Source organism: Enterobacter sp. PL_is514, assembly GCF_055816715.1.
The window spans coordinates 1-230,686 of record NZ_JBVPGN010000028.1; the positions used below are offsets into that span (position 1 = coordinate 1).

193 protein-coding genes, 5 tRNA genes, 5 pseudogenes, 1 riboswitch and 1 other annotated feature are annotated in these 230,686 nt (G+C 54.7%); of the genes and pseudogenes, 113 read left to right on the forward strand and 90 right to left on the reverse strand.

What is annotated here, in order from left to right; genetic code table 11:
* The 6 genes from AC0TNG_RS06285 to mgtE form a co-directional block, all read left to right on the forward strand.
* The coding region (locus AC0TNG_RS06285) for a porin (protein WP_473713314.1) at positions 1 to 748 on the forward strand (748 nt) is incomplete at its 5' end.
* A 114-nt stretch (positions 749 to 862) separates the two neighbouring features.
* Positions 863 to 1,918, forward strand: a complete 1,056-nt coding sequence (gene apbE, locus AC0TNG_RS06290; RefSeq protein ID WP_032646590.1) for an FAD:protein FMN transferase ApbE — start codon at positions 863 to 865, stop codon at positions 1,916 to 1,918.
* Positions 1,919 to 1,990: 72 nt separating this feature from the next.
* Positions 1,991 to 3,049: a bifunctional DNA-binding transcriptional regulator/O6-methylguanine-DNA methyltransferase Ada gene (gene ada, locus AC0TNG_RS06295; protein ID WP_267216886.1), complete on the forward strand. Its 1,059-nt coding sequence runs from the start codon at positions 1,991 to 1,993 to the stop codon at positions 3,047 to 3,049.
* Entirely contained in the window at positions 3,049 to 3,705 is a 657-nt protein-coding gene (alkB, locus tag AC0TNG_RS06300) for a DNA oxidative demethylase AlkB (RefSeq protein WP_024908196.1), read from the forward strand. The genes ada and alkB overlap by 1 nt, the downstream gene beginning before the upstream one ends.
* 69 nt (positions 3,706 to 3,774) lie before the next feature.
* Positions 3,775 to 5,418 (forward strand): multidrug ABC transporter permease/ATP-binding protein, encoded by a 1,644-nt coding sequence (locus AC0TNG_RS06305; protein ID WP_148768611.1) that lies wholly within the window; start codon positions 3,775 to 3,777, stop codon positions 5,416 to 5,418.
* Positions 5,419 to 5,566: 148 nt separating this feature from the next.
* Positions 5,567 to 7,003, forward strand: coding sequence for a magnesium transporter (gene mgtE, locus AC0TNG_RS06310; RefSeq protein WP_021241530.1), 1,437 nt, complete (start codon positions 5,567 to 5,569; stop codon positions 7,001 to 7,003).
* On the opposite strand, the gene AC0TNG_RS06315 is transcribed toward mgtE, so the two are convergent.
* Entirely contained in the window at positions 6,966 to 8,255 is a 1,290-nt protein-coding gene (locus tag AC0TNG_RS06315; protein WP_473713315.1) for a SulP family inorganic anion transporter, read from the reverse strand. The two genes, mgtE and AC0TNG_RS06315, sit on opposite strands and share 38 nt — an antisense overlap.
* Positions 8,256 to 8,442: 187 nt before the next feature.
* Here AC0TNG_RS06315 and mqo point away from each other — a divergent pair, with 187 nt between their 5' ends.
* Positions 8,443 to 10,092, forward strand: a complete 1,650-nt coding sequence (mqo, locus tag AC0TNG_RS06320) for a malate dehydrogenase (quinone) (RefSeq protein WP_126786710.1) — start codon at positions 8,443 to 8,445, stop codon at positions 10,090 to 10,092.
* Between the two features lie 89 nt (positions 10,093 to 10,181).
* Here mqo and eco read toward each other — a convergent pair whose 3' ends face one another.
* Positions 10,182 to 10,685 (reverse strand): serine protease inhibitor ecotin, encoded by a 504-nt coding sequence (gene eco / locus AC0TNG_RS06325; protein WP_048991686.1) that lies wholly within the window; start codon positions 10,683 to 10,685, stop codon positions 10,182 to 10,184.
* Between the two features lie 209 nt (positions 10,686 to 10,894).
* Between eco and AC0TNG_RS06330 the strand changes: the two genes are divergently transcribed.
* From AC0TNG_RS06330 to AC0TNG_RS06340, 3 genes are all read left to right on the forward strand, one after another.
* Positions 10,895 to 11,155, forward strand: coding sequence for a DUF2534 family protein (locus AC0TNG_RS06330; RefSeq protein ID WP_010433451.1), 261 nt, complete (start codon positions 10,895 to 10,897; stop codon positions 11,153 to 11,155).
* A gap of 125 nt (positions 11,156 to 11,280) precedes the next feature.
* Positions 11,281 to 12,468 (forward strand): MFS transporter, encoded by a 1,188-nt coding sequence (locus tag AC0TNG_RS06335; RefSeq protein WP_463727102.1) that lies wholly within the window; start codon positions 11,281 to 11,283, stop codon positions 12,466 to 12,468.
* A 438-nt stretch (positions 12,469 to 12,906) separates the two neighbouring features.
* On the forward strand, positions 12,907 to 13,968 hold the full coding sequence (locus AC0TNG_RS06340) for a GTP pyrophosphokinase (RefSeq protein WP_473713316.1): 1,062 nt from the start codon (positions 12,907 to 12,909) through the stop codon (positions 13,966 to 13,968).
* Positions 13,969 to 14,156: 188 nt separating this feature from the next.
* Here the strand turns inward: AC0TNG_RS06340 and AC0TNG_RS06345 are convergent.
* A pseudogene (locus AC0TNG_RS06345) lies at positions 14,157 to 15,151 on the reverse strand (recombinase); the annotation flags it as partial.
* Between the two features lie 38 nt (positions 15,152 to 15,189).
* Between AC0TNG_RS06345 and AC0TNG_RS06350 the strand changes: the two are divergent.
* From AC0TNG_RS06350 to AC0TNG_RS06365, 4 genes and pseudogenes are all read left to right on the forward strand, one after another.
* Positions 15,190 to 15,522: pseudogene (locus AC0TNG_RS06350) on the forward strand (antiterminator Q family protein); the annotation flags it as partial.
* A gap of 154 nt (positions 15,523 to 15,676) precedes the next feature.
* A complete protein-coding gene (locus AC0TNG_RS06355; protein WP_061714737.1) occupies positions 15,677 to 16,276 on the forward strand; it encodes a hypothetical protein in 600 nt (199 codons plus the stop codon).
* A 194-nt stretch (positions 16,277 to 16,470) separates the two neighbouring features.
* Positions 16,471 to 16,674 (forward strand): annotated as a pseudogene (locus AC0TNG_RS06360) (site-specific DNA-methyltransferase); the annotation flags it as partial.
* A 97-nt stretch (positions 16,675 to 16,771) separates the two neighbouring features.
* Positions 16,772 to 17,275: pseudogene (locus AC0TNG_RS06365) on the forward strand (glycoside hydrolase family protein); the annotation flags it as partial.
* A 193-nt stretch (positions 17,276 to 17,468) separates the two neighbouring features.
* Here the strand turns inward: AC0TNG_RS06365 and AC0TNG_RS06370 are convergent.
* From AC0TNG_RS06370 to AC0TNG_RS06385, 4 genes are all read right to left on the reverse strand, one after another.
* Complete coding sequence (locus tag AC0TNG_RS06370) at positions 17,469 to 18,209, reverse strand: hypothetical protein (RefSeq protein WP_061714739.1); 741 nt, start codon at positions 18,207 to 18,209, stop codon at positions 17,469 to 17,471.
* A 662-nt stretch (positions 18,210 to 18,871) separates the two neighbouring features.
* Positions 18,872 to 18,948 (reverse strand) — tRNA-Pro (locus tag AC0TNG_RS06375).
* Positions 18,949 to 19,020: 72 nt separating this feature from the next.
* Positions 19,021 to 20,781 carry an LPS biosynthesis-modulating metalloenzyme YejM gene (gene yejM, locus AC0TNG_RS06380; RefSeq protein ID WP_048991690.1) on the reverse strand — a complete coding sequence of 587 codons (1,761 nt, stop codon included), beginning with the start codon at positions 20,779 to 20,781 and terminating at the stop codon, positions 19,021 to 19,023.
* 19 nt (positions 20,782 to 20,800) lie between these two features.
* Complete coding sequence (locus AC0TNG_RS06385) at positions 20,801 to 21,028, reverse strand: YejL family protein (protein ID WP_008500958.1); 228 nt, start codon at positions 21,026 to 21,028, stop codon at positions 20,801 to 20,803.
* A 134-nt stretch (positions 21,029 to 21,162) separates the two neighbouring features.
* Between AC0TNG_RS06385 and yejK the strand changes: the two genes are divergently transcribed.
* A complete protein-coding gene (yejK, locus tag AC0TNG_RS06390) occupies positions 21,163 to 22,170 on the forward strand; it encodes a nucleoid-associated protein YejK (protein WP_008500957.1) in 1,008 nt (335 codons plus the stop codon).
* 50 nt (positions 22,171 to 22,220) lie between these two features.
* On the opposite strand, the gene rplY is transcribed toward yejK, so the two are convergent.
* A complete protein-coding gene (gene rplY, locus AC0TNG_RS06395; RefSeq protein WP_008500956.1) occupies positions 22,221 to 22,505 on the reverse strand; it encodes a 50S ribosomal protein L25 in 285 nt (94 codons plus the stop codon).
* Between the two features lie 125 nt (positions 22,506 to 22,630).
* On the reverse strand, positions 22,631 to 24,391 hold the full coding sequence (gene radD, locus AC0TNG_RS06400; protein ID WP_473713317.1) for a DNA repair helicase RadD: 1,761 nt from the start codon (positions 24,389 to 24,391) through the stop codon (positions 22,631 to 22,633).
* Positions 24,392 to 24,672: 281 nt separating this feature from the next.
* Here radD and rsuA point away from each other — a divergent pair, with 281 nt between their 5' ends.
* The 3 genes from rsuA (at position 24,673) to AC0TNG_RS06415 (ending at position 27,216) form a co-directional block, all read left to right on the forward strand.
* Positions 24,673 to 25,380, forward strand: coding sequence for a 16S rRNA pseudouridine(516) synthase RsuA (gene rsuA, locus AC0TNG_RS06405; protein WP_021241522.1), 708 nt, complete (start codon positions 24,673 to 24,675; stop codon positions 25,378 to 25,380).
* 15 nt (positions 25,381 to 25,395) lie between these two features.
* Complete coding sequence (locus tag AC0TNG_RS06410; RefSeq protein ID WP_045402783.1) at positions 25,396 to 26,592, forward strand: Bcr/CflA family multidrug efflux MFS transporter; 1,197 nt, start codon at positions 25,396 to 25,398, stop codon at positions 26,590 to 26,592.
* Between the two features lie 279 nt (positions 26,593 to 26,871).
* Positions 26,872 to 27,216 carry a YejG family protein gene (locus AC0TNG_RS06415; RefSeq protein ID WP_024908185.1) on the forward strand — a complete coding sequence of 115 codons (345 nt, stop codon included), beginning with the start codon at positions 26,872 to 26,874 and terminating at the stop codon, positions 27,214 to 27,216.
* Positions 27,217 to 27,219: 3 nt separating this feature from the next.
* Here AC0TNG_RS06415 and yejF read toward each other — a convergent pair whose 3' ends face one another.
* The 9 genes from yejF to AC0TNG_RS06460 form a co-directional block, all read right to left on the reverse strand.
* Positions 27,220 to 28,809 carry a microcin C ABC transporter ATP-binding protein YejF gene (gene yejF / locus AC0TNG_RS06420; protein WP_473713318.1) on the reverse strand — a complete coding sequence of 530 codons (1,590 nt, stop codon included), beginning with the start codon at positions 28,807 to 28,809 and terminating at the stop codon, positions 27,220 to 27,222.
* A 1-nt stretch (position 28,810) separates the two neighbouring features.
* Positions 28,811 to 29,836: an ABC transporter permease gene (locus AC0TNG_RS06425; protein ID WP_024908183.1), complete on the reverse strand. Its 1,026-nt coding sequence runs from the start codon at positions 29,834 to 29,836 to the stop codon at positions 28,811 to 28,813.
* Complete coding sequence (locus AC0TNG_RS06430; protein WP_248272533.1) at positions 29,836 to 30,930, reverse strand: microcin C ABC transporter permease YejB; 1,095 nt, start codon at positions 30,928 to 30,930, stop codon at positions 29,836 to 29,838. The genes AC0TNG_RS06425 and AC0TNG_RS06430 overlap by 1 nt, the downstream gene beginning before the upstream one ends.
* 9 nt (positions 30,931 to 30,939) lie before the next feature.
* Positions 30,940 to 32,745, reverse strand: coding sequence for an extracellular solute-binding protein (locus AC0TNG_RS06435; protein ID WP_024908181.1), 1,806 nt, complete (start codon positions 32,743 to 32,745; stop codon positions 30,940 to 30,942).
* A gap of 74 nt (positions 32,746 to 32,819) precedes the next feature.
* Complete coding sequence (locus tag AC0TNG_RS06440) at positions 32,820 to 34,376, reverse strand: cyclic di-GMP phosphodiesterase (RefSeq protein ID WP_024908180.1); 1,557 nt, start codon at positions 34,374 to 34,376, stop codon at positions 32,820 to 32,822.
* 127 nt (positions 34,377 to 34,503) lie between these two features.
* Positions 34,504 to 35,073 carry a bifunctional murein DD-endopeptidase/murein LD-carboxypeptidase gene (gene mepS / locus AC0TNG_RS06445; protein ID WP_008500946.1) on the reverse strand — a complete coding sequence of 190 codons (570 nt, stop codon included), beginning with the start codon at positions 35,071 to 35,073 and terminating at the stop codon, positions 34,504 to 34,506.
* 427 nt (positions 35,074 to 35,500) lie between these two features.
* A complete protein-coding gene (locus tag AC0TNG_RS06450) occupies positions 35,501 to 36,202 on the reverse strand; it encodes a phosphatase PAP2 family protein (RefSeq protein WP_032646574.1) in 702 nt (233 codons plus the stop codon).
* 33 nt (positions 36,203 to 36,235) lie between these two features.
* The gene (locus AC0TNG_RS06455) at positions 36,236 to 37,222 is read right to left on the reverse strand and encodes a CobW family GTP-binding protein (RefSeq protein WP_024908179.1); all 987 of its coding nucleotides are present in this window, start codon (positions 37,220 to 37,222) and stop codon (positions 36,236 to 36,238) included.
* Between the two features lie 122 nt (positions 37,223 to 37,344).
* A complete protein-coding gene (locus AC0TNG_RS06460) occupies positions 37,345 to 38,811 on the reverse strand; it encodes a mannitol dehydrogenase family protein (RefSeq protein ID WP_473713319.1) in 1,467 nt (488 codons plus the stop codon).
* A gap of 205 nt (positions 38,812 to 39,016) precedes the next feature.
* Between AC0TNG_RS06460 and uxuA the strand changes: the two genes are divergently transcribed.
* On the forward strand, positions 39,017 to 40,207 hold the full coding sequence (gene uxuA, locus AC0TNG_RS06465) for a mannonate dehydratase (protein WP_370883452.1): 1,191 nt from the start codon (positions 39,017 to 39,019) through the stop codon (positions 40,205 to 40,207).
* A gap of 95 nt (positions 40,208 to 40,302) precedes the next feature.
* Here the strand turns inward: uxuA and yeiP are convergent, their stop codons facing one another.
* A complete protein-coding gene (gene yeiP / locus AC0TNG_RS06470; RefSeq protein WP_008500940.1) occupies positions 40,303 to 40,875 on the reverse strand; it encodes an elongation factor P-like protein YeiP in 573 nt (190 codons plus the stop codon).
* Positions 40,876 to 41,038: 163 nt separating this feature from the next.
* Between yeiP and AC0TNG_RS06475 the strand changes: the two genes are divergently transcribed.
* Positions 41,039 to 41,293, forward strand: coding sequence for a YkgJ family cysteine cluster protein (locus AC0TNG_RS06475; protein ID WP_032645293.1), 255 nt, complete (start codon positions 41,039 to 41,041; stop codon positions 41,291 to 41,293).
* On the opposite strand, the gene setB is transcribed toward AC0TNG_RS06475, so the two are convergent.
* Positions 41,290 to 42,471: a sugar efflux transporter SetB gene (setB, locus tag AC0TNG_RS06480; RefSeq protein WP_473713320.1), complete on the reverse strand. Its 1,182-nt coding sequence runs from the start codon at positions 42,469 to 42,471 to the stop codon at positions 41,290 to 41,292. The two genes, AC0TNG_RS06475 and setB, sit on opposite strands and share 4 nt — an antisense overlap.
* A gap of 361 nt (positions 42,472 to 42,832) precedes the next feature.
* Between setB and fruB the strand changes: the two genes are divergently transcribed.
* The 3 genes from fruB to fruA are packed head-to-tail and all read left to right on the forward strand — an operon-like array spanning position 42,833 to position 46,603.
* Complete coding sequence (gene fruB / locus AC0TNG_RS06485; RefSeq protein ID WP_473713321.1) at positions 42,833 to 43,963, forward strand: fused PTS fructose transporter subunit IIA/HPr protein; 1,131 nt, start codon at positions 42,833 to 42,835, stop codon at positions 43,961 to 43,963.
* Positions 43,963 to 44,901 carry a 1-phosphofructokinase gene (fruK, locus tag AC0TNG_RS06490; RefSeq protein WP_023312480.1) on the forward strand — a complete coding sequence of 313 codons (939 nt, stop codon included), beginning with the start codon at positions 43,963 to 43,965 and terminating at the stop codon, positions 44,899 to 44,901. The genes fruB and fruK overlap by 1 nt, the downstream gene beginning before the upstream one ends.
* 16 nt (positions 44,902 to 44,917) lie before the next feature.
* Positions 44,918 to 46,603, forward strand: coding sequence for a PTS fructose transporter subunit IIBC (gene fruA / locus AC0TNG_RS06495; protein ID WP_473713322.1), 1,686 nt, complete (start codon positions 44,918 to 44,920; stop codon positions 46,601 to 46,603).
* A 47-nt stretch (positions 46,604 to 46,650) separates the two neighbouring features.
* On the opposite strand, the gene nfo is transcribed toward fruA, so the two are convergent.
* Positions 46,651 to 47,508, reverse strand: coding sequence for a deoxyribonuclease IV (gene nfo / locus AC0TNG_RS06500; protein ID WP_473713323.1), 858 nt, complete (start codon positions 47,506 to 47,508; stop codon positions 46,651 to 46,653).
* A 64-nt stretch (positions 47,509 to 47,572) separates the two neighbouring features.
* A complete protein-coding gene (locus AC0TNG_RS06505) occupies positions 47,573 to 48,619 on the reverse strand; it encodes a YeiH family protein (protein WP_473713324.1) in 1,047 nt (348 codons plus the stop codon).
* Between the two features lie 97 nt (positions 48,620 to 48,716).
* Between AC0TNG_RS06505 and yieE the strand changes: the two genes are divergently transcribed.
* The 3 genes from yieE (at position 48,717) to cirA (ending at position 53,417) form a co-directional block, all read left to right on the forward strand.
* Positions 48,717 to 49,583: a DNA-binding transcriptional regulator YeiE gene (gene yieE, locus AC0TNG_RS06510; protein WP_024908171.1), complete on the forward strand. Its 867-nt coding sequence runs from the start codon at positions 48,717 to 48,719 to the stop codon at positions 49,581 to 49,583.
* 169 nt (positions 49,584 to 49,752) lie between these two features.
* Positions 49,753 to 51,222: an amino acid permease gene (locus tag AC0TNG_RS06515; protein ID WP_024908170.1), complete on the forward strand. Its 1,470-nt coding sequence runs from the start codon at positions 49,753 to 49,755 to the stop codon at positions 51,220 to 51,222.
* Positions 51,223 to 51,446: 224 nt separating this feature from the next.
* Positions 51,447 to 53,417, forward strand: a complete 1,971-nt coding sequence (gene cirA, locus AC0TNG_RS06520) for a catecholate siderophore receptor CirA (protein WP_473713325.1) — start codon at positions 51,447 to 51,449, stop codon at positions 53,415 to 53,417.
* A 99-nt stretch (positions 53,418 to 53,516) separates the two neighbouring features.
* Here the strand turns inward: cirA and fghA are convergent, their stop codons facing one another.
* Positions 53,517 to 54,344, reverse strand: a complete 828-nt coding sequence (gene fghA, locus AC0TNG_RS06525) for an S-formylglutathione hydrolase (protein ID WP_248165242.1) — start codon at positions 54,342 to 54,344, stop codon at positions 53,517 to 53,519.
* 138 nt (positions 54,345 to 54,482) lie between these two features.
* Here fghA and AC0TNG_RS06530 point away from each other — a divergent pair, with 138 nt between their 5' ends.
* The 7 genes from AC0TNG_RS06530 (at position 54,483) to mglC (ending at position 62,676) form a co-directional block, all read left to right on the forward strand.
* Positions 54,483 to 55,631: a YbfB/YjiJ family MFS transporter gene (locus AC0TNG_RS06530; protein WP_248165241.1), complete on the forward strand. Its 1,149-nt coding sequence runs from the start codon at positions 54,483 to 54,485 to the stop codon at positions 55,629 to 55,631.
* A gap of 102 nt (positions 55,632 to 55,733) precedes the next feature.
* Positions 55,734 to 56,402 (forward strand): GTP cyclohydrolase I FolE, encoded by a 669-nt coding sequence (gene folE / locus AC0TNG_RS06535; protein ID WP_008500927.1) that lies wholly within the window; start codon positions 55,734 to 55,736, stop codon positions 56,400 to 56,402.
* Between the two features lie 19 nt (positions 56,403 to 56,421).
* Positions 56,422 to 57,579 (forward strand): DUF418 domain-containing protein YeiB, encoded by a 1,158-nt coding sequence (yeiB, locus tag AC0TNG_RS06540; RefSeq protein WP_473713326.1) that lies wholly within the window; start codon positions 56,422 to 56,424, stop codon positions 57,577 to 57,579.
* A 155-nt stretch (positions 57,580 to 57,734) separates the two neighbouring features.
* Positions 57,735 to 58,757 (forward strand): HTH-type transcriptional regulator GalS, encoded by a 1,023-nt coding sequence (gene galS, locus AC0TNG_RS06545; RefSeq protein WP_032646558.1) that lies wholly within the window; start codon positions 57,735 to 57,737, stop codon positions 58,755 to 58,757.
* 294 nt (positions 58,758 to 59,051) lie between these two features.
* On the forward strand, positions 59,052 to 60,050 hold the full coding sequence (gene mglB, locus AC0TNG_RS06550; RefSeq protein WP_024908164.1) for a galactose/glucose ABC transporter substrate-binding protein MglB: 999 nt from the start codon (positions 59,052 to 59,054) through the stop codon (positions 60,048 to 60,050).
* A 79-nt stretch (positions 60,051 to 60,129) separates the two neighbouring features.
* Positions 60,130 to 61,650 (forward strand): galactose/methyl galactoside ABC transporter ATP-binding protein MglA, encoded by a 1,521-nt coding sequence (mglA, locus tag AC0TNG_RS06555; RefSeq protein ID WP_008500922.1) that lies wholly within the window; start codon positions 60,130 to 60,132, stop codon positions 61,648 to 61,650.
* 15 nt (positions 61,651 to 61,665) lie between these two features.
* On the forward strand, positions 61,666 to 62,676 hold the full coding sequence (mglC, locus tag AC0TNG_RS06560; protein WP_008500921.1) for a galactose/methyl galactoside ABC transporter permease MglC: 1,011 nt from the start codon (positions 61,666 to 61,668) through the stop codon (positions 62,674 to 62,676).
* Positions 62,677 to 62,726: 50 nt separating this feature from the next.
* Here the strand turns inward: mglC and AC0TNG_RS06565 are convergent, their stop codons facing one another.
* From AC0TNG_RS06565 to AC0TNG_RS06590, 6 genes are all read right to left on the reverse strand, one after another.
* On the reverse strand, positions 62,727 to 64,115 hold the full coding sequence (locus tag AC0TNG_RS06565; protein WP_473713406.1) for a glutamine synthetase family protein: 1,389 nt from the start codon (positions 64,113 to 64,115) through the stop codon (positions 62,727 to 62,729).
* Positions 64,116 to 64,239: 124 nt separating this feature from the next.
* Positions 64,240 to 64,956 (reverse strand): outer membrane permeability protein SanA, encoded by a 717-nt coding sequence (gene sanA, locus AC0TNG_RS06570; protein ID WP_008500918.1) that lies wholly within the window; start codon positions 64,954 to 64,956, stop codon positions 64,240 to 64,242.
* 127 nt (positions 64,957 to 65,083) lie between these two features.
* Positions 65,084 to 65,968 carry a cytidine deaminase gene (cdd, locus tag AC0TNG_RS06575; protein WP_024908162.1) on the reverse strand — a complete coding sequence of 295 codons (885 nt, stop codon included), beginning with the start codon at positions 65,966 to 65,968 and terminating at the stop codon, positions 65,084 to 65,086.
* 129 nt (positions 65,969 to 66,097) lie between these two features.
* Positions 66,098 to 66,793: a CidB/LrgB family autolysis modulator gene (locus tag AC0TNG_RS06580; RefSeq protein WP_008500916.1), complete on the reverse strand. Its 696-nt coding sequence runs from the start codon at positions 66,791 to 66,793 to the stop codon at positions 66,098 to 66,100.
* Positions 66,790 to 67,185 (reverse strand): CidA/LrgA family protein, encoded by a 396-nt coding sequence (locus tag AC0TNG_RS06585; protein WP_045908676.1) that lies wholly within the window; start codon positions 67,183 to 67,185, stop codon positions 66,790 to 66,792. Before AC0TNG_RS06585 ends, AC0TNG_RS06580 begins: the two co-directional genes overlap by 4 nt.
* A gap of 184 nt (positions 67,186 to 67,369) precedes the next feature.
* Positions 67,370 to 68,080: a type 1 glutamine amidotransferase gene (locus tag AC0TNG_RS06590; protein WP_473713327.1), complete on the reverse strand. Its 711-nt coding sequence runs from the start codon at positions 68,078 to 68,080 to the stop codon at positions 67,370 to 67,372.
* Between the two features lie 59 nt (positions 68,081 to 68,139).
* On the opposite strand from AC0TNG_RS06590, the gene AC0TNG_RS06595 reads away from it, so the two are divergent.
* The 4 genes from AC0TNG_RS06595 to AC0TNG_RS06610 all read left to right on the forward strand — a co-directional run bounded on the left by AC0TNG_RS06595 (position 68,140) and on the right by AC0TNG_RS06610 (position 72,273).
* On the forward strand, positions 68,140 to 68,937 hold the full coding sequence (locus AC0TNG_RS06595; protein WP_267216900.1) for an AraC family transcriptional regulator: 798 nt from the start codon (positions 68,140 to 68,142) through the stop codon (positions 68,935 to 68,937).
* 41 nt (positions 68,938 to 68,978) lie between these two features.
* A complete protein-coding gene (dusC, locus tag AC0TNG_RS06600) occupies positions 68,979 to 69,911 on the forward strand; it encodes a tRNA dihydrouridine(16) synthase DusC (protein WP_090419533.1) in 933 nt (310 codons plus the stop codon).
* A 128-nt stretch (positions 69,912 to 70,039) separates the two neighbouring features.
* Positions 70,040 to 71,458, forward strand: coding sequence for a multidrug resistance outer membrane protein MdtQ (gene mdtQ / locus AC0TNG_RS06605; protein ID WP_024908157.1), 1,419 nt, complete (start codon positions 70,040 to 70,042; stop codon positions 71,456 to 71,458).
* A 50-nt stretch (positions 71,459 to 71,508) separates the two neighbouring features.
* On the forward strand, positions 71,509 to 72,273 hold the full coding sequence (locus tag AC0TNG_RS06610) for an SDR family oxidoreductase (protein WP_024908156.1): 765 nt from the start codon (positions 71,509 to 71,511) through the stop codon (positions 72,271 to 72,273).
* A gap of 82 nt (positions 72,274 to 72,355) precedes the next feature.
* Here AC0TNG_RS06610 and AC0TNG_RS06615 read toward each other — a convergent pair whose 3' ends face one another.
* Positions 72,356 to 72,928 (reverse strand): DedA family protein, encoded by a 573-nt coding sequence (locus AC0TNG_RS06615; protein WP_024908155.1) that lies wholly within the window; start codon positions 72,926 to 72,928, stop codon positions 72,356 to 72,358.
* A gap of 157 nt (positions 72,929 to 73,085) precedes the next feature.
* On the opposite strand from AC0TNG_RS06615, the gene AC0TNG_RS06620 reads away from it, so the two are divergent.
* Complete coding sequence (locus AC0TNG_RS06620; protein WP_023312454.1) at positions 73,086 to 73,673, forward strand: Yip1 family protein; 588 nt, start codon at positions 73,086 to 73,088, stop codon at positions 73,671 to 73,673.
* 167 nt (positions 73,674 to 73,840) lie between these two features.
* The gene (pbpG, locus tag AC0TNG_RS06625; protein WP_024908154.1) at positions 73,841 to 74,764 is read left to right on the forward strand and encodes a D-alanyl-D-alanine endopeptidase; all 924 of its coding nucleotides are present in this window, start codon (positions 73,841 to 73,843) and stop codon (positions 74,762 to 74,764) included.
* Between the two features lie 94 nt (positions 74,765 to 74,858).
* Here pbpG and AC0TNG_RS06630 read toward each other — a convergent pair whose 3' ends face one another.
* Entirely contained in the window at positions 74,859 to 75,413 is a 555-nt protein-coding gene (locus tag AC0TNG_RS06630; RefSeq protein ID WP_024908153.1) for a GNAT family N-acetyltransferase, read from the reverse strand.
* Positions 75,414 to 75,525: 112 nt separating this feature from the next.
* Positions 75,526 to 77,274 carry a D-lactate dehydrogenase gene (dld, locus tag AC0TNG_RS06635; protein ID WP_473713328.1) on the reverse strand — a complete coding sequence of 583 codons (1,749 nt, stop codon included), beginning with the start codon at positions 77,272 to 77,274 and terminating at the stop codon, positions 75,526 to 75,528.
* Positions 77,275 to 77,463: 189 nt separating this feature from the next.
* Between dld and bglX the strand changes: the two genes are divergently transcribed.
* The 5 genes from bglX to AC0TNG_RS06660 all read left to right on the forward strand — a co-directional run bounded on the left by bglX (position 77,464) and on the right by AC0TNG_RS06660 (position 83,661).
* The gene (gene bglX, locus AC0TNG_RS06640; RefSeq protein WP_473713329.1) at positions 77,464 to 79,761 is read left to right on the forward strand and encodes a beta-glucosidase BglX; all 2,298 of its coding nucleotides are present in this window, start codon (positions 77,464 to 77,466) and stop codon (positions 79,759 to 79,761) included.
* Positions 79,762 to 79,909: 148 nt separating this feature from the next.
* Complete coding sequence (gene osmF, locus AC0TNG_RS06645; protein WP_061714765.1) at positions 79,910 to 80,827, forward strand: glycine betaine ABC transporter substrate-binding protein OsmF; 918 nt, start codon at positions 79,910 to 79,912, stop codon at positions 80,825 to 80,827.
* 12 nt (positions 80,828 to 80,839) lie between these two features.
* Positions 80,840 to 81,997 carry an ABC transporter permease gene (locus AC0TNG_RS06650; RefSeq protein ID WP_473713330.1) on the forward strand — a complete coding sequence of 386 codons (1,158 nt, stop codon included), beginning with the start codon at positions 80,840 to 80,842 and terminating at the stop codon, positions 81,995 to 81,997.
* On the forward strand, positions 81,990 to 82,940 hold the full coding sequence (locus tag AC0TNG_RS06655) for an ABC transporter ATP-binding protein (protein ID WP_048992504.1): 951 nt from the start codon (positions 81,990 to 81,992) through the stop codon (positions 82,938 to 82,940). The genes AC0TNG_RS06650 and AC0TNG_RS06655 overlap by 8 nt, the downstream gene beginning before the upstream one ends.
* Entirely contained in the window at positions 82,924 to 83,661 is a 738-nt protein-coding gene (locus tag AC0TNG_RS06660) for an ABC transporter permease (protein ID WP_473713331.1), read from the forward strand. Before AC0TNG_RS06655 ends, AC0TNG_RS06660 begins: the two co-directional genes overlap by 17 nt.
* Here AC0TNG_RS06660 and AC0TNG_RS06665 read toward each other — a convergent pair.
* Complete coding sequence (locus tag AC0TNG_RS06665; RefSeq protein ID WP_008500895.1) at positions 83,636 to 83,749, reverse strand: protein YohO; 114 nt, start codon at positions 83,747 to 83,749, stop codon at positions 83,636 to 83,638. The genes AC0TNG_RS06660 and AC0TNG_RS06665 overlap by 26 nt on opposite strands.
* Positions 83,750 to 83,818: 69 nt before the next feature.
* Positions 83,819 to 84,559 (reverse strand): HTH-type transcriptional regulator MlrA, encoded by a 741-nt coding sequence (gene mlrA, locus AC0TNG_RS06670; protein WP_024908146.1) that lies wholly within the window; start codon positions 84,557 to 84,559, stop codon positions 83,819 to 83,821.
* 221 nt (positions 84,560 to 84,780) lie between these two features.
* On the opposite strand from mlrA, the gene AC0TNG_RS06675 reads away from it, so the two are divergent.
* From AC0TNG_RS06675 to AC0TNG_RS06685, 3 genes are read left to right on the forward strand one after another with little or no spacing between them, the layout of a single operon-like run.
* Positions 84,781 to 86,466 (forward strand): sensor histidine kinase, encoded by a 1,686-nt coding sequence (locus AC0TNG_RS06675; RefSeq protein ID WP_024908145.1) that lies wholly within the window; start codon positions 84,781 to 84,783, stop codon positions 86,464 to 86,466.
* Complete coding sequence (gene btsR / locus AC0TNG_RS06680) at positions 86,460 to 87,179, forward strand: two-component system response regulator BtsR (protein WP_473713332.1); 720 nt, start codon at positions 86,460 to 86,462, stop codon at positions 87,177 to 87,179. Before AC0TNG_RS06675 ends, btsR begins: the two co-directional genes overlap by 7 nt.
* A 46-nt stretch (positions 87,180 to 87,225) precedes the next feature.
* Positions 87,226 to 87,696: a YehS family protein gene (locus AC0TNG_RS06685; RefSeq protein ID WP_008500891.1), complete on the forward strand. Its 471-nt coding sequence runs from the start codon at positions 87,226 to 87,228 to the stop codon at positions 87,694 to 87,696.
* A 107-nt stretch (positions 87,697 to 87,803) separates the two neighbouring features.
* Here AC0TNG_RS06685 and metG read toward each other — a convergent pair whose 3' ends face one another.
* Positions 87,804 to 89,837: a methionine--tRNA ligase gene (gene metG / locus AC0TNG_RS06690; protein WP_032663202.1), complete on the reverse strand. Its 2,034-nt coding sequence runs from the start codon at positions 89,835 to 89,837 to the stop codon at positions 87,804 to 87,806.
* 137 nt (positions 89,838 to 89,974) lie between these two features.
* On the opposite strand from metG, the gene apbC reads away from it, so the two are divergent.
* A complete protein-coding gene (gene apbC, locus AC0TNG_RS06695; RefSeq protein WP_045908656.1) occupies positions 89,975 to 91,084 on the forward strand; it encodes an iron-sulfur cluster carrier protein ApbC in 1,110 nt (369 codons plus the stop codon).
* Between the two features lie 92 nt (positions 91,085 to 91,176).
* Here apbC and AC0TNG_RS06700 read toward each other — a convergent pair whose 3' ends face one another.
* Together AC0TNG_RS06700 and AC0TNG_RS06705 are read right to left on the reverse strand one after the other, a co-directional pair.
* Complete coding sequence (locus tag AC0TNG_RS06700; protein WP_032646533.1) at positions 91,177 to 91,656, reverse strand: GNAT family N-acetyltransferase; 480 nt, start codon at positions 91,654 to 91,656, stop codon at positions 91,177 to 91,179.
* Positions 91,607 to 91,927 carry an RcnB family protein gene (locus AC0TNG_RS06705; protein WP_024908140.1) on the reverse strand — a complete coding sequence of 107 codons (321 nt, stop codon included), beginning with the start codon at positions 91,925 to 91,927 and terminating at the stop codon, positions 91,607 to 91,609. Before AC0TNG_RS06705 ends, AC0TNG_RS06700 begins: the two co-directional genes overlap by 50 nt.
* Before the next feature lie 217 nt (positions 91,928 to 92,144).
* Between AC0TNG_RS06705 and AC0TNG_RS06710 the strand changes: the two genes are divergently transcribed.
* A complete protein-coding gene (locus AC0TNG_RS06710) occupies positions 92,145 to 92,660 on the forward strand; it encodes a protein disulfide oxidoreductase (RefSeq protein ID WP_032645288.1) in 516 nt (171 codons plus the stop codon).
* 36 nt (positions 92,661 to 92,696) lie between these two features.
* On the opposite strand, the gene AC0TNG_RS06715 is transcribed toward AC0TNG_RS06710, so the two are convergent.
* From AC0TNG_RS06715 to AC0TNG_RS06725, 3 genes are all read right to left on the reverse strand, one after another.
* A complete protein-coding gene (locus tag AC0TNG_RS06715) occupies positions 92,697 to 94,163 on the reverse strand; it encodes a pyridoxal phosphate-dependent decarboxylase family protein (RefSeq protein WP_024908138.1) in 1,467 nt (488 codons plus the stop codon).
* 18 nt (positions 94,164 to 94,181) lie between these two features.
* Positions 94,182 to 95,558, reverse strand: a complete 1,377-nt coding sequence (locus AC0TNG_RS06720) for a diaminobutyrate--2-oxoglutarate transaminase (protein ID WP_014884533.1) — start codon at positions 95,556 to 95,558, stop codon at positions 94,182 to 94,184.
* Positions 95,559 to 95,891: 333 nt separating this feature from the next.
* Entirely contained in the window at positions 95,892 to 96,899 is a 1,008-nt protein-coding gene (locus AC0TNG_RS06725; RefSeq protein ID WP_061714772.1) for a LacI family DNA-binding transcriptional regulator, read from the reverse strand.
* Between the two features lie 238 nt (positions 96,900 to 97,137).
* Between AC0TNG_RS06725 and AC0TNG_RS06730 the strand changes: the two genes are divergently transcribed.
* Positions 97,138 to 98,379 (forward strand): MFS transporter, encoded by a 1,242-nt coding sequence (locus tag AC0TNG_RS06730; protein ID WP_417927602.1) that lies wholly within the window; start codon positions 97,138 to 97,140, stop codon positions 98,377 to 98,379.
* Positions 98,380 to 98,394: 15 nt separating this feature from the next.
* Positions 98,395 to 99,828 carry a glycoside hydrolase family 32 protein gene (locus AC0TNG_RS06735; protein ID WP_473713333.1) on the forward strand — a complete coding sequence of 478 codons (1,434 nt, stop codon included), beginning with the start codon at positions 98,395 to 98,397 and terminating at the stop codon, positions 99,826 to 99,828.
* 550 nt (positions 99,829 to 100,378) lie between these two features.
* Here AC0TNG_RS06735 and AC0TNG_RS06740 read toward each other — a convergent pair.
* Positions 100,379 to 100,537: pseudogene (locus AC0TNG_RS06740) on the reverse strand (hypothetical protein); the annotation flags it as partial.
* 636 nt (positions 100,538 to 101,173) lie between these two features.
* Positions 101,174 to 102,202 (reverse strand): YadA C-terminal domain-containing protein, encoded by a 1,029-nt coding sequence (locus tag AC0TNG_RS06745; protein ID WP_230581857.1) that lies wholly within the window; start codon positions 102,200 to 102,202, stop codon positions 101,174 to 101,176.
* A 698-nt stretch (positions 102,203 to 102,900) separates the two neighbouring features.
* Positions 102,901 to 102,997, forward strand: a riboswitch (TPP riboswitch).
* Between the two features lie 35 nt (positions 102,998 to 103,032).
* Here AC0TNG_RS06745 and thiM point away from each other — a divergent pair.
* From thiM to AC0TNG_RS06760, 3 genes are read left to right on the forward strand one after another with little or no spacing between them, the layout of a single operon-like run.
* Positions 103,033 to 103,803, forward strand: a complete 771-nt coding sequence (thiM, locus tag AC0TNG_RS06750; RefSeq protein ID WP_473713334.1) for a hydroxyethylthiazole kinase — start codon at positions 103,033 to 103,035, stop codon at positions 103,801 to 103,803.
* The gene (gene thiD / locus AC0TNG_RS06755; RefSeq protein WP_473713335.1) at positions 103,800 to 104,600 is read left to right on the forward strand and encodes a bifunctional hydroxymethylpyrimidine kinase/phosphomethylpyrimidine kinase; all 801 of its coding nucleotides are present in this window, start codon (positions 103,800 to 103,802) and stop codon (positions 104,598 to 104,600) included. The genes thiM and thiD overlap by 4 nt, the downstream gene beginning before the upstream one ends.
* Positions 104,601 to 104,642: 42 nt before the next feature.
* Positions 104,643 to 105,389, forward strand: a complete 747-nt coding sequence (locus AC0TNG_RS06760) for a GntR family transcriptional regulator (RefSeq protein WP_473713336.1) — start codon at positions 104,643 to 104,645, stop codon at positions 105,387 to 105,389.
* On the opposite strand, the gene AC0TNG_RS06765 is transcribed toward AC0TNG_RS06760, so the two are convergent.
* The 3 genes from AC0TNG_RS06765 to AC0TNG_RS06775 are packed head-to-tail and all read right to left on the reverse strand — an operon-like array spanning position 105,363 to position 108,591.
* Positions 105,363 to 106,316: a PfkB family carbohydrate kinase gene (locus AC0TNG_RS06765; protein WP_473713337.1), complete on the reverse strand. Its 954-nt coding sequence runs from the start codon at positions 106,314 to 106,316 to the stop codon at positions 105,363 to 105,365. The genes AC0TNG_RS06760 and AC0TNG_RS06765 overlap by 27 nt on opposite strands.
* Positions 106,313 to 107,317 carry an ADP-ribosylglycohydrolase family protein gene (locus tag AC0TNG_RS06770; protein ID WP_473713338.1) on the reverse strand — a complete coding sequence of 335 codons (1,005 nt, stop codon included), beginning with the start codon at positions 107,315 to 107,317 and terminating at the stop codon, positions 106,313 to 106,315. The genes AC0TNG_RS06765 and AC0TNG_RS06770 overlap by 4 nt, the downstream gene beginning before the upstream one ends.
* A complete protein-coding gene (locus AC0TNG_RS06775) occupies positions 107,314 to 108,591 on the reverse strand; it encodes a nucleoside permease (protein ID WP_024908126.1) in 1,278 nt (425 codons plus the stop codon). Before AC0TNG_RS06775 ends, AC0TNG_RS06770 begins: the two co-directional genes overlap by 4 nt.
* Before the next feature lie 250 nt (positions 108,592 to 108,841).
* Here AC0TNG_RS06775 and fbaB point away from each other — a divergent pair, with 250 nt between their 5' ends.
* Complete coding sequence (gene fbaB / locus AC0TNG_RS06780) at positions 108,842 to 109,894, forward strand: class I fructose-bisphosphate aldolase (protein ID WP_023312424.1); 1,053 nt, start codon at positions 108,842 to 108,844, stop codon at positions 109,892 to 109,894.
* A gap of 70 nt (positions 109,895 to 109,964) precedes the next feature.
* On the opposite strand, the gene yegS is transcribed toward fbaB, so the two are convergent.
* The 13 genes from yegS to yegD all read right to left on the reverse strand — a co-directional run bounded on the left by yegS (position 109,965) and on the right by yegD (position 130,313).
* Positions 109,965 to 110,864 carry a lipid kinase YegS gene (yegS, locus tag AC0TNG_RS06785; protein WP_248165200.1) on the reverse strand — a complete coding sequence of 300 codons (900 nt, stop codon included), beginning with the start codon at positions 110,862 to 110,864 and terminating at the stop codon, positions 109,965 to 109,967.
* A gap of 162 nt (positions 110,865 to 111,026) precedes the next feature.
* A complete protein-coding gene (locus AC0TNG_RS06790; protein WP_032645296.1) occupies positions 111,027 to 111,578 on the reverse strand; it encodes a hypothetical protein in 552 nt (183 codons plus the stop codon).
* A gap of 61 nt (positions 111,579 to 111,639) precedes the next feature.
* On the reverse strand, positions 111,640 to 112,605 hold the full coding sequence (locus tag AC0TNG_RS06795) for a hypothetical protein (RefSeq protein WP_473713339.1): 966 nt from the start codon (positions 112,603 to 112,605) through the stop codon (positions 111,640 to 111,642).
* Positions 112,606 to 113,022: 417 nt separating this feature from the next.
* A complete protein-coding gene (gene trhP / locus AC0TNG_RS06800; protein WP_024908121.1) occupies positions 113,023 to 114,384 on the reverse strand; it encodes a prephenate-dependent tRNA uridine(34) hydroxylase TrhP in 1,362 nt (453 codons plus the stop codon).
* A 176-nt stretch (positions 114,385 to 114,560) separates the two neighbouring features.
* The gene (locus AC0TNG_RS06805) at positions 114,561 to 116,672 is read right to left on the reverse strand and encodes a tetratricopeptide repeat protein (RefSeq protein WP_473713340.1); all 2,112 of its coding nucleotides are present in this window, start codon (positions 116,670 to 116,672) and stop codon (positions 114,561 to 114,563) included.
* On the reverse strand, positions 116,669 to 117,571 hold the full coding sequence (locus AC0TNG_RS06810; RefSeq protein WP_473713341.1) for an SIR2 family protein: 903 nt from the start codon (positions 117,569 to 117,571) through the stop codon (positions 116,669 to 116,671). The genes AC0TNG_RS06805 and AC0TNG_RS06810 overlap by 4 nt, the downstream gene beginning before the upstream one ends.
* 239 nt (positions 117,572 to 117,810) lie before the next feature.
* Complete coding sequence (gene baeR / locus AC0TNG_RS06815) at positions 117,811 to 118,533, reverse strand: envelope stress response regulator BaeR (protein ID WP_023312418.1); 723 nt, start codon at positions 118,531 to 118,533, stop codon at positions 117,811 to 117,813.
* Positions 118,530 to 119,933, reverse strand: coding sequence for an envelope stress sensor histidine kinase BaeS (baeS, locus tag AC0TNG_RS06820; RefSeq protein WP_048991164.1), 1,404 nt, complete (start codon positions 119,931 to 119,933; stop codon positions 118,530 to 118,532). The genes baeR and baeS overlap by 4 nt, the downstream gene beginning before the upstream one ends.
* Positions 119,930 to 121,345, reverse strand: a complete 1,416-nt coding sequence (gene mdtD / locus AC0TNG_RS06825; RefSeq protein WP_024908118.1) for an MFS transporter — start codon at positions 121,343 to 121,345, stop codon at positions 119,930 to 119,932. Before mdtD ends, baeS begins: the two co-directional genes overlap by 4 nt.
* A complete protein-coding gene (mdtC, locus tag AC0TNG_RS06830; RefSeq protein ID WP_024908117.1) occupies positions 121,346 to 124,423 on the reverse strand; it encodes a multidrug efflux RND transporter permease subunit MdtC in 3,078 nt (1,025 codons plus the stop codon).
* Positions 124,424 to 127,546, reverse strand: a complete 3,123-nt coding sequence (locus AC0TNG_RS06835) for an MdtB/MuxB family multidrug efflux RND transporter permease subunit (RefSeq protein WP_048991170.1) — start codon at positions 127,544 to 127,546, stop codon at positions 124,424 to 124,426.
* Positions 127,546 to 128,748: an MdtA/MuxA family multidrug efflux RND transporter periplasmic adaptor subunit gene (locus AC0TNG_RS06840; RefSeq protein ID WP_473713342.1), complete on the reverse strand. Its 1,203-nt coding sequence runs from the start codon at positions 128,746 to 128,748 to the stop codon at positions 127,546 to 127,548. Before AC0TNG_RS06840 ends, AC0TNG_RS06835 begins: the two co-directional genes overlap by 1 nt.
* Positions 128,749 to 128,960: 212 nt before the next feature.
* Positions 128,961 to 130,313 carry a molecular chaperone gene (gene yegD / locus AC0TNG_RS06845; protein WP_024908114.1) on the reverse strand — a complete coding sequence of 451 codons (1,353 nt, stop codon included), beginning with the start codon at positions 130,311 to 130,313 and terminating at the stop codon, positions 128,961 to 128,963.
* A gap of 130 nt (positions 130,314 to 130,443) precedes the next feature.
* Here yegD and alkA point away from each other — a divergent pair, with 130 nt between their 5' ends.
* Positions 130,444 to 131,316 (forward strand): DNA-3-methyladenine glycosylase 2, encoded by an 873-nt coding sequence (gene alkA / locus AC0TNG_RS06850; RefSeq protein WP_248165191.1) that lies wholly within the window; start codon positions 130,444 to 130,446, stop codon positions 131,314 to 131,316.
* Here alkA and AC0TNG_RS06855 read toward each other — a convergent pair.
* A complete protein-coding gene (locus tag AC0TNG_RS06855; RefSeq protein ID WP_061714791.1) occupies positions 131,281 to 134,610 on the reverse strand; it encodes a diguanylate cyclase in 3,330 nt (1,109 codons plus the stop codon). The genes alkA and AC0TNG_RS06855 overlap by 36 nt on opposite strands.
* A 343-nt stretch (positions 134,611 to 134,953) precedes the next feature.
* On the opposite strand from AC0TNG_RS06855, the gene udk reads away from it, so the two are divergent.
* The 3 genes from udk to asmA all read left to right on the forward strand — a co-directional run bounded on the left by udk (position 134,954) and on the right by asmA (position 138,141).
* The gene (udk, locus tag AC0TNG_RS06860; RefSeq protein WP_008500855.1) at positions 134,954 to 135,595 is read left to right on the forward strand and encodes a uridine kinase; all 642 of its coding nucleotides are present in this window, start codon (positions 134,954 to 134,956) and stop codon (positions 135,593 to 135,595) included.
* A gap of 91 nt (positions 135,596 to 135,686) precedes the next feature.
* Positions 135,687 to 136,268 carry a dCTP deaminase gene (gene dcd, locus AC0TNG_RS06865; protein WP_024908111.1) on the forward strand — a complete coding sequence of 194 codons (582 nt, stop codon included), beginning with the start codon at positions 135,687 to 135,689 and terminating at the stop codon, positions 136,266 to 136,268.
* 22 nt (positions 136,269 to 136,290) lie between these two features.
* On the forward strand, positions 136,291 to 138,141 hold the full coding sequence (asmA, locus tag AC0TNG_RS06870; protein ID WP_024908110.1) for an outer membrane assembly protein AsmA: 1,851 nt from the start codon (positions 136,291 to 136,293) through the stop codon (positions 138,139 to 138,141).
* Positions 138,142 to 138,231: 90 nt separating this feature from the next.
* Here asmA and AC0TNG_RS06875 read toward each other — a convergent pair whose 3' ends face one another.
* Positions 138,232 to 139,815 (reverse strand): TerC family protein, encoded by a 1,584-nt coding sequence (locus AC0TNG_RS06875; protein WP_023312406.1) that lies wholly within the window; start codon positions 139,813 to 139,815, stop codon positions 138,232 to 138,234.
* A 692-nt stretch (positions 139,816 to 140,507) separates the two neighbouring features.
* On the opposite strand from AC0TNG_RS06875, the gene AC0TNG_RS06880 reads away from it, so the two are divergent.
* The 33 genes from AC0TNG_RS06880 to ugd all read left to right on the forward strand — a co-directional run bounded on the left by AC0TNG_RS06880 (position 140,508) and on the right by ugd (position 177,268).
* Positions 140,508 to 141,647: a polysaccharide export protein gene (locus AC0TNG_RS06880; protein WP_014170829.1), complete on the forward strand. Its 1,140-nt coding sequence runs from the start codon at positions 140,508 to 140,510 to the stop codon at positions 141,645 to 141,647.
* Positions 141,648 to 141,653: 6 nt separating this feature from the next.
* Positions 141,654 to 142,097 carry a low molecular weight protein-tyrosine-phosphatase Wzb gene (wzb, locus tag AC0TNG_RS06885; RefSeq protein WP_024908109.1) on the forward strand — a complete coding sequence of 148 codons (444 nt, stop codon included), beginning with the start codon at positions 141,654 to 141,656 and terminating at the stop codon, positions 142,095 to 142,097.
* A 2-nt stretch (positions 142,098 to 142,099) separates the two neighbouring features.
* Positions 142,100 to 144,262: a tyrosine-protein kinase Wzc gene (gene wzc / locus AC0TNG_RS06890; RefSeq protein WP_061714794.1), complete on the forward strand. Its 2,163-nt coding sequence runs from the start codon at positions 142,100 to 142,102 to the stop codon at positions 144,260 to 144,262.
* A gap of 151 nt (positions 144,263 to 144,413) precedes the next feature.
* A complete protein-coding gene (wcaA, locus tag AC0TNG_RS06895; RefSeq protein WP_023312403.1) occupies positions 144,414 to 145,256 on the forward strand; it encodes a colanic acid biosynthesis glycosyltransferase WcaA in 843 nt (280 codons plus the stop codon).
* Positions 145,256 to 145,747: a colanic acid biosynthesis acetyltransferase WcaB gene (wcaB, locus tag AC0TNG_RS06900; RefSeq protein WP_473713343.1), complete on the forward strand. Its 492-nt coding sequence runs from the start codon at positions 145,256 to 145,258 to the stop codon at positions 145,745 to 145,747. Before wcaA ends, wcaB begins: the two co-directional genes overlap by 1 nt.
* On the forward strand, positions 145,744 to 146,961 hold the full coding sequence (wcaC, locus tag AC0TNG_RS06905) for a colanic acid biosynthesis glycosyltransferase WcaC (RefSeq protein ID WP_048992951.1): 1,218 nt from the start codon (positions 145,744 to 145,746) through the stop codon (positions 146,959 to 146,961). The genes wcaB and wcaC overlap by 4 nt, the downstream gene beginning before the upstream one ends.
* Positions 146,936 to 148,156, forward strand: coding sequence for a colanic acid polymerase WcaD (gene wcaD, locus AC0TNG_RS06910; protein ID WP_048992950.1), 1,221 nt, complete (start codon positions 146,936 to 146,938; stop codon positions 148,154 to 148,156). Before wcaC ends, wcaD begins: the two co-directional genes overlap by 26 nt.
* A 16-nt stretch (positions 148,157 to 148,172) precedes the next feature.
* Positions 148,173 to 148,919, forward strand: a complete 747-nt coding sequence (wcaE, locus tag AC0TNG_RS06915) for a colanic acid biosynthesis glycosyltransferase WcaE (RefSeq protein WP_473713344.1) — start codon at positions 148,173 to 148,175, stop codon at positions 148,917 to 148,919.
* 15 nt (positions 148,920 to 148,934) lie between these two features.
* Entirely contained in the window at positions 148,935 to 149,483 is a 549-nt protein-coding gene (gene wcaF / locus AC0TNG_RS06920; RefSeq protein ID WP_048224018.1) for a colanic acid biosynthesis acetyltransferase WcaF, read from the forward strand.
* Between the two features lie 24 nt (positions 149,484 to 149,507).
* Positions 149,508 to 150,629, forward strand: coding sequence for a GDP-mannose 4,6-dehydratase (gmd, locus tag AC0TNG_RS06925; protein WP_014884502.1), 1,122 nt, complete (start codon positions 149,508 to 149,510; stop codon positions 150,627 to 150,629).
* A 2-nt stretch (positions 150,630 to 150,631) separates the two neighbouring features.
* Positions 150,632 to 151,597, forward strand: a complete 966-nt coding sequence (gene fcl, locus AC0TNG_RS06930; RefSeq protein ID WP_024908102.1) for a GDP-L-fucose synthase — start codon at positions 150,632 to 150,634, stop codon at positions 151,595 to 151,597.
* Between the two features lie 2 nt (positions 151,598 to 151,599).
* Positions 151,600 to 152,079, forward strand: coding sequence for a GDP-mannose mannosyl hydrolase (locus AC0TNG_RS06935; protein WP_024908101.1), 480 nt, complete (start codon positions 151,600 to 151,602; stop codon positions 152,077 to 152,079).
* The gene (gene wcaI, locus AC0TNG_RS06940) at positions 152,076 to 153,299 is read left to right on the forward strand and encodes a colanic acid biosynthesis fucosyltransferase WcaI (RefSeq protein WP_290093373.1); all 1,224 of its coding nucleotides are present in this window, start codon (positions 152,076 to 152,078) and stop codon (positions 153,297 to 153,299) included. Before AC0TNG_RS06935 ends, wcaI begins: the two co-directional genes overlap by 4 nt.
* 3 nt (positions 153,300 to 153,302) lie before the next feature.
* On the forward strand, positions 153,303 to 154,739 hold the full coding sequence (gene cpsB / locus AC0TNG_RS06945) for a mannose-1-phosphate guanyltransferase (RefSeq protein WP_024908099.1): 1,437 nt from the start codon (positions 153,303 to 153,305) through the stop codon (positions 154,737 to 154,739).
* A 111-nt stretch (positions 154,740 to 154,850) separates the two neighbouring features.
* Complete coding sequence (gene cpsG, locus AC0TNG_RS06950) at positions 154,851 to 156,221, forward strand: colanic acid biosynthesis phosphomannomutase CpsG (protein WP_148769850.1); 1,371 nt, start codon at positions 154,851 to 154,853, stop codon at positions 156,219 to 156,221.
* 46 nt (positions 156,222 to 156,267) lie between these two features.
* A complete protein-coding gene (gene wcaJ, locus AC0TNG_RS06955; protein WP_032646472.1) occupies positions 156,268 to 157,662 on the forward strand; it encodes an undecaprenyl-phosphate glucose phosphotransferase in 1,395 nt (464 codons plus the stop codon).
* A 1-nt stretch (position 157,663) separates the two neighbouring features.
* A complete protein-coding gene (wzxC, locus tag AC0TNG_RS06960) occupies positions 157,664 to 159,142 on the forward strand; it encodes a colanic acid undecaprenyl disphosphate flippase WzxC (protein ID WP_024908096.1) in 1,479 nt (492 codons plus the stop codon).
* 17 nt (positions 159,143 to 159,159) lie between these two features.
* Positions 159,160 to 160,440 carry a colanic acid biosynthesis pyruvyl transferase WcaK gene (gene wcaK, locus AC0TNG_RS06965; protein WP_473713345.1) on the forward strand — a complete coding sequence of 427 codons (1,281 nt, stop codon included), beginning with the start codon at positions 159,160 to 159,162 and terminating at the stop codon, positions 160,438 to 160,440.
* Positions 160,437 to 161,657 carry a colanic acid biosynthesis glycosyltransferase WcaL gene (wcaL, locus tag AC0TNG_RS06970; RefSeq protein ID WP_032646470.1) on the forward strand — a complete coding sequence of 407 codons (1,221 nt, stop codon included), beginning with the start codon at positions 160,437 to 160,439 and terminating at the stop codon, positions 161,655 to 161,657. Before wcaK ends, wcaL begins: the two co-directional genes overlap by 4 nt.
* Before the next feature lie 12 nt (positions 161,658 to 161,669).
* On the forward strand, positions 161,670 to 163,061 hold the full coding sequence (gene wcaM / locus AC0TNG_RS06975; RefSeq protein WP_024908093.1) for a colanic acid biosynthesis protein WcaM: 1,392 nt from the start codon (positions 161,670 to 161,672) through the stop codon (positions 163,059 to 163,061).
* 176 nt (positions 163,062 to 163,237) lie between these two features.
* A complete protein-coding gene (gene galF / locus AC0TNG_RS06980) occupies positions 163,238 to 164,134 on the forward strand; it encodes a GalU regulator GalF (protein ID WP_032646468.1) in 897 nt (298 codons plus the stop codon).
* A gap of 354 nt (positions 164,135 to 164,488) precedes the next feature.
* Positions 164,489 to 165,574, forward strand: a complete 1,086-nt coding sequence (rfbB, locus tag AC0TNG_RS06985) for a dTDP-glucose 4,6-dehydratase (protein WP_473713346.1) — start codon at positions 164,489 to 164,491, stop codon at positions 165,572 to 165,574.
* Positions 165,574 to 166,476, forward strand: coding sequence for a dTDP-4-dehydrorhamnose reductase (gene rfbD / locus AC0TNG_RS06990; protein WP_473713347.1), 903 nt, complete (start codon positions 165,574 to 165,576; stop codon positions 166,474 to 166,476). The genes rfbB and rfbD overlap by 1 nt, the downstream gene beginning before the upstream one ends.
* Before the next feature lie 45 nt (positions 166,477 to 166,521).
* Entirely contained in the window at positions 166,522 to 167,400 is an 879-nt protein-coding gene (gene rfbA / locus AC0TNG_RS06995) for a glucose-1-phosphate thymidylyltransferase RfbA (RefSeq protein WP_473713348.1), read from the forward strand.
* A 3-nt stretch (positions 167,401 to 167,403) separates the two neighbouring features.
* Positions 167,404 to 167,961, forward strand: a complete 558-nt coding sequence (gene rfbC / locus AC0TNG_RS07000) for a dTDP-4-dehydrorhamnose 3,5-epimerase (RefSeq protein ID WP_473713349.1) — start codon at positions 167,404 to 167,406, stop codon at positions 167,959 to 167,961.
* Positions 167,958 to 169,202 carry a flippase gene (locus AC0TNG_RS07005; RefSeq protein ID WP_473713350.1) on the forward strand — a complete coding sequence of 415 codons (1,245 nt, stop codon included), beginning with the start codon at positions 167,958 to 167,960 and terminating at the stop codon, positions 169,200 to 169,202. The genes rfbC and AC0TNG_RS07005 overlap by 4 nt, the downstream gene beginning before the upstream one ends.
* A 50-nt stretch (positions 169,203 to 169,252) precedes the next feature.
* Entirely contained in the window at positions 169,253 to 170,434 is a 1,182-nt protein-coding gene (locus tag AC0TNG_RS07010) for an O-antigen polymerase (RefSeq protein ID WP_473713351.1), read from the forward strand.
* Positions 170,398 to 171,351, forward strand: a complete 954-nt coding sequence (locus AC0TNG_RS07015; protein WP_473713352.1) for a glycosyltransferase family 2 protein — start codon at positions 170,398 to 170,400, stop codon at positions 171,349 to 171,351. The genes AC0TNG_RS07010 and AC0TNG_RS07015 overlap by 37 nt, the downstream gene beginning before the upstream one ends.
* Positions 171,348 to 172,133 carry a glycosyltransferase family A protein gene (locus AC0TNG_RS07020; RefSeq protein WP_473713353.1) on the forward strand — a complete coding sequence of 262 codons (786 nt, stop codon included), beginning with the start codon at positions 171,348 to 171,350 and terminating at the stop codon, positions 172,131 to 172,133. Before AC0TNG_RS07015 ends, AC0TNG_RS07020 begins: the two co-directional genes overlap by 4 nt.
* Positions 172,130 to 173,218: a glycosyltransferase gene (locus AC0TNG_RS07025; RefSeq protein ID WP_473713354.1), complete on the forward strand. Its 1,089-nt coding sequence runs from the start codon at positions 172,130 to 172,132 to the stop codon at positions 173,216 to 173,218. The genes AC0TNG_RS07020 and AC0TNG_RS07025 overlap by 4 nt, the downstream gene beginning before the upstream one ends.
* A gap of 48 nt (positions 173,219 to 173,266) precedes the next feature.
* On the forward strand, positions 173,267 to 174,367 hold the full coding sequence (locus AC0TNG_RS07030) for a glycosyltransferase family 4 protein (RefSeq protein ID WP_473713355.1): 1,101 nt from the start codon (positions 173,267 to 173,269) through the stop codon (positions 174,365 to 174,367).
* Positions 174,368 to 174,468: 101 nt separating this feature from the next.
* The gene (gene gndA, locus AC0TNG_RS07035) at positions 174,469 to 175,875 is read left to right on the forward strand and encodes an NADP-dependent phosphogluconate dehydrogenase (protein ID WP_024908082.1); all 1,407 of its coding nucleotides are present in this window, start codon (positions 174,469 to 174,471) and stop codon (positions 175,873 to 175,875) included.
* A 226-nt stretch (positions 175,876 to 176,101) separates the two neighbouring features.
* The gene (gene ugd, locus AC0TNG_RS07040) at positions 176,102 to 177,268 is read left to right on the forward strand and encodes a UDP-glucose 6-dehydrogenase (RefSeq protein ID WP_473713356.1); all 1,167 of its coding nucleotides are present in this window, start codon (positions 176,102 to 176,104) and stop codon (positions 177,266 to 177,268) included.
* 51 nt (positions 177,269 to 177,319) lie between these two features.
* Here the strand turns inward: ugd and AC0TNG_RS07045 are convergent, their stop codons facing one another.
* Positions 177,320 to 178,324, reverse strand: coding sequence for an NAD-dependent epimerase (locus tag AC0TNG_RS07045; RefSeq protein ID WP_473713357.1), 1,005 nt, complete (start codon positions 178,322 to 178,324; stop codon positions 177,320 to 177,322).
* 193 nt (positions 178,325 to 178,517) lie between these two features.
* Between AC0TNG_RS07045 and wzzB the strand changes: the two genes are divergently transcribed.
* Positions 178,518 to 179,498 (forward strand): LPS O-antigen chain length determinant protein WzzB, encoded by a 981-nt coding sequence (wzzB, locus tag AC0TNG_RS07050; RefSeq protein WP_473713358.1) that lies wholly within the window; start codon positions 178,518 to 178,520, stop codon positions 179,496 to 179,498.
* 40 nt (positions 179,499 to 179,538) lie between these two features.
* Here the strand turns inward: wzzB and hisIE are convergent, their stop codons facing one another.
* From hisIE to hisL, 9 genes are all read right to left on the reverse strand, one after another.
* Positions 179,539 to 180,150 carry a bifunctional phosphoribosyl-AMP cyclohydrolase/phosphoribosyl-ATP diphosphatase HisIE gene (gene hisIE / locus AC0TNG_RS07055; RefSeq protein WP_061714813.1) on the reverse strand — a complete coding sequence of 204 codons (612 nt, stop codon included), beginning with the start codon at positions 180,148 to 180,150 and terminating at the stop codon, positions 179,539 to 179,541.
* A complete protein-coding gene (hisF, locus tag AC0TNG_RS07060) occupies positions 180,144 to 180,920 on the reverse strand; it encodes an imidazole glycerol phosphate synthase subunit HisF (RefSeq protein WP_473713359.1) in 777 nt (258 codons plus the stop codon). The genes hisIE and hisF overlap by 7 nt, the downstream gene beginning before the upstream one ends.
* Positions 180,902 to 181,639: a 1-(5-phosphoribosyl)-5-[(5-phosphoribosylamino)methylideneamino]imidazole-4-carboxamide isomerase gene (gene hisA / locus AC0TNG_RS07065; protein WP_148769857.1), complete on the reverse strand. Its 738-nt coding sequence runs from the start codon at positions 181,637 to 181,639 to the stop codon at positions 180,902 to 180,904. The genes hisF and hisA overlap by 19 nt, the downstream gene beginning before the upstream one ends.
* Positions 181,639 to 182,229, reverse strand: coding sequence for an imidazole glycerol phosphate synthase subunit HisH (gene hisH / locus AC0TNG_RS07070; protein ID WP_021241433.1), 591 nt, complete (start codon positions 182,227 to 182,229; stop codon positions 181,639 to 181,641). The genes hisA and hisH overlap by 1 nt, the downstream gene beginning before the upstream one ends.
* Positions 182,229 to 183,296: a bifunctional histidinol-phosphatase/imidazoleglycerol-phosphate dehydratase HisB gene (hisB, locus tag AC0TNG_RS07075; RefSeq protein ID WP_157189424.1), complete on the reverse strand. Its 1,068-nt coding sequence runs from the start codon at positions 183,294 to 183,296 to the stop codon at positions 182,229 to 182,231. The genes hisH and hisB overlap by 1 nt, the downstream gene beginning before the upstream one ends.
* The gene (gene hisC, locus AC0TNG_RS07080) at positions 183,293 to 184,354 is read right to left on the reverse strand and encodes a histidinol-phosphate transaminase (protein ID WP_473713360.1); all 1,062 of its coding nucleotides are present in this window, start codon (positions 184,352 to 184,354) and stop codon (positions 183,293 to 183,295) included. The genes hisB and hisC overlap by 4 nt, the downstream gene beginning before the upstream one ends.
* Positions 184,351 to 185,655, reverse strand: coding sequence for a histidinol dehydrogenase (gene hisD, locus AC0TNG_RS07085; RefSeq protein ID WP_473713361.1), 1,305 nt, complete (start codon positions 185,653 to 185,655; stop codon positions 184,351 to 184,353). Before hisD ends, hisC begins: the two co-directional genes overlap by 4 nt.
* A 5-nt stretch (positions 185,656 to 185,660) precedes the next feature.
* Positions 185,661 to 186,560, reverse strand: coding sequence for an ATP phosphoribosyltransferase (gene hisG / locus AC0TNG_RS07090; RefSeq protein ID WP_000886595.1), 900 nt, complete (start codon positions 186,558 to 186,560; stop codon positions 185,661 to 185,663).
* Positions 186,561 to 186,605: 45 nt separating this feature from the next.
* Positions 186,606 to 186,729, reverse strand: a sequence feature (His leader region).
* The gene (gene hisL, locus AC0TNG_RS07095) at positions 186,705 to 186,755 is read right to left on the reverse strand and encodes a his operon leader peptide (RefSeq protein ID WP_001364200.1); all 51 of its coding nucleotides are present in this window, start codon (positions 186,753 to 186,755) and stop codon (positions 186,705 to 186,707) included. Its footprint overlaps the feature before it by 25 nt.
* 175 nt (positions 186,756 to 186,930) lie before the next feature.
* On the opposite strand from hisL, the gene AC0TNG_RS07100 reads away from it, so the two are divergent.
* The 4 genes from AC0TNG_RS07100 to plaP all read left to right on the forward strand — a co-directional run bounded on the left by AC0TNG_RS07100 (position 186,931) and on the right by plaP (position 190,356).
* Positions 186,931 to 187,755: an SDR family oxidoreductase gene (locus AC0TNG_RS07100; protein WP_024908072.1), complete on the forward strand. Its 825-nt coding sequence runs from the start codon at positions 186,931 to 186,933 to the stop codon at positions 187,753 to 187,755.
* A gap of 41 nt (positions 187,756 to 187,796) precedes the next feature.
* The gene (locus AC0TNG_RS07105; RefSeq protein ID WP_024908071.1) at positions 187,797 to 188,726 is read left to right on the forward strand and encodes a LysR substrate-binding domain-containing protein; all 930 of its coding nucleotides are present in this window, start codon (positions 187,797 to 187,799) and stop codon (positions 188,724 to 188,726) included.
* 219 nt (positions 188,727 to 188,945) lie between these two features.
* The gene (gene yoeI / locus AC0TNG_RS07110) at positions 188,946 to 189,008 is read left to right on the forward strand and encodes a membrane protein YoeI (protein ID WP_100245854.1); all 63 of its coding nucleotides are present in this window, start codon (positions 188,946 to 188,948) and stop codon (positions 189,006 to 189,008) included.
* The gene (gene plaP / locus AC0TNG_RS07115; RefSeq protein ID WP_008499462.1) at positions 188,998 to 190,356 is read left to right on the forward strand and encodes a putrescine/proton symporter PlaP; all 1,359 of its coding nucleotides are present in this window, start codon (positions 188,998 to 189,000) and stop codon (positions 190,354 to 190,356) included. The genes yoeI and plaP overlap by 11 nt, the downstream gene beginning before the upstream one ends.
* Before the next feature lie 122 nt (positions 190,357 to 190,478).
* On the opposite strand, the gene sbcB is transcribed toward plaP, so the two are convergent.
* Complete coding sequence (gene sbcB, locus AC0TNG_RS07120) at positions 190,479 to 191,915, reverse strand: exodeoxyribonuclease I (RefSeq protein ID WP_425340243.1); 1,437 nt, start codon at positions 191,913 to 191,915, stop codon at positions 190,479 to 190,481.
* Positions 191,916 to 192,113: 198 nt separating this feature from the next.
* Between sbcB and dacD the strand changes: the two genes are divergently transcribed.
* From dacD to AC0TNG_RS07140, 4 genes are all read left to right on the forward strand, one after another.
* Entirely contained in the window at positions 192,114 to 193,280 is a 1,167-nt protein-coding gene (gene dacD, locus AC0TNG_RS07125) for a serine-type D-Ala-D-Ala carboxypeptidase DacD (RefSeq protein ID WP_032646438.1), read from the forward strand.
* 119 nt (positions 193,281 to 193,399) lie between these two features.
* Entirely contained in the window at positions 193,400 to 193,873 is a 474-nt protein-coding gene (sbmC, locus tag AC0TNG_RS07130; protein ID WP_024908068.1) for a DNA gyrase inhibitor SbmC, read from the forward strand.
* A 92-nt stretch (positions 193,874 to 193,965) separates the two neighbouring features.
* Positions 193,966 to 195,024, forward strand: a complete 1,059-nt coding sequence (locus tag AC0TNG_RS07135; RefSeq protein ID WP_024908067.1) for an FUSC family protein — start codon at positions 193,966 to 193,968, stop codon at positions 195,022 to 195,024.
* Positions 195,025 to 195,182: 158 nt separating this feature from the next.
* On the forward strand, positions 195,183 to 195,518 hold the full coding sequence (locus AC0TNG_RS07140) for a DUF496 family protein (protein ID WP_008499467.1): 336 nt from the start codon (positions 195,183 to 195,185) through the stop codon (positions 195,516 to 195,518).
* Between the two features lie 47 nt (positions 195,519 to 195,565).
* Here the strand turns inward: AC0TNG_RS07140 and AC0TNG_RS07145 are convergent, their stop codons facing one another.
* Positions 195,566 to 195,901, reverse strand: coding sequence for a gamma-glutamylcyclotransferase family protein (locus tag AC0TNG_RS07145; RefSeq protein ID WP_024908066.1), 336 nt, complete (start codon positions 195,899 to 195,901; stop codon positions 195,566 to 195,568).
* Between the two features lie 53 nt (positions 195,902 to 195,954).
* Positions 195,955 to 196,030, reverse strand: a tRNA-Asn gene (locus AC0TNG_RS07150).
* Between the two features lie 161 nt (positions 196,031 to 196,191).
* Here AC0TNG_RS07150 and emmdR point away from each other — a divergent pair.
* Entirely contained in the window at positions 196,192 to 197,646 is a 1,455-nt protein-coding gene (emmdR, locus tag AC0TNG_RS07155; RefSeq protein WP_139210916.1) for a multidrug efflux MATE transporter EmmdR, read from the forward strand.
* A 103-nt stretch (positions 197,647 to 197,749) separates the two neighbouring features.
* Positions 197,750 to 197,825: transfer RNA gene (locus AC0TNG_RS07160), tRNA-Asn, on the forward strand.
* A gap of 140 nt (positions 197,826 to 197,965) precedes the next feature.
* Here the strand turns inward: AC0TNG_RS07160 and AC0TNG_RS07165 are convergent.
* From AC0TNG_RS07165 to shiA, 3 genes are all read right to left on the reverse strand, one after another.
* Positions 197,966 to 199,732: an aminopeptidase P family protein gene (locus AC0TNG_RS07165; RefSeq protein WP_473713362.1), complete on the reverse strand. Its 1,767-nt coding sequence runs from the start codon at positions 199,730 to 199,732 to the stop codon at positions 197,966 to 197,968.
* Between the two features lie 18 nt (positions 199,733 to 199,750).
* Positions 199,751 to 201,205, reverse strand: coding sequence for an AMP nucleosidase (locus AC0TNG_RS07170; protein WP_045908120.1), 1,455 nt, complete (start codon positions 201,203 to 201,205; stop codon positions 199,751 to 199,753).
* 73 nt (positions 201,206 to 201,278) lie between these two features.
* Positions 201,279 to 202,592 carry a shikimate transporter gene (gene shiA / locus AC0TNG_RS07175; protein WP_473713363.1) on the reverse strand — a complete coding sequence of 438 codons (1,314 nt, stop codon included), beginning with the start codon at positions 202,590 to 202,592 and terminating at the stop codon, positions 201,279 to 201,281.
* A 191-nt stretch (positions 202,593 to 202,783) separates the two neighbouring features.
* On the opposite strand from shiA, the gene ldtA reads away from it, so the two are divergent.
* Positions 202,784 to 203,683, forward strand: coding sequence for a L,D-transpeptidase (gene ldtA, locus AC0TNG_RS07180; protein WP_473713364.1), 900 nt, complete (start codon positions 202,784 to 202,786; stop codon positions 203,681 to 203,683).
* Positions 203,684 to 203,828: 145 nt separating this feature from the next.
* On the opposite strand, the gene AC0TNG_RS07185 is transcribed toward ldtA, so the two are convergent.
* A tRNA-Asn gene (locus tag AC0TNG_RS07185) sits at positions 203,829 to 203,904 on the reverse strand.
* A gap of 320 nt (positions 203,905 to 204,224) precedes the next feature.
* Here AC0TNG_RS07185 and nac point away from each other — a divergent pair.
* Both nac and cbl read left to right on the forward strand, forming a co-directional pair.
* Positions 204,225 to 205,142: a nitrogen assimilation transcriptional regulator NAC gene (nac, locus tag AC0TNG_RS07190; RefSeq protein ID WP_024908060.1), complete on the forward strand. Its 918-nt coding sequence runs from the start codon at positions 204,225 to 204,227 to the stop codon at positions 205,140 to 205,142.
* Positions 205,143 to 205,238: 96 nt separating this feature from the next.
* Positions 205,239 to 206,189, forward strand: coding sequence for an HTH-type transcriptional regulator Cbl (gene cbl / locus AC0TNG_RS07195; RefSeq protein WP_023336219.1), 951 nt, complete (start codon positions 205,239 to 205,241; stop codon positions 206,187 to 206,189).
* A 42-nt stretch (positions 206,190 to 206,231) separates the two neighbouring features.
* Here cbl and AC0TNG_RS07200 read toward each other — a convergent pair whose 3' ends face one another.
* The gene (locus AC0TNG_RS07200) at positions 206,232 to 206,840 is read right to left on the reverse strand and encodes a glutathione S-transferase family protein (RefSeq protein WP_267216996.1); all 609 of its coding nucleotides are present in this window, start codon (positions 206,838 to 206,840) and stop codon (positions 206,232 to 206,234) included.
* 170 nt (positions 206,841 to 207,010) lie between these two features.
* Between AC0TNG_RS07200 and gcvA the strand changes: the two genes are divergently transcribed.
* The gene (gene gcvA / locus AC0TNG_RS07205; RefSeq protein ID WP_473713365.1) at positions 207,011 to 207,922 is read left to right on the forward strand and encodes a transcriptional regulator GcvA; all 912 of its coding nucleotides are present in this window, start codon (positions 207,011 to 207,013) and stop codon (positions 207,920 to 207,922) included.
* Between the two features lie 8 nt (positions 207,923 to 207,930).
* Here gcvA and AC0TNG_RS07210 read toward each other — a convergent pair whose 3' ends face one another.
* A complete protein-coding gene (locus AC0TNG_RS07210; protein ID WP_473713366.1) occupies positions 207,931 to 208,869 on the reverse strand; it encodes a LysR family transcriptional regulator in 939 nt (312 codons plus the stop codon).
* Between the two features lie 141 nt (positions 208,870 to 209,010).
* On the opposite strand from AC0TNG_RS07210, the gene AC0TNG_RS07215 reads away from it, so the two are divergent.
* A complete protein-coding gene (locus AC0TNG_RS07215; protein ID WP_473713367.1) occupies positions 209,011 to 209,427 on the forward strand; it encodes a RidA family protein in 417 nt (138 codons plus the stop codon).
* Positions 209,427 to 210,386, forward strand: coding sequence for a quinone oxidoreductase family protein (locus tag AC0TNG_RS07220; RefSeq protein WP_473713368.1), 960 nt, complete (start codon positions 209,427 to 209,429; stop codon positions 210,384 to 210,386). Before AC0TNG_RS07215 ends, AC0TNG_RS07220 begins: the two co-directional genes overlap by 1 nt.
* A gap of 121 nt (positions 210,387 to 210,507) precedes the next feature.
* On the opposite strand, the gene AC0TNG_RS07225 is transcribed toward AC0TNG_RS07220, so the two are convergent.
* From AC0TNG_RS07225 to AC0TNG_RS07255, 7 genes are all read right to left on the reverse strand, one after another.
* Positions 210,508 to 214,113, reverse strand: a complete 3,606-nt coding sequence (locus AC0TNG_RS07225) for an AAA domain-containing protein (protein ID WP_473713369.1) — start codon at positions 214,111 to 214,113, stop codon at positions 210,508 to 210,510.
* 288 nt (positions 214,114 to 214,401) lie between these two features.
* Positions 214,402 to 214,477, reverse strand: a tRNA-Asn gene (locus tag AC0TNG_RS07230).
* A gap of 164 nt (positions 214,478 to 214,641) precedes the next feature.
* Entirely contained in the window at positions 214,642 to 216,831 is a 2,190-nt protein-coding gene (locus tag AC0TNG_RS07235) for a TonB-dependent siderophore receptor (protein ID WP_061714827.1), read from the reverse strand.
* Between the two features lie 26 nt (positions 216,832 to 216,857).
* Positions 216,858 to 218,183: a lysine N(6)-hydroxylase/L-ornithine N(5)-oxygenase family protein gene (locus tag AC0TNG_RS07240; RefSeq protein WP_061714828.1), complete on the reverse strand. Its 1,326-nt coding sequence runs from the start codon at positions 218,181 to 218,183 to the stop codon at positions 216,858 to 216,860.
* The gene (gene iucC, locus AC0TNG_RS07245) at positions 218,180 to 219,922 is read right to left on the reverse strand and encodes an aerobactin synthase IucC (protein ID WP_473713370.1); all 1,743 of its coding nucleotides are present in this window, start codon (positions 219,920 to 219,922) and stop codon (positions 218,180 to 218,182) included. The genes AC0TNG_RS07240 and iucC overlap by 4 nt, the downstream gene beginning before the upstream one ends.
* Positions 219,919 to 220,866 carry a GNAT family N-acetyltransferase gene (locus AC0TNG_RS07250; protein WP_267217002.1) on the reverse strand — a complete coding sequence of 316 codons (948 nt, stop codon included), beginning with the start codon at positions 220,864 to 220,866 and terminating at the stop codon, positions 219,919 to 219,921. Before AC0TNG_RS07250 ends, iucC begins: the two co-directional genes overlap by 4 nt.
* Positions 220,866 to 222,608 carry an IucA/IucC family protein gene (locus tag AC0TNG_RS07255; RefSeq protein ID WP_024908049.1) on the reverse strand — a complete coding sequence of 581 codons (1,743 nt, stop codon included), beginning with the start codon at positions 222,606 to 222,608 and terminating at the stop codon, positions 220,866 to 220,868. The genes AC0TNG_RS07250 and AC0TNG_RS07255 overlap by 1 nt, the downstream gene beginning before the upstream one ends.
* A gap of 138 nt (positions 222,609 to 222,746) precedes the next feature.
* Between AC0TNG_RS07255 and AC0TNG_RS07260 the strand changes: the two genes are divergently transcribed.
* Positions 222,747 to 223,958: an MFS transporter gene (locus AC0TNG_RS07260; protein ID WP_473713371.1), complete on the forward strand. Its 1,212-nt coding sequence runs from the start codon at positions 222,747 to 222,749 to the stop codon at positions 223,956 to 223,958.
* Here the strand turns inward: AC0TNG_RS07260 and mtfA are convergent.
* Complete coding sequence (mtfA, locus tag AC0TNG_RS07265) at positions 223,955 to 224,752, reverse strand: DgsA anti-repressor MtfA (RefSeq protein ID WP_126533618.1); 798 nt, start codon at positions 224,750 to 224,752, stop codon at positions 223,955 to 223,957. The two genes, AC0TNG_RS07260 and mtfA, sit on opposite strands and share 4 nt — an antisense overlap.
* A 216-nt stretch (positions 224,753 to 224,968) precedes the next feature.
* Between mtfA and AC0TNG_RS07270 the strand changes: the two genes are divergently transcribed.
* From AC0TNG_RS07270 to psrA, 3 genes are all read left to right on the forward strand, one after another.
* Positions 224,969 to 225,115 carry a DUF2256 domain-containing protein gene (locus AC0TNG_RS07270; RefSeq protein WP_071530926.1) on the forward strand — a complete coding sequence of 49 codons (147 nt, stop codon included), beginning with the start codon at positions 224,969 to 224,971 and terminating at the stop codon, positions 225,113 to 225,115.
* Positions 225,112 to 226,641, forward strand: a complete 1,530-nt coding sequence (locus tag AC0TNG_RS07275) for a cryptochrome/photolyase family protein (protein ID WP_473713372.1) — start codon at positions 225,112 to 225,114, stop codon at positions 226,639 to 226,641. Before AC0TNG_RS07270 ends, AC0TNG_RS07275 begins: the two co-directional genes overlap by 4 nt.
* A gap of 94 nt (positions 226,642 to 226,735) precedes the next feature.
* The gene (gene psrA / locus AC0TNG_RS07280) at positions 226,736 to 227,635 is read left to right on the forward strand and encodes an L-proline-binding transcription factor PsrA (protein WP_248165105.1); all 900 of its coding nucleotides are present in this window, start codon (positions 226,736 to 226,738) and stop codon (positions 227,633 to 227,635) included.
* Here the strand turns inward: psrA and AC0TNG_RS07285 are convergent.
* The 3 genes from AC0TNG_RS07285 to AC0TNG_RS07295 form a co-directional block, all read right to left on the reverse strand.
* Positions 227,610 to 228,398: a substrate-binding domain-containing protein gene (locus AC0TNG_RS07285; RefSeq protein WP_473713373.1), complete on the reverse strand. Its 789-nt coding sequence runs from the start codon at positions 228,396 to 228,398 to the stop codon at positions 227,610 to 227,612. The genes psrA and AC0TNG_RS07285 overlap by 26 nt on opposite strands.
* Positions 228,395 to 229,708 carry an MFS transporter gene (gene tcuC / locus AC0TNG_RS07290; RefSeq protein WP_048990635.1) on the reverse strand — a complete coding sequence of 438 codons (1,314 nt, stop codon included), beginning with the start codon at positions 229,706 to 229,708 and terminating at the stop codon, positions 228,395 to 228,397. Before tcuC ends, AC0TNG_RS07285 begins: the two co-directional genes overlap by 4 nt.
* Positions 229,709 to 229,917: 209 nt before the next feature.
* Complete coding sequence (locus AC0TNG_RS07295) at positions 229,918 to 230,613, reverse strand: EAL domain-containing protein (RefSeq protein WP_148769011.1); 696 nt, start codon at positions 230,611 to 230,613, stop codon at positions 229,918 to 229,920.
* Between the last annotated feature and the right edge of the window lie 73 nt (positions 230,614 to 230,686).

Genomic DNA, 230,686 nt, shown 5'->3' on the forward strand with positions numbered 1-230,686 from the left:
TTCCTGGACTGACGTTCTGCCAGAATTTGGCGGCGATACCTACGGCGCTGACAACTTCCTGCAGCAACGTGCTAACGGCGTCGCGACCTACCGTAACCAGGACTTCTTTGGTCTGGTGGACGGCCTGAACTTTGCTCTGCAATATCAGGGCAAAAACGGCAGCGTAGAGGGTGAAAACACTAACGGTCGCAGCCTGCTGAACCAGAACGGCGACGGCTACGGTGCATCCGTGACCTATAACCTGGGCGAAGGCTTCAGCGTGGGTGGTGCGATGTCCTCCTCCAAACGTACCGCCGACCAGAATGCAGCTGGCGTATACGGTAATGGCGATCACGCAGAAGTCTATTCTGGTGGCCTGAAATACGATGCCAACAACATCTATCTGGCAGCGCAGTACTCTCAGACCTACAACGCAACCCGTTTCGGTACTTCTAACGGCAGCAACCCGACTACCGCTTACGGCTTCGCTAACAAAGCGCAGAACTTCGAAGTGGTTGCTCAGTACCAGTTCGACTTCGGTCTGCGTCCATCCGTGGCTTACCTGCAGTCTAAAGGCAAAGACATCGAAGGTTACGGCGATCAGGATCTGCTGAAATATGTTGATGTGGGTGCGACTTACTACTTCAACAAAAACATGTCCACCTATGTTGATTACAAAATCAACCTGGTTGATGAAAATGAATTTACCCGTCAGGCGGGTATCGGTACTGACGATATCGTCGCGCTGGGCCTGGTTTACCAGTTCTAATCGCGTCATCGTGTGACGTAAGGGGCCTGATGGCCCCTTTTTTGTGCCTCTCTGATTCTCACAACTCACCCGTTTTGGTGTACTCTTGCCGCCCTGGCATGAGGATAATAATGAATGGACATGACTTTTTTACGCGCCAGCTTTCTGGCTATGCTTTTTTTCCTGACCGCGTGTAACGATCCCACACCCGTGGCGAAAACCGACGCACCCGCCGCGACGGTGCTCGAAGGCAAAACGATGGGGACCTTCTGGCGCGTCAGCGTGATGAACCTCGATAAAACACGCACAGACGAACTTCGCGGCAAAATCCAGTCGCAGCTGGACGCCGACGATCAGCTGCTGTCGACCTATAAAAATGACTCGGCACTGATGCGCTTTAACCTCTCAACCAGCACCTCCCTGTGGCCGGTGAGCGAGGCGATGGCCGATATCGTGACCGAGGCAATGCGCGTGGGTTACAAAACCAACGGGGCGATGGATGTGACCGTCGGCCCTCTGGTGAATCTCTGGGGATTTGGCCCGAATAAACAGCCGGTGAAAACGCCCGAACAGGCGGCCATTGATGACGCCCGCGCCAGGACAGGGCTGCAGCATCTGACGGTGATCAATCAGTACGGGCAACAGTACCTGCAAAAAGATATCCCCGATCTGTTTGTCGATCTGTCGACGGTCGGGGAAGGCTATGCGGCGGATCATCTTGCTGCGCTGATGGCCCAGGAAGGTATTTCACGTTATCTGGTCTCCGTGGGCGGCGCGCTGGTCAGCCGGGGTATGAACGCCAGCGATAAGCCGTGGCGCGTAGCGATTCAAAAGCCGACCGATCGGCAAAATGCCGTGCAGGCGATAGTGGATATCAACGGACATGGCATCAGTACCTCCGGCAGCTACCGTAACTATTACGAGCTTGAGGGGAAGCGTATTTCGCACGTTATCGATCCACAGACCGGGCGCCCCATCACGCATAACCTGGTCTCGGTGACGGTTATTGCCCCCACCGCGCTGGAAGCGGATGCCTGGGATACCGGATTAATGGTTCTCGGCCCGGAAAAAGCCAAAGAGGTGGTTCGTCAGGAAGGGCTGGCGGTTTATATGATCACCAAAGAGGGCGACGGGTTCAAAACCTGGAGCTCGCCGCAGTTCAACAGTTTCCTGGTCAGCGACAAAAATTAAAAAGCAAGGTTGCGGGTTTTTTATCAGTGGCGCTCAGGCACGCTCTATGTATGCTTGTAAGAGGAGCCGATAATGAGAAACTCAACCTTTATTACCGATGAGGATCGCTGGCAGGCCGTGCTGGCCCGCGATCCGATCGCTGACGATCAGTTTGTCTTCGCCGTGCAGACCACGGGTATTTTCTGCCGCCCGTCATGCCGTGCCCGCCACGCGCTGCGTAAAAATGTCCGCTTTTATCCTGATGCCCATCATGCCGTACAGGCCGGCTTTCGTCCGTGCAAGCGCTGCATGCCGGACAAACGTGATCCGCAGGCGCAGAAGCTGGCGAAAGTGGAACAGGCCTGCCGTCTTCTGGAGCAGGAGCCTACGCTAACCCTGGAAGGGCTGGCGCAGCAGGTTGCCATGAGTCCTTTCCATTTCCACCGTCTGTTTAAGGCCGTGACCGGCATGACGCCAAAAGCCTGGCAGCAGGCGGCACGGGGCCAGCGCCTGCGCGCCGCGCTTGCACAGGGAGACAAAATTACCGACGCCGTGCTGGCGGCGGGGTTTCCTGACAGCAGCAGCTATTATCGTAAAGCCGACGATGCGCTGGGCATGACGGCGAAGCAGTACCGTAAAGGAGAGGTGGCCGTGCGGTATGCCATCGATGACTGTTCGTTAGGACGCTGTCTGGTCGCAGAAAGCGAGCGGGGGATCTGCGCGATTCTGCTGGGTGACACCGATGCGGAAGTCACCGCAGAGCTTGCCACGCAATTTCCAAAAGCAACGCACGCGCCGCTGGACGACGCCTTTGTGCAGCGGATCCACCAGGTGATTGCCAGTATTGATAACCGGGACGTACCGCTTGCGCTGCCGCTGGATATTCGCGGAACCGCGTTTCAGCAGCGCGTCTGGCAGGCCCTTCGCAACATTCCCTGCGGCGAAACGGCAAGTTACCAGCAGGTGGCGCAGGCGATTGGTCAACCTAATGCGGTACGCGCCGTAGCAGGCGCCTGTGCGGCAAACACGCTCGCAATTGTGATCCCCTGTCATCGCGTGGTTCGTAACGACGGTGCGCTGTCGGGCTACCGCTGGGGGACGGCGCGAAAAGCGCTATTACTGAAACATGAGGCGAAACGCCGGGAGGGATAATGCTCGATCTTTTTGCGGATGCTGAACCCTGGCAGGAGCCGCTTGCGCCGGGGGCGGTGATCCTGCGCCGCTTTGCACTCTCCCGTGCGGCGGCGCTGCTTGCCGGTATCGACGAGGTGACGGTGGTTTCGCCGTTTCGCCATATGGTGACGCCGGGTGGCTACACCATGTCGGTGGCCATGGCCAACTGCGGCGAACTGGGCTGGGCGACAAACGAACGTGGGTATGTGTATGCTCCAAGCGATCCCACGACCGACCGGCCGTGGCCTCCCATGCCTGCGGTTTTTCAGACACTTTGTCACGAGGCTGCCGTGGCGGCAGATTATCCTGACTTTCGCCCTGATGCCTGTCTGATTAACCGCTACGCCGTCGGTGCGAAGCTCTCGCTGCATCAGGACAAGGATGAGCCCGATCTGCGCGCGCCTATCGTCTCGGTATCGTTAGGTCTGCCCGCCGTCTTCCAGTTCGGGGGATTACGCCGCAACGATCCGCTCAAACGCATTATGCTGGAACATGGCGATGTGGTGGTGTGGGGCAGGGAATCTCGGCTTTATTATCACGGCATTCAGCCGCTGAAACCCGGGGTCCACCCCCTCACGGGCGAGTACCGTTATAACCTGACCTTCCGTCAGGCGGGGATGCGTAAACAAAAATAAGAATTATTCTTGATGTACGCGCCTGGCAGTTTACACTGCTGGCTGATTTTTATTGTCCGGATTGCCTGCATGCAACTACTTCTCCTTGTCTGGCGTCAGTATCGCTGGCCCTTCATTGCCGTAATGGCGTTAAGCCTTGCCAGCGCCGCGCTGGGTATTGGCCTGATCGCGTTTATTAACGTGCGGTTGATTGAAATGGTCGACACCTCGCTCTCCGTATTGCCGGAGTTTCTCGGTCTGCTGCTCTTGTTGATGGCGGTTACGCTCGGTTCCCAGCTTGCGCTGACCGCGCTCGGCCACCATTTCGTTTTTCGTTTGCGCAGTGAGTTTATCAAGCGGATCCTGGACACCCAGGTCGAGCGCGTTGAGCAGCTCGGCAGCGCCTCGCTGCTGGCGGGGCTGACCAGCGACGTACGCGCCATTACCATCGCGTTCGTTCGTCTGCCGGAGCTGGTGCAGGGGATCATTCTGACCTTTGGATCGGCGGCCTATCTCGCCTGGCTCTCCAGCAAAATGCTGGCGGTGACCGCGCTGTGGATTGCCATTACCATCTGGGGCGGCTTTGTGCTGGTGTCGCGCGTCTACAAACACATGGCGGTGCTGCGTGAAACCGAAGATAAGCTCTATAACGATTACCAGACGGTACTGGAAGGGCGCAAAGAGCTCACCCTGAACCGCGAGCGCGCCGAGTATATCTTTAACCATCTCTATATCCCGGACGCGCGCGAATATCGTCATCACATTATTCGCGCCGATACCTTCCACCTGAGTGCGGTGAACTGGTCAAACATCATGATGCTGGGTGCCATTGGCCTGGTATTCTGGATGGCGAACAGCCTGGGCTGGGCGGACACCAACGTCGCGGCAACCTACTCGCTGACGCTGCTGTTTTTGCGCACGCCGCTGCTCTCGGCGGTCGGCGCGTTGCCTACCTTGCTGAGTGCGCAGGTGGCCTTTAATAAGCTCAAAAAATTCGATCTCGCGCCGTTTAAGGCCGAATTTCCGCGCCCGCAGGCCTTCCCGAACTGGCAGACGCTGGAGCTGCGTAACGTCACGTTCCGCTATCAGGACAGCGCCTTCTCCGTGGGGCCGGTTAACCTGACGATCCGCCGCGGCGAGCTGCTGTTTCTGATCGGCGGCAACGGCAGCGGTAAATCGACGCTGGCGATGCTGCTTACCGGGCTTTATCAGCCGCAGTCGGGCGAGATTTTGCTGGATGGCAGAGCGCTGAGCGCGGAGAAACCCGAGGATTACCGCAAGCTTTTCTCGGCGGTGTTCACCGACGTCTGGCTGTTCGATCGGCTGCTGGGTCCGGAAGGGCAGCAGGCCAATCCTGCGCTGGTGGAAAAATGGCTGGCGCAGCTGCAGATGTCGCACAAGCTGGAGTTACAGGACGGGAAGATCCTCAATCTGAAGCTTTCCAAAGGGCAGAAAAAGCGCGTGGCGCTGCTGCTGGCGCTAGCGGAAGAGCGTGACATCATTCTGCTGGATGAGTGGGCGGCGGATCAGGACCCGCACTTCCGCCGCGAGTTTTATCAGGTGCTGCTGCCGCTGATGCAGGAGATGGGCAAAACCGTTTTCGCCATCAGCCATGACGATCACTACTTCATTCATGCTGACCGCCTGCTGGAGATGCGCGACGGCAGGCTCAGCGAGCTGACCGGTGAAGAGCGCGATGCAGCCTCGCGTGATGCAGTGGCGCGTACGGCCTGAAGCCCTCACCCTAACCCTCTCCCACAGGGAGAGGGGATAGATCGTGGCCGTAATGCCGCTTTTTTCTCCATCCCGCCCCGTTGTTTATTCTTATTTACATATCCCCGCGCTATGCTTAACCCCAACTCATTTAATGGATTTATGATTGATGTCGGTATTAAAGAAAAACAGCGCCAGACAGCGTGACCAGGAGCGCGCGCGACTCATCTGGCTTCTCACGACCGATAAAGCGGTCACCTCTACGCTATTAGGCAAACTCACCCTGGCTGAGCAATATGATGTCGGCACTTTAGCCGACGATATTGCTGAGGTAGGTGCGCTGGTTGCTCATTTACCCCCACCGGATCTGGCGGATACCCTGGAAGCGCTTCCCTCGGAAGAACGTCACGCCCTGTGGCGTCTGGTGCAGGATCACGAGCGCGGGCAGGTGCTGCTCGAGGCCTCTGAAAACGTCTGGGACGACCTGATCGACGAGATGAGCGACCGGGATATTCTTGACGCTCTGCAAACCCTGGATATCGACGAGCAGATTTACCTCGTTCAGCACCTGCCGCGCAACCTGACCGGCCGCCTGCTGGCGTCACTGCCTGCCGATGAACGCGCGCGCGTGCGTCAGGTTATGCACTACGAGAAAAACAGCGTCGGCGCGATCATGGAGTTCGGCGTTATCACGGTGCGCCCGGACGTGACGCTCGGTACCGTGCAGCGCTACCTGCGTCGCCTGGGAAAAATGCCGGACAACACCGATAAACTGTTTGTCACCTCCCGGGATAAAACGCTGCTCGGCGAGCTGGAGCTGAAAACCATCCTGCTCAACAGCACCCAGCGGAAGGTGAGCGAGGTGATGGAAAACGAGCCGATGGTCTTCTCCCCGGAAGACGATGCGGAGAAAGCGGCGCGTACCTTCGAACGTGATGACCTGGTGAGTGCCGCCGTTGTGGACTCCGTCGGCAAACTGATGGGGCGTCTGACCATCGATGAGATCGTTGATGTGGTCTACGAAGAAACCGACAACGATCTGCGTGCGCTCGGGGGGATCAGCGCCGAAGATGACGTCCATGCCTCCGTCGGCAAGGCGGTGAAAACCCGCTGGGCGTGGCTGGCCATTAACCTGTGTACCGCCTTTATCGCCTCCCGGGTGATTGACGGTTTTGAACACACCATTTCGCAGCTGGTGGCGCTGGCCTCGCTGATGCCGATTGTGGCCGGAATAGGCGGCAACACCGGAAACCAGACCATCACCATGATCGTCCGCGCGCTGGCGCTGGAAAATATTCAGCCCGGTAACTTCGCCTTTCTGATCTTCAGAGAGATGGGCGTGGCGCTGATCAACGGCCTGGTGTGGGGCGGTATTATGGGCGGCATTACCTGGTGGCTGTATGACGATATGGCGCTGGGTGGGGTGATGATGCTGGCGATGGTGCTAAATTTGCTGGTGGCATCAATGATGGGGGTCATTATCCCGCTGACGATGACCAAACTGGGGCGCGACCCCGCGGTGGGGTCGAGCGTGATGATCACCGCCATCACCGATACCGGCGGTTTCTTTATTTTTCTTGGGCTGGCGACGATTTTTCTTCTTTAAGCCGACGCTTAATGCGGGCGGGGAGTAGCGCCATAACGATAATCCCGCCCAGCACGCCAATCGCCAGATTGCCGGTTGATACCGTGGCGGCAACGGTGACCAGCATGACGACCGTTTCTGCAATCGGGGCCGTTTTCAGCGTGGCGGGCTGAAGACTGTGCCAGCTGAAGGTTTTGACGGCGACGATCGCCATAATGCCCGCCAGCACCGCCATCGGGATGTTGGCCATCACGTCGCTGAGTGCCGTGACCAGGATCAGCAGCACAATGCCCGCTGCAAGGGTTGAAATGCGGCTTCGGCCTTTTCCCATCTCCACGTTAACGATGGTTTGCCCAATCATCGCGCAGCCCGCAATACCACCGTAAAATCCGGCCAGAATATTACCCACGCCCAGCCCGATGCTCTCACGGCGCTTGCTCGACGGCGTTGCGGTCAGCTCATCCACCAGCTTTGCCGTCAGCAGGGATTCCAGCAGGCCGACAAAGGCGATGCTCAACGCGCACGGCCAGATAATGCTCAGCGTCTGTACATTGAGGGGGACCAGTAGTTCGGTAAGACCCGGTAAACCGCCGCTCATGGAGCCTTCATCGCCCACGGTCGGCAGGATTTGACCGGTTGAAACGGTGAACACGGTAAGCACAACAATCGCAATCAGCGGGGAAGGGATGCTTTTGAGATAGCGCGGCACCCACAGCACGATCAGCAGCGTCAGCACGAACAGGCCCACAATCAGCGGGCTTCGGCTCCAGAAATGGGGAACCTGCGCAAAGAAAATCAATATCCCGAGGGCGTTAACAAACCCGGTCATGACCGACTGGGGAATAAAGCGCATCAGCCTTGCCATGCCCAGCACGCCAAACAGAATCTGAATCACGCCTGCCATCAGCACGGCGGGAAGAATGTACTGTACGCCGTGCTGATGCACCATGGGCCCAATAACCAGCGCTACGGAACCGGCCGCTGCCGTGACCATCGCCGGGCGACCGCCCAGCACGGACAGGGCAAGACACAGCACCACGGAGGCGATCAGGCTGACCTTCGGGTCAACGCCCGCCACCACGGAAAATGAGATGACCTCGGGGATCAGCGCCAGGGCGGTAATCACGCCCGCCAGCGTTTCACGCGTCAGCTGCTTAGGGGAACGCAGTACGTTGGCTACGCGGTCTTCGGGGGATACAGCAGAATGGGGTAAGGACATAACAGTTCGCTGGTTAGGGCAGGCTTCCGTGCGCGCGATCACAAAACGCAACATACTAGCCAGTAAAACCGCGCTTTACCAGACGCATCGATAATTCCTCACAAACAATCCATCATTAAATTTCACAATTACAATAATTTCGTAACCTTTAAACAATATTTAAAAGTTGTTACCGTGCCCCCGCAGCTTTTTTCACCTGCAATTTCCACGCATCAAGCACTTTTACACTAAGGCATAAATTATGAAAAAAATGACTGCCATGCTCTTTTCTCTGGCCGTGGGGCTTAACACCGTCTCCATGGCGGCGAAAGCTGACGCACCAAAAGAGCAGGAAACGGACGTCCTTTTAATTGGTGGCGGTATCATGAGCGCCACGCTGGGAACCTATCTGCAAGAACTGCAGCCGGACTGGTCAATGACCATGGTCGAGCGCCTTGACGGCGTGGCGCAGGAGAGTTCGAACGGCTGGAACAACGCCGGTACCGGCCATTCGGCACTCATGGAACTGAACTATACGCCGCAGAAAAAGGACGGTTCCATTAGTATCGAGAAGGCGGTAGAGATCAACGAAGCATTCCAGGTTTCTCGCCAGTTCTGGTCTCATCAGGTCAACAGCGGCGTGATGCACGACCCGCACTCCTTCATCAACACCGTACCGCACATGAGCTTTGTGTGGGGTGAGCAGAACGTCAACTTCCTGCGCGCGCGCTACGCCGCTCTGCAGCAGAGCACGCTGTTCCGCGGGATGAAATACTCTGAAGACCACGCGCAGATTAAAGAGTGGGCTCCGCTGGTCATGGAAGGTCGTGACCCGAACCAGAAAGTGGCGGCGACCCGTACCGAAATTGGTACCGACGTTAACTACGGTGAAATTACCCGTCAGCTGGTGACGTCTCTGAAGAAAAAAGAGAACTTCAACCTGCAGCTCAGCACTGAAGTGCGTGGTTTCAAGCGCAACGCGGACAACAGCTGGAGCGTGACCGTTGCCGATCTGAAAAACAATGAAGCTGAACACGTCATCAGGGCGAAGTTTGTCTTTATCGGTGCGGGCGGCGCGGCGCTGAAGCTGCTGCAGGAGTCCGGTATTCCGGAAGCGGACGACTACGCGGGCTTCCCGGTGGGCGGTCAGTTCCTGGTGTCCGATAACCCGGAAGTGGTGAACCGTCATCTGGCAAAAGTGTACGGTCAGGCTTCCGTGGGCGCGCCGCCAATGTCTGTTCCGCACATCGACACCCGTATGCTTGACGGCAAACGCGTGGTGCTGTTTGGGCCGTTCGCGACCTTCTCCACGAAGTTCCTGAAAAACGGTTCTCTGTGGGACCTGCTCAGCGCAACCACCACCTCTAACGTCAAGCCGATGATGGACGTGGGTCTGGATAACTTCGACCTGGTGAAATACCTGATTAGCCAGGTGATGCTCTCTGACGACGATCGTTTCGAGGCGCTGAAAGAGTACTATCCGCAGGCGAAGAAAGAAGACTGGCGTCTGTGGCAGGCGGGTCAGCGCGTACAGATCATCAAGCGCGATCCGAAAGAGGGTGGCGTGCTGCGTCTGGGTACCGAAGTGGTAAGCGATAAGGATGGCACCATCGCCGCGCTGCTGGGTGCGTCACCGGGTGCGTCTACCGCTGCGCCAATCATGCTGCACCTGATGGAAAAAGTGTTTAAAGATAAAGTCGCCAGCCCGGAATGGCAGGCGAAGCTGAAAACCATTATTCCATCCTATGGCACGAAGCTGAACGGCAACGTGAGCGCGACGGAGCAGGAGCTGGAATACACCAGCCGCGTACTGCAGCTGCAGTACATCAAACCGCAGGCTGCGGATGCTGCGCCAAAAGCGGAGCTGAAGCCTCAGCCGGAAAACAAACCGGTTGCGGATATCGCGCTGTAAGGTAAAAAAGCCGGGTGGCGCTGACGCCTACCCGGCCTATGTTCGGTGTTGTTTTGTAGGTCGGGTTAGGCGAAGCTGCCACCCGACTTTTAACGTACTACCGCTTGTCCGACAGTCTCTTCTGCCTTCCACACGCGATACTTCACTTCCACGTTTTCAGGCGTATAGACCACGATCGGCAACTTGCTGTTGTAGCGCAGCAGGCTATTGTCGCCCAGATACGCCGTCACAAATTTCTTCTCTTTCTTGCCATCCGGGCAGGCCATCATGGTGGAGACCGGCGAGGTGACTTTATCAAAGACGTAGTAGTCGTAACCCCAGCCTTCCAGCGTTTTGCTTTCCAGCTGACCACCCAGGCGATGCTGGTTGCAGTCCACTTCCAGCGTCTTGCCAATTAACAGTTCCACTTTGAAATTCGCTTCATCCTGCTGTGCCGGCAGCTGAATCACCTGACGCTTCATCCCTTTATCCGCTTTCGGATACGGGGCGACTTTTTCCAGCGGCTGCTCTTTAGGTGTTTCGCTGGCGAAAGCACTGGTGCTGACACACGCGGCGGCGATGAGTGCGATGGCAAATTTAGGTGCGTTTTTCATTGTCATTCCTTTATGTCAAAACGATCCTGCACAGGTTAACATATCAACTATAAATGATTGGTGTTATTTACTTACATTTTCAATATCAATAGCGTAATAAACCACATATTTGCCATTTAGGTAGATGTTTGTCCTGGCGTGGAGTCCGGCAGGCGTTTGTGTTATTTTAGACCCTCTATAATGTTATTCATCTGTAAAAGGGAAGAGAGATGGTTCGAGCAAAACTGAAAACGCCTGAAGGCCGCAAGTTCCTCCTGGCGCTGCTGGTCGTGTTTATGATTGCTGCCGCATGCGTGGGGCGGGCCACCATTGTTGGCGTCATCGAACAGTACAACATTCCTCTCTCTGCCTGGACAACCAGCATGTATGTCCTGCAATCGGCGATGATCTTCGTCTACAGTCTGGTGTTCACCGTTCTGCTGGCCATCCCGCTGGGCATTTTCTTCCTGGGCGGACGTGATAAACACTAGACGCCGATTTGCGATATCGAAGCCATCCTGCGGGGTGGCTTTTTTTATGTCTAATAATTTTTATTCGCATTTCCAGGATATTCTGTTTCGAACAAGACAGTTCAACATGAAGCAGGAGATGCGCAATGTTATCCCGGTTTGCAACGCTCAGCCGGATCCCGAAAGGAGTCTGGGTGGTGGGCGGCGTCAGTATGCTGATGGATATCTCCTCGGAGATTATTCACAGTCTGCTGCCGCTGTTTATGGTGACGACGCTGGGCGCCAGCGTTATTTTCATTGGTTTGATTGAAGGTCTGGCTGAGGCTACGGCGCTGTTTATCAAGGTGTTTTCCGGCGCCATCAGTGACTATCTGGGCAAGCGTAAAGGACTGGCGGTTCTGGGCTATGGTCTTGGCGCATTGAGTAAACCGTTGTTCGCTATCGCCTCTTCTTCCGGCATGATCCTTGGGGCGCGCTTAATCGACCGGGTCGGGAAGGGGATACGGGGAGCGCCGCGCGATGCGCTGGTTGCTGATGTTACGCCGCCGGAACTTCGCGGCGCGGCCTTTGGACTGCGTCAGTCGATGGACACCGTCGGCGCATTTCTCGGGCCGCTGCTGGCCGTAGGATTAATGCTGCTGTGGAACGATGATTTCCGCACGATTTTCTGGATCGCGGTGATCCCCGGCGTGCTCGCCGTGGCGCTGCTTTTCTTCGGCCTGCATGAGCCGAAAACGCCCGTCGAACATAAACGAACGAACCCTATCAAAAAAGAGAACCTCAGGCGCCTCGGGAAAGGCTGCTGGTGGGTTATTGGTCTGGGGGCCATCTTCACGCTCGCACGTTTCAGTGAAGCATTTCTTGTGCTTCGCGCTCAGCAGTCGGGTGTGCCGCTGGCGCTGATCCCGCTGGTGATGGTGGCCATGAATCTGCTCTATTTCCTCTCTGCCTATCCGTTTGGCAAGTTATCTGACGGGATGAGCCACACACGATTACTGCAGTGGGGGCTGGTGATGCTGATTGGGGCAGATGTTATGTTGGCGCTGAGCACCCACTGGGCTGGAATGCTTCTGGGCGTTGCGCTTTGGGGAGTGCATATGGGCATGACCCAGGGGCTGCTGGCGGCAATGATTGCGAAAACTGCACCTGCGGATCTGCGCGGTACCGCTTACGGCATTTTTAGTCTGGTCAGCGGCGTGGGATTGTTAGTCGCAAGCCTGTGCGCCGGGGTCATCTGGGAAGCGTTTGGCGCAGAATATACGTTCTATGCCGGAGCGGTGATTTGTCTGGTTACACTGGTGTACCTGCGTAAAACACCTGGTGAAATCGAATAAAAAAACCAGCCGTAAAAGGCTGGTTTTCAATGTGTTTTTGGTCGGCACGAGAGGATTTGAACCTCCGACCCCGACCCCCGCCCCCATGACACCGCAACTAAAACGCTATAAACAGCGTCTTTTCTGGTGTCGGGAGATGTTCATGTGTACAAACAAACAGTGCTTTTTTAGCAAAATTTGCACTATATACATCAATGTGTTAGGGGGCGTTTCTCCCCAAAGGATTTAAGTATGAGTTGTCTATGCTTAGGGTGGAAAGCATCAAATATGTCTGTGGCATTGCGGATGAAAAATCTTTTTTACGAGATTGATGTGGTTTTACAATTTAAGGTTAAAATGATTTAAATTAACTCTAATTAAATTTATAATATCATAGGGTGGAATAGTTAATTTGTTGTATTTAATGGGTTTGAATTTAACAATTTCAAAGGTAAATACATGGCAAAAGAATTTGAGTTAAATAAATGGATTGATGAGAGTCTTCCAAAATTTGAGCTTTTAGGAAAACATATTGCTTTTATAATTGAGACTCTACTCCAGCAGAATGAAGTAGCTTATCTTTCTGTAAGTTACAGGACTAAAACAAAAGAAGGAATTATTGAAAAGGTTAGTCGAAAAAATTATAGAAAACCAATTGATGAGCTAACTGATGTTTCAGGTGTCAGAGTTATACTTTACCTTGAATCAGACATAGCTAAAGTAAGTGAAATTATAAAATCAACATTTAATATCGATGAAACAAACAGCATGAGTAATGAGAATAGACTTTCATCAGATAAAATAGGTTATAGGTCCGTACATTATGTATGTGATATTGGTGAAAATAGAATTGCATTAAAAGAATATGAATATATTTCAGGGTTGAAATGTGAAATTCAAATTAGAACAATGTTGCAGCATGCCTGGGCTGAACTGACACATGATAGAAATTATAAGTTAGGAACCAACTTACCTTTACAAATACAGAGAAAAATAAATCTTTTTTCGGGAATGCTTGAGATAGCCGATCAGGGATTTTCAGAAATAGTTAGCTCTATTGAACAATATAAAGAATTAATTGATAGTAATGACTTAGGGCAATTAACTTTACAAAAAATCAACTCCATAAACCTATACAAGTTCGTGGAGGAAATTACAAAGGAAATGGGGCTGGAGTTAACACCAGTCTACGATTGGGAAGGTGATTCATCAAAGGAAATTCTTGAGGAATTAAAATTCTCAGGTCTTAATAGTTTTAAGGAAATTACTGAAGCCATACCAGAAAATTATAGTGAAGTATGCAAACTAAATGGTGTCTATTTAAATATATATGCTTTTTTACGCGATATAATGTTAATTCATAATTATGAGGCGTTGAATAGGAAAAATTCTATTAATTGGGTTCTGGCTTCAGAGTCTGAACCTGATGAATTGGAAAAGCATAAAAAATTCTATTCCAACTTTATGGATCCAAATAGAGCAACACAACTAGTTCAAGCTTTTACCTTAATGGGTGATTAATTTTTTTTCGAGCATCAATAGCCATCATAAATGATGGCTTTGAAAAATGGAGTACTTTTATCCTGAATGCTATAAATTTTTTTAATCAAATTATTCCTAAATCGTAACCGAAGCCCATTCAGATGGAACTGTCAGTATAAAACCTGTCAATGTTCATAAGCTAGTTTCAGCTTGTTATGCGCAATTAGTTAATAAGCCATAATTTCTCCATGTGGAACGACAACCCAATCGATGTGGTTTTGCGTGTCGATTTTTGTCGACTTCGCATCGCTGTGCGCCATGCGTCCTTGTGGATCTATATCTTGTTTATCGAAAAGGTGAGCAGCCAGCGCTCGGATTTCGTGAAAAGTTGGTCTTTCATCCATTGCCATCTTGTCACATAAACCTAGTTTGTTTCGTAATACTGAAAACGACCTGCTCAGATAATCCGGAGCAACCTGTGTCGGGTGTGACACCTCTTTACTGCGTTTAACCTGTCGCTCCGGAATCCGGTGAACAACAAACGGACTGACTACGTTATCCCTACTTTCATCAATTATGCGCCTTAACTCATCTCCAATTGGAATCGCAACGTGCGATGCTTCCTTCTTTTGTACCTTTTGACGATAGATGTAAAGGGTTCCATATATGCCATCTTCTGGTTGTTCGAGCTATACACAACCACAAACGCCGTTCTTTGGTTCACGTATTGAATACCGAATCCTAGACACTTCAAAGCGTGCATGTGTCGTCTGTAAAGCCAAATCCATCGCAGATCTTAACCACGGCGTTGCAGCGCGACGTATAGCCATGAAATGCTCTAGCGACAATCGTTTCCTTTTCTTCTCTTCGGTCCTGCGCATTTTCTTCCTAGCCGCTGGATTGTCGAGCATCAAAGATTCATCGACCGCATACGAAAAAAGCTTTTTGAGAAAGCTAACTTTTCTGTTTTGCACGTTCGCGGATGCGCCGGCATGGTATTTGTTGATGTAAGCGTTAACGTGCTCCAGTTCGATATCGCAAGCTGGAATACTAACGAAGAACTCTTTCACTCGTTGTGCGTCATCATTCCAATCATCTAATGTACTCTGAGAAGGGAGTTCGTCTTCAACAGCCCGAGCCATGATGTTATCCACATGGTCTGCAAACGGTTTGGCTTCTCCAGCAACCCCCCGGATTCTCTAATGAGATTATCAACGGATGGGAAAGTTCTGGTATCATTAAGTTTTGGATATGTGAGATGCTTGGGTCGGGAGCGATTCATGCTCCGTTGATTATTCTCCGATTGCAGCGGGCTTTACTGGACTGTTACCGCAAACCGGTAAAACCCGCCTTCAGTGCACCAATGTCGATGGGCTAGTAATCGAAGGGTGTTTGGCACGCTTGAAAAGAAAGAAGCCTGACGAATATCAATTGTTGGTCGTGCACTACATCTATCGGATATCAAAGCGTCAGATGGCGAAGTACCGTAAGAAAAGCGAAAAACAGATCCGAATTGAAATACAGATGGCAGAGGGTTTCATTGAAGAGTGCCTCTCGATGCGGGATTTTCCTCTCGAAATGGATCCGATTGTGCAAATGGAAAATCGTCAAAAAAACGCTAGTGTGGTCCGCAAATCTTTGTGTAACGTGTCAAGAGTGGTCACCTGCACACGAAATTACCCGTTTACAAACCTCGTTCAGGCGAGGTTTTTTGGTATGATGTTTTTCCAATTGCAAGGAGAACATTATGTACTGGAACGGTATACCATTTCCATTTGTTGATTCATTAACAAAGGAAAATTTAACTCTACAGATCACAAAATTACCAACTCTGATTATCGATAGTGGTTTTCCTTGGGAAAGTCTCGTCGGAGCTTTTATTGCTGGTAGCATTCCTGCTTTTATTGCATGGAAAACAATCAAAAATAATAACGAGGCTATAAAACGGCAGATAACATTAGCTGCACAGCAAAAAAAATGTGATGAGCTTAGAGATATGTTTGCGAACTATATTTCACTGCAATCAAATCTCGTGTCCTATCTTGAGTTGATTTATGACGAGCATGGTGGGGATAGAGAAAAAATACCATTTGGAATAATAACTGAGACGAGAGATGATTTCTATAAAGTAAAACATTGTGAAACGCTTATCTATCTGTTAATTGGTACTGAAGACCCCTTTTATGAGAGGGTTCATAGTTTAATAGAAGATATTGATGATCGTATTGATACGTTTTTTTATGAATATAATAATGAATCTACAGAAATGTTTTCTCTTGATGAGGATAACAAGAACTTACTGAGTTTATTTTCTGAGATACTTAAAAGAGAACAAGCGAAAATATGATGTGTGATCGTTTTTACTTGCAAATAATATTACGCGTAATGTTTCACAGATATCAATGAAATTGATGCCTACAACAGGAGGATCCTTCTGTGAAGAATGGGCGGCTGGTGGGTGTTGTAGCACCCAACCAGCCATTTGCTCATGCATGAAGGTAACAAGCGAACCGAGGCCCACCGCTTTAGCGCTAAAGCACAGTGAGCCTATCAGAGACCCGCTTATTGATCCATGAAAATACTGTAATTTTAAACAGTGTTGAGCTTATCAACGCTGACTGCCTGCGTTACCTCGCAATCCTCTCAGATAACTCCATTGACCTTATTGTTATGGATCCTCCTTACTTTAAGGTGAAGCCGAACGGCTGGGATAACAAGGGGAACGGCGACGCCGATTATCTCCGCTAGCTTGATCTGTGTCTTGCCTAGTCCTGGCGAGTCCTTAAGCCTGCCGGCTGAAAAACCGGAACTCTCAAAAAGTGCGTGGAACTAAAACAGGTGTGCTTACACATCTGCTACACTCATTTTCGACCAATTCATCAGCGAGAAAGAAGGCAATGCGCTGGTGGCCGTTGTTGATCCGGGTGGGGTCTGGTCTTTATGTCACGGCGTGACTGTCATCGATGGCAGGCGTGTTGTTAAAGGCATTACGGCCACTGAGGAACAATGCCGCAAGGTTAACGCTATTGAACGTGATAAGGCATTAGCTTGGATTGATCGCAATATCAAAGTACCTCTGACGGAGCCGTAGAAGGTAGGTATTGCATCCTTTTGCCCGTACAACATCAGCCCCGGTAAATATTTTCCATCGACTTTCTATAAGTGCATCAGTGCAGGTGAACGTAAAGGTCCATGCGAAGCAATCCGCTGATGGCTTAAGGACGGTGGCCGTGACTGCCATCTAACCAAAGGCCAGAAGAATGGCTGCTATGGTCAGGTTGAACGACGGGACCAAGCAAGCGCGTTGGCGTGCTGGGGGGAGACCATTGATCAGCATGATCTTTAATACATGATGGAAAGCCGCCATGGTTTCAGTGCTTCTCATTGCTTCATTCGCCGCAGGCAGTGTGCGGACGGAACGAACTGATCAAAGCTACCGCATCGGATTAACTTGCGAAAGAAAGTATAATTATCTAAGCTGTAGCGTTCAAACAATTCATTCGTTTCCTTTAAATATACATAGTTTTCTTTAACCATGTTTATTTGCTAGCGAATAACATAAAGATAATGTAAATAAAGGAAGTCAGTGGAAGCAAAAAATTACTAGCGAATGTAATTCTCCTTTGTTTTTTTATGGATTTTACAACCTTATAAAGCTTTTCTAGGTTCTCACTAAGATTTTCAGATGTTTGACGGTTTTCTTTGATTTGTTGTTCGTGCTTTACGTTGGCCTTCTTAAGTAAATTTAATATGAAATTATATTTCATGCCTAAGAATTCCCTAATATTTTTCTCTTGCGCTGATGGGTTCTCTAAATTTTCATGTTGTGACAATGCCTGTTGTGATTTTGTAAATTGATAGCTCAGTCTGCCATGGCTGGCAAATACTTGATTATAAAGACTATCTGTTTCGATAAGGAGCGATTGTCTATTCACTTCAATTTCTTGTCGTAACCTTGCGAATTTTTGTGTGTTTAGTTCAAACTCATAGTGCCAGTTAGTTATATCTGACCAGTAATTAAATATTATCTTTACAAAAACTATAAAGGCAGATAATGAAATGAAGATGAGTAAATAATAAACTGATAATTCAATATTGAATATTAGTAATGTTATCTCTTTGATTTGAATAATCTTCAAAAACAAAAGTATGAATAAGAAATGTAGTATAGTTAAAGTCCATAATAATTTAGATGTACTTTCCGAAATGTATGGTGTGGTGAAAAATTTGGATATTGGAATTATTCTTTCAAGAAACTTGATTTTAGCATCATTGTCCATTTTATAGCCCTCAAAGGTTTCAGTTGTCTATCAATGATTTTACAGGTGAATTTAGAATAAATGACTTAATCAAAAAATGCACATTGTTTAAATTAACCAAACAAATCTTTTCTGTTTAATTTGACTTAGGGGTGATGATTTTTTTAACTTTCTACTAGTTATAAGGCCTATAAGAAAAAGATAAAGTTACAATATTTTCGGGCTGCCAGCAAACGCAATTTATGACGATGATTTAAAAGTGTGATGTGCAGTTTAAGCAAATATAAGTGAAAAAATAATCATGCCCCAACGCATCAAAAGGCCATGCAGACATAAAGGTTGTGCTTCGCTGACCAATGACTCAAACGGCTATTACGACCAGCATCGGCTGCAGCATACCGGTGAAGGATGACGCAATCTATTAGAAATTTTTCTGCTGTGGCCGTCAAGAAACCCTATTCAAACCTCAATAGTTGTCCCAGAGAAAAGGGGCTTAGAGAGCCAATCATAGCTGTACCGTATATATTTTTATACATGTTAATATTTTTAGTATTCAAAGGGATAAAAACATGTTGTGCCTGATTTTTTGACGGTATTTTCCCCCGGTTTTTCCCCAATGATTCCCCGTGCAAAAAATAGATAAGAAAAAACCAGCCATAAGAGGCTGGTTTTCAATGTGATTTTGGTCGGCACGAGAGGATTTGAACCTCCGACCCCCGACACCCCATGACGGTGCGCTACCAGGCTGCGCTACGTGCCGACGCATGAAAAGAATACTACTCGATTCCGTTTTGAATGCAAGGGAATCCGTCGCTAACTGGTTTATTATTAATCAGTTAGCGATGAAGCGCTTCTCATCCGTCAGAACCTGCAGCAGCAGGCTCAGCTGCGGCTTCTGGTCTTTCAGTCGTTCACCCTGCAGGTTATACGTCTGATAATTCCCGTTGTTGTTCAGCACCAGCGTCAGCTTCGGCGTAGTCACCACCAGCGTATTATTACCCGCAGCCGTGACCCAGTTATGGCGGCGCGCGGCGCTGAAGAGATCCTGGCCCTGCGAATACTCGTTTGCTGGCGTGCTGACGTGCAGCAGGCGTTGCATCAGGGTGGTCATCACATCTTTATGCTCGGTAAGCATATTGATGCGCTGCGCCGGGGTGCCCGGCCAGTGGATCACCAGCGGAACCTGCAGGTTCGGGCGTGACCAGCTCATACTCTTCGTCTCGTCACCTAACGGGACGCCATGGCCTGCGGTCACGATCACCACGGTGTTATCAAGCTTGCCGGACTCACGTAGCGCGTCAAGCACGCGACCAATCTGCGCATCAACATCACCCGCCGCGCGGCCGTAGCGGCGCGCAAAATCACTCTTATTGCTGTTTGCAAGCGTTGTGCCGTTAAAGGCAACCCATGAGAACCAGCGGTTATCTTCCTGGGCGTAGCGCTGCAGCCAGTTTATCCATTGGCTGGCGGTCTGTGCATCAGACTGATTTTGTGCCGTCGGCAGTGAGAAATCAGACAGCAGCGCCTGGCGGTAGAGCGGGCTGTTAAAGCCATCGGATGAGAACAACCCTAACTGATAGCCCTGCTGATTCAGCCCGGTGATCAGCGCCGCAGGTGTGCGGGTAGACAGTACGCCGTCCATATAGCCAGCTGAAATGCCATAGAAGAGGCCAAAGATGCCCGCGTCGGTTGTGTTACCTGAGCTCATATGCTGAGTAAACGAGACGTTTTGACTCGCGAAATTGGCCAGCGCAGGCATCTGCTTCTCGTAACGGGAATAGTTCAGTCCATCGACTGTGATAAGCAGGACGTTTTGGCCTCGTCCCATATCGCGGTAGTTCAGGTCGCTCAGAGGATACTGCACGCTGACGGCTTCCGGGTTACCCTGCTCAATAAGACGGCGCTGATATTCCTGCGCATCAAGCAGGCCGTGTTTTTCGAGGAAGCGACGGGCCGTCATCGGATATGAGAGCGGCAGGTTCGCGCGCTGCATGGTAATAGGGCGATAGAAGTTCGCATCCGCCCAGATATACATGATGTGCGAACTGATAAAGGAGACGAAGAAGAGCGCGGCGACGGGCTTCGCGTAATGGCGTCGCCGGGTCAGGCTACGCAGTTTTTGCCAGCTCCAGGTGGCAAACAGCATCTCAATCAACAGGATCACCGGGACGCTGATAAACATCAGCTGCCAGTCACGGGCTGTTTCGTTCTGGTCGGGGTTAATCACCAGTTCCCAGACGATGGGGTTGAGATGCAGGTGGAAGCGGGTGAACACTTCACTGTCGATAAGCAGCAGCGTCATCCCCACCGTCGCAAGGATGGCGGACAAGAATCGCATCAGACGCTGCGACATGACGATAAACGTCAGGGGGAACAGGATCAGCAGATAGGTGGCGAAAACCAAAAAGCTAAAGTGACCGACAACGCTTATCCAGGAGTAGATACGCCCGGTGAGCGTTGTTGGCCAGTCTGCGACAAACAGATAACGACAGCCAATGACCGTCGCCAGCAGAATGTTGAACAGGGCAAACCAGTGCCCCCAGCTGACCATCTGGGAGACTTTTTCACGGTAGCGCTGACGATTCGTCACCATAAACTGTTGTTCGTATCCCTTAATGGGCCGGGTCGTTGCTGACGGACGACTGTAAAGCCTGGGCGAAAGATTTTGCGATCGCCTGACGTTGAGCCGGAGCAACGCTGGTGTTAATCAGGTTGGTGACCATATTTCCCAAAACCATCAGGGAGAGATCGGTCGGCGTTTTATGTTTTTCCAGTACGTTGACCAGCTCACTGAGCAGTTGTTCAACGTGTTCATCACTGTAGCGGGAATGTTGTGGCATAAATCAAAATCAGTTTGTTGATGAAAGGGCAACATATTACCGTAGCAACAGCTTTTTTTCCCCTTTTTTATCTGTTGTTGCACACATGTCCTGGTGGTGGTTGAATACCGCCCGGTCTAAAAGGAGAGTTTATCATGAGTCTGGAAATCAACCAGATTGCCTTGCACCAGCTTATCAAGCGTGATGAGCAAACCCTTGAAGTGGTGCTGCGCGATTCGTTACTGGAACCCACGGCGACCGTTGTGGAGATGATGGCAGAGCTGCATCGCGTCTACAGCGCCAAAAATAAAGCCTATGGCCTGTTCAGCGAAGAGAGTGAACTGGCTGATAGCCTGCGCCTGCAGCGCCAGGGTGAAGAGGATTTTCTGGCGTTTAGCCGCGCCGCAACCGGGCGTCTGCGCGACGAGCTGGCGAAATATCCGTTCGCCGACGGCGGGATCGTGCTGTTCTGCCACTACCGCTATCTGGCGGTCGAGTATCTGCTGGTTACCGTGCTGAATAACTTAAGCAGCATGCGCGTGAATGAGCAGCTGGACATCAGCTCGACGCATTATCTGGATATCAACCATGCGGATATCGTGGCGCGTATTGATTTGACCGAATGGGAAACCAACCCGGAGTCGACCCGCTACCTGACATTCCTGAAGGGGCGCGTGGGCCGCAAAGTGGCGGATTTCTTTATGGACTTCCTCGGTGCCAGTGAAGGGCTTAACGCCAAAGCGCAGAACAAAGGGCTGCTCCAGGCGGTTGACGATTTCACAGCAGAAGCGCAGCTCGATAAATCCGAGCGCCAGACGGTGCGCCAGCAGGTTTACAGCTACTGCAACGAACAGCTGCAGGCAGGGGAAGAGATTGAGCTGGAGTCGCTGTCAAAAGAGCTGGCAGGCGTCAGCGAAGTCAGCTTCCAGGAATTTACCGCAGAAAAGGGCTATGAGCTTGAAGAGAGCTTCCCGGCGGATCGCAGCACGCTGCGCCAGTTAACCAAGTTTGCCGGCAGCGGCGGCGGGTTAACCATCAACTTTGATGCGATGCTGCTGGGGGAACGTATCTTCTGGGATCCGGCCACCGATACGCTGACCATTAAGGGGACGCCGCCGAATCTGCGCGATCAGCTTCAGCGCCGCACCTCGGGCGGTAAATAGCAGGCACAAAAAACCCCGCAGAAGCGGGGTTTTTTTCGACAGGTTTGCGATTACGCGCGAACGAAGTCGATGTGAGTCAGTTTTGGCTTGAACGCGTGACGCTGAACAGCCTGAACTTTCACTTTTTCTTCTTTACCGCCAACAACGATGGTCAGAACTTCGCTGTAGAATTCAGCTTTGGTCTGCAGGTTCCACAGTTTGTCGTGATCCAGTTCGATTGCAACTGGAGCAGCTTCGCCACCGTAAACGATAGCCGGGAACTTGTTAGCGGTACGCAGGCGGCGGCTCGCACCCTTACCCTGCACGTTACGTACTTCTGCTTCGATAGTAAACATTGATTTCTCTCTGTATTTAAAACCCTACTACAGGCGACCCAGCAGCAGGTGAGTGTTCTGCCTCACGGATGTGAAGCGGGCGGCATTTTATACTCAAATGCCCCTCACATCAATGAAAAGTCCCGCTAACCGCGCAATTCATTGGCGCGACGGAAGCGACCTTCGTAGTCAAAGAGTTTCTCGCGCACCTGCCAGAACTGGCCTTTCTTACGGGCGACCACAAAATCCGGATGGCGCAACAGCACCTGCTGGCGCACGATATCGGCCACGGTGATCCAGCGCAGGGGCACGCCCGGGGTGCGGGTGTGCGGGCGGATAAACAGCTGTTCGAAGGCCGTTCGCTGAGCAGGCGTCTGGACCCGGAAGCGCTCGCTGACGTCCGCCCCGTCTTCGTCGTAATAGGTGATTTTCAACCATTCGCCTTTTTCATCGGCGCCGGGCTGCAACACCATGCCGGAACAGCGCAGTACCAGCGCATCTTTCAGCTTTAATGCTGCTTTCAGCATGTCGTCCGGGTCAACCAGCACCGTGTCACATTCCCGACAGCGGCGAGCGGCAATGTCATTTTCGGCGTTGCACTGCGGGCAGTTTTTAAAGCGGAAACGAAAATCGCACTGCTCGCGATGCCCGTCATCATCTTCAAACCAGCCCTGACAGCGGCGGCCAAAATGTTCGATCAGCGTGCCGTCGGCGGTGGTTTTGCCCCAGAAAGTGTTGGCAAACCCACAGGCAGGGCAAAAGACCTGCACGGGCACGTTGTCGCTTTTCCCTTTTGGCGCGCCGACTTCAGGCGTATAGAGATCGTGCGGGTTACCTGCATAATCCAGAATCAGGCAGTCGGTTTTCCCGGGGGCCAGGCGCAGGCCGCGGCCAACAATTTGCTGATACAGACTCACCGATTCGGTCGGGCGCAAAATGGCGATCAGGTCGACGTGCGGTGCGTCAAAGCCGGTGGTCAATACCGACACGTTAACCAGATAGCGGAACCGCTGGGCTTTAAACGCGTCGATCAGGCTGTCGCGCTCCGGGCCGGGCGTCTCGCCGGTGATGAGCGCCGCGTCGCCGGAAGGCAGTAACCCGGTGATTTCCCGCGCGTGCTCAACTGTGGCGGCAAAGATCATCACCCCTTTGCGCGTCTGCGCAAACTCCTCTATCTGGCTGATGATGTGCGGCGTAATGCGCTTTTGCTTTTTCAGCTCCTGGTTAAGATCCGCTTCGCTGAATAACCCGTTGCTTTGCGCCTGCAGGCGGCTGAAGTCGTACTGCACCACCGGCATATCCAGCCGTTCAGGCGGCGTCAGGTAGCCATGTTTAATCATGTAGCGCAGCGGAAGCTCGTAGATGCAGTCGCTAAACAGGGCCTTGTCATCGCCGCGCACCATGCCGTGATAATGGTAGCGATAGATCCAGCCTTTCCCCAGGCGAAACGGGGTCGCCGTCAGGCCCAGCAGGCGCAGGTGAGGGTTCACCGCTTTCAGGTGGGACAGGATTTGCTGATACTGGCTGTCGTCGTCATCGCTGATGCGGTGACATTCGTCGACAATCAGCAGCGAAAATTCGCTGCGAAACAGATCCAGATTGCGGGCCACCGACTGCACGCTGCCAAACACCACTTTGCCGTGGCTCTCTTTACGCTTTAGCCCGGCGGCGAAAATATCGGCTTCCAGCCCAAGCGCACAATACTTGGCATGGTTTTGCGCGACGAGCTCTTTAACGTGCGCCAGCACCAGCACGCGGCCGCGGGCCAGACGTGCCAGTTCGGCGATCACCAGGCTTTTGCCTGCGCCGGTCGGGAGCACAATCGCCGCCGGCTCGCGATGTTTACGGAACCAGGCGAGGGTGGCGTCAACGGCTTCCTGCTGATAGGGACGAAGTGTAAAAGTCATAGGGTCTCGGTTTCGTTATTCCGCACATATACCCGTCATACTTCAAGTTGCCTGTGCGTTGGCTGCACTCGTTCACCCCGGTCACTTACTTATGTAAGCTCCCGGGGATTCACTCCTTTGCCGCCTTCATGCAACTCGAATTATTTAGGGTATAGATAGTATGCCACGAAACTTTTTCCCTTGAGTGGCGCAACCAGACCATTATACTGAACCGTTCCAGACTGCTTCTTTTTTCGGACCTGTTGTCCGACTTCCTGCACCATTAAGGCTAAAAAGATTTCATGCGACTTGATAAGTTTATCGCTCAGCAACTCGGCGTAAGCCGCGCTATTGCCGGGCGCGAAATTCGCGCCAGCCGCGTTACCGTGGATGGCGACATTGTGAGAGACAGCGCGTTCAAACTGCAACCTGACCATCAGGTGGAGTATGATGGCAATCCGCTGACCCAGCAGCACGGTCCGCGCTACTTCATGCTCAATAAGCCGGAAGGCTACGTCTGCTCAACGGACGATCCGGATCACCCGACGGTGCTCTATTTCCTCGACGAACCGGTGGCGCACAAGCTGCATGCCGCAGGCCGCCTCGATATCGACACCACCGGTCTGGTGCTGATGACCGACGACGGGCAGTGGTCGCACCGCATCACCTCTCCACGCCACCACTGCGAGAAAACCTACCTCGTGACGCTGGAGTCTCCGGTGTCGGATGACACGGCAGAGCACTTCGCGAAAGGCGTTCAGCTGCATAATGAAAAAGATCTGACTAAACCGGCGGTGCTTGAGGTCATCACCCCGACGGAGGTCCGCCTGACCATCAGCGAGGGGCGCTATCATCAGGTGAAACGTATGTTTGCCGCGGTGGGGAACCACGTTGTTGGCCTGCATCGTGAGCGGATTGGTGCGATCGAACTCGATCCCGACCTGGCGCCAGGCGAATATCGCCCGTTAACGGAAGAAGAGATCGCCAGCGTCGGTCTGCCTTCGCACTAATTTCAGGAGAACTCTGTGACCACCAGGCCACACTCGTCGTTCAAAATCGTCTTCATTCTTGGCCTGCTGGCCATGCTGATGCCGCTGTCTATTGATATGTACCTGCCTGCGCTGCCGGTGATTTCTGCACAGTTTGGCGTCCCGGCGGGCAGCGCGCAGATGACGCTCAGCACCTATATTCTTGGCTTTGCCCTCGGCCAGCTGTTTTATGGCCCGATGGCGGACAGCCTTGGACGCAAGCCGGTCATTCTGGGCGGGACGCTGGTCTTTGCGGCCGCTGCGGTTGCCTGTGCGCTGGCGCAGACCATCGATCATCTGATTGTCATGCGCTTCTTCCACGGTCTGGCGGCGGCAGCGGCAAGCGTGGTCATTAACGCCCTGATGCGCGATATCTACCCGAAGGAAGAGTTCTCCCGCATGATGTCGTTCGTGATGCTGGTGACGACGATTGCGCCGCTGGTGGCACCCATGGCCGGTGGTGCGGTGCTGGTGTGGTTTAGCTGGCATGTGATTTTCTGGATCCTGGCCCTGGCCGCGCTGCTGGCCTCCGCGATGATTTTCTTCTTTATTGATGAAACGCTTCCCGTCGAGCGTCGGCAGAAATTCCACATCCGAACCACCATCGGCAACTTTGCCTCTCTGTTTCGCCACAAGCGCGTGCTCAGCTATATGCTGGCAAGCGGGTTCAGCTTCGCCGGGATGTTCTCCTTCCTGAGCGCCGGGCCGTTTGTCTACATCGAGCTGAACCACGTTTCCCCGCAGCACTTCGGCTATTACTTTGCCCTGAACATCGTCTTCCTGTTCATCATGACCATCATCAACAGCCGCTTTGTCCGGCGGGTGGGGGCGCTGAACATGTTCCGCGCCGGGCTGTGGATCCAGTTTGTGATGGCGATCTGGCTGGTGGTGAGCGCGTTTCTGGGCGTGGGCTTCTGGGCGCTGGTGGTCGGCGTGGCGGCCTTTGTCGGCTGCGTGTCGATGGTATCATCCAATGCGATGGCGGTGATTCTGGATGAGTTCCCGCACATGGCGGGGACCGCATCATCTCTGGCAGGGACGTTCCGCTTCGGCATCGGCGCTATCGTTGGCGCGTTGCTTTCGATGGCCACCTTTACGACGGCATGGCCCATGCTGTGGGCGATGGCTTTTTGCGCAACCAGCTCGATACTCTTCTATCTTTACGCCAGTCGACCGCGAAAAGCGGCCCACTAAAACACAGAGAAGGCCCGGCAGGGCCTTTTTTGTTGATGCATATCAACCAAACCCTCGTTCGTTTATTCCGTGTTTGTTTATTTTATGTAAAATCTATTTGTGTAAAAAGTCACATCATTGTATTCAAAAAGGTTGAGTTAGATCGCAGAAACGGGTACATATAGCGCCGACGCGAGCCTGGAAACGGATAAAAAAGCGCTGAATAGTGCAGGCTGGCGATGATGTGTTACTATAAATGTAAATAAATTGTGAAGTAAATTTTGCTTCCGGGGAACGAACGTGAATACATTACAACTCTCCATTGTCCATCGCTTGCCCCAGAGCTATCGCTGGTCGGCGGGTTTTGCAGGTTCGAAAGTTGAACCGATTCCGCAAAACGTCGCGGGCTCCGAAAATTGTCTGGTGGCACTCAAGCTGTTGAGCCCGAGCGACGAAAATGCATGGCGGGTGATGGAGCGTCTCAGTCAGGCCCTGACGGATATTGAAGTGGACAGCTCCGTCCTGGAATGCGAAGGTGAGCCGTGCCTGTTTGTGAAAAGCCAGGACGAGTTTGCCGCCACCTGCCGTCTGAAGAATTTTGGCGTTGCCATTGCTGAACCTTTCTCCGGCCAGTACCCGTTCTGACCGCTAGTCTGCCGACAACAGCTGGCGCGTGTAGCGCTGCGTTGGCGCGCTAAATACGCGCTGGCACTCACCCTGTTCGACCACTTCTCCCTGTCGCAACACTATCACCTGATGACATAGCGCCCGCACCACCTGTAGATCGTGGCTGATAAAGATATAGGCCAGCCGGTGCTTTTCCTGAAGCCCTTTCAGCAGGGCCAGGATCTGCGCCTGAACGGTTCTGTCCAGCGACGACGTCGGTTCATCCAGAATAATCAGCTCCGGTTTCAGGATCAGCGCGCGGGCAATGGCGATACGCTGGCGCTGCCCACCGGAAAATTCCGCAGGGTAGCGGTGGCGCGTCTCGGGATCTAGACCCACTTCAGCCATGACCCGAATGACCTCCCGCTCGCGCTGCTGCGCGCTCAGGCCGGGCTGATGCACGCGCAGACCCTCTTCGATAATCTGTAACACGCTGAGCCGCGGGTTAAGCGAGGAGTTAGGATCCTGAAACACCACCTGCATGCGGGGCCGCACGGGCAGCATCTGACGGCGGTTCCAGCGGTGCAGCGGCATATCGTCAAAGAGGATCTCGCCCTGGGAGGCGATCAGGCGCAGCAGCGCCAGACCGGTGGTGCTTTTACCCGAGCCGGATTCGCCCACCAGCCCCAGGGATTCTCCCGGGCGCAGCGAGAAGCGGATGTTTTTCAATACCGTGTTCCGATCGACAATGCGCCGCAGAATACCTTTGCGGATCGGGAACGAGACGGACAGATCCTCAACGCGCAGCAGCGGTGTGCTGTCAGCCGTGAGAGGAACCGGGTCGCCGGAGGGTTCGCTGTCAAGCAGGCGCTGCGTATAGGGGTGCTGCGGCGCGCTCAGCAGCGTTGACGCGGTATTCTGTTCAACACAGCGTCCGTTTTGCATCACCGCGACGCTGTCGGCCAGCTTTCTCACAATGCTCAGGTTATGCGTAATAAACAGCAGGCTCATGTTCAGCTCGTCACGCAGTTCCCGCAGCAGCGTCAGTATTTGCGCCTGTACCGTTACGTCCAGCGCCGTTGTGGGCTCGTCGGCAATCAACAGTTCGGGGCGCGTGAGCAGGGCCATGGCGATCATCACGCGCTGGCGTTCGCCGCCGGAGAGCTGGTGCGGAAAATCATTCAGCCGTTTGGCCGCGTTGCGTATGCCTGTTCGCTCCAGACAGTCCAGAATTTCTCCCCGTGCGGCCTCTTTGCGCATCCCCCGGTGCAGGGAGAGCACTTCATAGAGCTGTTTCTCCAGGCTGTGCAGCGGGTTGAGGGAAACCATCGGCTCCTGGAAGATCATGGCGATTTTGTTGCCGCGAATGCCGCGCAGGGTCTGTTCGTCGGCATGCAGCAGCGAACTGCCGTGAAACAGAATATCCCCCTGCGGGTAGCTCACCGGCGGAGAAGGCAGCAGCCGCAGGATGGAGAGTGCCGAAACGCTCTTGCCTGAACCCGACTCGCCCACCAGGGCCAGCGTTTCACCGGGCTGGATCTGCAGCGACAGGTCGGTGACCACGGTGCGCGTCTCGCCCTGCGTTGAAAAAGCAATCGACAGGTTATCAATACTCAGAAGAGGCTGGGTCATTTTATACCGCCTTGTTCGGATCAAAGGCATCGCGCACGGCTTCGCCAATAAAAATCAGCAGCGACAGCAGCACGGCCACGGACAGAAAGGCGGCGATGCCTAACCACGGTGCCTGCAGGTTGTTTTTACCCTGCAGCAGCAGTTCGCCGAGCGACGGGGAACCCAGCGGTAGCCCGAAACCAAGAAAATCCAGCGAGGTGAGGGTGGTGATGGAGCTGCACAGAATAAACGGCAGGAAGGTGAGCGTTGCTACCACCGCGTTGGGCAGCATATGGCGGAAGATGATCCCGCGGTCACTCACGCCAAGCGCCTGCGCGGCGCGAATATAGTCGAAATTTCGGGTGCGCAGAAACTCGGCCCTTACCACACCGACCAGCGCCATCCAGCCGAACAGGACGGTGATGCCTAATAGCCACCAGAAGTTGGGCTGTACGACGCTGGAAAGCAGGATGATCAGAAACAGCGTCGGCATGCCTGACCAGACTTCAATAATCCGCTGACCCCACAGGTCAATTTTCCCGCCGTAGTAGCCCTGAACGGCGCCCGCCACGACGCCCATGACGCTTGAGAAGATCGTCAGCATCAGCCCAAAGAGAAGCGAGATTCGCGTGCCGTACAGGATGCGGGCCAGCACGTCGCCGCCGTTCGCATCGGTTCCCAGCCAGTTTTGCGCGGAGGGAGGGGAAGGGAAGGGGGTCGTGGTGGCGAAGTTAATGCTGTTTGCGCCAAAGCGCACCGGTGCCCAGAGCGCCCAGCCGTGCCTGTCGATTTGATCGCGAAGCCACGGATCCTGATATTCAGCCGGGGTCGCAAACGGGCCGCCAAAGTCGCTTTCGGTGTAGCTGGCGATAACCGGTACGTACCAGCGGTCGTTAAAATGCACCAGCAGCGGTTTGTCGTTGGCGATCAGTTCCGAACACATGCTTAAGGCAAACAGCACGGCAAAAATCCACAGCGACCAGTAGCCGCGGCGGTTGTGGCGAAATCGGGCCCAGCGGGCCTGGTTGACGGGGCTTAAACGCGGCATCAGCGGCCCTCAAAATCGATTCGGGGATCGACCAGCGTATAGCTGATATCACTGATGATATTCAGCAGCAGGCCAATCAGGGTGAAAATATAGAGTGTGCCAAACATCACCGGATAATCGCGCGACACGGTAGCCTCATAGCCCAGCAGTCCCAGGCCGTTGAGCGAAAACATCACCTCTATCAGCAGCGAGCCGGTAAAAAACATGCCGATGAACGTGGCCGGAAATCCGGCGATCACCAGCAGCATGGCGTTGCGAAACACGTGTTTCCACATGATCTGCTTCTCGCTCACGCCCTTGGCGCGGGCCGTGACGACGTACTGTTTACGAATTTCATCGAGAAAGGCGTTTTTGGTCAACATGGTCAGGGCCGCAAACCCGCCGATGACCGTGGCCAGCACCGGCAGCGTGATATGCCAGAGGTAGTCGGTAATTTTCTGGTACCAGGGCAGGGAGCTGAAATCGGCGGAGACCAGCCCCCGCAGCGGGAAGAGGTCGAAATAGCTTCCCCCGGCAAAAAAGACGATCAGCAGGACGGCAAACAGAAATGCCGGGATGGCATAGCCAATAATGATGAACGTGCTGCTCCAGATATCGAACCGGCTGCCGTTGTACACCGCTTTGCGGATCCCGAGCGGAATAGAGACCAGATAGATAATCAGCGTTCCCCACAGCCCCAGCGTGATCGAAACCGGCAGGCTTTGCTTGATCAGCGTCAGCACTGACGCACTGCGAAACAGGCTATCGCCAAAATCGAAGCGGATGTAATCCCAGAGCATTTTGAAATAGCGCTCGTGAATCGGTTTGTCAAAGCCGTAGCGGTGGGTGATCTCGGCGATCACTTCCGGATCCAGCCCGCGTCCGCCGCGGTAGTGGCTTTCACTGATATTCCCTACGCCGGTTCGCGCATGGCTGGCGCCCATCCCTTCAGCGCCGCCGCCGGGCATGCCGCCGCTGTTGCCAAATTCAATGGCGGCAATGGCCTGATCGACCGGCCCACCGGGGGCGATTTGCACGATAAAAAAGTTAATCGTGATGATGGCCCACAGGGTGGGGATGACCAGCAGGAGACGGCGGAGAAGATAGGCACCCATGATAATTCCTTATCGCCGCTCAGCGGGAAGTCTGGCGGCTTTGTTAACGTCATACCACCAGGTATCAAAGCCCAGGGAGTAGACAGGGCGCACGGCAGGCACGGAGAACTTATCCCAGCGCGCAAGGCGATCTTCGCCCATATACCACATCGGCAGCATGTAGTAGTTCCAGGTTAAGACCCTGTCGAGGGCGCGCCCGAGCGGCAGGAGCTTTTCTTTATCCCCCTGCGCCGCCACGATTTTCGCAATGAGCGCGTCAATCGCCGGGCTTTTTACCCCCGGCGCGTTGTACGAGGAGTCAATGTAGCTGGAGGCCCAGGAGATTTGCAGGTCCGAGCTGGGCCACGGCTGGGCGGGCCACAGGCGCTGCATCATGTCGTAATCACGGCTGCGCATGCGGCTGGTGATCTGCGCGTTATCCACCTGGCGAATGTTCATAGTCACACCCAGCCGCTCAAGATTGTGCTTAAACGGCAGCACCCACTGATCGTTGCCTCCGGACGAGAGCAGCAGCTCAAAGCTGAGCGGCTTACCCGTTTTGGCATCCACACGCTTTTGATTTTTCAGGTGCCAGCCCGCGTCATCCAGCAGCTTGCTGGCCTTCAGCAGGTTGTCACGGTCGTAGCCGTCACCCTTCGATGCGGGCGGCTGAAACACGGTGGTGAACACCTGCGGCGGAACCTCCGCTTTTAGCGGTGCCAGCAGGACCAGCTCGTCGGCTTTCGGGTAATCGCGCGCGGCGTATTCGGTATTCTGAAAATAGCTGTTGGCGCGGCTGTAGGCCCCGTAAAACAGCGCTTTGTTCATCCACTCAAAATCAAAGGCCAGGGAGATAGCTTCCCGCACCCGGCGGTCATTAAATACCGGACGCTGAATATTAAACGCCAGCCAGCGGGTGTCCTGGGCAGACTCATTTTTGTGCTCGTCTTTGACGATATAGCCTTTTGCGAAATTTTTGCCGATATAGCGGGTCGCCCAGTTTTTGGCGCTGCTCTCGACGCGCAAATCGAAGGCCCCGGCTTTGAACGCTTCAAACGCCACGTTATCGTCGAGGTAGTAATCATAGCGAAGGGTGTCGAAGTTCCAGCGTCCGCGGTTTACCGGCAGATTGGCCGCCCAGTAGTCTTTGACGCGGGAATAGACGACATATTGCCCCATGCGCCAGTCGGTAATGCGGTAAGGGCCACCTGCCAGTGGGGGAGTCGAAAGGGGATCGCTTAGCTTATGATTTTTCCAGAACGATTCAGGCATTACCGGCAGCGAGAACAGGCTCAGCATGTTCTCTTTATTGGGTTCGCTCAGCTCGATGCGCACGGTGAGCGGCGCAATGGCTCTGACGGACGCGCCCTTATATACGATGCGGAACTGGGGCACGCCTTCGGTCATAAATTTATGGAAGGTGAACGCAACGTCGCTGGCTTTAACCGGTGTGCCATCGTGAAAACGTGCCCGCGGGTTCAGCGAGATTTCCGCCCAGGCGAAGTTATCGGCGTAACGCACGTTCTCGGCAATCAGCGGATAGTAGCTGCCGGGTTCATCGTCAGAGGTGACAAAGAGCGTATCGTAAAGCGATTCCGTCCGCGCTGCCGCCACGCCGCGCAGGGCGAAGCGGTTGAAGTTGTCGAAGGTTCCCGTGGCGGAAAGCGTCACCTTACCGCCCTTCGGCGCGGCAGGGTTGACGTAATCGAAGTGCGTAAAATTGACCGCGTATTTCGGCTCGCCAATCACCGCGAAGGCGATATTTTCTTTGATGGCTTGCGCCTGGCTGGACAGGCTGGTGAATGCCAACATCAGCAACATAAAGCGCATAAGCATCTCGCGGCGGCTCCCTCTTTTACAGACCGGCTCGGTTAAGCTGAATAATAAGTGACGTCGCGGACAATGTGAAATTAATCGCCCTCGGGCGAAATATCAGGACGCCATTCGCGGAACTGCGCCAGCGGCATCGGGCGGCTAATCCAGTATCCCTGCAGGAAGTTAACGCCGTGTTCGCGCAGCCAGGCCGCCTGTTCCGGCGTCTCTACCCCTTCGGCGACGGTCGACATATTCAGTCGTCTTGCCAGCGTCAGAACGGCATCCAGCACCGGCGACGTCACGGTCTCAGTACCGATCGCATTAACAAAACCACGGTCTATTTTGAGGTAGTCCATGGTGAAATGCTCAAGGTAAATCAGCGCGCTGTGGCCGGTTCCAAAATCATCAATGGCGATTTCAAACCCTTCGTTATGCAGCCATTCGAAGAGGCTGTTGGCTTCCCGATGATTCAGCATGTCGCGTTCGGTAATTTCCAGCACGATCTGGAAATAATCCGGCGGCAGTAGCGCTTTGAAGGTGCGCATATCGTCCTTGAAGCTTTCCGCATGCAGATGCCCCGGCGCAATGTTAATGCCCACCTTGGCACCCGGGGGTAACAGCGTTTGTAACACGGGTGCATCGTGAATGATAAGGTCAAAGAGATGCAGCGTCAGTGGGACAATCAGCTTCTGCGCTTCGGCAAAATTGATAAACGCGTCAGGCGGAATTTCCCCCATTGTCGGGTGCTTCCAGCGCATCAGCACTTCAAGCCCGGTCATTTTGAGCGATTTGGCATCAACGACGGGTTGATAAACCACGTAAAACTGGCCGCGCTTAATGGCGCTTAAAATCTCTTTACCCGGGTTGAGCCGAATGCTGAGGATGTAGTAGTTAAGCGAACCGGCACAAATGCCGCATACCAGCCCGAAGAACACGGCGTAGAGAATTTCATCGCTGGTCCATGCGTCCGCATACAGGTTGATGGTCAGGGGGACGTCTTTCAGCGTCGCCGTGCGGACCGGGATGTCATGTAATTCGTGCGCATGAACCAGGGTACTGGACTGGGTCGACAATGCGTTATCGCCGATGATGATGGCTATACCCGCGAACTCGTCCTGGCGCTCCGTGTAGAGCAGGTAAGGCGTCAGATTAATATTCACTGAGGTGAACACTCCGCCGCCCTTTACTAATGGGTTGCGGTACCAGATCGCAATTGCAGGTTCATCAGGCAGCATGGGGGTACCCGGGAGCAGCGCCATATCGATCGGTTTATCGATATTCAGCTCAGGTATCAGCGTCTCCATCGGGACATTCATCGGGCCCGTGGCGGAAGAGCAGAACGCCATTTTGTCCCTGACCAGCAGGAAGGCGCGAACGTTAATGCTGAAGGCCGCGCGTGAGGTGAGTTCCTGATTGACGTCGTGGCACGTGTTCAGCGTGAGGGGCTGGAGAACATTGACCGCTTTTTTTAAATCGTCGAAATAGCTCCCCATATAGGCGCTTACATCATTCACCAGAGTGTCGAATTTGACTTCCCGCTTGTGGTAACTCCAGGAAAATTGCAGGGAACCCAGGAGCAGGGCGGTGATGAGACCCGTGATAATACTGAGGATCAGTATCTTACGATTACTGGAGAAGTAGCGGGTGAGCATAGACGTCGTGATTCCTGAAATGCCGCTGGATGTATTCAGTGTAATGGGCAAAAAAAAACACTGCCGAAGCAGTGCTTTTTTTCATCATATCGTCAGCCAAGGGATAACCAACGATACAATAGTCATATTAACTGCGGGTCAGTACGCGGCGTGCTTCGTTGTAGCGCTTCTTCCAGTACGGTTCATTCATGCTGGAAATGGTCACACCGCTGCTGGTGGAGGCATGTACGAACTGGTCGTTACCAATGTAGATGCCAACATGTCGACCTGTAGAACCGGCACGGAACAGGACTAGATCACCAGTGCGCAGTTTGGTACGTGAAATCGACTTGCCCATCTCCTGCTGTTCATAGGTTGAACGCGGAAGATCTAACCCAAATTGCTCACGGAACGTACGCTGTACAAAACCGGAACAATCAATACCTGTTTTCGTGCTGCCGCCAAGACGATAGCGCACGCCTTTCCAGTCAGCATACTGGTCCATAATGCGGGACTTCACGTCCAGATTACGTACCATATTTTCAAATTCATCCTGAGAGGCTTGCAGTGACGAGGAATCTTCCATTCCCACAACACGCGTCTCAGGATGCATATTCTTTGCGGTGTTCGATGTACTACATGCAGATAACAGTACCGCGACTGCTATCGCCGGGATCCCCCGTAAGATATATCTCAGAAACGGTTGAGATTTGACCATTTTGTTTATTATCCCTTGAAGTCCTTAACGACAAATATCGTTATAAAAATGCCAAACGTGACGAGACTAATTATCTGTTCACATTGAGACAATTCTTTCTGGTCACATTTGTGGCATAGCGCACAAAATTATTCACCATCGAAATAATTATCCCTATGGGGCAAAACGAGTTCGAGATTAACCGATTGCCAGGGGTATTGCGAGTAAAAAAAGCCTTTTTTTTATAAGAAAATGTGATACAGAAAGTAAAAATCCGTAATTGCTTAAAATGCGGTCAGATCCGAGGCTTTATCGCGCAATTGCTTCATTTTTATCATGAATGTGATGACAAGAATATGACACTGGGAAAAGATCGTGGCGGGAAGGCTATCAGGGATCATGTCGATCCCTGATAGCTCACGTTAATTTAGGTTAGTTATTTGTTCAATTATTGTTGCGCTTTACCGGGAAGATAACGATCGAACAGCGCTATTATCCTGTCGCTCAGTGGGGTCATCAAACACCACGGCAGCGCAATCAGCGCCACGGAGAGCGAACCGACGGCAATATCGGTGAACCAGTGAGCGCCAATCATTACGCGCGGGAAGGCAAAAACCACAAAAATAATCAGGGCTATGGCAAACGCTTTTCTGCCGAAATAGCGAAGCATAATTGCGGAAAAAATAAGCAGCATCATGCCGTGATCGCCGGGGAAACTGTCCTTCGACGCATCTTTTGTTGGAATATGCAGCAGTTCACTCACGCGATAAATATCGGTGAAAAATAGCGTTGGGCTGGAACGCTTAACCGGAATAATCGCGGTTGCCAGCTGGTTAATGACGACGGCAAACAGCAGCATCACCAGACCGATAATCAGAATACGCCGACGCCCGGCTTTGTCCTCTTTCAGCCAGAAAGAGAGCATCAGGCAGCCCATGGCCAGCAGCGAGAAGCCGTCGAAGGCGCGGTTGTTGGTGATGGCAACCAGCCACAGGAACGCGTTGCTCTTCACCAGCTCCTGGTTGAAGAAGTGGAAAATGGCAGAATCCAGCGGGAACCAGAAACCATGATCCGCCGGGATATACCAGGAGAAGAAAAGCGCCAGACCGGCGACATTAAGCAGTAATATCAGGGGAAATCGAGTTGTCATAACGTTCTGTATAGTGTGAAAACAGGGGCAACGTTAGCCGCCTGAACTTAAACGAATCCTCAACAGGCTGGACTGGAGGGCATTCCAGTCGGCGTTAACCGCACTAATTAACTCTATACGGCTGTCAGGCGGCGCCACATTTTGCGTTTCAATAAAGAAATCGTCGCCCTGACGGTTGATTCGCACCAGCCCGTCTGGCGTGCGCATGATCCCTTTCACGCGATCGACGGGCGCAAGTCGGGCCCATTCGAGGATCCCAATGGTGTCGAAAACGGTTTCAGCATCAAAAATCCACCCGCAGGCCTGATATCCCTGACCGCTGTTCAGGTTACGGCGCCAGCGCTGGTGCTCCGGCAGACTCAGGGCTGCCAGACCCTGCTTAACCGGATGACTGTGCGCATGCTCCGCGCTGGCGGGCAACGCGGTGAGGTTCAGACGTGGAAGGTCAAGCAGGGCGCTATCAATATTTCCCTGGGTGGCCTGCACCCGTGTGCGATTGCCGCCGAAATGCTGCCACCACGACTCCAGCGCGGCCTGGCTTTCAGCCGTGGCGCGATCGGCTTTATTCGCGACAATAACGTCAGCCGAGGCGAGCTGATCGCGGAAGTTCTCATTGGCCAGCGACTTGTCATCCAGAAGCTGACGCGGATCGAGCAGGCACAGGGTGGCGCGCAGATCGATCCACGGCTCGTAAACCGGGGCGGTCAGTAAATCGAGGATCTGCTTCGGGTGACCCAGCCCGGTGGGTTCAATCAGCAGGCGGTCAGGTTTGCCCTGACGCAGCAGGGTATTGAGCCCGACCTGCATCGGCAGGCCATTGACGCAGCACATGCACCCGCCGGGGATCTCTTTAATCATTGCGCCGCTGGATGACAGCAGCGCGCCGTCAATGCCCACCTCGCCAAATTCATTGACCAGCACGGCCCATTTCTCGGCCGGATCTTTATTTGCCAGCAGGTGGAGAATTGAGGTGGTTTTACCGCTGCCGAGAAAACCGGTGATGAGGTTGGTTTTGGTCACGTGCGCTCCGGATGAGAATGGTGATGCTATAACACTATTCTCTATCCTGGCGAAAAACGTGCCCTGTGAGAAGGGGAAGGGCGAACGGAGGCCTCATCCGTTCGCATTAAGCGCAATAATCGTTAAAGATTTAACGTTTCGATAACAGCCTGACGTGCGCCGTGGCGGGTTATGCGCTCATAGGCCTGGCTGACAGCCTCCACAAAAACGCGATTATGCGCAAGATCGTGACCGAAGACCTCACTCAGCCCCAGCAGCGCGTGGACGCGGTTGGCGTCGCTGCTGGCATTGACGATGGCGCGGATTTTATCGCTAAGGGGATCGCGTACGTCAATCGCGTTTCCGCGTTCGTCGGTACCGCTGACGTAGCGTATCCAGCCGGCCACGCCCAGGGCCAGCAGCGACCACGGCGTATTTCGCTCAAGATGAACGCGGATCCCGTCCAGCATTCTCTGGGGCAGCTTCTGGCTACCGTCCATCGCGATTTGCCAGGTCCGATGCTGGAGGGCCGGGTTGGCAAAGCGTTCGATCAGGCTATCGGCGTATGCCGTGAGGTCGACATCCTTGATGCGCAACGTGGGGGCCTGCTCGTCCAGCATCAGCCGACGGGCTGCTTCACGGAACGCCGCGTCCTCCATGCATTCATTTATATGGGCGTAGCCCGCGAGGTACCCCAGATACGCCAGGAAAGAGTGGCTGCCGTTGAGCATGCGTAATTTCATCTGCTCCCACGGCAGCACATCCTGCACCATCTGGACACCCGCCACTTCCCACTCGGGACGCCCGGCGACAAAATTATCTTCTACGACCCACTGAATGAACGGCTCGCAGCTGATGGCGCACGGATCTTCCACGCCGAGCGCGTCGGTGATTTCCGCCAGCGAGGCCTCCGTTGCGGCGGGCACAATCCTGTCGACCATCGTCCCCGGGAAACTCACGTGGCTATCAATCCATTCAGATAACCCTGCGGAACGTTTTTGCGCCATGCCCAGCACCGCGTTTTTCACCACGTGCCCGTTGTCAGGGATATTGTCGCAGGACAGCACGGTAAACGCCGGCAAGCCGCGCTCGCGGCGGCGGTGGAGCGCTTCGACCAGGATCCCGGGGGCGGAATGTGGCTCAGCGGGGTTTTCAAGGTCATGGATGATGCGCGCGTTATGTAGATCGAGTTTCCCGGTCGCGGGATCGATGCAGTAGCCTTTTTCCGTGATGGTGAGCGAGACAATCGCAACCTGAGGCTCGCAAAATTTCTCAATAATGGCGGGCAGGGAGTCCAGCTTTGCGTTCAGGCATTCATGGACGGCACCGACGATAATCGCCTCATTGCCTTCTGCACCTTTCTCCAGCACGGTGAACAGGTGATCCTGCGCGCGCAGCTGGCTCATCAGCACGTCGCCGCTGAAGAGGCTAATCTCACACATCCCCCAGTCGCCGCCTTTTTCATTCAGCACCCGATTTGTTAACAATGCCTGGTGCGCACGGTGAAACGCGCCAAAGCCAAAGTGTACAATGCGGGAGCGTAATTGCGTGCGATCGTAGCGCGGTTGCTGAACCCGGGCAGGAAGGGCGGTGGAGGCAATTGTCTTCATGAGGTACACACCTGATTAACCATTAATTAACAATGCCAGTGTAAAGTTATATGACAGCAAATAAAATTGGTGAGCCGTAAATATCCCCGTTCTGTGAGTTTGATCAATCAATGTGTGGCGGTATGTTGACCCTTAGCAGCAAACATGTATGGTAGTCGTCATTGCAGTAACGCATATTGGTATAACAACTTAAGAGGGTGAGGCAATGGAACAAACCTGGCGTTGGTACGGGCCGAACGATCCGGTTTCTCTTGATGATGTGCGCCAGGCTGGCGCAACGGGTGTCGTCACGGCGCTGCATCATATTCCAAACGGTCAGGTCTGGCCGATAGAGGAAATTCAACAGCGTCAGGCGCTGCTGGCGGAGAAGGGGTTAACCTGGTCTGTGGTGGAAAGCATCCCGGTTCATGAAGACATTAAAACCCATTCAGGGGAATACCAGACCTGGATTGCTAACTATCAGCAGAGCATTCGCAACCTGGCGACCTGCGGCATTGATACGGTCTGCTATAACTTCATGCCTATCCTCGACTGGACGCGAACCGACCTTGAATATCAGATGCCGGACGGCTCGAAAGCGCTGCGTTTCGATCAGATTGCCTTTGCGGCATTCGAACTGCACATTCTGAAACGCCCTGGCGCCGAAGCGGATTACACCGCGGAAGAGCAGCAGCAGGCGCGAGCGTGGTTTAACGCTGCCAGTGACGCGGACATCGAAAAGTTGACCCGTAATATTATTGCGGGCCTGCCTGGGGCCGAAGAGGGGTATACGCTGGATCAGTTCCGCGCGCGCCTGGCGGAATACGGCGATATTGATAAGCAGCAGCTGCGTGAAAACATGGCGTATTTCCTGCGCGCTATCGTGCCGGTTGCGGAAGAAGTAGGGGTTCGCCTGGCCGTACATCCGGACGATCCACCGCGTCCAATCCTCGGCCTGCCGCGTATCGTGTCCACGATTGAAGATATGCAGTGGCTGAAAGAGACGGTAAACAGCATTTACAACGGTTTTACCATGTGTACCGGCTCCTACGGCGTGCGTGCGGATAACGACCTTGTGCGGATGATTGAAGCCTTCGGCGATCGTATCCACTTCACGCATCTGCGCGCGACCTGCCGCGAAGAGAATCCAAAAACCTTCCACGAGGCGGCGCACCTGGGCGGCGATGTGAATATGGTGGCGGTGGTAGACGCCATTCTGGCGGAAGAGGCGCGTCGTAAGCAGGCGGGCGATGTGCGTCCTATCCCGTTCCGTCCGGATCACGGTCACCAGATGCTGGACGATCTGCGTAAGAAAACCAACCCGGGCTATTCGGCGATTGGCCGTCTTAAAGGCATGGCGGAAGTGCGCGGCGTTGAGCTGGCGCTGAAAATGACGAAGTATCCGGAGCTTCTGTAGCCTGAATTGCTACAATAAAAAAACCGGCCTGAGAGCCGGTTTTTGTGTTTTTGTAGGTCGGGTAAGGCGAAGCCGCTACCCGACAAACGCCGCAATCAGTCAGCGCGACCCATATAGCGTTTTTCTTCGATATGGATGCGGATTTTCTCGCCAGCGGAGAGGTATTCCGGTACCTGCACAACCAGGCCGGTCGTCAGGGTAGCCGGTTTGTTGCGCGCGCTTGCTGACGCGCCTTTGATGCCAGGCGCCGTTTCAACGATTTCCAGATCGACGGTCTGAGGCAGTTCCAGCGCCAGCAGCACGCCGTCCCAGGTCAGAACCTGCATGTCAGGCATGCCGCCTTCAGGGATAAACAGCAGCTCTTCTTCAATTTGATCTTTGGTGAAGATGTACGGGGTGTAATCTTCTTTATCCATGAACACGTATTCGTTGCCGTCGATGTAGGAGAAATCAACATAGCGACGGGTCAGGGTCACGGTATCGACGATATCGTCACCTTTAAAGCGCTCTTCCACTTTCAGGCCGGTACGCACATCGGCGAAACGCATTTTGTACAGCGTTGCTGCACCACGGGCGCTCGGGGCCTGAATGTCGATATCTTTCACAATCAGCAGTTTGCCGTTGTAATTCAGCACCATACCTTTCTTAATTTCGTTCGCTCTTGGCATTGCAGTAATCCTGTTTACGGGAGGTAAAAAATATCGCGCCAAATTACTCGCGCGCGGCCTTTCAGGCAAGAGGAATTCGTGGCTTTTGCTATCAATACGCAAAAGGTGTTACTGTGCGCGCGATGCCCGACTCGCGGGCGATCGTCAGCGAAAGAGAGCATTTATGGATTGCCGTCCCGATTGTGGCGCGTGCTGTACTGCACCGTCCATTTCAAGCCCCATTCCAGGAATGCCCGAGGGCAAGCCTGCCAATACCCGCTGCGTTCAGCTCTCGGAAACCAACCTGTGCATGATCTTTGGCTCACCGTTGCGCCCGAAAGTCTGCTCCGGGCTTCAGCCCGCTGCCGAAATGTGCGGCAGCACGCGAGAGCAGGCGATGACGTACCTTCTTGAACTTGAAACGCTCACCGCGCCTTAAACGTCTTTAATTCTCGCCAGGCAGCCCATCGTCAGCGTACACATCACCAGCGCAATCCAGAACACCGTGTGATAGTTCCAGATTTCGGCCACGACACCGGCCATTGAGCCCGCGATAATCCAGCCCACGCGGGTGGTATTAGTATAAAGGGTGGTGGCTGAGCCTGCCTGACCCGGCATCAGATCCTGGAAATAGAGCATGCCTATCCCGGCGAGAATGCCAATATAGATGGCGTTCAGCAGCTGTAACGCCAGCAACAGCCCCGGCGTATGTACCGTCAGCATACCGATATAAAACAGCAGACCGGCGACAGCGGCGATGCGCATTAAAAAACGCTTTCCGAAGCGCTTAGCGTAATAGCCCGCGATGAGCATCGTCGGGATCTCAAGCCCGGCCGCGGTGCCCATCATGATGCCCGCCAGTTTCTCCGACAGGTGCAGTTCATTAATAATAAACAGCGGCATATTGATGATATACAGGCTGTTGGTGCCCCACATCAGCGTGCAGATAACAAACAGGAGCAGGGCATCGCGGCGGTTACGGCGCGGCGCTTCCAGCACGCCCGTTGCCACTTTGGGCTCTTTGCGCATGGACGGCAGGAAGAACCACACCAGCGCGCCGCACGCCACAAACGCAACGGCCGCACTCAGGTACATCACCGTAAAGCCAAAACCCATCGCCAGCGCGTAGGCCAGCGGCGGGCCAATCACCCATGCCAGCGACACCTGCGCACGCAGGACAGAGCTGAACATCACCGCTTCACGTCCGGTATGGTCGGCGTGTTCGCGGGCAAGCGCAAACAGCTGTGGGTTAGCCGTCGAGCCAAAGCTGCTCAGGAATACCCCGACGAAGAGCAGAATGAAGTAGTTGCGGTTCCAGGCAAACAGAACGCAGGCCATGACCCCCAGCAGACAGCAGAAAACAATCAGGCTTTTACGATCGCCTTTTCTGTCGGATCGTCCCGCCAGAAACTGGCTGACCAGGATGCCGATGATGGCGCTTCCGGTAAAAAAGAAGCCAACCAGCGCCGGACGAACATGAACCTCATTGGTCAAAAATAAGCTGAGCGTTGGCGTCTGTAACGCACCGGCAATGCCCGTGAAGAAGGCAACAACCAGGAATGCCGCAGAGGTCAAATCAAAGGGCTTCGGCGAGACCGCCGCAGGGGTGTTATGCATGTTTTATAATTAGCGAGTAGCAGAGAGGGGCGGAGTTTACGCCGTCAGCTAAAAAATAAACAGTGGGTGCGGTCAATGATGCCACGAAAAATCAAAATGGCATTTCAACTTACACTTCACCGGGCTGACCTTAGCTGAAACTGTCTTGCTGAACTTCAGCAAAATTCAGCTGAACGAAGAAGAAATGTGCTGTATCTCTAAATTCTGAGATCGGAAATACGAGTTTACTTGCAAGACATTGCAGAAAGCGCAAGACTTTTTGAAACGTTTCAGCGCTATCTTGTTTTAACAAACGGAGCAGGCTAGCGCATTTTTTCTCATTAAAGCTGAAACGATTCAAGTTCAGCAGGAGTGGAAAACCATGTTCCAGTTATCTGTTCAGGATATCCACCCGGGCGCTCAGGCCGGGGATAAAGAAGAGGCTATTCGCCAGGTTGCCGCTGCGCTTGTGCAGGCGGGTAACGTCGCGGACGGCTATGTCAACGGCATGCTGGCGCGCGAGCAGCAGACCTCAACCTTCCTCGGCAATGGCATTGCCATTCCGCACGGCACAACCGATACCCGCGATCAGGTGTTGAAAACCGGCGTTAAGGTTTATCAGTTCCCGCAGGGCGTGCTCTGGGGCGACGGTCAGGTGGCCTATGTGGCTATCGGTATCGCGGCCAGCAGCGACGAACACCTGGGCTTGCTGCGTCAGCTGACGCATGTCCTGAGCGATGACGATGTGGCTGAACAGCTTAAGTCCGCCACCACAGCTGAAGAGCTGCGTGCGTTGCTGATGGGCGAAAAACAGAGCGAAGCGCTGAAACTGGATAATGAAACGCTGACGCTGGATGTGATTGCCTCCGATCTGGTGACGCTGCAGGCGCTGAACGCGGGCCGTCTGAAAGAAGCCGGCGCGGCGGATGCCACGTTTGTGACGCACGTGATTAACGATAAACCGTTGAATCTGGGTCAGGGTATCTGGCTGAACGACAGTGCTGAAGGCAACCTTCGCAGCGCTATCGCCGTGAGCCGCGCGGCCAATGCGTTTGACGTAGAAGGCGAGCCTGCAGCCATGCTGGTGACCGTGGCGATGAACGATGAACAGCCGGTTTCCGTGCTGAAGCGTCTGGGCGATCTGCTGCTGAACAACAAAGCTGAAAAACTGCTGAACGCTGATGCCTCCACCGTGCTGGCGCTGCTGACCAGTGATGATGCACCGACTGAAGACGTGCAGACCGCTGAGTTCGTGGTACGTAACGAGCACGGCCTGCATGCCCGTCCGGGCACCATGCTGGTGAATACCATTAAACAATTCGAGAGTGAGATCACCGTGGCGAATCTTGATGGCACGGGCAAACCGGCCAACGGCCGTAGTCTGATGAAAGTTGTCGCGCTGGGCGTGAAGAAAGGGCACCGTCTGCGTTTCACCGCGCAGGGTGCGGATGCTGAACAGGCGCTGAAAGCGATTGGCGATGCCATCGCGGCGGGTCTGGGGGAGGGCGCATAATGAGCAGACGTGTTGCGACTATTACGCTGAACCCGGCTTATGACCTGGTAGGATTTTGCCCGGAAATTGAGCGCGGCGAAGTCAACCTCGTGCGTACCACTGGCCTGCATGCTGCGGGTAAAGGGATTAACGTCGCGAAAGTGCTCAAGGATCTCGGTATCGACGTCACCGTGGGCGGATTCCTCGGTAAAGATAACCAGGATGGTTTTCAGCAGTTGTTCAGCGAGCTGGGCATTGCCAACCGTTTTCAGATTGTTCAAGGCCGTACCCGCATCAACGTTAAGCTGACGGAGAAAGACGGAGAAGTGACCGATCTGAACTTCTCTGGCTTCGAAGTGACGCCGTCAGACTGGGAGCGTTTTGTTAACGATTCTCTGACCTGGCTCGGTCAGTTTGACATGGTCTGCGTCAGCGGCAGCCTGCCGTCCGGCGTGAGCCCGGAAGCGTTTACCGACTGGATGACGCGCCTGCGCAGCCAGTGCCCGTGCATCATTTTTGACAGCAGCCGCGATGCGCTGGTTGCGGGCCTGAAAGCCTCGCCGTGGCTGGTGAAGCCGAATCGCCGCGAGCTGGAGATCTGGGCAGGTCGTAAGCTGCCAGAATTAAAAGATGTAATTGACGCTGCCCATGCGCTGCGCGAGCAGGGTATCGCTCACGTGGTGATCTCGCTTGGTGCAGAAGGCGCGTTGTGGGTTAACGCGTCTGGCGAATGGATCGCCAAACCGCCGTCAATGGAGGTTGTGAGTACCGTTGGCGCAGGGGATTCCATGGTTGGCGGCCTGATTTATGGTCTGCTGATGCGGGAATCCAGTGAACATACCTTACGTCTTGCCACTGCCGTTGCTGCCCTGGCCGTCAGCCAGAGCAATGTCGGTATTACCGATCGTACCCAGTTAGCCGCGATGATGGCGCGCGTTGACTTAAAACCTTTTAACTAACAGCAGGAGAGGAATAATGAAAACGCTGCTGATCATTGACTCCGGTCTCGGACAGGCTCGCGCCTATATGGCGAAGACCTTGCTGGGCGCGGCGGCACAAAAAGCACATCTGGAGATTATCGATAATCCAGGCGATGCAGAACTGGCCATTGTCCTGGGCGACAAAATCCCGGCTGACAGTGCGCTGAACGGCAAAAAAGTGTGGCTGGGCGATATTAATCGCGCGGTGGCACACCCGGAACTGTTCCTGAGCGAAGCGAAAGGTCATGCGTCTGTCTACAGCGCGCCTGTCGCGACGGCACCGGCTGCGGCCACGGGCCCGAAACGCATTGTGGCGGTGACGGCCTGCCCGACGGGGGTGGCTCACACCTTTATGGCGGCTGAAGCCATTGAAACCGAAGCGAAAAAACGCGGCTGGTGGGTAAAAGTTGAAACGCGTGGCTCCGTCGGTGCCGGCAACGCTATCACCCCAGAAGAAGTGGCTGAGGCCGATCTGGTGATCGTGGCGGCGGATATCGAAGTGGACCTGGCGAAATTTGCCGGTAAGCCAATGTACCGTACATCTACCGGCCTGGCGCTGAAAAAGACCGCGCAGGAGTTTGATAAAGCGCTGGTAGAAGCGAAGCCGTATCAGGCAACCGGCGCGCGTCAAACCGCGACAGAAGGTAAGAAAGAGTCTGCGGGCGCCTATCGCCATCTGTTGACCGGCGTGTCTTACATGCTGCCGATGGTGGTGGCGGGTGGTCTGTGTATCGCTCTCTCGTTCGCGTTTGGTATCACCGCGTTTAAAGAACAAGGGACGCTGGCGGCTGCGCTGATGCAGATCGGCGGTGGCTCAGCCTTCGCTCTGATGGTGCCGGTACTGGCGGGCTTTATTGCCTTCTCCATCGCTGACCGTCCTGGCCTGACGCCGGGCCTTATCGGCGGTATGCTGGCCGTGAGCACGGGTTCTGGCTTTATCGGCGGGATTATCGCGGGCTTCCTGGCCGGTTACGTCGCGAAGCTGATCAGCTCGAAGCTCAAGCTGCCGCAGAGTATGGAAGCGCTGAAACCGATCCTGATCATCCCGCTGATTTCCAGCCTGGTGGTCGGTCTGGCGATGATTTACCTGATTGGTAAGCCGGTTGCTGGCATCCTGGCGGGTCTGACCCACTGGCTGCAAACCATGGGTACCGCAAACGCGGTTCTGCTGGGTGCAATCCTCGGCGGCATGATGTGTACCGACATGGGTGGTCCGGTGAACAAAGCGGCGTACGCCTTTGGTGTTGGCCTGCTGAGTACCCAGACTTACGCACCAATGGCAGCCATCATGGCGGCCGGTATGGTGCCTCCTCTGGCGCTCGGCCTGGCGACGATTATTGCCCGTCGTAAGTTCGATAAAGCGCAGCAGGAAGGCGGCAAAGCGGCGCTGGTGCTGGGTCTGTGCTTCATCACCGAAGGGGCAATTCCGTTCGCGGCCCGTGACCCAATGCGTGTACTGCCTTGCTGTATCGCGGGTGGCGCGGTAACGGGGGCAATCTCCATGGCGATTGGCGCGAAGCTGATGGCACCACACGGCGGTCTGTTCGTGCTGCTGATCCCTGGCGCTATCACGCCGGTGCTGGGCTACCTGCTGGCGATTGTTGCCGGTACGCTGGTGGCGGGTCTCTCTTACGCAGTGCTGAAACGTCCGGAAACGGAAGTCGTGGCAAAAGCAGCGTAAGCGATAAACAACAAAAAAGCCGGGTTGCATTACGCACCCGGCTTTTTTTATGCCGCCTGTTCAGCGGTTTGCTGTGCCTTCAGCCAGGCAATCTCTTCTGCCCAGATATCCGGATTGATGGTTTCCAGCACCATCGGAATACCGTCGAAGCGGGCGTCCTGCATAATGAAGCGGAACGCATCGTGGCCAATGTTGCCTTCGCCCAGGCTGTGGTGGCGGTCAACGCGGCTGCCGAACGCACTTTTTGCATCGTTTAAGTGCATGCCGCGCAGGTACTTAAAGCCCACAATGCGCTCGAACTCATCAAACGTGTTTTTCGTTGCCTCGGTGGTGCGCAGGTCATAGCCGGCGGCGAACGCGTGGCAGGTATCAATGCACACGCCAACGCGGGATTTATCCTCCACGCCGTCGATAATCGCCGCCAGATGTTCGAACCTGAAGCCGAGGTTGCTGCCCTGACCGGCGGTATTCTCAATCACCGCGGTGACGCCTTTGGTCTTGTCCAGCGTGATGTTGATGGACTCAGCAATGCGCGCCAGGCAGGCATCTTCGTCGATCTGCATCAGATGGCTGCCCGGATGGAAGTTCAGCAGCGTCAGCCCCAGCTGTTCGCAGCGCTGTACTTCATCAAGAAACGCCTCGCGGGATTTTTCCAGCGCCTCTTCAACCGGGTGACCGAGGTTGATCAGGTAGCTGTCGTGGGGAAGGATTTGGCCTGGCCCGTAGTGGTACTTCTCACAGGCAGCTTTGAAATCATCAATCACTTCAGTGGTGAGCGCTGCGGCGCGCCACTGGCGCTGGTTTTTGGTGAACAGGGCGAAAGCGGTCGCCTCGATTTCGGCGGCGCGAATGGCGGCATTTGCAAGGCCACCTGCAGCGCTGACGTGCGCTCCAACATATTTCATATAAAAACTCCTGCTAACCCGAAACGTCTATGATAACGGGTTAACAGGAGAAGGACGAGATGGTTTATGCCATCAGGCTGTGCACCGCGAGGTTAATGGCACCGCCGCCGACAATCAGCCAGATGAAGAGCACCAGCGCCATCAGCAGCGGTTTGGCACCGGCTTTTTTCAGCGCGCTGACGTGTGTGGTGACACCCAGCGCCGCCATGGCCATCGCCAGCAGTACCGTATCCAGCGTTACCAGCATATCGACAACGGCTTTCGGCAGCAGGTGGAAGGAGTTGAAAATCGCCACCACGATAAACAGGATCGCAAACCACGGAACGGTGATTTTGCTCTTCTGGTTACTGTCTGCCGGTGCCAGCTGCTTAACCCGAGCGGCCAGGAAAATCAGGAACGGGGCCAGCATCATCACGCGCAGCATTTTGGCAATCACCGCTGCGTTTTCGGCGTCCGGGTTAATGGCGTGTCCTGCCGCGACCACCTGGGCCACTTCGTGCATGGTCGAACCGATATAGATGCCGTAGGTTTCCGGGCTAAACCAGTGGGCAACCAGCGGATACATGGCCGGGTAGAGGAAAATCGCCAGCGTACCGAAGATCACCACCGTCGCTACCGCCACGGTCACCTTGCTGGCTTCGGCTTTAACGACGGGCTCTGTTGCCAGCACCGCCGCGGCGCCACAGATACTGCTCCCCGTACCGATCAGCCAGCTGGTTTGCTTATCCAGGCCAAACACTTTCTGGCCGATAAAGCAGGCCAGTAAAAAGGTGCTGGTCAGGGTCAGAACGTCGATGGCGATCCCGCTCGCACCCACATCCGCAATCTGCGAAAAGGTAAGACGGAAGCCGTAAAGAATGATCCCAAGACGCAGCAGATGCTGCTTGGCAAAGATTACGCCGCCGTCGCAGGATTTCCAGATATGCGGGTAAACGGTGTTACCCACGACCATGCCCAGCAAAATGGCCAGCGTCAACGCGCTAAAACCCGCGCCTGCGATAGCCGGGATGCTGCCGCCCCATAGCGCGACGGCGGTGACCGCAGCGCTGAGCGCAAGACCCGGCACGAAGTGCCACACTGTACGATGATGTTGTAAGGTGATTTCTGACATAACCTTCTCCTTTGTCTGGCTAAAGGTTACGGCGCTCTGGCTTAAAAATAAAATTGATTATATACTTATAATCAATCTATATAAGTGGTAAGCAACCATGCACATTACATTGCGTCAGCTGGAAGTGTTTGCCGAGGTGCTAAAAAGCGGCTCGACGACCCAGGCGTCACAAATGCTGGCGCTCTCGCAGTCTGCGGTCAGCGCGGCGTTGACCGATCTTGAAGGACAGCTGGGCGTGCAGCTTTTCGACAGGGTAGGGAAGCGTCTGGTGGTGAACGAGCACGGTCGTCTTCTTTATCCACGCGCGCTGGCGCTGCTGGAGCAGGCTATCGAAATCGAACAGCTGTTCCGCGAAGACAACGGCGCGATCCGCGTCTATGCCAGCAGCACCATCGGGAACTACATCCTGCCGGAAGTGATTGCCCGCTACCGCCGGGATTTCCCGACTCTGCCGCTGGAGATGAGCGTGGGCAATAGCCAGGACGTCATCAACGCGGTGATCGATTTCCGCGTGGATATCGGCCTCATCGAAGGACCCTGCCATAACGTCGATATCATTGCCGAGCCCTGGCTGGAAGATGAGCTGGTGGTGTTTGCGTCCCCGGCCTCGTCGTTATTGCAGGGCGAGGTGACGCTGGAGCGCCTGGCGCAGGCGCAGTGGATCCTGCGCGAGCAGGGCTCCGGCACGCGTGAAATTGTCGATTATCTGCTGCTTTCCCATCTGCCGCATTTCCAGCTAGGGATGGAGCTGGGGAACTCTGAGGCGATCAAGCACGCGGTGCGTCATGGCCTGGGGATCAGCTGTCTTTCCCGGCGCGTCATTGCCGAACAGCTGGAAACGGGGTCGCTGGTTGAAATCCCGGTTCCATTGCCGAAGCTGGTGCGCACGCTGTGGTGCATTCATCATCGTCAGAAACACCTTTCCAGCTCGCTGCAGCGTTTTCTGCGCTACTGCGAGATGTAATCTTCCCCTCATCCTGACCCTCTCCCCAAAGGGGAGAGGGAAAAATTATGCTTTACTTATAATCCTGGCCGAGTCATGAAGCTCTCTTATAACTGAGTATTTCTGCCGGAAGGAACGCGGATCGTCTGCTACAATCGCGCCTCATTTATTAAATGGACAGCATTTTCATATGGTTTCAGAAATTAAAACCACAGAAGCGCCCACGCTACGTCGTGAACTCAAGGCGCGTCACCTGACGATGATCGCCATTGGAGGCTCAATCGGTACAGGTCTTTTCGTTGCCTCTGGCGCAACGATTTCGGCAGCCGGCCCGGGTGGGGCACTTTTCTCTTATATCCTGATTGGCCTGATGGTGTACTTCCTGATGACCAGTCTCGGCGAACTGGCCGCGTACATGCCGGTATCCGGTTCGTTTTCGACCTACGGTCAAAAATACGTTGAAGAAGGCTTTGGCTTCGCGCTGGGCTGGAACTACTGGTACAACTGGGCGGTCACTATCGCCGTTGACCTCGTCGCCGCGCAGCTGGTAATGAACTGGTGGTTCCCGGATACGCCGGGCTGGATCTGGAGCGCCCTGTTCCTGGCCGTCATCTTCCTGCTGAACTACATCTCCGTGCGCGGTTTCGGCGAAGCGGAATACTGGTTCTCTTTGATCAAAGTGGCAACCGTCATCATCTTTATCGTCGTCGGTGTGGCGATGATCGTTGGTATTTTCAAAGGCGCAGAACCTGCGGGCTGGAGTAACTGGACAACAGGTGATGCGCCGTTTGCCGGTGGACTGTCGGCGATGATTGGCGTGGCGATGATTGTCGGTTTCTCCTTCCAGGGGACCGAGCTGATTGGTATCGCTGCCGGTGAGTCAGAGAACCCTGAGAAAAATATTCCGCGCGCGGTTCGTCAGGTCTTCTGGCGTATCCTGCTGTTCTACGTGTTCGCGATCCTCATTATCAGCCTGATCATTCCGTACACCGATCCCAGCCTGCTGCGTAATGACGTTAAAGATATTAGCGTCAGTCCGTTCACGCTGGTCTTCCAGCACGCCGGTCTGCTTTCTGCTGCGGCAGTGATGAACGCCGTTATCCTGACCGCTGTGCTTTCAGCCGGTAACTCCGGGATGTACGCGTCCACCCGTATGCTCTACACGCTGGCATGCGACGGTAAAGCCCCGCGTATCTTCGCGAAGCTGTCCCGTGGCGGGGTACCGCGTAACGCGCTGTATGCCACCACGGTGATTGCCGGTCTGTGCTTCCTGACCTCTATGTTTGGCAACCAGACGGTGTACCTGTGGCTGCTTAACACGTCCGGAATGACGGGCTTTATTGCCTGGCTGGGGATTGCCATTAGCCACTACCGTTTCCGCCGTGGCTTCGTCAAACAGGGTCACGATATTAACTCGCTGCCGTATCGCTCCGGCTTCTTCCCGCTGGGTCCCATTTTCGCCTTCATTCTGTGCCTGATCATTACGCTTGGACAGAACTATGAAGCGTTCCTGGCGGACACCATTGACTGGGGCGCCGTCACGGCGACCTACATTGGTATTCCGCTGTTCCTCGTCATCTGGTTTGGTTACAAGCTGACGAAAGGAACAAAATTCGTTCGCTACAGTGAAATGGAATTCCCGGAACGATTTAAACAATAACCGCACTTCCTCTCTATTAGCCCGCTCGTTTGAGCGGGCTTTTTTATTCCCACATTCTGAAACAAAGATATATTTCTTAACAATTCAATTGATAATAATTATCGTTTGCTTTATCGTTATCAAAAATAAGCGTGCTACCGACCCACCGCAGATGTGGGCGGCAGGGAAGACGCTGTGAGCAATGATGATTTGATTGAGTTGTATTTACCTCATGGAGATATGGAATGTTTAGGTTGAATCCCTTCGTCAGGGGAGGACTTTGCGCGTCCGCAATGTCCCTGGCCCTGCCTGTTATCGCAGCGGAATCCGGCGACACAATGGTTATCACGGCCTCCGCGACCGAGCAAAACCTGAAAGACGCACCGGCAAGCATCAGCGTCATCACCCAGGAAGATTTGCAGCGCAAACCCGTTCAGAACCTGAAAGATGTGTTACGGGATGTGCCGGGCGTGCAGCTCACGAGCGAAGGGGACAACCGTAAAGGGGTAAGTATTCGCGGACTGGACAGCAGCTACACGCTGATCCTAATTGACGGCAAGCGCGTCAATTCCCGTAACGCGGTGTTCCGCCATAATGATTTCGACCTCAACTGGGTGCCGGTTGACGCCATCGAACGAATTGAAGTGGTGCGCGGCCCGATGTCTTCTCTTTACGGCTCCGATGCGCTGGGCGGCGTGGTGAACATTATCACCAAGAAAATCGGCCAGAAATGGACGGGTACCCTGAGCGCCGATTCCACAATTCAGGAACATCGCGACCGTGGAGACACCTACAACGGTCAATTCTATACCAGCGGTCCGCTGGTGGACGGCCTGCTGGGGCTGAAAGCCTACGGTAGCCTCGCGAAGCGTGAGAAAGACGGTCAGCAGAAGTCCTCTACCACGGCGAGCGGTGAAACGCCGCGCATTGAGGGCAACACCCGCCGCGATGCGAATGTGGAGTTCGCCTGGACGCCGTCTGAAAATCATGACTTTACGGCGGGCTACGGTTTCGACCGTCAGGACCGTGACTCGGATTCCCTCGACAAAAACCGCCTTGAACGTCAGAACTACTCTCTCAGCCACAACGGCCGCTGGGGCGTCGGCAACAGCGAGCTGAAGGTTTACGGCGAAAAGGTAGATAACAAAAACCCGGGCAACAGCAATCCGATCACCTCCGAGAGCAACGCGGTGGACGGGAAATACGTGCTGCCGCTGGGCGACATCAACCAGCTGATGACCTTCGGCGGCGAATGGCGTCACGATAAGCTGAAGGATCCGGTCAACCTGACGGGCGGTTCCGGCAGCAGTACGTCGACAAGCCAGTATGCCCTGTTCCTTGAAGATGAGTGGCGTCTCTTTGAACCTCTGGCGCTGACCACCGGCATCCGTATGGATGACCATGATACCTACGGCGACCACTGGAGCCCGCGCGCCTATCTGGTCTACAACGCGACCGATACCGTAACGGTGAAAGGGGGCTGGGCGACCGCGTTTAAAGCGCCGTCACTGCTGCAGCTGAGCCCGGACTGGGTCACCGGCTCGTGCCGAGGTGCCTGTGAGATTGTCGGTAACCCGGATCTGAAACCAGAGACCAGCGAGAGCTTCGAGTTAGGTCTCTACTACAGCGGGGAAGAGGGCTGGTTAGAGGGCGTGCAGGCCAGCGTGACCACCTTCCAGAATAACGTCGATGACCGCATCAGCATCAGCCGTACGGCCAATGCGAAGCAGGCGCAGAGCTACCCTAACTACGTTGGCCTGAATGCTGACGGTGAACCGATATTCCGCTATTACAACGTCAACAAGGCGCGCATCCGTGGGGTGGAGACCGAGCTGAAATTCCCGCTGGCGGACGACTGGAAAGTGACGCTGAACTACACCTACAACGACGGTCGTGATATCAGCAACGGCGGCAACAAGCCGCTGTCCGATCTGCCGTTCCACACCGCCAACGGGATCGTTGACTGGAAGGCGACGCAGGACTGGTCGTTCTATGTTCAGGGCAACTACACCGGTGAGAAACGCGCGCTGACCAGCAGTGAACCAACGCCGGGTGGCTATGTCATCTGGAATACCGGCGCCGCGTGGCAGGCGACGAAAAGCGTGAAGCTGCGTGCGGGCGTGCAGAACCTGCTGGACAAAGATCTGAGCCGCGACGATTACAGCTACACGGAAGATGGCCGTCGCTACTTTGTCGGCGTGGATTATAAGTTCTGATGTAACCTTTATGCCCGGTGGCGCTTCGCTTACCGGGCCTACAAAATCAGCGAATGTAGGCCGGGTAAGGCGAAGCCGCCACCCGGCAATCACCCGCACTTACCCGAACAAATGCTCCGCATGGAAGCGGAGATGATCCTCAATAAAGGAGGCAATAAAGTAATAGCTGTGATCGTATCCCGGCTGAATGCGCAGCGTCAGCGGCCAGTCCTTCTGGCGCGCGGCTTCAGCAAACACCGCAGGCTGCAGCTGTCCGGCGAGGAACTGATCCGCATCGCCCTGATCGATAAGCATCGGGATAGCATTTTCTGAGCTGCTGGCCAGCATCAGCGCGCAGCTGTCCCATGCCTGCCATTTTTCCGCATCCTCACCCAGATAGTGTGTGAAGGCTTTCTGCCCCCACGGCACCTGTGTTGGGTTCACAATCGGTGCAAATGCCGACACGCTGACGTATTTCCCCGGATTTTTCAGCGCCATGATGAGCGCCCCGTGTCCGCCCATTGAGTGGCCGCTGATCGCGCAGCGCTCGCCGACCGCAAACTGCGACTGCACCAGCGCAGGAAGTTCATCGCGGAGGTAATCATACATGCGGTAGTGGCGCGCCCAGGGCTGCTCGGTCGCATTGAGATAAAACCCGGCGCCTTTGCCCAGGTCGTATCCGGCATCGTCGGCCACATCGTCGCCACGCGGGCTGGTGTCTGGCATCACCAGCGCAATGCCCAGCTCGGCGGCAATACGCTGCGCGCCCGCTTTGGTGGTGAAGTTTTCGTCGTTGCAGGTCAGGCCGGAAAGCCAGAACAGAACCGGTGGATTTTCCGTCTGCGGCAGGAAAATGCTGAACGTCATCGCACAGTTCAGGACGGTGGAGTCATGCCGCCAGCGCTGCTGTCGACCTTCAAAACAACGGTGCTCTTCGAGCAGTTCCATGCAGGGCTCCTTAATGAGAATGCGCATTCATAAAAACCATAATACAGCCTTTTCATTGACCTGTGAGTAACTTTCACTTTCGCCAGAGGGCGAGATGCTGCATCATAAATTTACTTTTCTTTAACAATTGGAGCGGTCATGGCGCTGCGTATTGCGCTCAGTGGGTTTATCGTGCTGGTGGTGGCGATGGGGATAGGGCGCTTTGCTTTTACGCCCCAGGTGCCGCTGATGATTGCTGCCGGACAGCTTACGCTGACCAGCGCGGGTCTGGTGGCGGCGATGAATTATCTGGGCTATCTGGTGGGCGCGTGGGATGCGATGCGTGCGCACCGCTTCGTTGAAACGCGCCTCTGGCTTGGCATCACCGGCGCGGTGGCGCTGACGCTGCTCTCCGCGGCGGCGGATAATGCCGTCGTGCACGGCCTGCTGCGTTTTGTCATCGGCTGCATGAGCGGCTGGTCTATGGTACTCATTGCCGCCTGGACCAACGAACGGCTGGGGCAGCTCGGTAAACCGGGCCTGAGCGCTGCGGTGTTTGCCGGACCGGGGGCGGGCATCGCCCTGAGCGGGCTGCTCGCCGTCTATATCCAGGCGAAATCCCTGTCGGCCGGGGCGGCATGGCAAATCTACGGCGTGCTGGCGCTGGTGCTGATTGCACTGGTGGCGCGCTACCTGCCGCGATCCGGGCAGCTCCATCGACCCGGCACCGCGCCGGAGCCGCTGCTGCTGACGGCGGATTTAAAGCGCCTGGTCTGGAGCTACAGCCTGGCCGGGTTTGGCTATATCCTCCCGGCGACCTTCCTGTCGCAAATGGCGGCGGTGCGTTTTCCCGGCAGCCTGTTTGCCCAGTTTGTCTGGCCGATTTTTGGTCTCGCCGCCGTGGTGGGCATTGCGCTCAGTATTCTTTTACGCCACACCTCAACGGCTAACCGCAGGCTGGCTATCGTGCTGTGGTTACAGGGGGCGGGCGTGCTGGCGGCCTGGCTGCTGCCGGGGATTGGCGGTTTGCTGACGGGCGGGCTGCTGGTGGGAGGCGGCTTTTTGTGTGCCGTGCAGCTCTCTCTTTTATACGGTCGCGAGCTGGCGCCAAACCACACGCGCTATATGGCCGGCCTGCTCACCACCGGGTATGCGATAGGGCAATTGATTGGCCCGATGACCTCGGCGTTATCAACCTGGCTTACCCACCGGCTGGAGCCTGCGCTGGGGCTGGCGGGCGTGGCGCTGTTCGTCGGCGGAGCCCTGGTCTGGAATCGTCACGCTGAAAGGCAACAGCAATTGCAATAATTATCGTCGTGAATACTGGATTATGTGCGCCGCCTCACGCACAATGAGCGCATACTTTTGCCACAACGAGGGCAAAAGACGCCACACCTGCAGGAGAACAAAATGTCATCACTCAGTAAAGAAGCTGCCCTGGTCCACGAAGCCCTGGTTGCGCGCGGTCTTGAAACGCCACTGCGTCCGCCCGTACAGGATTTGGACAATGAAACCCGCAAGCGTCTGATTGCCGGTCATATGACCGATATCATGGAGCTGCTGAATCTCGATCTGAGTGACGACAGTCTGATGGAGACGCCGCACCGCATCGCGAAAATGTACGTCGACGAAATTTTCTCGGGTCTGGATTACGCCAACTTCCCGAAAATCACCGTCATTGAAAACAAGATGAAAGTGGATGAGATGGTGACGGTCCGCGATATCACGCTGACCAGCACCTGCGAACACCATTTCGTGACCATCGACGGTAAAGCGACCGTGGCGTATATCCCCAAAGATACGGTGATTGGCCTGTCGAAGATCAACCGCATCGTGCAGTTCTTCGCTCAGCGTCCGCAGGTGCAGGAGCGTCTGACCCAGCAGATCCTGACCGCGCTGCAAACGCTGCTGGGCACCAATAACGTGGCCGTCTCTATCGATGCGGTTCACTACTGCGTGAAAGCGCGTGGCGTGCGCGATGCAACCAGTGCGACCACCACAACCTCGCTGGGCGGTCTGTTTAAATCAAGCCAGAATACCCGCCAGGAGTTCCTGCGCGCCGTACGTCACCACAACTAAGTCTTACAGGGCAGGGACCATGGAGCGAAACGTCACGCTCGATTTTGTTCGCGGCGTCGCCATTCTCGGTATCCTGCTGCTTAATATCACCGCCTTCGGTTTGCCGAAGGCGGCTTATCTCAATCCTGCCTGGTATGGCGACATCACGCGCAGTGATGCATGGACGTGGGCGATCCTCGATCTCTTCGCGCAGGTCAAATTCCTCACGCTCTTTGCCTTGCTGTTTGGCGCAGGCCTGCAGCTTCTCCTCAAACGCGGTACGCGCTGGATCCAGTCGCGCCTGACGCTGCTGGTTATCCTCGGCTTTATTCACGGCCTGTTCTTCTGGGACGGCGATATTCTTCTCGCGTATGGGTTAGTCGGGCTCATCTGCTGGCGTCTGATTCGCGATGCGCACAGCGTTAAAAGCCTGTTTAACACCGGCGTGATGCTCTATGTCATGGGGCTTGCTGTACTGCTGCTGCTGGGGATGATCTCCGGAGAGGCGACTAACCGTGCCTGGATCCCGGATGCCGCTAACCTGCAGTACGAGCAGTTCTGGAAGCTGAAAGGCGGTACGGAAGCAATAAGCAACCGCGCGGATATGCTGGGGGACAACCTCCTTGCGCTGGGGGCGCAATACGGCTGGCAGCTGGCGGGCATGATGATGATGGGCGCGTCACTGATGCGCACCGGCTGGCTGAAAGGCGAATTCAGCCTGCGTCACTATCGGCGAACGGGTGTGGGGCTGGTGCTGCTGGGCGTGCTGATTAACCTCCCGGCGGTCATTACGCAGTGGCACATCCACTGGGATTACCGCTGGTGCGCGTTCCTGCTCCAGGTGCCGCGCGAACTGAGCGCACCGTTCCAGACCATCGGCTACGCGGCGCTGATCTATGGCTTCTGGCCAACGCTTTCCCGCCTGTGGATCGTCAGCGCTATCGCCTGCGTGGGCCGCATGGCGTTGAGCAACTACCTCCTGCAAACGCTTCTCTGCACCACGCTTTTCTATCGCTTTGGCCTGTTTATGAAATTCGACCGCCTCACGCTGCTGGCGTTTGTTATCCCGGTCTGGGTGGTTAACCTGGCGTTTTCTGTTCTCTGGCTACGTTATTTCCGCCAGGGACCGCTGGAGTGGGTGTGGCGTCAGTTAACCGCACATGCTTCAGGGGTATCATTGAAAAACACATCCAGATAACGATCTGGATCACAATCATTAACAAAACGGATGTAAGCGTTTTCATGAGTGTGAGCTTCTTCACGTAGTCCCCTTTCTCTCGCTGCCAAAATAGCCACCTTGCTAAACACAGGGGGTGTCTGTGAGTTGCTGCAATCCTTTGAAGGATGGTGAATATGATCACCATTCGTGACGTCGCCCGTCAGGCGGGCGTTTCTGTGGCCACCGTCTCGCGCGTGCTGAACAACAGCGCGCTGGTCAGCCCTGAAACCCGTGAAACCGTAATGAAAGCCGTGACCCAGCTCGGGTACCGGCCAAATGCCAATGCGCAGGCGCTTGCGACGCAGGTCAGCGACACCATCGGCGTGGTGGTGATGGATGTCTCAGATGCCTTTTTCGGCGCACTGGTGAAAGCGGTCGACGTGGTCGCCCAGCAGCATCAGAAATACGTCCTGATCGGCAACAGCTATCATGAGGCGGAAAAAGAGCGCCATGCCATCGAAGTGCTGATTCGCCAGCGCTGTAACGCCTTGATTGTCCACTCAAAAGCCTTGAGCGATGAAGAGCTAACCGGCTTTATGGATCAGATCCCGGGCATGGTGCTGATTAACCGTATCGTCCCCGGCTATGCCCATCGCTGCGTCGGGCTGGATAACGTCAGCGGCGCCATGATGGCCACGAAAATGCTCATTAACAACGGGCATCAGCGGATTGGCTATCTGGCCTCCAGCCATCAGATTGAAGATGACGACCTGCGGCGCGAGGGGTGGCAAAACGCCCTGAAAGAGCACGGCATGATGCCATCCGAAAGCTGGGTGGGAACCGGTACGCCGGACATGCAGGGCGGTGAAGCGGCGATGGTCGAGCTGCTGGGCCGCAACCTGCAGCTGTCTGCGGTGTTTGCCTATAACGACAGCATGGCGGCAGGGGCCCTGACGGCGCTGAAAGACAACGGCATTGCGGTGCCACAGCATTTATCACTCATTGGCTTTGATGATATTCCGATTGCCCGTTACACCGACCCGCAGCTGACAACGGTGCGCTACCCCATTGCCTCTATGGCGAAACTGGCGACTGAGCTGGCGTTACAGGGGGCGGCAGGGCTGCTGGATCCGGGCGCAACGCACTGTTTCATGCCGACTTTAGTGCGTCGCCACTCCGTCGCGGCCAGGCAAACTGTGGTTCCGATCACTAACTGATTACATGAGGTGATGTAACCGTTTTCAATCTGTGAGTAAATTCACAGTATCTTAACAAGGCGCTGACTATGATGTCAGCGTTTTAGGAGCTGAAACGCTATGTAACGGTGATTATTCACTTTCACTATAGCCAATGTGCTGCAAACAACGAATAAAACGCATTTCTGGAGCGTTACCGAACACGGAAGATAGAAATTTTATAAGTGAACTTCGGCTGTCAGTAACGTTTTATTAACACCTGCCCGCCGATCGTTATTCACAAGAACTACCCTGCATAAAAAAACCGGAGATACCATGAATAAGAAGGTGTTGACCCTGTCTGCTGTAATGGCAAGCATGCTTTTTGGTGCAGCAGCGCACGCTGCGGATACCCGTATTGGTGTGACCATCTATAAATACGACGACAACTTCATGTCTGTTGTGCGTAAAGCGATTGAGAAAGATGCGAAAGCAGCGCCAGACGTTCAGCTGCTGATGAACGACTCCCAGAACGACCAGTCCAAACAGAACGATCAGATCGACGTTCTGCTGGCGAAAGGCGTGAAAGCCCTGGCCATCAACCTGGTTGACCCGGCTGCAGCAGGCACGGTTATTGAAAAAGCGCGCGGCCAGAACGTGCCGATCGTCTTCTTCAACAAAGAACCTTCCCGTAAGGCGCTGGATAGCTACGATAAAGCGTATTACGTCGGTACCGACTCCAAAGAGTCCGGTATTATTCAGGGCGATCTGATCGCCAAACACTGGGCGGCGAACCCGAACTGGGACCTGAACAAAGACGGTCAGATTCAGTTCGTGCTGCTGAAAGGCGAACCAGGCCACCCGGATGCTGAAGCCCGTACCACTTACGTTATCAAAGAGCTGAACGACAAGGGTCTGAAAACCCAGCAGCTGGCGTTAGATACCGCGATGTGGGATACCGCTCAGGCGAAAGATAAGATGGACGCGTGGCTGTCCGGCCCTAACGCGAACAAAATCGAAGTGGTTATCGCCAACAACGATGCGATGGCAATGGGTGCGGTAGAAGCGCTGAAAGCGCACAACAAATCGTCCATCCCGGTATTCGGTGTGGATGCGCTGCCAGAAGCGCTGGCGCTGGTTAAATCCGGTGCGATGGCCGGTACCGTTCTGAACGATGCCAACAACCAGGCGAAAGCGACCTTCGATCTGGCGAAAAACCTGGCCGATGGCAAAGGCGCGGCAGATGGCACCAACTGGAAAATTGAAAACAAAATCGTTCGCGTACCTTACGTGGGCGTAGACCAGTCCAACCTGGCTGAGTTTATCGGTAAATAAGTTAGCGGTACTGTCTCCACTGGGCGCAATTCGTTGCGCCCTTTTATAACGCGATATGCGAGGCCAACAAGGTATAATTATGGTCAGCACAACTACTCAGTCATCCGGTGAATACCTGTTGGAAATGAGCGGTATCAACAAGTCATTTCCCGGCGTTAAGGCACTCGATAATGTTAATTTAAAAGTTCGTCCTCACTCTATTCACGCCTTAATGGGTGAGAACGGTGCGGGTAAATCAACATTATTAAAATGTCTTTTTGGGATCTATCAAAAAGATTCTGGCAGCATTCTTTTTCAGGGGAAAGAGATCGATTTCCATTCAGCGAAAGAAGCACTGGAAAACGGTATCTCGATGGTTCACCAGGAATTAAACCTGGTGCTGCAGCGTTCAGTCATGGATAACATGTGGTTGGGGCGTTATCCCACCAAAGGTGTCTTTGTCGATCAGGACAAAATGTATCGCGACACCAAAGCGATTTTCGACGAGCTGGATATTGATATCGATCCGCGCGCCCGCGTGGGAACATTATCCGTCTCCCAGATGCAGATGATCGAAATCGCCAAAGCGTTCTCCTATGATGCGAAAATCGTCATCATGGACGAACCGACATCGTCATTAACGGAAAAAGAGGTTAATCACCTTTTTACCATTATTCGCAAGCTGAAAGATCGCGGCTGCGGCATTGTGTATATCTCTCACAAAATGGAAGAGATCTTCCAGCTGTGCGATGAGATCACCATCCTGCGCGACGGCCAGTGGATTGCCACACAGCCGCTGGAAGGACTGGACATGGACAAGATCATCGCCATGATGGTCGGCCGTTCCCTGAACCAGCGCTTTCCGGACAAAGAAAACAAGCCGGGTGAAGTGATTCTGGAAGTGCGCAATCTGACCTCGTTACGTCAACCGTCTATCCGCGATGTCTCCTTCGACCTGCACAAGGGTGAAATCCTGGGGATTGCCGGGCTGGTGGGGGCAAAGCGTACCGACATCGTGGAAACCCTGTTTGGCATTCGTGAGAAAGCCGAAGGCACCATTACGCTGCACGGAAAGAAAATCAATAACCACAACGCCAACGAAGCCATTAATAATGGTTTTGCGCTGGTGACGGAAGAGCGTCGTTCGACCGGTATTTATGCCTATCTGGATATTAACTTTAACTCGTTAATTTCTAACATTCGCAATTACAAAAACAAAGTCGGGCTACTGGATAACTCCCGCATGAAGAGCGATACCCAATGGGTGATTGACTCCATGCGCGTGAAAACGCCAGGCCACCGCACCCAAATTGGTTCGCTGTCAGGCGGTAACCAGCAGAAAGTTATTATCGGCCGCTGGTTATTAACCCAGCCAGAAATTCTAATGCTGGATGAACCGACCCGCGGTATTGACGTCGGCGCGAAGTTTGAAATTTATCAGCTGATTGCCGAGCTGGCGAAAAAGAATAAAGGGATCATTATTATTTCTTCCGAAATGCCGGAATTGTTAGGGATCACAGACCGTATTCTGGTTATGAGCAATGGTCTCGTCGCCGGTATTGTTGACACCAAAACGACAACGCAAAACGAAATTTTGCGTCTTGCGTCTTTGCACCTTTAAGATCAGGGGCTCCTCATGAGTGCGTTAAATAAAAAAAGTTTTCTCACTTATCTGAAAGAAGGCGGTATTTACGTTGTTCTTTTAGTACTGCTGGCTATCATTATTTTCCAGGACCCTACGTTCTTAAGCCTGCTGAACCTGAGTAACATTCTGACCCAGTCCTCCGTGCGTATTATCATTGCGCTGGGCGTGGCGGGCCTGATCGTGACCCAGGGGACGGACCTTTCTGCCGGTCGTCAGGTGGGTCTGGCGGCGGTTATCGCGGCAACCCTGCTGCAGTCGATGGAAAACGCCAACAAGGTCTTCCCGGAAATGGCCACTATGCCGATTTTCGTGGTGATCCTGATTGTCTGCGCCATCGGTGCGGTGATTGGTCTGATCAACGGTATCATCATCGCCTACCTGAACGTGACGCCATTTATCACCACCCTGGGTACGATGATCATCGTTTACGGTATCAACTCCCTGTATTACGACTTTGTCGGTGCTTCACCCATCTCGGGCTTTGACAGCGGCTTCTCGACCTTTACGCAAGGGTTTATTGCGCTGGGCAGCTTCCGCCTGTCGTATATCACCTTCTATGCGCTGATTGCGGTCGCCTTCGTCTGGATCCTGTGGAACAAAACGCGCTTTGGCAAAAACATCTTCGCCATCGGCGGTAACCCGGAAGCGGCGAAAGTGTCCGGCGTAAACGTTGCCCTGAACCTGCTCATTATCTATGCCCTGTCCGGCGTGTTCTATGCCTTCGGCGGGATGCTGGAAGCCGGCCGTATCGGCTCTGCAACCAACAACCTTGGCTTCATGTACGAGCTGGATGCGATCGCAGCCTGTGTGGTGGGCGGCGTCTCCTTCAGCGGCGGTGTGGGTACCGTACTCGGCGTGGTGACCGGTGTGATCATCTTCACCGTTATCAACTACGGGTTGACCTATATCGGCGTGAACCCGTACTGGCAGTACATCATCAAAGGCGCCATTATTATCTTCGCGGTTGCGCTGGATTCACTGAAGTACGCGCGTAAGAAGTAACCGTCTCTCGCGATACCTGGCCCGCTCACCGAGCGGGCTTTTTTTATGCCTTATGCCAGCTGTGACTCCTCTCGGGTCACAATGCGTTCAAACCAGTCGAGTTCAGAGAGCTTGCAGGCGATCCAGTGTTCGGAAAAGGCGTCGCCCAGGCTGTCGGTGAGGTACTGACAGCGGGCAAAAGTCTCAATCGCCTCCTGCTGAAACAGCGGCAGTTCAGGTTGATCGTGCTGCGGTTCGGGCAACTCCTCCTCGTCGATATTTTCCAGCCCGTACAGCATGCCGGTCAGAATAGTAGCAGCCACCAGATACGGATTGGCGTCAGCCCCGGCCAGCCGGTACTCGATACGACGGTTGTGGTCTTCCGAGCAGGGAATACGCAAAGCGGCGGAGCGGGTGTTATAGCCCCAGGAGTTAAATACGGGTTCCGTCAGGTTTTTACGCAGGCGACGAAACGCGTTGACGCCTGGCGCAAGAATGGCGATAGAGGCGGGCATTAGCGCCAGCTGGCCCGCGATGCACAACCGCACCATGCTGTTCAGCGCGTTAACCGGGGAAGCAAAGACGTTGTCGCCGCGGCTGTCGTTGAGGCTGAAATGGAAGTGCAAGCCGCTGCCGGAAAGTTCGCTGAAGGGCTTGGCCATAAAGTTGGCCTGCAGGCCGTGCTTTTCGGCAACGTATCGGGTCAGGCGACGCAGCGCCAGCACGTTATCGCAGACCTCAACGACGCGATGGCTGTGCTTCAGGTTTAATTCGTACTGACCGGACTCGGCTTCCGCTACGACCCCTGACAGCGGGATGTGCTGCAGGTGCGCCAGCTGTTCCAGTTCGTCAAACAGCGCGGCATGCGCCGACGAGGTATCCATATGAAAACAGCCCTGATTTTGCGGATCCCGATCGCCATGCCCCGTCAGATAGAACTCGATTTCCGGGGCAATCACCGGGAAAAGGCCGTGCCGGTGGAAGCGGGCCAGCACGTTCTGCAGTATCACGCGCGGCTCAAGCGGGCAGGGGCTATCGTCGCTGTCTTTCATCGTCAGCAGGATCTGCGCGTTGTGCTGCGGATCCTGCGGGCAGGGACGCAGGGAGCCGGCGACCGGAACGCACAGCCGGTCCGGTTCATCATAAAGCGGGGCGGCGATTTTTCCTTTCTGATCCATCGAGTAGACCGAAAGGGGAAAGTAACAGCCTTTTTCCAGACTCAGCATGCTCTCCACCGACAGACGCTTGCCACGCATCGTGCCGTTGATATCGTTCAGGTAAACGTCTACATGTTTCGTCTGCGGGTAACGTTTCAGGTAATCGGCTACTTCCACTGAAATGTTGTGCTGCAGGGCGTCAATTTTTTCATCAAGCCAGAGACCGGAATTGAGTGCGCCAGGGAGTGATAAGCCGGGAAAGTTAAAATACGGACGGAGACTTTTGAGGAAAAACGCATTCATTATCGAGTTCATAGTCATTCTTCAATGAAGCCGTAGCGGCAGTGAACTCAGCTTAAAAGAGCCGACGTAAAGGGGAGATAAAAAGCGTCAGGCCTGGCGTAAAGAAAGTATAAAGGCGGTGCTGTTATTTCTCTTTTTTCTGCATATCGAGCAGCTGCTCGGGCGTGACGGCCGGGTAACCCTGCGCGTCTTCCGGCACTTCATGCATCGCCGGAATCGGCACCAGCGGGCCTAAAAAGCGCGGTTCGCGTTTGAAGATATACAGATCGGCCAGGGCACCAAAGCGGGCACCGAACTCGCGGACGCGCACGCTCAGCATATCTTTTGGCGACGGCACCGCATAGCACTGTGCCTGAATACCCATATGCAGGGCGATAAACAGCGCACGCTCGCAGTGGAAGCGTTGGGTGATGATGATGAAGTCGTTGGTGTCGAAGACTTTACGCGTGCGCACGATGGAGTCCAGGGTGCGGAAGCCGGCGTAGTCGAGCACGATATCGGCAGGATCCACGCCTGCGGCAATCAGGTCCTTACGCATCGTCACCGGTTCATTGTAGCTTTGCAGCGCGTTATCGCCGCTCAGCAGCAGGTAGTTTACCTTGCCGCTGTTGTAGGCGTTCAGCGCGCCCTGAATGCGGTAACGGTAATACTGGTTGATGACGCCGGTGCGGTAATACTTGGCGGTGCCGAGCACCACGCCAACCTGACGATAGGGCAGGTCCTGCAGGTCATCAAAGATGTAGGGGGCGGTTTTCCAGCTCATCCAGCGGTCGAGACCGAGCACGATCAACAGCAGTATGCCGACCAGGACAGACAGGCTGTAAAAAACGCGCTTTAACATGCAGATGGCTCGTACCGAAGGTGAAATTTAACTCAGGCTACTTTACCCGCCTGGTTAGCGCAAGAAACAGCGACTCAACTGAGGGGTTTTTCAGCAAACTGGCGGGCATTTCTGCCCGCCGGAAGGATCACGCCAGCAGTACGCGGTCAATCGTCGTACAGCCCAGCGCTTTAAGCGTTGCGGCAGTGGCATCCCACTGAATCAGCGGCGCATCGGCAATTTCAGCCAGAATGGCGCGCTGAATGTCAGGATAATCATAGCCGTTCAGGCTCAGCAGGTTGAGTGCGCCCTGCAGCGGCGGCAGCGTTGGGTTAAACGCGGCGTTTTCCGCATAGCTGCCGGTGAAGATTCGGCCATCGCGGCACTGCAGCGCCACGCCGCTCGGGGACTTGCTGTACGGCGTGTGGCTCTTGTTGGCGGCGGTAATCGCCGCCTGGCTCAGGTCATCGCCGGACAGGGCGAAACCGTGGTTCTGCTCGTCCATCAGCAGGGTTTTGATCTCCAGATCTTTCGGGCCAAACGCGTCAGGCAGGTAATCCGCCAGCGTGTGCGGCGCGCGGCCTGGCAGATTGATGCGCAGCTGCAGCCCGCTGTTCAGTTCGTTCATAAACTGACGGCAGTGGCCGCAGGGGGTGTAGTTAACGGTAATGGCGTTCAGGGCTTTTTCACCGCGCAGCCAGGCGTGACTGATGGCGCTCTGCTCGGCGTGCACGGTTTGCTGCATGGTTGCGCCCAGGAACTCCATGTTGCCGCCGAAGTACCAGGTGCCGCTGACGCCGCGCGCAATGGCCCCGACGTTGAAGTGGGAGAGATCGGCCCGCGCGCAGGCGGCAGCCAGAGGAAGCAGTGCGAAAGCCAGCGCGTCTTCGTCCAGTCCCGTTGCCTGTTTCAGCATCGTGACCTGCTCCGCGGTCAGCAGGGCGGGGAAGTGCGCATCTGCCAGAACGGGAGCAAGGGCTGACTGCAAATTCTCTGCAAGCTGGGCGAAAGCAGCTTGAAAACGTGGGTGCATGGCGTTTGCCTCATAAAGGTTAATGGATCGGTAGTTTACGGAGCCGTCAGGGCTTTATATGTGATCCACTTCTCATTATGTATGCAACTTATGAAATCAAAATGAAATTTGCGCGACGCATCGCAAATTTTAGCCCATCACTGCCAGAATAAGCGGGAAAATGAACGGGGCCAGCAGAGAGGTAATAATCCCGCAGATCACCAGCGCCAGGGAGCTAAATGCCCCTTCCTGATAATCCAGCTCCGCGCAGCGGGCCGTGCCCAGCGCGTGCGAGGCGGTGCCCATCGACAGCCCCCGAGCCGCCTTAGTATGAATACGCATCGCGTTTAGCAGAGTGTGGCCAAACACCGCGCCGAGAATACCGACGAAAATGACGCACATCGCGCTGATGGCCGGAATACCGCCGAGGCTGCCCCCAACCGCCATCGCGATAGGCGTGGTCACCGATTTAGGTAGGATTGACGCCGCAATCTGTGGGGAAGCGCCCATCAGCAGCGCCACCGACGTGCCGGTGATCATCGCCACCAGGCTACCCACAAAACAGATGGTAATGATGGATTTCCAGCGGGCGCGGATCTGGTGCAGCTGCTCATATAAAGGAAACGCCAGCGCCACGACGGCGGGTTGCAGCAGGTCGTTTAAGATTTTGCTGCCGGCAAAGTAGCGTTCGTAAGGAATGCCGGTGAGCAGCAGGAACGGGATAATCACCACCATCGCCACCAGCAGGGGGTTCAGCAAGGGCATTTTGAAACGCGCGGCAAGCTTACGTGCGGCGAAAAAGACTGCAAGGGTGAGCGGCAGGGACCACCAGATATTGTCCATCATTTTTTTGTTTTCTCCCCAATCACGTTACGTTCGCCATGCACCAGATGTGAACTCCAGCTCACCACCAGGAAAACCACCAGCGTACTGACCGCGCAGGAGACCACAATCGGGCCGAACTGGGCTTTGAGCAAATCAAAATACTGCATGACCCCGACGCCGATAGGCACGAAAAGCAGCGCCATATAGCGAATAAGGACGAAGCAGCCGGGGTTGACCCACTTTGCGGGCAGGATTTGCAGCGCCAGCAACACGAAGAGGATCAGCATGCCGATAATGCTGCCGGGGATGGTGATGGGCAGCAGCGACGCGATGAAAATCCCGGCATACAGGCAGGCGTAAATCAGGGCGAATGCGCGCAGATATTGCCAGATAATGTTCAATGATTTGCTCATGGTGATAGTCCTTGCTGAAACGCATTCATCATACAATTAAACCTAAAAATGTGCCATGGATCACATCATGAATTTTGAGCATACCAGACATTCCGGAATGGAACGTCCGGTATCACCATAACGGTGCAGGCTACAGTTTAGAGGAAAGGGATTGCGCTGGCGAAACGGCGTGCCAGAGAAGGTATCAGCGACAGGCTGTCAGTTTATCGAGAAAAGAAAACAGCACCTGATTCATTTCGCGATAATCATGCGAGCGGAGTTTTTCCGCCGTTTCGACAAAACGGAATTCACCCGCGCGGCGGAGGTCACTCTGCGAATGCTCAATTAGCAACTCTACCACCTCCGGCGTCAGCTCCATATGGCACTGGAAACCGTAAACCCGTTCGCTGTATTGCACAATCTGGCGGGGACAGCCCTCGCTGTAAGCGAGCACCTTAGCCTGTGGCGTCAACCCAGGCATATCGTTATGCCAGTGACCGACGTTCAGCACGCTGCCAAAATCCTCAAACAGCGGGTTCGCCTTGCCTGCATCTGTGAGCCTGACGGGAAATTTGCCGATCTCTTTTTCCGGGCTATGACAAAACGCTGCGCCCAGCGCTTCGCCGATAAGCTGCGAGCCCAGACAAACGCCAATCACCGTTTTACCCGCCTCTATCGCGCGGCTGATGAGCGCCTTTTCCGCTTGCGCATCAAACCAGGGGCATTCCTCACGCGTGGTGGCGGGTGACTGCGGGCCTCCCATGATGATGAGCAAGTCTGTGTGCCCTGGCGTTTCGGGTACAGGATCGCCCTGGTACACTCTGGTGTAGCTCAGACTGCGGCCGCGACTTTTCCCCCAGATTTCATAGGCGCCTGGCGCCTCAAAATGTTCATGAATAATAAAATGGATGTGCATTGCGTCTCTCTCTGGTTACGTGTACAAGCAGCATCATAAGAGGAAGGGGGGAATGTGAAATGCCAACCGTTATCGATAAAACGCCAATTCACGACGATGCTATCGGATGGTCAAGAGGGGCAATTCGCTATACGCGCGGTGAAGTGGATCCGCCTCATCGGCATTCGCAGGGACAACTTTTGTTTGCCATCAAAGGGGTGATGCTGGTCGAAACCGGCAGCAAACGCTGGGTCATACCGCCACAGCGCGCGCTATGGATCCCTCCGTTTCAGGAACACACCTACAGCGTGTTATCCACAACGGAGCTGCGCGCGGTCTGGTTTAGCCCAGCGCTGATAGCGCAATGCGAGCCTTTTAAACGGAAAGACGAGGTTCACGTGATTATGGCCACAGCGTTGTTCAAAGAGCTGATTGCCGGGCTGTTCAGCGCGGAATACCGGCCGGCAAGCCAGCGCAGCATGGCCGTTTTGCTGCTCGACATCCTCAGTGAGACGCAGCAGATTTCGGCCGAATTACCGATGCCCGTGGATGAGCGGTTACATCGCGTCGCCTGTGACATCATTGCCAACAATCTCTGGGATGTTTCTATGGAAAGGCTGGCGGAACGGGCCGCAATGTCTGAACGCACATTTTCACGCGCGTTTATCAACGATACCGGCTTTAGCTTCCGGGCCTGGCGACAGCGTGCAAGGATTTGTGCCTCGCTGGACCTGCTCGCAAACGGATACCCGGCTAAGCAGGTGGCCTGGATGCTGGGGTTTTCTGGCCCGGCTGCATTTGCGGCGGCGTTTCGCGCCATTGTTGGGGCAACGCCGGGTGACTTTCTGCCTGAACAGAAGCGCTTCCCAGCGATATAGAGAGCGGCTACTATAGCGCGTCTTTTTTCACAGGTACTGCTATGCGTGTTTTACTGGCCCCAATGGAAGGCGTGCTCGACTCCCTCGTGCGCGAGCTTCTGACCGAGGTGAACGATTACGATCTCTGCGTGACGGAATTTCTGCGCGTGGTCGATATGCTGTTGCCGGTAAAATCCTTCTTCCGCCTGTGCCCCGAGCTGCACAACCAGAGCCGGACCTCTTCCGGCACGCTGGTGCGTATTCAGCTGCTCGGCCAGTATCCCGAATGGCTGGCGGAAAACGCCGCCCGCGCGGTTGAGCTGGGCTCTTACGGGGTGGATCTCAACTGCGGCTGCCCGTCGAAGCTGGTCAACGGCAGCGGCGGCGGGGCGACCTTGCTGAAAGATCCTGAGCTGATTTATCGCGGCGCGAAAGCCATGCGTGAGGCCGTGCCTTCGCATTTGCCGGTGACGGTTAAGGTGCGCCTGGGGTGGGACAGCGACGCGCGGCAGTTTGAAATCGCCGATGCGGTGCAGCAGGCCGGGGCCACCGAGCTGGTGGTGCATGGCCGTACCAAAGAAGATGGCTACAAAGCCGATCGCATTAACTGGCAGGCGATCGGTGAGATCCGCAAACGCCTCACCATTCCGGTGATCGCCAACGGCGAAATCTGGGACTACGAGAGCGCGCAGGCCTGTCTGCATGCCACCGGCTGCGATGCGGTCATGATTGGCCGCGGCGCACTGAATGTGCCGAACCTCAGCCGGGTGGTGAAATATAACGAACCGCGTATGCCCTGGGCAGACGTCGTCACGCTGCTGCAAAAATACAGTCGTCTGGAAAAGCAGGGGGACACCGGTTTGTATCACGTCGCGCGAATTAAGCAGTGGCTGAGTTATTTACGTAAAGAGTACGATGAAGCGCTGGGGTTATTTCAGGAGATTCGTACATTACAGACGTCCTCTGATATTGCACGGGTTATTCAGTCAAAGTAATTTATTCATTTGGTGAATAATTTTCTGATTATGTAAATGTATAACAATTTACGGATTGCCACGCATTACTAAAAAAATAAATAGTATCAAGCGTATTTTTCGCCTTTATTTTTTGAGTATATGGCGTAATGAAACGTTCTCTTATTTTATCTCTGAGTGTCCCCTTTGCATTAATTCTGGCAGCCTGCGCACCTGAACATTCCACCGTCTCTCCGCTAAATACACAACCGGCCGCCAAGTCTGTGAATACCTCATTGCATTATACCGACTGGCCGAAAAATGCGTGGTGGAAGGCGTATAACGATCCCCAGCTTAACGGGCTTATTGCGAAAGCATTAAGCGATGCGCCGGATATGCAGATTGCCCGTCAGCGGATTACGCTTGCCGAAGCCCAGGCAAAAGCCACTATGGCTGCCGACGGCCCGCAAATTGATTTTTCCGCCGATGCTGAACGCCAGAAAATGTCCGCCGAAGGGCTGATGGGGCCCTTTGCCATTACCGACCCGGCGGCAGGGACCACCGGGCCGTGGTACACCAACGGCACCTTTGGCCTGACCGCAGGCTGGGATCTCGATCTGTGGGGTAAAAATCGCGCGCAGGTCGAAGCCCGGATTGGCAAAGTGAATGCGCAAAAAGCGGAGCTGGAACAGACCCGTCAGCTGCTGGCCAGCAGCGTGGCGCGGCTTTACTGGGAGTGGCAAACTCAGGCCGCTGCGGGGGAGGTGCTCGCGCAGATCAAACATGAGCAGGACAATATTATCGGTGCCGACCGCGAACTGTATCAGCACGGCATCACCTCCTCCGTGGAGGGTGTCGAAACGGATATCAACGCCAGCAAAACCGAAGAGCAGTTGGCCGAGGTCAACGGAAAGATGAAAGCCATAGAGGCGCGGCTGGTCGCGCTGACGAACTCCTCCTCCGTGAAGCTAACGCGGCACGCCTTGCCGACGGTGGAAGCCTCGTTACCGTCGACGCTCGGATATGAACTGCTGGCACGCCGTCCAGATCTTCAGGAGGCGCACTGGTATATCGAAGCCTCCATGAGCGAAGTGGAGGCCGCCAGAGCGGCGTTCTATCCTGACGTGAACCTGATGGCGTTCTTACAGCAGGATGCCCTCCACCTGAGCGATCTGTTCCGTTCATCCGCGCAGCAGATGGGCGTCACCGCCGGGCTGACGCTGCCGATTTTTGACAGCGGCAGGCTGAACGCCAGCCTGGATATCGCCCAGGCGCAGAACAACCTCTCGGTAGCCAACTACAACAAAGCGGTGGTGGAGGCCGTCAATCAGGTGGCACGCACCGCCAGCGAAGTCGAAACGCTGATGGCGAAGAACGGCCATCAGCAGCAGGTTGAAAAAGATGCGGCACGGGTTGTGGCGCTGGCACAGGCGCGTTTCAGCGCGGGGATAATTGCGGGCTCCCGTGTCAGTGAAGCCAGAATACCGGCCCTCAAAGAGCACCTCGAAGGCGTGCTGCTGAAGGGGCAATATGTCGACGCTACCCTGCAGCTGACCTCGGCGCTGGGCGGCGGCTATCATCATGGCTAAAAAAGGCCATTATCTATACTTACCTCTTTGCAGTTTTTCAGGAGGTGAGTATGACCAGAGTAGCGATTGTTACCGCATCGGATTCCGGGATTGGGAAAACCACGGCCCTGATGTTGGCTGAGCGCGGGTTTGATATTGGCGTCACCTGGCACTCGGATGAGAAAGGGGCGCTGGAAACCTGCCGCGAAGTCGAAGCGCAGGGGCAGCGCGCGGAGGCTATCCATCTTGATTTAAGCACGCTGCCGGAAGGCGCTGAGGCTATTGAAACGCTGATTGCGCGTTTTGGTCGGCTGGACGTGCTGGTCAATAATGCAGGGGCGATGACCAAAGCGCCGTTCCTCGAGATGCCGTTTGACGACTGGCGGAATATTTTCACCGTCGACGTGGACGGCGCGTTTCTCTGTTCACAAATTGCCGCAAGGCAGATGGTGAAGCAGGGGAAAGGGGGGCGGATTGTGAACATCACCTCGGTGCATGAGCACACGCCGCTTCCTGAGGCCAGCGCCTATACGGCGGCGAAACACGCGCTCGGCGGGTTAACCAAATCCATGGCGATGGAGCTGGTTAAGCATAATATTCTGGTGAACGCCGTCGCACCGGGTGCCATTGCTACGCCGATGAATGACATGGACGACAGCGAAGTGAAGGACGGTTCAATGCCGGAAATCCCGCTGGCAAGACCGGGCCATACCAAAGAGATTGCCAGCCTGGTCGCGTGGTTGTGCGACAGCGACGCCAGCTATACAACGGGGCAATCGTTTATCGTCGACGGGGGCTTTATGCTGGCGAACCCGCAGTTTAAGCCGGAGGGGTAGGTTCCCCTCTCCCTGTGAGAGAGGGTGTTTTTAGTTCCCTCTCCCTGTGGGAGAGGGTTAGGGTGAGGGCATCAGGCCGCACTCACTCCTCATCCCGCCTCTTTTCCCGATGCTTCAGCCACAGTCGAACCCCAATCACCGCCACGACCACCAGAATCAGCCACGCCCAGTGCTTGAGGTGCTGGTCGAGATTATGCAGCCAGGGCGCAATCACTTCGCCCCCCACATAACCGAGCGTCGTAAAGATCAGCGCCCAGGCAATCGCACCCACAATATTGAGCGGCAGGAAAATTTTTGGCGGCAGATGGCTGGCGCCAATGAGTATCGGCCCGATAATGCGAAAGCCATACATAAAGCGCGTGCCAATGACGAACAGATAGGGGTGGCGTTGAATGAGCCGCTGAGCGCGGCGAATTTTCTTCTGATGCTTTGTGAAACGCTTAAGCAGCGTTGGCCCGAAGCGCAGCCCGAGAAAGTAGAGCAGCTGATCGCCAATCATCCCGCCCAGCGCAACCGCGGCGACGACCAGCGGGAATTTCAGCAATCCCTGATGCGCGGCGACGCCGCCTAACAGGGTGATGGTTTCGCCTTCTGCCACGCTACCGATGACCAGCGCGGCATAGCCATATTGTTCAATGAGTGCGTTAATATCCATTACGTAACTGTTATCTCCCTCTGCGTACCTCGTTTAATCATATACCCCATGAATCAACAGCGGGGAAATCAACGGAAATTTCCCACTGTACATAAAATAATCTAAAGCCTGCATTATACTTAAGGTATCGCTGACGGGCCGACAACAAGGGGGCGCTATGAACCATGTCTGGGGACTTTTCTCCCATCCCGATCGTGAAATGCATGTCATTAAAAGTGAGAACGAAACGGTCTCGCATCATTACACGCACCACGTGCTGCTGATGGCTGCGGTGCCGGTAATATGCGCTTTTATCGGAACGACACAAATCGGCTGGAACTTCGGTGATGGCACCGTGGTTCAGCTTTCCTGGTTTACCGGACTCTATCTGGCCATCGTCTTTTATGGTCTGATGCTGGCGGGTGTGGCGGTCATGGGGCGAGTCATTCACTGGATGGCGCGTAACTACCCGCAACGTCCATCGCTGGCGCACTGTATGGTCTTTGCCGGATATGTCGCGACCCCGCTGTTCTTAAGCGGTATTGTTGCGCTCTATCCACTGGTCTGGCTGTGCGCGCTGATCGGTACCATTGCCCTCTTTTACACCGGGTATCTGCTGTATCTGGGGGTTCCAACCTTCCTGAATATCAATAAAGAAGAAGGCCTGAGTTTTTCCAGTTCAACACTCGCTATCGGGGTGCTGGTGCTGGAGGCGCTACTGGCGCTGACGGTGATCCTTTGGGGTTATGGATACCGTCTCTTCTGAGTTCACTGCATTGCTGGCGTAAATGCCAGCAATGCAGCATCTGTTCACGATTATCCTCTGGCGACAACGCCCGCTGACGGCTATGATGCCGAAGCCAGCCTGTGTTTATCCGTTGATACAGGCGGTGTACGTCATGACGTGCGTGAATAATTATCAGAAGTCTCACCATGCTGAAATTCCGAGTCTCTTTACTTAGCCTGGCGCTGTTGCTGGGTGCGTCCGCTGCCGTGCCGGCCGTCGCCAAAACGCCCGCGGTGACCGCTGCCGCTGCCCAACCGCAAATTGCTTCAGGCAGCGCGATGATTGTCGATCTCAACACCAATAAGGTGATCTACGCCAGCCACCCGGACCTGGTGCGCCCGATCGCCTCGATTACCAAATTAATGACCGCGATGGTGGTGCTTGATGCCCATCTGCCGCTGGACGAAAAGCTGAAAGTGGATATCAGCCACACGCCGGAGATGAAAGGGATCTACTCCCGCGTGCGGCTGAACAGTGAAATCAGCCGTAAAAATATGCTGCTGCTGGCGCTGATGTCGTCTGAAAACCGCGCGGCGGCGAGCCTGGCGCACCATTATCCGGGCGGCTACGACGCGTTTATCCGCGCAATGAACGCCAAAGCCAAATCGCTGGGGATGAACAATACGCATTATGTTGAACCGACGGGTCTGTCGATCAGCAACGTCTCCACGGCCCGCGATCTGACGAAACTGCTGATTGCCAGCAAACAGTACCCGCTGATTGGTCAGCTCAGTACCACCCGTGAAGAGATGGCGACCTTTGCGAACCCGGCCTATACGCTGCCGTTCCGCAATACTAACCATCTGGTTTACCGTGATAACTGGAATATTCAGTTAACAAAAACCGGTTTTACCAATGCGGCAGGGCACTGTCTGGTGATGCGCACGGTGTTTAACGGTAAGCCGGTGGCGCTGGTGGTGATGGATGCCTTCGGCAAATACACGCACTTTGCGGATGCGAGCCGCCTGCGTACCTGGATTGAAACAGGAAAAGTGCAGCCCGTTCCGGCCGCCGCATTGACGTATAAAAAGCAGAAAGCGGAGCAGATGGCGACGGCGCAGAACGACTGATGCGCCTCTGCGCGCTGATGCCCTCGCCCCGACCCTCTCCCACAGGGAGAGGGAGAAAACACTAAAAACGGTAACCCAGGTTACCGTTTTGCGTTTATTCCGGCAGCGTCCAGTCACCATCGTTGAGTGGGCGCTGCATAATTACCGTATCCCGCCAGTCGCCTTTCTTATAGCCCACGCTGCGCAGCTGACCGACAATCACGAAGCCGTGCTTTTTATGCAGACGTAACGAACCGGCGTTGTTATTACCATCTCCCACCACGGCAATCATCTGCCGCCACGGACCTTGTTCGCAGCGTTCAATTAGCGCAGACATTAACGCCGTGCCAAAACCGCGCCCGGTGATGCTGGCATCCACGTAAATCGACTCTTCCAGGGTATAGCGGTAGGCGTGTCGCGGACGGTAAGGCGTGGCGTAGCAGTAGCCCACCACGATGCCGCGATACAGCGCGATAAGCCACGGTAAACCGTTCTCAGCCACGCTTTTCATTCGATGACGCATTTCGTCGATAGTGGGGGGGACTTCTTCAAATGACGCGCGCCCGTGAAGCACATGCCAGGCATAGATCGCGGCGATGGCATGCACATCATCGGGAAGGGCATCGCGCACTTCCAGTTCGGTCTCGGATAAAACATCAATAGCCGACATGATGAGCCTGCTCCTCGTTATAGAAAGCCGGAGAAACGTTTCTCCGGCGTCAGGCAGTTACTCTATTACGATTAAGGAGCGCTTAACAATCTCTCAAATTTGGCTGTAGGAATTAATCAGACGCTTGCGTTATGCGCTGCTCCGCGTCCGCGCTTTCTTTCCAGTATTTCTTCCGCGTTGTTTTACCGATGCCGGGATTCATGCTGTTTGTAGGGTCATTCTCGCGATAAAACTGCTTAAGTGCGTCGGGGGCTTTATAAAGATGTCCGACGTTATGTTCCGCAGGATATTGTGCGCCACGTTCACGCAGAAGGGCGAGCATCTGCTCCTTCAGTTCGTGTGCATCGACCCCTTTTTTGACGATGTAATCCTGATGGAAGACATAACACATAAAGTGGCCGTAATAGAGCTTATGCACCAGCTTGCTGTCGATTTCCGGCGGCAGGTGTTCAAACCACTCGGTATCGTTACGCCGCAGAGCGATATCCAGCGCCAGAATATCTTCCACCTCTTCGGAATGCACCGCCTGGTAACGGATGGCGGCACCCGCAGCAGCGAAGCGGTGCAGGAAGGCTTTGCTGCCTTCTTCCGGCGTGCATGCAAAGAAATCACCCTCAGCGGTTTTGAAAAATTCAGTCAGCCAGGACTGCGCTTCGGCGATCCCGTCTCCGGCCATTTTCAGCAGCAGGTGGTGTTCGTACCTGTCGCGCCAGGTTTTCATTCGCTCCGGTAAGTGCGCCGGAAAAACGTTGCCCAGCTTCTGCATAAAGCGGTCGGTGAAGTGGGGTTTGAACAGCGACACTTTCTCCAGCATCGCGTCGGTGCGGCCCTTCATGGTGAAGAAGAACGGCATTTTGTCGGTGCCCAGCTTGTCGATCATCAGGAACGTGTCTTTGCCGTAGCGCTCGGCGATGTCGTAAATGTCCCGGTGCATGTACTCGCCCGCCACCGGCAGGTGGGTGAATTCACCCAGAATATGACGGCGGATCTCGGTCAGAACCTCAGGCTGATTGGTACCAATGTAAAATACCTGCTGCTTTTCCTCTGCCGGGAAGGTATCCAGGCGCACGGCAAAAACGGCAAGCTTCCCGGCGCAGCCGGAGGATTCAAACAGGCGGTCCGGGTCGGCGTTGTAGCGCGCTGGCGTATCGGCGTCGATATCCCGCACGCGGGTCACGTAGTCGTGATCGTGCGCGTGGCGGCCGTCGTGCTGCACGTCTTCGTCCTTCACGCGATCGTCGTCGAGCTTGCTGAGGATCTGTTCCGGCGTCACGCCGAGATCGATCCCCAGATGGTTGACCAGCGTCAGCTTGCCGTTTTCGTCAATACGGGCAAAGAGCGACATCTCGGTATAGGCCGGGCCACGCTGCACCAGCGAACCGCCGGAGTTGTTGCAGATCCCACCGACCACCGAGGCGCCAATACAGGAGGAGCCAATCACCGAGTGCGGCTCACGACCCAGCGGCTTAAGCGCTTTTTCCAGGGAATATAGCGTGGTGCCGGGGAACGCGAGCACCTGCTCGCCTTTGTCCAGCAGGTGCAGCTTGTCGAGGCGCAGGGTGCTGATAATCACGATGTCGCGATCGTAATCGTTGCCGTTCGGCGTGGAGCCTTCGGTCAGGCCGGTATTGGCGGCCTGCATTAAAATGATCTTGTCGGCGGCGACGCAGGCGCTCAGCACGCGCCACAGCTCCAGCAGCGTGCCGGGGAAGACAACCGCCAGCGCCTCGCCCTGGCCGGAGCGGAAACCCTTACGGTAGCGGGCGGTTTTGGCCGGGTCGGTAAGCAGGTGAGAGGAGCCAACCAGGCGCGACAGTTCGTTAATAAAAGCCGTGTTATCGTTTGTTCGAACAGAAGACATCTTCCACTCCTTGTGGTGGGGCAAATTTCTCGCTGTAAAGCATAGCGCGATTAACTGTTAAGCGGTCGAGTATTCACGAGAAAAATCAGAGAATAACCCTGCAACGTTCTGAGGGTTTGTGGCACACTGCGCTTTTCGCACGGTATGGCCGAGATCGTCCGGCGGTTATTGATGAGAGAGTAAAACGACATGAAATGGCTATGTTCTGTAGGTGTCGCCGTCAGCCTGGCGCTGCAACCTGCGCTGGCAGAGGATTTGTTTGGCAATCACCCGCTCACGCCTGAAGCACGGGATGCGTTTGTCACGGAATTGCTCAAGAAAATGACGGTCGATGAGAAAATCGGCCAGCTGCGTCTTATCAGCGTCGGCCCGGATAACCCGAAAGAGGCCATCCGAGCGATGATCAAAGATGGGCAGGTAGGGGCCATCTTTAATACCGTCACCCGCCAGGATATCCGCAAGATGCAGGACCAGGTGATGGATCTCAGCCGCCTGAAAATTCCGCTGTTCTTTGCCTATGACGTGGTGCACGGCCAGCGTACCGTCTTCCCGATTAGCCTCGGCTTAGCGTCTTCCTTTAACCTCGACGCGGTGAAAACCGTCGGGCGCGTGTCGGCTTATGAAGCGGCGGACGACGGCCTGAACATGACCTGGGCACCTATGGTGGACGTCTCGCGCGATCCGCGCTGGGGCCGCGGCTCGGAAGGCTTTGGTGAAGATACGTATTTAACCTCCACGATGGGCAAAACCATGGTGGAAGCGATGCAGGGCAAAAGCCCGGCGGACCGCTACTCGGTGATGACCAGCGTCAAACACTTCGCAGCCTATGGCGCAGTGGAAGGCGGTAAAGAGTACAACACCGTCGACATGAGCCCGCAGCGCCTGTTTAACGACTATATGCCGCCGTACAAGGCAGGGCTGGATGCGGGCAGCGGCGCGGTGATGGTGGCGCTGAACTCCCTGAACGGCACGCCGGCGACGTCCGATTCCTGGCTGCTGAAAGACGTGCTGCGCGACCAGTGGGGCTTTAAGGGCATCACCGTTTCTGACCACGGCGCGATTAAAGAGCTGATCAAGCACGGTACCGCCTCCGATCCGGAAGACGCGGTGCGCGTGGCGCTCAAGTCCGGCATCAACATGAGCATGAGCGATGAGTATTACAGCAAATACCTGCCGGGGCTGGTGAAGAGCGGCAAGGTAACGATGGCGGAGCTGGACGATGCCGCGCGCCACGTGCTGAACGTGAAATACGACATGGGGCTGTTTAACGATCCGTACAGCCACCTGGGCCCGAAAGAGTCTGACCCGGCAGATACCAACGCCGAAAGCCGTCTGCACCGCAAAGAAGCGCGTGACGTGGCGCGCGAAAGCCTGGTGCTGCTGAAAAACCGCCTCGACACGCTGCCGCTGAAAAAATCCGGCACCATTGCCGTGGTGGGCCCGCTGGCCGACAGCAAGCGCGACGTGATGGGCAGCTGGTCTGCCGCAGGCGTGGCTGACCAGTCGGTGACCGTGCTGACCGGTATCAAGAGTGCCGTCGGTGATAACGCCAAAGTGGTCTACGCCAAAGGGGCGAACGTCACCAACGATAAAGACATCGTCACTTTCCTCAACCAGTACGAGGAAGCGGTCAAGGTCGATCCACGCACGCCGAAGGAGATGATCGACGAGGCGGTGAATGCCGCGAAGCAGTCTGACGTCGTTGTCGCGGTCGTGGGGGAAGCGCAGGGTATGGCGCACGAAGCCTCCAGCCGGACCGATATCACCATTCCGCAGAGCCAGCGCGATCTGATCGCCGCCCTGAAAGCCACCGGCAAGCCGCTGGTGCTGGTGCTGATGAACGGGCGTCCGCTGGCGCTGGTGAAAGAAGACCAGCAGGCTGACGCCATTCTGGAAACCTGGTTCGCCGGTACCGAAGGCGGTAACGCCATCGCCGACGTGCTGTTTGGCGATTACAACCCGTCGGGCAAGCTGCCGATGTCCTTCCCGCGCTCCGTCGGGCAAATCCCGGTCTACTATAGCCACCTGAACACCGGTCGCCCGTACAACGCCGACAAGCCGAACAAGTACACGTCTCGTTACTTCGACGAAGCTAACGGCCCGCTGTATCCGTTTGGTTACGGCCTGAGCTACACCACCTTTAAGGTCTCTGACGTGAAAATGTCGTCGCCTACGATGAAGCGTGACGGCAAAGTCACCGCCAGCGTTGAGGTAACCAACACCGGCAAGCGTGAAGGGGCAACGGTGATTCAGATGTACGTTCAGGATGTCACCGCGTCGATGAGCCGTCCCGTGAAGCAGCTGCGCGGCTTTGAGAAGGTCAACCTGAAGCCTGGCGAAACCCAAACTATCAGCTTCCCGATCGACGTGGATGCGCTGAAGTTCTGGAACCAGCAGATGAAATATGACGCGGAACCGGGCAAGTTTAACGTCTTTATCGGCATGGACTCCGCCCGCGTGAATAAAGGCGAGTTCGAACTGCTGTAACCTGTCCCTCCTTTGCCTCCCCCCGTCCTGCGGGGGAGGCGTCTTACCTTATGCTAAAAAGGCATTTTGACGGTTAATTCCGCCGTTTTAAGCTACGCTTTTCTCTCAAGCCTCTGAAAAAGGCAGCAAAATAAATGAGGATAGTAGAATGACGATTGCAAAGGGGATGTTGGGATCTGCGGTGCTGCTGGCGGCGCTAAGTCTGCCGCTACAGGCGGCGGAGCCGGTAAAAGTGGGCTCAAAGATCGATACCGAAGGGGCGCTGCTCGGCAATATTATTTTGCAGGTGCTGGACAGCCACGGCGTGAAAACCGTCAATAAAGTTCAGCTCGGCACCACGCCCGTCGTGCGCGGCGCGATCACCTCCGGCGAGCTGGATATCTACCCGGAATACACCGGCAACGGCGCGTTCTTCTTCAAACAAGAAAACGATCCGGCATGGAAAAACGCTAACGCCGGGTATGAGAAAGTCAAAAAACTCGACGCGGAACAGAACAAACTGGTCTGGCTGACCCCGGCTCCCGCCAACAACACCTGGACTATCGCCGTGCGCAAGGACGTGGCGGAGAAAGGCAAGCTCACCTCGCTTGCGGATCTCAGCCGCTACCTGAAAGAGAAGGGCGATTTCAAGCTCGCGGCCTCTGCGGAGTTTATCGAGCGTCCTGACGCGCTCCCGGCGTTCGAAAAAGCCTACGGTTTCAAGCTCGACCAGGCGCAGCTGCTCTCTCTTGCGGGCGGGGATACTGCGGTGACCATCAAAGCGGCGGCGCAGCAAACCTCTGGCGTTAACGCGGCCATGGCCTACGGTACCGACGGTCCGGTGGCGGCGCTCGGCCTGCAAACCCTGACCGATCCTAAAGGCGTACAGCCGATTTACGCCCCGACCCCGGTCGTGCGTGAGGCGGTGCTGAAAGCCTATCCGGAGATTGCCGACTGGCTCAAACCGGTCTTCGAAAAACTGGATGAAAAAACGCTGCAACAGCTGAATGCCAGCATTGCCGTCGAGGGGCTGGATGCCAAAAAAGTGGCCGCCGACTTCCTGAAACAACAAGGGCTTGTGAAGTAACGGGAAAGGGCTGTGCCAATAAAATGTTATAACCGCGTCCTGCTGCTGCTGTCCTGCGTGGCCATCGCGGCGGTCGCGCTGCCGTTTGTCAACGTTGCCCCAAACCGTCTGATGTCGGGGGAGGGCAAAGCGCTCTGGCAGGTCTGGCCTTTCACGCCGGGGTGGCTGGCGGCGGCGCTGGCCGCGTGGGTTGCGCTATCGTTCTGGCAAGGGCGCACGGCGCAGTGGCTGACGCTGCTCCTCGCTGAAGGGCTGTTCATCATTCTGTTCTGGAGTGGCGGGCTGGCGGCGACGCACATGGCGTCGGCAGAAAGTCCGCTGGCGAGAACCACGGTGGGCAGCGGCCTCTGGCTGTGGCTGGCGCTCTGTCTGCTGGTCAGCAGCGATGCCATTCGTCGACTCATCTCCAGCGCCGTCTGGCGCTGGGTGCTCAACGCGCAGATATGGTGCATTCCCTTGTTCCTGCTGTTCAGCGGGGAACTGAACAATCTCTCGCTGTTAAAAGAGTACGCCAACCGCCAGGAGGTGTTTGATGATGCCCTGGCACAACACCTGACGATCCTCTTCGGCACGCTCTTTCCGGCGCTGCTGCTCGGGATCCCCCTGGGCATGTGGTGTTACCGCCATCCTTCACGTCAGGGCGGTGTCTTTGCCGTGCTCAACGTGATCCAAACCATTCCTTCCGTTGCGCTGTTTGGCCTGCTGATTGCGCCGCTGGCCGGGCTGGTGAAGTCATTTCCGGTGCTGGGAACGCTCGGCATAGCCGGAACGGGGTTAACGCCCGCCCTTATCGCGCTGGTGCTGTACGCCCTGTTGCCGCTGGTGCGCGGCGTGGTCGCGGGCCTGGGCCAGGTCGCACCTGACGTGCTGGAAAGCGCCCATGCGATGGGCATGAGCGCGCGGCAGTGTTTCTGGAAAATTCAGCTCCCGCTGGCGCTGCCCCTGCTGCTGCGCAGCCTGCGGGTGGTGACGGTACAGACCGTCGGCATGGCGGTGATTGCGGCGCTGATTGGTGCGGGCGGCTTTGGCGCCCTGGTGTTCCAGGGGCTGCTAAGCAGTGCGCTCGATCTGGTGTTATTGGGCGTGGTTCCGACGATTGCGCTGGCGGTTGTCGTCGACGCGCTGTTTGCCTTATGGCTCGCGCTGCTCAGGAGAAGAGCCAATGATTGAATTCCATGATGTCAGTAAAACGTTTGCCGGTCGCCCGGCGGCGAGCCACCTGAACCTGAACTTTGCCGAGGGGGCGTTTTCCGTGCTGATTGGCACCTCAGGCTCGGGAAAATCCACCACCCTGAAGATGATCAACCGTCTGGTGGAGCATGACAGCGGGCTGATCCGCTTTGCCGGAGAAGAGATCCGCAGCCTGCCGGTGCTGGAGCTGCGCCGTCGGATGGGCTATGCCATTCAGTCTATCGGCCTGTTTCCGCACTGGACGGTGGCGCAGAACATCGCCACCGTGCTGCAGCTGGAAAAATGGTCGCGGGGGAAAATCGCCGATCGTGTTGATGAGCTGATGTCTCTGCTGGGGTTAGAGCCCGCGCTGCGCGATCGCTATCCGCACCAGCTTTCCGGCGGGCAGCAGCAGCGCGTGGGCGTGGCGCGCGCGCTGGCGGCCAACCCGCAGGTGTTGCTGATGGACGAACCCTTTGGCGCGCTGGATCCGGTTACGCGCGGGGCGCTGCAGGCGGAGATGACCCGCATTCACCGCATTCTCGGACGCACGATCGTACTTGTGACGCACGATATTGATGAAGCCCTGCGCCTGGCTGACCATCTGGTGCTGATGGATCATGGCGAAGTGGTGCAGCAGGGCTCGCCGCTTGAGCTATTAACCTGGCCGAAGAACGACTTTGTGCGCGAGTTTTTTGGCCGCAGCGAACTGGGCGTCAGGCTGCTCTCCCTGCGAACGGTCAGCGACTATATGCGTCGGGATGCGGTGTCGGTGAGCGGCGAACCGCTGCAGGCGCAGATGAGCCTGCGGGATGCGCTCTCCGCGTTTGTCGCGCGCCAGTGCGAGGTATTGCCCGTTTCGGATGCCCGGGGCGCGCCGTGCGGAACCTTACATTTTCGCGATCTGCTGGCCGGGGAGGTGACGCGTGAAGGCACTGCGTGATCCGCTCCTCTGGCTGGTAGCGCTCTTTGTCGCCTTGCTGTTTCTGATGCCTCACAGCGCGGCGCTGTTTAACGCCCTTTTTCCCGGGCTGCCGCGGCCGGTCTATCAGCAGGAGAGCTTCATTAATCTCGCCCTGGCGCATCTCTGGCTGGTGGCGCTCTCAAGCGCCATCGCGGTTGTGCTGGGCGTGGGGGCGGGCATCGCGGTCACGCGGCCTGCGGGCCGGGAGTTTCGTCCGCTGGTGGAGACGATTGCGGCCATCGGGCAGACGTTTCCGCCCGTGGCGGTGCTGGCGATAGCGGTTCCGGTGATGGGCTTTGGCCAACAGCCTGCCATCATTGCGCTGATATTATACGGCGTATTGCCGGTTCTGCAGGGCACGCTGGCGGGCATCGCGGCGGTACCTGCGTCCGTGCTGAGCGTGGCGGAAGGGGTGGGGATGAGTCGCGGCCAGCGGCTGCGTAAGGTTGAACTGCCGCTTGCGGCACCGGTTATCATTGCCGGGATCCGCACGTCGGTCATCATTAACATCGGGACGGCGACCATTGCATCGACGGTCGGTGCTAATACGCTGGGAACGCCGATCATTATCGGCTTAAGTGGGTTTAATACGGCTTATATTGTGCAGGGAGCGGTGCTGGTCGCGCTGGCGGCAATCGTCGTCGATCGCGCTTTTGAGCGGCTCGCGCTGTACCTCAGCCGACACCGCCGCGAACAATAAACGAGTACCCTGCCAGCATTACGCCGCCGATGCCGCTTACGGCCATCAGGACAAAAAGGGTAATAATGGCCAATTTGGTTGCCTTCATCATGTGCTCCTGTTGTTAACGGAACAATTATACGGTGAAGCGCAGCTGTTAATGAACCATTAAATGCCGTTATGGCTCATCCGGGCCAAGGGAATAAACCGGGTAACCATTCTCACGCCATTCCGTCAGCAGCTGTTGCTGCGTGGCGGACGGTACTTCACCACACCAGACCAGCAGGGTCTGGCCCTCAAAAAACTCAGGCTTAAGCTGCGCCAGCGAATGCGCCAGAACATCCACGCGCCAGCCCTTCTGGGTGGCAATCCACGCTTCCAGCCACAGGCGGGTGGTATCGTGCACGTTCCAGCCGACCACCAGCGCATCTTTTCCGGCTTTGTTCTTCGCCGAGGCAAGGCAGACGGCGATGTAGTTGATCAGCACCCCGTCGAGCATGCTGAGCAGCGCCTGCAGGGTGGACTGCTGGCACTGCAGGCGTCGACGGAGCGGAATGAAAAGATGGTTGATCAGCGTCTGTGCCGGATAATCGCGGCCTTGCTCTTTTATCCATGCGCGCAGGCGCTGAAGGTTGCCCGCCTGCAGGAGTCGCAGCAGGGTTTCCTGTTGTTCGCGCCAGAGGTGTTGCGTGTCCGGGTCGTCGTGGCTCAGCAGGGACTTCACCTTGCCGACCTGCACCCCGTTGTCGATCCAGCTTTTAATTTCGCGAATGCGGTCGATATCGGCTTCATTGAAAAGGCGATGCCCACCGTCGGTCCTCTGCGGTTTGAGTAATCCATACCGTCGCTGCCACGCCCGTAGGGTAACGGGATTGATATCACAAAGGAGTGCCACTTCACCTATTGTGTAAAGCGCCATATTCGCCCCCTGGCTTACGCGTCCCCAGCTTAACTGTAGACTCACTTTGGCGAACCAGGAAAGATTGATTGATTTTTGAACAAACAATGCGAAGCATGCGCGATATTCAGAAAAAGGTGTGATAACGGACACGATTTTGCGCTTTTATGGGATGCTTCAAAGAAAGTTAATCCGCATCCGTGTATGTTACGCGTTTTTAGCGTGTGCGGTTTTGAGTGAGTATGTACGAGTTTAATCTGGTGCTGCTGTTGCTTCAGCAGATGTGCGTGTTTCTTGTCATTGCCTGGCTGATGAGCAAAACGCGCCTGTTTATCCCGCTGATGCAGGTCACCGTACGTCTGCCGCATAAGCTGCTCTGCTACGTCACCTTCTCTATTTTCTGCATCATGGGGACTTATTTTGGTCTCCATATCGAAGACTCTATTGCCAATACGCGCGCTATCGGCGCGGTGATGGGCGGGCTGCTGGGCGGTCCCGTCGTCGGTGGCCTTGTCGGTTTAACCGGGGGTCTGCATCGCTATTCCATGGGCGGGATGACGGCGCTCAGCTGCATGATCTCGACGATCGTGGAAGGTCTGCTCGGCGGGCTGGTGCATAGTTACATGATCAAACGCGGCCGCCCGGATAAAGTCTTTAGCCCGCTCACCGCCGGTGCCATTACCTTTGTAGCCGAAATGGCGCAGATGGCGATCATTCTGCTCATTGCCCGTCCGTTTGAGGATGCGCTGCACCTGGTCAGCAGCATTGCCGCCCCGATGATGGTAACCAACACCGTGGGTGCGGCGCTGTTTATGCGTATTCTGCTCGACAAGCGCGCCATGTTTGAGAAATACACCTCGGCGTTTTCCGCCACGGCGCTGAAGGTCGCCGCCTCGACCGAAGGGATCCTGCGCCAGGGGTTCAACGAAGAGAACAGCATGAAGGTCGCCCAGGTGCTCTACAAGGAGCTGGATATCGGCGCGGTGGCTATCACCGACCGCGAGCGGCTGCTGGCCTTTACCGGCACCGGGGACGATCACCATCTGCCGGGGAAACCCATCTCCTCAGCCTACACGCTGCGCGCCATTGAAACCGGTGAGGTGGTGTACGCCGACGGTAACGAGGTGCCTTATCGCTGTTCGCTGCATCCGCAGTGCAAGCTGGGCTCCACGCTGGTGATTCCGCTGCGCGGCGAGAATCAGCGGGTGATGGGCACCATCAAGCTGTATGAGGCGAAAAACCGTCTGTTCAGCTCCATCAACCGCACGCTGGGGGAGGGGATCGCCCAGCTGCTGTCCGCGCAAATTCTGGCCGGGCAGTATGAACGGCAGAAAGCGCTGCTGACGCAGTCCGAAATTAAGCTGCTGCATGCCCAGGTCAATCCGCATTTCCTGTTCAACGCCCTCAACACGCTCAAAGCGGTGATCCGCCGCGACAGCGATCAGGCCGCGCAGCTGGTGCAGTTTCTGTCGACCTTCTTTCGCAAAAACCTGAAGCGACCGTCTGAGATCGTCACCCTCGCCGATGAGATTGAGCACGTGAATGCCTATCTTCAGATTGAGCAGGCGCGTTTCCAGTCGCGCCTGCAGGTGTCGCTCTCCGTGCCGGATGAGCTGGCGTATCAGCATCTTCCGGCCTTTACCCTGCAGCCGATTGTGGAAAACGCCATTAAGCACGGCACGTCGCAGCTACTGGGAACGGGGGAGATAACCATTGCCGCCAGCCGTTTTAACCACCATCTGGTGCTGGATATTGAAGACAATGCCGGGCTTTACCAGCCTTCCGCCTCTGGCGGTCTGGGGATGAGCCTGGTGGATAAACGCCTGCGCGCCCATTTTGGCGACGACTGTGGCATTACCGTCGCCTGTGAGCCAGACCGATTTACCCGTATTACCGTACGACTGCCGCTGGAGGAAAACGCATGTTAAGAGTGCTGATTGTGGATGACGAGCCGCTGGCACGGGAAAACCTGCGCGTTCTGCTGCAGGAGCAGCCGGATATTGAGATTGTGGGGGAGTGCGCGAACGCCATTGAGGCCATCGGCGCGGTGCACAAACTGCGCCCGGAAGTGCTGTTCCTCGATATTCAGATGCCCCGCATCAGCGGGCTGGAGATGGTCGGCATGCTCGACCCGGAACATCGTCCCTACATCGTGTTTCTGACGGCGTTTGATGAATATGCCGTTAAGGCCTTTGAGGAGCACGCGTTTGACTATCTGCTCAAGCCGATTGAAGAGAAGCGGCTGGAAAAAACGCTCACCCGTTTACGCCAGGAGCGCACCGTACAGGACGTCACGCTGCTGCCGGAAAACCAGCAGCCGCTGAAGTTCATCCCCTGCACCGGGCACAGCCGGATCTATCTTCTTCAGATGGATGATGTGGCCTTTGTCAGCAGCCGCCTGAGCGGAGTGTTTGTCACCAGCGCGGAAGGGAACGAAGGGTTTACCGAGCTGACCCTGCGCACGCTGGAGAGCCGCACGCCGCTGATTCGCTGCCACCGCCAGTATCTGGTGAACATGGCGCACCTGAAGGAGATCCGCCTGGAAGATAACGGCCAGGCCGAGCTGGTGCTGCGTGCCGGACAAACGGTACCCGTCAGCCGTCGCTACCTGAAGAGTTTGAAAGAGGCGATTGGGCTGTAAAGCTGGTACACTGCGCGCCATTGCATCATCGACATTCGAAGGCTCTATGCTAAGTAACGATATTCTTCGTAGCCTGCGCTACACCCTGAAAGCGAACAATAACGACATGGTGCGCATTCTTGCGCTGTCCGACATGGAATCCACGTCTGCGAGTTTTGACACGTGGATGACCAAAGAAGACGAAGAGGGATTTGTCCGCTGTCCTGACATCATTCTGTCGGGTTTCCTGAACGGCCTGATTTACGATAAGCGTGGCAAAGATCCGGCCGCGCCAGAGCTGGCGCTGGAGCGTCGGGTGAACAACAACACGGTGCTGAAAAAGCTGCGCATCGCCTTCTCGCTGAAAACGGACGATATCGTGGCGATCATGACTGAGCAAAAATTCCGCGTATCCGTGCCGGAAGTGACCGCCATGATGCGCGCGCCGGATCATAAAAACTACCGCGAGTGCGGCGACCAGTTTCTGCGTAATTTCCTGCGCGGGTTAACTCACCGGGTGCATCACCCGAAGGCGTGATTGCAGAATGGGTGTGGCCTGATGCCCTCACCCCGACCCTCTCCCACAGGGAGAGGGAGAAAACAAAATGCCATAAAAAAAGCCGGAGATAATCTCCGGCTTTTTTGTTATTTCACCTGCTGACCCGGCTTCGCGCCTTCGTCTGGGCTTAACAGGAAGATATCTTTCCCGCCAGGGCCTGCGGCCATCACCATCCCCTCAGAGATGCCGAAGCGCATTTTGCGCGGCGCCAGGTTCGCCACCATCACGGTCTGACGACCGATCAGCACCTGCGGGTCCGGATAGGCAGAACGGATGCCGGAGAAGACGTTGCGCTTCTCGCCGCCGAGATCCAGCGTCAGGCGCAGCAGCTTGTCAGAGCCGTCCACGAATTCCGCGTTCTCGATCAGCGCCACGCGCAGGTCGACTTTGGCGAAATCATCAAAGGTAATGGTTTCCTGAATCGGATCGTCCGCCAGCGGGCCGGTAACCGGTGCCGCAGCCGCCTTCACCTCTTCTTTAGACGCTTCTACCAGGGCTTCAACCTGCTTCATCTCGATGCGGTTGTACAGCGCCTTGAAGGTGTTGACCTTGTGGCCGAGCAGCGGCTGCTGGATTGCATCCCAGGTCAGTTCGGTGTTCAGGAACGCTTCAGCACGGGCTGCCAGCTGCGGCAGAACCGGCTTCAGCCAGGTCATCAGCACGCGGAACATGTTCAGACCCATGGTGCAGATCGCCTGCAGGTCAGCGTCGCGGCCTTCCTGTTTCGCGACCACCCACGGGGCCTGCTCGTCCACATATCGGTTGGCAACATCGGCCAGCGCCATGATTTCACGAATCGCTTTACCGAATTCACGGCTTTCCCAGGCTTCACCAACCGCAGCGGCGGCATCGGTGAAGGTTTTATACAGCTCAGGATCGGCCAGTTCAGCAGAAAGCACGCCGTCAAAACGCTTCGCGATAAAGCCCGCGTTACGGGACGCCAGGTTGACGACCTTGTTGACGATGTCCGCGTTCACGCGCTGCACGAAATCTTCCAGGTTCAGGTCGATATCGTCGATGCGGGAAGAGAGCTTCGCGGTGTAGTAGTAGCGCAGGCTGTCCGCGTCGAAGTGGTTCAGCCAGGTGCTGGCCTTGATGAACGTCCCGCGGGACTTGGACATCTTGGCGCCGTTCACCGTTACGTAGCCGTGTACGAACAGGTTGGTTGGCTTGCGGAAGTTGCTGCCTTCCAGCATCGCCGGCCAGAACAGGCTGTGGAAGTAAACGATGTCTTTACCGATGAAGTGGTACAGCTCGGCAGTGGAATCTTTCTTCCAGTATTCGTCGAAGCTGACGGTATCGCCACGCTTGTCGCACAGGTTCTTGAAGGAGCCCATGTAGCCGATTGGCGCGTCCAGCCAGACGTAGAAGTATTTGCCCGGCGCGTTCGGGATTTCAAAGCCGAAGTACGGCGCATCGCGGGAGATATCCCACTGCTGCAGGCCGGATTCGAACCACTCCTGCATTTTATTCGCCACCTGTTCCTGCAGCGCGCCGCTGCGGGTCCACGCCTGCAGCATTTCGCTGAAGGACGGCAGGTCGAAGAAGAAGTGCTCGGAGTCACGCATCACCGGCGTGGCGCCGGATACCACGGATTTCGGTTCGATAAGCTCGGTCGGGCTGTAGGTCGCGCCGCACACTTCGCAGTTATCGCCGTACTGGTCCGGGGATTTACATTTCGGACAGGTGCCTTTGACGAAACGGTCCGGCAGGAACATGCCTTTTTCCGGATCGTACAGCTGAGAGATGGTGCGGTTTTTGATAAAACCGTTCTCTTTCAGACGGGTGTAGATCAGCTCCGACAGCTCGCGGTTTTCGTCGCTGTGCGTAGAGTGATAGTTGTCATAGCTGATGTCAAAGCCAGCAAAATCGGTCTGATGCTCCTGACTCATTTCGGCAATCATCTGCTCCGGGGAAATCCCCAGCTGCTGCGCTTTCAGCATGATCGGCGTGCCGTGGGCATCGTCCGCACAGATGAAGTTAACCTCGTGGCCGCGCATTCGCTGGTAACGGACCCAGACATCAGCCTGGATATGCTCCAGCATGTGGCCGAGGTGGATTGAGCCGTTGGCGTACGGCAGTGCGCACGTTACCAGAATTTTCTTCGCGACTTGAGTCATAGTAGGCATTACTTCTTTTAACTGTGAAAAGGGTTTTTGATATTACCAAAAGGGGCATTATTAAGTAAGCACAAACCACGGCCTTTCAGGTAAACTTGTTCATCTAAGGTCTTATTCACAAGAACAAAGGAGTCGGGATGAGTTCTCAATCCCAGGCCAAATCACCGGAAGCCTTACGAGCAATGGTCGCCGGGACGCTGGCTAACTTTCAGCATCCAACCCTGAAGCACAATCTCACTACGCTGAAAGCGTTACACCACGTCGCCTGGCTGGACGACACGCTGCACATTGAGCTGCAGATGCCGTTCGTCTGGACCAGCGCCTTTGATGCGCTGAAAGAGCAGACCAGCTCTGAGCTGCTGCGCATGACCGGCGCGAAGGCGATCGACTGGAAGCTGAGCCACAGCATCGCCACGCTGAAGCGCGTGAAAAACCAGCCTGGCGTGAACGGCGTGAAAAACATCATTGCCGTCAGCTCGGGCAAGGGCGGGGTGGGGAAATCCTCTACCGCCGTTAACCTGGCGCTCGCGCTGGCAGCGGAAGGGGCAAAGGTCGGTATTCTGGACGCCGACATCTACGGTCCGTCTATTCCGAACATGCTGGGCGCGGAAAACCAGCGCCCAACCTCGCCGGACGGCACCCACATGGCGCCAATCATGGCGCACGGTCTGGCGACCAACTCCATCGGTTACCTGGTGACTGACGATAACGCCATGGTCTGGCGCGGCCCGATGGCCAGCAAGGCGCTGCTGCAGATGCTGCAGGAGACGATGTGGCCGGATCTGGATTATCTGGTGCTGGACATGCCGCCGGGTACCGGTGACATCCAGCTGACGCTGGCGCAGAACATTCCGGTGACGGGAGCCGTTGTGGTGACCACGCCGCAGGATATTGCGCTGATCGACGCCAAAAAAGGCATCGTGATGTTCGAGAAGGTGGAAGTGCCGGTGCTCGGTATCGTCGAGAACATGAGCATGCACATCTGCAGCAACTGCGGCCACCACGAACCTATCTTCGGCACGGGTGGCGCAGAAAAACTGGCCGCGAAGTATCACACCCAACTGCTGGGACAGATGCCGCTTCACATTACCCTGCGCGAAGATCTGGATAGCGGCAAGCCGACGGTGGTCAGCCGTCCGGACAGCGAATTTGCAGAAATGTATCGCCAGCTGGCGGGACGCGTTGCGGCGCAGCTTTACTGGCAGGGCGAAGTCATCCCAGGGGAAATCGCGTTCCGCGCGGTGTAATTCCTCTTCGCTTAGTGCCGGGTGGCGGCTTCGCCTTACCCGGCCTACGAAATACGGTTTTGTAGGTCAGGTAAGCGAAGCGCCACCTGACTTTACCCAAGCCGATAATGCATCAGATAGTATTCTCCCTCCGGAGAATCCCCCGTCGCCTCAATGTGCCAGCCGTGCCGCTGGTAAAACGCGACAGCCCGCGCATTCTTCACCAGACACTTAAGCGAACCCGTACTGGTAAACGTCTTCTGAACCTGTTCCAGGAGCATACGCCCGACCCCATGGCTTTGATACTGCGGGTCGACAAACAGGTTGTGCAGGAAATTATCGTTCGTCCAGACGGAGGCAAAACCCAGGCGATGGCCGTTCTGCGTGGCAACCCAAATCACTTCGTCACGGGTGGCCGCGTCAAAGTCTTCAAGCTGCCAGTCTGAACTGTCCAGCCATGGCCAGGCCTCACGCCGGGCGTGGAGGAAGAGCGTGCGCAGGAAAGGGCGATCGCTTTCCTGCCAGGGGCGGATCAGGATGGTATTAGCGGTGATAGAAAATATCTCCGTTATAGGCTTTGTAGATTTTGCCATCCGCATCGCCAATCAGCACGTAGTTCTCGCCCATGTAGGTCCAGTGGGTTCCGGCATCCGGAGCCGGCAGGTTACGCAACTGGTACTGTTTGATGGTGTACTCCGGCGTTTGATACTGCGCCGGTGCCGTGTCGCCAATCTTGAATTTCGTGAAGTCAGCGATGAACTCTTGTTCTTCGTAAGCGCTGATGCCTGATGCTGCTGGTGCTGCGTTAGCCACGCTTGCCAGGGTCATCACGACACCCAGAAGCAGCCATTTACACTTAGCCATTTTTTCTCCAGTTAACCTGTTTTTACTTTTTGCTTTTGCACGTCAACAATACGGCAACCTGACTATTTTATGTATCAGACTATGGCTTGTTCCAGGAAAAATGTAACAAAACTGAACATAACCCGGGGATCGTTTTCCGCTAGGAGCACGACACTTCTTTACAGCATGACGCAAACTCGCCCGCTATGATGACCTCCGGTTAAATTGAGAGGTCACAATGGATAACCGCAAAATCAGTCGACTGCGCCGCTGGGCGCGGGAAGGGATCATACTCGTTCTGCTGACGCTGGCCGTGGTATGGGGTGTTGATCAGTACCGAAAACCGACGCTCCCCGCCAGTTTTAGTGCAACGCCGATGCAGAGCATCGACGGCAACGTTCACGATATTGCGGCGCTCAGCCAGGATCGTCCGCTGCTGATCTACGTCTGGGCAACCTGGTGCAGCATTTGCCGCTACACGACGCCTGCGGTTAATCAACTGGCAGAAGAGGGCGGGAACGTGGTGAGTATCGCCATGCGTTCTGGTGACAACGCAAAGCTTGAGCGCTGGGTTGATAAGAAACAGCTAAAAATGCCGGTGATTAACGATGCAAACGGTGCTTTGTCGCAGCAGTGGCAGGTGAGCGTCACGCCAACGCTGGTGGTTGTGTCGAAGGGGAACGTGGTCAGTACCACGACGGGCTGGACGAGCTATTGGGGATTAAAATTAAGGATGTGGTGGGCAGGCGTATAAAAATAACCCCTCTCCCGGCGGAAGAGGGGTGTTGTATTACTTAGCCAGAACTTCCTGCGCGGTGCGCTCAACCAGAGACAGCAGGATTTTAATATCTTCCAGCGTCACGGTTGGGTTCAGCAGCGTCAGCTTCAGGCAGGTGACGCCGTTATGCTCGGTCACACCGACGTTCGCACGGCCGGATTCCAGCAGCGCGTCACCAATTTTCTGGTTCAGCAGGGCGATACCCGCTTCATCCGTCTGCACCTGTCCGCGGAAGCGGAACAGAACGCTTGCCAGCTGCGGCTGCATAACCAGCTCCAGCGCAGGCTGCGCTTTCACGTAGGCCGCAACCTGCTGTGCCAGGGTCACGCCGTGATCGATGATCGCCGCGTATTGCTCCTGACCCAGCGCTTCCAGGCTCATCCACAGCTTCAGCGCGTCAAAACGACGGGTGGTTTGCAGAGATTTGGAAACCAGATTAGGCACGCCGGCTTCTTCGTCGAACTCAGAGTTCAGGTAAGCCGCCTGATAGCGCATCAGCTCATAGTGACGTGCTTCTTTCAGCAGGAACGCGCCGCAGCTGATGGTCTGGAAGAACTGCTTGTGGAAGTCCAGGGTGACGGAATCCACCAGCTCGATGCCGTCCAGGTAGTGACGATACTGCTCTGACATCAGCAGCGCGCCGCCCCAGGCCGCATCAACGTGTACCCAGATGTTCTGCTTCGCGGCCAGCTCAGCAATCGCACGCAGCGGGTCGATAGCACCGGCATCGGTGGTACCTGCCGTCGCGACGATGGCCAGAATCTGCTCGCCGTTCGCATTGCACTGTTCGATTTTCGCCGCCAGATCGGTCAGATCCATGCGGGAGAATTCGTCCGTTTTCACCTGCACCACGGACTGGTAGCCCAGGCCCATCAGCGCCATGTTTTTCTGCACGGAGAAGTGCGCGTTTTCGGAGCACAGCACGCGAATTTTGCGCAGATCGCCAACCAGACCGTCCTGCTGAACGGAATGACCCTGACGCGCGAAAAACGCATCGCGAGCCAGCATCAGGCCCATCAGGTTGCTCTGAGTCCCGCCGCTGGTGAAAACACCTGCGTCGCCGGCCTGATAACCCACGCGGGTACGCAGCCACTCGATCAGTTTGATCTCAATGATGGTTGCGGACGGGCTTTGATCCCAGGAGTCCATACTCTGGTTAGTGGCGTTGATCAGCACTTCCGCCGCCTGACTTACGACCAGGCTTGGGCAGTGCAGGTGCGCCACACACTGCGGGTGATGAACGGACAGGCTGTCTTTCAGGAAGAACTCCACGGCGCGTTCAATCGCCGCTTCGTTGCCCAGCCCTTTCGGGTTGAAATCCAGCTTAATACGGTCGCGCAGTTCCGCGACCGTTTTGCCCTGGTACATCTCAGGCTGTTTTAGCCACTGCATCACAGCCTGAGTGCTTTGTTCAATCGCCTGCTGGTAAGCTTCAATGCTCTGCGCAGAGGAGAACAAAATTGGGTTTGAATCAGACATCGTAATCAACAACTCCGGTTACGCCGGGCGAACGCCCGCAGCAAGCAGTGCCTGCTCAAATTTATCCAGGAAGATTTTCAGCTCTTCGTCACTGATCAGCAGAGACGGCAGCAGACGCAGAACGATACCGTTACGGCCACCGCGCTCCAGAATCAGACCGGCTTCGAAGCACTTCTTCTGAATCAGTGCAGACAGCTCGCCGTCGCCAGGGAAGCAGCCCATGTGGTCTGCGGCTTCGTGTGGCTTAACGATCTCAATACCGATCATCATGCCCAGACCGCGAACGTGACCAATCACCGGGTAGCGCTTCGCCATTTCTTTCAGCTGGCCTTTCAGCCATTCGCCCTGTGCAGCCACTTTGCCTGCGATGTTCTGGTCTTTCAGGATTTTCAGCGTCGTCAGACCGGTTGCCATCGCCAGCTGGTTGCCGCGGAAGGTACCGGTGTGGTGACCTGGCGCCCACGCATCGAACTGCTTTTTGATACCGAGTACGGCCAGCGGCAGACCGCCACCGACGGCTTTAGACATCACGATGATGTCTGGCTCAATGCCAGCGTGTTCGAAGGCGAAGAATTTACCGGTACGGGCAAAGCCAGCCTGAACTTCGTCGAGGATCAGCAGAATGCCGTGTTCCTGAGTCACTTTACGGATGCGCTGCAGCCACTCAGCCGGAGCCGGGTTCACGCCGCCTTCGCCCTGAACCGCTTCCAGGATCACCGCAGCAGGCTTACGCACGCCGCTTTCAACGTCGTTGATCAGGTTATCGAAGTAGTACGTCAGCGCTTTCACGCCCGCTTCACCACCGATACCCAGCGGGCAGCGGTATTCGTGCGGGTAAGGCATGAACTGCACTTCTGGCATCATACCGTCAACCGCTTCTTTCGGAGACAGGTTGCCGGTCACGGACAGCGCGCCGTGGGTCATACCGTGGTAACCACCAGAGAAGCTGATGATACCGCTACGACCGGTCACTTTTTTCGCCAGCTTCAGCGCCGCTTCAACGGCGTCAGCACCGGATGGACCGGTGAACTGCAGGCAGTACTCTTTGCCCTGACCAGGCAGCAGAGACAGCAGGTATTCAGAAAACGCGTCTTTCAGAGGCGTCGTCAGATCCAGAGTATGTAACGGCAAGCCGCTGGTAATGACATTTTGGATGCTTTTCAGCACATCAGGATGGTTATGGCCAAGCGCAAGGGTCCCTGCGCCTGCTAAACAGTCAAGGTATTCTTTATTATCTGCATCGGTGATCCACACGCCTTCTGCTTTAGTGATGGCTAAAGGCAGTTTGCGCGGATAACTCCTGACGTTAGATTCAAACTCGGCCTGACGGGCCAGATAGGTTTCGTTGCTTTTGTGGGCATCTACGGTGTCAATACGGACTTTATCCGTCATCATATCACTCCTACAACCGCCGCTTCGTTATGAGCCACGATTGAATAAAAAGTTAAAAAACAGATGGGGGCCTGAAAAAAACGCCGCCAATATAGAGCCTTTTGCCACGGGGCTCAATGGTTAATTTGTTTACTGTTTTGTGACACGGGGCTGTGGGGAGAAAATATCCCCATTTTTAAAATGAAAATTGCATTTTATGCCAAATAAAAACAGCCTGTTACAGGCTGTTTGTCTGGCGTGTACAGTCGCAGAAAAGAGTGTGACAAAACGTGCCATCGAATGGCAAAAAAGGAGGTTGGCTGTCTCTATTCCTGCGTCATGTGCAAAAAGCGGTGCTCATGATGCATGCACAACGGAATCACGCATCAAAAAAGGACTTTCAACGCGCGTGATGTTCTGATGCTCTTCACCGTTAATAATATGCAAGGCGCTCAGGCGACCAATTTCATAGTGTGGCAGTTGAACCGTCGTGAGAGGAGGCAGGAACAGCTCCCCAATACCCACCATATTGTCATAGCCGATTACCGCGACATCTTCCGGTATGCGAAGCCCTTGCGCCAGCAGCGTCTGGTACACCATAAACGCGATACGGTCGTTGCCGCAGATAACGGAGTCGAACCGGGGAATGCCATTCTGCATGTGCGCCAGCAATACTGACGGAATGTCACGATAGTGCTCATCGCCGAGCGCCATATAGCTGTGCGCCAGGCCGTCCGGATCGAGCCCCGCTTCACGGCATGCACGTTCCAGCCCCTGACGACGTCGGGTTGTGGCCAGATGCCCCTCAGGCAAATGCAGGCAGAGAGGGCGTCGATAACCCTCCGCGAGTAACGCCCGTACGGCGGTATACTGCCCCTGTTCATCATCAGGAATATAGCTGGCGACCTTTTCGCCGTCACTTTCGCAGTTGGCCAGCACGCAGGGAAGGGTGAGGAGTTTGGGCGGGAGAGGAACCTGACGTAACCCCATGGTGGTGTAGATAATTCCGTCAGGCCGATGAGAAAGGAGAAGGTCGACAATGGCGTCCGGGTTGTCATCGGTAAACATATTCATCACGAAGCTGTTCCAGCCGTGCATTCTGGCCGTTTCTTCAATCGACAGCGTGATTTCCACCGAGAAAGGCGTCGTCACCGTATCGAGCGCCAGTACGCCTATGGTTTTCGGCGAGGCATGCGCGCCGCGAATTTTCTTGGCGGACAGGTCTGGCACGTAGCTGGTCTGCTCGATAGCCAGTTGAACGCGCGCCAGCGTTTCCGGCTTAAGGCGTTCCGGGGTGTTCAGCGCACGTGAGACCGTCATCAGCGATACGTTAGCCAGCTTTGCGACGTCCTTCAGGGAAGCCATTTTCTTACTCCGTTAATGCTCTGTGTGAAAGGGTATACAACTAAGTCGCTGATGTAAAAGGAAGGCTGATGCACATGCCAGATCAGGCTTACCTCCGTGATGAATATTTGATCGCGATCTCATTCTCTTGATGTTAACGTTAACTTTCGTGATTAACATCTTAAATCTTCACCAAACAGCATGAGAAAGAAATTATGTTAACGTTACCATTGTGTCATTACTCCAACATGAGAATGTCATGATGAAAACGCATCACTCTCACAGCTACCCTTTATTAAGCGCACTACTCTTTTTCTTTTTTGTCACCTGGTCATCTTCCGGCTCGCTACTCTCCATCTGGCTTCATCAGGAAGTGGGCCTAAAAGCGGGGGATACCGGCGTTATCTATGCCGTGCTTTCCGTCTCCGCGCTTTTTGCTCAAATCTGCTATGGATTCATTCAGGACAAACTCGGTCTGCGCAAAAACCTGCTCTGGTTTCTGACCAGCCTGCTCATTCTTTCCGGTCCGGCCTTCCTGCTGTTTGGTTATCTGCTGCAAATTAACGTATTACTCGGCAGTATTTTCGGAGGGATTTATATCGGACTGACGTTTAACGGCGGAATAGGGGTTCTGGAGTCCTACACCGAGCGCGTGGCCCGCCAGAGCCAGTTCGAGTTCGGCAAGGCGAGGATGTGGGGATCGCTGGGCTGGGCGGCGGCAACCTTTTTTGCGGGGCTCCTGTTCAACATTAATCCGAAGCTGAACTTCGCGGTGGCGAGCTGCGCCGGGCTGGTGTTTTTTGTGTTGCTGGCGCGCCTCAGGGTCTCTTCCGCTCCGCACGCCATGCAGGAAGCGGTGTCCGGCGGTAAGGTCACGCTGGAGGATGCATTGCGCCTGCTGACGCTGCCGCGCTTCTGGGCGCTGGTGTTTTTCGTTATCGGCACCTGTATTTATGGCGTTTATGACCAGCAGTTCCCTGTCTATTTCTCGTCCCAGTTCCCGACGTTACAGGAAGGGAACGCCATGTACGGCTATCTCAACTCCTTCCAGGTTTTCCTGGAGGCGGCGGGCATGTTTTGCGCCCCGTGGATGGTGAATCGCCTCGGTGCGAAAAACGGCCTGATTTTCGCCGGAATGGTGATGGCGATGCGTATGGTGGCATCGGGTCTGGTTGAGGGGCCGGTATTGATCTCCATTACCAAGCTATTGCACGCGGTTGAACTGCCCGTTTTGCTGGTCTCCATCTTTAAATACAACAGCCTGCATTTTGATAAGCGGCTCTCTTCCACCCTCTATCTGGTGGGCTTTGCCTGTACAAGCTCGGTGATTGCCTCGGTACTGTCGCCGCTGGCCGGCTACAGCTATGAGAAATACGGCTTTGCCCAGTCCTATCTCATCATGGGGTTGTTAGTTTTCAGCACCACGTTTATCTCCATCTTCCTGTTGCGCTCGGGTAAGTCCTCTTCTGACCCGCTCATGCCGCAACCTTCCACTATCTGATTAAAGAGTAGAGAAATGACGTATTCCATTACGAAAGCAGAACAGGAAATTCAGTCCAGACGCGAAGGGCTCAACCTGCGCTGGTATCCCCGTTACCACCTCGCCGCGCGTGCCGGCTGGATGAACGACCCGAATGGCCTGGTCTGGTTTGACGGCTGGTATCACGCCTTTTATCAACATCATCCGTATTCGACCCAGTGGGGGCCGATGCACTGGGGCCATGCGCGCAGCAAAGATTTAGTTCACTGGGAACACCTCCCGGTTGCGCTGGCACCGGAAGGACCAGACGACAAGGACGGCTGTTTTTCTGGCTCAGCGGTGGTGGATGGTGACACGCTGGCGCTGATCTACACCGGCCACAAATTCCACGGCGATCCCGGCGATGAGGCTAATCTCTACCAGGTTCAGTGCCTGGCAACCAGCCGTGACGGCATCCACTTTGTGCGGCACGGGACCGTCATTGACACACCGCCTGGACTGCATCACTTCCGCGATCCGAAAGTATGGCGTGAAGGGGAGTGGTGGTACATGGTCGTTGGCGCGCGAGAGGGTGATACGGGCCAGGTGCGTGCGTACCGGTCTGCCGATCTGCGAGAGTGGCAGGACAGGGGCGTGCTCGCGGTGGCTGAAAAAGAGATGGGCTACATGTGGGAATGTCCGGACTTTTTCACCCTTAATGGTAAACGCGTGCTGATGTTCTCTCCTCAGGGGCTGGCGGCGGACGGATTCAAAAACCGTAATCTTTTCCAGAGCGGGTATCTGGTAGGTAAATGGCAGCCCGGCCAGCCCTTTGTGCGTGAAGGTGAATTTGTAGAGATGGATTACGGGCATGATTTCTACGCGCCGCAAAGTTTCCTGACGCCCGACGGCCGCCGCATTGTTATCGGCTGGCTGGACATGTGGGAATCACCTCTGCCGGAACAGGAGGATGGCTGGGCAGGCATGCTCTCCTTACCTCGCGAGCTGACGCTGAGTGCGGATAATCATCTGCAAATGCATCCAGCCAGAGAAGTTGAAACCCTGCGCGGGGCTTGGTTCCCCTGGCCGATAACTACGCTTAATAACCAGCAGATGACGCTGGTGGAACACTGCGATGCGATGGAGGTCACTCTGCAATGGGATTGCGCGAACAGCAGCGCGGAGCAATACGGCATTCGTCTCGGTGACGGGCTACGCATCTATGTTGATGCCCAGATGCAGCGCCTGGTGCTGGAGCGTCACTATCCGCAGTATGGCTTGTGCGGTACCCGAAGCGTCGCGCTTAACCTCAACGACATGCTGAACCTGCGCCTGTTCTTTGACTGCTCTTCCGTTGAAGTGTTTGTCAATGAGGGGGAAGCGTGCCTCAGCAGCCGTATTTATCCTGATGCAGACGGCCGCGAGCTGGCGTTGTTTGCCTGGGCGGGGAGAGCGTCGCTTATCCATGGCGGGGCCTGGCAGTTAGAATAAAAGGGCTTATGGCATTCCTGATCTTTGCATGAAGTAAGACCGGCAAATAAAAAAGGCGACCGCAGTCGCCTGATTTATTTTAGCGAACCCTTCTTTTACTGCTTCATTTGCATCAACCATCATATAATCCTCAAGAATAATTGAAAAAAACGCCCATCTGTTAAGGGCGGCTTTAGCAATACACTAAAGACTGACAACACGGATCTCACTTACACTTTATCTTAACCGTGTAACTACACGGCTTGCATCAAGCTATTTGTAATTGACTTTGCTGTATAACCCCTAATGAAAGTGGCTTGTTTTAGATTAATGCACTGTACCAAAAATAGGGCAGATGTAAGGCGTCATCTTAACCTCAATGAGTTAAAACAAAATCAACAATGCTCTCACCTTTCAATTTCAGTTTGAGAGTGTAGCCTTGTTTCTTCCACACACCGTTATTAGGCTTCCAGCCTTTCGAAAGGAGGGTTTCAGCAGCATCAGAGATAGGTTTATCGACCACACTGTAAGCATCAGCTTCAAAAGCTATCCGATCTCGTTGGCTCGAAATTGCTTTCTTGTTTTGTGCTTTGGTTTTGTGAATATCACAACCATGACCATCAGTTACTTGAGTACATCCAGAACGCTCTAATTGCTCCCGATAGTGCGCATTAATAGCATGAGCAGGAAGAGATGCAATAACCAGAACAGCTAATAACATTTTTTTCATAATCCTAAATTCTGCCTTTCGTATATCACAACAACAAAAAATAATATAAGCAGCATTGTATTAGCAATGCGCCGTCAAAGTGATAGATCTATCCCTGTCTCCTGTTTAAGAAAAACATCTGAAGGAACAAAAATCTATATAAATACACTCCGTAGACAGAAACTTGCATAACCCGTAGTAACGTCTGTCTAGCTGTTATCACAGCTATAAGCTATGTTTAATATGGTACGGCTGTAAGTAATACCTATAAATACGCCAGTAGCTACTAAAGCTAACGATACTAAAGCAGAGCATATAATTAGTTTAATCATGGCTATCATCACTATTTCACCCTAAGGAACCATTCTGATTGTTCTTTCTCAGGAAATTAAACGCCTTCACTATAAAAAAGTATCAATGCATCATGGTATATACTAGCACTTCTGTATTGTTGGTTTGATCTCATATTTGATAAACAAACGAGGCCGTTTTAAAACTGTTAAATACTTAGTTTGTCAGGCTAACGATAAACCATAACTTGCATCACCTGTAAAGAATTTATAAACATCAACAATACAAAAATCGGCGGTTATGCTTGTCGAAACCCCTTTATGGGGTATATGTATATTGAGTTCACTTGGGGGCTTTATCGTTTACTTAAAAACCGATACCTACACCAACAGAAGCACCCATGTTATTAGCGGTATCATCAGAGAAACTCACTTTAGCGATAACGTGAGAATTAAAGTTAACTGAGCCACCAACCGCTAAAGCGCTTTCACCGTTGTAAGTAGCACCACCAGCAGAGAACATTACACGCTGATTAGTTTGCACTTGAGGCAAGCCAGCCATAGCCATAGCTCCAGAGATACCAGCGTTAGCTTGCTTCTTATTATTATCTACTTCATCGCGCAATGATTTAAATTGCTGGTTAGTATTGTTATTCATAGCTTGCATAGTCTGCTTTGCAGCTTGCAGATCTTGAGCTACGCTAGCAGCCTGGCTAGAGGTGGAAGCGATAGCTGCAGAGTTAGCAGCTACTTTAGTTTGTGTAGCCGTGTCTACTTGCACTTTGTTAATGGTGGTGGTAACACCATCTTTACCATTGCTACCATCTTTCCCATCAACGCCATTCTTACCATCAACACCATCGCGCCCATCTTTACCATCAGCACCGTTAGCACCTGCTACACCTTGCACACCCTGTAAGCCTTGCGCCCCTGTAGCACCATCTTTACCATCTACCCCATCTTTACCATTAAATGCACCGCTTGCGGCTTGAGTCTGGATAGCTGTAATAGCATTGCTATTTGTCTGGATTTGAGCGCCTAAAGCAGCATCAGCAGAACTACGGGCGCTTGATTCATCTACTACAGATTGTGTTAATTGAACATTCAAGCCATTAACTTGACCTTGCAAACCGCTAATGTCTGATCGGTTTTGCATGATTTCGCCTTGCTGCGTATTGTTGAAATCATGTTGTGTCTGAATTGCATCATCTTGAAGGCGGTTAGCTTGCTTGAGATCGTCAACATCAAGATTAAGCGTATCAATGTTATTTTGCGCACCTTGCGCCCATTGAGTAGAGCCGGAGTTATCACTTGCAAAATCTACAGCGTGAGAAGCATTGATAGAACCAGCGAATACAGCACCAAACACGAAAACAGCCAGAATAGAACGTTTCATTTTATATCTCACTAATAAATAAGGATTAAATTCATTGTCAAAAGCTTTTGCAAACGCTTAGCTTTCTAACTGATATGGAGATTAACCCTGCTATTAGTCTGTACTAAATTAGGTTAATTCTCGCGCAATTCTTTTTTTATAAGATGAATTAACTATCCAGGATTGCACATAAGTCAATGTTGATCTGGATCACGTAAAGCACTAAATGCAACAGTGTCCAGGGGTGGTGTAAGAAGACTTTCTTCAATATATACATTGCCTTATAGTTTGAATTGTTAACTATGACTCAGTGTTTAAACTATTGAAATAGATGCAAATGTCTAAATTAAGTGTATGACTTAATGAACACTTTGTGTTTCGAGTGAAATAAGGTTTTCTGTCTTCTAAAAGTCACATTGAAGGGATTAAAAATTCTTATACTCAAGCCAGATTTTTAGTGATAAATGAAATGTTAATCATTTGATAATAATCGGCACTAAATATGGCTGTTTTGTAATATTCATTAATATAGAGCCTAAAAACTCTTGCAGAATTCTGACGACAATATGACCTCCTCCCAGTTGATGAATACGCCGCGATGTTAGGAGTGCCTTAATAAGTCACATGAGGACATCCCAATGAAGAAGCGACAACCGCAAGGGCACGCTTGCGTCAGCGAGCAACTTCCCCTAATCTGGAAAAAAGTATAGAGATTTAATCTTCATGACTCGGGGTGCCCCATCACTGATGGGCTGAGAAATACCCGCAACACCTGATCTGGATAATGCCAGCGTAGGGAAGTCAGATGCCTTCCCGGTCATCGCTTCTTCACGCAAGGCAGGAGCGAACCCATGCAGCCTGACCTGCTCGATTTACACGTTTTACATCACTTCCGTACCCGTTCTCCGCTGACCCATTGTATGACCAACGATGTCGTACAGACCTTTACGGCCAACGTTTTGTTGGCGCTTGGCGCATCTCCGGCGATGGTGATTGAGGCCGAGGAGGCCGAACAGTTTGCCGCGATAGCCGATGCGCTGCTGGTTAACGTTGGCACGCTGACCGCGCCGCGCGCCCAGTCGATGCGTCGGGCAATAGAAAGCGCGGTGGCGGCAGGCAAACCCTGGACGCTGGACCCGGTTGCCGTTGGCGCGATCGCGTTCCGTACCCGTTTTTGCCATCAAATTCTCGCCCTTAAACCGGCTGCCATTCGCGGCAATGCCTCAGAAATCCTTGCTCTTGCCGGAATGAGCGCAGGCGGGCGCGGCGTCGATACGACCGATACCGCCGCCAGCGCGGTGCCCGCTGCTCAGGCGCTGGCCCGCCAGACCAATGCCGTTGTGGTCGTCACCGGTGAGGTGGATTACATCACTGACGGACAACGCACCCGAACGGTAACCGGCGGTGACCCGCTGATGACACGCGTGGTCGGCACCGGGTGCGCTCTCTCCGCCGTCGTCGCGGCGAGCTGCTCGCTGCCGGGCGACCGGCTGGATAATATCGCTGCTGCCTGCGGATGGATGAAGCGGGCTGGAACGGTGGCCGTTGCGCAGTCGCGTGGCCCGGGCAGTTTTGCCAGCGCGTTCCTCGACGCGCTCTACACGCTGGAGGAGCAAGCATGAAGCGGATTAATGCCCTGACCATTGCCGGCACCGATCCCAGCGGCGGCGCGGGCATCCAGGCTGACCTGAAAACCTTCTCTGCCCTTGGTGCGTACGGCTGCTCGGTCATTACCGCGCTGGTGGCGCAAAACACGCGCGGTGTGCAGTCGGTCTACCGTATTGAGCCGGATTTTGTTGCCTCACAGCTGGATTCGGTATTCAGCGACGTGCGCATTGATACCACTAAAATCGGCATGCTGGCCGAGACGGACATTGTTGAAGCTGTGGCTGAGCGGCTTAAGCGTTATGCGGTGCAAAACGTAGTGCTGGATACCGTCATGCTGGCAAAAAGCGGTGACCCGCTGCTCTCCGCCTCTGCCGTGGAAACCCTGCGTAAAAAGCTGCTGCCGCATGTGGCGCTCATTACGCCCAATCTGCCAGAAGCCGCCGCGCTGTTAGGCACATCGCATGCGCAAACGGAACGCGAGATGAAAGCGCAGGGGAACGCGCTGCTGGCAATGGGCTGCGGTGCGGTGCTGATGAAGGGCGGGCATCTGGATGACGCGGAAAGCCCGGACTGGCTTTTCACCCGCGACGGCGAAGTGCGCTTTACCGCGCCGCGCGTGCAGACCAAAAATACCCACGGCACGGGCTGTACGCTCTCGGCCGCGCTGGCGGCGCTGCGTCCCCGGCATGAAGGCTGGGCCGAAACGGTGCGCGAAGCGAAAGCCTGGCTCTCGGCGGCGCTGGCAAAAGCCGATACTCTGGAAGTCGGTCACGGTATTGGGCCGGTACACCATTTTCATGCATGGTGGTAAGCCAGTATACTGGCAGAATACATCACGCCTGAGAAAACAGAGATGGAACAAGCGCATACCCGGTTAATCGCTCAACTGAATGAACGGATCGCCGCGCCCGATAACACGCCGCTGTACCTGAAGTTTGCCGAAACGGTAAAAAATGCGGTGCGCAGCGGGGTGCTGGAGCACGGGAATATTTTGCCCGGCGAGCGCGATCTGAGCCAGTTAACCGGGGTGTCGCGCATTACCGTGCGAAAAGCGATGCAGGCGCTGGAGGAAGAGGGCGTGGTGACGCGTTCCCGTGGCTATGGCACGCAAATCAACAACATCTTTGAATATTCGCTTAAAGAGGCGCGCGGCTTTTCCCAGCAGGTGGTGCTTCGCGGTCAAAAGCCCAATACGCTATGGGTCAACAAGCGGGTGGTGAAGTGCCCGGAAGAGGTGGCGGACCACCTGTCGATCTCCCCGGACAGCGAGGTCTTTTTGCTCAAGCGCATTCGCTATGTGGATGACGATGCGGTGTCCATTGAAGAGTCCTGGGTCCCGGTCGGGTTAATTCCCGACCCGGATGCGATTGGCATTTCGCTCTACGACTACTTCCGCAGCCAGAATATCTTCCCGCAGCGCACCCGCTCAAGGGTGAGCGCCCGCATGCCGGACAGCGAGTTTCAGGCGCACATTAAGATGGACGAAAAAATACCGGTGCTGGTGATCAAGCAGGTCGCGCTTGACCAGCAGCACCGGCCGATTGAGTACAGCATCAGCTACTGTCGCAGCGATCTATACGTCTTTGTGTGCGAGGAGTAATTCGTCGCGAGTCGGGGCGCAGTCTCCGCCTCGGTGGCTGACTACCCAGGACGCCACGGCATTCCCCAGCAGAACGGCATCTGCCAGTAACCATCCCGCCGCCAGCCCGGCAAGCGTGCCGCCCGCGTGGCTGTCGCCAGCGCCAATGGTGTCCACAACCGTCGCCGGGAACGCCGGAACAACGCCCGAGGTCTTACCGTCATACCACGTGGCGCCGTCTTTATCATGCCGCACAATCAGCGCAGCACCGAAACGCAGCGGCCACTCCGCACCCAGATCTTCAGCCGCAACACCCAGTCGCTCGGCTGCGATCTCCGCTTCCTGACGATTAAGCGACACAATCGGCCTGCAGGCCATAATTCGCGCCATCAGCGCGTCGGGAATATCCGCGATGCGGGGACCGAAATCGATAAAGGCCGTCACGTCCGGCAACCTCTCCAGCCAGCGTGTCAGCAGCTCGCCGCTGGGCGATGCCAGCTGATAGCCGGACAAATAGACCAGGCTGTTCGACGGGATATTAAGCACATCAAGCCAGCGCTGCTGCCACTGGTTCTCCACGCCGCTAAAGGACATAAAGGTGCGCTCACCGTCTGGCTCCACCAGCGCGAGGCACCAGCCGTTATCGCCGGTTTCGGCCTCGATGGCGCTGTGCAGATCCTGCTTCGCCATGGCGTTGCGAATGATGTCCGCCCACACGCCATGGCCGACGGGCAGGGCGTTTTGCGCCGTAATGCCGAGCCGTTTCAGGGCGATGGCAATGTTCAGCGCGCAGCCGCCGATATTCACCCCCTGCTGTTTGAGCTCGATATCGCACCCGCGCCAGGGTAGGGCGTAGGCGTCGGCGATGACGTCAATCACCGCTGCGCCCAGCACCGTCACCGGGCGCGTGGCGTGCAGATTGTCGAGACGTTGGGCAAATGCATTCATACGCCCTCCCTTTGCTCCCTGAAGTGCAGCAGTTTCTCGCAATAGTGGCCGAAATCGAGCCGGTTGACGGCGTCGAGTTCAGCTTTGAGCGCCGGGTCAATCGCCTGCACGCCGTGGAGCGCACCGCAGATGGCCGTCGCCATCGCGCCAATGGTGTCGGTATCGCCGCCCAGATTGGCGCATAAAATGGCGCAGCGGTTCGGGTCGGTTCCCGCCAGTTCGACCATCGCAATAGCTGCCGGAACGGACTCAATGGTGCTGGTTCCGGCCCCCACGAGCTGGTACACCTGCTCGCTGGCGGACTCAATCCCGTTGGCTTCCCGCACGGTCTTAAGCGCCAGCTCAATACGCGCCGCCAGCGACGCGCTGAAGGTGGTGGTTTTCGCCTCCTGCGCATATCGGGCAATACCCGGCAGGGCATCGACGATGTTCTGCCAGCTTTCGCCGTCGACGGCGCGCGAAATAGCCCAGGCAATCACCACCGCGCCGGCAATGGCGAGATCGGATTTATGGGTCGGGCTGGAGGCCTGCGCCACCTGCTCAACAAAGTGTTCCAGACGCGTGGCCGGAAGCAGGCAGCCCAGCGGGGAGGCGCGCATCGCCGCCCCGTTGGTCACGCCGTTGTTTTCCAGTTCGCTAACCGGTTTCCCGTCGCGAATCGCGTTAAGCGCGATTTTGGAGGTCGGGCCGAGCACGTTCTTATTGAACGCGTCGAAGTCGAGCGCCCAGCGCAGAATATGCTTGCCGATAACGTCCGGGTTAATCTCCCCGTCGCACTCGACGATCGCGTCCGCCAGGCACAGTGCCATTGAGGTATCGTCGGTGAACTCTGCCTGTTTGAAATAGCAGGCCGCATTATTCTCTGCCGGGCCGGGTAAAAAGCGGTCGATCCAGCCAAAGTGGGCCTTGACGCGCTTTCTCGGCCACAGCTCCGACGGCATGCCCATCGCATCCCCTAACGCCTGCCCGTAAAGGGCCCCGAGAACACGTTCTTGTTTCATTTAACTTCCCCTTGTGTCAGCGCGGCATCGCCATCAACCACCTCAATTGCGGTGATCTCTTTATCCGATTCGCGGAAAAACAGCATAAACAGCACGGCAATCACGGCAATCATGATTGCACCAAACGCCCACATTCCGGCCCAGTTGAAGGTCAGCCCATTCACCGGCTCTTTGTATGCGAACATTTTTTCCATCATCACGCCGCCCAGGCGGTAACCCAGCAGGCTACCAAAGCCCTGGCAGCACAGCGTAATCAGGCCCTGCGCGGCGGTGCGCATGTGCACCGGCGCTTTTTTATCCACGTAGATATACGCGGTAACGTAGTAGAAGTCGTAGCTCACGCCGTGCAGCAGAATGCCAAGGAACAGCAGGGCGTAGGTAAAGTACTGTTCCGCACCGCCGTAAACGAAGAATCCGTAGCGGATAGCGGCCGTGATCAGACCCAGCAGTAAGACCTTCTTAATACCAAAGCGTTTGGTAAAGAACGGCAGCGCCAGCATAAAGAAGATTTCAGAGAACTGGCCGAGCGTCATCCAGCCGGTGGCGTTTTTCATCCCCACTTCGGTGAGATAGCCGTTAGCGAAGATATAGTAGAAGGCCAGCGGCATAGCGAACAGGAACGAGCAGAAGAAGAACACCAGGAAGTTTTTGTCGCGCAGCAGGATCAGCGCGTCCAGCCCCAGCATCACCTTGAAGTCCAGCTTGCCGGTGCTCTTCGGCGGGGTGTTCGGCAGGAACAGGGCAAACACGCCGAGCAGGGCTGAGCTGGCTGCGGTCATCAGCAGCGGAATATTGGTATCGGAAATATCGCTGTAGCCCAGCATCTGCGGCAGGAATCCGCACGCCAGCCCGGAGGCGATCCAGCCGATGGTGCCCATCACGCGGATACGCGGGAAATCGGCCTCGACGTCATCCACGTTGGCGAAGGCAATGCTGTTGGTCAGCGCGATGGTCGGCATATAGGTCAGGGAGTAAACCAGCAGCAGCGGGAAGAAGGTGCTGAACTGGGTTTGCTGTGCGGCGAAGTACATCAGAATGGCGCCGGCGAACATCAGTACCGCCAGCACTTTCTGTGCGGCGAAGAAGCGGTCCGTCAGCGAGCCGACCAGAATCGGTGAGAGGATAGCGGCAATGGCTGTACAGGCGTAAGACCAGCCAATTTCCCCGGCGGTAAAACCGCTTTTGCTCAGCCACAGCCACAGCGGTACAAACCACGCGCCCCAGATAAACCATTCAACAAACATCATGAATGACAGTTGGACTTTCGTTTTCATTTTTTAATCCTGCATGTCAGAGAGGGTACGCCTTTAACATACCACTTAATAATACCTTTTAAATACCTTTGCGGCGATTGTTTGATCAATGTAACAGTTTTGTTGTACACGAATCGAGCCAGCAGATTGTGCTGAAAAAAAATGCAAAGGGTGGAAAATCTGTTAAGTCGGTACCAGGCTTAGTCTGCCCATAAAAGATGGGACTGGATAAACACACACCGACACGACGTCGGACTTACGGGAGTATCACATGACTGATATTGCGCAGTTGCTTGGCAAAGACGCCGACAGCCTTTTACAGCATCGTTGTATGACCATTCCAGCCGACCAGCTGTATCTGCCTGGTCATGACTACGTTGATCGCGTGATGATCGATAACAACCGTCCGCCTGCGGTCCTGCGAAATATGCAGACGCTCTACAACACCGGGCGGCTCGGCGGCACCGGGTATCTCTCTATTCTGCCGGTAGACCAGGGCGTTGAGCACTCGGCGGGCGCCTCTTTCGCGGCGAATCCGCTCTACTTCGATCCGAAGAACATTGTTGAGCTGGCGATTGAAGCGGGCTGTAACTGTGTAGCCTCCACCTACGGCGTGCTGGCTTCGGTTTCGCGTCGCTATGCCCACCGCATTCCGTTCCTTGTGAAGCTGAACCACAACGAAACTCTGAGCTACCCTACCGAATATGACCAGACCCTCTACGCCAGCGTCGAGCAGGCGTTCAATATGGGAGCGGTGGCGGTAGGGGCGACCATCTATTTCGGTTCTGAGCAGTCTCGTCGTCAGATTGAAGAGATCTCCGCGGCCTTTGAACGCGCGCACGAGCTGGGCATGGTCACCGTACTGTGGGCGTATCTGCGCAACAATGCGTTCAAGAAAGACGGCGTGGATTACCACGTGTCGGCCGACCTGACCGGGCAGGCGAACCACCTGGCGGCGACCATCGGCGCGGATATTGTGAAGCAGAAAATGGCCGAGAATAACGGCGGATACAAAGCGGTGAACTTTGGCTATACCGATGACCGCGTATACAGCAAGCTGACCAGCGATAACCCGATCGATCTGGTGCGCTACCAGCTGGCGAACTGCTACATGGGTCGCGCGGGGCTGATCAACTCCGGCGGGGCGGCGGGCGGTGATACCGACCTGTCAGACGCGGTGCGTACGGCGGTTATCAACAAACGCGCGGGCGGCATGGGGCTGATCCTTGGCCGTAAGGCGTTTAAGAAATCGATGGCCGACGGCGTGAAGCTGATCAATGCGGTACAGGACGTCTATCTGGACAGTAAAGTCACGATTGCCTGACGCCTCCATCTCCCTCTCCCTGTGGGAGAGGGGGGGGGGGTGAGGGCATCATCGCGCACCGTGTGAAACATCAGCGCAAAAGCACACAGTCCGGCGGCAGCCGACACTGCAGCGCGCCGGGCAACACCTCAATGCGGAACTGTGTTCCGCTTAGCGGCTCTCCGTCGAGGTTAAACGTCATCCCGTGCGGGGCATTGACCTCAAACCATGCGGATTTCCCGTCAATGATATTCGGACTCTCTTCCGGCTGCGTCAGCGTGGTAAACAGCGCGGGCAGCAGGCCGTCGCCCGTGAAAATCCGCAGCTGTAGCTGACCGTCATTGATCAGCGCCTCCGGGCACAGCTGCTGCCCGCCGCCTGCCTGTCGACCATTTCCAATGCCAATGACCAGCGCGTCACCCTGCCACTGAAAATCCTCGCCGCGAATTTCGCAGCGGTCAGGCTTGAGGGTGTCCATGCGCATCAGGCCGTGGATCAGGTACGACACGCCGCCCAGCGCCGCCTTCAGCTTTTCCGGTGTTTCGCTGGTGATGCGCGTGCCAAACCCGCCCGTCGCCATATTGATAAAACAGGTTTTATCATTCACCTGCGCAATATCCACAGCGGTGGCCTTGCCGAGGATCGCCAGCTGAAGCGCCTTCTCTAACTCCTCCGGGATCCCGGCGCTGGTGGCAAAATCATTGGCGGTGCCGAGCGGTAAAATGCCCATCACCGGCCGGTCTGCCGGGGGGAGATCGATAAGCGCTGACGCAATCTCATTGATGGTGCCGTCGCCGCCGCCGGAAATGATGGTGTTGACGCCAAGCCCGAGGGCTTCATTGATATAGCGTGCCGCGTCGCCTTTTTCCCATGTTACCCTTACGTGGATGCGCGCGCCGTCGTCACGCAAATCCTGAATTGCCTGACGCAGCAGATCGTTGCCCGCACTTTTGCCATTGAGAATCAATAAACTGTCTTGATAGGTTGCCATCCGCGCTGCTCCCTTTTTTAGCGTTAGTAAGAGTGTATAGCAGAGGGGAAAAAAGCGGGTAAGAACAGGATGAAAGGAAAAAAATAAGGCTGCGGAAAGGGGATTTATCCCCCTTCGTGGCGTTTACCTTTTATACGCTGGTCCCTCAATTGACGCTTGCTGTCAACGTTTGAGCCCTGCCATTTGCCTGTTCTCAATTTTCAACTGTTTACGCCACACCCGATTATGTAGCGTTAGCGCAATTGAACGGTAAAAGACTGACGTATTCATCCACACGATATTCAGGCCGAAAAATCCCAATCCTAATAGTGAGGTTATTTGCGGTGTGTAATTCTCTACAGAGCCAAATAAAAGCGAAATCCACGTCCAGATAAAGTAAACGATGCTCATCAAGCCGGTCAGTGTAATGACAGAAATATGCAGTTTATATCCCGTTAAGGAACCTCTGGCCGTTAAAAACATCGTGCTCATTACAATCATGCAATACACCACTGCTGCAAGGAATACTCCCATCATTACCTTAAATTCAGGTAAGCCGAGCAGGCGAAATAGCAACATCCAGACAGAAACTTGTAGCATAGCGTAGCAAAAAATAGTGAGTAAGGTATTTATTGCTAAGGGTATGCCTGTCATATGTACACCCACAGGAACACCGAACTGACCTTTTAAGCGATTTTTCAATGATTCAAGCCGTTGGCAATCGTCAGTCGCCATTTCACCTGTTATCACAGCACTTAATGAAAGGCTCTTTTTGATGTAATTTATCATGTCCGGGTCAATAACTTCCTGTAAATGAAAAAGACTGAATCAAACCAAAAACGTATTTACCAGATTGTGTAATATTCTGAGGATTCAGGATTGTACCCGAGACAGCACTGCCAACAAATGCTGAGGAGTTTGAAATAGCATTCAACAGCTCTCGCTGTAAGAGCAGCTGCAGCGCTTCCGAGGGGTAACGTTTAGGGTAAACGCCAGCTTTCATCGCTGCTTTAACCCCTGAATTAGAGATCCCGGGATTTCGGATACGAATGATTTCCTCAGTTAACCGCGTGCGGTCTGCCCGGCTCATTTTTTGTAATAACGAGAGTAAACTTTCAGACGTTGAGCGATTAAGTAGGCGGTAGGTTAATACAGCGCTTTTTAGACCCGCAGCAGCCCCGGCAAGTGAAATCGCATCAAGAGCAGTATTGGTTGCGGTATACCACTCCTGGGAATCCATCCACGCAACATAGTCATTATGATTCATGGCAATAAGTGACAAGCGGCCAAGCCCGTTTGCACACTGAATTCCTGTTGCTACACCACCAGCGACAATCACAGCGGCAACAGCGCCGGAAGAACCTGCGGTGAGAGGAATGGCCATACCTGCACCTGCAGCAAGTACGACAGTGAGAATGGCAGCTCCGCAAGAAATCGCCGTAGAACCTATTTCAGTCGCTAATGAAGGTGACTGAATCGTCGTCGTCGTTGCCTGGAGAGGATTACTTGATGAGGCGTTTACTTTAGTGATGACGACATGACTCACCGAGCTTTCGTTTGGCGTCGCAATCCGTCTTGAGGGTCTCACTAACCACTGACGCGCACCGTCTGAGTAGATGATCCCAACCTGGCTAAAGTTACGGCTACAGTCCAGCTGATTGGCAAGGGCGGTGAAATCAATATCGCCCCCGGAGGCTAGACCCAGACTGCGGGCGAGTTCGTAATCCGGAATATCCTTTGAAATCTGACCAGGAAACGTCATGTTGTCTCTCCGTCCATGTGAAATCGTATAACGCTGAGAAATAAAGAGTAAAGGGCATGTAATGGAGGGGAGTTAGGAATGATCCGAATAACACGCCATCCTGCCAGAACTAATGAAAATTGTGATGGATATCTTATACCCGCCCGATTTTTGTAAAAGATATTCCAGCAGACGCTGGCGCGAATCAACACCCTTCATTTGGTGGGGCGGTGCAATTTCATTCTGACTAAGTGGACTGAATTGTACAAAAAAATAAGCCCGCGTAAGGGAGATTACGCAGGCTAAGGAGGTGGTTCCTGGTACAGCTAGCATTTATGGGTTATGTTTTTCAGCGGGGGGATAATACCCGTATTGAACGAAGCGGTATGTGATCCGATTCTAAGAATTATCCCAGCGCGAAAAAATTTCCCTGATTGACTATTTGCCGTGTGGGTTTCGGGTGCTTTCACCGTTGAAGTTACGCATCAGCAGGGCGAACTTCAGCTCCACCTCTTCAGGAACCGGCAGCCAGACGGTATGCCCGTCACCCGGTGCCACCTCAATCATTTCACCTTTACCGTTTTCCAGATGTTCCAGCGTGAAGTTCATGTTGCCCTGCGGGGTCATCAGCTCCAGGCTGTCGCCTTTGGTGAACTTGTTTTTCACCGCGACGGCCGCCAGCGCGCCTTTGCGCTCGCCGGTGAAGTCACCGACAAACTGCTGGCGCTCGGAAACGGAGTAGCCGTGCTCGTAGTTCTGGTAGTCGTCGTGGGTATGACGGCGCAGGAAGCCTTCGGTATAGCCGCGATGCGCCAGGCCTTCCAGAGTTTCCAGCAGGCTGGTATCGAACGGTTTACCGGCGGCCGCATCGTCGATGGCTTTGCGGTACACCTGCGCGGTACGCGCGCAGTAGTAATAGGATTTGGTGCGGCCTTCAATCTTCAGGGAGTGCACGCCCATCTGTGTCAGGCGCTCGACGTGGGCGATGGCGCGCAGATCTTTCGAGTTCATGATGTAGGTGCCATGCTCGTCTTCAAAGGCTGTCATGTACTCGCCCGGACGTTTGGCTTCTTCAATCATAAACACGCTGTCGGTTGGCGCGCCGATGCCCAGCGTTGGCTCGACGTTAGTCACCGGGATCGGCTCGTGCTTGTGAACGATGTTGCCGATGTCATCTTCTTTGCCTTCCTGGACGTTGTATTCCCAGCGGCAGGCGTTGGTGCAGGTGCCCTGGTTCGGGTCGCGCTTGTTGATATAGCCGGAGAGCAGGCAGCGGCCAGAGTAGGCCATGCACAGCGCGCCGTGAACGAAGATTTCGATTTCCATATCCGGCACCTGGGTGCGGATCTCTTCGATCTCTTCAAGGGACAATTCGCGAGACAGAATGACGCGGGTCAGCCCCATCTGCTTCCAGAACTTCACCGTCGCCCAGTTGACGGCGTTAGCCTGTACGGAGAGGTGAATATCCATCTCCGGGAAATTCTCCCGAACCAGCATGATTAAGCCCGGGTCCGACATGATCAGCGCGTCCGGCCCCATATCCACCACCGGCTTCAGGTCGCGAATGAACGTTTTCAGCTTGGCGTTGTGCGGCGCGATGTTGACCACCACGTAGAATTTCTTGCCCAGGGCATGCGCTTCGTTGATGCCGAGCTGCAGGTTCTCGTGGTTGAATTCGTTGTTACGTACGCGCAGCGAATAGCGAGGCTGGCCCGCGTAGACAGCATCGGCACCATAGGCGAAAGCGTAACGCATATTTTGCAGCGTTCCCGCCGGGGAAAGGAGTTCCGGTTTAAACATGTTTGTTCTCGTTCTGATGACAGGTCAGATCCGCGGCACCAGGTGCAGCGGTAAGGGGAGATCCCCCACTTTAAGGGCGGGCATTGTAGCGCTGCGGTGATAGTAGGTAAAGTTATTAGTTTCTTATATGAGGTATGTGTTATCTGGTAATACATACCTCCAGAGTAAAAATTACATTACTTGTTTGATTTTTCCAACGGGAGAGTAGCTGTGTTAATAGGGTTATCTAACCCAGCAACTAAATTAGAGTATTTAGTTTCATTTTCTTTATCATCAGTTAACTTCCATATTATAATCGCTTTGTAATAAATAGAGAATGCAATGTCTAATGATTTATAATAATTTGAGATTTCCCAGATTATTTTAAAACAACGAGTGAGTTGAGTGTCAAATCTTTGACTGAAGTAATACTCATAAATATTGAGGAGGTATTTTATATCAATTTCTTTGATTTTATCGTAAAGGCCATTGGCTACTAAAAACTCAGCCCTGTCAACTATTGCTCGACATAAGTTATAAGTATTTCGCTCGGTACGCAGGATTGTTTCAAGCGTCGCAAGTTTATCAATATCCCGTTTTTCTTTATTTAAAGTAAAAAGAATGTTATTGGCGAGTGTGAGGTAATCATTTTTCCTGGCTTTTTTTTCTAAGCTATCAAGACTTTTAAGCCTATCTTGTCGAGATTTCCCTAATGATAAGATCTCGTCTGAAATAATATATGCTTGTGACTTGGCTTTAAACGAATTCTTGTTTTTTCTTGCATAAGATATTGCTTTGTTAATATCTAAAGATTCAAGTAAATATAACTCGTTAATATAAATTTGCGATAATAAATCAGAATCATGCTCAGGGCATCCTGTTCTTGCTTTTGTAAGGTATCGGCTTGCCTCAGGATAATTTCCTAACATGCGATAGGCTGAACCTATATAGTAGTAATATGCATAAGATTTTAGTGGTTCAATTTTATCTATTTGTTCAATGATTTTCTGTGCTGCTATAATAGTTTCACGGTATTTAGAAGAATTTGATAATGCATACACATAGCATTTTGATAAATATACTAGTTTTCTCATTCTTCTTTCCAGCATTTCTGCCTCATCCCCATTTAAGTTTGGATTTAGCATATCACGTTGACATTTTTCAATATTGAGAAGAAGAAGTGCAGTTCCATTATCATCTTCACTGTTATATCCATTGTCTAAAACTTTTCGTGTAGTAGTGCCTATTCTAATGCCACCTTTGATCTCAACAATAGTGACATCTAAATATGCTTCAGAAATTGTATCAATTTCAAATGGAGACATGAATTTTAAAACATAATCTTTGATAATAGGGTTTACTTTTATAATTATTGTAACATTATCTATAGTTATGGTTTTGGCAAGGCCTAATTCAATTAATTCTTTAGTATTACGAACTGATAATTGTTTTCCCAATTTATGTGATTTTAAATTGGTCAATGTCTCTCCATTCTTTAGCACTGATAGTATTTTTAACATGACTAAACTAGTAAATTTAGTCGGATCGGTTTTTAAGCGTTCAATCTGCTTTAGTATTGTCTGCGAGATACTTTCAGAATAATAAATGTCGTCAAATATATCAGGCATATCTAACACTTCTTGTACAGAACCATCATCTAAAAAATAAATTATCCTTTCTAATTTCCTTATTACGCCTTCTGATAATTCATATATAGAATAAATTTCTTCATTAGTGAGATTAAGTGACCTATATCTTTTATTTAAGACTATTGTGACTTCTTGAAGAGTTAAAATATCTAGTTTTATTTTTTTATTATTCATCATATTTACTGATGCTGGAGAGGTAAATATGCAGAAAAAAACACAGCTAGATGTATTTAAAATAGATGGAAGCTTTGTTAAATAATTGATAGCTTCATCATTAATATCAGACCGAATGTTTTCGAATATAATAAATATTTGTGGGTTGGATTTAATATTGGATTCGTAGATCAAACGTGATATATCTAGACCTGTATCCACTTTAATACGTGTATCAATTTGTTGGCGTGAAATAACCTCAGATAAATCTATTTTGAATGATAAGTGATCTTCATAACCCATTCTAGAAAATAATGAGAATAAAAACTCAAATAAACCATGTCCTAATCCTGACTCTATAAAAACGCTTTTGTCATTAATCAAATAATCAATGGCTGTTTCTTGTTCTTTAATTCTGGTTTGTAAGTAATCATAGTTTTTTTCAATGAAAAAAAAGTTTTCTACTTCATTAAAACTCGATTCTTGTACATTAGTATGAGTTGTCAATTGTTTTTTTTTTGATTTACGTCATTCCCAACTAAACAGTTTTCGAAAAAATTAAAACAATCAACCCCGCTAAAAAATTGTATGCGCTCTCTAGATATTGCAGAAGTTAGCAATGGGAATAAATCTTCATAATCTCGCTCAATGATGCCATGTTCTTTATTATAAAAACACCAAGAAAATTGATATTCTATTTTGTTATTGTTCATGACTGTTGCTAGCGAGCGCATAAAGCTGTCTTCCCAACCACTATAGGCCATTATATATGCATTGGTTTCTGATATAATATTTACAAGCGAACTTTCAATCAAATCACGCTTCGCGGAAAGTTGATTGGAAGTATGCATTGTATCCCCTTTATCCCAAACACCATGGATATGAATAATGTTTATTAGACCATTTGAGTTATCATTATAATTTGAATCAGAAACAATACTATGACTATTAAATGCTATTCCTTCATTATCTAATTGTTCTTCAATCATTGTGTCGAAATTAGTAGTAACAATGTTGATTACTTTGCCAGGATTTTCCTTTATGAAATTAACTAAATCGACTATAGGTTTGGTTATATTTTGTTTTCCAGTGTTTCTATCAATATTTACACTTACAATAGATTTAACTAATTCTCTAATCAATTGCTGACCATTTAAAGCCGCAGCAAAACTAAAACAGTCTTGGTATTCATTTGAAGTGCCATATTCTTCAACAAATTCACTAAAAAGAGTTGATAAGTTATGATCTTCAAAGTATTTTTTTAATATTGATGTTGATTCTGAAACATTAGGGATGCCAATGTTATTTTTACGGGTTGAAATGGCTGAACCCAAAATAATAGTTATGTCTTTATCATTTTTAAATCTATGAGTTAATAAGTTGACATTATAAAATTGTCTTGCCATCTGAGCCATTCCTTCCATTGCTTGGTCGAGCATCAAAAAAATTTGATTTTATACACTATAGTTAATCGTTACAGGCTGAAATAGTATTACATTTTATAAGTTTCAAATTGTAGTACTACTTAGTAAACATATTGTATCTTTTCACTTTCATAGTCAATTTATATGATTAAAATGAAAAAGTCTTTTTAATGTGAGTATTTTTAGTGAAATCAATGCGTTAGGTTGTATCATTGACTCTGTCACATTATCCTGCACGCATCCGCTTCCCAGCGATACCCCACGCCATACACCGCGCGGATAAAAGACTGCTCGGCGTCCAGCGCCTCCAGCTTGCGGCGCAGGTTTTTGATATGGCTGTCGATGGTGCGGTCGGTCACCACGCGATAATCGTCATACAGGTGGTTCAGCAGCTGTTCGCGGGAGAAGACTTTTCCCGGCTCGTGGGAGAGGGTTTTCAGCAGGCGGAACTCCGCAGGCGTCAGGTCCAGCAGCTTGCTGCGCCAGCTCGCCTGGAAGCGGCTTTCGTCGACAATCAGCGGGCTTTCGGCGTCCAGCACCTGAAGCTCGCGCTGCGGCCTGCAGCGGCGCAGAATGGTTTTTACGCGGGCGACCACCTCGCGCGGGCTGTAGGGCTTGCAGATGTAGTCGTCCGCGCCGATTTCGAGCCCCAGCAGGCGGTCAATCTCTTCAATTTTGGCGGTGACCATGACGATCGGCACGTCGGAGAAGCGGCGAATTTCCCGGCACAGGGTCAGTCCGTCAACGCCCGGCAGCATTAAATCCAGCAGGATCAGATCCGGCGGGGTCTGGCGCACGTACGGCAGCACCTGGTCGCCGTGGCTGATCAGCGACGGGGCATAGCTGGCCGCGCGTAAATAGTCGATCAGCAGCTGTCCCAGCTTGGGTTCGTCTTCCACAATCAAAATGCGCGGCGTATTTTCGTCAATCGGTAACTCGGTCATACTTCTCTCGATAAATCCCGTTCCAGAGGTAACTCTACTGTAATGCTAACCCCGCCAAAAGGCGAATGGGCGGCGCGGATCGTGCCATTATGCGCCTCGACGATGTTAACGCAAATCGCCAGCCCCAGGCCGGAACCGCCGCTGGCGCGGTTGCGGGAACCTTCGGTACGGTAGAAACGTTCAAACAGTTTTTCCAGCTGCGCGTCCTGCACGCCCGGGGCGGAATCGGCGAAGGTAAGGGCAAAACGCCCGTTTTCCTGCCTGCCGGAGATATGCAGCCCGCCGCCGCTGTCGGTGTAGCGAAGGCTGTTTTCCAGCAGATTGTTGAACAGCTGCATCAGCCGGTCCTTGTCGCCAAACACCACCGCGCTGTCCGGCAGGGAGAGGTCAATTTTCAGATCTCGGCTGGCAAACCGCTCGCGGAAGGCGCCGCTGATCACTTCCAGAATATTAATCACATCCACCGGCGCTTTCTGGTAGGCCAGCGCGCCTTCGTCGGACATGGAGAGCTGGTGGAGGTCATCCACCAGCTTGGTGAGCGTGCCCACCTCTGCCTGCAGAGAGGCCACCGATTCGGGCGTAAACTGGCGCACACCGTCCTGAATGGCCTCCAGCTCGCCGCGCAGCACCGCCAGCGGCGTGCGCAGCTCGTGGGAAATATCGGCCATAAAGTCGCGGCGCATCTGCTGGTTCTTCTCCAGCGTGCTGGCGAGCTGGTTAAAGTCCTGCGCCAGCTTGCCCAGTTCGTCCTGGCTGCGGGTATCGACTCGGGTGGTGAAATCCCCGGCGGCCAGCTTGTGCGTGCCTTCCACCAGGCGTTTCACCGGGGCGAGCAGACCGCGCGCCAGCGGGAAGGTGGCGAGCGCGGCGAGCAGGGTGGAGAGGGCGACAATCAGCCAGCTTGTGCGACGCTGCTGGCGGTCAAAGTTGATGTCGGTGTTGCGCGTCAGGCGCTCCACCGGGGAGGCGATAACCCAGCCGACGGTGGCGTTATTCACTTTAATCGCCCGCCGGGTGCCGTCCGGCGGTATCGGCGCGCGCGGCCCAACCAGGGGGCGCATATCCTGGTCGATTACCCAGAACTGGGTGCGCCAGCCGTGCGGTGGCATGCCCGGGCCCGGACGATCGTCGCCGGTATCGTGCTCCAGCGAGCGCAGGATCTGGAAAATAAAGCGGTCGTTATTGCGCAGAAAACGCCAGTTGCCGTGCTGGGCGTACTGTTCACTCAGCGCATCGCTTAAGCCCTGCAAACGCTGCTCATTGCCATGCTTAATGTAATCAATAAAGCCGCGCTCGAAGCTGACCCGCACCGCCCAGTGCATGGTGATCAGCAGGACGATACAGGTGGCAAATATCGCCACGAAGAGCTTGCCGGTAATGCCCGGACGCCAGAATTTCATGAACCACTCCTTTTGCCGCGCCTGATGACGACGTTCTTGCTGGTATCATCCGGCACCCGGGCGAAGATGAAAGCGGGCAGGGCGATGATGACCGCCATGCTGAGATAGGTATACAGAAAGACCTGATGCGCCACCGGCGTGTCGACGCTGAGGTGGTGCTGGCCGTACATGCCGAGCAGTAACCCCGCGATAGTCACCCCGACGCTCATTGAGAGCTGCATGATCATCGACAGCAGGCTGTTGCCGCTGCTCGCCAGATCGTCCGGCAGGTCCTTCAGCGTCAGGGTATTCATCGATGAGAAGCGCATGGAGTTGACGATCCCCTGGCAGAACAGCACCAGCGGCAGAACGTAGTACCAGCCCATCAGCGCCACGGCCATAAACAGCAGACTCACCAGCGACAGCCCCAGCGTGGCGGTGACCAGCACGTGACGGTAGCCAAAGCGGTTCACCACCTGCACCACGATGCGCTTCATTCCCATGCTGCCGAGCACCATCGGGATCATCATCAGGCCCGCGTGGAACGGCGAAAATCCCATGCCGATTTGCAGGAAAACGGGCGTCATAAACGGCAGCATGCCGCTGCCGACGCGCCCGGCGAAGCTGCCGAACAGGCCAAGGCGGTAGGTAGGGTTTTTAAACAGGTTCAGGCTGAACAGCGCCTTATCGTTACCTCTGGCATGCCACAGGTACCAGAGTATGGCGGTAACGCCGAGCGCGATCAGGAGCCCGAGCGTCAGGGGCGAAATCCCCAGACCTTTTTGCCCGTCGAGCGCCAGGGTAAGCGTGGCCATGCCCGCAGCCAGCAGAATAAAGCCAAAGAAATCAAAGCGCCGCGTCTGCATTTTGTAGTTCGGCATCAGCGTCAGGGTGGCGATGGCGCCGATGATGCCAACAGGAAGATTGATTAAGAAAATCCAGTGCCAGGAGGCGTATTCCACCAGAATGCCGCCGAGCGCCGGGCCCAGCAGCGGCCCCACCTGACCGGGCAGGGTGACAAAGGTCATCGCCGCCATGTACTGCTCGCGCGGCACAATCTTCATCACCGTTAGCCGCCCGACGGGGACCATCATCGCCCCGCCAACGCCCTGCAGCACGCGCGCCATCACCAGCTGGTCGAGAGTATTGGCCTGGGCGCAAAACAGCGAGCCGGTGGTAAACAGCACGATGGCGGTAAAGAAGATATTCCGCACGCCGACCTTATCGGCCAGCCAGCCGCTGGCGGGCAGCATCACGGCAACCGTCAGCACGTAGGAGACAATCACCATGTGCATATGCAGCGGGCTCTCCCCCAGGCTTTTCGCCATGGAGGGGAGGGCGGTGTTGACGATGGTCGTATCCAGCGACTGCATAAAGAAGCCGAAGGCGACTATCCATAACTGCCAGCGAACGTTAGCGGGGAGATCGGTCATCTACTCAGTCACCGTGGTTCTGTTTTTACGCGAAAAGCGCAGCCGCAGGCGGTCGAAGAACAGATAGACCACCGGCGTGGTGTAAAGCGTCAGCAGCTGGCTCATGACCAGGCCGCCGACAATGGTGATCCCCAGCGGCTGGCGCAGCTCCGAGCCGTCGCCTCCCGAGATCACCAGCGGCAGCGCGCCAAACAGCGCCGCCAGGGTGGTCATCATAATCGGACGGAAGCGCAGCAGGCAGGCCTGGAAGATGGCCTCTTCCGGCGAGAGGTTGCCGTTGCGCTGGGCATCCAGCGCGAAGTCCACCATCATGATGGCGTTTTTCTTCACGATGCCGATTAATAGCATGATCCCGATGAGCGCGATAAGGCTGAACGGCGCGCCGAACAGCTCCAGCGCCAGCAGCGCCCCAACGCCCGCCGACGGCAGCGTCGAAAGAATGGTTAGCGGGTGCACGTAGCTTTCATACAGCACGCCCAGCACAATATAAACCGTGGCGATGGCGGCCAGAATCAAAATCACCTGCGAGTTCATCGTCTCCTGGAACACCTGCGCGGTCCCGGCAAAGCTGCCGCGCACGGTGGATGGCACGCCAAGCTGGGTCATCGCGCGGTTGATCGCGTCGCTGGCCTCCGAAAGTGATGAGCCAACTGGCAGGTTAAACGAGATGGTCGACGCCGCCGACAGCCCCTGATGGTTCACCGACAGCGGCGCGTTGGCAGGCTGCCAGCTGGCGAAATAGGAGAGCGGAATCGCCTTGCCGTCGCTGTTAATCACAAACATCTTGTCCAGGGCGCTGATGTCCTGGGTATAGCGCGGGTCAACTTCCATCACCACCTTGTACTGGTTCATCGGCTGGTAGATGGTGGAGATCTCGCGCTGGCCGAAGGCGTTGTTCAGCAGGCTGTTGGCGGCTTCAACGTTGATGCCCAGCCGCGACATGGTTTCACGGTCGTAGGTCAGGGCCATCTCGGCGCCGTTGTCCTGCTGATCGGAGTTGACGTCCGCCAGTTGGGGAAGGGCGGCCAGCGCCTTGCGGATCTTCGGCTCCCACTCGCGCAGGGCGGCTAAATCGTCCGAGAGCAACGTATACTGATAGCTGGCGTTCGCCTGTCGCCCGCCGACGCGGATATCCTGAACGGCCATCAAAAACAGGTTTGCCCCCGGCTCTTTGGCGAGCTTCACCCGCAGGCGGTCAATCACCTGCTGGGCGGTTTCGTTACGCTCGCCGCGCGGTTTCAGGGTAATAAACATCATCCCGCTGTTAACGCGTGACCCGCCGGTAAAGCCGGTCACGTTATCCACGGCTTTGTCTTCACGAATGATCTTCATAAAGTCCTGCAGCTTGCCGCGCATGGCCTGGAACGAAATGCTCTGGTCCGCCTGAATTCCGCCCATCAGCACGCCGGTGTCCTGCTCCGGGAAGAAGGTTTTCGGGATGGTGATGTACATCCAGACGTTGAGCACGATGGTGCCAATCAGCACCAGGCCAACCAGTCGGGTATGGTTCAGCACCCACTTCAGCGATTTGCCGTAGCCTTCCTGCATCGCCATCAGGAAACGTCCAAAGCCTTTGCGGCGCGGCTGCGAGTGCGGTTTGCTGCGCTTGAGCATCCAGCCGCACATCATTGGCGTCAGCGTTAAGGAGATAACCAGCGAAATGCCGATGGCGACGGAGAGGGTGACGGCAAACTCGCGCAGCAGCCGGCCCGGCAGACCGCCCATCAGCAGCAGCGGCAGGAATACCGCCACCAGCGACAGGCTCATGGAGAGCACCGTAAAGCCCACCTCGCGCGTGCCCTGCAGGGCAGCCTGCAGCGGCTTCACGCCCGCTTCCAGATGGCGGGAAATGTTCTCCAGCACCACGATGGCGTCATCCACTACGAAGCCCGTCGCAATCGTCAGGGCCATCAGCGACAGGTTGTTAAGGCTAAAGCCGCACAGGTACATGGCGGCAAAGGTACCGATCAGCGAGACCGGCACGGCCACCGCCGGGATAAGCGTCGCGCGGCCGGAGCGCAGGAACAGGAAGACCACCAGGATCACCAGCGCGACGGAGATCACCAGTGTTTGTTCCACCTCTTCCAGCGAGGCGCGAATGGTCGGGGAGCGATCCTGGGCAATTTGCAGATCGATTGCTGCCGGGATGGTCTGCTGCAGGTCCGGAAGACGGGCGCGAATGCTGTTCACCGTCTCAATAATATTCGCTTCCGGGAGCTTGCGGATCATCAGCAGAATGGCCGGTTTGGCGTTGGTCATCCCGGCGTTGCGCACGTCCTGCACCGAGTCGGTGACGCTGGCTACGTCGCTTAAGCGCACCGCGGCGCCGTTGTTATAGTGGATGATGAGCGGCTGGTATTCCGCGGCGGTTTTCAGCTCGTCGTTAGTGTGGATCTGCCAGCGGTGGCTGTTGTCCTCAATCGCCCCCTGCGGTTTACGCACGTTGGCGTTGCTGATGGCGGAGCGCACGTTGTCCAGCGACACGCCCTGGTTGAATAACGCCTGCGGGTTTAACCCTACGCGCACGGCGGGCAGGGAGCTCCCGCCGACGCTCACGTCACCGACGCCGTTAATTTGTGAGATGGTCTGCGCCAGCTGGGTAGACGCAAAGTCATACAGCTGCCCCTGCGAGTACGTATCCGAGGTCAGCGTCAGGATCATGATCGGCGCGTCGGACGGGTTGGCCTTGCGGTAGGTTGGGCGGCTCGGCATCCCGCTCGGCAGCAGGCTTTGTGCGGCGTTGATGGCCGCCTGCACGTCGCGCGCCGCACCGTTAATATCCCGGTCGAAGCTGAACTCCAGAATAATGCGCGTGCTGCCCAGCGAGCTGCTGGAGGTCATCTCGTTGATCCCCGCAATCCGCCCGAGCGAGCGCTCCAGCGGCGTGGCAACGGACGAGGCCATGGTTTCCGGCGAGGCACCCGGCAGCGAGGCGCTGACCATGATCACCGGGAAATCCACCTGCGGCAGCGGCGCCACCGGCAGCAGCCGGAAGCCCAGCACGCCGCAGAGGGTAATGGCGAGCGAGATGAGAATCGTCGCCACCGGGCGATAAATGAAGAGGGCGAAAAACTTCACTTATGCCTCCTCTTCACGTTTCGGGAAGCGGCTTTTGGTCCACAGCGCCAGGCGGTCAAACAGCAGGTAGATCACCGGCGTAGTAAAGAGCGTAAGCACCTGGCTCACCAGCAGACCGCCGACCATGCCGATACCCAGCGGACGGCGCAGCTCCGCGCCGACGCCCGTGCTCAGCATCAGCGGCAGCGCGCCCAGCAGGGCGGCCAGCGTGGTCATCAGGATAGGGCGAAAACGCAGCAGGCAGGCCTGGAAAATCGCATCACGCGGCGACATGCCCTGCTCGCGCTCGGCGGCCAGGGCAAAGTCGATCATCATGATGGCGTTTTTCTTCACGATACCGATAAGCAGGATGATGCCGATGATGGCAATCACGTCCAGCTCGCTGCCCGCCAGCATTAATGCCAGCAGCGCCCCCACGCCCGCCGTCGGCAGGGTAGAGAGGATGGTGATCGGGTGGATAAAGCTTTCGTACAGCACGCCGAGCACGATGTACATCGCCACGACCGCCGCCACGATCAGCCAGATGGTGTTGCCCAGCGCAGCCTGGAACGCCAGGGTGCTGCCCTGGAACTGGGTCTGAATGTCGGACGGGAAGCTGAGCTCTTTTTCAGCCGCCTGAATGGCCTCCACCGCTTCGCCGAGAGAGTAATTGTCCGGCACGTTGAAGGAGATGGTGGTGGACGGGAACTGATCCAGATGGTTGATCGACAGCGGGGTATAGCGCTCTTCCACCGTGGCGATAGCGCTCAGCGGCACAATGCCGCCGTCTTTGCTGGTCAGGCGCACCGAGTCCAGCCCCGCCAGGCCGGGCGTGTTCTCCGTATTGTGCTCCAGCACCACGCGGTACTGGTTCGCCTGGGTGTAGATGGTGGAGATCAGGCGCTGACCGAAGGCGTTGTACAGGGCGTTGTCCACGTCTGCCATGGTAATACCGAGGCGGCTGGCGGTATCGCGGTTGACGTTCACGTACGCCGCCAGCCCTTTGTCCTGCCAGTCGCTGCTGACGTCGGAGAGCTGTGGCAGGGTGTTAAGCTTGTTCACCAGCTGCGGTACCCAGGTGCTGAGGGCATCCAGCGTGGTGGCCTGCAGCGTGAACTGGTACTGCGTGCGGCTGACCTGGGTATCGATGGTCAAATCCTGAATCGGCTGCAGGTACAGCTCAACGCCCGGCACGCGGGCCACGGCGCTTTGCAGCCGCGCAATGACGGCGTTGACGCGATCGTCGCGCTCATCCAGCGGCTTAAGGTTGATCTGCAGACGCGCGCTGTTGAGAGATGGGTTGGTGCCGTCGACGCCGACGTAGGAGGTCAGGCTCTCGACCGCCGGATCTTTCATAACAATCTCAGACACCTGCTGCTGGCGCTGCGCCATATTGGCGAAGGAGACCGACTGCGGGGCCTGAAGCGTGCCCTGAATAATGCCGTTGTCCTGGATCGGGAAGAAGCCTTTCGGGATAAAAATCCACAGCATCACGCTGAGCGCCAGCGTGCCGAGCGCCACGCCGAGCGTCGCCCACGGATGGTTAAGGACTTTCGCCAGCACGCGACCGTAGGCGGCAATAATCCGCTCGAACATGCGCTCGGAGGCGCGCGAGAAGCGGTTTTGCTTGCGCAGGGACTCGTGGCTCAGCATGCGGGCGCACATCATCGGCGTCAGGGTCAGCGACACCACGGCGGAGATCAAAATGGCGACCGCCAGCGTCACGGCAAATTCGCGGAACAACCGCCCGACGATATCGCCCATAAACAGCAGCGGGATCAGCACCGCAATCAGCGAGAAGGTCAGCGAGATAATGGTAAAGCCGATTTCGCCCGCGCCTTTCAGCGCGGCGGCCAGCGGTTTTTCGCCTTTCTCGATATAGCGCGAGATGTTCTCGATGACGACGATGGCGTCGTCAACCACGAACCCGGTGGCGATGGTGAGCGCCATCAGCGTCAGGTTGTTTATCGAAAAATCGAGGAACACCATCACCGCAAAGGTGCCGACCAGCGAGAGCGGTACGGCGACGGCGGGAATAATGGTTGCCGGAACGTTGCGCAGGAACAGATAAATGATCATCACCACCAGCGCAATCGCCAGCATCAGCTCAAACTGGGTGTCGGTGACCGACGCACGAATGTTGGTGGTGCGGTCGGAAAGCACCTTCACGCTGACCGATTTCGGCAGGCTTTCGATCAGCTGCGGCAGCATGGTGCGGATGCTGTCGGCGGTTTCGATAATGTTCGCCCCCGGCTGGCGCTGCACGTTCATCACGATCGCCTGCTGTTTGTTGGCCCAGGCGCCGAGCCAGCTGTTTTCGGCACCTTGTTCTACAGTGGCGATGTCTCCCAGACGAACCGGCGCACCGTTCTGGTAGGCGATAATCAGCTGACGATATTCGTCGGCGGACTGCATCTGGTCGTTCGCCGAAAGCGTCACGGCGCGGGTTGGGCCGTCCAGCGAGCCCTTCGCCGAGTTGACGTTCGCGTTGCTGATGGCGCTGCGGATGGTTTCGCTGGTGAGCCCCAGCGCTGCAATGGCCTGCGCGTTCAGCTTGACGCGCACCGCCGGGCGCTGGCCGCCCGCGAGGGTGACGAGGCCAACGCCGGACACCTGAGAAATTTTCTGCGCCACGCGCGTTTCGACCATGTCTTCGACCTGGGTCATCGGCATGGCGGAGGAGGTGACGGCAAGCGTCATGATCGGCGGATCCGCCGGGTTCACCTTGCTGTAGACCGGCGGGTTAGGCAGGTCCGACGGCAGCAGGTTGGTGGCGGCGTTGATGGCGGCCTGTACCTCCTGCTCGGCGACGTCCAGCGACAGCGTCAGCTGGAACTGCAGCGTCACGACGGACGCCCCGCCTGAACTCTGGGAGGACATCTGTTTTAGCCCCGACATCTGGCCGAACTGGCGCTCCAGCGGGGCGGTAATGGCGGACGTCACCACGTCCGGGCTGGCGCCGGGATACAGCGTCACCACCTGAATGGTGGGGTAATCCACCTCCGGCAGCGCCGACACGGGCAGGAAGCGATAGCCGATAATCCCGGCGAGCAGGATCGCCACCATCAGCAGCGTGGTGGCGACTGGACGGAGGATAAACAGGCGTGACGGCCCGCCTGTAGAGCCTGGGGGCATAACCTGCATCAGGATTTCTCTCCCTGTTTCGCAGGTTCAACCACTTCCACTTTGGCCCCTTCGGTCAGACGGTCAATGCCGTCGGTAACCACGCGGTCGCCTGCGGAAAGGCCAGCGCTGATAACCACCGTCTGGCTGTCCTGAATACCGGTTTTCACCAGGTGTTTGCTGACCTTATTGTCGCTGTTAAGCACCCAGACGAAGTTGCCTTCGTTACCCATCTGCAGCGCAGCGGTGGGGATCACCACCGCGTTCTCTTCGGTGGCGACCAGCATGCGCGCGTTGACAAACTGGTTCGGGAAGAGGGCATCGTCCTTGTTATTAAAGCGCGCCTTCAGCTTGATGGTGCCGGTGGTGGTGTCGATCTGGTTATCCAGACTGAGCAGAGAGCCTTCGCTCAGCTTCTGCTTGTTGGTGCGGTCCCAGGCTTCCACCACCAGGCCTTTACCGGCTTTTTGCGCCTGCACCACCGTCGCAATGTCGCTTTCCGGCAGGGTAAAGACTAAATCAATCGGGTGGGTCTGGGTGATCACCACGATGCCCGTGGTGTCGCCGCTGGAGATTTGGTTGCCGATATCGACCTGTTTCAGGCCCACGCGTCCGTCAATCGGCGCGGTGATGCGGCTCCAGTCCAGCTGCAGCTGGGCGCTGGCCACCGCGGCTTCGTCGGCTTTGATGGTGCCCTGCGTTTCGCTGACCAGCGACTGCTGGGTATCCAGCTCCTGACGAGACACGAGGTTGGTTTTCACCAGTTGCTGGTAGCGGGCCAGATCGCGACGGGCGTTGGCGAGGGTCGCGTTGTCTTTCGCGAGCTGCCCCTGCGCCTGGGCGAGGGCGACCTTAAACTGGCTCGGGTCGATTTCGGCCAGCAGATCGCCCGCTTTAACCTGCTGTCCTTCCTGGAAGTGAATAGCCATCAGCTGGCCGTCGACGCGGCTACGCACCGTGGCGGTGTTGGCGGCGGTAATGGTCCCGAGACCTGTGAGATAGCGAGGAACGGCTTTATTCACCGCCGTCGCCGCCTGGACCGGCGCCAGCGCGCCACCGCGCATGCCGTGGCGCCCTCCGCCTGCCGGGCGCTGTGCCTGGCTGGTGGCACCAGCGGGTGCGGCGGAATTCGCGGATTGACTGTGCCAGTACCAGGCGGCGGCAAGGACCACCACAATGATGCCAGCGGCGATTGCCCAGCGGGATTTGTTACTGCCTTTCATCGTTATACGTTCTCATCCTGAAGACTTCGGGGAATGATACTAGTTTAGTCAGCTAACACAGCGGAAAAATGGAGGAAATATGGAAGACTGTCAGGAATGGTCTGAATGGAGGTAAACGCAAAACGGCAACATCCGTTGCCGTTTTGGGTGTTTTCTCCCTCTCCCTGTGGGAGAGGGCCGGGGTGAGGGCACCAGACCGCACCGCAACAACGCTAGCTAAACATCACCTGCGCCCAGCGCGCCAGCCCTGCGGTAACGGAGCCAAAGTCATCTCCACCCGCAATCGGAATACCCGGCAGCTGTTCCGCCAGCGCTTTTTTAATCAGCGGCGAACGGGCGCTACCTCCGGTCAGGTAGATAACGTCCGGCTTCTCTTTGCCGTTCTCCAGCGCCAGCTGCACCTGTTCCAGAATGCGCTGCAGCGGCTGCGCGAGCGCCGCCTCCAGCCCGTCCTGCGAAATGGCGGTGGCCAGTTCGTCGCTGATAAACGGCAGGGAGACCGCATGCTCAGCGCGGTCGGACAGGGCGATTTTGCTCTCTTCCGCGGTACGCACCACGCGGTAGCTCAGACGCTGGCGCCACACTTTATAGAGCAGGGCGACTTTTTCGCCGTCCTGCGCATCACGCATCAGATCGTTCAGGAAGCGGCCGTTGGCGGTGCTGTAAAAATCACTTTGCGCAGGCACATCGTTGATGGCAATCGCGTTCCACCACGGCAGGATCGGCAGAGCAATGCCTTTTTCCGTCTGACCCCCCATGCCGAGCAGCGGCATCAGGCTCTTGAATGCCAGCGCGATATCAAGATCGTTACCGCCTACGCGGCAGCCGCTGTGCCCGAGCAGGCTGTTTTCACGATCGCGACGGTTATGCCACTGCGGGCCCATCAGCAGCAGCGAGCAGTCCGTCGTGCCCCCGCCGATGTCCACGACTAATACGCGCGTCTCTTCCGTCAGCGTGGCTTCAAAGTCCAGCCCCGCGGCAACCGGCTCATACTGGAACACCACGTCGCGGAAGCCCGCGCGGTGCGCCGCACGCTCAAGGATCCCCTGCGCCTGCTGGTTGGCCTCGTCGCCGCCCAGCCCCTGGAAGTTGATCGGACGGCCAATCACCGCCTGGGTAATCGCATCGGAGACCTGCGTCTGCGCCTGATGACGAATATGCAGCATCATCGCGCACACCAGGTCTTCGAACAGCGCGACCTGCTGCGGCTTCAGGCCGCTGGCACCGAGGAAGGATTTTGGTGACTTAACGAAGTAGACCTCTTCCGGGTCTTCAATGTAATGCCCGAGCGAAGAGAGACCGAACTGCACGCTGGACGGCGTAACGTCGATGTCTTCCTCGCGGTTAAAGCTGACCGCCCGGCGCAGCAGCGCCTGGGTCTCCGTCGCCGTGGCCGGAACCTGATGGTGACGAAACAGCCATTCGCTCACCGCTTCACGCGTCGGTGCGCAGAGCATAGACGGCAGCAGCGTGCTCTCTTTTTCCATTTTCAGGAGCCGTGGCTGCCCGTTTTGCATAATCGCAACCGAGCAGTTTGCCGTACCGTAGTCAAATCCAATAAACACGATGAATCCCCATGCCGGTGAGAAGGGGCGAGACTTTAACGAAATGTCTGCATGGCGACAACAGGAATATGAAAGCAAGGCAATACAGGGTCTTTCCGTTTATGCTGATAACACTAAAAAAGGAGTAACGATGTATACCCTCACCTGGCTTCCCCCTTATGACTGGCAGTGGATGTTTGGCTTTCTTGGCGCGCGTGCGGTAACGGGCATTGAAACCGTCACGCACGACTACTACGAGCGCAGTTTTGCCTGCGAAGGACATCAGGGGATCTTCCGCGTGACTCCGGATATCGCCACCCATACGCTGACCGTGATCCTCAGCCCGGGGTTAATTCCGGTTGCGCAGACGTGCCTTGAACGCATCGAACGCCTGTTCGATCTTGCCTGCAATCCGCAGCGCATCGCGGAGACGCTGGGCGATCTCGGTGCTGCCCGGCCAGGCTTACGTTTGCCGGGAGCGATGGATGCGTACGAGCAGGGCGTTCGGGCAATTCTCGGACAGCTGGTGAGCGTGGCGATGGCGGCGAAGCTGGCGTCGCGCGTGGTGGCGTTATGCGGCGAACCCGTGGCGGATTGCCCGGGCTATCTCTGCTTCCCCACGCCGCAGGCGCTGGCGGCAGCGGATCCTCTGGCGCTGAAAGCGTTAGGTATGCCGGTAAAGCGTGCGGAGTCGCTGATTCATCTGGCGCAGTCGGTCATCGACGGGACGTTTCCGCTTTTCCCACCCGCGAACATAGAGGAGGGGATGAAGGCGCTACAGCAGCGGCCGGGTATAGGGCGCTGGACGGCAAATTATCTGGCCCTGCGCGGCTGGCAGGCGAAAGATGTATTTCTTCCGGATGATTACCTGATTAAACAACGGTTTGCCGGGATGACGCCCGCGCAAATTCGTCGTTATGCCGAGCGCTGGCAGCCGTGGCGCTCTTACGCGCTGCTGCACATCTGGTACACCGACGGCTGGTCGCCGTCAGTTGATGGCGAAATAGCTGGTGTTGAGCAGTAGATCCAGCGGCTGCGGCTCGGCGATGGTGTCACCAAAGATAAAATCAATGCCGATGCCGGAGAGCGTATCCATCATGATGGGCTGGTTGCAGGGGCCCGCGATGGTTTTCATTCCCAGACGCTGGGCGTGGCCCTGCACAATGGTCACCATCATCTCATCCATCAGATTGCCATACACGTTGCTTACCACCTCAGCGTCCAGCATCAGATAGTCGGCCATATTCGCTGTCAGGTGGGTAAAGACGTTCATGTCGCGTCCCACCTGGCTGAAGATCACGCGGCAGCCCGCCTGGCGAAGCTTTTGCAGACTCCGCTGCAGGTTCTTATCCGGGCTGCACACCACATCAGCAGAGATAACCAGATGTAGCAGACGACCCGGCATGGGGCTTTTATCCAGCAGGTCGAGAAGCTCATCGACCAGCGTCACGCTGGCTAAACCAGCCTCAGAAAGCGGCAGTGCCACACCCATGCCTTTACTGGCGATCTGGGCGGCATAGGTGCGGAAAAACTCGCTAAAAATACGTCTGTCGAGGGCGTGCAAAAGCTCAGGTTCCGCCAGACCCGAGCGGAAAGCATGCTCTTCCTGGACTTCGCCCTGACTGGTCCACAGGCGTAACGACAGCAGCCAGAAATTACTGCTTTCCGGGATGCGCGGGGAGGCGACGCTGCGGGCAATTATCATCAGGTGATTGTCTTTAATCATGTGCCACTGTTCATCAAGCGACATCATGTTGCGCGTGTGGTGATCCCGCTCCTGCTGGGGTTCGTAAACCGTCACCATGCCGCGCCCGCTGTTTTTTGAGGCATAACAGGCAATATCCGCCTGCGACATGATCTCCGACGCCTGATGGTTATTTTCATCAATCAGCGTGATGCCGGCGCTGGCGCCGATCCGGTGCAGGCGGCCTTCCCACATAAAGTGATAGTCATTGATCGTGTGGATCAGGCGACCGGCAATATAGCGCGCGCTTTCAATATTGCAGTCCGGTAACAGTAAGCCGAACTCGTCCCCGCCCAGACGCGCCAGCACGTCGCTGGAGCGGAGCATGGTCAACATCAGGGAAGAGAGTTCCCGCAGCAGGGCATCGCCCGCCGCGTGGCCTGCCGTATCGTTGACGGCTTTGAAGCGATCGAGATCGATAAAGACCAGAGCATGACGCTGGCGCGTTTCGCGAACGGTCTGCAGGAGGCGTTTGAGATGATTTTCGAAGCTGACCCGGTTTGCCAGATGGGTCAGGGCGTCGTGGGAGGCGCTATAGCTGAGCTGGCGCAGCATTTTGCGCGACTCGGTCACGTCCTGAATCACGATAACCGAGCCAATATTCTGCCCATCCAGCGTGCTGAGCGGCGTAATGCTGTAATGAATATCGAAATTTCCACCGGTACGGCAGTTCAGCACCACGTCCTGATCGATATCGGAACGGGACATATCGCCGCTGTGAATATTCTCCATCAGCGGCCCTTTTTCACCAAAGGTGATGTGCAACACCTTCAGGATCGGCTGGCCGATAGCCTCGGTCTGCAGCCAGCCGCTCATTTTCTCTGCCACCGGGTTCATAAAGGTGACGTTCATGTTGATATCGGTACACAGTACCGCTTCACCGATGGAATCGAGGGTGATGTGCAGACGCTCTTTTTCCTGGAAGAGGGCTTCGTTGAGCTGCTTAACCTCGGTCATGTCCATGTTGATGCCGAGCAGCCGTTCGACCTCACCCTGCTTATTAAGCACCCGGTTCGCCAGGGAGCGAATATGGCGCACGCCTTCCTTCACGCGAATGCGAAATTCCAGCTTAAACGGCAGACGGGAAATCAGAGAGTCCCGCAGCACCTTCTCTGCGTGGGCGCGATCTTCCGGCAGCATTGTGTCATGCCAGAGCTGCCAGGTGGGCTTGATGTGCGGCGGGATTTCATACAGCTCAAACATCCGCTTGTCCCAGCTGATAATGTCTGGCTCCAGATCCCACTCCCAGATGCCGATGCCGCCCGCTTCGTTAGCCAGCGTAATGCGCTCCATCAGGCGCTTATTGACCCATTCGGTCTGCTTCAGGTCGTTAATGTCTTCAATCTGGGCGATAAAATAGAGCGGCGAGCCGTCGGCATGACGCACGACGGAGACGGCCAGCAGCGCCCAGACCACTTCCCCGTCGCGGGTGTAATAGCGCTTCTCGAGGGTATAGGTATTGATATCGCCATTGACCAGCTGTTCAAGCTGTTCCAGGTCGGTGTGCAGATCTTCCGGCCAGGTGAGCTGCTGGAAGGTCAGCGACTGGAGCTCAGTCTGGCTGTAACCGAGGAAATTGCACAGCGCCTTGTTAGCCTGAAGCCATTTGCCCTCAATGCTGACCAGCGCCATACCGATGGCCGAATACTCCATCGCATTGCGGAAGCGCTCCTCGCTTTCGGTGATGTGTTTGCGCTCGGCGCGGAAGGCGTACATCACCATGGTCATCACGTTAGCGGGCAGGAGCAGCATCAGGAACGGCAGCCAGGGGGCGTTCAGCATCGGCCCGGCGTGCTGCGTGGTCAGCGCCAGAGGGTTACGGGCAATCATCAGCGACACAACCATTACGGTGACCAGAAACACCATGAACGCTTCCATCCGTGGCAGGCGCACGGCGCTCCACATCAGCAGAACAATCACGCAGGTGAAAGGCCACGGCAGCCAGGTGATGGCTGCCCAACTGAGGGCTAACGTTACGGCCAGCGTGGTCAGCGTTTCCAGCAGCAATCTCGGGTCACGGTGGCGCAGCAGATAATGGGGTTTAAACAGCAGGCCCAGCGGCACCAGCGCCAGCGCGCCAATGGCTTCTGACAACACCCAGACGAAGAAATTGCGCAGGGGTTCAGGGCCGGGTGCCAGCAGAGACACCAGAATACCGCCCACCAGCGGCGGAACCAGCGCGCTGCCGATGGCCACGCGGATCCAGTCGTTCAGATTCTGCAGCGGGTTGTACCACGGGAGCCATTTGCGCAGAAACAGCGCGCCGATAGCGGCCTCAATGACGTTGATAGAAGGGTAGATGAAGCTGACCGACCCCCATGAAAACAGCATCCACGAGGCCAGAACATTGCCGAACGAACAGGCCAGGGCGATTCCCGGCCACATTTTCCCCGCATGGCGGTAAAACGCCACCATCATAATGGCGGTGGGGAACCAGAGCGGGGCCAGCAGGGTACCGAAGCGGGTGAGCTCCAGCGAAAATAAGGTAAAGATAAAGGTGACCAGGCCCAGACAGACAAGTCGTATTAGAGGATGTGGGGTGGTAACCAAAACCCGCTGGTATTGTTTATTCATTACCGCTTTATCCAGAGACGTCATGCCGTCAGGGAAGATGTCCGAACGCGTGAATTTGATAATTTGGTTTATGCTAGTACAAACAATTTACAATTCATATGGTGACCGCTCAGAATTTGACACCATAGACTTATTAAATACTTACTCCGTTAAAAAAAACGATTAAACGCTGAAAAAACGTTCATTTAAATTTCACTCAGGGAATAAAACGTCACTTTTCGGCCAGTCTCGCAGAACCTGTGCATTCGACTGGTATCACGCCCGCGAAATCCCTATAATTGCCGCGTTTGACGCTCCGGCGTCGTCCTTCCTTAACATCCAGGTTAATCAGGTCGCTAAATTTATGACTGATAAGTCTCATCAGTGCGTCATTATAGGCATCGCCGGCGCATCGGCTTCAGGTAAAAGTCTAATTGCCAGTACGCTTTATCGCGAACTGCGTGAACAAGTAGGTGATGAGCATATCGGCGTCATTCCCGAAGACAGCTATTACAAAGATCAATCCCATCTGTCGATGGAAGAACGCGTCAAAACCAACTATGACCACCCCAATGCGATGGATCACAGCCTGCTGTTCCAGCATTTAGAAGCGCTTAAGAGCGGCCAGGCGATTGAGCTGCCCGTTTACAGCTACGTAGAACACACCCGCACCCAGGAAACCATCCGCATCGAGCCGAAAAAGGTCATTATCCTTGAAGGCATCCTGCTGCTGACCGACGCCCGCCTGCGTGAATCCATGAACTTCTCTATTTTCGTTGATACCCCGCTGGATATCTGCCTGATGCGCCGCATCAAGCGCGACGTGAATGAACGTGGCCGTTCGATGGACTCCGTTATGGCGCAATACCAGAAAACGGTCCGCCCGATGTTCCTGCAGTTTATTGAGCCATCCAAACAATACGCCGATATCATCGTGCCGCGCGGGGGTAAAAACCGCATTGCTATTGATATCTTAAAAGCGAAAATCAGCCAGTTTTTTGAATAAGCCGCGTGAATTGTGTACCGTTCAGAGATAACCTGGTTTTACCCTGAGCGCTTACCGCTTCAGGGTACGATGCATGAAAGGAGAAAGTGCCATGCGTCTTTGTGATCGCGATATAGAAGCCTGGCTGGATGAAGGCCGTTTGTCTATTACCCCACGTCCACCTGTTGAGCGTATCAATGGCGTGACCGTTGATGTACGGTTAGGTAATAAATTCCGCACCTTTAGCGGCCATACCGCACCGTTCATCGACCTCAGCGGGCCGAAGGACGAAGTTAGCGCCGCGCTCGATCGCGTGATGAGTGATGAAATCGTTATCGACGACGGCGAAGCCTTTTATCTGCATCCGGGTGAACTGGCGCTGGCGGTCACATTTGAATCCGTCACTCTGCCTGCGGACCTCGTCGGCTGGCTTGATGGCCGCTCTTCGCTGGCACGACTGGGACTGATGGTCCACGTGACCGCGCACCGTATCGATCCAGGCTGGTCGGGGCGTATCGTACTGGAGTTCTTCAACGCCGGTAAATTGCCGCTGGCGCTGCGCCCGGGGATGATGATCGGCGCGTTGAGCTTTGAACCGCTGTCAGGCCCGGCAGATCGTCCTTATAACCGTCGGCAGGACGCAAAATATCGCGACCAGCAGGGCGCGGTTGCCAGCCGTATTGATAAAGACTGATCGTTAGCCCATTGAGGATGCCATGAGAAGAGTTCTGACAACGCTGATGATTTTGCTGGTGGTGCTGGTGGCCGGCCTTTCGGCGTTGGTTCTGCTTGTTAACCCTAACGATTTCCGCGCTTACATGGTGCGGCAGGTCGAGGCACGCAGTGGTTATCAACTGAAGCTTGACGGGCCGCTGCGCTGGCACGTCTGGCCGCAGCTCAGCATTCTCTCTGGCCGCATGTCGCTTACGGCACCGGGGGCGTCCCAGCCGCTGGTGTCCGCAGACAACATGCGCCTTGATGTGGCGCTGTTCCCGCTCATTTCCCATCAGCTGCAGGTTAAACAGGTGATGCTGAAAGGCGCGGTGATTCAGCTCACCCCGCAATCCGAAGCCGTGCGCGATGCAAATGCACCGGTTGCGCCGCGCGAAAATACCCTGCCTGATGAGCCGTCTGATACAGGCTGGTCCTTTGATATCGGCAAGCTGAAAGTGGCCGATAGCGTGTTGGTTTTCCAGCATGAGCACCAGGAGCAGGTGACCGTTCGCAACATTAACCTGCAGATGGAACAGGATGCGCACCATCTTGCGTCGGTGGCGTTTAGCGGGCGCGTGAATCGCGATCAGCGCGATTTGACCCTGTCGCTGAATGCCAGCGTCAATGCCTCAGACTATCCGCACCAGCTCACCGCTGACATTCAGCAACTGGACTGGCAGCTGACGGGGGCCGATCTTCCCACCCAGGGGATCACCGGGCAGGGAACGCTGCAGGCCGTCTGGCGCGAAGAACAAAAGCAGCTGGAGCTGGATAATCTCAACCTGCAGGCAAATGACAGTAGCCTGAAGGGGCAGGCGAGCGTTACGCTCGAAGAGAAGCCGAAGTGGGTGCTGAATCTGCAGTTTGACAAGCTCAATCTGGAAAACCTGCTGCCGCCGCTGCCAGCCAGCGCCACCGACAGCGATGCCACGCAGACGGGGCAAAGCCAGGCACCGGTATCGCGTCCGGTTATCTCGTCTAATCTTGATCAACCTGACTATAACGCCCTGCGCGGATTCACGGCGGATATTCTGCTGAAAGCCAATAGCCTGCGCTGGCGCGGTATTGATTTTACCGACGTGAGCAGCCAGATGTTTAACCATAACGGTTTGCTGGTGATCTCCGAACTGAGCGGTAAGATGGGCGCAGGGAACCTCTCGCTGCCCGGCACGCTGGATGTCCGTAAAGACATTGCCAGCGCCGAATTCCAGCCGCGTCTCGACAACGTTGAGATAGGTACCATCCTGAAAGCGTTTAACTACCCGATATCCCTGACGGGTCAGTTGACGCTAGCGGGTGACTTCTCAGGCACGAAAATTGATGCCGATGCTTTCCGCCGCGAGTGGCAGGGGCAGGCGCATCTTGATCTGAAAAACTCCCGTATGGAAGGGCTTAACTTCCAGCAGCTGGTGCAGCAGGCGGTTGAGCGCAGCAGCGATGTGAAAGCGCAGGATAACTATGACAGCGCCACGCGCTTCGACAGCTTCACCGCGGACCTGACGCTGGACAACGGACAACTTTCTCTCGACGGAATGCAGGGCACCTCTTCACTGTTATCAATGACGGGTGACGGTAAGCTGGATCTGGTGAAAGAGACGGCGGACACGCGCTTTAACGTGCGGGTACTTTCAGGCTGGCAGGGTGAGAGCAAGCTCATCGACTTCCTGAAAGAGACGCCGGTTCCGCTGACCGTATATGGTAAATGGCAGGCCCTGAATTACAGCCTGCAGGTGGATCAGATCCTGCGTAAGCATCTGCAGGATGAAGCGAAACGTCGGCTTAGCGGCTGGGCGGATCGTAATAAAGATTCACAGGACGGCAAGGATGTGAAAAAGCTGCTGGATAAGCTGTGATGCCTGTTGCGCCGGGTGGCGGCTTCGCCTTACCCGGCCTACAAAAACCGAACATCGTAGGCCGGGTAAGCGAAGCGCCACCCGGCTTTTTTATACCTCGAAATCCAGTTCTTCCTCATCCCGCAGCGGAATGAGCTGAACCTTCTGCACGCGATGGTTTTCAATCTGCAGGGTTTTCAGCAGATAGTCGCCCACCTGAACCTCTTCCCCCGGCTGCGGGATACGCTGCAAATACTCCATCAGCAGACCGGCAATGGTGTGATATTCCCGCTTTTCATCCAGCGGCAGCGGGACATATTGCACCAGATCTTCCAGCGGCATATGGCCGTTAGCCGTCCACGAACCGTCTGCGTTTTTCTGAATGTCGTGGCGGGCATCAATCTCATCCACCTCGTTTGGCAGATTACCGGCGATGGTTTCCATCACGTCGCTGAGCGTGACCAGCCCTTCCACCGAACCAAACTCATCCACCACAAAGGCAAAGTGCGTGCGCGCGTTACGGAATTGCTCAAGGGCGGAGAGCAGCGGTAGCCCCTCCGGGAAGACCAGCGGCTGGCGTACCAGCACGCGCAGATTGAGCGCCTCGCCGTGCAGCTGCTGCTGGAGCAGGTCAATAACGTGCACCACGCCCAGCAGCTCCTCTTCCTCTTCACCGCCGGTCACCACCACGCGGGTGTGCTGGTTTTTATCCAGCAGGGCGCGAATGTGCTCTTCGGGTGCCGTCAGGTCGATATGTTCAATGTCATGTCGTGAGGTCATGATGCTGCTGACCGTCCGCTGGTTCAGATTGAGCACTCGCTCAATCATCCGCCGTTCCTGCGGGTCAAAGATCAGCCCGTCGCTGTGGTCGGCCAGCATGGCTGAGGATTCGGCGTCCAGCTCCGCATCCTCTTTCTTACCGCTTAACAGGCGCATAACCGTGTCTGCCGTACGCTGGCGCAGGGTCTGATTCGCGGACAGGAAGCGGCGGCGGTTAAATATCGCCAGCTGGTTAAGCGCTTCAATCATGACGGAGAACCCGATGGCGGCATACAGGTAGCCTTTCGGAATATGGAAGCCAAAACCGTCGGCCACCAGGCTAAAGCCAATCATCAGCAGGAAGCTCAGACAGAGAATGACGATTGTCGGGTGACTGTTCACAAACCGTGTGAGCGCCTTGCTGGCCATCACCATCAGGGTGATGGCGATAATCACCGCGGCCATCATCACCGCAAGGTGGTCCACCATCCCGACGGCGGTGATCACCGAGTCCAGGGAGAAGACCGCATCCAGCACCACGATCTGCGCTACCACCGGCCAGAATTTCGCCCCGCGGCGCTGGGTTGGGTTCTCGCTGTCTTTGCCTTCCAGCCGCTCGTTGAGTTCCACGGTGGCTTTGAACAGCAGGAACAACCCGCCGAAGAGCATGATGAGATCGCGTGCGCTAAAACTCAGACCGTGAATGGAGAACAGTGGCTGAGTGAGCGTGACCAGCCAGGAGATAGAGGCCAGCAGCAGTAACCGCATCACCATCGCCAGCAGCAGACCCGTCACGCGCGCGCGGTCGCGCTGGGAAGGGGGCAGTTTTTCAGCGAGGATGGCGATAAAGACCAGATTATCAATCCCGAGCACTAACTCGATGACGACCAGCGTAACCAGCCCGGCCCAGATTGAGGGATCGGCAATCCATTCCATAGTAATAGTAATACCTTCTGTTATATGACGAATGTCACACTTCGATCATGGATAAAGCTGGGGGAAATTGCAATGCCGGGCTGAGATTTCTCTTAATACAAGGGGTAAAAAAGAGAGCATTCTCAACAGGGTGTAAATAAGCGAAATACGTATATTTAATTACAAAGAAAGCATTTTAGGATATATCGCAGATAATGGTTTTTAGTCTCTTTTTGTCAATATAAAGAAATTCCTAAAAGGTCAAAAATTTGCTCTTAATATTAATCTTAAAAACTGATATTAGGACAGTTGTCTCCTTGCCTGCTATTAGGTTAGCTGCAACAATTCTCCCAGCATCAAATGTTAAATCTCGGTGTTGCTATTAATGTTCGGTCTTCAGGGATGGTTATTCATTATCCGTCTGGTTTCTCAAGCGGCTGATATATTTCCAGAAGACCTTGCTCAAGAGGGTGTCTATCCATAACACATTGTTTAGTCAGTGGATTGGTAACTGAAAGCCAAGGGCGGTAGCGTGCCTGAAAGCGTGTGAATCAGCCCCGATTATTCTGTCAATAGCCAATGGATGAATAAGCTTTTTTTAGGACTGATGCCAGTTATATTTCTATTTGATTAACTGCATGCTGAAACCCAATACGACTCGAGCTTATTTAAATTGCACAGGGTAATTACTCTGCCAAAGTGATAAATAATCAATGATGAAATCCAAAATGAAATTGATGCCATTATTGGTGTCTGTGACCTTGATGAGTGGTTGCACGGTCTTTCCCGGCAGCAATATGTCAACAATGGGTAAGGATGTGATCAAGCAACAGGATGCCGATTTTGATCTCGACAAAATGGTGAATGTTTATCCACTTACGCCTCGTCTGGTCGAACAATTACGTCCACGTCCGAATGTTGCCCAGCCGAATATGTCGCTGGACCAGGAAATTGCGTCCTACCAGTACCGCGTGGGGCCGGGTGACGTGATCAACGTGACCGTCTGGGACCACCCGGAACTGACCACGCCAGCGGGCCAGTACCGCAGCTCAAGCGACACCGGTAACTGGGTGCAGTCAGATGGCACCATGTTCTATCCCTACATTGGTAAAGTCCATGTTGCAGGGAAAACGCTTGCCGAGATCCGTAGTGATATTACCGGCCGCTTAGCGCAGTACATCGCCGATCCGCAGGTGGACGTTAATATCGCCGCATTCCGCTCGCAAAAAGCCTATATCTCCGGCCAGGTGAACAAATCCGGCCAGCAGGCCATCACCAACGTTCCTCTGACCGTACTGGATGCCATTAACGCCGCGGGCGGGTTAACCGACGGCGCCGACTGGCGCAACGTGGTACTCACCCACAATGGGAAGGAGCAGCGCATTTCGCTGCAGGCGCTGATGCAAAACGGCGATCTGACCCAGAACCGTCTGCTCTATCCGGGCGACATTCTCTACGTGCCGCGCAATGACGATCTGAAAGTCTTCGTGATGGGTGAAGTGAAGAAACAGAGCACCCTCAAAATGGACTTCAGCGGTATGACCCTGACCGAAGCGCTGGGCAATGCTGAAGGTATCGATCTGACGACCTCTAACGCGACCGGTATCTTCGTGATCCGTCCGCTTAAAGGTGAGGGCAGTGCGAAAGGCAAGATTGCCAACATCTACCAGCTGGATATGTCCGATGCGACCTCTCTGGTGATGGCGACGGAGTTCCGTCTTCAGCCATACGATGTGGTGTACGTCACCACCGCGCCGGTTGCCCGCTGGAACCGTCTGATCAACCAGTTGCTGCCAACCATCAGTGGCGTTCGCTACATGACGGATACGGCGCGCGACATTCATACCTGGTAATCCGCGATGTTTAACAAAATTCTGGTGGTATGCGTGGGGAACATTTGCCGTTCCCCCACGGCTGAACGGTTGTTGAAACACTACCAGCCCGAACTGACCGTTGATTCGGCAGGGCTGGGTGCACTGGTCGGTAAAGGTGCCGATGAGCGCGCTACGAGCGTGGCGCGGGATCATCACCTCTCTCTCGACGGCCACGTGGCCCGCCAGGTCACTGGCCGCATGTGCCGGGAGTATGACCTGATCCTGACGATGGAAAAACGCCATATTCATGCGCTGTGCGAGATCGCTCCGGAGATGCGCGGCAAGGTGATGCTGTTTGGTCACTGGGACAATGAACGTGAAATCCCCGATCCGTATCGCAAAAGCCATGAGGCCTTTGAGGCGGTTTACACCTTACTTGACCAGTCTGCCCAACAGTGGGCGCAGGCACTGAAAGTTCAGCAGGGATAACAATGACAGAAAAAACAAGACCTTCTGCCGCCCCGATTTCGGGCAGTGATGAAATTGATATTGGGCGCCTGGTCGGCACTGTTGTAGAGGCAAAGTGGTGGGTGCTTGGCATTACCGCCGTATTTGCCGCGGCGGCCGTCGTCTACACGCTGTTCGCCACCCCTATCTACAGCGCCGACGCGCTGGTGCAGATCGAGCAGAATACCGGCAACTCGCTGGTGCAGGACATCGGTTCCGCGCTGGCGAACAAGCCGCCGGCATCCGACGCCGAAATTCAGCTCATCCAGTCACGTCTGGTGCTGGGTAAAACGGTTCACGACCTCGGGCTCGATATCTCCGTCACCAAAAATACCTTCCCGGTCTTTGGTGCCGGCTGGGATCGTCTGATGGGGCGAAGCAACGACACGGTGAAAGTGACTGACTTCGTGCTGCCGAAAGGGGCTGCCGATCAGACGTTTACCCTGACGGTGCTTGGTCCGAAACAGTACCAGCTAACCAGCGACGCAGGTTTTAGCGCGCGCGGTGTAGTAGGGCAGATGCTGACCAAAGACGGCGTCAGCATGATGGTCAGCGCGATCAACGCCCAGGAGGGCGGTGAATTCACCGTCACCAAATTCTCCACGCTGGGGATGATCAACAATCTGCAGAACAACCTGACCGTCACCGAAAACGGTAAGGACACCGGCGTGCTGAGCATGACCTTTACCGGTGAAGATAAGGATCAGATCCGCGACATCCTGAACAGCATTACCCGCAACTATCTTGAGCAGAACGTTGAGCGTAAATCGGCGGAAGCGGCGAAAAGCCTGGCCTTCCTTGCGAAACAGCTCCCGGAAGTACGCGGCCGTCTGGATGATGCCGAGAACAAGCTGAACGCCTACCGTCAGGATAAAGACTCCGTTGACCTGCCGCTGGAGGCGAAATCGGTCCTCGATTCGATGGTTAACATTGATGCGCAGCTCAACGAGCTGACCTTCAAAGAGGCGGAGATTTCCAAGCTTTATACCAAACGTCACCCGGCCTACCGCACGCTGCTGGAGAAACGCCGTACGCTGGAAGAAGAGAAAGCGAAGCTCAATGACCGCGTGACCGCGATGCCGAAAACGCAGCAGGAGATCGTGCGTCTGACCCGCGACGTGGAGTCCGGACAGCAGGTTTACATGCAGCTGCTGAACAAGCAGCAGGAGCTGAAAATCACCGAAGCCAGTACCGTGGGTGACGTGCGCATCGTCGACCCGGCTATTACCCAGCCTGGCGTACTGAAGCCGAAGAAAGCGCTGATCATTCTCGGCAGCATTATTCTCGGCCTGATGCTCTCTATCGTGGGCGTGCTGTTGCGTTCCCTGTTCAACCGCGGTATCGAAAGCCCGCAGGTGCTGGAAGAGAGCGGTATCAACGTCTATGCCAGCATTCCGCTGTCTGAGTGGCAAAAATCCCGTGACAGCGTCAAAACCATCAAGGGCGTTAAGCGTTACAAACAGAGCCAGCTGCTGGCGGTGGGTAACCCGACCGACCTCGCTATCGAAGCGATCCGTAGCCTGCGTACCAGTCTGCACTTCGCCATGATGCAGGCCAAAAACAACGTCCTGATGTTAACCGGCGTTAGCCCGTCAATCGGTAAAACCTTCGTCTGCGCCAACCTGGCGGCGGTGGTCAGCCAGACCAACAAGCGCGTGCTGCTGATCGACTGTGATATGCGCAAGGGCTATACCCACGAACTGCTGGGCACCAACAACGTTAACGGTCTGTCGGAAATCCTGCTCGGCAAAGGCGACATTAGCCAGAGCGCGAAACCAACAACGGTGCCGAAATTTGACCTGATCCCACGCGGTCAGGTGCCGCCTAACCCGTCCGAGCTGCTGATGAGCGAACGCTTCACCGAGCTGGTGGAGTGGGCGAGCAAAAACTACGACCTGGTGCTGATCGATACGCCGCCAATTCTGGCCGTGACCGACGCGGCCGTTGTTGGCCGCCATGCGGGCACCACGCTGATGGTAGCGCGTTACGCGGTGAACACCCTGAAAGAGGTGGAAACCAGCCTGAGCCGCTTCGAGCAGAACGGCATTGAGGTGAAAGGGGTGATCCTGAACTCCATCTTCCGCCGCGCGACCGGGTACCAGGATTACGGGTATTACGAGTACGAATATAAGTCTGACAGTAAATAAAAAAACACACCCCACACCCCTCACCCTAACCCTCTCCCCAAAGGGGAGAGGGGACTGTTCGGTGCTGGATTTGGGGGACGAACGTAATGATAACCACTGGCTGCCTTTCACCCTCTCCCCTTTGGGGAGAGGGCCGGGGTGAGGGGAAAAAATGACCACACAACGCCCTTTAGTTTCAATCTATATGCCGACATGGAATCGTCAGCAGCTGGCGATCCGCGCAATCAAGTCGGTGTTACGTCAGGATTACGATAACTGGGAGCTGATCATCGTTGATGACTGCTCTTCCTCGTATGAACAGCTGCAAAAGTTTGTGACTGACCTCAACGACCCGCGGGTGGTCTATACGCATAACGCCATTAACTCCGGCGCATGTGCGGTGCGTAATCAGGCGATTATGCAGGCCAAAGGGCAGTATCTGACCGGTATCGACGACGATGACGAATGGACGCCGAACCGTCTGTCTATCTTCCTGTCGCATAAAGAACAGCTGGTTACGCACGCTTTTCTGTATGCCAACGACTATGTCTGCCAGGGCGAAGTTTACTCGCAGCCCGCCAGCCTGCCGCTGTATCCGAAATCACCATACTCTCGCCGCCTTTTCTACAAGCGCAACATTATTGGTAACCAGGTCTTCACCTGGGCGTGGCGTTTCAAAGAGTGCCTGTTCGATACCGAACTCAAGGCCGCGCAGGATTACGATATCTTCCTGCGCATGGTGGTGGAATACGGTGAACCGTGGAAAGTGGAAGAGGCCACGCAGATCCTGCACATCAACCACGGGGAGATGCAAATCACCTCCTCGCCGAAAAAGTTCTCCGGCTACTTCCATTTTTACCGCAAGCACAAGGACAAGTTTGACCGTGCCAGCCGCAAATATCAGCTCTTTACCCTCTATCAGATCCGCAATAAGCGCATGAACTGGCGCACGCTGCTGACGCTGCTTTCCGTGCGTAACGGCAAGCGCCTGGCTGACGGGCTTCGGGGGAAATAATGTTTCTGGAAGATTGCCGCGCTAACAGCTGGAGCCTGCGTCCGTGCTGCATGGTTCTGGCGTACCGCATCGCGCACTTTTGCTCGGTGTGGCGTAAGAAAAACGTCCTGAACAACATCTGGGCGGCACCCATGCTGGTGCTGTATCGCATCATCACCGAATGCTTTTTTGGCTATGAAATCCAGGCCGCTGCCACCATTGGCCGCCGCTTTACCATCCACCACGGCTATGCGGTGGTGATCAACAAGTTCGTGGTCGCCGGGGATGATTTCACCATTCGTCATGCGGTCACCATTGGCAACCGTGGGCCTGACAGCCTGGCCTGCCCGGTCATCGGCAATAACGTCGAGCTGGGGGCGAACGTGGTGATCGTTGGTGACATCACGATTGGTAATAACGTCACGATTGGTGCTGGCAGCGTGGTGCTGGACAGCATTCCGGATAACGCGCTGGTGGTGGGAGAAAAAGCCCGCGTGAAGGTGATTAAATGAACATTCTGCAATTTAACGTACGCCTCGCAGAAGGCGGAGCGGCAGGCGTGGCCCTGGATCTGCACCAGCGCGCGCTGCAAAAAGGACTTCAGTCGCGTTTTATTTATGGCTACGGCAAAGGCGGCAAGAAAAGCGTCAGCCACGATAACTTCCCGCAGGTGCACAAGCACACGCCGCGTCTGACCTCGATTGCCAACATCGCGCTGTTCCGCCTGTTTAACCGCGATCTGTTTGGCAACCTGAACAATCTTTACCGCACGGTGACCCGCACCACGGGCCCGGTTGTGCTGCATTTTCACGTGCTGCACAGCTACTGGCTGAATCTGGAAGAGGTGGTGGCGTTTTGTCAGAAGGTGCAGGCCCACAAGCCCGACACCCGTTTTGTCTGGACGCTGCACGATCACTGGAGCGTAACCGGGCGCTGCGCGTTTACCGACGGTTGCGAAGGCTGGAAAGATAACTGCCAGAAGTGCCCGACGTTAAGCAACTATCCGCCGGTGAAGGTGGATCGCGCGCATCAGCTGGTGGCCGGAAAGCGTCAGCTGTTCCGCGACATGCTCTCGCTCGGCTGTACGTTTATCTCTCCAAGCCAGCACGTGGCCGATGCCTTCAACAGCCTGTACGGGGCAGGGCGCTGTCAGATTATCAACAACGGCATCGACGTGGCGACGGAAGCCATTCTTGCGGAGCTGACCCCGGTGGCGGAAACCGCAGGCAAACCGAAAATCGCTATCGTTGCGCATGACCTGCGCTACGACGGTAAAACCAACCAGCAGCTGGTGCGCGACATGATGGCGCTGGGGGACAAGATAGAGCTTCATACCTTCGGCAAGTTTTCACCGTTCGAAGGGGCCAACGTGGTGAACCACGGGTTTGAGACCGACAAGCGCAAGCTGATGAGCGCGCTGAATGAAATGGACGCGCTGGTGTTCAGCTCTCGCGTGGATAACTACCCGCTGATCCTCTGCGAAGCGCTCTCAATCGGCGTGCCGGTGATTGCCACCCACAGCGATGCGGCGCGTGAAGTGCTGGAAAAATCCGGCGGGAAAACCTTCACGGAGCAGGAGGTCCTGCCTCTGGTACAGCTGCCGAAGGCGCAGATTGCTGAGATCGTTTTTGGCACTGACCTGGAATCGTTCCGCAACCGCAGCCGCAAGGCCTACAGTGGACAACAGATGCTGGAGGAGTATGTCTCGTTCTATCAGAGTCTGTAGTTATCTGCTGCTGCCGCTGATCTACCTGCTGGTCAACGTCAAAATTGCCCAGCTCGGCGAAAGCTTCCCGATAACCATCGTGACCTTCTTGCCCGTTCTGCTTCTGCTGTATGTCGATAAAATCAACCTGAAGAAGCTGATGATTGCCTTAGGGCTGGGCACGGGACTGACGCTGTTTAACTACATCTTTGGCCAGTCGCTGGATGCCAGTAAATACGTCACGTCAACCATGCTGTTTGTTTATATCGTCATTATTATCGGTATGGTCTGGAGTATTCGGTTTAAAACTATTTCTCCACACAATTATCGGAAAATCCTTAGGTTCTTTTATATTGCCGTTGCGTTAATTGTTATGCTTGCTGCCATGGAGATGGCGCAAATTATTCTAACCGGTGGCAGCAGCCTGATGGAGATAATTTCGAAATATCTCATTTACAGTAACAGCTATGTATTGAACTTCATCAAGTTTGGCGGGAAGCGTACTACAGCCCTCTATTTTGAACCGGCGTTTTTCGCTCTGGCGTTAATCTCAATTTGGCTCAGCATCAAACAGTTTGGTATCAAAACGCCTAAGACCGATGCTATGATTCTTGCAGGAATTGTTCTGTCTGGATCGTTCTCAGGGGTAATGACATTTATCCTGTTTTACCTGCTGGAGTGGGCGTTCCAGTACCTGAACAAAGATGCGATTAAGAAAAAACTGCCGCTGGCGATTATCTCTCTGACGGTATTTATGGTAGGCGTGATATTTGCCTTCCCGTACATCTCAGAACGTCTGGGTGATTTGGGAACGGAAGGATCTTCGTCCTATTATCGCATCATTGGGCCACTGGTGATGGTGGGTTATTCCTTAACCCATATTGATGGGGTAGTAAGATTCGGCTCACTTTACGAATATGTTGCATCATTCGGAATCTTTAACGGTGCGGATGTCGGTAAAACCATAGACAATGGTCTGTATCTGTTAATTATTTATTTTTCGTGGTTCGCCGTACTGTTGACCCTGTGGTATCTGTTTAAAGTTTTCAAAATGATGATTAACGCGTTTGGTGATAACCAGAACTTTCGCGTTCAGCTTTATCTTTTTACTCCGGTGTCGCTGTTTTTTACCGGGTCAATATTTAGCCCGGAATATGCTTTCTTGATTGTCTGTCCGTTTATTCTGCGCAAGGCGCTTAATATTACGAACGTATGACGAAATGAGGTGATTTATGTTTCTTAGCGTCATTACTGTCGCTTTTCGTAATTACGAAGGGGTGGTAAAAACCTGGCGCTCGCTGCGCAACCTGGCGCGCGATCCAAGCCTCACCTTTGAGTGGATTGTGGTCGACGGCGGCTCGAACGATGGCACGGCGGAGTTTCTGGAAAAACTCAACGGTGAGTTCAACTTACGCTACATCAGCGAGAAAGATAAAGGCATCTACGATGCGATGAATAAAGGCATCAACATGGCACAAGGCCGTTATGCTATCTTCCTGAATTCGGGCGACATTTTCCATGATGACGTGGCGCTGTTTGCCCGTCAGCTGGCGCGCCAGAAAGAGGATGCCATGTATATTGGCGATGCGCTGCTCGATTTTGGCGACGGACATAAAGTGTGCCGCAGCGCGAAGCCAGGCTGGTATATCTATCACAGCTTACCGGCCAGCCATCAGGCCATTTTCTTCCCGGTAAAAGGTCTGAAAAAACAGCCTTACGATTTGCAGTATAAAGTGTCTTCGGATTATGCACTGGCTGCCAGCTTGTATAAATCAGGTTACCCGTTCCGTCGAATTAAAGGGCTGGTATCTGAATTCTCAATGGGCGGCGTGTCAACGTCTAATAATCTGGAATTGTGCCAGGACGCCAAAAACGTACAGCGTAAAATATTACGCATGCCGGCATTTTGGGCGGAATTGTCTTATTTATTACGCGTGCGCACCACGGGTAAAACGAAAGCCTTATATAACAAAGCCTGAATATAAGGAAACGTAATGCAGGATCTGAAAGGTTTCTCCGTACCGAAAGGTTTTCGGGGCGCGGGCGGTATTAAAGTGCAGCTGTGGTGGGCCGTTCAGGCCACCTTATTTGCCTGGTCACCGCAAATACTGTACCGCTGGCGAGCATTTTTATTGCGCCTGTTTGGCGCAAAAATAGGAAAAAACGTAGTCATCCGACCTTCGGTAAAAATTACCTATCCGTGGAAATTAACGCTTGGGGATTACGCCTGGGTAGGGGATGACGCGGTGTTATATACCCTGGGCGAGATTACGATTGGCGCAAATTCGGTGGTTTCACAGAAATGTTATTTGTGCACCGGCAGCCACGATTTTATGAGTCAGCATTTTGATATTACCGCTTCGCCTATTGTGATTGGCGAAAAATGCTGGCTGGCAACGGATGTTTTTGTTGCACCGGGTGTTTCTGTTGGCGATGGCACGGTAGTCGGTGCCCGCAGCAGCGTTTTTAAATCGCTACCGGCAAATAAAGTTTGCCGTGGCAACCCCGCAGTGGTGATACGCGAACGCGTTGAAACTGATTAAATTCATAAGTAGAGGAATATAAACATGTCTAAAGTCGCTCTCATCACCGGCGTTACCGGGCAGGATGGTTCTTACCTGGCAGAGTTTCTGCTGGAAAAAGGTTATGAAGTGCACGGTATTAAACGTCGTGCGTCTTCTTTCAACACCGAACGTGTGGATCATATCTATCAGGATCCTCACGCGGCGAACCCGAAATTCCACCTGCACTACGGCGACCTGACCGATACCTCCAACCTGACCCGTATCCTGCAGGAAGTGCAGCCGGATGAAGTGTACAACCTGGGCGCGATGAGCCACGTAGCGGTCTCCTTCGAGTCCCCGGAATACACCGCTGACGTTGATGCCATGGGTACGCTGCGTCTGCTGGAAGCGATCCGCTTCCTCGGCCTTGAGAAGAAAACTCGCTTCTACCAGGCATCCACCTCTGAGCTGTACGGTCTGGTGCAGGAAATCCCACAGAAAGAGACCACGCCGTTCTACCCGCGCTCTCCGTATGCGGTAGCAAAACTGTACGCCTACTGGATCACCGTGAACTACCGTGAATCCTACGGCATGTACGCCTGTAACGGCATCCTGTTCAACCACGAATCTCCACGTCGTGGCGAAACCTTCGTGACCCGCAAAATCACCCGCGCTATCGCCAACATCGCGCAGGGTCTGGAGTCTTGCCTGCACCTCGGCAACATGGATTCCCTGCGTGACTGGGGCCATGCCAAAGACTACGTGAAAATGCAGTGGATGATGCTGCAGCAGGAACAGCCAGAAGACTTCGTGATTGCGACCGGCGTGCAGTACTCCGTACGTCAGTTCGTTGAAATGGCCGCGGCACAGCTGGGCATCAAACTGCGCTTTGAAGGTACCGGCGTGGAAGAGAAAGGTATCGTTGTGTCCGTGACCGGCCACGATGCACCGGGCGTGAAGCCAGGCGACGTGATTGTGCAGGTTGACCCGCGCTACTTCCGTCCTGCTGAAGTAGAAACCCTGCTGGGTGACCCAACCAAAGCGCACGAGAAGCTGGGCTGGAAACCAGAAATCACTCTGCAGGAGATGGTTTCCGAGATGGTTGCCAAAGATCTTGAAGCAGCGAAAAAACACTCCCTGCTCAAGTCTCATGGCTACGAGGTTGCCATCGCGCTGGAGTCCTGAGAATGACAAAACAACGTATTTTTGTCGCCGGTCATCGCGGAATGGTGGGTTCCGCGATTGTGCGCCAGCTCGAGCAGCGCGGTGACGTAGAAGTGATTGTCCGCACCCGCGACGAGCTGAACCTGCTCGACAGCCGTGCGGTACAGGACTTCTTTGCTAACGAACGCATTGACCAGGTGTATCTGGCGGCGGCGAAAGTGGGCGGCATTGTTGCCAACAACACTTACCCGGCGGATTTCATCTACGAGAACATGATGATCGAGAGCAACATCATTCACGCGGCGCATCTGCACAACGTGAACAAGCTGTTGTTCCTCGGCTCGTCCTGTATCTACCCGAAAATGGCGAAGCAGCCGATCGCCGAAAGCGAGCTGCTGCAGGGCACGCTGGAAGCAACCAACGAGCCGTACGCGATTGCCAAGATTGCCGGGATCAAGCTGTGCGAGTCCTACAACCGTCAGTACAACCGCGACTATCGTTCGGTGATGCCGACCAACCTGTACGGACCGCACGACAATTTCCACCCGAGCAACTCGCACGTGATCCCGGCGCTGCTGCGCCGCTTCCACGAGGCGACCGCCGAGAACGCACCGGACGTGGTGGTGTGGGGCAGCGGTACGCCGATGCGTGAATTCCTGCACGTGGACGACATGGCTGCCGCCAGCATTCACGTGATGGAGCTGGATCGCGAGGTGTGGCAGGAGAATACAGAGCCGATGCTGTCGCATATCAACGTCGGTACCGGCGTGGACTGCACCATTCGCGAGCTGGCGCAAACCATCGCGCAGGTAGTGGGTTACAAAGGTCGCGTGGTGTTTGACGCCACCAAGCCGGACGGTACGCCGCGCAAGCTGCTGGACGTGACCCGTCTGCATCAGCTGGGCTGGTATCACGAGGTGTCACTGGAGCAGGGACTGGCCAGTACCTACCAGTGGTTCCTGGAAAACCAGCACCGCTTCCGGGGGTAACGATGTTTTTAAGTCAGGAAGATTTTGCCACGGTAGTGCGTTCCACTCCGCTCATCTCAATTGATTTGATCGTGGAGAACGAACGCGGCGAGTTCTTGCTGGGGAAACGAACCAACCGTCCTGCACAGGGCTTCTGGTTCGTGCCCGGCGGGCGCGTGCAGAAGGATGAGACGCTGAGCGATGCGTTTGAGCGTCTCACTCTGGCGGAACTGGGCCTGCAGCTGCCGATGGCGGCGGGCCAGTTTTACGGGGTCTGGCAGCACTTCTATGACGATAACTTTTCGGGCACCGGGTTCACCACGCACTACATCGTGCTGGGGTTCCGCCTGAAGGTGAGTGAGGCAGACCTGCGTCTGCCTGATTCTCAGCATGACGACTACCGCTGGCAGACGCCAGAGGCGCTGCTGGCCAGCGACAATGTGCACGACAACAGCCGTGCCTATTTCCTGGCCGATCGTCAGTCCGGAGTGCCGGGCTTATGAAAATTTTAGTGTACGGAATCAACTACTCGCCGGAGCTAACCGGCATCGGGAAGTACACCGGCGAGATGGTCGAGTGGATGGCGAGCCAGGGACATGACGTGCGGGTCATTACCGCGCCGCCGTACTACCCGGAATGGAAAGTCGGGGAGCGCTACTCAAGCTGGCGCTACCGTCGCGAAGAGGGTGCAGCGACCGTCTGGCGCTGCCCGCTGTATGTGCCTAAGCAGCCCTCGACGCTGAAACGGTTGATTCATCTCGGCAGCTTTGCCCTGAGCAGTTTCTTCCCGCTGATGGCACAGCGTCGCTGGAAGCCGGATCGCATCATCGGCGTGGTGCCAACGCTGTTTTGCACGCCGGGCATGCGCCTGCTGGGCAAACTCTCCGGCGCGCGCACCCTGCTGCACATTCAGGATTATGAAGTTGACGCCATGCTGGGCCTGGGGATGGCAGGCAAAGGCAAAGGCGGCAAGGTGGCTAAGCTCGCCAGCGCGTTTGAGCGCAGTGGTTTACACAACGTGGATTACGTCTCAACGATTTCGCGCTCGATGATGAACAAGGCGCAGGAGAAGGGCGTCCCGGCGGAGAAGGTGATCTTCTTCCCGAACTGGTCCGAAGTGGCGCGTTTTCGCGACGTGACTGAGCAAGACGCTCAGGCGCTGCGCGCGCAGCTTGGTTTGCCTGAAGATCAAAAAATCATTCTTTACTCAGGCAACATCGGCGAAAAGCAGGGGCTGGAGAGTGTGATTGAAGCGGCCCAACTGCTGAACCAACATCCGTGGACGTTTGTGATTGTCGGGCAGGGTGGTGGAAAAGCGCGGCTGGAAAAAATGGTCGGCGAACGCGGCCTGACCAACGTGAAATTTTTCCCGCTTCAGTCTTACGAGGCACTGCCTGCGCTGCTGAAGATGGGTGACTGCCATCTGGTGGTGCAAAAACGCGGTGCCGCGGATGCGGTGCTGCCGTCCAAGCTGACCAACATTCTGGCAGTGGGCGGCAACGCGGTGATTACGGCAGAAGCCGAAACAGAATTAGGCCAGCTGTGTGACAGCTATCCGGGCATTGCCGTGTGCGTGGAGCCGGAATCGGTCCCGGCGCTGGTCACCGGAATTGAGCAGGCACTTGCCATGCCAAAAGTGAACACGGTGGCACGTGAATATGCCGAACGCACGCTCGAGAAAGAGAACGTGCTGAGCCAATTTATTGCAGATATACGGGGATAAATCATGAGTCAAACCACTTTGTATCCGGTTGTGATGGCTGGTGGCTCTGGTAGCCGGTTGTGGCCGCTGTCCCGCGTGCTCTATCCAAAACAGTTCCTCTGTCTGAAAGGGGATCTCACCATGCTGCAGACGACGGTCAACCGTCTGCACGGCGTGGAGTGTGAAAGCCCGGTGGTAATTTGTAACGAACAGCACCGCTTTATTGTTGCCGAGCAGCTGCGCCAGCTGAACAAACTTACTGAAAACATCATCCTGGAGCCTGCCGGTCGTAACACCGCGCCTGCGATCGCCCTGGCGGCGCTGGCGGCAAAACGCAGCAGCCCGGACTGTGACCCGCTGATGCTGGTTCTGGCGGCAGACCACGTTATCCAACAGGAAGACGCATTCCGCGACGCGGTCCGTGCGGCCATTCCTTACGCCGAAAGCGGCAAACTGGTGACCTTCGGCATCGTGCCGGATCTGCCGGAAACCGGCTACGGCTACATCCGTCGCGGCAGCGTGGCGCCGGGTGAAGGCGACAGCGTGGCGTTTGACGTGGCGCAGTTTGTCGAAAAACCGAATCTGGAAACCGCGCAGGCCTACGTTGCCAGCGGTGAGTATTACTGGAACAGCGGGATGTTCCTGTTCCGCGCCGGACGCTATCTGGAAGAGCTGCGCAAATACCGCCCGGATATTCTGAACGCCTGCGAGAAAGCGATGGCGGTGGTGGACCCGGATCTCGACTTCATCCGCGTGGATGAAGAGGCGTTCCTCGCCTGCCCGGAAGAGTCCATTGACTACGCGGTGATGGAGCGCACGGCAGATGCCGTTGTGGTGCCGATGGATGCGGGCTGGAGCGATGTGGGCTCCTGGTCCTCCCTGTGGGAGATCAGCGCCCATACCCCGGAGGGTAACGTCCATCACGGCGATGTCATTAGCCACAAAACGGAAAATAGCTACGTCTACGCCGAGTCCGGCCTGGTCACCACGGTCGGGGTGAAAGATCTGGTGGTTGTCCAGACCAAAGACGCCGTGCTGATTGCCGACCGTAACGCCGTGCAGGACGTTAAAAAAGTGGTGGAGAAGATTAAGGCGGATGGTCGCCACGAGCACCATATTCACCGCGAAGTGTACCGTCCGTGGGGGAAATATGACTCCATTGATTCCGGTGACCGCTATCAGGTGAAACGCATCACCGTGAAGCCGGGCGAGGGGCTGTCGGTACAGATGCACCATCACCGTGCCGAGCACTGGGTGGTGGTGGCGGGTACCGCCAAAGTCACTATCGACGGTGAAGTCAAACTGCTGGGTGAAAACGAGTCCATTTATATTCCGCTGGGGGCGACGCACTGTCTGGAGAACCCGGGGAAAATTCCTCTCGACTTAATTGAGGTGCGTTCCGGCTCGTATCTGGAAGAGGACGATATCGTGCGCTTCCAGGACCGCTACGGGCGGGTGTAGCACTCTGCATTATGCCCGGTGGCGCTGCGCTTACCGGGCCTACGAATGACAAAAAAATTAATTTGGCCATTTAGTGGTCAGGGCCGACTGTTGCCTGAAAAAGGGGTCATCATGGAAAAATTAACCTGTTTTAAAGCCTACGATATTCGCGGCAAGCTGGGCGAAGAGCTGAATGAAGACATTGCGTGGCGCATTGGCCGCGCGTACGGCGAATATTTAAAACCGCAGACCATCGTGCTGGGCGGCGACGTGCGTCTGACCAGCGAATCCCTGAAGCTGGCCCTGGCGAAAGGGCTGCAGGACGCGGGCGTGGACGTGCTGGACATCGGTCTTTCCGGCACCGAAGAGATTTACTTTGCCACCTTCCACCTGGGCGTGGACGGCGGTATCGAAGTGACGGCCAGCCACAACCCGATGGACTACAACGGCATGAAGCTGGTGCGCAAGGGCGCACGCCCTATCAGCGGCGACACCGGCCTGCGCGACGTGCAGCGTCTGGCGGAAGCCAATGACTTCCCGCCGGTGAACGAGGCGAAGCGCGGCAGCTACAAAAAAATCAACCTGCAGAAAGAGTACATTGACCACCTGCTCGGCTACATCAACGTGGCGAACCTCAAGCCGCTGAAGCTGGTGATCAACTCCGGTAACGGCGCAGCTGGCCCGGTGGTGGATGCGCTGGAAGCGCGCTTTAAGGCACTGAACGTGCCAGTGACCTTCGTCAAAGTGCATAACACCCCGGACGGCAACTTCCCGAACGGTATTCCTAACCCGCTGCTGCCGGAGTGCCGCGACGACACCCGCAACGCGGTGATTGAGCACGGTGCGGACATGGGTATCGCCTTTGACGGTGATTTCGACCGCTGCTTCCTGTTCGACGAGAAAGGGCAGTTCATCGAGGGCTACTACATTGTCGGCCTGCTGGCGGAAGCGTTCCTTGAGAAAAACCCGGGCGCGAAAATCATTCATGACCCGCGCCTGTCATGGAATACCGTCGACGTGGTGTCAGCGGCAGGCGGCACGCCGGTGATGTCCAAAACCGGCCACGCCTTCATCAAAGAGCGCATGCGCGAAGAAGACGCCATTTACGGCGGCGAGATGAGCGCCCACCACTACTTCCGTGATTTTGCCTACTGCGACAGCGGGATGATCCCGTGGCTGCTGGTCACCGAGCTGCTGTGCCTGAAGGGGCAGACGCTGGGCGAGCTGGTGCGCGACCGCATGGCGGCGTTCCCGGCGAGCGGGGAGATCAACAGCAAGCTGGCGCAGCCGGCCGAGGCCATTGCCCGCGTGGAGCAGCACTTTGCGCTTCACGCGCTGGAAATTGACCGTACGGACGGCATCAGCATGGCGTTCCCGCAGTGGCGCTTTAACCTGCGCTCGTCCAACACCGAGCCGGTGGTGCGCCTGAACGTGGAGTCCCGTGCTGATACGGCGCTGATGGAAGCCCGAACGAAGGACATTCTGGCGCTGTTGAATCAGTAATAATTGCCCCTCCCGGTGGGAGGGGGAACCGAATACAGGAACAACGATGACGAATCTAAAAAAACGCGAACGAGCGAGAACGAATGCATCGTTAATCTCTATGGTGCAGCGTTTTTCTGATATCACCATCATGGTCGGTGGATTGTGGGCGGTGTGTCGGATCAGCGGGCTGCCGTTCTTATATATGCATCTGCTGATGGCCCTGATTGCGCTGGTCGTGTTTCAAATGATCGGCGGAATGACCGATTTCTACCGCTCGTGGCGCGGCGTCAAAATGACTACCGAACTGATGCTGCTGCTGCAGAACTGGACCCTTAGCCTGATATTCAGCGCAGGACTGGTGGCGTTCAGCCATGATTTTGACAATCGCCTCGTCACCTATCTCTGCTGGTATCTGTTAACCAGCGTCGGCATGGTGGTGTGCCGTTCCCTGATCCGCTTTGGTGCGGGCTGGCTGCGTAACCGGGGTTATAACCGTCGCTTCGTTGCCGTGGCGGGCGATCTGCCGGTCGGGAAGGTACTGCTCGACAGCTTCCGCAAAGAGCCGTGGTTAGGTTTTGAAGTGGTGGGGATCTATCACGACGCGAAGCCGGGCGGCGTCCCTGCGGACTGGGCGGGTAATTACGACCAGCTTATTGAAGACGCGAAAGCCGGCAAAATTCACAACGTCTACATTGCCATGCAGATGAGAGACGAATCCCGCATTAAGCAACTGATGCGCGAGCTGGCGGACACCACCTGCTCCGTGATCCTGATCCCGGACGTGTTTACCTTCAACATTCTTCACTCCCGTATTGAAGAGGTGAACGGCGTGCCGGTGGTACCGCTATACGACACGCCGCTGTCGGGCATTAACCGCGTGCTGAAGCGCGTGGAAGATATCGTGCTCTCTTCACTGATCCTGCTGCTGATTTCGCCTGTTCTGTGCTGCATTGCGCTGGCGGTGAAGCTGAGCTCTCCCGGCCCGGTTATCTTCCGCCAGACCCGCTACGGTATGGACGGTAAGCCGATTATGGTGTGGAAATTCCGCTCCATGAAGGTGATGGAAAACGACAAGGTGGTGACCCAGGCAACGCAGAACGATCCGCGCGTCACCCGCGTGGGGAACTTCCTGCGTCGCACCTCGCTGGATGAACTGCCGCAGTTTATCAACGTCTTTACCGGCGGCATGTCGATTGTTGGCCCGCGTCCGCACGCGGTGGCGCACAACGAGCAGTATCGCTCGCTGATTGAGGGCTACATGCTGCGCCATAAGGTGAAGCCGGGCATCACCGGTTGGGCGCAGATCAACGGCTGGCGCGGCGAAACCGACACGCTGGAAAAAATGGAAAAACGTATCGAATTCGATCTGGAGTACATCCGCGAATGGAGTATCTGGTTCGATATCAAGATCGTTTTTCTGACCATCTTCAAAGGTTTCGTGAACAAAGCGGCGTACTAAGATGAGCTTACGTGAAAAAACCATCAGCGGGGCGAAGTGGTCAGCGATGGCGACCATCGTCATCATTGGCCTCGGTCTGGTGCAGATGACCGTGCTGGCGCGCATTATTGATAATCACCAGTTCGGCCTGCTGACCGTCTCGCTGGTGATTATCGCGCTGGCCGATACGCTGTCTGATTTTGGTATCGCCAACTCGATTATCCAGCGCAAAGAGATTAGCCATCTGGAGCTGACCACGCTCTACTGGCTGAACGTGGGGCTGGGGATTTTCGTGTTTGTGCTGGTGTTCCTGCTGAGCGATACCATCGCCAGCGTGCTGCACAACCCGGATCTCGCTCCGCTGATGCGCACGCTGTCGTTTGCTTTCGTGGTGATCCCGCACGGACAGCAGTTTCGCGCGCTGATGCAGAAAGAGCTGGAGTTCAACAAGATCGGCATGATTGAGACCAGCGCCGTTCTGGCGGGCTTTACCTTCACCGTGGTGAGCGCCCATTTCTGGCCGCTGGCGATGACCGCTATTCTGGGATACCTGGTTAACTCTGCCGTCCGTACGCTGCTGTTCGGCTACTTTGGCCGCAAGATCTACCGTCCGGGGCTGCATTTCTCGCTGGCGTCCGTCTCGTCCAACCTGCGCTTTGGCGCGTGGCTGACGGCGGACAGCATCATCAACTATGTGAATACCAACCTGTCGACGCTGGTGCTGGCGCGTATTCTTGGCGCGAGCGTGGCGGGGGGCTACAACCTGGCCTACAACGTCGCGGTGGTGCCGCCGATGAAGCTGAACCCGATTATCACCCGCGTCCTGTTCCCGGCGTTTGCCAAGATTCAGGACGACACCGAGAAGCTGCGCGTCAACTTCTACAAGCTGCTTTCCGTGGTGGGGATTATTAACTTCCCGGTGCTGCTGGGGCTGATGGTGGTGTCCAGCAACTTCGTGCCGCTGGTGTTTGGTGAAAAGTGGAACGGCATCATTCCGATCCTGCAGCTGCTGTGCGTGGTAGGGCTGTTGCGCTCCGTGGGGAATCCAATTGGGTCCCTGCTGATGGCAAAAGCGCGCGTGGACATCAGCTTTAAGTTCAACGTGTTCAAAACCTTCCTGTTTATTCCGGCGATTATCGTCGGCGGGCATATGGCCGGCGCCATCGGCGTGACGCTGGGCTTCCTGCTGGTGCAGATCGTCAATACCGTTCTGAGCTACTTCATCATGATCAAGCCGGTGCTGGGTTCCAGCTACCGTCAGTACATCCTGAGCCTGTGGCTGCCGTTCTATCTCTCATTGCCAACCCTGGCGGTGAGCTACGGCCTGGGCATTATCCTCAGCGGCCATCTGCCGCTGGCCGCGCTGCTGGCGGTGCAGGTTGCCGCGGGGGCGCTGGCCTTCGTCGTGATGATCGTACTTTCTCGCAATGCGCTGGTGGTAGAGATGAAGCGCCAGTTTTGCCGTAACGAAAAAATGAAAACGCTGCTTCGCGCAGGCTAGTTATTTAAGAGGCCATTATGAAATTATTAATTCTTGGCAACCACACCTGCGGCAACCGTGGCGACAGCGCCATCCTGCGCGGTTTACTGGATGCAATTAACACCCTTAAGCCTGAGACCGAAGTGGACGTGATGAGCCGTTATCCGGTCAGCTCATCCTGGTTACTGAACCGCCCGGTGATGGGCGACCCGCTCTACAGCCAGATGAAACAGCATAACAACGCCGCGGGCGTGATGGGCCGCGTGAAGAAAGTGCTGCGTCGTCGCTATCAGCACCAGGTGCTGCTTTCCCGTGTGACCGATACCGGCAAGCTGCGCAACATCGCTATCGCGCAGGGCTTTACCGACTTTGTTCGCCTGCTGTCCGGCTATGACGCGATTATCCAGGTCGGCGGTTCGTTCTTCGTCGATCTCTACGGCGTGCCGCAGTTTGAGCATGCGCTTTGTACGTTTATGGCGAAAAAACCGCTGTTTATGATTGGCCACAGCGTCGGGCCATTCCAGGATCCGCAGTTTAACCAGCTGGCGAACTATGTGTTTGGCCACTGCGACGCGCTGATCCTGCGCGAGTCGGTCAGCCTCGACATGATGAAGCGCAGCGAAATTGACACGTCGAAAGTTGAGCACGGCGTGGACACCGCCTGGCTGGTGGATCACCAGGACGACAGCTTCCAGCCGAGCTACGCGGTGCAGCACTGGCTCGACGTTACGGCGAAACAGAAAACCGTCGCGATTACCCTGCGCGAGCTGGCGCCTTTTGATAAACGTTTAGGCACAACGCAGGCGGCGTATGAGAAAGCTTTCGCCGACGTGGTGAACCGCGTGCTGGACAGCGGTTACCAGGTGCTGGCGCTCTCAACCTGCACCGGTATCGACAGTTACAACAAAGACGACCGTATGGTGGCGCTGAACCTGCGCAATCTTGTGAACGATCCGTCCCGCTATCACGTGGTGATGGATGAACTGAACGACCTGGAGATGGGCAAGCTGCTCTCCGCCTGCGACCTGACGGTGGGCACCCGTCTGCACTCCGCCATTATCTCCATGAACTTCGGCACGCCGGCCATTGCCATTAACTATGAGCACAAGTCCGCCGGGATTATGCAGCAGCTCGGTATGCCGGAAATGGCGGTGGATATTCGTCATCTGCTGGACGGATCGCTCGGGGCGATGGTGGGGGACACGCTCGGCCAACTGCCTGCTATCAATGAACGTCTGGCGGTGGCGGTGAAAGCCGAGCGCGAGAAGGGCATTGGGATGGTGAAATCGGTACTCGAGCGCGTACGGGAGGGGAAATGAAGGTTGGTTTCTTCTTACTGAAATTTCCGCTGTCGTCCGAAACCTTTGTTCTGAACCAAATCACCGCGTTTATCGATATGGGATATGACGTGGAGATTATCGCCCTGCAAAAGGGCGATACCCAAAACACCCATGCGGCGTATACCCAGTATGGGCTGGAGGCGAAAACCCGCTGGCTGCAGGATGAGCCGTCCGGGAAGCTGAGCAAGCTGCGCCACCGGGCCAGCCAGACCTTACGCGGGATCCACCGCGCGTCGACGTGGCGGGCGCTGAATGTTTCCCGCTATGGGGCTGAGTCACGCAATCTGATCCTGTCGGCCATCTGCGGGCAAACGGCGCAGCCGTATCGTGCCGACGTGTTTATTGCCCACTTTGGCCCGGCGGGCGTCACCGCCGCGAAGCTGCGTGAACTGGGGGTGATTGACGGTAAAATTGCGACCATCTTCCACGGTATCGACATCTCCAGCCGTGAAGTGCTGAACCACTACACCCCGGAGTATCAGCAGCTTTTCCGACGCGGCGACATGATGCTGCCGATCAGCGACCTGTGGGCCGGACGGCTGAAAAACATGGGCTGTCCGGGAGAGAAAATTGCCGTTTCGCGTATGGGCGTGGATTTAACGCGCTTCACGCGTCGTCCTGTAAAGGTGCCGGGAACACCGCTGCAGATCATCTCCGTCGCGCGTCTGACCGAGAAGAAAGGGCTGCATGTGGCGATTGAAGCCTGCCGCCAGCTGAAAGCGCGCGGGGTGGATTTCCACTACCGCATTCTCGGGATTGGGCCGTGGGAGCGTCGTCTGCGCACGCTTATCGAACAGTATCAGCTGGAAGATGTCGTAGAGATGCCCGGCTTCAAGCCGAGCCACGAGGTCAAGGCCATGCTCGACGAGGCGGATGTGTTTCTGCTGCCCTCGGTGACGGGCGCCGATGGCGATATGGAAGGCATTCCGGTGGCGCTGATGGAGGCGATGGCCGTAGGTATTCCTGTGGTATCGACCCTGCACAGCGGGATCCCGGAGCTGATTAAGTCTGACCATTCCGGCTGGCTGGTGCCGGAGAATAACGCGATAGCCCTTGCGGACCGATTAGCTGCCTTCAGCGACATCGACCAGCAGACGCTGGAGCCCGTGCTTCATAATGCACGGCAAAAAGTTGAAACCGATTTTAACCAGCAGGTGATTAATCGCCAGTTAGCGAGCCTGCTGCAAACGTTGTAACGCCGAGGATGTATGCTGAAAAAGATTACCCGACGCACCTTTGTCTCTTCTCTGTCCGTTCTGGCGGCCACGCCGCTGCTGTCGTCACGCATTGCGCGAGCGGCTGCTGGAAAAACGGTCTCTGTTAATCAGTACAATAACAACGACTGGATCGCCGCCTTTAAGCAGGCATTTACTGATGGCGACACGGTTGTGGTCCCTGCCGGGCTCACCTGCGAAAACATCAATACGGGCATTTTCATTCCTGACGGTAAAACGCTGCTGATCCGCGGGGCGCTAACCGGTAACGGGCGCGGCCGCTTTGTTCTGCAGGAAGGCAGCAAAGTGATAGGTGAAGGAGCGGGCCGCACGGAGAACATTACGCTCGACGTTCGCGGCTCTGACTGCGTTATCAAAGGGCTGGCCATGAGCGGGTTTGGCCCGGTGACGCAGATCTACATCGGCGGCAAGAAACCCAGCGTGATGCGCAATTTGCTGATTGATAACATCAGCGTGAGTCAGGCCAACTACGCCATCCTGCGTCAGGGTTTCCATAACCAGGTGGACGGAGCGCGCATCACCAACAGCAAATTTAGTCACCTGCAGGGCGATGCGATCGAGTGGAACGTCGCCATCAACGATCGCAATATCCTGATCTCCGATCATGTCATCGACAACATCAACTGCACCAACGGCAAGATCAACTGGGGCATCGGCATTGGCCTCGCCGGCAGCACCTACGATAATGACTATCCGGAGAAGCAAACCGTCAAGAACTTCGTGGTGGCCAACATTACCGGCAGCAACTGTCGCCAGCTGGTGCACGTTGAAAACGGCAAACATTTTGTTATCCGCAATATTAAGGCCAAAAATATTACTCCCGACTTCAGTAAAAAGGCGGGAATAGACAACGCCACGGTGGCCATTTATGGCTGTGATAATTTCATTATTGATAATGTCGATATGGTGAACAGTGCCGGAATGTTAATTGGCTATGGGGTGATAAAAGGCGATTATTTGTCCATCCCGCAGAACTTCAAGCTCAACAATATTCACCTAGATAACCGCCAGCTTGCCTATAAGTTGCGCGGAATACAGATTTCATCCGGTAACGCGACCTCGTTTGTGGCGATAACCAACGTGGATATGCAGCGTGCTACGCTTGAACTGCACAACAAGCCGCAACATCTTTTTTTACGCAACATCAATGTGATGCAGGAAGCTGCTGTGGGGCCCGCCCTGAAGATCAACTTCGACCTGCGCAAGGATGTGCGGGGTAAATTTATGGCGAAAGACGAGACGCTGCTGTCGCTGGCGAACATAAAAGCCGTTAATGAGAAGGGGCAAAGCTCGGTGGATATTGACCGCGTCGACCAGCAGGTGGTGAATGTGGAAAGGCTGAATTTTGCGCTTCCGCACAGATAATAGACAATCGTCAGTTTTGAGACTATTCCTGGCATAAAAACGTGATCGAATCAGAGTACAACTACAGAAATTGGTGATGCGAAGGCGTAACATTGCCTCTGGATTACGGCAAATCATGCTGGCGAAAACAGGTTTAAGAGCTATAATTCGTCAACCATTTTAAGGTGGAAGAAATAATGATTAATTTGAAAGCAGTCATTCCGGTAGCAGGCCTGGGCATGCATATGCTGCCAGCCACAAAAGCCATTCCTAAAGAGATGCTGCCGATCGTCGACAAGCCAATGATTCAATACATTGTTGACGAGATTGTTGCTGCAGGGATCAAAGAAATCGTACTGGTTACGCACTCCTCTAAGAATGCGGTAGAAAACCACTTCGACACCTCTTACGAACTCGAAGCGTTGCTGGAGCAGCGCGTCAAACGTCAGCTGCTGGCGGAAGTACAGTCTATTTGTCCGCCTGGCGTGACCATCATGAACGTGCGTCAGGCGCAGCCGCTGGGCTTGGGTCACTCTATTTTGTGTGCCCGTCCGGTTGTGGGCGACAATCCGTTTATCGTTGTTCTTCCGGACATTATTATCGATACCGCTTCTGCCGATCCGCTGCGTTACAACCTGGCGGCAATGGTGGCTCGTTTCAATGAAACGGGTCGTAGCCAGGTGCTGGCGAAACGCATGAAAGGCGATCTCTCTGAGTATTCCGTAATTCAGACGAAAGAGCCGCTGGAGACGGAAGGGCAGGTGAGCCGCATCGTTGAGTTCATCGAAAAACCGGATCAGCCACAGACGCTGGACTCAGACCTGATGGCGGTTGGTCGCTATGTTCTGAACGCCGACATCTGGGCGGAACTGGAAAAAACCGAGCCAGGCGCCTGGGACCGTATTCAGTTGACCGACGCGATTGCCGAACTGGCGAAAAAACAGTCTGTTGACGCGATGCTGATGACCGGCGACAGCTATGACTGCGGTAAGAAAATGGGCTATATGCAGGCGTTCGTGAACTATGGGCTGCGCAACCTGAAGGAAGGGGCGAAGTTCAGAAACCGGATTGAGAAATTGCTGGCAAACGACTGATATTCCTGCCACGATTTGAACAAGCGGCAGTCATTATTTTGGTGTGTTGATTTCTAACCAAAATGATGACTGCCGTTTTTTGTTATAAATTAAACGATTACATGAAGTTATCTAATATAAATCTGGACCGCTTTGTAGCGATTTGTGCTTGTTTCTGAGGTCGTTTAGGACGACAATTAACGCCAGTTTTTTGTCTGTATCCAGACAAGAAAAATCATTTAATCAAACATCGCTCAGTGCACTGGTAGCTGTTAAGCCAGGGGCGGTAGCGTGCTCAATTTCTGAAACTGGTTATAAATTCTCAGTTTTCAGAGCGCCAGTATCCAGACATATACACTAGACGGAACAGATAACGTGAAAATTCTTGTGACGGGCGGGGCCGGCTTTATCGGCTCAGCGGTTGTACGACATATTGTTAAAAATACCCAGGACGACGTCGTCAACGTGGACAAGCTGACCTATGCCGGCAACCTTGAGTCGCTTAGTGAAGTCAGCGACAGTGACCGCTATGTTTTTGAGCATGCCGATATTTGCGACAAAGACGCGATGGATCGCATTTTCGCAAAGCATAAGCCTGACGCAGTGATGCACCTGGCCGCTGAAAGTCACGTTGATCGTTCCATTACTGGCCCGGCAGCGTTTATCGAAACGAATATCGTCGGCACTTACGTGCTTCTGGAATCTGCTCGTGCATACTGGTCAACGTTGGATGAGCAGGCGAAGAAAGCGTTTCGTTTCCATCACATCTCTACCGACGAAGTGTATGGTGATTTACCGCATCCGGATGAGCATCCGGCATCAACTGAGCTGCCACTCTTCACTGAAACTACCGCGTATGCACCAAGCAGCCCGTATTCAGCGTCGAAAGCCTCCAGTGACCATCTCGTGCGTGCCTGGCTGCGTACCTACGGTTTCCCGACTATTGTCACCAACTGTTCGAATAACTACGGCCCGTACCATTTCCCGGAAAAACTGATCCCTCTGGTTATCCTGAATGCGCTGGACGGTAAAGCACTGCCTATTTACGGGAAGGGTGACCAGATTCGTGACTGGTTGTATGTAGAAGATCATGCGCGTGCACTCTACACCGTTGTCACTCAAGGGAAACCTGGGGAAACGTACAATATTGGCGGACATAACGAGAAGCAGAACCTGGACGTAGTGCATACGATTTGCGATCTGCTTGATGAGATAGTGCCTAAAGAGGGGTCATATAGAGATCAGATTACGTATGTAGCTGACCGTCCGGGTCATGACCGCCGCTACGCGATTGATGCGCATAAAATTGGCGTTGAGCTGGGCTGGAAGCCTGAGGAGACGTTCGAAAGCGGAATTCGCAAGACGGTGGAATGGTATCTGAGCAATCAGAACTGGGTTAACAACGTGAAAAGCGGTGCTTATAAAAGTTGGATCGAACAGAACTACGGGGAACGTTCATAATGAATATTCTTCTGTTCGGTAAAACAGGGCAGGTGGGGTGGGAACTCCAGCGTGCGCTTGCCCCACTAGGTAACTTAATAGCGGTCGATGTGCATTCTAAAGAGTATTGCGGAGACTTTAGCAATCCTGAAGGAATTGCGGAAACTGTTCGTACAATTAGACCTGACGTTATCGTTAATGCCGCAGCGCATACGGCCGTAGATAAGGCTGAGTCTGAGCCGGATTTTGCCAGACTCCTCAACGCAACAAGCGTTGAAGCGATAGCCAAAGAAGCCGCAAAAATAGACGCATGGGTTATTCACTACTCTACCGACTATGTATTCCCCGGTGACGGTGTAAAGCCATGGCGTGAAACGGATTTGACTGCTCCGCTGAATGTATACGGTGAGACAAAGCTTGAAGGTGAAAAGGCATTACAGGCGCATTGTCCTAAGCATCTTATTTTCCGTACCAGTTGGGTATATGCGGGGAAGGGCAACAATTTCGCTAAGACGATGTTGCGGCTCGCAAAAGAGCGTCAGGAACTCTCCGTAATCAACGATCAATTTGGTGCCCCAACGGGCGCTGAGTTGTTAGCAGACTGTACAGCGCATGCTATTCGTGTCGCAATGATGAAGCCTGAAGTTGCTGGTCTCTACCATCTGGTCGCGTCGAATACGACAACCTGGTATGACTATGCGGCCTTGGTGTTTGATGAGGCCAGAAAAGCGGGTGTTGAGTTGGCTATTGAAAAACTCAATGCTGTTCCAACATCGGCTTACCCAACTCCTGCCCGTCGACCGCATAATTCACGCTTGAACACAGAGAAGTTTCAGGCGAATTTTGGTCTTGTACTGCCTTCCTGGGATATTGGCGTAAAACGGATGCTCACTGAGCTTTTTATGACTCAATCAATTTTATGAGATAAATGCCCTTATATGGGCATTTGGTTTTTATAGAGAAAAATGATGGCTACGCGTAAAGGTATTATTCTGGCCGGTGGTTCTGGCACTCGTCTGTACCCTGTGACCATGGCGGTGAGTAAACAACTACTGCCAATTTATGACAAACCAATGATCTACTATCCGCTGTCAACACTCATGCTGGCAGGGATAAAAGATATTCTTATTATCAGCACTCCACAAGATACACCACGTTTTGAACAATTGCTGGGTGATGGCAGCCAGTGGGGACTGAATCTGCAATATAAAGTACAGCCAAGTCCAGATGGCCTTGCACAGGCATTTATCATCGGTGAAGAGTTTATCGGCGATGACAGCTGCGCTTTGGTGCTGGGTGACAATATTTTCTACGGACATGACCTGCCAAAACAGCTGGAAGCTGCAGTTGGCAAGGGCGACGGTGCGACAGTGTTTGCCTACCACGTTAACGATCCTGAACGTTATGGCGTGGTTGAGTTTGATAAAAACGGTACGGCTATCAGTCTGGAAGAAAAGCCGCTTGAGCCAAAGAGTAATTATGCCGTTACAGGTCTTTATTTCTACGATAACGATGTTGTAGAAATTGCAAAAAATCTTAAACCTTCTGCTCGCGGTGAGTTGGAAATTACGGATATCAACCGTATTTACCTGGAGCAGGGACGTCTGTCTGTTGCGATGATGGGGCGCGGATATGCATGGCTCGATACTGGAACTCATCAAAGTTTGATCGAAGCAAGCAATTTTATCGCAACCATTGAAGAACGTCAGGGACTCAAGGTGTCTTGTCCAGAAGAGATTGCTTTCCGTAAAGGCTTTATTGAAGCTGACCAGGTAAAAAAACTGGCAGCACCACTTTCTAAAAATGCATACGGTCAGTATCTACTAAAAATGATCAAAGGTTATTAAAAAATGAAAGTCATCGAGACTGATATTTCTGATGTATTGATTTTTGAACCAAAAGTTTTTGGTGATGAGCGCGGTTTTTTCTTCGAGAGCTTTAGTCAGAAAATATTTGAAAAGGCTGTTGGGCGTAAAGTTGACTTTGTGCAGGACAACCATTCGAAATCATCGAAAGGTGTACTTCGGGGACTGCATTATCAACTTAATCCATATGCACAAGGAAAGTTGGTACGTTGTATTGTAGGAGAGGTATACGATGTAGCGGTTGACATTCGAAAATCTTCTAAAACGTTTGGCCACTGGGTTGGAGTTAATTTATCTGCAGAAAATAAGCGCCAGCTTTGGATTCCTGAAGGATTCGCACATGGTTTTGTCGTATTAAGCGATTTGGCTGAGTTTGTATACAAAACTACAAATTATTATCACTCTCAATCAGAACGAAGTGTGCGCTACGATGATCCACAACTCAATATCAATTGGCTTTATAGTGATATTTTGACGTTATCATCAAAGGATGAATCAGCTCCAGAGTTAGTAACTATTTCAGATAATGAGCTATTTGAATGAGTATAATTAGAAATAGCGTGTGGAATATTGCTGGATATATTGTCCCAGCAGTGATTACGATTCCCGCACTTGGCATATTAGGAAGAGTACTGGGTGCAGAAACATTTGGTATTTTTACTCTGGCTTTGGCGATAGTAGGTTATGCAAGTATTTTTGATGTGGGTTTATCACGAGCTGTGATACGAGAGGTTTCACTTTTCCGCGAAGACTATGAAGAAAAAAAAAGGATAATATTCACATCTTCATTATTGGTAATAATAATGGGGCTAATTGCTTCAGCAATAATATATGTATTTAGTGATGTTATAACAAACGCACTTAAAGTTAGTCAAGAAATGCATTGGCATGTTGTCAATTCAATGAAAATATTAGCTGTGTCTATACCATTATTTCTGATTACACAAATATGGTTGGCAGTGCTTGAAGGAGAAGAACGCTTTGGGATATTGAATATTTATAAATCTATTACAGGAACTTTACTTTCATTGTTACCTGTGGTTTTCATTTATTTTTCCCGAAGCCTAGAATCAGCAATTTGGGGGTTAGTGTTTTCAAGGTTGCTGTGTTTGATGATTGCTTTCTATTTATGCAAAAAAATAATAATTAATTCTTTCTTACACTTTAGTGCTTTAACATTAAAACGTTTACTTATGTTTGGTGGTTGGATAACAGTCAGCAATGTCATTAGTCCGTTAATGGCATATTTTGACCGTTTCATAGTTTCTAATCAGTTAGGGTCTGCCGTTGTTGGTTTTTATACTGCACCATCAGAAATAATAGCGAGGTTAGGTATTATTCCCGGTGCTTTTGCAAGAGCAATTTTTCCTCGATTAAGTTCCTCCACAAATGTCCACGATAGAAAAAAGAATAAAAAAATTGTTTCTTTAATTCTCTTACTTGTAACGTTACCAATATTACTTTTAGGTATATTATTTGGTGATAAGTTTATGGTTATGTGGATGGGCCCTAACTTCTCCGGTGCTCCATCTACAATTTTGTCTATTCTTCTTATCGGTTTTATTTTCAATTCTCTTGCCCAAGTACCTTTTGCAAGCATTCAATCTCGTGGTTATGCCAAAATTACAGCATGCATACATTTAATGGAATTAATTCCTTATTTGATTATGCTTTTTTACTTTATTAAATATTATGGAATCACTGGTGCTGCTTTTGCTTGGACAATAAGGGTAACAGTAGACTATATACTTTTATCATTTTGTGATGGTCGGATTGATAAGTAATGAAAGCATTAGATTTTAATGATCGTAAGCGATGGAGGAACGACTAAAGAATGATATATATTTCTGTACTTACAGCCCTTTGTTCTTTAGGATTACTTGTTTCGCTTTTTATTTTAAAAGCCAATATAACTTCACCATTAACACTTCATTCGTTTGCATGGTTTCTGGTAAGCATAGTAGGTTTTTTCGCATATGATGAATTTAATGAACTCCCTGAAATAAGCTTTTACGCCTTGCTTATTTGGTACATGATCGTTTATTTTATTTTATTTGTAGGTGAATTGACTCTTCTTAATCAGAGAGGTATAACTAATTATCGGAATAAGAGGTATATATGTGGCCGCTATTGGCTAATTATAATTCCTGTGTCTTTGTATTCCATGCTGGAAATTTATAATGTAGGAAAAGGTGGTCCTTCCTCTTTTTTTTTAAATCTTCGCCTTGCAAATGTAGTTGATGACTATGAAGGAGCGAAATTTACAGTGTTGACGGCTGTATATCCTATTATGATAGCAATATTCGCAATAGTTTGTTTGTCAGAAACTAACAAGAAAAATAAATACTCGATATTATTATGGATGTTGCTGTTTTGTTTTGGCACTATGGGCAAGTTTGCAGTTATAACGCCAATTTTGATTTTTTTGATAATTCGTGAAATGACTATTGGATTGAATAAAAAAAAATTACTTCTTATCGTACCACTAATAGCTGTCGCAATTCTTTTTCTGCACTTTATAAGAATGTCCAGTAATGATAATGCAACAGTGAGTTCCGTTTTGGGACTTTACATATACTCTCCACTTTTAGCATTGGGTCAACTCGCTGATTTAAATAATAATAACGGCGCGGGTGAATATACATTTAGATTTATATTTGCACTGCTATATAAATTAGGGTTGTCTTCAACCGAACCAGTAAAAACCATCCTGGAGTATGTGAATGTACCTGTTCCGACAAATGTATTCACTGTTATGCAACCTTTTTATCAGGATTATTCTTTATATGGTGTTGCTTTTGGCGCGATTTTTTATGGGATAATATATTCATTAGTTTATTTTTTTGCAAAACAAGGTAATCCAGTAGCACTGCTTATCTATTCAGTTCTTGCTGTTGGGATTTTTACCTCATTCTTTGCTGAGACATTAATAACCAATTTCGCTGGAAACATGAAATTGATAATTTGTGTATTTATATTATGGCGGTTTACGGTCAGATGCGAAATGAAACAGTAACCATTTTAATGGCGACATATAACGGTAGTGCATATATTGAGAATCAGATCCTTTCATTGCAGCAACAAAAATACAAGGACTGGATGCTTTATATTCGTGATGATGGCTCTTCAGATAATACCGTTGAGATTATAAAAAGGTTACAAAGCATTGACCATCGTATCCACTTGGTGGAGGATGAAATTAAGGGGCTTGGTCCAGGAAGGAATTTTCTTTCAATTGTTAAATATTCACGTTCTGATTATACAATTTACTGTGATCAGGATGATATTTGGCTAGAGAATAAAATTAGTGAAATGGTAAAGTATTCGGACGAATGCGGAGTTAATATCTCTAATCAACCATCTATAGTTTATGCTGATGGATATGCTTTTTTTGATGAAACTGGTGAGATTGATTTTACCGGTATATCGCATAACCATGCAAAGGATCTCGCCGGTTTCTTATTTTTTAACGGGGGGTATCAAGGTTGCTCTATAATGTTTAATCAGGCGATGGTAAAATTTTTATCTGATTATAAAGGTATGATTTACCTCCATGATGATATTACTAGCTTAGCAGCCCATGCTTTTGGTGAGGTTCATTTTTTACCAAAAAAGCTCATGCTGTATCGTCAGCACTCAAAAGCAGTAACTGGCATGAAAAAGTTCAATGATGGTCGCTTTAGTAAGTTAACTTCGGGTGTTAATTATTTACTATCTCGAAAACACTTTAATGTAAAGGAATCTTTTTTTGAACTTTACGGTGATGAGTTAAAACAAAAAAATAAAGACGTGTTCAATAAATATATCAAATTTTGTCGTTCTCAAAGTAGAATATTGCAATTGAAATTTTTGATTGAAGGAAGATTTACATTAAACAATAGTGCCATTAAATTGTTTATTAAATTCATTTTGAGAAGGAAATTTGACTCATGATTTCGGTGTTAACACCAACTTTTAATAGATATCATACATTACAAAGATTGTATGATTCTTTGTGTTCTCAAAATTGTACTAATTTTGAATGGATTATCATTGATGATGGCAGTGTTGATGATACCGAAAAATTGGTTAGTGAATTTATTGCAGAAAGAAAAATAATCATTAAATATATTTTTCAGGAAAATAAAGGGAAACCCATGGCGATTAATACCGGGGTTCCATTATGTCAGTTTGATTATATTCTCATAGTAGACAGTGACGATGCTTTATCCTCCGATGCGATAAAATTGCTTGAACAAGCAATTCAGGAAGCGGAGAATGAAAAAATACCTTTCTCTGGTGTTGGATTTCGAAAAGCAACTTTCGATGGGAATCTTTTGGGATTGGTAACAAAATTAAAGAACCCAATTGTCTATCTTGGAGCAACAGAAGCCGGCAATCTTTTCAAGGCAGACTTAGCGTATTGTTTTAAAAAGGAGAGTCTTTTACGATATCCATTCCCATTCTATAAAGGCGAAAGATTTGTCCCTGAATTATTTATATGGAATAAAATTACTGATGAAGCAAAAATTAGATTTTATTCAGATAAGATAATCTATCTGGCAGAATTTCTTGATGATGGTTTGACTAAAAATTTCAAAAGACAGCTACAAAAGTACCCGTATAGTTTTAGGGTGTATTATGCGGATCAGTTTCGTAGAGAAAAAAAAATTATCAAAAAATTAAAAATGCTAATTAGATTTTTTCAATGCATAGTTTATGAGAAATTGAAATGAAAATTGTTATGATAATTACTGGCTTGGGAATGGGAGGGGCAGAGACCCAAGTATGTAATCTTGCTAACTCTCTATCAAATCTGGATCATGACGTAAGCATAATTTCACTGGTAAACATTAAAGAGGTAGGCCCGGATCAAAAAGTAAAAGTATATACACTCAATATGGTTAAGACGATCCCTGGTTTTATAAAGGCTTATTTAAAATGTCGAAAACTTATAAAAAAAATAAAGCCTGATGTGGTACATAGCCACATGGTTCATGCTAATATTTTCACTCGTTTATTAAGGCTCACAACATCTATTCCACGTTTGATTTCTACTATACATAATACAAATGAAGGTGGACGAGTGCGTATGTTGGCTTATCGCCTAACTGATTCTTTGGCTGATGTGACTACTAATGTTAGTCAAGAAGGAGTACTGGCTTTTATAAAATTAAGAGCTGTAAGCAGAAAGCGCATTATATGTATGTATAATGGTATTGATACCGATAAGTTTAAATTTTCGGCTCAAAATAGGTTTGCTTTACGTGAATGTTTGCAAATAGATAACAATACTAATTTATTAATGGCAATAGGGCGATTAACTTATGCAAAGGATTACCCAAATTTATTAGTTGCATTTTCTAAGGTAGTTTCAAAGCAAAATAATGTGAAATTAGCAGTTATAGGTGATGGGCCATTAAAAAAAGAACTGATGCAATTGGCGCAAGAATTAGGTATTTTAGAAAACATTTATTGGTTAGGTATCCAGCAGAATGTATGTGAATGGTTATCGGCTTGTGATACTTTTGTCTTATCATCAGAATGGGAAGGGTTTGGGTTAGTAGTGGCTGAAGCTATGGCTTGCGGAAGAATTGTTGTGGCGACTGACTCAGGAGGAGTAAATGAAGTCATGGGATCTAATGAATTTATTGTTCCAATCAAAAATGCTCATCAATTATCTCAAAAAATATCACTTGCATTGAGTTTATCTTCTGATCAGAAACAATCTATATCTCAAAGGAATCGCTTGTACATTCAGGAAAATTTTTCTCTCCCCGTTATTACGCGCCAATGGTTATCACTTTACGAGAAAAAATAATATTTTCGTGTTTTATCTAATTATTTTCAAAAGCTGACGTTATCTATTATGCAACATAAACTTAAAGTGCTACATGTGCAATTACTTCCGCTATTAAGCGGGGTGCAAAGAGTAAGTCTTGATGAAATAGGTCAGATGAATAATGATTTTGAATATTCATTGGTTTGTGCTACTGAGGGACCTCTTACAACAGAATTGAATAAAATGAACATCCCTTGCTTCTTTATCCCGAGATTTTGTCGACAGCTTTCGTTGTCTAAAGACTTCTTGGCACTTTTTAGTTTATATAAATTAATTCATGCAAAGAAATTTGACATTGTTCATACACACTCATCAAAAACAGGTGTTCTTGGTCGCATTGCTGCAAAACTAGGTGGGGTTTCGAAAGTGATTCATACCGTACATGGATATGCCTTTCCAGCAGCAACTTCAAAAAAATCCTACTATGTGTTTTTTTTCATGGAGTGGCTTGCCAAATTTTTCACAGATAAACTCATAGTTTTAAATGAACAAGATAAAAAGATTGCAATTAACAAGTTAGGTTATGCAAGCGAAAAAGTCCATGTTATTCCTAATGGTGTTAATATCCATAAATTCTCGCCGTGTATTTCATCCTCTGGAAATGAAAGTCTAAAAATTATTATGGTTGGTAGGCTTTGGCCTCAGAAGGATCCCAAAACCCTTCTTTTAGCCGCTAAAGATTTGCTAGAAAGCGGAGCTGATATCAGCATCAGTTTCGTTGGTGATGGTGAATTGATGGAGGAATTAAGAACATTAACTGCCAATCATCATGATAAAATAAAATTTTTAGGTTGGCAGAGTAATATTGCTGAAATTCTTCCGCAGTATGATTTGTTTGTTTTACCGTCACTTTGGGAAGGTATGCCGTTAGCTATTTTGGAGGCTATGAGCTGTGGTTTACCCTGTCTTGTTACAAATATACCGGGGAACAATGATTTGGTTAAGGATGGGTATAATGGTTATCTGTTTGAGAAGGGTGATTCTTTAGCATTATCTAATTTAATCAAAGCGTATTGTCTAAATAATGACTTACTTAGACAACACTCTAAAAATGCCAGAAAATATGTTGAGGAAAATTATACCCTTAAGAAGCGTAATGACGCAGTTGCTAAACTTTATAACGCTTGAATTTTTCATTGCATAGCATTTACAGTATATAATACATTGATTATTGCTGATTGGCTGCGCAAAAAATAGCCAATGCTTATCCAAACTGACAGGAGTATGTAATGTCCAAGCAACAGATCGGCGTCGTCGGTATGGCAGTGATGGGGCGCAACCTGGCGCTCAACATCGAAAGCCGTGGTTATACCGTCTCCGTTTTCAACCGCTCCCGTGATAAGACCGAAGAAGTGATTGCCGAGAATCCAGGCAAGAAACTGGTTCCTTTCTATACGGTGAAAGAGTTCGTTGAGTCTCTGGAAACGCCTCGTCGTATCCTGTTAATGGTGAAAGCGGGCGCAGGCACCGATGCCGCTATCGACTCCCTGAAGCCTTACCTTGAAAAAGGTGACATCATCATTGATGGCGGTAACACCTTCTTCCAGGACACCATTCGTCGTAACCGTGAACTGTCCGCAGAAGGCTTCAACTTCATCGGTACCGGTGTTTCCGGTGGTGAAGAGGGCGCGCTGAAAGGCCCTTCCATCATGCCTGGCGGCCAGAAAGATGCATACGAACTGGTTGCACCTATCCTGACCAAAATCGCAGCCGTGGCTGAAGATGGTGAGCCTTGCGTAACCTATATCGGTGCGGACGGTGCAGGTCACTATGTGAAAATGGTGCACAACGGTATCGAATACGGCGACATGCAGCTGATCGCTGAAGCTTATTCCCTGCTGAAAGGCGGTCTGAACCTCTCTAACGAAGAGCTGGCTGAAACCTTCACCGAGTGGAACAAAGGCGAGCTTAACAGCTACCTGATCGACATCACCAAAGATATCTTCACGAAGAAAGATGAAGAGGGTAAATACCTGGTTGATGTGATTCTGGATGAAGCAGCAAACAAAGGTACCGGTAAATGGACCAGCCAGAGCTCTCTGGACTTGGGCGAACCGTTGTCTCTGATCACCGAATCTGTCTTCGCGCGTTACATCTCTTCTCTGAAAGAGCAACGCGTCGCGGCGTCTAAAGTGCTGTCTGGCCCACAGGCTAAACCAGCAGGCGATAAAGCCGAATTCGTTGAAAAAGTGCGTCGTGCACTTTACCTGGGTAAAATCGTTTCTTACGCGCAGGGCTTCTCTCAGCTGCGTGCGGCATCAGACGAGAACAACTGGGACCTGAACTACGGTGAGATTGCGAAGATCTTCCGTGCGGGCTGTATCATTCGTGCCCAGTTCCTGCAGAAAATCACCGATGCCTATGCTGAAAACGCCGGTATCGCTAACCTGCTGCTGGCACCGTACTTCAAGAAGATTGCGGACGAATACCAGCAGGCGCTGCGTGACGTGGTTGCCTACGCTGTTCAGAACGGTATTCCGGTTCCAACCTTCTCTGCTGCAGTAGCCTACTACGACAGCTACCGTGCGGCCGTTCTGCCTGCTAACCTGATTCAGGCCCAGCGTGACTACTTCGGCGCGCATACCTACAAGCGCACTGATAAAGAAGGCGTATTCCATACCGAATGGATGGAATGAGTTAACACGCTCGCTGTCATCGCAACCCGGAGCTCGTCTCCGGGTTTTTTTATGCAAAAACTGCCGCCTGTTACTCGAAGTAGTCTGAATCTCATCCCCCTCGCAGTGATTACTCCTGGTTTGCCTTGACAGTCCAGTTTGCCAGGAGGTACAAAGCCCAACAGTTATGTTTATCGCGATGGCCTGGGGGCCATCAGTACAGTTAACTTACAGAAGTCATTAGCGAATGAAAATTACAATCTCCGGAACAGGATACGTCGGTCTCTCTAACGGCATTCTGATTGCTCAGAATCATGAAGTGGTTGCGCTGGATATCGTGCAGGCCAAAGTGGATATGCTCAATCAGAAAAAATCTCCGATTGTCGACAAAGAAATCCAGGACTATCTCAGCAATAAACCGCTGAATTTCCGCGCCACGACTGACAAAGAAGATGCATATCGCGATGCGGATTACGTCATCATTGCGACGCCTACTGACTACGATCCTAAAACCAACTACTTCAACACCTCAACGGTAGAGGCGGTGATCAAAGACGTTATCGCGATCAACCCTAATGCGGTAATGGTCATTAAATCGACCATTCCTGTCGGTTTTACCAAATCCATCAAAGAGAAGCTTGGGATTGATAACATCTTCTTCTCGCCGGAGTTCCTGCGCGAGGGGAGAGCACTTTACGATAACCTGCATCCTTCGCGTATTGTTATTGGCGAACGCTCTGAGCGTGCTGAGCGTTTTGCTGCTCTGCTTCAGGAAGGGGCGCTTAAGAAAGATATTCAGGTGTTGTTTACCGACTCCACTGAAGCTGAGGCGATTAAGCTCTTCGCGAATACCTATCTGGCAATGCGAGTGGCTTATTTCAATGAGCTCGACAGCTATGCAGAGAGTCTTGGGCTGAACACCCGTCAGATTATTGAAGGGGTGTGTCTCGATCCGCGCATTGGTAATCACTACAACAACCCTTCATTTGGCTACGGTGGTTACTGTCTGCCAAAAGACACTAAGCAACTGCTGGCAAACTATCAAGCTGTGCCGAACAATCTGATATCGGCGATTGTTGATGCTAACCGCACACGTAAAGATTTCATCTCCGATTCCATCCTTGCGCGTCAACCGAAAGTCGTCGGCGTATACCGTCTGATCATGAAGAGTGGCTCCGATAACTTCCGCGCTTCTTCTATTCAGGGGATCATGAAGCGCATTAAGGCGAAAGGGGTTGAGGTTGTCATCTATGAGCCTGCCATGCCGGACGATCAGTTCTTCAATTCACGGGTGATCCGCGATCTGGACGCATTTAAGAGAGAAGCCGATGTCATCATTTCAAACCGCATGGCGGAAGAGCTGGCTGACGTGGCGGATAAGGTTTATACCCGCGATCTGTTTGGTAGCGACTGATTCTCTTCTTTATCCTATAAAAAACCCGGCTGAGTTGCCGGGTTTTTATTTTCAGACTTTGTAGAAATCGCGGTACCAGTCAACGAAGTTCTTCACCCCATCTTTAACCGAGGTTTGTGGTTTAAATCCGATCGCGTCATAAAGTGGCTGGGTATCGGCGCTGGTTTCCAGAACATCCCCGGCCTGGAGTGGCATCATATTTTTTTCCGCTTTTTTACCCAGGGCCTCTTCCAGAGCGGTGATGTAGTCCATCAGCTCTACTGGTGAACTATTGCCGATGTTGTAAACCCGGTAAGGCGCTGAGCTGCTTGCAGGTGACCCGGTCTCAACGGTCCAGTTTGAGTCAGGCTGGGGAATAACATCCTGCAGGCGAATAATCGCTTCAGCAATATCATCAATGTAAGTGAAGTCGCGCTTCATCTTACCGTAGTTATAGACATCGATGCTTTTGCCTTCAATCATCGCCTTCGTAAACTTGAATAACGCCATGTCCGGGCGCCCCCATGGGCCGTACACGGTGAAGAAACGCAGGCCGGTGGTTGGCAAGTTGTACAGATGCGAATAGGTATGCGACATCAGCTCATTGGCTTTTTTGGTCGCGGCATAGAGTGATACCGGGTGATCCACGGAATCGTCAGTCGAGAAGGGCATCTTGCGGTTGAGGCCATATACGGAGCTGGATGAGGCATACAGAAGATGCTGAACGTTATTATGGCGGCAGCCTTCCAGCACGTTGAGATGGCCGATAAGGTTGGCGTCCGCGTACGCGTGAGGGTTTTCAAGGGAGTAGCGTACGCCCGCCTGTGCGGCCAGATGAATCACGCGATCGAACTTCTCGCGCGCGAAAAGCGCTGCCATACCTTCGCGGTCGGCTAACTCCAGCTTGTGGAAGGTGAAACCCTCAGATTTTAGCAGTTCCAGGCGCGCCAGCTTCAGGTTGACATCGTAGTAGTCATTGAGGTTATCAATACCAACAACCTGATGACCGGCCTCAAGGAGGCGTTTACTGACATTCGCACCGATAAACCCAGCTGCACCCGTTACCAAAAATTTCATAACTTCCCTCATAAACCCATATTCTTACAGATGCGATTGCGCATCAGATGACGTCTATGATAGCGCGAAGGGGCGAAGTTACATAACCCATCTTTCCGATTTAACTCATCGGATTCTTATAGAAAAATCGCCAGTAATGGATAAACTGTACAAACAATATTATGTTTGCCCTTTTTAATCTGTTAGGGATTGTATGACGCAAAACAACAATAGCCAGGTCAGCCGAAGCAATGACCCTGAGCAAATTGATTTACTTGATTTAATGCTGCAGCTGTGGCGTGGGAAGTGGGTGATAGCAACCTTTGTTGTTGTTTTTATCGCCCTGGCAATTGGGTATCTCTCTGTCGCAAAGGAGAAATGGACCTCCAGTGCGATCATTGCGCAGCCTGACGCTGCCCAGATAGCGACCTATTCAAATGCATTGAACATTCTCTACGGTAGTGCTGCACCCTCGATGCTCGACATTCAAACGCGCGCGATTGGCCGTTTTAATTCTTCGTTCTCGGCATTATCTCAGGCGCTTGAGAATCAGGAGGATCCTGAAAAACTGACCATCGCTCCGACCTCGACTGCACAGCCGCTACCACTAAGTGTTTCCTACACCAGTACCTCTGCAGAAGCGGCTCAAAAGCAGCTGGCGCAGTACATTCAGCAAGTCGATGAGCAGACCGCAAAAGAACTGGCCCTGGATCTTAAGGACAATATTAAGGAGCAGATCAAGACTCTGAATGATTCACTTCAAAACCAGGAGAAGGTCGCGCAGGAACAAAAAGATCTTCGTATCAAACAGATTGCTGAGGCGCTGAAGAATGCTGAGGCCGCGAAAATTACCTCTCCACAGCTCCAGCAAACCCAGGATGTCACGCAGGAAACGTTGTTCCTGCTGGGAAGTGAGGGGCTGAAATCGATGATTGACAATGAGGCTTCTCGTCCGTTGGTCTTCCCAACAGCCTATTACCAGACCAAGCGAAATCTGCTGGACATCCAGAATCTCAATGTAAACCCGGATACGATCCACGTATATCGTTACGTCATGAAGCCGGATCTGCCTGTCCGCCGCGATAGCCCGAAAAAAGCTATGATTCTGATTCTTGCCGTGCTGCTGGGTGGAATGATTGGTTCAGGTGTGGTACTTGGCCGTAACGCCTTACGCAACTACAAACCAACAGCCTGATTTGCAGATTAAAAAAAACCGGGGATATACCCCGGTTTTTTTATTTGTGACGCTTACGAAGATTCTCTATCACCGCCGTCAAATCCAGCTCCTGATCCTGCAGCAGCACCAGCAGGTGATACATCAAATCAGACGCTTCATTCGTCAGTTCCTCGCGGTCATGCACCGTCGCGGCCAGCGCGGTCTCAACGCCTTCTTCTCCTACCTTCTGTGCGATACGCTTGGTTCCGCTGGCGTACAGCTTCGCGGTGTAGGAACTTTCGGGATCCGCTGTTTTACGCTCTGCCAGCAGCTGTTCCAGTTGATACAGGAACAACCACTGGTGGCTCGTCTCACCGAAGCAGCTGCTGGTGCCCTTGTGGCAGGTCGGTCCGATCGGATTGACCAGCACCAGCAGGGTGTCGTTATCGCAGTCAGGCGTTATGCTGACCACATTCAGGAAATGACCCGAGGTTTCCCCTTTGGTCCACAGACGCTGTTTCGTGCGCGAGAAAAACGTCACTTTGCCGCTGTCGATCGTTTTTTCCAGCGCGTCCTGGTTCATATACCCCAGCATCAGCACTTCGCCTGAGACGGCATGCTGGACAACTACCGGCAGTAATCCGTCCGTTTTTTTCCAGTCCAGCTGCGCCTGTTGTTGCTCTGTTAACATACCCTGATCTCCACGCCCTGGTCGGCCAAGTACGTTTTTAACTCACCAATATTAATAATCTGTTTGTGGAAAACGGACGCGGCCAGCGCACCGTCCACGTTGGCATCGCGGAAGGCTTCGAGGAAGTGTTCCATGGTGCCCGCGCCGCCGGAGGCGATCAGCGGAACGTGGCAGACCGCACGGACTTTTTTGAGCTGCTCCAGATCGTAACCGTTACGCACGCCGTCCTGGTTCATCATGTTGAGGACAATCTCGCCCGCGCCACGCTTCTGCACTTCCTGCACCCAGTCGAGCGTTTCCCACTGGGTCACGCGGGTGCGGCTTTCATCTCCGGTGTATTGATTGACGTGGTACTTGCCCGTTGCGGCGTCATACCAGGTGTCGATCCCAACCACAATACACTGCACGCCAAAACGATCGGCCAGGCGGGTGATCAGCTCCGGGTCGGCCAGGGCAGGGGAATTGATGGAAATCTTGTCGGCACCAAACGAGAGAATTTTGGCGGCGTCGTCTGCGGATTTAATCCCGCCCGCCACGCAGAACGGAATATCGATCACTTCCGCCACGCGCGCCACCCAGCTTTTGTCGACTACGCGGCCATCGCTGGACGCGGTAATATCATAGAACACCAGCTCGTCTGCGCCTTCATCAGCATAGCGTTTTGCCAGCGGAACGATGTCGCCAATGATCTCGTGGTTGCGGAACTGCACGCCTTTCACGACCTGACCGTCACGTACGTCCAGGCAAGGGGTTATCCGTTTTGCCAGCATTGAATCGCCTCCGTCACCGTAAATTTACCTTCCAGCAGGGCCCGGCCAACAATCACGCCCTGTACGCCCGTTCCGCGCAGCGCGGCAATATCGTTTAAATCACCAATTCCGCCCGAAGACTGGAACGCCACCTGCGGATAACGCGCGCAGACCTCTTCATACAGCGAGACGTTGGAGCCCGCCAGCGTACCGTCGCGAGAGATGTCCGTGCACAGCACGTGCTTCAGGCCGACGGGGAGATACATCTCGACCAGCGCTTCCAGCGTCACGCCGGAGTTTTCCTGCCAGCCGCTGACCGCCACCTGCTTATTACCCTGTTCATCAATACGAACATCCAGCGCCAGCACCAGCGCGTCGGCGCCAAAGCGGCGGAACCAGCCTTTTACGGTCTCTGGCTCTTTCACGGCGGTTGAACCGACCACCACGCGCGCTACGCCCGCGTCCAGCAGCGCCGCAACGTCATCTTCCGTACGCACGCCGCCGCCAACCTGTACCGGCACATCAACACCGGCGACCAGATTTTTCAGCAGGGGGATCTGGCGCTTCGCCGGATCTTTCGCGCCCGTCAAATCCACCAGATGCAGCACCTGCGCACCCTGGGCGGCATAATCCTGCAGACGCGGCAGCGGGTCGTTTCCGTAGTCTCGCTGCTGGCCGTAATCGCCCTGGTGGAGACGGACAACCGTGCCGTCAATTAAATCTAAAGCGGGAATAATCATCACATCTCCAGGAAGTTTTTCAGCAGCTGCGCGCCTGCGGCGCCAGAGCGCTCCGGGTGAAACTGCACGCCGAAGAAATTGTCTTTCTGTACGGCCGCCGTAAACGCTTCGCCGTAAGTGCACTGGGCGATCGTATTCACGTTCACCGGCATGGCGTAGCTGTGTACGAAGTAAAAATACGCGCCGTCTTCAATGCCGCGAAAAAGCCTGTCGCCCGCTTTGGCGTACACGCGGTTCCAGCCCATATGCGGCAGAGGCAGACCGTGGTCGGTCATCTTCGGCACGTCTTCGTCGATAATGCCCAGCAGGTCAACGCCGTTGCTCTCTTCGCTGCGGCGGCCCAGGATCTGCATACCCAGGCAAATGCCCAGCACCGGTTGGGTACAGGCTTTGATCAGATCGACCAGCTCGCGCTCGCGAATCTGATCCATCGCGGCCTGCGCAGTGCCTACGCCCGGCAGAAATAATTTGTCGGCACGCAGCACCACGTCCGGGTCACGACTGACCACCGGCTCGTAGCCGTGGCGGGTGATGGCCGATTTTACGGAGTTCAGGTTGGCGCATCCGGTATCCAGAATCACCACGTTCATTACAGCACTCCTTTTGATGAGGGCAGGGCGTCACCTTCCACGCGGATTGCCTGGCGCAGCGTTCGGCCGAAGGCCTTGAAGAGACTCTCTACGCGGTGGTGGTCGTTCTTGCCTTTGGTCTTCAGGTGTAGCGTCAGGCCCATGGTGTAGGACAATGAACGGAAGAAGTGCTCCACCATTTCGGTGCTCAGATCGCCCACGCGCTGGTAATTGAAGTCTGCTTTATATTCCAGGTGCGGACGACCTGAAATATCCATTGCACAGCGCGCCAGACACTCGTCCATCGGCAGGACAAAGCCAAAACGGTTGATGCCGCGTTTATCACCAAGCGCCAGCTTGAGAGCTTCGCCCAGCGCCAGGCCGGTATCTTCCACGGTGTGGTGATCGTCAATATAAAGGTCGCCTTTTACCGTGATCTCCATGCGGAAACCGCCGTGGGTGGCAATCTGGTCCAGCATGTGGTCGAAGAAACCGACGCCGGTGTGGATCTTGCTGCCGCCTTCGCGGTCCAGCCAGACCTTCACATCAATCTGTGTCTCTTTGGTGTTACGTTCAACGTGCGAGTAGCGGTCACGTTTTGTCAGCTGTTCGCCAATCATCGCCCAGTTAAGGTTGTTGCGGTCGTAGCGAAGCCCCGCGATGCCCATGTTTTCCGCGAGCGTAATATCGGTGATACGATCGCCGATGACATAGCTGTTGGCCTTATCCAGCACATCCGCCGCCAGATAGCGCTCGACCAGCTTCACCTTTGGCTTACGGCAGTCGCAATCGTCGGCCGGCATGTGAGGGCAAATCAGTACCTCATCAAAAACCACACCCTGAGAGGTCAGAACCTGCATCATCAGATTATGCGGGCCGTCAAAGTCTGCCTGCGGGAAGCTGTCGGTGCCAAGACCGTCCTGGTTGGTGATCATCACCAGCTTGTATCCGGCTTTTTGCAGCTTAAGCAGCACCGGGATTACGTCAGGTTCGAACGCCAGCTTGTCGAATCGGTCGACCTGAAAATCAGCTGGTGGCTCCGAAATAAGGGTGCCGTCACGATCGATGAAAAGGATCTTCTGGGTCATACTTTCTCCGCTTTCAGGGCGTCAATCACGCGCTGGCTCTCTGCACGGGTGCCGACGGTAATGCGCAGGCATCCGCTCAGAGAAGGTTGTTTATTCTGGTCTCGTAAGATAATGCCCTGATCCCATAAAGATTTAAATACGGCGCTGGAAGCGGTAAAGCGCACCAGGATGTAGTTGGTTTCCGAGTCGAACACCTTCTCCACGCACGGGATATCTTTCAGGGCCGTCACCAGGTACTGACGCTCTTCCAGAATTTGCGCCACGCGTTCACGCATGGCGTTGATGCCCTGCGGCGCCAGCGCCTGTGCGGCAATGTCGGCAACCGGCGTGGAGAGGGGGTACGGAGCGATCACCTTCAGCAGCAGGTCGATGACCTCTTTATTGGCCAGCGTAAAGCCGCAGCGCAGGCCCGCGAGGGCGAAAGCCTTCGACAGCGTACGCAGCACCACCAGGTGCGGATACTCTTCAAGCCAGCCTGCCAGCGTCGCCTGCGGGCAGAACTCGATGTAGGCTTCGTCGGCCACCACCAGCGCTTTGCCTCGCGTCATCTCCAGCAGGGTTCGGATATCCTGCGGGTTGATAATCTGTCCGGTGGGGTTGTTTGGGCTACAGATAAACACGACCTTTACGCCGTCAAGATTGTCGGCAATGCCCTGCAGATCCAGTTGCCAGTTCTCCAGTGAGAGCACGTTGCGGCACGCCACCCCGAAGGTTTCCGCGCTGACGCTGTACATGCCGTAGGTCGGCTGGCAGTACATCACCGCATCTTTGCCCGGCTCGCAGAAGGCGCGGATCAGCAGTTCAATGCCTTCATCCGCGCCGCGGCTGACCAGCACCTGCTCCGGCTTCACGCCCGCGTACTGCGCGTAGTTTTCAATCACCGCTTTTGGCTGACACTCCGGATAGCGGTTCAGCGTTTGCTGCGACAGCTCAAACTGCACCGCTGTTGGATATTCGTTGGCGTTCAGCCAGACATCCCCTTTACCGCCCAGACGACGCGCAGACTGATAGGGCGTCAGGCGACGGACATTTTCGCGGGCTAATTCTTCAATGTTCATGCTTGCTCCTTCAGGGCTGCAACGCGCAGCGTAACGGCATTTTTGTGGGCGGTCAGGCGCTCGGCGGCGGCCAGGGTTTCAATAGTAGACGCCAGTGACGCAAACCCTTCGCGGGAGAGCTCCTGCACGGTCATGCGTTTCTGGAAATCCGCCAGGCCCAGGCTGGAACAGGTTGAGGTATAGCCATACGTTGGCAGCACGTGGTTGGTGCCGGAGGCGTAATCGCCCGCAGACTCCGGTGACCAGTCGCCGAGGAACACCGAGCCCGCGCTGGTAATGCTGTCGACCAGATCGCGCGCGTTGCGGGTCTGAATAATCAGGTGCTCCGGGCCGTACTGGTTAGAAATGGCAATGCACTGGTCCAGGTCGCGCGCCACAATCAGGCGGCTGGCCGCTAACGCCTGGCGTGCCGTGTCGGCGCGGGGCAGATCGGCAAGCTGACGCTCCACGGCTTCGCCTACGCGTTTTGCCATATCGGCATCTGGCGTCAGCAGGATGACCTGCGAGTCCGGGCCGTGTTCCGCCTGGGAAAGCAGGTCAGACGCCACGAAGTCCGGCGTGGCGCCGCTGTCGGCAATCACCAGCACCTCAGACGGGCCGGCAGGCATATCGATGGCCGCACCGTCCAGACGCTGGCTGACCTGGCGCTTAGCTTCGGTCACATACGCATTGCCAGGGCCAAAGATTTTGTCGACCTTGGGAATGGATTCTGTGCCGAACGCCAGGGCGGAAATCGCCTGCGCGCCGCCAACTTTATATACCGCCTGCACGCCGCACAGCTTCGCCGCGTACAGGATCTCGTCGGCAATCGGTGGCGGTGAGCAAAGCACCACTTTCTGACACCCGGCAATGCGTGCGGGAGTCGCCAGCATCAGTACGGTGGAGAAAAGCGGGGCAGAGCCGCCAGGAATATAGAGGCCGACGGACGCAACCGGGCGGGTGACCTGCTGGCAACGCACGCCGGGCAGGGTTTCGACATCTACGGTCTGCAGCTTTTGCGCGGTGTGGAAGGTATCAATATTTTTCACCGCAACGGCCATCGCCTGCTTGATGTCATCGCCCAGACGATTGCTGGCATCAATGATTTCCTGCTCGGTTACCCGTAATGCGCCGACTTCCGTCTTATCAAACTTTGCGCTGTATTCCCGCAGTGCGTCATCGCCGCGGGCTTTGACGTTATCCAGGATCTCCGCCACGGTGCGTGAGATGCTCTCTGAGGCGGAAATCGCCGGACGCATCAGCAGCTCGCGCTGCTGTGCGTCGCTAAAGGTATTCCAGTCGATGATTGTGTTAAAGCTCATGGCCATTACTCCATCATCTTCTCAATCGGCAGCACCAGGATGGAGCTTGCGCCCAGCGCCTTCAGTTTTTCCATGGTTTCCCAGAACAGTGTTTCGCTGCTCACCATGTGCATCGCCACGCGCTGCTGATCGCCCGCCAGCGGCAGGATGGTTGGGCGCTCGGCGCCCGGCAGCAGGGCAATGACTTCATCCAGACGCTCGGTTGGGGCGTGCATCATGATGTATTTGGATTCACGCGCCTGAATTACGCCCTGAATACGGGTCAGCAGTTTGTCGATCAGCTGCTGCTTAGCGTCGGCCATCTCGCCGTCACGCTGAATCAGGCACGCTTTGGAGCGGTAGATCACTTCCACTTCGCGCAGACCGTTCGCTTCCAGCGTCGCGCCGGTAGAGACGAGGTCACAGATGGCGTCCGCCAGACCCGCACGCGGGGCCACTTCAACAGAGCCGTTCAGCAGACAGGATTTAAACTGCACGCCTTTCTGATCCAGATAACGCTTTAACAGGTGAGGGTAGGAGGTGGCGATACGTTTGCCGTTCAGCGCGGCCGGGCCGTCCCAGGCTTCATCAACCGGCGTCGCCAGCGACAGGCGGCAGCCGCCGAAGTCCAGACGACGCAGGGTGAAGTAACGCGGGTCTTCGCCCTGCGCGCGGCGGGTCAGCAGCTCTTCTTCCAGCACGTTTTCCCCGATGATGCCGAGGTCAACGACGCCATCCATGACCAGGCCGGGAATATCGTCATCACGCACGCGCAGAATGTCGATGGGCATGTTTTCAGCCAGAGCAATCAGGCGCTGGGTGTGCAGGTTAATTTTAATCCCGCAGCGGGCCAGCAGTTCGCGTGAATCGTCACTTAAACGGCCTGATTTTTGAATAGCTATGCGTAAACGTGAGTTATCTAACATTCTTTATTCCTCGTTAACCTGTTTTAACCTGTCTGAATTCGGTCCAAAAAAAAGCCCCCGGAAGAAGATCTTCCGGGGGCTTTCTCATGCGTTCATGCACCACTGGAAGATCCAAACGTCTTCCAGCACACATCGCCTGAAAGACTAGTCAGGATGATGGTGATGATGGTGGTGTTTAAATTGAACGCGTGTCATATAAATTCTCGATGAATGCTTATTCATTTGATGTCTTTTAACGTAAACCAGTTGTACGACATATTGCAAGGGCTTTTTTTGATCATTAATTCATTTCATATTGATGCTATGAATTGTGTGTTCTGCCGGGCTGGCGTAGCCTTATAAAAGACGAGTGAGAGTCAGGAGAATTCGCATGAAAAAGGTCGCGATTGTCGGTTTAGGATGGCTGGGAATGCCGCTGGCGATGTCATTAGCCGCGAAAGGCTGGCAGGTGACCGGGAGCAAAACCACGGCGGATGGGGTAGAGGCAGCGCGCATGTGCGGTATTGATGGCGTTGAACTGCGTCTTGAACCGGAACTGGTGTGTGACGCTGACGACCTGGACACGCTGATGAACGTCGATGCGCTGGTGATCACTCTCCCCGCACGGCGCAGTGGCCCGGGCGAGTCGTTTTATCTGCAGGCGATGCAGGAGATTGTCGACAGCGCGCTGGCGCACCATGTTCCCCGCATCATTTTTACCAGCTCGACCTCGGTCTATGGTGAGGTTGAGGGCGTGGTGAAAGAAAGTTCCGAGCGCCGTCCCGTTACGGCCAGCGGTCAGGTTCTGAAAGAGCTGGAAGATTGGCTGCATAATCTTCCCGGCACGCAGGTTGATATCGTACGTCTGGCGGGGCTGGTGGGCCCTGGCCGTCATCCGGGACGCTTTTTCGCCGGGAAGTCTGCGCCAGATGGCCAGCATGTTGTCAATCTTGTGCATCTTGACGATGTTGTTGCCGCGATTGAGCTACTCTTACAGGCTCCGAAAGGTGGACACATCTATAATATATGTGCACCGTCTCATCCGGCGCGCAGCACGTTTTACCCGCTGATGGCACGTCAGCTGGGCCTGGCGCCGCCGGTCTTTGGTGAGGCAAAGGATGACAGTAAAGGCAAAATTGTTGATGGCAATCGCATTTGTCATGAGCTGGGGTTTGAGTATCAGTATCCCGATCCGCTGGTGATGCCCATGGAATAAGTCCCGCAGCGGAGACGATCGCACACCAGAAGGGGGCGAGCATGAAACCGCTGCTGGATGTTCTTATTATTCTGGATGCACTGGAAAAAGAGGGGAGCTTTGCCGCTGCGTCGGCAAAGCTCTACAAAACCCCATCTGCGTTGAGCTATACCGTTCAAAAACTGGAAAGCGATCTCAATATCCAGATCCTCGATCGCTCTGGGCACCGCGCGCGGTTTACCCGTACCGGGCAAATGCTGCTGGAAAAGGGACGCGAAGTCCTCCATACCGTTCGTGAACTCGAAAAACAGGCCGTAAAACTCCACCAGGGCTGGGAAAACGAGCTGGTGATTGGCGTGGATGATACCTTTCCCTTTTCTCTCCTGACGCCGCTGATTGAAGCCTTTTATCAACACCACAGCGTGACCCGACTCATTTTTATAAACGGCGTGCTGGGAGGCTCCTGGGATGCCTTAACCCAGGGCAGGGCGGATATTTTTGTCGGTGCACTCCACGAGCCTCCCCAGTTGAGCGAGTTTGGTTTTGCGCGTCTGGGCGTGCTGGAGCAGGTGTTCGCCGTGGCGCCCCATCATCCGCTGGCTCAGGAGCCTGAGCCGCTTAACCGCCGCGTGATTAAAGGCTACCGCGCGATTGTGGTGGGGGACAGCTCTCGTCCGGAATGTGCGGTTTCCTCGCAGCTGCTTGACGAGCAGGAGGCTATCACCGTTTTCGACTTTAAAACCAAGCTGGAGCTGCAAATCAGCGGCCTGGGTTGCGGCTATTTACCCCGCTATCTGGCACAGCGGTACATTGACAGCGGTGCGCTTGTTGAAAAACAGGTACTTGCTCAAAACAGCCATGAATCGGTATGGGTGGGCTGGAATGAACAGACCTCCGGGCTGGCCAGCGCCTGGTGGCGGGACGAAATTTTAGCAAATAGTGCTATCGCCGCTGTATATGCTCAGGGCAGTGTCGAGAAATCAGCCAGTTAGGAAAAAGAAAATTACCCGCTGCGTTGCAAAGTATTGCCTTTTGTATCCGATGTGGGGCAAAATGCCGCCGCTGCAACCAAATGAATAATCGACGATATAAAAGGCGTCGGTTATTTTTTTTTGCATGTACGAAACGAAACTAAAAACCAAGAGGCCGGGCTTCGTACCGGATAGATATTTACTAAAATCCGACAGTTGTTGTCGCTGAGGAAGAAAGAAATGGGGCAATTTTTCGCTTACGTGGCGGTTATCACCGTAAAGGAGATTAACTATGTCGCATAACGCAACTCCAAACACCTCTCGCGTGGAATTACGTAAAACGCTTACGTTGATTCCGGTTGTTATGATGGGCCTGGCCTATATGCAACCAATGACGCTGTTCGATACATTCGGTATCGTATCGGGCCTCACCGACGGTCATGTGCCGACGGCTTACGGCTTCGCGCTGATTGCGATCCTCTTTACTGCGCTGAGCTACGGTAAGCTGGTGCGTCGCTATCCGTCTGCCGGATCCGCCTACACCTATGCCCAGAAATCCATCAGCCCGACGGTTGGCTTTATGGTGGGCTGGTCTTCGCTGCTCGACTACCTGTTCGCGCCGATGATCAACATTCTGCTGGCAAAAATCTATTTTGAAGCGCTGGTGCCGTCGATTCCCTCCTGGATGTTCGTCGTGGCGCTGGTGGCCTTTATGACGGCCTTTAACCTGCGCAGCATCAAGTCCGTTGCCAACTTTAACTCCGTTATCGTTGTGCTTCAGGTTGTCCTGATTGCCGTTATTCTTGGCATGGTGATCTATGGCGTGTTCCACGGTGAAGGCGCTGGCACGCTGGCGAGCAGCAAACCGTTCTGGTCTGGTGATGCGCATGTGATCCCGATGATTACCGGGGCAACCATTCTGTGCTTCTCCTTTACCGGTTTTGACGGGATCAGCAACCTGTCTGAAGAAACGAAAGATGCAGAGCGCGTGATCCCGCGCGCCATCTTCCTGACGGCGCTGATTGGCGGTCTGATCTTTATTTTCTCGACCTATTTCCTGCAGCTGTACTTCCCGGATATCTCTCGCTTCAAGGATCCGGATGCGTCTCAGCCGGAAATCATGCTCTATGTGGCGGGTAAAGCGTTCCAGGTCGGCGCGCTGATCTTCTCCACCATCACCGTACTGGCGTCCGGTATGGCCGCTCATGCAGGCGTTGCGCGTCTGATGTACGTAATGGGCCGCGATGGCGTATTCCCGAAAAGCTTCTTCGGCTACGTGCATCCAACATGGCGTACCCCGGCGATGAACATTATCCTGGTCGGTGCGATCGCGCTTCTGGCGATTAACTTTGACCTGGTGATGGCAACGGCGCTGATTAACTTCGGTGCGCTTGTGGCGTTTACCTTTGTAAACCTGTCGGTTATCTCTCAGTTCTGGATCCGTGAAAAGCGTAACAAGACGCTGAAAGATCACTTCCAGTATCTGTTCCTGCCGATGTGTGGTGCCCTGACCGTAGGTGCGCTGTGGGTTAACCTGGAAGAGAGCTCGATGGTGCTTGGCCTGATTTGGGCGGGTATCGGCCTGGTTTACCTGGCCTGCGTCACGAAGAGCTTCCGTAACCCGGTTCCTCAGTACGAAGACGTCGCGTAAGACTGTGTCGGGTGGCGGCTACGCCTTACCCGACCTACATACCCCGTAGGCCCGCGTAAGCGAAGCGCCACCGGGCAAAAAAAAGCCGGAGACATCGCCTCCGGCTTTTTTATACCCATCGATCAAACTATCTCTTGCGCGTACTGGAACAGGGATTTCAGCAGCGCCTGTTTCTCAGCATTCCCTTCATACTGGCCATAAAGCATTTCCAGCTCCTGGGCGTAGCTGTGCAGATACTCTGGCGTAAAGACGTTGCGACGGTGCTGCAGCCAGCGTTCCTGCTCTGCTTCATCCAGGGTTCCCGGGTAGTTACGCGCGCGATAATTAAACATCAGCTTTTCAATGCGTTTATCGGCGAAGGTGATATCCAGCGCCGGTAAGTTACGCGGCTCGGTTTGCAGAACGATATTCATTGCAGCGCGATCGGCATCGCTGAAGAAACCATTATAGAGCTGGGCATCCACGTTTTCTGACGGTACGAACGGCTCGGCTTCGGCAAAAATGGCGACCACCTTCTCGCGCACCTGCGGGTTTTCGCGCAGCACTTTCAGGTTATCGAGGCAGTGCTGCCGGTTAATGCCCAGCCTGTCTGCATCTTCAGGGCGCAGCGTATTGGCCTGCGCCAGGACCGGACATTTATTGATATGCACCAGTTTGACCGGCACCGCAGGCAGATCGCCGAGTTCATTCTTCGGCGTGTACAGCCGTTCGCGCAGGGTATCGCTGTCGAGCTCCAGCAGCGGCGATATATCGCCGGCCAAATCCACCATAATCACCGCATTGCGGTTGTCCGGATGCCAGGCCAGCGGGGCGACCCAGCTGGTATTACCGCGCCAGGCGCCAAACATGCCGGAAATATGCACCAGCGGCTTCATCTGCGGCACATCAATCAGCGTGGTCAACTTCTGTTTACTGCGGTGGCTCAGCAGATACTCGAACAGTCGTGGCTGCGCGCTTTTCACCAGCTTCGCCATGGCAATGGTGGCATAGACGTCGGCCATCGCGTCGTGAGCATTGCTGTGCTCAATACCGTTGGCGCGGGTCAGGTGTTCCAGCCGGAAGCTGGTCAGCCCTTCCTCATTTTCCGGCCAGTTAATGCCTTCGGGACGCAGGGCGTAGCAGGCGCGCATGATGTCGAGTAAATCCCAGCGCGAATTGCGGTTCTGCCAGCTCCAGGCGTAGGGATCGTAGAAGTTACGATAGAAGATATTGCGCGTCACTTCGTCATCGAAGCGGATGTTGTTGTAACCGACCACGCAGGTATTGGGGACGGTAAACAGGTCGTGGATGCGTCGGGCGAATTCTGCCTCGTTAACGCCTTTTTCCCGCGCTTCCTGAGGAGTGATCCCGGTGACCATCACCGCGCCGGGCTGCGGCAGATAGTCATCCGCAGGCTTGCAGTAAAAGACCTCTGGCTCGCCAATGATGTTGAATTCGTCGTCGGTACGGATGGCGGCAAACTGCGCCGGTCGGTCCAGCGCCGGGTGAGTGCCAAAGGTTTCATAGTCATGAAATAAAAAAGTCGGGCGAGCGGCAGAGTCAGACACCAGTAATACCATCCTGTTAAAAAATGACGTCACTATGGTAAACGATCGTGCGGTCGAGACCGAATAAAAAGCACCTCCACGTTGCAGATTTGCGCGCCAGCTTCAGAGAAAAATCTGCGTTCTGTCACATTTTTTTGCAATTAAGCCAGGTAACGACATCAGAACTCCCGTAAAAAGGTCATCGATTTTTAATGACCTGAGGATATACCGTTGAAACGCCGTCTGTTTATTGCTGTTTCTTTACTCGCTTCGAGTGTCTCATCTGCTTTTGCGGCCGAACCACTGGATTTTTCGCCGCAGCCTCCGGCCATTCAGGCTGGCTCCTGGGTGCTGATGGATTACACGACTGGTCAGATCTTAACGGCGGGCAACGAACATCAACAACGCAATCCGGCGAGCCTGACCAAGCTGATGACGGGGTATGTGGTGGATCGGGCCATTGATAGCCACCGCATTACCCCGGACGACATCGTCACCGTAGGGCGCGATGCCTGGGCAAAAGGGAACCCGGTGTTTGACGGTTCATCGCTGATGTTCCTGAAAGAAGGCGATCGCGTCTCCGTGCGCGACTTAAGCCGCGGCCTGATTGTCGACTCCGGCAACGACGCATGCGTGGCGCTGGCCGATCACGTGGCGGGCGGTCAGCCGCAGTTTGTGAAGATGATGAACGACTACGTGCAGAAGCTGAACCTGCGCGATACGCATTTTGAAACCGTCCACGGGCTGGATGCGCCGGGCCAGCACAGCTCGGCCTATGACCTGGCCGTACTCTCCCGCGCCATCATCCACGGTGAGCCCGAGTTTTATCATATGTACAGCGAAAAGAGCCTGACCTGGAACGGGATCACCCAGCAAAACCGTAACGGCCTGCTGTGGGATAAAACCATGAACGTGGACGGGCTGAAAACAGGGCATACCTCGGGGGCGGGTTTTAACCTGATTGCGTCCGCCGTTGACGGCCAGCGCCGGTTAATCGCGGTAGTGATGGGGGCGGACAGTCCGAAAGGGCGCGAAGACCAGGCCCGGAAACTGCTGCACTGGGGGCAGCAGAATTTCGATACAGTGCAGATCCTGCATAGCGGTAAAAAAGTGGGGACAGAGCGGATCTGGTACGGCGATAAGGAGCAGGTGAAACTGGGTACCGACCAGGACTTCTGGCTGGCCCTGCCGAAAGCGGAAGTGCCTAACATCAAAGCCAAATACGTACTGGATAAAAAAGAGCTGGAAGCGCCGATCGCCGCGCACCAGCGGGTCGGGGAGATCCAGCTCTACGACCGCGACAAAGTGGTGGCGCACTGGCCGCTGGTGACGCTGGAAGCCGTTGATAAAGGCGGCCTGTTCTCTCGGCTGAGCGATTATCTGCACCACACGCTCTAACGGCAGATGAGCAGACTGGCAGGGTTGCGAGTCTGCTCACATAATAAACACTCCTCGTTTGCTGATAATAGTAATCCGGTTTTATAGTGTATAAATATACAGTAATAAGCGGAGGCAGCATGGACTACAGCATTAAGCAGCAACAGAAACGTAAGATTGCCGGTTTTCATTTGGTCGGACCGTGGGAACAAACGGTAAAACAAGGCTTTGAACAGCTGGTGATGTGGGTCGATGGGCGTCACATTGAGCCGCTGGAGTGGGTGGCGGTTTACTACGATAACCCGGATGAAGTCCCGCCAGAAAAACTGCGCTGTGATACGGCCGTTACGGTACCGGATGATTTCGTTATCCCGGAAAACAGCGAAGGCGTCATGATGACGGAAATCGCGGCCGGGGATTATGCCGTGGCGACGGCGCGCGTGGAAAACTACGACTTCGCCACGCCGTGGTATCAGTTCTTCAATTCCCTGCTGCAGGACAATAAGTACCAGATGGCGCTCAAACCCTGCTTCGAACGCTATCTCAATGACGGCAATGCGGACGGTTACTGGGATATCGAAATGTATATCGCGGTAGAGCATAAAACGGTTTAAGCCTGCTAAGTGAAGGGTTTTTCAGCCGGGAGCGATCCGCCCGGCCGAAAACACAGTACAATTGTGATTTGCCGTGTAGCTGGAGAGCGGGTGTGCGTCCCGACAAATCATTAACCCCTTTTGAAATTCGGTTGTACAAACACTACCGCGTGGTGCATGGATGCCGCATCGCGCTGGCTTTCGTGCTGACGTTTGTACTGGTGCGTTTATTGGATGTTCCGGAAGGGACGTGGCCGCTGATCACGCTGGTGGTGGTGATGGGGCCCATCTCGTTTTGGGGGAACGTTGTTCCGCGCGCCCTGGAGCGCATTGGCGGGACCGTGTTAGGTTCGGCTCTGGGGCTTATCGCCCTCAAGCTGGAGCTTATCTCGTTTCCGGTGATGCTGGCATGGTGCGGTGCCGCCATGTTCCTGTGCGGCTGGCTGGCGTTGGGTAAAAAGCCGTATCAGGCGCTGCTGATCGGTATTACGCTCGCGGTGGTGGTCGGTGCGCCCGCCGGGGATATGACCACGGCGCTGTGGCGAAGCGGGGATGTCATCCTGGGTTCACTGCTGGCGATGCTCTTCACCGGTATCTGGCCGCAGCGTGCTTTTCTGCACTGGCGTATTCAGATGGCCAGCTACGTCACCGCGTTTAACCGCGTCTATCAAGCCGGTTTTTCCCCGAATCTGGTTGAACGCCCGCGCCTGGAAAAGCACCTGCAGACCATCCTTAACGACGTGGTCAAAATGCGCGGCCTGATCACGCCCGCCAGCAAAGAAACCCATATTCAGAAATCGATTTTTGAAGCCATCCAGACGGTAAGCCGCAATCTGGTCTGCATGCTTGAGCTGCAAATCAACGCACACTGGGCCACGCGCCCAAGTCATCTGTTGATGCTTAACGCGCAGACCCTCAAAGAGACCCAGCAGATGACGCAGCAAACGCTGTTGACCATCGCTCATGCGCTCTATGAAGGGAACCCGCAGCCGATACTGGCCAACAGCGAGCGACTGAACGAGATTGTCGCGGAGCTGAAGCAGTTAATCAATGAACGCCAGAGCGATAACGTGGCGGAAACGCCTATTCATGGCTACGTCTGGCTGAGCATGGAACTGGCGCGGCAGCTTGAGCTGTTATCGCACCTGATTTGCCGGGCGCTGCGCAAATAAAAGGCGTATGTGACGGCTGCTGCTTCGATTCAGCAGCAATTGGGGTTATGATAGCTTTAAACGATATACTCATTGTCATTCGCAGCCGCTGTCAGTAAGGTTATTGTTACAACGGTTGCCTTAACGAATCCGAATCTCACATTATCAGGGGTGTAAAAATGGAAACTACCAAGCCTTCGTTCCAGGATGTTCTGGAATTCGTCCGCCTGTTCCGCCGCAAAAACAAACTGCAGCGTGAAATCCAGGACGTTGAGAAGAAGATCCGTGACAACCAGAAACGTGTTCTGCTGCTCGACAACCTGAGCGACTACATCAAGCCAGGCATGAGCGTTGAAGCTATTCAGGGCATCATCGCCAGCATGAAGAGCGACTATGAAGACCGTGTTGATGACTACATCATCAAAAACGCTGAGCTGTCCAAAGAGCGTCGCGACATCTCCAAGAAGCTGAAAGTGATGGGCGAAATCAAAAACGGCGAAGCAAAAAGCGAGTAATCGCAGCGAATAGTGAAAAAGGCTCTCTGGTGACAGAGAGCCTTTTTTTATGACGCAGAATGGGGCTGTAGCTGATAAATCCAGGCCTGGACCTGCTTGCCTTCAGCAGTGGTCACCGTGACCTCAACCCGATCGTAGCCGTCTTCAAACTCATCCAGCATTGGCCAGTGTGCGGCAAGGCTATCAGAGATAAACAGATAGCCTTCGACGCGGGGTCCGTTAGGGTGGAGCACGATCCCCGGAAAGTCCGCCGCAGCGCCCCAGCCGCGTTCGTAAAACGTACCGGATACGGAACCGGCCAGCCATTCGCCGCCAATCTTTTCAAGAATATGCGCATTAGAGTGGCCCGGTCGCAGCGTGCCGTAGACAAACAGAGCGTTCATTTTCCCTCATCCGCAAAGCAAAAAGCCTGCTTTAAAAGCAGGCTTTTTAAATTTGGCTCCTCTGACTGGACTCGAACCAGTGACATACGGATTAACAGTCCGCCGTTCTACCGACTGAACTACAGAGGAATCGTTGTGGAGGCTTATCTTAGCGGCGAAAAAAGTTTTGTCAAACCTGATCTTAGGGAAAATCGACTGATTGCTGATTCTGTCGTCAGTTTGTTGTAATTCCACACATCTTTTTCCGGAAAATACTTTGCAGGATGAGCATTTCTCCCCCATCATTTGAAATGGAGTTTCAACTTTTCTCGCTAAGGTCCATTTTGAACGTTACTGCCTCCTTACGCCAGGCGATCGTGCGCACGCCATGGTATGCAAAACGTAAAAGCTATCGGGTTCTCTTCTGGCGTGAAATCACCCCTCTTGCCGTGCCTATCTTCCTGGAAAATACCTGCGTTTTGCTGATGGGAGTCCTGAGCACCTTCCTGGTGAGCTGGCTGGGGAAAGAGGCGATGGCCGGGGTGGGGCTGGCGGACAGCTTTAACATGGTGGTGATTTCGTTCTTTGCCGCCATAGACCTCGGGACGACGGTGGTGGTGGCCTTTAGCCTCGGCAAGCTGGACCCCAAACGTGCACGCGAGGCGGCCCGCCAGTCGCTGATGATCATGACCATTTTTTCAATTGTTCTGGCGGCGGTAATCCACTATTTCGGCAAAGAGATTATCGACTTTGTCGCCGGGGAGGCCACGAATGAGGTTAAAGACCTGGCGCTGACCTATCTTGAGATGACCGTCATCAGCTATCCGGCGGCGGCCATCGCCCTGATTGGTAGCGGTGCGCTGCGCGGGGCGGGCAACACCAAAATTCCGCTGCTGATCAACGGCGGAATGAATATCCTGAATATCATTATTAGCAGCGTGCTGATCTACGGTGTGTTCTCATGGGACGGGCTGGGGTTCGTCGGCGCCGGACTGGGGCTGACCATTTCACGCTATATCGGTGCGGCAGCCATCATCGGGGTGCTGATGGCGGGGATCACTCCCTCGCTACGTCTGACGCTGAAAAGTTATTTCCGCCCCTTTAATTTCGCCATTATCTGGGAAGTGATGGGGATCGGTATTCCTGCAAGCATTGAGTCGGTGTTGTTTAACGGCGGGAAATTGCTGACGCAGATGTTTGTCGCCGGCATGGGCACCGACGTGATTGCCGGTAACTTCATCGCCTTCTCCATTGCCTCGCTGATTAACCTGCCGGGTAACGCGCTGGGCTCTGCATCAACCATCATCACCGGGAAACGGCTCGGGAAAGGGCAGATAGGCCAGGCGGAGCGACAGCTGCGGCACGTCTTCTGGCTGTCGACCATTGGACTGACTGTGATTGCCTGGGGAACCGCCCCGTTTGCCGGGCTGATGGCTTCGTTCTATACCCACGAAGACGACGTTAAAGAGGTCGTTAAGATCCTCATCTGGCTCAATGCGGCCTTTATGCCCATCTGGGCGGCCTCATGGGTATTGCCCGCCGGGCTAAAGGGCGCGCGCGATGCCCGCTTTGCGATGTGGGTGTCGATGCTAGGCATGTGGGGATGTCGCGTCGTGGCGGGGTATACGCTCGGGGTGATGCTCGGATGGGGAGTGGTCGGCGTATGGCTGGGGATGTTCCTCGACTGGGCCGTGCGGGGCGCGCTGTTCTACTGGCGGATGGTCAGCGGGCGCTGGCTGTGGAAATATCCGCGAAAAAATGCCTGACAATTGCGCGAAATGGAGAATAATTCGGCAAACGATCGGAAATATGCATTCTGCCTTTGACATCCCGGGGAGGCATCGATAATATGCGCCCCGTTCACACGATTCCTCTGTAGTTCAGTCGGTAGAACGGCGGACTGTTAATCCGTATGTCACTGGTTCGAGTCCAGTCAGAGGAGCCAAATTTGAAAAGCCTGCTTTTAAAGCAGGCTTTTTGCTTTTCTGCGCAAGGTAAATGCAAAACGGCAACCTTGTTGCCGTTTTTAGTGTGCACCCTCTCCCGTGGGAGAGGGGTGGGGTGAGGGCACCAGACCGCACGAAATTACAAACTAATCGGCGCCGTCGCCTCAATCAGCCACGGACGCGCATCGCTGTTCACCAGAGGTGACAGCGCCTCGCGTACCTGCTGGTGATACGCATCCAGCCACTGCTTCTCCTGCTCACTCAGCAAATGCAGCTCAACCTGACTTAAGTCGATCGGGATCAGCGTCAGCGAGGCAAACCTGCAGAATCCTGGACGGCTCTCCACAATCTCCACCTGGTTTTCAATACGAATACCGTGGCTGTCGCCCAGATAGTAGCCCGGTTCAATCGTCATTATATTGCCCACCACCAGCGGCCACGGGTTGACCTTTTTGGCGATGCGATGCGGGTTCTCATGGATCAGCAACTGGTGTCCCACGCCATGTCCCGTGCCGTGATCGTAATCCAGCCCCATTTCCCACAGCGGACGACGCGCGAAGGCATCCAGCTGATGCCCCTGAGTCCCGGAAGGGAACTGCAGGGTAATCAGCGACAGGAAGCCTCTCAGCACGGCGGTGTAGTGAAGGCGCTGCTGCGGATCGACCTTACCCCATGCCAGCGTGCGCGTAGCGTCGGTGGTGCCATTCACATACTGGCCGCCAGAATCGTTCAGGTAAAAATGATCATGACCGATGGGCTTGTTGCTGGCCTCGCTCGAATGATAGTGGCACATCGCTGCATTGCTCGAAGAGGCGGAGATGGTTGCAAAACTCTGCTCGATGAACCCAGGCTGCTGTTGACGGAACGCAAGCTGCTGCGCCTGAACTTCCAGCTCTGTTAGCGGATTCCCTGCCGCCTCGCGCAGCGGCACTTCGCGGCTCAGCCAGGCCAGGAAGTTGACCCAGGCGGCACCGTCCTGGTGATGACACTCGCGATAACCTGCCAGCTCAACCGGGTTTTTGGTGGCCTTTATCAGGGTGATGGGGTCAGTCCGCCAGACAATTTCTCCCCGTGGCTCAATGGCGAAGCGCAGAGCCACCGGCGCGGAATCGGCATCAATCATCACCCGTTTGCCTGCAGCAATCTGCTGACAGCGTTCGATAAAAGCGTCCTGCGGCGCAATGGTAAACGCATTGCGCACCTCTGCTGGCAGGGCGCTGAGCTTATTGTCGTTAACAAACCACTCAACGCGACCGTCACGATCAAGAAGGGCAAAGGAGAGCGGTACCGGGCTGTAAGGGATATCCGCGCCACGCACGTTCAGCAGCCAGGCAATGTTATCCGGCAGCGTAACGGCGAGATAATCGGCATTGTTTGCGGCCAGCACGGCGGCGACGCGCAGACGTTTGTCCTCGCTGCTTTCACCGCTGTGTTCAACCGGCATTTCCCGGATAAGCCCCGCCGGTGCGGCAGGGCGGTCAGTCCATAGGGCGTCAAACGGCGAGGCCTTCAGAGGAACCAGCTCGCACGGCGTGGCAGACAGTTGCTCAAACTCCGAGTTGGTCATCAGCAGCGGATCAAAACCGATGCGCGTCCCGGCCTCCACGTTTTCCGCCAGCCATTCTGCCAGCGGCTCGTTGTGCAGGTGGTGTATCTCAACCTCATCCGTATTGACCTGAACGCGAGCCTGAACCTGATAGCGCCCGTCGACGAACAGCAGCGCTTTGTTTTTCAGCACCAGCGCCACGCCGGCCGAACCGTCAAAGCCCGTCAGCCAGGCCAGCTTTTCGTCGTATGGCGCGCAGTATTCGCTCTGCCAGGCATCCGCACGCGGGACGATTATCCCGTCGAGATGGCTAGCCTCGAGCCAGTGGCGCAGGACAGAGAGCGGAGATGTGCTGGTCATGTTTATTCCTTATTGTTTTTAGCGGAACGGCGGCTCGTTGAAGGTGCGCAGCTTGCGGGAATGGAGCCTGTCACCTTCTGCCCGCAGCAGGTCAATGGCGCGAATACCAATCTGCAGATGCTCTGAGATAGCCCCCTCATAGAAGCGGTTGGCCTGCCCCGGCAGCTTAATTTCGCCGTGCAGCGGCTTATCGGAGACGCACAGCAGGGTGCCGTAGGGAACGCGGAAGCGATACCCCTGTGCGGCGATGGTGGCGCTCTCCATATCAATGGCCACCGCGCGGCTCAGGTTGAACCGCAGCGCGGAGGCGGAGTAACGCAGCTCCCAGTTCCGGTCATCCGTCGTGACGACCGTACCGGTGCGCAGGCGCTGCTTAACTTCTTCACCCGGCATGCCGCTGACCTCTTTGGTCGCGTCATACAGCGCACGCTGCACTTCGGCGATGCTCGGGATTGGGATATCCGGCGGCAGCACCGCATCCAGCACGTGGTCATCACGCAGATAGGCGTGGGCGAGCACGTAGTCGCCAATCAGCTGGCTTTCACGCAGGCCGCCGCAGTGGCCGATCATCAGCCACACGTCAGGACGCAGCACCGCCAGATGGTCGCAGATGGTTTTGGCATTTGACGGGCCCACGCCGATGTTAATCAGCGTAATGCCCTGGCCGTCGGCGGTGATCAGGTGCCAGGCGGGCATCTGGTGCTTTTTCCACGCCAGGTCGGAAATGGCCTGCTCTGGCGCTTCGGTCTCCGCGGTGATCCAGATCCCGCCCGCGCAGGACAGCGCGATATACGGGCTTTCCGGGTCGAGGATCTGGCTGCAGCCCCAGCGGACAAACTCGTCAACGTAGCGGGTGTAGTTGGTAAAGAGGACGAACGGCTGGAAATGTTCGACGGGCGTGCCGGTGTAGTGGCGCAGGCGCGCCAGGGAGAAATCGACCCGACGGGCATCAAAGTGCGACAGGGGAGAAAATTCTGCCGGGTGATAGATCCCATCGGCCGTCTCATCGCCAATCTGTGAAAGCTCCGTCGTCGGGAAGTGGCGGGTCAGCCCCGCGCTCATTGAGCGATCCAGCGTTAGCGCCGAGCCGTCTATCACGTACGGATAAGGGATTTCATGCTGCGAGGGCTCAACGTGAATGTGCGCGCCGTAATCCTGATACAGCAGCGTAAGTTGTTCTTCGAGGTACGGGCGGAACAGTGCCGGGCGGGTAACGGTGGTACTGTAGCAGCCGGAGTGGGTAAAACGGGCGTAGGCGCGGGTTTTCGGTGTCGTGCTGGCGCTGCCGTCCCAGGTCACAGAGAGCGATGGATAAACAAAAAGGCCCTCGGTTCTGGCCTTTTCGTCGGGAAGTTTCCCTGTTTCGATATATTCGCTAATGGCGCTGCGCAGCGCGTTGACGGACTGTTCGTACAATGCGTCGAGTTTTTCCAGCGCCTGAGCCGGGGTCAGGCTGGAGCCCTTATTATTCATCTCTGTCTCCTTGTTCCACAGGTGTGCGACTCTACCCGATAGTATGTCACACGCCTGTGAAACAAAAGTGAGATCAGCGGTGGCTCGTCTCTTTCATGAGTAGCGCCGTTGCCGCCGACAGCAGGCAGCCGGCCAGCAGATAAATCGCCACGCTGTGCCAGTTGCCGCCCGAGAAGGTTACCAGCGCGGCGGCAATAAACGGCGTAAACCCGCCGCCGACCACGCTTGCGACCTGGTAACCCACGCCCGCGCCGCTGTAGCGGTAGCTGGCACCGAACAGTTCGGTAAACATCGGCTGCTGTACGCAGACCACCATATCGTGAGCGATGTTCGCGAGCATGATGGCAAAGAAGACAATCCAGAAGATCGACTGCGCCTCCAGCGCCATAAAGAATGGCCAGGCGCTGAGGCTCCCAATCAGCGCGCCGGTGATGTAGACACGACGGCGGCCAAACCGGTCCGCCAGCCAGGCGAAGCAGGGTATCGTCAGGCAGCTGATCCCGCCGACCAGCAGGCCGATATTCAGGAACAGCTCGCGCGGCAGGCCGAGATTCTGCGTCGAGTAGTTCAGGGCAAAGGCGGTGACGATATACATCGTCAGCAGCTCGCACAGGCGCAGGGCGATAATTTTCAGAAAAGCGCCTGGGTGCCGAATCAGGGCTTCCATCACCGGCAGCCGCTTTTTGACGGCCGGTTTTTCCTGCTGCTTTTCGAACTCTGCCGACTCCTCCATTCCGTTACGGATCCACAGTGCGGCGATAACCAGCACGATGCTGAAGATGAACGGAATGCGCCAGCCCCAGCTCAGGAACTGCTCGTCGGTGGTGAGCTGGCTGATTAACGATACCAGCCCTGTGGAAAGCAGCAGCCCTATGCCGTACCCGACCTGCACGCCGCTGCTGTAAAACGCTTTCTTATTTTTTGGCGCGCTCTCAACGGATAACAGCGCCGCGCCGCCCCATTCGCCACCCACGGCGAAGCCCTGAATGGCGCGTAATGTCACCAGCAACACTGGGGCCCACCAGCCAATGGCGGAAAAAGAAGGGAGTATGCCAATCAGCGCGGTGGCGATCCCCATCATCCAGACGGTGAGCATCAGCATGCGCTTGCGGCCAAGACGGTCGCCGAAGTGGCCGAAGATCACCCCGCCCAGCGGGCGAAACAGAAAGCCGACGCCGAAGGTGGCAAACGCGGCGAGCGTGCCCATCGCGGGGCTGACCTGGGGAAAAAACTCGCGGTTGAACACCAGCGCGGCGGTAATGCCGTAAAGCAGAAAATCATACCAGTCGACGACGGCACCCGCGAAGCTGCCGAGTGCGGCGCGGCGGGCACGATTGAGCGAAGGGGTCTCCTCGTTGGGACGATCGGAGATGAGGGTGGAGTCCATAGTTGTCCTGTCTGCACTTATTTTTAATTATTGGTATAAGAAAAGGTCACTCACATTGCGCCCGTCATATAAACGGAATCTATGAGACTACCGCGACAGGGGGCCTGTGCAAACTGATTTTATTTCCTGATGGGTAATGCAAAACGGCTACGCTATGCTTAATAAAGAGCGAAGCGACTGAGGAAGGGAAGATGTGTCGTAAAGAGGCGTTGGGCTGTCTTGCTGCATTACTTATCAGCCAGAGCGTGCAGGCGGTGAGCTATCCTTTACCGCCGGCGGGCAGCCGTCTGGTAGGGAGTTCGCAGGTCATTACCGTGCCGGATCATAATACATTACCGCTTGAGGCCTTTGCCGCGCAGTACGGGCAGGGGCTAAGCAATATGCTGGAAGCGAACCCGGGGGTGGATCCTTTTTTACCCAAATCCGGCACCCGGCTGGTGATCCCCCAGCAGCTCATTTTGCCCGACACCGTTCGCGAGGGGATTGTCGTTAACGTGGCGGAAATGCGCCTCTACTATTATCCACCCGGCAGCAATACCGTTGAAGTGCTGCCCATCGGCATCGGTCAGGCCGGGCGTGAAACCCCGCGTAACTGGGTGACGGCCGTTGAGCGTAAGCAGGTGGGGCCAACCTGGTCTCCGACGCCGAATACGCGCCGTGCCTATGCGGCAGAAGGGAAAACGCTCCCGGCATTCGTGCCCGCCGGGCCGGATAACCCGATGGGGCTGTATGCCATCTATATCGGCAGGCTCTATGCCATTCACGGCACAAACTCGAATTTTGGCATCGGGCTGCGGGTGAGCCAGGGCTGTATTCGTCTGCGTAATAACGACATCAAATATCTTTTCGATCATGTTCCCGTCGGAACCCGCGTGCAGCTTATCGATCGGCCCGTTAAAGTCACCACGGAGCCGGACGGCAGCCGCTGGGTGGAAGTTCACGAGCCATTATCACGTAACCGTGCGGAGTTTGAATCGACCCGGAAAGTGCCTCTGCCAATGTCAGCCGCGCAGCGGACGCAGTTAATAAACGAGGGGGCGGGAGCCGAACTGGAACGGCGGTCAGGGATGCCGGTTAAGATAGGCATGTAAGGGGATTGTGCGGGCTGGTGCCCTCACCCCGGCCCTCTCCCACGGGAGAGGGTGCACACACTAAAAACGGCAACCTTGTTGCCGTTTTGCATTTACCTTGTGCAGAAAAGCAAAAAGCCTGCTTTAAAAGCAGGCTTTTCTAATTTGGCTCCTCTGACTGGACTCGAACCAGTGACATACGGATTAACAGTCCGCCGTTCTACCGACTGAACTACAGAGGAATCGTGTGAACGGGGCGCATATTATCGACCTGCGTTCACCTTGTCAAAGGGTGGATCGCCGCCTTTCGATCGTTTGCTGACAAAATCGGCAAAGTGATGTTTTTGGCAGCGGAATGCACCGTCATGGTGCGGGTATACCCCTAATGGGGCAGATCATAAACTGCTGTTTCGGTAATTAAATCCCCCTCTGTAATTAGGATTCCTTATTTTCAGACGCTTAGCGAACAATTCAGACCGCCTGGTAAAAGTGGCATTCATATTGCAAAACCTGTTCAACAACGACAGCCGGTTCCGGCACAGCATTTCGAACAGGGGGCAAAATGAACTTAAGACGACTGAAATACTTCGTAAAAATCGTCGATATCGGCAGCCTGACTCAAGCGGCAGAAGTGCTGCATATCGCGCAGCCTGCGCTGAGCCAGCAGGTGGCTACTCTGGAAGGCGAGATGGATCAGCAATTGTTGATCCGCACCAAACGCGGCGTCACGCCAACGGAAGCCGGTAAGATCCTGTATACCCATGCGCGCACCATTCTTCGCCAGTGTGAACAGGCACAGCTGGCGGTGAATAACGTGGGCCAGACCCTGAGCGGGCACGTTTCTATCGGTCTGGCGCCGGGAACGGCCGCGTCCTCTATTACCATGCCGCTACTGCAGGCCGTTCGCGCTGAGCTGCCTGAAGTGCTGGTATACCTGCATGAAAACAGCGGTTCCGTACTGAATGACAAACTGCTCAGCGGCCAGCTGGATATGGCGGTCCTTTACGATCGCTCCCCGGTCGCCGGCATCACCAGCCAGCCGCTGCTGAAAGAAGATCTCTACCTCGTGGGCACCCGCGACTGCCCGGGCCAGAGCGTCGACCTTGCCGCCGTGGCAGAGATGAACCTCTATCTGCCGCGCGACTACAGCGCCGTGCGCGTACGCGTGGACGAAGCGTTCTCCCTGCGCCGTCTGACGGCCAAAATCATCGGCGAAATCGACTCGATCTCCACGCTGACCGCAGCCATTGCCAGCGGCATGGGGGTGACCGTTCTGCCGGAATCCGCAGCCCGCTCGCTGTGCAGCGCGGCAAACGGCTGGATGGCGCGGATCACCACGCCTTCGATGAGCCTGCCGCTATCGCTGAACATGTCTGCACGCGGTTCGCTGTCGCCACAGGCGCAGGCGGTAAAAGAGATTTTGATGTCGCTGGTCAGCAAGCCATCGCTTGAGAACCGTGAACTCCAGCTCGTGAGCTGATATTCCATAAAAGCATAAGATGCTGGTTTTTATTATTTGTTCTGCAGCTCGGCTGACTCTAACAATAGAGCTATGTCAGATGCGCCGGAGTGAATCGTGAATTTCCAGCAACTTAAAATTATCCGTGAGGCGGCCAGGCGGGACTACAACCTGACCGAGGTCGCCAATATGCTTTATACCTCTCAGTCTGGCGTCAGCCGCCATATCCGCGAGCTGGAAGAGGAACTAGGTATAGAGATCTTTATCCGTCGCGGCAAGCGGCTGCTCGGCATGACGGAGCCGGGTAAGGCTTTGCTCACCATTGCAGAGCGGATCCTCAACGAGGCCAGCAACGTGCGTCGCCTGGCGGATCTCTTCACCAATGACGCCTCGGGCGTGCTCACCATCGCCACCACCCACACTCAGGCGCGCTACAGCCTGCCGCCGGTGATTAAAGCGTTCCGCGAACTTTTCCCTGACGTCCGTCTGGAGCTTATCCAGGGCACGCCGCAGGAAATTGAAGTGCTGCTGCAAAACGGTGGGGCGGATATTGGCATTGCCAGCGAACGCCTGAGCAACGACCCGCTGCTGGTGGCGTTCCCCTGGTTCCGCTGGTACCACAGCTTATTACTTCCGGTCGATCATCCGCTGAATCAGGTCTCTCCCCTGACGCTGGAAGACGTTGCCAAATGGCCGTTGATCACATACCGCCAGGGCATAACCGGACGTTCGCGCATAGACGAGGCCTTCAACCGCAAAGGGCTAACGCCGGACGTGGTACTGAGCGCGCAGGATTCTGATGTGATTAAAACCTACGTCGAGCTGGGTCTGGGCATTGGCCTGGTGGCGGAACAGTCCAGCGGAGAACGCGAGGACGGGAACCTGGTGCGTCTTGATACGCGTCATTTGTTTGACGCCAATACCGTATGGCTTGGCCTGAAGCGCGGGCAGCTGCAGCGCAACTATGTGTGGCGTTTTATCGAGCTGTGCAATGCCGGGCTGTCGGTGGATGAGATTAAACGTCAGGTCATGGAGCCGGAAGAAGTGGCGATTGATTATCAGATTTAAGTGTTGGTTTGCCCGGTGGCGAGTGCTTACCGGGCTCATCACTTAGCTGAAAGGGTATTTTCTGAAGACCGCCTGTGATTCGAATGATTCGGCAAACGCCTGAATCTCTCTAAAATCCGCTGCGTTAACGACGTGCGGGATCATCGACTGAATAAACGTCCAGACCACAGTGCTCGTGACGGCAACCTGATCGGGAGTTGCGGTCGCCGGACGCGTTTCCAGTAAGGCATTCCATTCCCTGCAGGCCGCCAGCAGCTGAATTGTAATGCGCTCGACCCATATAGCGTGCTGCTTTTCCACCGGGCGCTGGTTGTGTTCATACACATTTTGCACCGCTTTTTCAGCGGCGGCGAGGATAAAGCCCAGCGCCTGAAGATCCTTTGCCAGCGCATCCGGCGCGACGGGCAGGAGTTTCCGCTCGGGGGCAGCCTGAGCCTCAAAATAGTTCAGTATCAGCGAGGAGTCCATCAGCCGTATTCCGTTATCCAGAACCAGCGTCGGGGCTTTTACCGCGGGGTTGATCCGGGAGAACGCGTCGAAGGTGCTAAAGACTGACAGCGGCTGGCTTTCAAACTCAACGCCATAAAGCTCAAGGGAAATCGCCACGCGCCGTACATAAGGTGAATCCATCATGCCAACAAGCTTAATCATCGTTCCCGTTTTCCTGTCTCTGTGAAATAAGGCGTCATTGAAGAGGATGACCAGACATTACAATACAATTTGCATGGCGAATATCTTCAGTATCTTACCGTAAGGGTTAGTATTACTGACATATGGTCAGGTTGCCGCTGTATATCCAGCGCAGAGAAGGAAGTGCTTTCATGTCGGATTTTCCACCCATTGCCAGTTTGCGAAGCTTTGAAGCCGTCGCCCGTCTTGGCAGCGTGACGCTGGCGGCGAAAGAACTCCACGTTACCCATTCCGCTATCAGTCAGCAGATCAAAGTGCTGGAGGAGATGGTGGGCGTAAAGCTGTTTATCCGCCAGGGGCGAGGAGTGCAGATCAACGAAGAAGGGCGGCTCTATGCCTTACAGGTACGCGAGGCGTTGAACCATATTGCGGATGCTACACGGCTCGTACAGGTGAAGCCGAGAAAGCAGGAGCTGACGCTGGCGATGGTGCCGTCATTTGGATGCCACTGGTTATTACCGCGTCTGACTCGTTTTCGGGCGAAATATCCGCTTATTACCCTGCGGATCCAGGCCAGCCTGACGGTCACCAGCCTGCAGCAGGAAGGGATAGACATCGCGATACGGATGGGGCAGGGGAACTGGGAAGGGAGTGAAAGCCATTACCTTTTTTCCGACGAACTCATTGTGGTGGCCGCACCGGGCTATAACGACGGTGTGCTGCCCGCTACGCCAGAGGAGATTGCAAAGAGTCATATTATTTTCTCTATGGAGTCGTGGAAAACGTGGTGCATGAATGCGGGTCTTGAGAAAGAGATCGTGCCTGACGGTTTATGCATTAACGACTCCAATATCATTATCGAAGCCGTTCGGCTCGGGAAAGGTATCGCGCTGGAGCGTCGCTCTCTGGTTCAGGATGCCATCACCCGGGGCGAGCTGGTCCAGCTAACCTCCATCACCGCACCTTATCCCTGGCCTTACTGGTTTGTAACGGCGCAGCCAACGGAGGCGAAGCCGGAGGTGACACTCTTTAAGGCATGGCTGGAGGAGGAAGTGGCGGCCTGGCGGCGAGCGGTGAGTGCTGTGGAAAGTAACCAACCCTAATGAGCGAATCAGGGGCTGGGAGGGAATGACTTATTATTGGAATTAGGGACATGCTGCTGCATCAATTCAACGATCCAATCAATAAAAACGCGCTGTCTGGCGTTGACATGGCGGTTCGGCGGAAACGCCAGGTACAGGGGCATTGGCTTAATCCGCCATTGTTCAAATAGCGGAATCAAGGAGCCACAAGCCTGATGTGCTGCCGCCATATAGGCGGGTAGCGCAATCACGCCTAACCCGGCTAATCCAGCTTCGAGGTAAGCATTGCCATCATCCACGGCAAGTACATAGTTGCCCGTGATTTCAATACGTTCATTCTCACCGTGCAGTACCAGAGGATCAATCTTACCGGTGCGTGAGGACAAGAATCCCACTATGTGATGGTCCGTGTTTTCCAGCTCTCGCGGGTGCGCAGGGGCGCCGAGGCGTTCCACATAACTAGGGGCGACGTAAACACCGATTTGCAAATCGCCGACATGGCGTGCGATCAGGGACTGGTCGTTGATTTCGCCACCGCGCAGGACGCAATCCACATTGTCACCGATCAGATCCACCACCCGGTCGCTCACGCCCATGTCGAACTGGATATCAGGGTAGCGTGCATGAAAAGCCGGTAGCGCGGGCACCAGAACAAAGCGGGCAAGAGGAGTGGGCACATCTATCCGCAGGCGTCCCCTGGGGGTCATCGTCGCACTGGAGAGGCTGTTTTCAGCATCCTCCATGTCCGCCAGCAGACGGATTACGCGCTCGTAGTAGACCGCGCCATCAGGAGTCACACCGAGCCTGCGGGTAGTGCGATGGAGCAGCCTGACGCGCAGGCGCGCTTCCAGCTGCTGAATAAGCTGCGTCACCGTGGTTTTGCTCATATGAAGCGTTTGGGCAGCCTTTGTGAAACTGCCTGCTTCCACCACGCGAGCAAAGGCGCGCATCGCATCGAAACGATCCATCCCTTGTCCTCTCTTTTCACCGATTGTTTGGATATTACAAACAATGATGGACAAAGTCGCTTGTTTATCCGTCCGATGTGGCGCCTGTAAAGTGTCTTTATATTCACCGGGCAGATTTCGCCCCATTGCAAAGGTACAGACATGACAACACGCGAAGCCGTTTTTCCCTTCGGACGCCAGGCGCTCTATGAGCGCAATCGGTATTCACCCGCCATCAAATCTAACGGCTTCCTGTTTGTTTCGGGGCAGGTGGGTAGCCGGGAGGATGGTTCGCCTGAAGAGGATCTCAACGCGCAGATCCGGCTGGCATTCGATAACCTTAATGCTGTGCTCAAGGCTGCGGGCTGCACGTTCGATGACGTTGTTGACGTTACCCTCTTTGTCGTCGATCCCGAGTCAAACCTCGACGCTATCTGGAGTATCCTGCCAGAATATTGGGGGGAAGCGCCTTACCCTACGTTGACGGGGATCGGCGTGACGTGGCTGTACGGATTCCAGTTTGAGATTAAGGTGATTGCCCGGCTGCCCACGAGTCATGATAAGACAAAGGTAAATTGATGAAAGCAGCGGTTTATGACGTGGAAGGCGCTCCCAGCGTCCTGCGATATATCGATGTCCCGGATCCGGTCGCAGGGCCTGACGATGTCCTGATTTCTGTCGAGGCTATCTCGATTGAAGGGGGAGATTTGATCAACCGCCGCTCAACTCCGCCGCCTGGCCCTTCATGGGTCGTCGGCTACGCGGCCGCGGGCACAGTGGTTGCCGTTGGATCGAAAGTCCGTAGCCGTAAGGTTGGAGACAGAGTGGCTGCTTTTAGCATGCAGGGATCGCATGCGGAACGTTGGGCTGTGCCGGCGGAACGTACCTGGCTTATACCGGATGGGGTGGATGCAGCAGACGCGGCGGTGGTACCGATCTCTTTTGGAACCGCGCATCATTGCCTTTTCACACGAGGGATGCTCCGGCATGGAGAAACCGTCCTGATTCAGGCAGCGGCGGGGGGCGTGGGGCTCGCGGCCGTTCAGCTTGCCTCACAGGCAGGCGCGACGGTCATCGCCGTGGCAAGCGGAACGCAGCGAATAAACCGGCTGCTGGAACTTGGCGCCGATCACGTCGTGGATCGTGCAAAGAATAACGTTGTGGACAGTGTCCGACAGTTCACCCATGGCACCGGTGTTGACCTCGTCATCGATCCGGTAGGGACGACGTTGCCAGCTTCGCTTTCTGCACTCGCTCCGGAAGGACGTCTCGTCTTCGTCGGTAATGCGGGCGGTGGCAGCCTGACCGTCGACCTGTGGCCGCCAATGCAGTCTAACCAGACGCTCATGGGGGTATTTATGGGGCCTCTTTTTGAAAGGCCTGGCGTTCGGAAAAGCGTGGACGACATGTTGCAGGCTGTGGCTGCAGGGCACATCAGGGTTGTCATTGACCGTGTCTTCCCCCTGGCTAACGCCGCCGCGGCCCATGAATACGCTGAGACAGCGAAACCGCTTGGTCGTATCGTTATGAAGCCATGAACGGGGGACCTCATCATGACTTCGTAATTCTTTTGATGTGGAGGAGAAAAATAAAAAAGCCTGCTTCAAAAGCAGGCTTTTCAAATTTGTCTCATCAGACTGGGAGCATTCAATGAGTCTGTTATTCCAGCCGCAACCTCTCCCTAAGCTCCCTCACCAGCGATGCATCATCCAGCTCTGCACTGATCTCATGACGAATCGCATTAGTGAACTGTTTACTGCGCTCGCAGCTATGGTGATAACCATGAGATAGCCAGTTCCAACTCCCGAGAACAATGTAGCGGCCATCGATCATCATTACCTTTTCATGTGTCCCTTCCGTCAACCGGATAATATTCTCTTTTCCTAGTTGTTCGCGGTACTCGGCAACCAGAGTCTCATCATTATCTTCCGCACGATCCATGCACTGGTGATAGTAGCCGTAATAAACTTTAACCCTGACACCACGCCGCTGCGTGGCTACCAACTGCGCCAGCTCCGGCCTCTGATAATTCTTACCTCCTCGACGGATCCACGGAGCGATGATAACCAGCTCCTGTTCACACTGGCTGGCCAGAGCGCTAAATGCGGCAATATGTTCGCAGTCGCGATAATAACGCTGTAGACGGGGAGTCTGGCTTAGACTGGCAAAATTCGGATGCTGGCTACCCTGTTCAAGCAGGAAGCTTTCGGCAACGCTATCTGCAAGGACTTTCAGGTATCCACCTGCTTGCCGCAATCGATGATGGTTACCTACGACGATAAATTGCTGCTTTGCGCGTGAAACCACGACATTCAGCATGTTTGGTGCGTCGTTTTGAAAATTCGGATTATCAAGAGGATGAAAAATAACCGGACTATAAATGATGACCTCAAAGCCTACGCCCTGAAACTGATGCACTGTACCAATGCAGTTTTTCTGCCAGTGATTCATTCGTTGCGCAAGACGTTTAATCAACAATGACTTCTGATTGCTATAGGGAGTGACGATACCAACATCGGCAGTCAGATCGTAACCAGCTTCTTCCAGCTTATCCAGCAATAGCTCGATAGCATCAACTTCATCCAGATTAGTGTTAACCATATCGCCTTTCAGGCCTTCTACGCTGTAGAACATCAAATGATGCCCGCCTGATTTCTCAAACGCGCTGGCAATACGGCTGGAAGGGGGGGCAGTTTCCACGCTGACGCCATGGTAGTTCGCCAGTCGGATGAAAAGGTCGGCAATAGGTTGCTGGCACCGGCGATGCTCATCGAGAATGATGCCATTACCCGTATCGTCTACCTTGCCGGAAAGCGTACCAGCAGCACGGTGCCAGCCCGTGACGCTTGCAGGTGAAACACGCTCATACAACGTATTGTTGCTGGCGAAATGACGCTCACGCAACTGTGTTTGCATGTTTTCTGACAGGTTTCTAATGGGTTCAATTTGCAGAGGATCGCCAACAATCATCGCTTTCTCACTGCGACTCAAAAGGGGCACGAGGGATTCAAGCGAAATCATGCCCGCTTCGTCGCACAGTGCCAGGTGCCATGGTTTATGCCCCTTGAGTTCATCGAGCTTACGATAACCAGCAACCTTCCACGCGGAAACCAGCGTGGTCGCCATTACTGGATATACAAGAGACAGTGCGCGATAGAAATCATCTAGCTTATCCAGCCAGCGATAGTAGCCCGCACTGCGACGCTTACTCATCAGGGCCCGCCAGTGGGTCAGCACCTCTTCAAGCTCAATTTTCCGTTTCAGTTGTTCCTGCCAGAGATAACCGATAGCGGCTTCGAACATTTCCCGGTGTTGCCTGATAAAGCGTTTACGCAAAATGTCGCACCAGTTACCTTCCGGATAACGCTGTTGATACTGTGCCGTTAGCTGTTGCGCCCGGATGACCTGACGCCATTGTGCCTGCAATTCTTCTACTTCAGTATTAAGAGTCAGCAGGTCAACTTCCTGTTGAGCTTCGGGTTCCGCATGCAGGAGCAGCGCCAGTAGCGCCAGGCTATCTACCTGCTGTGAAAGCATTTCCCCAGCATCAGCCAGAGCAGCCAGCTGACGATGGGGAAGGGAAGAAAGACTGAATTTGAGAAAGTCCTCCGGTGCAGCCAGGCTCATCTGTTGCAACCTTGCTGGATATTTCCTCTCGAAAAAACGAGCCAGATAACGCTTTATCCCTTTACGCGGGTAGTCGCGGTAATGCAGCTCCAGGGCTGGGCGTAGCGGTGAATCCATCCAGCTAAGTATCTGCTCCAGACTATGCTGCTGCGGCCATGTCGCCTGCAACGTCTGGTAAATTCTGCTGGCCTGTAGACGCTGCGTTTTTATCTCCCTAATTTCCTGCAGGCGCTGTTCTAACTGACAGGCTAAGGTATCCAGGTCGTCGGGGCGATGAAGCGAAACATTAATTCCGAGTACCTGTGCATGAGCGGCGAGCGAGGGAATTTTTTCCATGAAACGAGCTGGTAGCTCTTTTGCTAGTTGGGTGTCCAGACCACAATCCACAACAGATTGTATCGCTACTGCCTTTTCATTCAGATACGCCCGGTAACAAGCGTTCATCTCGTCACGATGCTTGAGTAAAACCGCTAAAAAATCGTGCTGCTGCTGTTGGTCATAGCTTTCCTGTCGCCAACGACCAATCAGTTTCTCAAGCCGGGTAAGCTCATGCTGAACCTGTTCGTTCGAGCCGCTATGAAACCATAACCAGTCTAGATCCTCAGTTGCAGGGTCACTGCGCAGATCGTCAATGATATTCTCCACCGCTTTTATTGCCGTGGACGTGACCAGCATGCCGAAATTCTGGTCCTTTCCATCAGCAATCGCCAGTGCTCTGGCAACCAGTTGTTGTGCGATGAGTGACTTGAATAGCGTGGTTTTACCCGTACCAGGCGCGCCTTGTACAGCAACCAGGCGCTCATCCTGATTAATCGCCTGTATTGCCGCCATCTGCCCATGGCCCAGAGGATATTGTGTTTCAAACAAACCGCCAGTCACCACTTCGTGAATATGTGGGGCCTTCTCGTCACTATGGATATGGCTGAGATACTGCTCCAGTAACGGGAAATCACCAACTGCGTTATTACACAGCCAGGTGAAATCTTCCGCATCACGCTTGAGGTTGTAATCCTCATTATGCAGCGGAGCCACCAGGGCATTAAACGCAGTTTCCAGCCCCTGATATTTACTGTTTGATTGCTGAGTGACCCATTTCTGAAGAGCCTTAAACGCCTCAAGGAACGTGTCATATTTACATCCCGTGAGCGCGCTAACGATACTCATCATATGACGGTTTTCACCGAGCTCATCCAGCTGAATACCAAACATTTCGCGAAAAGCGAAGGGGAATGCGCTAACAAGTTGTCCATCTTTGACGGGAACTAGCAGGGTGTTTTCGTTCTGTTCAAAAAATGATTTGGGGAGGGGGAAAGAGAACAGCGGAAGGTATTTTACATTGGCCTTACCTCGCTCGTTTTCGATACAGCGCAGTACCGGAAAAAGCAGGTTAACAGGCTCAATATGGGTAATTCTACCCTTTTCGTCATATTCGACGAAACGCTGGCGCCAGTGGTTGCGCATTTCAGGCGTAACACGGAGTATTACGCCGCTCTGGTTTTCTTCACAGTTATTTATACCGAGCATGAGTTGTTGGTGCTCATGCACCTTGCTGGCCGGTATTTTACTCTTTTCTGCGCCACTGAATTTCACATAATCATGCCACGCTGAAAGGATATCTTTAGACGAGTTTTGCATCATGCTAAAAGAGCCTTAACCTGAGTATCTCCCTGAAATTAATGGTTAGAGAATAACACAGAGGCAGATATTTTAACCCTACCAAAGGGGGCATCTTTGTATGGAAATACAATATGAGTAACAGCGGCTAATATGTTTTCCAGTTTTACTGAGAGGAATTAGCGTTCAAACAACTGGAACGCATTCTTATGGTGCTGCAAATGAAGGGCCTGCCTGACGAGAAGCTATCTTGAGCTAGCATGGGAATAATGAAAAGCAAAAAGCCTGCTTCAAAAGCAGGCTTTTCAAATTTGGCTCCTCTGACTGGACTCGAACCAGTGACATACGGATTAACAGTCCGCCGTTCTACCGACTGAACTACAGAGGAATCGTGTGAACGAGGCGCATAGTAGCGACCTCGGTACGCCTTGTCAAAGGGTGAAAACGCACTTTTCGTTCGTTTGCCGACAATTTCAGCAAATCGCTGATTTTATAGCAAATTCGCGTTGAAATTACACAACAAAATGCGCCGCCCGCAGGCGGCGCGCTGGATCAGAACAGTACCGAGTAGTTCAGACCAAAGGTACGTCCACGGCCTTTGTAGGTATACAGGCCCGGAGCACCGTAGGTTGGGCTATACAGCCCCGGCGCGCGCTGGCCCCAGGCGGTGGTATAGTCTTTGTCCAGCAGGTTTTCCACGCTGAAGCTGACTTTACCCACCGGCAGGGCGTAGCTGCCCAGGAAGTCGACCGTGTTATAGCCATCGATCTTCTTGCCGTCGGAGTCTGACACGTCAAAGGTCTGCGTGCTCTGCACGCGCAGGGTCCAGTCGCCCGGCGCCCAGTTGACCCACGCGCTGGCTTTCGACGGGCTGGCGCTGTCGACCGTCAGCTTCTCCCATTTCCCGTTTTCGCGGGTTTCAGACTTAATGGCGTTAAAGTTCGCCCCGGTGCTCCAGTCGCTGTCGGTGAAGAAATAGTCCACCTGACCTTCCACCCCGTAGATACGACGCTTGTCGTCTTCCAGGTTGATGGTCATGTCCGTCTTGTTGATGGTGATGGTTTTATCCGAGAGTGAGTAATACGCCGCAACCTGCGTGCGCAGGTTATCCCCGGTGTAGCGCCAGCCCAGCTCATAAGCGTTGACCTTGATACCGTCCAGCTTCGAGTCGTTCACGTTGACGCTGTTCAGCAGGCGATAGTGGCCGTTGCTGAGCTGATAGGTGCCAGAGCCGTAGTACTTCGCCAGGTCCGGAATTTCGAAGCCCTGGGAGAAGTTAAACCATACCTGCTGCTGTTCGGTCAGGCGACCGAGGATCCCGGCGTTAAACAGGAAGTTGTTGTAATCGGTTTTCCCGCCTGGCACCGCGTCGGCGGAGGTCGCTTTCCCGGTGGCGATGGCCTGCTGCTGGGTGTAGCCGACAAAATCGTCTACCTTGTTCTCGGTGTACTGGTAGCGCACGCCGCCGCTCAGGGTGATGGCGTCAATATCGTAGCTGGCCTGCAGGAACGGGGCGAGGTTGGTGATGCTGTAGCCCGGGTAGCGGCCCACGTTGTAGGCGTTATCCAGCTCCATGCCGCCGCTCGCCGCGGCTTTGCTCAGGTTAAAGAACTGCTGGTTGGCGTCGAAGGTTTCGTGGTCGGCATCCATACCCCAGGTCAGCGTTAAATCGTCCACCGGCTTGCTGTTCAGCGTCAGCTTGCCGCCGTAGAAATCGGTTTTCTGCTGCGACGCGCCGATGCTGCTCACCACGCCTTTGGTCAGGGTCGGGAACGGATAGTAGGTCAGGCTCTCGTCACGATAGTAAATCTGCGCGACCAGATCCTGGCCCCAGAAGTCGGTATTGGAGTACTGCAGGTTAATCAGATGGCGCTCGGTACCCGGTACGCGGTCAGAATCGAGGTTACCTTTGTTGTAGGCGGTCGCATCCCCCGTTACCGCCGAGAAGTTCTTCCCGAGATACAGCCCATGCTTGCCGTCGGACTCGCTCTTGTAGTACTGCGTCGTCAGCTGCAGCTGCTGATGATCGTCAATGTTGATGGTGCCTGTGCCCATCACATCGATACGGTCGGAATACTGGAGGCCGGTCTGGGTGTTATCAATGATCACCTCGTCGCCGTTGCCGTCATACCAGCCGCCGTAGCGCTGATACGACACCGACAGACGACCGGAAGCGTTATCGTTGCCGCCGCTGACCGCTGCCGACACGTTCTCATCATGGTCGTTGTGGCTGTTGAACCCGCTTTTAGCACCCGTCTGGAACTCGACTTCGGTCTCAGGCTGGCCCTTTTTGGTGACGATGTTCACCAGGCCACCGGTGCTGCCGCCGCCGTAAAGTGACGTGGCGCCGGAGATGACTTCGATACGGTCAATGTTGAACGGATCGATAGAGTCGAGCTGGCGGCTGTCGCTGCGGGACGAGTTCAGGCGCACGCCGTCCACCATCACCATCATGGAGCGGCCGCGCAGGTTCATGCCGTAGTTGGTACGTCCCTGGCTGCTGACGTCCATGCCCGGGATCAGCTGCGCCAGCACTTCTTTAATCTCTTTCCCGCCCTGAACCTGCTGCTCAATTTCAGCCCGCTCAATGACCCAGGTGGTCTGCGCCATCTCCGCCACGCTGCGGTGCGCGCGGCTGGCGGAGACAACGATATTTTCTTCCTTTTGTTCTTCCGCCCACGCAGAGGTAGAAAGCATTGCAAGCAAACAAGGATTTAAAACCCAAAGATGAGAACGTTTCATTGTTATATTGACCCTGATTGTGTGTGTCAGTACTCGGTGGTTTTTGCTAATGATTTAAAAACCTGACTGTTCTCCGGGCTGGTGGTGCTTCGCCAGTGGATAACGCCAGGAGTGGTGGCCAGCTCAAACGGCTCGTCGGCGTGCGCGCGATTCAGAATTCGAGCTGCGCGCCAGGCCATCAGGCTGAGCTGGGGTTCGGCAATGCCGAGACGGTGCATCCCGGCATTCACGGCGAACAGGCGGTTGCTCTGCGGACCGTCCCATTCGAGGGTGAAATCGTTGTTGATGCAGAAGGCTTCGTCCGTATCCAGATGCAGGCGGTGAGACAGCGGCGCCAGGAACGCAGGCTGCACGGCGCGATAGCCGGTGGCAAAGATCGTCACGTCGCTCTCCAGCTGCTCGCGGCCGCCGTCAAGGTGATGCTGTATGCTCAGGCGCTGGCCGTTTTCCAGGCGCGTCAGGGCTGTCACCGAGCGGGACGGCATCAGGTGCGCCCAGGGTTTTTCACGCAGCACTTCGAAGCGGTGGTACATGGCGCGGTAAATCGCCAGCAGTGACTCGGTGGTGATACCGTCGGAGGTCATCTTCTGCTCGTGCAGCATCTGCCGACGCGCCTCTTCACCGAGCGTGGAGAAGCTGTCCACGTACTCCGGCGTGAAATACTCGTTAGCAAAGGCGGCTTCATCCAGCGCGTTGTAGTTGTTACGCCGCGAGACCCAGTTCAGGCTCAGCGGCTGGCCCCATTCGCCACGGAAAATATTCAGGAACAGGTCGGCGCCGCTCTGGCCGCCGCCGACGACGGTGACGCGCTTGCCCGCAAGATCCGGCGTGCGCAGCATCATCTCGCTGGCGTGGAAGCAGGTATCGTCCTGCACGGTAACGCAGTCAGGCAGGTTGATCTGTTTGCCAATCCCCACGCAGACGTGGCGCGCCAGGAAGCGGTCGCGCTGGGTCGCCACCTCAAACAGGCCGCTTTTCTCATCAAAGCTCACCTGCTGCACCTGCTGGCTAAAGGACAGGTTAGTGAGGTTTTCCGCCGCCCAGCACAGATAGTCCGCAAACTCCTCGCGGGAAACGGTGCGCTGCTCGGTGGTCAGGAAGCGGTAGAACTTTTTGCGCTGCACCAGGTAGTTCAGGAAGCTGTGGCGGTTGGTCGGCTCCACGGCGCTGACCAGATCCTTCAGGAAGCTGGTCTGCATGTGGCAGTCCGGCACCATCATGCCGGGGTGCCAGGAGAAGTGCGGTTTACGCTCAAGAAACAGCGAGCTAAAGCCGTCCAGCCCTTCCGCCAGCGCGGCGATGCTGAGGTTAAACGGGCCAATACCAATGCCGATGAAATCATAGGTTTTCATTGCGCTGACTCCCGGGAGGCGAGAAAAAGAGGGTTATCAAGGTCGGTGACGTAGTTCGGCAGCATGCGGCTGCCGCCGTCGTGTTCGGAGAAGGTCAGTTTGACCGGGTTGAGGATCACGCGAATAATTTGCGGCTTAAACAGGTCGAACTTCGCGAAGCGATCGGCAAGCTCGGGGTGCGCGGCCATATAGCGGTGCAGCACTCCGGCGAGGATCTGATAGAAACGCGTTTCACTGATGCCGCTTTGCAGGGTGAGGCGTGAGATAAAACGCAGCACCGTCACAAAGTTACCGGTTTGCAGGTCGTGAATAATGTAATCCGCGCTCAGGCGTGCCGTGACGCCCTTCACCTGCTCCGGCAGGCTCTGGGCCTGCGGGAAATCTTCATCCACCAGGCGCATATCGCCCTGGAAATCTTTCAGCAGAATGCGCTGCGGAATAGAGTCCTTCATCACCAGCGTCACGTTCTGGCCGTGGGCGATCAGCGCCACGCCGTAGCGGCAGAGCAGGTGATAGAACGGGATCACCGATGCCTCAAACAGCTTTTCCAGCCACGCGTCGGCGCTGAGCCCGGAACGGTTGATCCACGCGTCGATCAGCGCACACCCGTCGTTATCGGTTTCCATCAGCGCCGCCATCAGAACCGCCTGTTCGCCGTCCTGCAGATAGCAGGACGGGTTCTCGCGCCAGATCACTCCCAGCATCTCCTGGTAGCGGTAGGGCGCTTTCGGCAGCGCCGCATAGCCCGGATGCGACAGGTATCCGGCTGCGGGTTCGCCAAGCACCTGCGCGCCAGAGCGGACAAGCGTGGCGTCGCTGGCGAACTGCTGCTGTAGCCAGCGCGAGGCCAGCGGTCCGGCGGCAATGTACTTGCCCGGAATACCGCGATAGCAGGATGTGTTGTAGATGGTCAGCGGGAGCTTGATGTCAAACGGCGCGCGACGGCTGGCGTTGGTGAGCGTGCGCAGAGACTGCTGCGCCAGGTACTCATCGCCAAACTCGCCCAGCTCAACCATCTCACCGCGCGCCAGCTGCGCCAGGAAATGAATGGCGATCTTCTGCTGCCACTGCCACGGGTGCAGCGGCACGGGCAGCCAGCTGTCGTCGAGACCCAGCGCCTGCCAGAGGGCGTCAAAGCGGGCGCGCTCGGCCTTGTCCATGGCGCTAGCCAGCAGGGTGCTGATATCGCAATCGCCGTCGCTGCTCCAGACCAGATGCTCCCGCTGAACGGCAACCCAGTGCAGACGAAAACGTCCGCGATACTCAGGCGCGTACTGACGCAGCGCGTCCAGGCCCCAGCCGCGGCGACCTTTGTTGAAAATAAACTTCGGGTGACCGCGCATCAGACACTGTAATTCGTCCGGGTCGAGGTGGATCAGCGCGTCCGCGTCCAGCGCTTCACGCGCCTGCAGCAGCTGCATGTCGCCGCGCAGCGTGGCGTAGAGATCTTCCATGTGCTCTGCCGTTTGCGCGTCGCTCATCTCCAGCACCGCAGCCAGCTGCAGCAGCGCGCTTTCCGCTTCGATGGCATCGCCGCTGGCGGTGGTCAGGCTGTCCGGGTCGATATGCAACCAGCCCCAGATCCCGCGCGTGGCGCAAAACTGCCAGGACTCGTTGCCCATGGTGATGCGCCAGGCGTCAGACGCAAGCGGCTCGGCGTGCAGGGTGCGTTCATACTCCAGCTCGGCGAGGATCTTCGCCACCATCTCGCGGTTCACTTTTTCCCAGAGCGCGTTCACAGGCCCACCTCGCTGAAGAAGCGGTGACGCTGGCTCATAATGAGGCGCGAGCGTTTATGCGGGAAGTCGAACTCTTTCACCGTGTCGAAACCGGCAGAGTCCAGATGGCGGAACAGGCGCTGGTTATCGAAGCGCGGCTCGGCGACAATCCGCGTGGTGCGCGGTTCATCAAGATACAGGTAGTGGCTCAGACCGCGCAGCCAGCTGCGGATATACTGCGCGCCGCGCCAGTTTTCTTCGCCCACCAGCATGTGCAGCCCGCGGTCAAACGGCTGCCAGCGGTAGTGGCGGCCAATACGGTCTTCCGCCGCCCAGTAGAGTTCAAAATAGCCGAACGGCTGGTCGTCGAAGCAGCCGATAACCGGGTAGCAGTAGGTCGAGTCGAGCTGACGGCGCAGGTAGTTTTCCTGCTCGGCCTGCGGGCCCGCCATCTCCCAGAAGGCGTTCACGCGCGGGTTGTTCATCCAGCGGGTAAAACGTTCGCCGTCCAGCGCCACGTCGGCCACGCGGAAGCTGAGGGTGCGCTTAATTTGCGGATCGTAACGGCGATACACTTCGCCCTGCGGGCGGTGAGGGCGCAGCGGGAAATACAGCTGACGGCTCTCGTCAAACTGCATTCCGCCGCTCGCCTGATGCCGTTCGCCTTTCAGCCACAGCGGCAACTGCCAGAAGGCATTGCGCGCCAGATAATCACCGTGGGCCAGGCCAAACAGTGCCTGCGCCTGGGGTTCATCCTGCCAGTCCGCCCAGGGTAACGTAATGCCGGTCAGCGCGGGGGCGGCCACAAACAGCTGATCCAGGGCTTCCACCAGCCAGCCGTCCGGGATCCCCTTCAGACGCTCCAGCACCGCGCTGCCGTCGAGACCCAACGCCAGCGGCAGGGCGCGATCCGTTGCGGTGCAGCGAAAGCCGTAGCCGGAATGGACAATATTCGCGATAGCCATCACGCCTTCTCCTTGTAGAACGGGTTGCTAAAGTCGAAATAGATCACCGCCGGATCGGCGATGGTGTTTTCATTGCGATCGTGCAGGTAGCAGAAGAAGTTGCCTTTGCAGTTCCAGATCGGGCTGTCGAGCACGTAGTCGAGGCAGCGGGTCTGCGCTACCGTCTTGCGCAGTTCGGCCAGCGCGTCGCGCACCCGGGACATCAGGCTCTCCTCGCTGTCAAAGCCGGCGGCAGCAAGGGCGGCGGTAACGGCAAGGGTAGAATTCAGCAGCAGGTAATAAGGGAAGTAGCGCAGCAGCTGGCTCTCACCGAAGCGGTTTTCCACCTCAGTTTCACCCGCCTCTTTCAGCCACGCATCGGCCCCTTCGGTCCACGCGCTGCCCTGGCAGTCGCGGTAGATCAGCCCGACCGGGAAATCCTGCTGCATCTCAACGAGGATATTTTGCTGGTGCGCCAGCAGGACCAGACCGTAGTCCGCCTCGGCGCTGAACAGCGGAAGCAATACGCGGTTGCAGTAGGCGTCCAGCCAGCAGCGGGCGGCCTGGGCGAGCGGTAAATCAAGACGCTGACTCAGACGGCGCACTGCCGCGGCGAGCAGGCTGTCACCGCCGTCCGGCGCGGCCTGCGTCAGGCTCACCAGCACGTTGGTCTGGGTGTCTGGCGTATCGAACAGCAGATTAACGCGCAGGGCCATCAGGCTCTCTTCCTGAACGACGCCGCTGTCATCGCGCAGTCCCGCCCAGCCGTCTTCCTGCATCACGCGCATGGTCGGGTAGCGCGCCTGCAAATCTTGCCAGCGTTCCGTTTTCGCAAGGCGCGCCAGGCGCATGCCGCGCTTAACTTCCTTCACCGACAGCGTGCGCACGGAGTTCGTCAGGCGCACGCTGAGGGAGAACTTAATCATGTCGCTGTTGGTCTCGCTGTACAGCGAGCGGGAGGAGCTGGTGGGCAGCCACTGTGCGCCCGCTTCACCCAGATCCTGCAGTGAACCGTCTTCCGCCAGACGCTGGCACCACTCCTGCTCCAGCAGATAGTCGGCCTGCCACGGATGCATCGGCAGCAGCCAGCGGGTGTCCGTGAAGTGGCCGAGCAGCTCGGGCGCGCTCTGGGCCGCGAAGCGCAGCAGACGCTCACGCAGGGAGACGTTCAGGCTGTCGCCGGCAACGAGCGTGCTCTCAACGGCAAACCAGCGCAGCGGGAAGCGGGAGGCGAAATCGGGCAGATAGCGACGCGCCTCGGTTTCGTTGAACGGCTCGTGCGACTTCGGTGCCGGGTGAAACGCATGGCCGACCAGCAGCGCCTGTTCCGCTTCGGCAAACGTCAGCGGCTTATCGCGCAGGGTTGCCCAGCCGTGGCGCAGATCTATCGCCTGCCAGGTGTGCACATGGCTTTCGAGAACGCGCTGCTTAAAACGCGCCAGCGTATTGGCATCCAGCGAGCCTTTTACGGACGGTTTTTCAAGAATTAAATCAACCAGTTGACCGAATGTGACGGCGTCACCGTTATCACTATTGCTCTGAATAAGCGTTGCCGGGAAACGGTACTGATGATGCTGGGTGGGAGAGAAATAGCGTACCGGCACCCGAAGCGCCCGGGTTTGGGAAAGCGGGATATGGATCTCAGATAGCGCATCCGCATCGGTAGCGGGGAGATAGCGCCAGTCCTTCGTTTCGCGCAACAGGGCGTTTAAAAAACACTGGGCTGCAACGTCTGTACCGGCGGCGCGGAGCAGAGCACGCATAGATGTACCTCATTCCATGATTGATAATGATTCTCGTTATGATATTCATTCTGTTTACAGCCGCAACCATTTTTGCAATATTTGTTTTCATAAACTTCATAATTTCCACACATTTATTGACACTATGTTCACATTCTCATGCGCACTGACTCTGAAATATTGACCGAAAACGTCACCTCAAAAGCTAACTGGCCCCTGGCGCTATCTGCGGGTTTACTGGGCATCGGTCAAAACGGCCTGCTGGTGATGCTCCCGCAGCTGGTCACCCAGACCGGGCTGTCGCTCTCGGTCTGGGCCGGACTGTTGATGTTTGGATCCATGCTCTTTTTACCGGCATCGCCCTGGTGGGGACGCCAGAGCGAGCGGCGGGGGTGTAAGGCCGTCATGGTGGCCTCACTGAGCGGCTATCTGGCCAGTTTTGCCGTGATGGCGCTGGTGGTCTGGGCGATGGCGGCCGGAAGGCTGGATACGGTCTGGGGGCTGGCGGGGCTTATATTCTCGCGCCTGCTCTACGGACTAACGGTCTCGGGGCTGGTGCCTGCGGCCCAGACGTGGGCGATTCAGCGTGCAGGGCTGGAGAAAAGAATGGCGGCGCTGGCGACGATAAGCTCCGGCCTCAGCTGCGGGCGTTTGCTCGGCCCACCGCTGGCGGCGCTGATGCTCAGCGTTAATCCGGTGGCGCCGCTCTGGCTGATGGCGGTTGCGCCGCTTATCGCTCTGCTGCTGGTGCTTCGCGAAGTCGCGGACCCGCCGCTGCCGCCGGTAGCCCACCAGGCAACCCGCCTGCAGGCCTCCATGCTGCCGTTCCTGCTGCTGGCGCTGCTGCTGGCGGCGCTGGTGAGCCTGATGCAGATTGGCCTGTCACCGCATCTTAGCCCGTTGCTGGACGGTAACGCCCGGGAGATCAGCCATCATGTCGCGCTCCTGCTGAGCCTGGCCGCGCTGGCCACGCTCGCGGCACAGTTTCTGGTGGTCCGCCCGCAGCATTTCAGCCCGGTGACGTTGCTCTGTATCGCGGCGGTGCTGATGGTGGCCGGGCTTGGGCTGATGTCTGTCTCCGGTTTAGCGTTGTTCTACGTAGGGATTGTTATCACGTCACTCGGGGCGGCGATGGCCACGCCGGGCTACCAGCTGCTGCTGAACGACAGGCTGACCACCGGGAAAGGGGCGGGCGTCATCGCCACAAGCCACACGTTAGGTTACGGCGTCAGCGCGCTGCTGGTGCCTGTGGTGACGCGTTTTTACGGGGAGCAGTCTTTAACGGTGGCCGCATGGGGAATGGCGGTGTTGTTTTTAGCCCTGAGCATAGGGGTACGGTCAACCGAGCGTACCCCTGCTGAAAAAGCTTAATGAACCTGGCGGGAGGAATGCCCGCCAGACGCCTCATTCTGCCGCAGGCGCTGGAGCGGATCCTGCTGATAAAACTGGCAGAAACGTTGCCACAGGGCCGGGAAACGGGGTGCGAAAAGCTCTGGTGCGCTGAAGAAATACTCGGAGAGCACCGCGAAGCACTCAGCGGGGTCGGTTGCCGCATAGGCGTCAATGCTGGCCGCGCTCTCGCCCACAAGGTCTATTTCATCCTGAATGTTATCCATCGCCGCGTGGAGGTCGTGCTCCCATCCCGCGACCTCGCGAAGCGGGATCAGCGGAACGCCGCTGGCGCGATCGCCGTTGCGGGTATCCAGCTTGTGCGCCACCTCATGGATAATCAGATTAAAACCGGAGGCGTCGAACGAGTCCTGAATATCGAGCCAGTTGAGGATTATCGGCCCTTGCTGCCAGCTTTGTCCGGACTGCACCACGCGCTGGTTATGCACCAGCCCGATGTCGTCCTGCCATTCGTCATCCACCACGAACGGCGCGGGATAGATAAGCACTTCGTGGAAACCGTCCAGCCACTCAATGCCGAGTGCAAGCACCGGCAGACAGAACAGCAGGGCGATGCGGGCGTTTTTCAGAGGATCGAGTTCAAACCCCTGCAGTGGCACCAGGCGTTTTTGCTGCAAAAAACGATCCGCCAGTTGAACCAGTTTCGATTGTTCATCCGGGGTTAGATTAGCCAGAACAGGGATCGTCAGCGCGTCATCCCATGGCAGCGCCACATCCCGGCCAGCCTCATTCGTTTTCCAGGGCCACTTTATCATCGCTTTGCTCGCAAACTCGTCATTTGAACAAAAATGGGAAAGTCAGGTTCGGTTAAGATGCCAGAAAATCGCTCACTGCGACAAATCCAGCCTGAATAAACTATCATTTCGTACGTAGCGGTGGGTAGCGGTTTGCGGGCATCACCTTCATTTTGTGAAGTCTGTCGTGGCCTTTATCCGCAGGTGGGGTGAATTAATCAGTGCGGTATTGAAAAGATGAGCGATTTCAAAGGTAACAAGCAGGACCTGCCCAGTCGACTGTGTGTGCACTGCCAGCGGCCCATGACGTGGCGCAAGAAATGGGCGAAATGCTGGAATGAGGTTAAATACTGTTCTGAGCGTTGCCGCAGGAGCCACCGTTGACCGAGCTGCGTCTGATCCTGGGCGATCAGCTTAATCCGCATCACAGCTGGTTTGATACCTCCAGTCCGAACATCATTTACGTGATGCTGGAACTCCGGGCCGAAACCGCCTACGTGCTTCATCACGCCCAGAAAGTTATCGCTATCTTCGCCGCCATGCGCGCGTTTGCCTCTGCATTAAAGGAGAAGGGGCATCGGGTGAGGTATGTCCGACTTTCTGACAGCTCAAACCGCGGCGCGCTGGAAGACAATCTCAACGCGCTTGTCGCGCATTACGGCGCTGGCAGAGTGACATGGCAGGAGCCCGACGAATGGCGTCTTGATACGCAGCTGCAGGCGTGGGCGAAAACGGTCTCCGTTGAAACGGCCTGCGTCAGCAGCGAGCATTTTTTCACCACTCGGGAACAGGTCAGCGCGTTCTTTGCGTCACGCAAAAGCTGGCGAATGGAGTACTTTTACCGGGAAATGCGTCGTCAGCACGGCGTACTGCTGACCTCAGCAGGCGAGCCGGAAGGGGGGAAATGGAATTTCGATGCTGAAAACCGCAAGCGCTGGTCCGGCGAGCCTCCCGCGCCGGTGGACGCTCGTCCCTGCCACGATCGTTCCGCCTTATGGGCTGAGATCCAACGCTGCGGCGTAAAGACCTTCGGCGAACCGCAGGCCGACAATTTTCGCTGGCCGCTCAACCGTGCTGAAGCCAAAGCCAGGCTGGATGATTTTATCACGCACGTGCTCCCGCAGTTTGGAAACTGGCAGGACGCGATGCACGCGAAGGAACCTTTTCTTTTCCACTCGTTAATTTCATTTGCGCTGAACGCTAAAATGCTGAATCCGCGGGAAGTGGTCGCGGCCGCCCAGCAGGCGTGGCGTTCGGGCCACGCGCCGCTGCCTGCCGTAGAAGGGTTTATCCGACAAATTCTCGGCTGGCGGGAGTATGTGCGCGGGATCTACTGGTCGCAGATGCCGGGCTATCGGGAGCTTAATGCCTTAGATCAGCATGCCCCGCTGCCGGACTGGTTCTGGACGGGCAAGACGCAGATGCGCTGCCTGGCGCATGCCGTTGGGCAGTCGCTCACCGAGGCTTACGCCCACCATATCCAGCGCCTGATGGTCATTGGCAACTTTAGCCTGCTCAGCGGCCTGTCGCCGCAGGCGGTCCATGAATGGTATCTGGGAGTCTATATTGATGCCTTTGAGTGGGTGGAGCTGCCCAACACCCTCGGCATGAGCCAGTTTGGCGATGGCGGGTTACTGGCGAGTAAACCCTACATCTCGAGCGCGTCATATATTCATAAGATGAGTAATTACTGTCAGGGGTGCCGGTATCAACACAACCAGCGTACCGGAGAGCAGGCGTGCCCCTTCAATGCCCTTTACTGGGACTTCTTTGCGCGCAATAAGGCGCGTCTCGGTAACAATCCCCGCCTGGGCATTGTCTTTAAACAGCTAGCGGACATGACGGAAGAGGATCGGCAGGCCATTGCAGACCGCGCCGGGTACGTCCGCCTGCATCTCAACGACCTCTGATCGGTATTTCAACGCCTGGGCGGTTGCGGCAGGTCAATAAGACGCTATTATTTTTGACTTTGTTGCGTATTCCCTGACAGGACATCCAGACGCTATGCCCGTGAATTTTGACCTTAACGATCTTTATGCTTTCAGAGCGTTAGTGGAATACGGTAACTTCCGTGTCGCCGCTGAATCTATCTGTTTATCCCAGTCGGCGCTGAGCCGCAGGATTGAAAAGCTGGAAGCCGCGCTGGGAAACAGGCTGTTCGATCGCACCACCCGCCGCGTGGCGCTGACGCTCTACGGACAAAACTTTGCCGAGCGCTCCGCACAGCTGCTCGACAGCGTTGAGTCAATGCTCGCGGATGTCGATAAGGCCAGCGAAGAGCGGACGGGGCTGATCACGGTTGCCACGGTACCTTCCGCGGCCTGTTACTTTATGCCTGACGTGATCCGGCGTTTTCAGTCTCGCTATCCGCGTGTTCGCATTAAGCTCATCGACAGCAGCGCGGGCAATGTCATTGACGCCGTGGCCCGCAGCCAGGCGGATTTTGGTATCTGCTTTGCAGGAAACCTGCCGTCTGAAATCGAATTTTTCCCGCTGGTGGAGGATGTCTACGTCGCGGCGTGCAGAAAGGATCATCCTCTGGCGCAGAAGAGTCACCTGACGTGGAAGACGTTTTACCAGCAGGATTATATCTCCCTCGATAAAACGTCAGGCAACCGCAATCTGCTCGATCGGATGCTGGGGGATATCGTTCCCGAGCGCCCCAGCGTCTGTGAAACACGCCACGTCACCACGATGCTCGGTATGGTAGAGGCGGGGATCGGCATCGCTGCCGTCCCCGCCATGTCGATGCCGACTTCAGAGCACACGCTGCTGACGCATCTGCCGCTGGTGGCGCCGGAAGTGAAACGCACCGTGGGGCTTATCCGGCGCCGGGGGCGCATCCAGTCTTACATTGCGGCTGAACTGGAAAAGCAGATCACCGAGCAGTATCGCCGGACGTAACGGGGATCATCCCCGTCTCCGTGATGACGGCCCTTGAGGGCGGTGAGGCAAGATAGGTCAACAGCGCTTTCCCCTCCGCAGGATGTTCTGCATGGCGGGTAACCGCGCCCGCGAAGCGCGTGATGTATTGCAGACTATCAGGGATTTTGCCGATAAAGGTGACGCCCTGAACCGGCAGCAGCTCGCTGACCTGCTGGAAGCCCACGGCGTATTTTCCTTTCGCCACTTCTGAGGCGACCGGAATACGCTCGACCTTTGTCGCTTTACCCGCCACCTCTTTTTCTATTCCCAACTTTTTGAATAATGCCTGGCTGACGTACCTGCCGCTGGCGCTGTCAGAGTAGGCGATGGAGCTGGCCTGCAGCAGCGTTTCACGCAGTTTCGCGTCGCTGCTGATATCCGGTACTTTCGCTCCCTTTTTTACCACCATGCCAACGGGAGAATCCGCGAGTTCCGTTCGCGAACCCGGCTGGGTCTGGCCGGCTTTTTCGAGCTTCTCCAGCGCATCGCCCACCATAATCACCACGTCGGCCTTCTCGCCGCGCGCCAGTCGGTTTGGGATCGCCTGCGGCGTATTGCCCATTGAGGGGCCGGGGATGATCACGATTTTATCCCCGGTCCGGTGTTCATATTCCGGGGCCAGCTTTTCAAGGGCGGCTTTAAAACCGCCTGAGATCATGACCTTCACGTCCTGGGCAAAGGCATTGACGCTCAGGAACGTCAGCGCCAGCGCGCTGGCGGTATAGCGATAAGTGCGTTTCATACTGCCCCCTCTGACTTGACGGTGTTTTGCAGCGATACCGCGCGGCGGCGGTAGAGGTAGAGCGTTGCCAGCAGGGCACATACCGCAGCGAAGCTCATCCAGTAGCCCGGCGAGGCTTTGTCACCGGTGTATTCAATCAGCGCGGTGGACATGACCGGGGTAAAGCCGCCAAAGACCGCCGTTGCCAGGCTGTAAGCCAGCGAGAAGCCCGCCACGCGCACTTCAGCCGGCATAATTTCCGTCAGAGCCGGGATCATTGCGCCGTTATAGAGGCCGTAGAGGAAGGAGAGCCACAGCAGCACGCTCAGCATCATCGAGAAGCTGGGCGCGCTCGCCAGCAGCGTCAGGGCCGGGTAGCTGGTCGCCAGCGCCAGCAGGGTCATGGCAATCAGCACCGGCTTGCGCCCGAAACGGTCCGACAGGGCACCGCCCACCGGCAGCCAGATGAAGTTAGAGATCGCCACCAGCAGCGTGACCAGCAGGCTGTCCGAGGCGCTCAGCATCAGCACCTTTTTGCCAAAGGTGGGTGCGTAGACGGTGATCAGATAGAACGCGGTGGTGGTCATCGCCACCATCAGCATGCCCGCGACCACCACCTGCCAGTTGCCAAGCAGCGTTTTAAAGACCTGACGCATCTCCAGATGATGGCGGCGCGCGCTGAACTCTTCCGTCTCTTCCAGCTTGCGGCGCAGGAAAAAGATAAACGGCACGATTAAACAGCCGAACAGGAACGGGATGCGCCAGCCCCATTCGCGAATAGCGCTCTCCTCCATCAGGGCATTCAGGGCAAAGCCCATCGCCGCGGCGACCATAATGGCGACCTGCTGGCTACCGGACTGCCAACTGGTGTAAAACCCTTTGCGGCCCGGCGTGGCGATTTCGGCCAGATAGACTGAGACGCCTCCAAGCTCGGCACCGGCGGAAAAGCCCTGCAGCAGACGCCCCGTCAGCACCAGCAGCGGCGCCCACAGGCCGATGCTTTGATAAGACGGAATAAGCACAATCAGGAACGTCCCCGCCGCCATGATGGACAGCGTGACAATCAATCCCTTTCTGCGCCCCACCTTATCGATATAGGCGCCAAGCACGATCGCGCCGATTGGACGCATCAGAAAGCCCGCGCCGAAGACGGCGAAGGTCATCATCAGCGACGCAAATTCACTGCTCGCCGGGAAGAACGTGTGGGCGATGTAGGTGGCATAGAAGCCGAACAGAAAGAAATCGAACTGCTCAAGAAAGTTGCCGGACGTCACGCGAAGTATCGCGCCCGCCTTCGAACGTACGGTTGCAGGTGAGGTTGAGGAAAACATGGTTATCTCCAGTTTATTGTTGACGTTTTACGCGTCTGTTTCTGAAAACTGGATCAGGAAGGGAAAATTAATAAGCGCAAATTGTACATAAGCTGATGCGTGACATGCATCAATGTTAAGTGGTGCAACTGGATAGTTTTTATTTACAATAACTTAACATCTGTTTAATTAACCGGTTACTGCAGGAGGGCTGCATTTTACTCTTACGGTTATGTGACATTGCGCATAGGGCCCCGGGCGGCTTGAACAGACGAGACCTGCACCGCATGGATTTTTTTCTCCGGCCAGTAAAACCCCTGAGCAAGATCGGCACCCGCCAGCGATGCCGTTCTGACGTCATTCTGACTCTCAACTCCTTCTGCAAGGACCACCGTTCCGAAACGCCGTGCTTCAGCAATCAGTTGTGCTAAACCCGCGCAATCGTTGCGATATTGCTGGAAAGCAGCGCAGTCGAGTTTCACCCCATCAAACACCAGCCCGCTATCGGCAAGCGTACTGTCATAGTCGCTGAGATAATCATCGAGCCAGACCTCCATACCGGCATGCTGAAGCCGCCGGAGATTCTCATCCAGTAATGCGAGCCTGGAGGCGTCAAGACGGGCGATTGCCATTGGGTCCTGAAGTTCAATGACCCCCGGTAAAGGGTCTTGCAGAAGCGCCGCGGCTCCCTCTTCGCTGGCGAGAATGGTCGTGGTGAGGTTAACAAAGAGCTTTACAGGGATTCTTTGTCTTGCAAGGGTGTTGAGCTGCCACTTTCTCAACTGCAGAAGCTGGGCGGAAGAGCACTGTTCAAACCACTCTGCAATATTGACCTCAGCGGGAGGCTCAGACAGTACCTCATATCCATGAAGTTGGCCGGTAGTGAGTGTCATTATGGGTTGCAGTCGAATTGTAAAACGTTTCATGACGAGGCTGGTGTGTGATTTTATTGGTGGTTAATTCTATATCTCGCTCTCCATTTAATGGGATTAAACTTTG

Bases quoted from the DNA above. Each gene is read 5' to 3' on its own strand.
- AC0TNG_RS06530 (WP_248165241.1), top strand. From the start codon at position 54,483: ATGGCGCTGCGTATTGCGCTCAGTGGGTTTATCGTGCTGGTGGTGGCG.
- AC0TNG_RS07220 (WP_473713368.1), top strand. From the start codon at position 209,427: ATGAAAGCAGCGGTTTATGACGTGGAAGGCGCTCCCAGCGTCCTGCGA.
- AC0TNG_RS06760 (WP_473713336.1), top strand. From the start codon at position 104,643: ATGGAACAAGCGCATACCCGGTTAATCGCTCAACTGAATGAACGGATC.
- AC0TNG_RS06935 (WP_024908101.1), top strand. From the start codon at position 151,600: ATGTTTTTAAGTCAGGAAGATTTTGCCACGGTAGTGCGTTCCACTCCG.
- AC0TNG_RS07170 (WP_045908120.1), bottom strand. From the start codon at position 201,205: ATGAATAATAAGGGCTCCAGCCTGACCCCGGCTCAGGCGCTGGAAAAA.
- AC0TNG_RS06775 (WP_024908126.1), bottom strand. From the start codon at position 108,591: ATGAAAACGAAAGTCCAACTGTCATTCATGATGTTTGTTGAATGGTTT.
- fruA (WP_473713322.1), top strand. From the start codon at position 44,918: ATGAAAACGCTGCTGATCATTGACTCCGGTCTCGGACAGGCTCGCGCC.
- AC0TNG_RS07045 (WP_473713357.1), bottom strand. From the start codon at position 178,324: ATGAAATTTTTGGTAACGGGTGCAGCTGGGTTTATCGGTGCGAATGTC.
- AC0TNG_RS06330 (WP_010433451.1), top strand. From the start codon at position 10,895: ATGGTTCGAGCAAAACTGAAAACGCCTGAAGGCCGCAAGTTCCTCCTG.
- wcaB (WP_473713343.1), top strand. From the start codon at position 145,256: ATGTTTCTGGAAGATTGCCGCGCTAACAGCTGGAGCCTGCGTCCGTGC.
- AC0TNG_RS06790 (WP_032645296.1), bottom strand. From the start codon at position 111,578: ATGGCGACTGACGATTGCCAACGGCTTGAATCATTGAAAAATCGCTTA.
- AC0TNG_RS06835 (WP_048991170.1), bottom strand. From the start codon at position 127,546: ATGCAGGTTATGCCCCCAGGCTCTACAGGCGGGCCGTCACGCCTGTTT.
- wzzB (WP_473713358.1), top strand. From the start codon at position 178,518: ATGACGCAAAACAACAATAGCCAGGTCAGCCGAAGCAATGACCCTGAG.
- dusC (WP_090419533.1), top strand. From the start codon at position 68,979: ATGCGTGTTTTACTGGCCCCAATGGAAGGCGTGCTCGACTCCCTCGTG.
- AC0TNG_RS06580 (WP_008500916.1), bottom strand. From the start codon at position 66,793: ATGATGGACAATATCTGGTGGTCCCTGCCGCTCACCCTTGCAGTCTTT.
- wcaF (WP_048224018.1), top strand. From the start codon at position 148,935: ATGCAGGATCTGAAAGGTTTCTCCGTACCGAAAGGTTTTCGGGGCGCG.
- AC0TNG_RS06880 (WP_014170829.1), top strand. From the start codon at position 140,508: ATGATGAAATCCAAAATGAAATTGATGCCATTATTGGTGTCTGTGACC.
- AC0TNG_RS07025 (WP_473713354.1), top strand. From the start codon at position 172,130: ATGAAAATTGTTATGATAATTACTGGCTTGGGAATGGGAGGGGCAGAG.
- sbmC (WP_024908068.1), top strand. From the start codon at position 193,400: ATGGACTACAGCATTAAGCAGCAACAGAAACGTAAGATTGCCGGTTTT.
- AC0TNG_RS07255 (WP_024908049.1), bottom strand. From the start codon at position 222,608: ATGCGTGCTCTGCTCCGCGCCGCCGGTACAGACGTTGCAGCCCAGTGT.
- shiA (WP_473713363.1), bottom strand. From the start codon at position 202,592: ATGGACTCCACCCTCATCTCCGATCGTCCCAACGAGGAGACCCCTTCG.
- AC0TNG_RS06370 (WP_061714739.1), bottom strand. From the start codon at position 18,209: ATGGACAATGATGCTAAAATCAAGTTTCTTGAAAGAATAATTCCAATA.
- thiM (WP_473713334.1), top strand. From the start codon at position 103,033: ATGCAGCCTGACCTGCTCGATTTACACGTTTTACATCACTTCCGTACC.
- wzc (WP_061714794.1), top strand. From the start codon at position 142,100: ATGACAGAAAAAACAAGACCTTCTGCCGCCCCGATTTCGGGCAGTGAT.
- thiD (WP_473713335.1), top strand. From the start codon at position 103,800: ATGAAGCGGATTAATGCCCTGACCATTGCCGGCACCGATCCCAGCGGC.
- yejF (WP_473713318.1), bottom strand. From the start codon at position 28,809: ATGACCCAGCCTCTTCTGAGTATTGATAACCTGTCGATTGCTTTTTCA.
- hisH (WP_021241433.1), bottom strand. From the start codon at position 182,229: ATGAACGTGGTGATTCTGGATACCGGATGCGCCAACCTGAACTCCGTA.
- AC0TNG_RS07260 (WP_473713371.1), top strand. From the start codon at position 222,747: ATGCGCACTGACTCTGAAATATTGACCGAAAACGTCACCTCAAAAGCT.
- osmF (WP_061714765.1), top strand. From the start codon at position 79,910: ATGACGATTGCAAAGGGGATGTTGGGATCTGCGGTGCTGCTGGCGGCG.
- folE (WP_008500927.1), top strand. From the start codon at position 55,734: ATGTCATCACTCAGTAAAGAAGCTGCCCTGGTCCACGAAGCCCTGGTT.
- AC0TNG_RS07030 (WP_473713355.1), top strand. From the start codon at position 173,267: ATGCAACATAAACTTAAAGTGCTACATGTGCAATTACTTCCGCTATTA.
- dcd (WP_024908111.1), top strand. From the start codon at position 135,687: ATGCGTCTTTGTGATCGCGATATAGAAGCCTGGCTGGATGAAGGCCGT.
- fcl (WP_024908102.1), top strand. From the start codon at position 150,632: ATGACAAAACAACGTATTTTTGTCGCCGGTCATCGCGGAATGGTGGGT.
- AC0TNG_RS06725 (WP_061714772.1), bottom strand. From the start codon at position 96,899: ATGGCTTCCCTGAAGGACGTCGCAAAGCTGGCTAACGTATCGCTGATG.
- mdtQ (WP_024908157.1), top strand. From the start codon at position 70,040: ATGAAACGTTCTCTTATTTTATCTCTGAGTGTCCCCTTTGCATTAATT.
- baeR (WP_023312418.1), bottom strand. From the start codon at position 118,533: ATGACCGAGTTACCGATTGACGAAAATACGCCGCGCATTTTGATTGTG.
- AC0TNG_RS07100 (WP_024908072.1), top strand. From the start codon at position 186,931: ATGAAAAAGGTCGCGATTGTCGGTTTAGGATGGCTGGGAATGCCGCTG.
- tcuC (WP_048990635.1), bottom strand. From the start codon at position 229,708: ATGTTTTCCTCAACCTCACCTGCAACCGTACGTTCGAAGGCGGGCGCG.
- galS (WP_032646558.1), top strand. From the start codon at position 57,735: ATGATCACCATTCGTGACGTCGCCCGTCAGGCGGGCGTTTCTGTGGCC.
- AC0TNG_RS06340 (WP_473713316.1), top strand. From the start codon at position 12,907: ATGGCAAAAGAATTTGAGTTAAATAAATGGATTGATGAGAGTCTTCCA.
- AC0TNG_RS06795 (WP_473713339.1), bottom strand. From the start codon at position 112,605: ATGACGTTTCCTGGTCAGATTTCAAAGGATATTCCGGATTACGAACTC.
- AC0TNG_RS06355 (WP_061714737.1), top strand. From the start codon at position 15,677: ATGTACTGGAACGGTATACCATTTCCATTTGTTGATTCATTAACAAAG.
- AC0TNG_RS07250 (WP_267217002.1), bottom strand. From the start codon at position 220,866: ATGGCTATCGCGAATATTGTCCATTCCGGCTACGGCTTTCGCTGCACC.
- AC0TNG_RS07270 (WP_071530926.1), top strand. From the start codon at position 224,969: ATGAGCGATTTCAAAGGTAACAAGCAGGACCTGCCCAGTCGACTGTGT.
- AC0TNG_RS06440 (WP_024908180.1), bottom strand. From the start codon at position 34,376: ATGCTCACCCGCTACTTCTCCAGTAATCGTAAGATACTGATCCTCAGT.
- AC0TNG_RS06665 (WP_008500895.1), bottom strand. From the start codon at position 83,749: ATGAAGGCAACCAAATTGGCCATTATTACCCTTTTTGTCCTGATGGCC.
- wcaK (WP_473713345.1), top strand. From the start codon at position 159,160: ATGAAATTATTAATTCTTGGCAACCACACCTGCGGCAACCGTGGCGAC.
- AC0TNG_RS06450 (WP_032646574.1), bottom strand. From the start codon at position 36,202: ATGACAACTCGATTTCCCCTGATATTACTGCTTAATGTCGCCGGTCTG.
- cdd (WP_024908162.1), bottom strand. From the start codon at position 65,968: ATGCACCCACGTTTTCAAGCTGCTTTCGCCCAGCTTGCAGAGAATTTG.
- AC0TNG_RS07295 (WP_148769011.1), bottom strand. From the start codon at position 230,613: ATGAAACGTTTTACAATTCGACTGCAACCCATAATGACACTCACTACC.
- yeiB (WP_473713326.1), top strand. From the start codon at position 56,422: ATGGAGCGAAACGTCACGCTCGATTTTGTTCGCGGCGTCGCCATTCTC.
- AC0TNG_RS06855 (WP_061714791.1), bottom strand. From the start codon at position 134,610: ATGAATAAACAATACCAGCGGGTTTTGGTTACCACCCCACATCCTCTA.
- mepS (WP_008500946.1), bottom strand. From the start codon at position 35,073: ATGGTCAAATCTCAACCGTTTCTGAGATATATCTTACGGGGGATCCCG.
- AC0TNG_RS06595 (WP_267216900.1), top strand. From the start codon at position 68,140: ATGCCAACCGTTATCGATAAAACGCCAATTCACGACGATGCTATCGGA.
- radD (WP_473713317.1), bottom strand. From the start codon at position 24,391: ATGACTTTTACACTTCGTCCCTATCAGCAGGAAGCCGTTGACGCCACC.
- AC0TNG_RS06765 (WP_473713337.1), bottom strand. From the start codon at position 106,316: ATGAATGCATTTGCCCAACGTCTCGACAATCTGCACGCCACGCGCCCG.
- mglA (WP_008500922.1), top strand. From the start codon at position 60,130: ATGGTCAGCACAACTACTCAGTCATCCGGTGAATACCTGTTGGAAATG.
- yejK (WP_008500957.1), top strand. From the start codon at position 21,163: ATGAGTCTGGAAATCAACCAGATTGCCTTGCACCAGCTTATCAAGCGT.
- AC0TNG_RS07105 (WP_024908071.1), top strand. From the start codon at position 187,797: ATGAAACCGCTGCTGGATGTTCTTATTATTCTGGATGCACTGGAAAAA.
- AC0TNG_RS06875 (WP_023312406.1), bottom strand. From the start codon at position 139,815: ATGGAATGGATTGCCGATCCCTCAATCTGGGCCGGGCTGGTTACGCTG.
- AC0TNG_RS06675 (WP_024908145.1), top strand. From the start codon at position 84,781: ATGTACGAGTTTAATCTGGTGCTGCTGTTGCTTCAGCAGATGTGCGTG.
- fghA (WP_248165242.1), bottom strand. From the start codon at position 54,344: ATGGAACTGCTCGAAGAGCACCGTTGTTTTGAAGGTCGACAGCAGCGC.
- AC0TNG_RS06720 (WP_014884533.1), bottom strand. From the start codon at position 95,558: ATGATGACGGATAAAGTCCGTATTGACACCGTAGATGCCCACAAAAGC.
- AC0TNG_RS06435 (WP_024908181.1), bottom strand. From the start codon at position 32,745: ATGCTTATGCGCTTTATGTTGCTGATGTTGGCATTCACCAGCCTGTCC.
- apbE (WP_032646590.1), top strand. From the start codon at position 863: ATGGACATGACTTTTTTACGCGCCAGCTTTCTGGCTATGCTTTTTTTC.
- asmA (WP_024908110.1), top strand. From the start codon at position 136,291: ATGAGAAGAGTTCTGACAACGCTGATGATTTTGCTGGTGGTGCTGGTG.
- AC0TNG_RS07165 (WP_473713362.1), bottom strand. From the start codon at position 199,732: ATGACCAGCACATCTCCGCTCTCTGTCCTGCGCCACTGGCTCGAGGCT.
- apbC (WP_045908656.1), top strand. From the start codon at position 89,975: ATGAGTTCTCAATCCCAGGCCAAATCACCGGAAGCCTTACGAGCAATG.
- AC0TNG_RS06705 (WP_024908140.1), bottom strand. From the start codon at position 91,927: ATGGCTAAGTGTAAATGGCTGCTTCTGGGTGTCGTGATGACCCTGGCA.
- wcaA (WP_023312403.1), top strand. From the start codon at position 144,414: ATGACCACACAACGCCCTTTAGTTTCAATCTATATGCCGACATGGAAT.
- AC0TNG_RS06840 (WP_473713342.1), bottom strand. From the start codon at position 128,748: ATGAAAGGCAGTAACAAATCCCGCTGGGCAATCGCCGCTGGCATCATT.
- hisG (WP_000886595.1), bottom strand. From the start codon at position 186,560: ATGTTAGATAACTCACGTTTACGCATAGCTATTCAAAAATCAGGCCGT.
- yegS (WP_248165200.1), bottom strand. From the start codon at position 110,864: ATGGCAACCTATCAAGACAGTTTATTGATTCTCAATGGCAAAAGTGCG.
- AC0TNG_RS06585 (WP_045908676.1), bottom strand. From the start codon at position 67,185: ATGAGCAAATCATTGAACATTATCTGGCAATATCTGCGCGCATTCGCC.
- AC0TNG_RS06700 (WP_032646533.1), bottom strand. From the start codon at position 91,656: ATGGCAAAATCTACAAAGCCTATAACGGAGATATTTTCTATCACCGCT.
- nac (WP_024908060.1), top strand. From the start codon at position 204,225: ATGAACTTAAGACGACTGAAATACTTCGTAAAAATCGTCGATATCGGC.
- AC0TNG_RS06735 (WP_473713333.1), top strand. From the start codon at position 98,395: ATGACGTATTCCATTACGAAAGCAGAACAGGAAATTCAGTCCAGACGC.
- AC0TNG_RS06655 (WP_048992504.1), top strand. From the start codon at position 81,990: ATGATTGAATTCCATGATGTCAGTAAAACGTTTGCCGGTCGCCCGGCG.
- pbpG (WP_024908154.1), top strand. From the start codon at position 73,841: ATGCTGAAATTCCGAGTCTCTTTACTTAGCCTGGCGCTGTTGCTGGGT.
- sbcB (WP_425340243.1), bottom strand. From the start codon at position 191,915: ATGGTATTACTGGTGTCTGACTCTGCCGCTCGCCCGACTTTTTTATTT.
- AC0TNG_RS06505 (WP_473713324.1), bottom strand. From the start codon at position 48,619: ATGTCAGAAATCACCTTACAACATCATCGTACAGTGTGGCACTTCGTG.
- AC0TNG_RS06385 (WP_008500958.1), bottom strand. From the start codon at position 21,028: ATGCCACAACATTCCCGCTACAGTGATGAACACGTTGAACAACTGCTC.
- AC0TNG_RS07010 (WP_473713351.1), top strand. From the start codon at position 169,253: ATGATATATATTTCTGTACTTACAGCCCTTTGTTCTTTAGGATTACTT.
- galF (WP_032646468.1), top strand. From the start codon at position 163,238: ATGATTAATTTGAAAGCAGTCATTCCGGTAGCAGGCCTGGGCATGCAT.
- wcaM (WP_024908093.1), top strand. From the start codon at position 161,670: ATGCTGAAAAAGATTACCCGACGCACCTTTGTCTCTTCTCTGTCCGTT.
- hisD (WP_473713361.1), bottom strand. From the start codon at position 185,655: ATGAGCTTTAACACAATCATCGACTGGAATACCTTTAGCGACGCACAG.
- alkB (WP_024908196.1), top strand. From the start codon at position 3,049: ATGCTCGATCTTTTTGCGGATGCTGAACCCTGGCAGGAGCCGCTTGCG.
- AC0TNG_RS07285 (WP_473713373.1), bottom strand. From the start codon at position 228,398: ATGAAACGCACTTATCGCTATACCGCCAGCGCGCTGGCGCTGACGTTC.
- wcaD (WP_048992950.1), top strand. From the start codon at position 146,936: ATGTCTCGTTCTATCAGAGTCTGTAGTTATCTGCTGCTGCCGCTGATC.
- AC0TNG_RS06620 (WP_023312454.1), top strand. From the start codon at position 73,086: ATGAACCATGTCTGGGGACTTTTCTCCCATCCCGATCGTGAAATGCAT.
- wzxC (WP_024908096.1), top strand. From the start codon at position 157,664: ATGAGCTTACGTGAAAAAACCATCAGCGGGGCGAAGTGGTCAGCGATG.
- gcvA (WP_473713365.1), top strand. From the start codon at position 207,011: ATGTCGGATTTTCCACCCATTGCCAGTTTGCGAAGCTTTGAAGCCGTC.
- mglB (WP_024908164.1), top strand. From the start codon at position 59,052: ATGAATAAGAAGGTGTTGACCCTGTCTGCTGTAATGGCAAGCATGCTT.
- baeS (WP_048991164.1), bottom strand. From the start codon at position 119,933: ATGAAATTCTGGCGTCCGGGCATTACCGGCAAGCTCTTCGTGGCGATA.
- wcaI (WP_290093373.1), top strand. From the start codon at position 152,076: ATGAAAATTTTAGTGTACGGAATCAACTACTCGCCGGAGCTAACCGGC.
- mglC (WP_008500921.1), top strand. From the start codon at position 61,666: ATGAGTGCGTTAAATAAAAAAAGTTTTCTCACTTATCTGAAAGAAGGC.
- AC0TNG_RS06770 (WP_473713338.1), bottom strand. From the start codon at position 107,317: ATGAAACAAGAACGTGTTCTCGGGGCCCTTTACGGGCAGGCGTTAGGG.
- yeiP (WP_008500940.1), bottom strand. From the start codon at position 40,875: ATGCCAAGAGCGAACGAAATTAAGAAAGGTATGGTGCTGAATTACAAC.
- AC0TNG_RS06515 (WP_024908170.1), top strand. From the start codon at position 49,753: ATGGTTTCAGAAATTAAAACCACAGAAGCGCCCACGCTACGTCGTGAA.
- ldtA (WP_473713364.1), top strand. From the start codon at position 202,784: ATGTGTCGTAAAGAGGCGTTGGGCTGTCTTGCTGCATTACTTATCAGC.
- AC0TNG_RS07005 (WP_473713350.1), top strand. From the start codon at position 167,958: ATGAGTATAATTAGAAATAGCGTGTGGAATATTGCTGGATATATTGTC.
- nfo (WP_473713323.1), bottom strand. From the start codon at position 47,508: ATGAAATATGTTGGAGCGCACGTCAGCGCTGCAGGTGGCCTTGCAAAT.
- rfbC (WP_473713349.1), top strand. From the start codon at position 167,404: ATGAAAGTCATCGAGACTGATATTTCTGATGTATTGATTTTTGAACCA.
- rsuA (WP_021241522.1), top strand. From the start codon at position 24,673: ATGCGACTTGATAAGTTTATCGCTCAGCAACTCGGCGTAAGCCGCGCT.
- dld (WP_473713328.1), bottom strand. From the start codon at position 77,274: ATGTCTTCTGTTCGAACAAACGATAACACGGCTTTTATTAACGAACTG.
- cpsG (WP_148769850.1), top strand. From the start codon at position 154,851: ATGGAAAAATTAACCTGTTTTAAAGCCTACGATATTCGCGGCAAGCTG.
- wcaJ (WP_032646472.1), top strand. From the start codon at position 156,268: ATGACGAATCTAAAAAAACGCGAACGAGCGAGAACGAATGCATCGTTA.
- wcaE (WP_473713344.1), top strand. From the start codon at position 148,173: ATGTTTCTTAGCGTCATTACTGTCGCTTTTCGTAATTACGAAGGGGTG.
- AC0TNG_RS06475 (WP_032645293.1), top strand. From the start codon at position 41,039: ATGGATTGCCGTCCCGATTGTGGCGCGTGCTGTACTGCACCGTCCATT.
- rfbA (WP_473713348.1), top strand. From the start codon at position 166,522: ATGGCTACGCGTAAAGGTATTATTCTGGCCGGTGGTTCTGGCACTCGT.
- fruK (WP_023312480.1), top strand. From the start codon at position 43,963: ATGAGCAGACGTGTTGCGACTATTACGCTGAACCCGGCTTATGACCTG.
- fruB (WP_473713321.1), top strand. From the start codon at position 42,833: ATGTTCCAGTTATCTGTTCAGGATATCCACCCGGGCGCTCAGGCCGGG.
- mdtD (WP_024908118.1), bottom strand. From the start codon at position 121,345: ATGACCGATCTCCCCGCTAACGTTCGCTGGCAGTTATGGATAGTCGCC.
- fbaB (WP_023312424.1), top strand. From the start codon at position 108,842: ATGACTGATATTGCGCAGTTGCTTGGCAAAGACGCCGACAGCCTTTTA.
- wcaL (WP_032646470.1), top strand. From the start codon at position 160,437: ATGAAGGTTGGTTTCTTCTTACTGAAATTTCCGCTGTCGTCCGAAACC.
- AC0TNG_RS06610 (WP_024908156.1), top strand. From the start codon at position 71,509: ATGACCAGAGTAGCGATTGTTACCGCATCGGATTCCGGGATTGGGAAA.
- mqo (WP_126786710.1), top strand. From the start codon at position 8,443: ATGAAAAAAATGACTGCCATGCTCTTTTCTCTGGCCGTGGGGCTTAAC.
- AC0TNG_RS07020 (WP_473713353.1), top strand. From the start codon at position 171,348: ATGATTTCGGTGTTAACACCAACTTTTAATAGATATCATACATTACAA.
- AC0TNG_RS07210 (WP_473713366.1), bottom strand. From the start codon at position 208,869: ATGGATCGTTTCGATGCGATGCGCGCCTTTGCTCGCGTGGTGGAAGCA.
- plaP (WP_008499462.1), top strand. From the start codon at position 188,998: ATGTCGCATAACGCAACTCCAAACACCTCTCGCGTGGAATTACGTAAA.
- hisC (WP_473713360.1), bottom strand. From the start codon at position 184,354: ATGAACATTGAAGAATTAGCCCGCGAAAATGTCCGTCGCCTGACGCCC.
- mgtE (WP_021241530.1), top strand. From the start codon at position 5,567: ATGTCGGTATTAAAGAAAAACAGCGCCAGACAGCGTGACCAGGAGCGC.
- metG (WP_032663202.1), bottom strand. From the start codon at position 89,837: ATGACTCAAGTCGCGAAGAAAATTCTGGTAACGTGCGCACTGCCGTAC.
- wcaC (WP_048992951.1), top strand. From the start codon at position 145,744: ATGAACATTCTGCAATTTAACGTACGCCTCGCAGAAGGCGGAGCGGCA.
- mtfA (WP_126533618.1), bottom strand. From the start codon at position 224,752: ATGATAAAGTGGCCCTGGAAAACGAATGAGGCTGGCCGGGATGTGGCG.
- AC0TNG_RS06565 (WP_473713406.1), bottom strand. From the start codon at position 64,115: ATGAATGCGTTTTTCCTCAAAAGTCTCCGTCCGTATTTTAACTTTCCC.
- AC0TNG_RS07215 (WP_473713367.1), top strand. From the start codon at position 209,011: ATGACAACACGCGAAGCCGTTTTTCCCTTCGGACGCCAGGCGCTCTAT.
- hisB (WP_157189424.1), bottom strand. From the start codon at position 183,296: ATGACCCAGAAGATCCTTTTCATCGATCGTGACGGCACCCTTATTTCG.
- AC0TNG_RS06810 (WP_473713341.1), bottom strand. From the start codon at position 117,571: ATGGCAAGACAATTTTATAATGTCAACTTATTAACTCATAGATTTAAA.
- uxuA (WP_370883452.1), top strand. From the start codon at position 39,017: ATGGAACAAACCTGGCGTTGGTACGGGCCGAACGATCCGGTTTCTCTT.
- udk (WP_008500855.1), top strand. From the start codon at position 134,954: ATGACTGATAAGTCTCATCAGTGCGTCATTATAGGCATCGCCGGCGCA.
- AC0TNG_RS07200 (WP_267216996.1), bottom strand. From the start codon at position 206,840: ATGATTAAGCTTGTTGGCATGATGGATTCACCTTATGTACGGCGCGTG.
- cpsB (WP_024908099.1), top strand. From the start codon at position 153,303: ATGAGTCAAACCACTTTGTATCCGGTTGTGATGGCTGGTGGCTCTGGT.
- rfbD (WP_473713347.1), top strand. From the start codon at position 165,574: ATGAATATTCTTCTGTTCGGTAAAACAGGGCAGGTGGGGTGGGAACTC.
- yejM (WP_048991690.1), bottom strand. From the start codon at position 20,781: ATGGTGACGAATCGTCAGCGCTACCGTGAAAAAGTCTCCCAGATGGTC.
- hisF (WP_473713359.1), bottom strand. From the start codon at position 180,920: ATGCTGGCAAAACGGATAACCCCTTGCCTGGACGTACGTGACGGTCAG.
- AC0TNG_RS07225 (WP_473713369.1), bottom strand. From the start codon at position 214,113: ATGATGCAAAACTCGTCTAAAGATATCCTTTCAGCGTGGCATGATTAT.
- setB (WP_473713320.1), bottom strand. From the start codon at position 42,471: ATGCATAACACCCCTGCGGCGGTCTCGCCGAAGCCCTTTGATTTGACC.
- sanA (WP_008500918.1), bottom strand. From the start codon at position 64,956: ATGTTAAAGCGCGTTTTTTACAGCCTGTCTGTCCTGGTCGGCATACTG.
- psrA (WP_248165105.1), top strand. From the start codon at position 226,736: ATGCCCGTGAATTTTGACCTTAACGATCTTTATGCTTTCAGAGCGTTA.
- AC0TNG_RS07145 (WP_024908066.1), bottom strand. From the start codon at position 195,901: ATGAACGCTCTGTTTGTCTACGGCACGCTGCGACCGGGCCACTCTAAT.
- trhP (WP_024908121.1), bottom strand. From the start codon at position 114,384: ATGTTTAAACCGGAACTCCTTTCCCCGGCGGGAACGCTGCAAAATATG.
- rplY (WP_008500956.1), bottom strand. From the start codon at position 22,505: ATGTTTACTATCGAAGCAGAAGTACGTAACGTGCAGGGTAAGGGTGCG.
- AC0TNG_RS07240 (WP_061714828.1), bottom strand. From the start codon at position 218,183: ATGAAAACCTATGATTTCATCGGCATTGGTATTGGCCCGTTTAACCTC.
- AC0TNG_RS06460 (WP_473713319.1), bottom strand. From the start codon at position 38,811: ATGAAGACAATTGCCTCCACCGCCCTTCCTGCCCGGGTTCAGCAACCG.
- AC0TNG_RS06710 (WP_032645288.1), top strand. From the start codon at position 92,145: ATGGATAACCGCAAAATCAGTCGACTGCGCCGCTGGGCGCGGGAAGGG.
- AC0TNG_RS06630 (WP_024908153.1), bottom strand. From the start codon at position 75,413: ATGTCGGCTATTGATGTTTTATCCGAGACCGAACTGGAAGTGCGCGAT.
- AC0TNG_RS07015 (WP_473713352.1), top strand. From the start codon at position 170,398: ATGGCGGTTTACGGTCAGATGCGAAATGAAACAGTAACCATTTTAATG.
- AC0TNG_RS06615 (WP_024908155.1), bottom strand. From the start codon at position 72,928: ATGGATATTAACGCACTCATTGAACAATATGGCTATGCCGCGCTGGTC.
- AC0TNG_RS06730 (WP_417927602.1), top strand. From the start codon at position 97,138: ATGATGAAAACGCATCACTCTCACAGCTACCCTTTATTAAGCGCACTA.
- alkA (WP_248165191.1), top strand. From the start codon at position 130,444: ATGTATACCCTCACCTGGCTTCCCCCTTATGACTGGCAGTGGATGTTT.
- AC0TNG_RS06335 (WP_463727102.1), top strand. From the start codon at position 11,281: ATGTTATCCCGGTTTGCAACGCTCAGCCGGATCCCGAAAGGAGTCTGG.
- ada (WP_267216886.1), top strand. From the start codon at position 1,991: ATGAGAAACTCAACCTTTATTACCGATGAGGATCGCTGGCAGGCCGTG.
- gndA (WP_024908082.1), top strand. From the start codon at position 174,469: ATGTCCAAGCAACAGATCGGCGTCGTCGGTATGGCAGTGATGGGGCGC.
- hisIE (WP_061714813.1), bottom strand. From the start codon at position 180,150: ATGTTAACAGAGCAACAACAGGCGCAGCTGGACTGGAAAAAAACGGAC.
- hisA (WP_148769857.1), bottom strand. From the start codon at position 181,639: ATGATTATTCCCGCTTTAGATTTAATTGACGGCACGGTTGTCCGTCTC.
- AC0TNG_RS07235 (WP_061714827.1), bottom strand. From the start codon at position 216,831: ATGAAACGTTCTCATCTTTGGGTTTTAAATCCTTGTTTGCTTGCAATG.
- emmdR (WP_139210916.1), top strand. From the start codon at position 196,192: ATGGAGTTTCAACTTTTCTCGCTAAGGTCCATTTTGAACGTTACTGCC.
- AC0TNG_RS06305 (WP_148768611.1), top strand. From the start codon at position 3,775: ATGCAACTACTTCTCCTTGTCTGGCGTCAGTATCGCTGGCCCTTCATT.
- AC0TNG_RS07140 (WP_008499467.1), top strand. From the start codon at position 195,183: ATGGAAACTACCAAGCCTTCGTTCCAGGATGTTCTGGAATTCGTCCGC.
- AC0TNG_RS06430 (WP_248272533.1), bottom strand. From the start codon at position 30,930: ATGGGTGCCTATCTTCTCCGCCGTCTCCTGCTGGTCATCCCCACCCTG.
- AC0TNG_RS06685 (WP_008500891.1), top strand. From the start codon at position 87,226: ATGCTAAGTAACGATATTCTTCGTAGCCTGCGCTACACCCTGAAAGCG.
- AC0TNG_RS06425 (WP_024908183.1), bottom strand. From the start codon at position 29,836: ATGCCGCGTTTAAGCCCCGTCAACCAGGCCCGCTGGGCCCGATTTCGC.
- ugd (WP_473713356.1), top strand. From the start codon at position 176,102: ATGAAAATTACAATCTCCGGAACAGGATACGTCGGTCTCTCTAACGGC.
- mlrA (WP_024908146.1), bottom strand. From the start codon at position 84,559: ATGGCGCTTTACACAATAGGTGAAGTGGCACTCCTTTGTGATATCAAT.
- AC0TNG_RS06745 (WP_230581857.1), bottom strand. From the start codon at position 102,202: ATGAAACGTTCTATTCTGGCTGTTTTCGTGTTTGGTGCTGTATTCGCT.
- AC0TNG_RS06590 (WP_473713327.1), bottom strand. From the start codon at position 68,080: ATGCACATCCATTTTATTATTCATGAACATTTTGAGGCGCCAGGCGCC.
- btsR (WP_473713332.1), top strand. From the start codon at position 86,460: ATGTTAAGAGTGCTGATTGTGGATGACGAGCCGCTGGCACGGGAAAAC.
- wzb (WP_024908109.1), top strand. From the start codon at position 141,654: ATGTTTAACAAAATTCTGGTGGTATGCGTGGGGAACATTTGCCGTTCC.
- AC0TNG_RS06315 (WP_473713315.1), bottom strand. From the start codon at position 8,255: ATGTTGCGTTTTGTGATCGCGCGCACGGAAGCCTGCCCTAACCAGCGA.
- AC0TNG_RS06715 (WP_024908138.1), bottom strand. From the start codon at position 94,163: ATGTCTGATTCAAACCCAATTTTGTTCTCCTCTGCGCAGAGCATTGAA.
- bglX (WP_473713329.1), top strand. From the start codon at position 77,464: ATGAAATGGCTATGTTCTGTAGGTGTCGCCGTCAGCCTGGCGCTGCAA.
- gmd (WP_014884502.1), top strand. From the start codon at position 149,508: ATGTCTAAAGTCGCTCTCATCACCGGCGTTACCGGGCAGGATGGTTCT.
- cirA (WP_473713325.1), top strand. From the start codon at position 51,447: ATGTTTAGGTTGAATCCCTTCGTCAGGGGAGGACTTTGCGCGTCCGCA.
- yieE (WP_024908171.1), top strand. From the start codon at position 48,717: ATGCACATTACATTGCGTCAGCTGGAAGTGTTTGCCGAGGTGCTAAAA.
- eco (WP_048991686.1), bottom strand. From the start codon at position 10,685: ATGAAAAACGCACCTAAATTTGCCATCGCACTCATCGCCGCCGCGTGT.